The organism is Oceanicola sp. 502str15, assembly GCF_024105635.1.
In the GTDB taxonomy this organism is placed as follows: domain Bacteria; phylum Pseudomonadota; class Alphaproteobacteria; order Rhodobacterales; family Rhodobacteraceae; genus Vannielia.
Genome location: NZ_WYDQ01000001.1, coordinates 2,566,397 through 2,782,814, shown reverse-complemented (window position 1 = coordinate 2,782,814; position 216,418 = coordinate 2,566,397). Strand labels below are relative to the sequence as shown.

Annotated in this window: 226 protein-coding genes, 2 tRNA genes and 2 riboswitches (2 of these 230 cut by a window edge); of the genes, 113 read left to right on the top strand and 115 right to left on the bottom strand. The window is 67.4% G+C overall.

Going from position 1 to position 216,418, the window contains the following annotated elements; all coding sequences use genetic code 11:
* Positions 1 to 296 carry the beginning of a hypothetical protein gene (locus GTH22_RS13560; protein WP_252945944.1) on the bottom strand. 367 nt of this gene lie to the left of the window's left edge, so 296 of the gene's 663 nt are visible here — the first part of the coding sequence; it begins with the start codon at positions 294 to 296; its stop codon lies beyond the left edge, outside the window.
* Position 297: 1 nt separating this feature from the next.
* Positions 298 to 2,061, bottom strand: a complete 1,764-nt coding sequence (gene ilvD, locus GTH22_RS13555) for a dihydroxy-acid dehydratase (protein WP_252945942.1) — start codon at positions 2,059 to 2,061, stop codon at positions 298 to 300.
* A gap of 112 nt (positions 2,062 to 2,173) precedes the next feature.
* Here ilvD and GTH22_RS22275 point away from each other — a divergent pair, with 112 nt between their 5' ends.
* The 7 genes from GTH22_RS22275 (at position 2,174) to GTH22_RS13520 (ending at position 9,908) form a co-directional block, all read left to right on the top strand.
* Positions 2,174 to 3,058 carry a type II CAAX prenyl endopeptidase Rce1 family protein gene (locus GTH22_RS22275; protein ID WP_252945940.1) on the top strand — a complete coding sequence of 295 codons (885 nt, stop codon included), beginning with the start codon at positions 2,174 to 2,176 and terminating at the stop codon, positions 3,056 to 3,058.
* A gap of 148 nt (positions 3,059 to 3,206) precedes the next feature.
* On the top strand, positions 3,207 to 4,100 hold the full coding sequence (locus tag GTH22_RS13545) for a CPBP family intramembrane glutamic endopeptidase (RefSeq protein ID WP_252945938.1): 894 nt from the start codon (positions 3,207 to 3,209) through the stop codon (positions 4,098 to 4,100).
* Between the two features lie 149 nt (positions 4,101 to 4,249).
* On the top strand, positions 4,250 to 5,413 hold the full coding sequence (locus GTH22_RS13540) for an MFS transporter (RefSeq protein WP_252945936.1): 1,164 nt from the start codon (positions 4,250 to 4,252) through the stop codon (positions 5,411 to 5,413).
* A gap of 64 nt (positions 5,414 to 5,477) precedes the next feature.
* A complete protein-coding gene (accD, locus tag GTH22_RS13535) occupies positions 5,478 to 6,458 on the top strand; it encodes an acetyl-CoA carboxylase, carboxyltransferase subunit beta (protein WP_252945934.1) in 981 nt (326 codons plus the stop codon).
* A 26-nt stretch (positions 6,459 to 6,484) separates the two neighbouring features.
* On the top strand, positions 6,485 to 7,702 hold the full coding sequence (locus GTH22_RS13530) for a folylpolyglutamate synthase/dihydrofolate synthase family protein (RefSeq protein WP_252947642.1): 1,218 nt from the start codon (positions 6,485 to 6,487) through the stop codon (positions 7,700 to 7,702).
* Between the two features lie 323 nt (positions 7,703 to 8,025).
* Positions 8,026 to 8,643, top strand: a complete 618-nt coding sequence (locus GTH22_RS13525; RefSeq protein ID WP_252945932.1) for a rhodanese-like domain-containing protein — start codon at positions 8,026 to 8,028, stop codon at positions 8,641 to 8,643.
* A gap of 23 nt (positions 8,644 to 8,666) precedes the next feature.
* A complete protein-coding gene (locus tag GTH22_RS13520; RefSeq protein WP_252945930.1) occupies positions 8,667 to 9,908 on the top strand; it encodes a LysM peptidoglycan-binding domain-containing protein in 1,242 nt (413 codons plus the stop codon).
* Between the two features lie 105 nt (positions 9,909 to 10,013).
* Here the strand turns inward: GTH22_RS13520 and argF are convergent, their stop codons facing one another.
* Both argF and GTH22_RS13510 read right to left on the bottom strand, forming a co-directional pair.
* Entirely contained in the window at positions 10,014 to 10,940 is a 927-nt protein-coding gene (argF, locus tag GTH22_RS13515) for an ornithine carbamoyltransferase (protein ID WP_252945928.1), read from the bottom strand.
* Entirely contained in the window at positions 10,937 to 12,121 is a 1,185-nt protein-coding gene (locus tag GTH22_RS13510; protein WP_252945927.1) for an aspartate aminotransferase family protein, read from the bottom strand. Before GTH22_RS13510 ends, argF begins: the two co-directional genes overlap by 4 nt.
* 234 nt (positions 12,122 to 12,355) lie before the next feature.
* Between GTH22_RS13510 and GTH22_RS13505 the strand changes: the two genes are divergently transcribed.
* From GTH22_RS13505 to GTH22_RS13485, 5 genes are all read left to right on the top strand, one after another.
* Positions 12,356 to 13,285: a DMT family transporter gene (locus tag GTH22_RS13505; protein WP_252945925.1), complete on the top strand. Its 930-nt coding sequence runs from the start codon at positions 12,356 to 12,358 to the stop codon at positions 13,283 to 13,285.
* Between the two features lie 55 nt (positions 13,286 to 13,340).
* Positions 13,341 to 13,946: a GcrA family cell cycle regulator gene (locus tag GTH22_RS13500; RefSeq protein ID WP_252945923.1), complete on the top strand. Its 606-nt coding sequence runs from the start codon at positions 13,341 to 13,343 to the stop codon at positions 13,944 to 13,946.
* 156 nt (positions 13,947 to 14,102) lie between these two features.
* Complete coding sequence (locus GTH22_RS13495) at positions 14,103 to 15,044, top strand: GSU2403 family nucleotidyltransferase fold protein (RefSeq protein WP_371928354.1); 942 nt, start codon at positions 14,103 to 14,105, stop codon at positions 15,042 to 15,044.
* An 89-nt stretch (positions 15,045 to 15,133) separates the two neighbouring features.
* On the top strand, positions 15,134 to 16,075 hold the full coding sequence (locus tag GTH22_RS13490; RefSeq protein WP_252945919.1) for an ABC transporter ATP-binding protein: 942 nt from the start codon (positions 15,134 to 15,136) through the stop codon (positions 16,073 to 16,075).
* The gene (locus GTH22_RS13485) at positions 16,072 to 16,833 is read left to right on the top strand and encodes an ABC transporter permease (RefSeq protein ID WP_252945917.1); all 762 of its coding nucleotides are present in this window, start codon (positions 16,072 to 16,074) and stop codon (positions 16,831 to 16,833) included. Before GTH22_RS13490 ends, GTH22_RS13485 begins: the two co-directional genes overlap by 4 nt.
* A 48-nt stretch (positions 16,834 to 16,881) precedes the next feature.
* Here the strand turns inward: GTH22_RS13485 and GTH22_RS13480 are convergent, their stop codons facing one another.
* Complete coding sequence (locus GTH22_RS13480; protein ID WP_252945915.1) at positions 16,882 to 17,439, bottom strand: hypothetical protein; 558 nt, start codon at positions 17,437 to 17,439, stop codon at positions 16,882 to 16,884.
* A gap of 122 nt (positions 17,440 to 17,561) precedes the next feature.
* Between GTH22_RS13480 and GTH22_RS13475 the strand changes: the two genes are divergently transcribed.
* The gene (locus tag GTH22_RS13475; protein ID WP_371928353.1) at positions 17,562 to 18,038 is read left to right on the top strand and encodes a GNAT family N-acetyltransferase; all 477 of its coding nucleotides are present in this window, start codon (positions 17,562 to 17,564) and stop codon (positions 18,036 to 18,038) included.
* A gap of 3 nt (positions 18,039 to 18,041) precedes the next feature.
* On the opposite strand, the gene GTH22_RS13470 is transcribed toward GTH22_RS13475, so the two are convergent.
* Positions 18,042 to 18,614: a hypothetical protein gene (locus GTH22_RS13470; protein WP_252945905.1), complete on the bottom strand. Its 573-nt coding sequence runs from the start codon at positions 18,612 to 18,614 to the stop codon at positions 18,042 to 18,044.
* Positions 18,615 to 18,801: 187 nt separating this feature from the next.
* On the opposite strand from GTH22_RS13470, the gene rimO reads away from it, so the two are divergent.
* Complete coding sequence (rimO, locus tag GTH22_RS13465; RefSeq protein ID WP_252945897.1) at positions 18,802 to 20,184, top strand: 30S ribosomal protein S12 methylthiotransferase RimO; 1,383 nt, start codon at positions 18,802 to 18,804, stop codon at positions 20,182 to 20,184.
* Between the two features lie 9 nt (positions 20,185 to 20,193).
* Here rimO and alaE read toward each other — a convergent pair whose 3' ends face one another.
* From alaE to GTH22_RS13440, 5 genes are all read right to left on the bottom strand, one after another.
* On the bottom strand, positions 20,194 to 20,613 hold the full coding sequence (gene alaE, locus GTH22_RS13460) for an L-alanine exporter AlaE (RefSeq protein ID WP_252945895.1): 420 nt from the start codon (positions 20,611 to 20,613) through the stop codon (positions 20,194 to 20,196).
* 37 nt (positions 20,614 to 20,650) lie between these two features.
* Complete coding sequence (locus tag GTH22_RS13455; RefSeq protein ID WP_252945892.1) at positions 20,651 to 20,977, bottom strand: DUF6455 family protein; 327 nt, start codon at positions 20,975 to 20,977, stop codon at positions 20,651 to 20,653.
* 110 nt (positions 20,978 to 21,087) lie between these two features.
* Entirely contained in the window at positions 21,088 to 21,423 is a 336-nt protein-coding gene (locus GTH22_RS13450; protein ID WP_252945890.1) for a hypothetical protein, read from the bottom strand.
* A gap of 56 nt (positions 21,424 to 21,479) precedes the next feature.
* Positions 21,480 to 21,842 carry a diacylglycerol kinase gene (locus tag GTH22_RS13445; RefSeq protein ID WP_371928352.1) on the bottom strand — a complete coding sequence of 121 codons (363 nt, stop codon included), beginning with the start codon at positions 21,840 to 21,842 and terminating at the stop codon, positions 21,480 to 21,482.
* Between the two features lie 110 nt (positions 21,843 to 21,952).
* A complete protein-coding gene (locus GTH22_RS13440; protein WP_252945888.1) occupies positions 21,953 to 22,663 on the bottom strand; it encodes a M48 family metallopeptidase in 711 nt (236 codons plus the stop codon).
* A 151-nt stretch (positions 22,664 to 22,814) separates the two neighbouring features.
* On the opposite strand from GTH22_RS13440, the gene GTH22_RS13435 reads away from it, so the two are divergent.
* Positions 22,815 to 23,057, top strand: a complete 243-nt coding sequence (locus tag GTH22_RS13435; protein WP_252945878.1) for a hypothetical protein — start codon at positions 22,815 to 22,817, stop codon at positions 23,055 to 23,057.
* A 33-nt stretch (positions 23,058 to 23,090) separates the two neighbouring features.
* On the opposite strand, the gene GTH22_RS13430 is transcribed toward GTH22_RS13435, so the two are convergent.
* The 6 genes from GTH22_RS13430 to GTH22_RS13400 form a co-directional block, all read right to left on the bottom strand.
* Complete coding sequence (locus GTH22_RS13430; RefSeq protein ID WP_252945876.1) at positions 23,091 to 24,266, bottom strand: DUF1217 domain-containing protein; 1,176 nt, start codon at positions 24,264 to 24,266, stop codon at positions 23,091 to 23,093.
* The gene (flbT, locus tag GTH22_RS13425) at positions 24,266 to 24,706 is read right to left on the bottom strand and encodes a flagellar biosynthesis repressor FlbT (protein WP_252945875.1); all 441 of its coding nucleotides are present in this window, start codon (positions 24,704 to 24,706) and stop codon (positions 24,266 to 24,268) included. The genes GTH22_RS13430 and flbT overlap by 1 nt, the downstream gene beginning before the upstream one ends.
* Positions 24,703 to 25,062 carry a flagellar biosynthesis regulator FlaF gene (gene flaF, locus GTH22_RS13420; RefSeq protein ID WP_371928386.1) on the bottom strand — a complete coding sequence of 120 codons (360 nt, stop codon included), beginning with the start codon at positions 25,060 to 25,062 and terminating at the stop codon, positions 24,703 to 24,705. Before flaF ends, flbT begins: the two co-directional genes overlap by 4 nt.
* 113 nt (positions 25,063 to 25,175) lie before the next feature.
* Positions 25,176 to 26,768 (bottom strand): flagellin, encoded by a 1,593-nt coding sequence (locus GTH22_RS22220; RefSeq protein ID WP_305884663.1) that lies wholly within the window; start codon positions 26,766 to 26,768, stop codon positions 25,176 to 25,178.
* Between the two features lie 355 nt (positions 26,769 to 27,123).
* Positions 27,124 to 27,477, bottom strand: a complete 354-nt coding sequence (locus GTH22_RS13405) for a flagellar export chaperone FlgN (protein ID WP_252945871.1) — start codon at positions 27,475 to 27,477, stop codon at positions 27,124 to 27,126.
* Positions 27,470 to 27,751, bottom strand: a complete 282-nt coding sequence (locus GTH22_RS13400) for a rod-binding protein (protein ID WP_252945869.1) — start codon at positions 27,749 to 27,751, stop codon at positions 27,470 to 27,472. The genes GTH22_RS13405 and GTH22_RS13400 overlap by 8 nt, the downstream gene beginning before the upstream one ends.
* A gap of 112 nt (positions 27,752 to 27,863) precedes the next feature.
* Between GTH22_RS13400 and GTH22_RS13395 the strand changes: the two genes are divergently transcribed.
* The gene (locus tag GTH22_RS13395; protein WP_252945867.1) at positions 27,864 to 29,441 is read left to right on the top strand and encodes a flagellar hook-length control protein FliK; all 1,578 of its coding nucleotides are present in this window, start codon (positions 27,864 to 27,866) and stop codon (positions 29,439 to 29,441) included.
* 12 nt (positions 29,442 to 29,453) lie between these two features.
* Positions 29,454 to 30,161, top strand: coding sequence for a flagellar hook capping FlgD N-terminal domain-containing protein (locus tag GTH22_RS13390; RefSeq protein ID WP_252945865.1), 708 nt, complete (start codon positions 29,454 to 29,456; stop codon positions 30,159 to 30,161).
* Between the two features lie 423 nt (positions 30,162 to 30,584).
* Here the strand turns inward: GTH22_RS13390 and ubiB are convergent, their stop codons facing one another.
* Positions 30,585 to 32,117, bottom strand: a complete 1,533-nt coding sequence (gene ubiB / locus GTH22_RS13385) for a 2-polyprenylphenol 6-hydroxylase (protein ID WP_252945863.1) — start codon at positions 32,115 to 32,117, stop codon at positions 30,585 to 30,587.
* Between the two features lie 6 nt (positions 32,118 to 32,123).
* Entirely contained in the window at positions 32,124 to 32,876 is a 753-nt protein-coding gene (ubiE, locus tag GTH22_RS13380; RefSeq protein WP_252945861.1) for a bifunctional demethylmenaquinone methyltransferase/2-methoxy-6-polyprenyl-1,4-benzoquinol methylase UbiE, read from the bottom strand.
* A gap of 84 nt (positions 32,877 to 32,960) precedes the next feature.
* Between ubiE and GTH22_RS13375 the strand changes: the two genes are divergently transcribed.
* The 11 genes from GTH22_RS13375 (at position 32,961) to gyrB (ending at position 47,158) form a co-directional block, all read left to right on the top strand.
* Positions 32,961 to 33,659, top strand: coding sequence for a hypothetical protein (locus GTH22_RS13375; protein ID WP_252945859.1), 699 nt, complete (start codon positions 32,961 to 32,963; stop codon positions 33,657 to 33,659).
* Between the two features lie 61 nt (positions 33,660 to 33,720).
* Positions 33,721 to 34,584 (top strand): bifunctional DNA-formamidopyrimidine glycosylase/DNA-(apurinic or apyrimidinic site) lyase, encoded by an 864-nt coding sequence (gene mutM, locus GTH22_RS13370; protein WP_252945857.1) that lies wholly within the window; start codon positions 33,721 to 33,723, stop codon positions 34,582 to 34,584.
* Positions 34,585 to 34,649: 65 nt separating this feature from the next.
* On the top strand, positions 34,650 to 35,426 hold the full coding sequence (locus GTH22_RS13365; protein ID WP_252945855.1) for an enoyl-CoA hydratase: 777 nt from the start codon (positions 34,650 to 34,652) through the stop codon (positions 35,424 to 35,426).
* 178 nt (positions 35,427 to 35,604) lie between these two features.
* Positions 35,605 to 35,871, top strand: a complete 267-nt coding sequence (gene rpsT, locus GTH22_RS13360; protein ID WP_252945853.1) for a 30S ribosomal protein S20 — start codon at positions 35,605 to 35,607, stop codon at positions 35,869 to 35,871.
* Positions 35,872 to 36,441: 570 nt separating this feature from the next.
* Entirely contained in the window at positions 36,442 to 37,872 is a 1,431-nt protein-coding gene (dnaA, locus tag GTH22_RS13355; protein ID WP_252945850.1) for a chromosomal replication initiator protein DnaA, read from the top strand.
* Positions 37,873 to 38,019: 147 nt separating this feature from the next.
* A complete protein-coding gene (dnaN, locus tag GTH22_RS13350; protein ID WP_252945848.1) occupies positions 38,020 to 39,138 on the top strand; it encodes a DNA polymerase III subunit beta in 1,119 nt (372 codons plus the stop codon).
* A gap of 31 nt (positions 39,139 to 39,169) precedes the next feature.
* Positions 39,170 to 40,288, top strand: coding sequence for a DNA replication/repair protein RecF (gene recF, locus GTH22_RS13345; protein ID WP_252945846.1), 1,119 nt, complete (start codon positions 39,170 to 39,172; stop codon positions 40,286 to 40,288).
* The gene (locus GTH22_RS13340; RefSeq protein ID WP_252945844.1) at positions 40,285 to 40,803 is read left to right on the top strand and encodes a DUF1697 domain-containing protein; all 519 of its coding nucleotides are present in this window, start codon (positions 40,285 to 40,287) and stop codon (positions 40,801 to 40,803) included. Before recF ends, GTH22_RS13340 begins: the two co-directional genes overlap by 4 nt.
* Positions 40,800 to 41,420 carry a LysE family translocator gene (locus GTH22_RS13335; protein ID WP_252945842.1) on the top strand — a complete coding sequence of 207 codons (621 nt, stop codon included), beginning with the start codon at positions 40,800 to 40,802 and terminating at the stop codon, positions 41,418 to 41,420. Before GTH22_RS13340 ends, GTH22_RS13335 begins: the two co-directional genes overlap by 4 nt.
* Before the next feature lie 48 nt (positions 41,421 to 41,468).
* Complete coding sequence (locus GTH22_RS13330; RefSeq protein ID WP_252945841.1) at positions 41,469 to 44,666, top strand: caspase family protein; 3,198 nt, start codon at positions 41,469 to 41,471, stop codon at positions 44,664 to 44,666.
* Positions 44,667 to 44,740: 74 nt separating this feature from the next.
* Entirely contained in the window at positions 44,741 to 47,158 is a 2,418-nt protein-coding gene (gene gyrB, locus GTH22_RS13325; RefSeq protein WP_252945839.1) for a DNA topoisomerase (ATP-hydrolyzing) subunit B, read from the top strand.
* Positions 47,159 to 47,179: 21 nt separating this feature from the next.
* Here the strand turns inward: gyrB and GTH22_RS13320 are convergent, their stop codons facing one another.
* Positions 47,180 to 48,337 (bottom strand): winged helix-turn-helix domain-containing protein, encoded by a 1,158-nt coding sequence (locus GTH22_RS13320; RefSeq protein ID WP_252945837.1) that lies wholly within the window; start codon positions 48,335 to 48,337, stop codon positions 47,180 to 47,182.
* Positions 48,338 to 48,449: 112 nt separating this feature from the next.
* Between GTH22_RS13320 and GTH22_RS13315 the strand changes: the two genes are divergently transcribed.
* The gene (locus tag GTH22_RS13315) at positions 48,450 to 49,034 is read left to right on the top strand and encodes a YdeI family protein (RefSeq protein ID WP_252945835.1); all 585 of its coding nucleotides are present in this window, start codon (positions 48,450 to 48,452) and stop codon (positions 49,032 to 49,034) included.
* 5 nt (positions 49,035 to 49,039) lie between these two features.
* Here GTH22_RS13315 and GTH22_RS13310 read toward each other — a convergent pair whose 3' ends face one another.
* The 4 genes from GTH22_RS13310 to GTH22_RS13295 are packed head-to-tail and all read right to left on the bottom strand — an operon-like array spanning position 49,040 to position 52,040.
* The gene (locus GTH22_RS13310) at positions 49,040 to 49,477 is read right to left on the bottom strand and encodes a thioesterase family protein (protein WP_252945833.1); all 438 of its coding nucleotides are present in this window, start codon (positions 49,475 to 49,477) and stop codon (positions 49,040 to 49,042) included.
* 8 nt (positions 49,478 to 49,485) lie between these two features.
* Complete coding sequence (locus GTH22_RS13305) at positions 49,486 to 49,581, bottom strand: DUF2474 family protein (RefSeq protein WP_252945831.1); 96 nt, start codon at positions 49,579 to 49,581, stop codon at positions 49,486 to 49,488.
* Positions 49,581 to 50,612 (bottom strand): cytochrome d ubiquinol oxidase subunit II, encoded by a 1,032-nt coding sequence (cydB, locus tag GTH22_RS13300; protein ID WP_252945829.1) that lies wholly within the window; start codon positions 50,610 to 50,612, stop codon positions 49,581 to 49,583. The genes GTH22_RS13305 and cydB overlap by 1 nt, the downstream gene beginning before the upstream one ends.
* Before the next feature lie 3 nt (positions 50,613 to 50,615).
* Entirely contained in the window at positions 50,616 to 52,040 is a 1,425-nt protein-coding gene (locus tag GTH22_RS13295) for a cytochrome ubiquinol oxidase subunit I (protein WP_252945828.1), read from the bottom strand.
* A gap of 146 nt (positions 52,041 to 52,186) precedes the next feature.
* On the opposite strand from GTH22_RS13295, the gene GTH22_RS13290 reads away from it, so the two are divergent.
* On the top strand, positions 52,187 to 53,245 hold the full coding sequence (locus GTH22_RS13290) for a bifunctional transcriptional activator/DNA repair enzyme AdaA (protein ID WP_252945826.1): 1,059 nt from the start codon (positions 52,187 to 52,189) through the stop codon (positions 53,243 to 53,245).
* On the opposite strand, the gene GTH22_RS13285 is transcribed toward GTH22_RS13290, so the two are convergent.
* Positions 53,242 to 54,195 (bottom strand): hypothetical protein, encoded by a 954-nt coding sequence (locus GTH22_RS13285; protein WP_252945824.1) that lies wholly within the window; start codon positions 54,193 to 54,195, stop codon positions 53,242 to 53,244. The two genes, GTH22_RS13290 and GTH22_RS13285, sit on opposite strands and share 4 nt — an antisense overlap.
* 150 nt (positions 54,196 to 54,345) lie before the next feature.
* On the opposite strand from GTH22_RS13285, the gene GTH22_RS13280 reads away from it, so the two are divergent.
* Positions 54,346 to 55,110, top strand: coding sequence for an HpcH/HpaI aldolase/citrate lyase family protein (locus GTH22_RS13280; RefSeq protein WP_252945823.1), 765 nt, complete (start codon positions 54,346 to 54,348; stop codon positions 55,108 to 55,110).
* 12 nt (positions 55,111 to 55,122) lie between these two features.
* Here the strand turns inward: GTH22_RS13280 and GTH22_RS13275 are convergent, their stop codons facing one another.
* Genes GTH22_RS13275 through GTH22_RS13265 form a run of 3 tightly spaced genes read right to left on the bottom strand, consistent with a single transcriptional unit; the run spans position 55,123 to position 57,184 of the window.
* Positions 55,123 to 55,698 (bottom strand): hemerythrin domain-containing protein, encoded by a 576-nt coding sequence (locus tag GTH22_RS13275; RefSeq protein ID WP_252945821.1) that lies wholly within the window; start codon positions 55,696 to 55,698, stop codon positions 55,123 to 55,125.
* Entirely contained in the window at positions 55,695 to 56,591 is an 897-nt protein-coding gene (locus tag GTH22_RS13270; protein WP_252945819.1) for a rhodanese-related sulfurtransferase, read from the bottom strand. Before GTH22_RS13270 ends, GTH22_RS13275 begins: the two co-directional genes overlap by 4 nt.
* 50 nt (positions 56,592 to 56,641) lie before the next feature.
* Positions 56,642 to 57,184 carry an NADPH-dependent FMN reductase gene (locus GTH22_RS13265; RefSeq protein ID WP_252945817.1) on the bottom strand — a complete coding sequence of 181 codons (543 nt, stop codon included), beginning with the start codon at positions 57,182 to 57,184 and terminating at the stop codon, positions 56,642 to 56,644.
* 126 nt (positions 57,185 to 57,310) lie between these two features.
* Here GTH22_RS13265 and pncA point away from each other — a divergent pair, with 126 nt between their 5' ends.
* The 4 genes from pncA (at position 57,311) to GTH22_RS13245 (ending at position 60,862) form a co-directional block, all read left to right on the top strand.
* The gene (gene pncA, locus GTH22_RS13260) at positions 57,311 to 57,910 is read left to right on the top strand and encodes a bifunctional nicotinamidase/pyrazinamidase (RefSeq protein WP_252945815.1); all 600 of its coding nucleotides are present in this window, start codon (positions 57,311 to 57,313) and stop codon (positions 57,908 to 57,910) included.
* 51 nt (positions 57,911 to 57,961) lie between these two features.
* Positions 57,962 to 58,675 carry an arsenical resistance protein ArsH gene (gene arsH / locus GTH22_RS13255; RefSeq protein ID WP_252945813.1) on the top strand — a complete coding sequence of 238 codons (714 nt, stop codon included), beginning with the start codon at positions 57,962 to 57,964 and terminating at the stop codon, positions 58,673 to 58,675.
* Between the two features lie 67 nt (positions 58,676 to 58,742).
* Entirely contained in the window at positions 58,743 to 60,035 is a 1,293-nt protein-coding gene (pncB, locus tag GTH22_RS13250) for a nicotinate phosphoribosyltransferase (protein ID WP_252945795.1), read from the top strand.
* The gene (locus GTH22_RS13245) at positions 60,032 to 60,862 is read left to right on the top strand and encodes a sulfite exporter TauE/SafE family protein (RefSeq protein ID WP_252945789.1); all 831 of its coding nucleotides are present in this window, start codon (positions 60,032 to 60,034) and stop codon (positions 60,860 to 60,862) included. The genes pncB and GTH22_RS13245 overlap by 4 nt, the downstream gene beginning before the upstream one ends.
* Before the next feature lie 35 nt (positions 60,863 to 60,897).
* Here the strand turns inward: GTH22_RS13245 and arfB are convergent, their stop codons facing one another.
* The 5 genes from arfB to GTH22_RS13220 form a co-directional block, all read right to left on the bottom strand.
* A complete protein-coding gene (arfB, locus tag GTH22_RS13240) occupies positions 60,898 to 61,323 on the bottom strand; it encodes an alternative ribosome rescue aminoacyl-tRNA hydrolase ArfB (RefSeq protein ID WP_252945787.1) in 426 nt (141 codons plus the stop codon).
* A gap of 237 nt (positions 61,324 to 61,560) precedes the next feature.
* A complete protein-coding gene (locus GTH22_RS13235) occupies positions 61,561 to 62,187 on the bottom strand; it encodes a queuosine precursor transporter (RefSeq protein WP_252945784.1) in 627 nt (208 codons plus the stop codon).
* A 94-nt stretch (positions 62,188 to 62,281) separates the two neighbouring features.
* Entirely contained in the window at positions 62,282 to 63,187 is a 906-nt protein-coding gene (locus GTH22_RS13230) for an esterase-like activity of phytase family protein (protein ID WP_252945783.1), read from the bottom strand.
* The gene (mepA, locus tag GTH22_RS13225) at positions 63,160 to 64,065 is read right to left on the bottom strand and encodes a penicillin-insensitive murein endopeptidase (RefSeq protein WP_252945782.1); all 906 of its coding nucleotides are present in this window, start codon (positions 64,063 to 64,065) and stop codon (positions 63,160 to 63,162) included. Before mepA ends, GTH22_RS13230 begins: the two co-directional genes overlap by 28 nt.
* Positions 64,065 to 65,402 (bottom strand): MFS transporter, encoded by a 1,338-nt coding sequence (locus tag GTH22_RS13220; RefSeq protein ID WP_252945781.1) that lies wholly within the window; start codon positions 65,400 to 65,402, stop codon positions 64,065 to 64,067. Before GTH22_RS13220 ends, mepA begins: the two co-directional genes overlap by 1 nt.
* 113 nt (positions 65,403 to 65,515) lie before the next feature.
* Between GTH22_RS13220 and GTH22_RS13215 the strand changes: the two genes are divergently transcribed.
* Complete coding sequence (locus GTH22_RS13215; RefSeq protein WP_252945779.1) at positions 65,516 to 66,247, top strand: hypothetical protein; 732 nt, start codon at positions 65,516 to 65,518, stop codon at positions 66,245 to 66,247.
* Positions 66,248 to 66,315: 68 nt separating this feature from the next.
* Positions 66,316 to 67,008, top strand: a complete 693-nt coding sequence (locus tag GTH22_RS13210) for a hypothetical protein (RefSeq protein WP_252945778.1) — start codon at positions 66,316 to 66,318, stop codon at positions 67,006 to 67,008.
* A 15-nt stretch (positions 67,009 to 67,023) separates the two neighbouring features.
* Here the strand turns inward: GTH22_RS13210 and GTH22_RS13205 are convergent, their stop codons facing one another.
* A complete protein-coding gene (locus GTH22_RS13205) occupies positions 67,024 to 68,199 on the bottom strand; it encodes an acetyl-CoA C-acyltransferase family protein (RefSeq protein WP_252945776.1) in 1,176 nt (391 codons plus the stop codon).
* Positions 68,200 to 68,334: 135 nt separating this feature from the next.
* Here GTH22_RS13205 and GTH22_RS13200 point away from each other — a divergent pair, with 135 nt between their 5' ends.
* The 3 genes from GTH22_RS13200 to GTH22_RS13190 are packed head-to-tail and all read left to right on the top strand — an operon-like array spanning position 68,335 to position 70,792.
* Positions 68,335 to 68,955, top strand: coding sequence for an HAD family phosphatase (locus GTH22_RS13200; RefSeq protein ID WP_252945775.1), 621 nt, complete (start codon positions 68,335 to 68,337; stop codon positions 68,953 to 68,955).
* Positions 68,952 to 69,863, top strand: coding sequence for an ornithine cyclodeaminase family protein (locus GTH22_RS13195; RefSeq protein ID WP_252945774.1), 912 nt, complete (start codon positions 68,952 to 68,954; stop codon positions 69,861 to 69,863). Before GTH22_RS13200 ends, GTH22_RS13195 begins: the two co-directional genes overlap by 4 nt.
* On the top strand, positions 69,860 to 70,792 hold the full coding sequence (locus tag GTH22_RS13190; RefSeq protein WP_252945773.1) for an alpha/beta fold hydrolase: 933 nt from the start codon (positions 69,860 to 69,862) through the stop codon (positions 70,790 to 70,792). The genes GTH22_RS13195 and GTH22_RS13190 overlap by 4 nt, the downstream gene beginning before the upstream one ends.
* Here GTH22_RS13190 and GTH22_RS13185 read toward each other — a convergent pair.
* Together GTH22_RS13185 and GTH22_RS13180 are read right to left on the bottom strand one after the other, a co-directional pair.
* Positions 70,789 to 71,430 (bottom strand): hypothetical protein, encoded by a 642-nt coding sequence (locus tag GTH22_RS13185; protein ID WP_252945772.1) that lies wholly within the window; start codon positions 71,428 to 71,430, stop codon positions 70,789 to 70,791. The genes GTH22_RS13190 and GTH22_RS13185 overlap by 4 nt on opposite strands.
* A complete protein-coding gene (locus tag GTH22_RS13180; protein ID WP_252945770.1) occupies positions 71,427 to 72,671 on the bottom strand; it encodes an MFS transporter in 1,245 nt (414 codons plus the stop codon). Before GTH22_RS13180 ends, GTH22_RS13185 begins: the two co-directional genes overlap by 4 nt.
* A 106-nt stretch (positions 72,672 to 72,777) precedes the next feature.
* On the opposite strand from GTH22_RS13180, the gene zapE reads away from it, so the two are divergent.
* Positions 72,778 to 73,869 carry a cell division protein ZapE gene (gene zapE, locus GTH22_RS13175; RefSeq protein WP_252945769.1) on the top strand — a complete coding sequence of 364 codons (1,092 nt, stop codon included), beginning with the start codon at positions 72,778 to 72,780 and terminating at the stop codon, positions 73,867 to 73,869.
* Between the two features lie 200 nt (positions 73,870 to 74,069).
* On the opposite strand, the gene glyA is transcribed toward zapE, so the two are convergent.
* Positions 74,070 to 75,359: a serine hydroxymethyltransferase gene (gene glyA / locus GTH22_RS13170; RefSeq protein WP_252945767.1), complete on the bottom strand. Its 1,290-nt coding sequence runs from the start codon at positions 75,357 to 75,359 to the stop codon at positions 74,070 to 74,072.
* A 165-nt stretch (positions 75,360 to 75,524) separates the two neighbouring features.
* Here glyA and GTH22_RS13165 point away from each other — a divergent pair, with 165 nt between their 5' ends.
* Complete coding sequence (locus GTH22_RS13165; protein ID WP_256471584.1) at positions 75,525 to 76,283, top strand: NAD kinase; 759 nt, start codon at positions 75,525 to 75,527, stop codon at positions 76,281 to 76,283.
* Positions 76,284 to 76,455: 172 nt separating this feature from the next.
* Here GTH22_RS13165 and GTH22_RS13160 read toward each other — a convergent pair whose 3' ends face one another.
* The 3 genes from GTH22_RS13160 to prpE form a co-directional block, all read right to left on the bottom strand.
* Positions 76,456 to 77,871 carry a sigma-54 dependent transcriptional regulator gene (locus GTH22_RS13160; protein WP_252945766.1) on the bottom strand — a complete coding sequence of 472 codons (1,416 nt, stop codon included), beginning with the start codon at positions 77,869 to 77,871 and terminating at the stop codon, positions 76,456 to 76,458.
* Positions 77,868 to 79,463: an ATP-binding protein gene (locus GTH22_RS13155; protein ID WP_252945765.1), complete on the bottom strand. Its 1,596-nt coding sequence runs from the start codon at positions 79,461 to 79,463 to the stop codon at positions 77,868 to 77,870. Before GTH22_RS13155 ends, GTH22_RS13160 begins: the two co-directional genes overlap by 4 nt.
* Before the next feature lie 139 nt (positions 79,464 to 79,602).
* Positions 79,603 to 81,501, bottom strand: coding sequence for a propionate-CoA ligase PrpE (prpE, locus tag GTH22_RS13150; RefSeq protein ID WP_252945764.1), 1,899 nt, complete (start codon positions 81,499 to 81,501; stop codon positions 79,603 to 79,605).
* A 648-nt stretch (positions 81,502 to 82,149) separates the two neighbouring features.
* Between prpE and GTH22_RS13145 the strand changes: the two genes are divergently transcribed.
* The gene (locus GTH22_RS13145) at positions 82,150 to 83,106 is read left to right on the top strand and encodes a Hint domain-containing protein (RefSeq protein ID WP_252945763.1); all 957 of its coding nucleotides are present in this window, start codon (positions 82,150 to 82,152) and stop codon (positions 83,104 to 83,106) included.
* A 371-nt stretch (positions 83,107 to 83,477) separates the two neighbouring features.
* Here the strand turns inward: GTH22_RS13145 and GTH22_RS13140 are convergent, their stop codons facing one another.
* Positions 83,478 to 85,757 carry an NADP-dependent malic enzyme gene (locus GTH22_RS13140; protein WP_252945762.1) on the bottom strand — a complete coding sequence of 760 codons (2,280 nt, stop codon included), beginning with the start codon at positions 85,755 to 85,757 and terminating at the stop codon, positions 83,478 to 83,480.
* 373 nt (positions 85,758 to 86,130) lie between these two features.
* On the opposite strand from GTH22_RS13140, the gene GTH22_RS13135 reads away from it, so the two are divergent.
* The 6 genes from GTH22_RS13135 to GTH22_RS22270 all read left to right on the top strand — a co-directional run bounded on the left by GTH22_RS13135 (position 86,131) and on the right by GTH22_RS22270 (position 92,255).
* Positions 86,131 to 86,538 (top strand): cytidine deaminase, encoded by a 408-nt coding sequence (locus GTH22_RS13135; RefSeq protein ID WP_252945761.1) that lies wholly within the window; start codon positions 86,131 to 86,133, stop codon positions 86,536 to 86,538.
* A gap of 2 nt (positions 86,539 to 86,540) precedes the next feature.
* Positions 86,541 to 87,848, top strand: coding sequence for a thymidine phosphorylase (locus GTH22_RS13130; protein ID WP_252945760.1), 1,308 nt, complete (start codon positions 86,541 to 86,543; stop codon positions 87,846 to 87,848).
* Positions 87,849 to 89,045 carry a phosphopentomutase gene (locus GTH22_RS13125; protein ID WP_252945758.1) on the top strand — a complete coding sequence of 399 codons (1,197 nt, stop codon included), beginning with the start codon at positions 87,849 to 87,851 and terminating at the stop codon, positions 89,043 to 89,045.
* Complete coding sequence (locus GTH22_RS13120) at positions 89,042 to 90,028, top strand: adenosine deaminase (RefSeq protein ID WP_252945757.1); 987 nt, start codon at positions 89,042 to 89,044, stop codon at positions 90,026 to 90,028. The genes GTH22_RS13125 and GTH22_RS13120 overlap by 4 nt, the downstream gene beginning before the upstream one ends.
* Entirely contained in the window at positions 90,025 to 90,657 is a 633-nt protein-coding gene (gene upp / locus GTH22_RS13115) for a uracil phosphoribosyltransferase (RefSeq protein WP_252945755.1), read from the top strand. Before GTH22_RS13120 ends, upp begins: the two co-directional genes overlap by 4 nt.
* A gap of 212 nt (positions 90,658 to 90,869) precedes the next feature.
* Positions 90,870 to 92,255, top strand: a complete 1,386-nt coding sequence (locus tag GTH22_RS22270; RefSeq protein WP_252945754.1) for an SPOR domain-containing protein — start codon at positions 90,870 to 90,872, stop codon at positions 92,253 to 92,255.
* 147 nt (positions 92,256 to 92,402) lie between these two features.
* On the opposite strand, the gene GTH22_RS13105 is transcribed toward GTH22_RS22270, so the two are convergent.
* The gene (locus GTH22_RS13105) at positions 92,403 to 93,419 is read right to left on the bottom strand and encodes a hypothetical protein (RefSeq protein ID WP_252945753.1); all 1,017 of its coding nucleotides are present in this window, start codon (positions 93,417 to 93,419) and stop codon (positions 92,403 to 92,405) included.
* 203 nt (positions 93,420 to 93,622) lie between these two features.
* Between GTH22_RS13105 and idi the strand changes: the two genes are divergently transcribed.
* Positions 93,623 to 94,153: an isopentenyl-diphosphate Delta-isomerase gene (idi, locus tag GTH22_RS13100; RefSeq protein WP_252945749.1), complete on the top strand. Its 531-nt coding sequence runs from the start codon at positions 93,623 to 93,625 to the stop codon at positions 94,151 to 94,153.
* A gap of 48 nt (positions 94,154 to 94,201) precedes the next feature.
* Here idi and GTH22_RS13095 read toward each other — a convergent pair whose 3' ends face one another.
* The gene (locus GTH22_RS13095; RefSeq protein ID WP_252945748.1) at positions 94,202 to 94,822 is read right to left on the bottom strand and encodes a TetR/AcrR family transcriptional regulator; all 621 of its coding nucleotides are present in this window, start codon (positions 94,820 to 94,822) and stop codon (positions 94,202 to 94,204) included.
* Between the two features lie 106 nt (positions 94,823 to 94,928).
* Positions 94,929 to 95,132 carry a hypothetical protein gene (locus GTH22_RS13090; protein WP_252945747.1) on the bottom strand — a complete coding sequence of 68 codons (204 nt, stop codon included), beginning with the start codon at positions 95,130 to 95,132 and terminating at the stop codon, positions 94,929 to 94,931.
* A 196-nt stretch (positions 95,133 to 95,328) separates the two neighbouring features.
* On the opposite strand from GTH22_RS13090, the gene fghA reads away from it, so the two are divergent.
* From fghA to GTH22_RS13075, 3 genes are all read left to right on the top strand, one after another.
* The gene (fghA, locus tag GTH22_RS13085; RefSeq protein ID WP_252945746.1) at positions 95,329 to 96,156 is read left to right on the top strand and encodes an S-formylglutathione hydrolase; all 828 of its coding nucleotides are present in this window, start codon (positions 95,329 to 95,331) and stop codon (positions 96,154 to 96,156) included.
* On the top strand, positions 96,153 to 96,599 hold the full coding sequence (locus GTH22_RS13080) for a YaiI/YqxD family protein (RefSeq protein ID WP_252945744.1): 447 nt from the start codon (positions 96,153 to 96,155) through the stop codon (positions 96,597 to 96,599). Before fghA ends, GTH22_RS13080 begins: the two co-directional genes overlap by 4 nt.
* Before the next feature lie 152 nt (positions 96,600 to 96,751).
* Entirely contained in the window at positions 96,752 to 99,727 is a 2,976-nt protein-coding gene (locus tag GTH22_RS13075; protein ID WP_252945743.1) for an error-prone DNA polymerase, read from the top strand.
* 198 nt (positions 99,728 to 99,925) lie between these two features.
* Here the strand turns inward: GTH22_RS13075 and GTH22_RS13070 are convergent, their stop codons facing one another.
* From GTH22_RS13070 to GTH22_RS13055, 4 genes are read right to left on the bottom strand one after another with little or no spacing between them, the layout of a single operon-like run.
* On the bottom strand, positions 99,926 to 100,615 hold the full coding sequence (locus GTH22_RS13070; RefSeq protein WP_252945741.1) for an RraA family protein: 690 nt from the start codon (positions 100,613 to 100,615) through the stop codon (positions 99,926 to 99,928).
* A gap of 3 nt (positions 100,616 to 100,618) precedes the next feature.
* Positions 100,619 to 100,945, bottom strand: coding sequence for an AzlD domain-containing protein (locus GTH22_RS13065; protein ID WP_252945740.1), 327 nt, complete (start codon positions 100,943 to 100,945; stop codon positions 100,619 to 100,621).
* Positions 100,942 to 101,646: an AzlC family ABC transporter permease gene (locus tag GTH22_RS13060; protein ID WP_252945738.1), complete on the bottom strand. Its 705-nt coding sequence runs from the start codon at positions 101,644 to 101,646 to the stop codon at positions 100,942 to 100,944. The genes GTH22_RS13065 and GTH22_RS13060 overlap by 4 nt, the downstream gene beginning before the upstream one ends.
* The gene (locus GTH22_RS13055; protein WP_252945736.1) at positions 101,643 to 102,116 is read right to left on the bottom strand and encodes a hypothetical protein; all 474 of its coding nucleotides are present in this window, start codon (positions 102,114 to 102,116) and stop codon (positions 101,643 to 101,645) included. Before GTH22_RS13055 ends, GTH22_RS13060 begins: the two co-directional genes overlap by 4 nt.
* 109 nt (positions 102,117 to 102,225) lie before the next feature.
* Here GTH22_RS13055 and GTH22_RS13050 point away from each other — a divergent pair, with 109 nt between their 5' ends.
* Entirely contained in the window at positions 102,226 to 104,007 is a 1,782-nt protein-coding gene (locus tag GTH22_RS13050) for an IlvD/Edd family dehydratase (RefSeq protein WP_252945734.1), read from the top strand.
* A 50-nt stretch (positions 104,008 to 104,057) separates the two neighbouring features.
* Positions 104,058 to 104,792, top strand: coding sequence for an SDR family oxidoreductase (locus GTH22_RS13045; RefSeq protein ID WP_252945733.1), 735 nt, complete (start codon positions 104,058 to 104,060; stop codon positions 104,790 to 104,792).
* A gap of 157 nt (positions 104,793 to 104,949) precedes the next feature.
* Here GTH22_RS13045 and GTH22_RS13040 read toward each other — a convergent pair whose 3' ends face one another.
* Together GTH22_RS13040 and GTH22_RS13035 are read right to left on the bottom strand one after the other, a co-directional pair.
* Positions 104,950 to 105,390 (bottom strand): hypothetical protein, encoded by a 441-nt coding sequence (locus GTH22_RS13040; RefSeq protein ID WP_252945732.1) that lies wholly within the window; start codon positions 105,388 to 105,390, stop codon positions 104,950 to 104,952.
* Between the two features lie 106 nt (positions 105,391 to 105,496).
* The gene (locus tag GTH22_RS13035) at positions 105,497 to 106,150 is read right to left on the bottom strand and encodes a carbonic anhydrase (RefSeq protein ID WP_252945731.1); all 654 of its coding nucleotides are present in this window, start codon (positions 106,148 to 106,150) and stop codon (positions 105,497 to 105,499) included.
* Between the two features lie 224 nt (positions 106,151 to 106,374).
* Here GTH22_RS13035 and GTH22_RS13030 point away from each other — a divergent pair, with 224 nt between their 5' ends.
* The 3 genes from GTH22_RS13030 to GTH22_RS13020 all read left to right on the top strand — a co-directional run bounded on the left by GTH22_RS13030 (position 106,375) and on the right by GTH22_RS13020 (position 109,023).
* Positions 106,375 to 106,755 (top strand): hypothetical protein, encoded by a 381-nt coding sequence (locus GTH22_RS13030; RefSeq protein ID WP_252945730.1) that lies wholly within the window; start codon positions 106,375 to 106,377, stop codon positions 106,753 to 106,755.
* 64 nt (positions 106,756 to 106,819) lie between these two features.
* Entirely contained in the window at positions 106,820 to 108,202 is a 1,383-nt protein-coding gene (locus GTH22_RS13025) for a M17 family metallopeptidase (RefSeq protein WP_252945729.1), read from the top strand.
* Positions 108,199 to 109,023: a C40 family peptidase gene (locus tag GTH22_RS13020; protein ID WP_252945728.1), complete on the top strand. Its 825-nt coding sequence runs from the start codon at positions 108,199 to 108,201 to the stop codon at positions 109,021 to 109,023. Before GTH22_RS13025 ends, GTH22_RS13020 begins: the two co-directional genes overlap by 4 nt.
* A 109-nt stretch (positions 109,024 to 109,132) precedes the next feature.
* Here the strand turns inward: GTH22_RS13020 and GTH22_RS13015 are convergent, their stop codons facing one another.
* From GTH22_RS13015 to GTH22_RS13005, 3 genes are all read right to left on the bottom strand, one after another.
* Positions 109,133 to 109,948, bottom strand: a complete 816-nt coding sequence (locus GTH22_RS13015) for a zinc-dependent peptidase (protein ID WP_252945726.1) — start codon at positions 109,946 to 109,948, stop codon at positions 109,133 to 109,135.
* An 11-nt stretch (positions 109,949 to 109,959) separates the two neighbouring features.
* Positions 109,960 to 110,304 (bottom strand): DUF2794 domain-containing protein, encoded by a 345-nt coding sequence (locus GTH22_RS13010; RefSeq protein ID WP_252945724.1) that lies wholly within the window; start codon positions 110,302 to 110,304, stop codon positions 109,960 to 109,962.
* 251 nt (positions 110,305 to 110,555) lie between these two features.
* Positions 110,556 to 112,229, bottom strand: a complete 1,674-nt coding sequence (locus GTH22_RS13005) for a DNA polymerase Y family protein (protein ID WP_252945723.1) — start codon at positions 112,227 to 112,229, stop codon at positions 110,556 to 110,558.
* A 130-nt stretch (positions 112,230 to 112,359) separates the two neighbouring features.
* Here GTH22_RS13005 and GTH22_RS13000 point away from each other — a divergent pair, with 130 nt between their 5' ends.
* A complete protein-coding gene (locus GTH22_RS13000) occupies positions 112,360 to 112,788 on the top strand; it encodes a cytochrome c (protein ID WP_252945721.1) in 429 nt (142 codons plus the stop codon).
* A 6-nt stretch (positions 112,789 to 112,794) separates the two neighbouring features.
* Here the strand turns inward: GTH22_RS13000 and GTH22_RS12995 are convergent, their stop codons facing one another.
* The gene (locus GTH22_RS12995) at positions 112,795 to 113,112 is read right to left on the bottom strand and encodes an I78 family peptidase inhibitor (RefSeq protein WP_252945720.1); all 318 of its coding nucleotides are present in this window, start codon (positions 113,110 to 113,112) and stop codon (positions 112,795 to 112,797) included.
* Positions 113,113 to 113,196: 84 nt separating this feature from the next.
* On the opposite strand from GTH22_RS12995, the gene GTH22_RS12990 reads away from it, so the two are divergent.
* From GTH22_RS12990 to GTH22_RS12980, 3 genes are all read left to right on the top strand, one after another.
* Entirely contained in the window at positions 113,197 to 114,324 is a 1,128-nt protein-coding gene (locus tag GTH22_RS12990; protein ID WP_252945719.1) for an S-(hydroxymethyl)glutathione dehydrogenase/class III alcohol dehydrogenase, read from the top strand.
* Positions 114,321 to 114,695 carry a hypothetical protein gene (locus GTH22_RS12985; protein ID WP_252945716.1) on the top strand — a complete coding sequence of 125 codons (375 nt, stop codon included), beginning with the start codon at positions 114,321 to 114,323 and terminating at the stop codon, positions 114,693 to 114,695. Before GTH22_RS12990 ends, GTH22_RS12985 begins: the two co-directional genes overlap by 4 nt.
* A 161-nt stretch (positions 114,696 to 114,856) precedes the next feature.
* Positions 114,857 to 115,186: a hypothetical protein gene (locus GTH22_RS12980; protein ID WP_252945715.1), complete on the top strand. Its 330-nt coding sequence runs from the start codon at positions 114,857 to 114,859 to the stop codon at positions 115,184 to 115,186.
* Here the strand turns inward: GTH22_RS12980 and GTH22_RS12975 are convergent.
* Positions 115,183 to 115,794 (bottom strand): class I SAM-dependent methyltransferase, encoded by a 612-nt coding sequence (locus tag GTH22_RS12975; protein ID WP_252945713.1) that lies wholly within the window; start codon positions 115,792 to 115,794, stop codon positions 115,183 to 115,185. The genes GTH22_RS12980 and GTH22_RS12975 overlap by 4 nt on opposite strands.
* Before the next feature lie 98 nt (positions 115,795 to 115,892).
* Between GTH22_RS12975 and GTH22_RS12970 the strand changes: the two genes are divergently transcribed.
* Positions 115,893 to 116,795 carry a LysR family transcriptional regulator gene (locus tag GTH22_RS12970; protein ID WP_252945708.1) on the top strand — a complete coding sequence of 301 codons (903 nt, stop codon included), beginning with the start codon at positions 115,893 to 115,895 and terminating at the stop codon, positions 116,793 to 116,795.
* A gap of 9 nt (positions 116,796 to 116,804) precedes the next feature.
* Positions 116,805 to 117,512, top strand: coding sequence for an NYN domain-containing protein (locus GTH22_RS12965; protein WP_252945706.1), 708 nt, complete (start codon positions 116,805 to 116,807; stop codon positions 117,510 to 117,512).
* 241 nt (positions 117,513 to 117,753) lie between these two features.
* Here GTH22_RS12965 and GTH22_RS12960 read toward each other — a convergent pair whose 3' ends face one another.
* Positions 117,754 to 118,077: a hypothetical protein gene (locus tag GTH22_RS12960; protein ID WP_252945705.1), complete on the bottom strand. Its 324-nt coding sequence runs from the start codon at positions 118,075 to 118,077 to the stop codon at positions 117,754 to 117,756.
* A gap of 27 nt (positions 118,078 to 118,104) precedes the next feature.
* On the bottom strand, positions 118,105 to 119,742 hold the full coding sequence (locus GTH22_RS12955; RefSeq protein WP_252945703.1) for an AMP-binding protein: 1,638 nt from the start codon (positions 119,740 to 119,742) through the stop codon (positions 118,105 to 118,107).
* 97 nt (positions 119,743 to 119,839) lie between these two features.
* On the opposite strand from GTH22_RS12955, the gene GTH22_RS12950 reads away from it, so the two are divergent.
* Both GTH22_RS12950 and GTH22_RS12945 read left to right on the top strand, forming a co-directional pair.
* The gene (locus GTH22_RS12950) at positions 119,840 to 120,496 is read left to right on the top strand and encodes a sulfotransferase family 2 domain-containing protein (protein ID WP_252945701.1); all 657 of its coding nucleotides are present in this window, start codon (positions 119,840 to 119,842) and stop codon (positions 120,494 to 120,496) included.
* A gap of 198 nt (positions 120,497 to 120,694) precedes the next feature.
* Complete coding sequence (locus GTH22_RS12945; RefSeq protein WP_252945698.1) at positions 120,695 to 121,387, top strand: Hint domain-containing protein; 693 nt, start codon at positions 120,695 to 120,697, stop codon at positions 121,385 to 121,387.
* A 203-nt stretch (positions 121,388 to 121,590) separates the two neighbouring features.
* Here GTH22_RS12945 and GTH22_RS12940 read toward each other — a convergent pair whose 3' ends face one another.
* The 11 genes from GTH22_RS12940 to GTH22_RS12885 all read right to left on the bottom strand — a co-directional run bounded on the left by GTH22_RS12940 (position 121,591) and on the right by GTH22_RS12885 (position 132,156).
* A complete protein-coding gene (locus GTH22_RS12940; RefSeq protein ID WP_252945697.1) occupies positions 121,591 to 122,913 on the bottom strand; it encodes a hypothetical protein in 1,323 nt (440 codons plus the stop codon).
* Positions 122,914 to 123,078: 165 nt separating this feature from the next.
* A complete protein-coding gene (locus GTH22_RS12935) occupies positions 123,079 to 125,280 on the bottom strand; it encodes a 3-hydroxyacyl-CoA dehydrogenase NAD-binding domain-containing protein (protein ID WP_252945696.1) in 2,202 nt (733 codons plus the stop codon).
* Positions 125,277 to 126,233 carry a cupin domain-containing protein gene (locus GTH22_RS22265; protein ID WP_371928351.1) on the bottom strand — a complete coding sequence of 319 codons (957 nt, stop codon included), beginning with the start codon at positions 126,231 to 126,233 and terminating at the stop codon, positions 125,277 to 125,279. The genes GTH22_RS12935 and GTH22_RS22265 overlap by 4 nt, the downstream gene beginning before the upstream one ends.
* Positions 126,224 to 126,691, bottom strand: coding sequence for a hypothetical protein (locus GTH22_RS12920; protein ID WP_252945695.1), 468 nt, complete (start codon positions 126,689 to 126,691; stop codon positions 126,224 to 126,226). The genes GTH22_RS22265 and GTH22_RS12920 overlap by 10 nt, the downstream gene beginning before the upstream one ends.
* A 2-nt stretch (positions 126,692 to 126,693) precedes the next feature.
* Positions 126,694 to 126,984 carry an acetyl-CoA acetyltransferase gene (locus tag GTH22_RS12915; RefSeq protein ID WP_252945694.1) on the bottom strand — a complete coding sequence of 97 codons (291 nt, stop codon included), beginning with the start codon at positions 126,982 to 126,984 and terminating at the stop codon, positions 126,694 to 126,696.
* Positions 126,985 to 126,989: 5 nt separating this feature from the next.
* Entirely contained in the window at positions 126,990 to 128,201 is a 1,212-nt protein-coding gene (locus GTH22_RS12910) for an acetyl-CoA C-acetyltransferase (RefSeq protein ID WP_252945693.1), read from the bottom strand.
* Between the two features lie 11 nt (positions 128,202 to 128,212).
* Complete coding sequence (locus GTH22_RS12905) at positions 128,213 to 128,839, bottom strand: glutathione S-transferase family protein (RefSeq protein WP_252945691.1); 627 nt, start codon at positions 128,837 to 128,839, stop codon at positions 128,213 to 128,215.
* A 213-nt stretch (positions 128,840 to 129,052) separates the two neighbouring features.
* Positions 129,053 to 129,256, bottom strand: coding sequence for a hypothetical protein (locus tag GTH22_RS12900; RefSeq protein ID WP_252945690.1), 204 nt, complete (start codon positions 129,254 to 129,256; stop codon positions 129,053 to 129,055).
* A 53-nt stretch (positions 129,257 to 129,309) separates the two neighbouring features.
* Entirely contained in the window at positions 129,310 to 131,088 is a 1,779-nt protein-coding gene (locus tag GTH22_RS12895) for an acyl-CoA dehydrogenase C-terminal domain-containing protein (protein WP_252945688.1), read from the bottom strand.
* A 23-nt stretch (positions 131,089 to 131,111) separates the two neighbouring features.
* On the bottom strand, positions 131,112 to 131,510 hold the full coding sequence (locus GTH22_RS12890) for a MerR family DNA-binding transcriptional regulator (RefSeq protein ID WP_252945684.1): 399 nt from the start codon (positions 131,508 to 131,510) through the stop codon (positions 131,112 to 131,114).
* Positions 131,511 to 131,775: 265 nt separating this feature from the next.
* A complete protein-coding gene (locus GTH22_RS12885) occupies positions 131,776 to 132,156 on the bottom strand; it encodes a MerR family DNA-binding transcriptional regulator (RefSeq protein ID WP_252945682.1) in 381 nt (126 codons plus the stop codon).
* Between the two features lie 151 nt (positions 132,157 to 132,307).
* Between GTH22_RS12885 and GTH22_RS12880 the strand changes: the two genes are divergently transcribed.
* Genes GTH22_RS12880 through GTH22_RS12870 form a run of 3 tightly spaced genes read left to right on the top strand, consistent with a single transcriptional unit; the run spans position 132,308 to position 134,644 of the window.
* Entirely contained in the window at positions 132,308 to 132,802 is a 495-nt protein-coding gene (locus GTH22_RS12880) for a PaaI family thioesterase (RefSeq protein ID WP_252945681.1), read from the top strand.
* The gene (locus tag GTH22_RS12875) at positions 132,799 to 133,323 is read left to right on the top strand and encodes a PaaI family thioesterase (protein ID WP_252945680.1); all 525 of its coding nucleotides are present in this window, start codon (positions 132,799 to 132,801) and stop codon (positions 133,321 to 133,323) included. The genes GTH22_RS12880 and GTH22_RS12875 overlap by 4 nt, the downstream gene beginning before the upstream one ends.
* Positions 133,301 to 134,644: an MATE family efflux transporter gene (locus tag GTH22_RS12870; protein ID WP_252945678.1), complete on the top strand. Its 1,344-nt coding sequence runs from the start codon at positions 133,301 to 133,303 to the stop codon at positions 134,642 to 134,644. The genes GTH22_RS12875 and GTH22_RS12870 overlap by 23 nt, the downstream gene beginning before the upstream one ends.
* A 111-nt stretch (positions 134,645 to 134,755) precedes the next feature.
* Here GTH22_RS12870 and arsC read toward each other — a convergent pair whose 3' ends face one another.
* Genes arsC through GTH22_RS12855 form a run of 3 tightly spaced genes read right to left on the bottom strand, consistent with a single transcriptional unit; the run spans position 134,756 to position 136,490 of the window.
* Positions 134,756 to 135,100, bottom strand: a complete 345-nt coding sequence (gene arsC / locus GTH22_RS12865) for an arsenate reductase (glutaredoxin) (protein WP_252945676.1) — start codon at positions 135,098 to 135,100, stop codon at positions 134,756 to 134,758.
* A complete protein-coding gene (locus GTH22_RS12860; protein WP_252945674.1) occupies positions 135,097 to 136,155 on the bottom strand; it encodes a quinone-dependent dihydroorotate dehydrogenase in 1,059 nt (352 codons plus the stop codon). Before GTH22_RS12860 ends, arsC begins: the two co-directional genes overlap by 4 nt.
* Entirely contained in the window at positions 136,152 to 136,490 is a 339-nt protein-coding gene (locus GTH22_RS12855) for a DUF952 domain-containing protein (protein ID WP_252945673.1), read from the bottom strand. Before GTH22_RS12855 ends, GTH22_RS12860 begins: the two co-directional genes overlap by 4 nt.
* 188 nt (positions 136,491 to 136,678) lie before the next feature.
* On the opposite strand from GTH22_RS12855, the gene GTH22_RS12850 reads away from it, so the two are divergent.
* Positions 136,679 to 138,247, top strand: coding sequence for a bifunctional UDP-sugar hydrolase/5'-nucleotidase (locus GTH22_RS12850; protein ID WP_252945672.1), 1,569 nt, complete (start codon positions 136,679 to 136,681; stop codon positions 138,245 to 138,247).
* Between the two features lie 86 nt (positions 138,248 to 138,333).
* Here GTH22_RS12850 and GTH22_RS12845 read toward each other — a convergent pair whose 3' ends face one another.
* A complete protein-coding gene (locus GTH22_RS12845; protein ID WP_252945671.1) occupies positions 138,334 to 138,567 on the bottom strand; it encodes a hypothetical protein in 234 nt (77 codons plus the stop codon).
* Positions 138,568 to 138,710: 143 nt separating this feature from the next.
* Between GTH22_RS12845 and GTH22_RS12840 the strand changes: the two genes are divergently transcribed.
* The 3 genes from GTH22_RS12840 (at position 138,711) to GTH22_RS12830 (ending at position 140,248) form a co-directional block, all read left to right on the top strand.
* Positions 138,711 to 139,178 carry a GFA family protein gene (locus GTH22_RS12840; RefSeq protein ID WP_252945669.1) on the top strand — a complete coding sequence of 156 codons (468 nt, stop codon included), beginning with the start codon at positions 138,711 to 138,713 and terminating at the stop codon, positions 139,176 to 139,178.
* 87 nt (positions 139,179 to 139,265) lie between these two features.
* Positions 139,266 to 139,568 (top strand): DUF1992 domain-containing protein, encoded by a 303-nt coding sequence (locus tag GTH22_RS12835; protein ID WP_252945668.1) that lies wholly within the window; start codon positions 139,266 to 139,268, stop codon positions 139,566 to 139,568.
* Positions 139,569 to 139,573: 5 nt separating this feature from the next.
* A complete protein-coding gene (locus GTH22_RS12830; RefSeq protein ID WP_252945667.1) occupies positions 139,574 to 140,248 on the top strand; it encodes an SOS response-associated peptidase in 675 nt (224 codons plus the stop codon).
* 84 nt (positions 140,249 to 140,332) lie between these two features.
* Here GTH22_RS12830 and GTH22_RS12825 read toward each other — a convergent pair whose 3' ends face one another.
* Entirely contained in the window at positions 140,333 to 140,770 is a 438-nt protein-coding gene (locus tag GTH22_RS12825; RefSeq protein WP_252945666.1) for a hypothetical protein, read from the bottom strand.
* A gap of 116 nt (positions 140,771 to 140,886) precedes the next feature.
* Positions 140,887 to 141,630 carry a GntR family transcriptional regulator gene (locus GTH22_RS12820; protein WP_252945665.1) on the bottom strand — a complete coding sequence of 248 codons (744 nt, stop codon included), beginning with the start codon at positions 141,628 to 141,630 and terminating at the stop codon, positions 140,887 to 140,889.
* A gap of 147 nt (positions 141,631 to 141,777) precedes the next feature.
* On the opposite strand from GTH22_RS12820, the gene GTH22_RS12815 reads away from it, so the two are divergent.
* The gene (locus GTH22_RS12815) at positions 141,778 to 142,986 is read left to right on the top strand and encodes a cytochrome P450 (RefSeq protein WP_252945664.1); all 1,209 of its coding nucleotides are present in this window, start codon (positions 141,778 to 141,780) and stop codon (positions 142,984 to 142,986) included.
* Positions 142,987 to 143,058: 72 nt separating this feature from the next.
* Here GTH22_RS12815 and GTH22_RS12810 read toward each other — a convergent pair whose 3' ends face one another.
* The 6 genes from GTH22_RS12810 to dapA form a co-directional block, all read right to left on the bottom strand.
* Positions 143,059 to 144,243, bottom strand: a complete 1,185-nt coding sequence (locus GTH22_RS12810) for an amino acid aminotransferase (RefSeq protein WP_252945660.1) — start codon at positions 144,241 to 144,243, stop codon at positions 143,059 to 143,061.
* Positions 144,244 to 144,354: 111 nt separating this feature from the next.
* Positions 144,355 to 145,203 carry a 3-mercaptopyruvate sulfurtransferase gene (gene sseA, locus GTH22_RS12805; protein ID WP_252945659.1) on the bottom strand — a complete coding sequence of 283 codons (849 nt, stop codon included), beginning with the start codon at positions 145,201 to 145,203 and terminating at the stop codon, positions 144,355 to 144,357.
* Positions 145,204 to 145,273: 70 nt separating this feature from the next.
* On the bottom strand, positions 145,274 to 145,888 hold the full coding sequence (locus GTH22_RS12800) for a LysE family translocator (RefSeq protein ID WP_252945656.1): 615 nt from the start codon (positions 145,886 to 145,888) through the stop codon (positions 145,274 to 145,276).
* 58 nt (positions 145,889 to 145,946) lie between these two features.
* Positions 145,947 to 146,423, bottom strand: coding sequence for an SsrA-binding protein SmpB (smpB, locus tag GTH22_RS12795; RefSeq protein WP_252945655.1), 477 nt, complete (start codon positions 146,421 to 146,423; stop codon positions 145,947 to 145,949).
* 73 nt (positions 146,424 to 146,496) lie between these two features.
* Positions 146,497 to 146,967 carry a tRNA (N6-threonylcarbamoyladenosine(37)-N6)-methyltransferase TrmO gene (tsaA, locus tag GTH22_RS12790; RefSeq protein ID WP_252945654.1) on the bottom strand — a complete coding sequence of 157 codons (471 nt, stop codon included), beginning with the start codon at positions 146,965 to 146,967 and terminating at the stop codon, positions 146,497 to 146,499.
* Positions 146,967 to 147,839, bottom strand: coding sequence for a 4-hydroxy-tetrahydrodipicolinate synthase (gene dapA, locus GTH22_RS12785; RefSeq protein ID WP_252945653.1), 873 nt, complete (start codon positions 147,837 to 147,839; stop codon positions 146,967 to 146,969). The genes tsaA and dapA overlap by 1 nt, the downstream gene beginning before the upstream one ends.
* A 151-nt stretch (positions 147,840 to 147,990) precedes the next feature.
* Here dapA and GTH22_RS12780 point away from each other — a divergent pair, with 151 nt between their 5' ends.
* Complete coding sequence (locus GTH22_RS12780) at positions 147,991 to 150,168, top strand: lytic transglycosylase domain-containing protein (RefSeq protein ID WP_252945651.1); 2,178 nt, start codon at positions 147,991 to 147,993, stop codon at positions 150,166 to 150,168.
* Between the two features lie 17 nt (positions 150,169 to 150,185).
* Here the strand turns inward: GTH22_RS12780 and GTH22_RS12775 are convergent, their stop codons facing one another.
* The 6 genes from GTH22_RS12775 to GTH22_RS12750 all read right to left on the bottom strand — a co-directional run bounded on the left by GTH22_RS12775 (position 150,186) and on the right by GTH22_RS12750 (position 156,048).
* Positions 150,186 to 150,569, bottom strand: coding sequence for a hypothetical protein (locus GTH22_RS12775; protein ID WP_252945650.1), 384 nt, complete (start codon positions 150,567 to 150,569; stop codon positions 150,186 to 150,188).
* Entirely contained in the window at positions 150,566 to 152,458 is a 1,893-nt protein-coding gene (locus GTH22_RS12770; RefSeq protein WP_252945649.1) for a capsule biosynthesis protein, read from the bottom strand. The genes GTH22_RS12775 and GTH22_RS12770 overlap by 4 nt, the downstream gene beginning before the upstream one ends.
* Entirely contained in the window at positions 152,436 to 153,095 is a 660-nt protein-coding gene (locus GTH22_RS12765; protein ID WP_252945647.1) for an ABC transporter ATP-binding protein, read from the bottom strand. The genes GTH22_RS12770 and GTH22_RS12765 overlap by 23 nt, the downstream gene beginning before the upstream one ends.
* 177 nt (positions 153,096 to 153,272) lie before the next feature.
* Entirely contained in the window at positions 153,273 to 154,520 is a 1,248-nt protein-coding gene (locus tag GTH22_RS12760) for a Na+/H+ antiporter NhaA (protein ID WP_252945646.1), read from the bottom strand.
* 144 nt (positions 154,521 to 154,664) lie between these two features.
* Entirely contained in the window at positions 154,665 to 155,702 is a 1,038-nt protein-coding gene (locus GTH22_RS12755; RefSeq protein ID WP_252945644.1) for a permease, read from the bottom strand.
* Positions 155,695 to 156,048: a helix-turn-helix transcriptional regulator gene (locus GTH22_RS12750; RefSeq protein WP_252945642.1), complete on the bottom strand. Its 354-nt coding sequence runs from the start codon at positions 156,046 to 156,048 to the stop codon at positions 155,695 to 155,697. The genes GTH22_RS12755 and GTH22_RS12750 overlap by 8 nt, the downstream gene beginning before the upstream one ends.
* Positions 156,049 to 156,158: 110 nt before the next feature.
* Between GTH22_RS12750 and GTH22_RS12745 the strand changes: the two genes are divergently transcribed.
* The gene (locus GTH22_RS12745; protein ID WP_252945635.1) at positions 156,159 to 156,746 is read left to right on the top strand and encodes a uracil-DNA glycosylase family protein; all 588 of its coding nucleotides are present in this window, start codon (positions 156,159 to 156,161) and stop codon (positions 156,744 to 156,746) included.
* The gene (locus GTH22_RS12740; protein ID WP_252945630.1) at positions 156,743 to 157,513 is read left to right on the top strand and encodes an SseB family protein; all 771 of its coding nucleotides are present in this window, start codon (positions 156,743 to 156,745) and stop codon (positions 157,511 to 157,513) included. Before GTH22_RS12745 ends, GTH22_RS12740 begins: the two co-directional genes overlap by 4 nt.
* Before the next feature lie 489 nt (positions 157,514 to 158,002).
* Here GTH22_RS12740 and GTH22_RS12735 read toward each other — a convergent pair whose 3' ends face one another.
* Positions 158,003 to 159,661: an NAD+ synthase gene (locus tag GTH22_RS12735; RefSeq protein ID WP_252945623.1), complete on the bottom strand. Its 1,659-nt coding sequence runs from the start codon at positions 159,659 to 159,661 to the stop codon at positions 158,003 to 158,005.
* Between the two features lie 168 nt (positions 159,662 to 159,829).
* Here GTH22_RS12735 and GTH22_RS12730 point away from each other — a divergent pair, with 168 nt between their 5' ends.
* The gene (locus GTH22_RS12730; protein ID WP_252945622.1) at positions 159,830 to 161,278 is read left to right on the top strand and encodes an MORN repeat-containing protein; all 1,449 of its coding nucleotides are present in this window, start codon (positions 159,830 to 159,832) and stop codon (positions 161,276 to 161,278) included.
* Positions 161,279 to 161,462: 184 nt separating this feature from the next.
* Here GTH22_RS12730 and GTH22_RS12725 read toward each other — a convergent pair whose 3' ends face one another.
* From GTH22_RS12725 to soxR, 6 genes are all read right to left on the bottom strand, one after another.
* The gene (locus tag GTH22_RS12725) at positions 161,463 to 162,509 is read right to left on the bottom strand and encodes a low specificity L-threonine aldolase (RefSeq protein WP_252945621.1); all 1,047 of its coding nucleotides are present in this window, start codon (positions 162,507 to 162,509) and stop codon (positions 161,463 to 161,465) included.
* Positions 162,510 to 162,953 carry a YcgN family cysteine cluster protein gene (locus tag GTH22_RS12720; RefSeq protein WP_252945620.1) on the bottom strand — a complete coding sequence of 148 codons (444 nt, stop codon included), beginning with the start codon at positions 162,951 to 162,953 and terminating at the stop codon, positions 162,510 to 162,512.
* Entirely contained in the window at positions 162,950 to 163,885 is a 936-nt protein-coding gene (locus tag GTH22_RS12715) for a bifunctional riboflavin kinase/FAD synthetase (protein ID WP_252945618.1), read from the bottom strand. Before GTH22_RS12715 ends, GTH22_RS12720 begins: the two co-directional genes overlap by 4 nt.
* A 99-nt stretch (positions 163,886 to 163,984) precedes the next feature.
* Positions 163,985 to 164,491: a hypothetical protein gene (locus GTH22_RS12710; RefSeq protein WP_252945617.1), complete on the bottom strand. Its 507-nt coding sequence runs from the start codon at positions 164,489 to 164,491 to the stop codon at positions 163,985 to 163,987.
* 192 nt (positions 164,492 to 164,683) lie between these two features.
* Positions 164,684 to 165,127, bottom strand: coding sequence for a MaoC family dehydratase (locus GTH22_RS12705; protein WP_252947637.1), 444 nt, complete (start codon positions 165,125 to 165,127; stop codon positions 164,684 to 164,686).
* A gap of 117 nt (positions 165,128 to 165,244) precedes the next feature.
* Positions 165,245 to 165,727 (bottom strand): redox-sensitive transcriptional activator SoxR, encoded by a 483-nt coding sequence (gene soxR / locus GTH22_RS12700; protein ID WP_252945616.1) that lies wholly within the window; start codon positions 165,725 to 165,727, stop codon positions 165,245 to 165,247.
* A gap of 76 nt (positions 165,728 to 165,803) precedes the next feature.
* Here soxR and GTH22_RS12695 point away from each other — a divergent pair, with 76 nt between their 5' ends.
* The 4 genes from GTH22_RS12695 to GTH22_RS12680 all read left to right on the top strand — a co-directional run bounded on the left by GTH22_RS12695 (position 165,804) and on the right by GTH22_RS12680 (position 169,260).
* On the top strand, positions 165,804 to 166,190 hold the full coding sequence (locus GTH22_RS12695; RefSeq protein ID WP_252945614.1) for a VOC family protein: 387 nt from the start codon (positions 165,804 to 165,806) through the stop codon (positions 166,188 to 166,190).
* Between the two features lie 567 nt (positions 166,191 to 166,757).
* Positions 166,758 to 167,183, top strand: a complete 426-nt coding sequence (locus GTH22_RS12690) for a DUF1801 domain-containing protein (protein WP_252945612.1) — start codon at positions 166,758 to 166,760, stop codon at positions 167,181 to 167,183.
* Positions 167,184 to 167,241: 58 nt separating this feature from the next.
* Positions 167,242 to 168,561 (top strand): glutamate--tRNA ligase, encoded by a 1,320-nt coding sequence (gene gltX / locus GTH22_RS12685; protein WP_252945611.1) that lies wholly within the window; start codon positions 167,242 to 167,244, stop codon positions 168,559 to 168,561.
* Between the two features lie 255 nt (positions 168,562 to 168,816).
* Entirely contained in the window at positions 168,817 to 169,260 is a 444-nt protein-coding gene (locus GTH22_RS12680) for a pyridoxamine 5'-phosphate oxidase family protein (RefSeq protein ID WP_252945610.1), read from the top strand.
* On the opposite strand, the gene GTH22_RS12675 is transcribed toward GTH22_RS12680, so the two are convergent.
* Positions 169,250 to 169,825, bottom strand: coding sequence for a gamma-glutamylcyclotransferase family protein (locus tag GTH22_RS12675; protein ID WP_252945608.1), 576 nt, complete (start codon positions 169,823 to 169,825; stop codon positions 169,250 to 169,252). The two genes, GTH22_RS12680 and GTH22_RS12675, sit on opposite strands and share 11 nt — an antisense overlap.
* A 62-nt stretch (positions 169,826 to 169,887) precedes the next feature.
* Positions 169,888 to 169,976, top strand: a riboswitch (glycine riboswitch).
* 1 nt (position 169,977) lies between these two features.
* A riboswitch (glycine riboswitch) is annotated at positions 169,978 to 170,049 on the top strand.
* A 48-nt stretch (positions 170,050 to 170,097) separates the two neighbouring features.
* Here GTH22_RS12675 and gcvT point away from each other — a divergent pair.
* From gcvT to GTH22_RS12650, 5 genes are all read left to right on the top strand, one after another.
* Positions 170,098 to 171,201: a glycine cleavage system aminomethyltransferase GcvT gene (gene gcvT / locus GTH22_RS12670; protein WP_252945607.1), complete on the top strand. Its 1,104-nt coding sequence runs from the start codon at positions 170,098 to 170,100 to the stop codon at positions 171,199 to 171,201.
* Between the two features lie 18 nt (positions 171,202 to 171,219).
* Complete coding sequence (gcvH, locus tag GTH22_RS12665; protein ID WP_252945599.1) at positions 171,220 to 171,579, top strand: glycine cleavage system protein GcvH; 360 nt, start codon at positions 171,220 to 171,222, stop codon at positions 171,577 to 171,579.
* 100 nt (positions 171,580 to 171,679) lie between these two features.
* Entirely contained in the window at positions 171,680 to 174,514 is a 2,835-nt protein-coding gene (gcvP, locus tag GTH22_RS12660) for an aminomethyl-transferring glycine dehydrogenase (protein ID WP_252945598.1), read from the top strand.
* A 284-nt stretch (positions 174,515 to 174,798) separates the two neighbouring features.
* Positions 174,799 to 174,874: transfer RNA gene (locus GTH22_RS12655), tRNA-Ala, on the top strand.
* A gap of 127 nt (positions 174,875 to 175,001) precedes the next feature.
* Positions 175,002 to 175,259 (top strand): hypothetical protein, encoded by a 258-nt coding sequence (locus tag GTH22_RS12650; protein ID WP_252945597.1) that lies wholly within the window; start codon positions 175,002 to 175,004, stop codon positions 175,257 to 175,259.
* A gap of 128 nt (positions 175,260 to 175,387) precedes the next feature.
* Here the strand turns inward: GTH22_RS12650 and puuE are convergent, their stop codons facing one another.
* A complete protein-coding gene (gene puuE / locus GTH22_RS12645; RefSeq protein ID WP_252945596.1) occupies positions 175,388 to 176,809 on the bottom strand; it encodes an allantoinase PuuE in 1,422 nt (473 codons plus the stop codon).
* Positions 176,810 to 176,967: 158 nt separating this feature from the next.
* Between puuE and GTH22_RS12640 the strand changes: the two genes are divergently transcribed.
* From GTH22_RS12640 to GTH22_RS12630, 3 genes are read left to right on the top strand one after another with little or no spacing between them, the layout of a single operon-like run.
* Positions 176,968 to 178,797 carry an ABC transporter ATP-binding protein gene (locus tag GTH22_RS12640; RefSeq protein ID WP_252945595.1) on the top strand — a complete coding sequence of 610 codons (1,830 nt, stop codon included), beginning with the start codon at positions 176,968 to 176,970 and terminating at the stop codon, positions 178,795 to 178,797.
* Between the two features lie 3 nt (positions 178,798 to 178,800).
* The gene (locus GTH22_RS12635; protein ID WP_252945593.1) at positions 178,801 to 179,412 is read left to right on the top strand and encodes an SOS response-associated peptidase; all 612 of its coding nucleotides are present in this window, start codon (positions 178,801 to 178,803) and stop codon (positions 179,410 to 179,412) included.
* 53 nt (positions 179,413 to 179,465) lie between these two features.
* A complete protein-coding gene (locus GTH22_RS12630; protein ID WP_252945592.1) occupies positions 179,466 to 179,669 on the top strand; it encodes a dodecin family protein in 204 nt (67 codons plus the stop codon).
* A 3-nt stretch (positions 179,670 to 179,672) separates the two neighbouring features.
* Here GTH22_RS12630 and GTH22_RS12625 read toward each other — a convergent pair whose 3' ends face one another.
* On the bottom strand, positions 179,673 to 180,128 hold the full coding sequence (locus tag GTH22_RS12625) for a hypothetical protein (protein WP_252945590.1): 456 nt from the start codon (positions 180,126 to 180,128) through the stop codon (positions 179,673 to 179,675).
* Between the two features lie 216 nt (positions 180,129 to 180,344).
* On the opposite strand from GTH22_RS12625, the gene GTH22_RS12620 reads away from it, so the two are divergent.
* Positions 180,345 to 180,818, top strand: coding sequence for a T6SS effector amidase Tae4 family protein (locus GTH22_RS12620; protein ID WP_252945589.1), 474 nt, complete (start codon positions 180,345 to 180,347; stop codon positions 180,816 to 180,818).
* Positions 180,785 to 181,216 carry a hypothetical protein gene (locus GTH22_RS12615; RefSeq protein WP_252945587.1) on the top strand — a complete coding sequence of 144 codons (432 nt, stop codon included), beginning with the start codon at positions 180,785 to 180,787 and terminating at the stop codon, positions 181,214 to 181,216. Before GTH22_RS12620 ends, GTH22_RS12615 begins: the two co-directional genes overlap by 34 nt.
* A gap of 91 nt (positions 181,217 to 181,307) precedes the next feature.
* Here the strand turns inward: GTH22_RS12615 and GTH22_RS12610 are convergent, their stop codons facing one another.
* Positions 181,308 to 181,514, bottom strand: coding sequence for a cold-shock protein (locus GTH22_RS12610; protein ID WP_252945584.1), 207 nt, complete (start codon positions 181,512 to 181,514; stop codon positions 181,308 to 181,310).
* Positions 181,515 to 181,713: 199 nt separating this feature from the next.
* On the opposite strand from GTH22_RS12610, the gene GTH22_RS12605 reads away from it, so the two are divergent.
* On the top strand, positions 181,714 to 182,274 hold the full coding sequence (locus tag GTH22_RS12605) for a transposase (protein ID WP_252945582.1): 561 nt from the start codon (positions 181,714 to 181,716) through the stop codon (positions 182,272 to 182,274).
* Positions 182,275 to 182,340: 66 nt separating this feature from the next.
* On the opposite strand, the gene ettA is transcribed toward GTH22_RS12605, so the two are convergent.
* Positions 182,341 to 183,996, bottom strand: coding sequence for an energy-dependent translational throttle protein EttA (gene ettA / locus GTH22_RS12600; RefSeq protein WP_252945580.1), 1,656 nt, complete (start codon positions 183,994 to 183,996; stop codon positions 182,341 to 182,343).
* Positions 183,997 to 184,342: 346 nt separating this feature from the next.
* Here ettA and GTH22_RS12595 point away from each other — a divergent pair, with 346 nt between their 5' ends.
* The gene (locus GTH22_RS12595) at positions 184,343 to 184,540 is read left to right on the top strand and encodes a hypothetical protein (RefSeq protein ID WP_252945579.1); all 198 of its coding nucleotides are present in this window, start codon (positions 184,343 to 184,345) and stop codon (positions 184,538 to 184,540) included.
* 44 nt (positions 184,541 to 184,584) lie between these two features.
* On the opposite strand, the gene GTH22_RS12590 is transcribed toward GTH22_RS12595, so the two are convergent.
* From GTH22_RS12590 to GTH22_RS12580, 3 genes are all read right to left on the bottom strand, one after another.
* Complete coding sequence (locus tag GTH22_RS12590) at positions 184,585 to 185,388, bottom strand: hypothetical protein (protein ID WP_252945577.1); 804 nt, start codon at positions 185,386 to 185,388, stop codon at positions 184,585 to 184,587.
* A 137-nt stretch (positions 185,389 to 185,525) separates the two neighbouring features.
* Positions 185,526 to 186,110, bottom strand: coding sequence for a GNAT family N-acetyltransferase (locus GTH22_RS12585; protein WP_252945576.1), 585 nt, complete (start codon positions 186,108 to 186,110; stop codon positions 185,526 to 185,528).
* Positions 186,107 to 186,985, bottom strand: a complete 879-nt coding sequence (locus GTH22_RS12580) for a helix-turn-helix domain-containing GNAT family N-acetyltransferase (RefSeq protein WP_252945575.1) — start codon at positions 186,983 to 186,985, stop codon at positions 186,107 to 186,109. Before GTH22_RS12580 ends, GTH22_RS12585 begins: the two co-directional genes overlap by 4 nt.
* A gap of 85 nt (positions 186,986 to 187,070) precedes the next feature.
* Between GTH22_RS12580 and GTH22_RS12575 the strand changes: the two genes are divergently transcribed.
* The 3 genes from GTH22_RS12575 to GTH22_RS12565 all read left to right on the top strand — a co-directional run bounded on the left by GTH22_RS12575 (position 187,071) and on the right by GTH22_RS12565 (position 190,626).
* A complete protein-coding gene (locus tag GTH22_RS12575; protein WP_252945573.1) occupies positions 187,071 to 187,688 on the top strand; it encodes a nicotinate-nucleotide adenylyltransferase in 618 nt (205 codons plus the stop codon).
* 48 nt (positions 187,689 to 187,736) lie between these two features.
* Positions 187,737 to 189,236 (top strand): D-alanyl-D-alanine carboxypeptidase/D-alanyl-D-alanine-endopeptidase, encoded by a 1,500-nt coding sequence (gene dacB / locus GTH22_RS12570; protein ID WP_252945572.1) that lies wholly within the window; start codon positions 187,737 to 187,739, stop codon positions 189,234 to 189,236.
* Between the two features lie 106 nt (positions 189,237 to 189,342).
* Positions 189,343 to 190,626, top strand: coding sequence for a PAS domain-containing protein (locus GTH22_RS12565; protein WP_252945571.1), 1,284 nt, complete (start codon positions 189,343 to 189,345; stop codon positions 190,624 to 190,626).
* Between the two features lie 119 nt (positions 190,627 to 190,745).
* Here GTH22_RS12565 and GTH22_RS12560 read toward each other — a convergent pair whose 3' ends face one another.
* Positions 190,746 to 191,147 (bottom strand): tellurite resistance TerB family protein, encoded by a 402-nt coding sequence (locus tag GTH22_RS12560; RefSeq protein WP_252947636.1) that lies wholly within the window; start codon positions 191,145 to 191,147, stop codon positions 190,746 to 190,748.
* Positions 191,148 to 191,306: 159 nt separating this feature from the next.
* On the opposite strand from GTH22_RS12560, the gene GTH22_RS12555 reads away from it, so the two are divergent.
* From GTH22_RS12555 to GTH22_RS12545, 3 genes are all read left to right on the top strand, one after another.
* Positions 191,307 to 192,881: a lysine--tRNA ligase gene (locus GTH22_RS12555; RefSeq protein WP_252945570.1), complete on the top strand. Its 1,575-nt coding sequence runs from the start codon at positions 191,307 to 191,309 to the stop codon at positions 192,879 to 192,881.
* A gap of 54 nt (positions 192,882 to 192,935) precedes the next feature.
* On the top strand, positions 192,936 to 193,340 hold the full coding sequence (locus GTH22_RS12550) for a DUF4864 domain-containing protein (RefSeq protein ID WP_252945568.1): 405 nt from the start codon (positions 192,936 to 192,938) through the stop codon (positions 193,338 to 193,340).
* Between the two features lie 182 nt (positions 193,341 to 193,522).
* Positions 193,523 to 195,814, top strand: a complete 2,292-nt coding sequence (locus tag GTH22_RS12545; protein ID WP_252945567.1) for a glycosyl hydrolase family 28-related protein — start codon at positions 193,523 to 193,525, stop codon at positions 195,812 to 195,814.
* 38 nt (positions 195,815 to 195,852) lie between these two features.
* On the opposite strand, the gene GTH22_RS12540 is transcribed toward GTH22_RS12545, so the two are convergent.
* Entirely contained in the window at positions 195,853 to 196,335 is a 483-nt protein-coding gene (locus GTH22_RS12540; RefSeq protein WP_252945565.1) for a HugZ family protein, read from the bottom strand.
* A 124-nt stretch (positions 196,336 to 196,459) separates the two neighbouring features.
* Here GTH22_RS12540 and GTH22_RS12535 point away from each other — a divergent pair, with 124 nt between their 5' ends.
* On the top strand, positions 196,460 to 196,780 hold the full coding sequence (locus tag GTH22_RS12535; protein ID WP_252945564.1) for an antibiotic biosynthesis monooxygenase: 321 nt from the start codon (positions 196,460 to 196,462) through the stop codon (positions 196,778 to 196,780).
* A 90-nt stretch (positions 196,781 to 196,870) separates the two neighbouring features.
* Positions 196,871 to 197,179 carry a zf-TFIIB domain-containing protein gene (locus GTH22_RS12530; RefSeq protein ID WP_252945563.1) on the top strand — a complete coding sequence of 103 codons (309 nt, stop codon included), beginning with the start codon at positions 196,871 to 196,873 and terminating at the stop codon, positions 197,177 to 197,179.
* 51 nt (positions 197,180 to 197,230) lie between these two features.
* Here the strand turns inward: GTH22_RS12530 and GTH22_RS12525 are convergent, their stop codons facing one another.
* Together GTH22_RS12525 and uvrB are read right to left on the bottom strand one after the other, a co-directional pair.
* Positions 197,231 to 197,566 carry a hypothetical protein gene (locus GTH22_RS12525; protein ID WP_252945561.1) on the bottom strand — a complete coding sequence of 112 codons (336 nt, stop codon included), beginning with the start codon at positions 197,564 to 197,566 and terminating at the stop codon, positions 197,231 to 197,233.
* Positions 197,563 to 199,770, bottom strand: a complete 2,208-nt coding sequence (uvrB, locus tag GTH22_RS12520; protein ID WP_252945559.1) for an excinuclease ABC subunit UvrB — start codon at positions 199,768 to 199,770, stop codon at positions 197,563 to 197,565. Before uvrB ends, GTH22_RS12525 begins: the two co-directional genes overlap by 4 nt.
* A gap of 250 nt (positions 199,771 to 200,020) precedes the next feature.
* Between uvrB and GTH22_RS12515 the strand changes: the two genes are divergently transcribed.
* Positions 200,021 to 200,332: an ETC complex I subunit gene (locus GTH22_RS12515; RefSeq protein WP_252945558.1), complete on the top strand. Its 312-nt coding sequence runs from the start codon at positions 200,021 to 200,023 to the stop codon at positions 200,330 to 200,332.
* Here the strand turns inward: GTH22_RS12515 and arsB are convergent.
* Genes arsB through GTH22_RS12495 form a run of 4 tightly spaced genes read right to left on the bottom strand, consistent with a single transcriptional unit; the run spans position 200,324 to position 204,427 of the window.
* Complete coding sequence (gene arsB, locus GTH22_RS12510) at positions 200,324 to 201,337, bottom strand: ACR3 family arsenite efflux transporter (RefSeq protein WP_252945557.1); 1,014 nt, start codon at positions 201,335 to 201,337, stop codon at positions 200,324 to 200,326. The genes GTH22_RS12515 and arsB overlap by 9 nt on opposite strands.
* A complete protein-coding gene (arsJ, locus tag GTH22_RS12505; protein WP_371928350.1) occupies positions 201,334 to 202,590 on the bottom strand; it encodes an organoarsenical effux MFS transporter ArsJ in 1,257 nt (418 codons plus the stop codon). Before arsJ ends, arsB begins: the two co-directional genes overlap by 4 nt.
* A complete protein-coding gene (locus GTH22_RS12500) occupies positions 202,587 to 203,585 on the bottom strand; it encodes an ArsJ-associated glyceraldehyde-3-phosphate dehydrogenase (protein ID WP_252945556.1) in 999 nt (332 codons plus the stop codon). The genes arsJ and GTH22_RS12500 overlap by 4 nt, the downstream gene beginning before the upstream one ends.
* Positions 203,582 to 204,427, bottom strand: a complete 846-nt coding sequence (locus GTH22_RS12495; RefSeq protein ID WP_252945555.1) for a helix-turn-helix domain-containing protein — start codon at positions 204,425 to 204,427, stop codon at positions 203,582 to 203,584. Before GTH22_RS12495 ends, GTH22_RS12500 begins: the two co-directional genes overlap by 4 nt.
* A gap of 107 nt (positions 204,428 to 204,534) precedes the next feature.
* On the opposite strand from GTH22_RS12495, the gene GTH22_RS12490 reads away from it, so the two are divergent.
* Positions 204,535 to 204,611, top strand: a tRNA-Arg gene (locus GTH22_RS12490).
* A gap of 2 nt (positions 204,612 to 204,613) precedes the next feature.
* Here the strand turns inward: GTH22_RS12490 and GTH22_RS12485 are convergent.
* The 3 genes from GTH22_RS12485 to GTH22_RS12475 form a co-directional block, all read right to left on the bottom strand.
* Entirely contained in the window at positions 204,614 to 206,203 is a 1,590-nt protein-coding gene (locus GTH22_RS12485) for an FAD/NAD(P)-binding protein (RefSeq protein ID WP_252945554.1), read from the bottom strand.
* A gap of 75 nt (positions 206,204 to 206,278) precedes the next feature.
* Positions 206,279 to 206,623, bottom strand: a complete 345-nt coding sequence (locus GTH22_RS12480; protein ID WP_252945553.1) for a helix-turn-helix transcriptional regulator — start codon at positions 206,621 to 206,623, stop codon at positions 206,279 to 206,281.
* Positions 206,620 to 207,021 (bottom strand): hypothetical protein, encoded by a 402-nt coding sequence (locus tag GTH22_RS12475; RefSeq protein WP_252945552.1) that lies wholly within the window; start codon positions 207,019 to 207,021, stop codon positions 206,620 to 206,622. Before GTH22_RS12475 ends, GTH22_RS12480 begins: the two co-directional genes overlap by 4 nt.
* Positions 207,022 to 207,047: 26 nt before the next feature.
* Between GTH22_RS12475 and GTH22_RS12470 the strand changes: the two genes are divergently transcribed.
* The 9 genes from GTH22_RS12470 to GTH22_RS12430 all read left to right on the top strand — a co-directional run bounded on the left by GTH22_RS12470 (position 207,048) and on the right by GTH22_RS12430 (position 213,979).
* Positions 207,048 to 207,806, top strand: a complete 759-nt coding sequence (locus GTH22_RS12470) for a cytochrome c biogenesis protein CcdA (protein ID WP_252945551.1) — start codon at positions 207,048 to 207,050, stop codon at positions 207,804 to 207,806.
* A 15-nt stretch (positions 207,807 to 207,821) separates the two neighbouring features.
* Positions 207,822 to 208,418: a thioredoxin family protein gene (locus tag GTH22_RS12465; protein ID WP_252945550.1), complete on the top strand. Its 597-nt coding sequence runs from the start codon at positions 207,822 to 207,824 to the stop codon at positions 208,416 to 208,418.
* Positions 208,419 to 208,516: 98 nt separating this feature from the next.
* Entirely contained in the window at positions 208,517 to 208,996 is a 480-nt protein-coding gene (soxX, locus tag GTH22_RS12460; RefSeq protein WP_252945549.1) for a sulfur oxidation c-type cytochrome SoxX, read from the top strand.
* Between the two features lie 61 nt (positions 208,997 to 209,057).
* Complete coding sequence (gene soxY / locus GTH22_RS12455; protein WP_252945548.1) at positions 209,058 to 209,477, top strand: thiosulfate oxidation carrier protein SoxY; 420 nt, start codon at positions 209,058 to 209,060, stop codon at positions 209,475 to 209,477.
* Positions 209,478 to 209,501: 24 nt separating this feature from the next.
* A complete protein-coding gene (gene soxZ / locus GTH22_RS12450) occupies positions 209,502 to 209,831 on the top strand; it encodes a thiosulfate oxidation carrier complex protein SoxZ (RefSeq protein ID WP_252945547.1) in 330 nt (109 codons plus the stop codon).
* Positions 209,832 to 209,857: 26 nt separating this feature from the next.
* Positions 209,858 to 210,721 (top strand): sulfur oxidation c-type cytochrome SoxA, encoded by an 864-nt coding sequence (gene soxA, locus GTH22_RS12445; RefSeq protein ID WP_252945546.1) that lies wholly within the window; start codon positions 209,858 to 209,860, stop codon positions 210,719 to 210,721.
* A gap of 93 nt (positions 210,722 to 210,814) precedes the next feature.
* Positions 210,815 to 212,506 (top strand): thiosulfohydrolase SoxB, encoded by a 1,692-nt coding sequence (soxB, locus tag GTH22_RS12440; protein ID WP_252945545.1) that lies wholly within the window; start codon positions 210,815 to 210,817, stop codon positions 212,504 to 212,506.
* Positions 212,503 to 212,934, top strand: a complete 432-nt coding sequence (locus tag GTH22_RS12435; RefSeq protein WP_252945544.1) for a DUF302 domain-containing protein — start codon at positions 212,503 to 212,505, stop codon at positions 212,932 to 212,934. The genes soxB and GTH22_RS12435 overlap by 4 nt, the downstream gene beginning before the upstream one ends.
* 142 nt (positions 212,935 to 213,076) lie before the next feature.
* The gene (locus GTH22_RS12430; protein ID WP_252945543.1) at positions 213,077 to 213,979 is read left to right on the top strand and encodes an endonuclease/exonuclease/phosphatase family protein; all 903 of its coding nucleotides are present in this window, start codon (positions 213,077 to 213,079) and stop codon (positions 213,977 to 213,979) included.
* A 22-nt stretch (positions 213,980 to 214,001) separates the two neighbouring features.
* Here GTH22_RS12430 and GTH22_RS12425 read toward each other — a convergent pair whose 3' ends face one another.
* The 3 genes from GTH22_RS12425 to GTH22_RS12415 all read right to left on the bottom strand — a co-directional run.
* Positions 214,002 to 214,727, bottom strand: a complete 726-nt coding sequence (locus tag GTH22_RS12425; RefSeq protein ID WP_252945542.1) for a glutamine amidotransferase — start codon at positions 214,725 to 214,727, stop codon at positions 214,002 to 214,004.
* Positions 214,724 to 215,947, bottom strand: coding sequence for a mandelate racemase/muconate lactonizing enzyme family protein (locus tag GTH22_RS12420; protein ID WP_252945541.1), 1,224 nt, complete (start codon positions 215,945 to 215,947; stop codon positions 214,724 to 214,726). The genes GTH22_RS12425 and GTH22_RS12420 overlap by 4 nt, the downstream gene beginning before the upstream one ends.
* Before the next feature lie 106 nt (positions 215,948 to 216,053).
* A protein-coding gene (locus GTH22_RS12415; protein WP_252945540.1) for an alcohol dehydrogenase catalytic domain-containing protein crosses the window boundary here: on the bottom strand, positions 216,054 to 216,418 show its end. 718 nt of this gene lie beyond the right edge of the window; only the last 365 of its 1,083 coding nucleotides appear in the window; its start codon lies beyond the right edge, outside the window; the stop codon is at positions 216,054 to 216,056.

Genomic DNA, 216,418 nt, shown 5'->3' with positions numbered 1-216,418 from the left:
ATGCGGCCGGGCGCCGGATGCTCGGGCGACTGGCTGATGGCGGAACAGGCCGCCAGCAGCACGAAGTTGCCTTTGCGGGCGCGGGTGTCGATGCAGTAGCCCTCGGGCGCGGCCACCACCACGCCGGCCACCGCGATCTGGGTGGGGGGCTTGGGGGGCACCGAGCGGGCGGGGGCGCCGCCGGGAGCCTGCGCCCCGGCCTGCACCGCCGGTTTTACGCCCGGAAGCTCCACCCCCTCGCAGCCGGCGAGCGAGAGGGCGAGCAGGGCCGCAAGGAGCCTCGCGCCGAGGGGCACCTTACTGGTCCATGTAGATGTGGGTTTCTTCCTTTGCGCCCGGATGCGTGACCGCGCCGTATTTGGCAGAGCCGACGAGCTGGGCGTATTTCCACAGCGAGCCGGAGGCGTAGTCGGTCTTGCGGGGGCCGGGCCATGCGGCCTTGCGGGTGGCAAGCTCATCGTCGGTCAGGTCGACCGAAAGCTCGCCGCTCACCGCGTCGATGGTGATGACATCGCCGGTCTTGATCAGGGCAATCGGGCCGCCGTGGGCCGACTCGGGGCCGACATGGCCGACGCAGAAGCCGCGGGTGGCCCCGGAGAAGCGGCCATCGGTGATCAGCGCGACCTTCTTGCCCATGCCCTGCCCGGAGAGCGCGGCTGTGGTGGCGAGCATCTCGCGCATCCCCGGCCCACCGGCGGGGCCTTCGTTGCGGATGACGATGACTTCGCCTTCCTCGTAGGCGCGCGCCTTGACGGCGGCAAAGGCCTCTTCCTCGTTCTCGAACACGCGGGCCGGGCCGACGAAGCGCTGGTGCTGCGAGGGGATGCCCGCGACCTTCACGATGGCGCCATCGGGGGCGAGGTTGCCCTTGAGGCCCACCACGCCGCCGGTCTTGGTCAGCGGGGTCTCGATGGAGTAGATCACCTTGCCGTCGGCTTCGCGGGTGATGAGGTCTAGCTCTTCGCCGATGGTCTTGCCGGAGGCGGTGATGCACTCTTCGTGGATCAGGCCGGCCTTGCGCAGCTCCTTCATCACCACCGGCACGCCGCCGGCGTCGTAGAGATCCTTGGCCACGTATTGGCCGCCGGGCTTGAGATCGACGAAATAGGGGGTTTCGCGGAAGATGTCGCAGACATCCTCGAGGAAGAAGTCGATCCCGGCCTCGTGGGCGATGGCGGGAAGGTGCAGGCCGGCGTTGGTGGAGCCGCCGGTGCAGGCGACCACGCGGGCGGCGTTTTCGAGCGCCTTGCGGGTCACGACATCACGGGCGCGGATGTTCTGCTCGATGAGGTTCATCACGGCGCGGCCCGAGGCTTCGGAATACTGGTCGCGGCTCTCGTAGGGGGCGGGCATGCCCGACGAGTTCATCAGCGCGAGGCCGATGGCCTCCGACACACAGGCCATGGTGTTGGCGGTGAACTGGCCGCCGCAGGCCCCGGCGGAGGGGCAGGCGACCCGCTCGAGCATGTCGAGCGCGGCATCGGACATCTCGTGGTTCTGGTGGCGGCCGACGGCCTCGAACATGTCTTGCACGGTGAGGTCGCGGGTGCGGAAATCTTCGGGGATCTCGTTGTTCTGGGGCGCCTTGCCCGGAAGGATCGAGCCGCCGTAGATGAACACCGAAGGCGTGTTGAGGCGGACCATGGCCATCATCATGCCGGGCAGCGACTTGTCGCAGCCCGCGAGGCCGACGACGGCATCGTAGCAATGGCCGCGCATGGTGAGCTCGACGGTGTCGGCGATGGCCTCACGGGAGGCGAGCGAGGCGCGCATGCCCTCGTGGCCCATGGCGATGCCATCCGTCACGGTGATGGTGGTGAACTCGCGCGGCGTGCCTGCCGCTGCCTTCACCCCGAGCTTCACGGCCTGGGCCTGACGGTTGAGGGAGATGTTGCAGGGCGCGGCTTCGTTCCAGCAGGTGGCGACGCCGACGAGGGGGCGGTGAATTTCATCCTCGGAGAGGCCCATGGCGTAGAGGTAGGAGCGGTGCGGCGCGCGCTCCGGTCCTTCGGTCACGTGGCGGCTGGGCAGTTTGGATTTGTCGGCCTGGCGTTTCAGCATCTTTTCTCTCCCGGTCTCAGTCGCTCCGGGAATAGTCCCGGCGCGGCCAAGGGGCAAGCCGGATTGCACCCCATGGCGCGCTCGCCTATCTCAGTCAGGATGGAGCAGACCCGTGGCATATGACCGATTGAGCGAGTTCGTCGCGCCGGCCCGCACCACCCCCGACCTCTGGCGGATCGGGGCGGTGCTGGGGCTGATGTTTCTGGCGGTGATGATGTTGCAGCAGCTGGTGTTCGTCATCCTGGCGGCGCTGGGCGGGCAGGATGCGGTGCGCGCGGTCTTCGAGGCGGAGGGCGAGACCACGGCGGGGCGCACGCTGGCGGCGCTGTTCTCGCACGGGCTGTTTGCGGTGGCGCTGGCGATCGGGCTGCGGGCGGTGCATCGGCGCGGGTTTCTGAGCCTGTTCGGGCCGGGGGCCCATGCGGCGGGCGATTTCTTTCGGGTGCTCTACTGGCTGGCGCCGCTCTACGTGGCGGCGATGGTGCTGCTGCCGACGGATTACGACATCGTGCGCAACGAGGCGATGCCTACGGGGCGCTGGATGCTCTACCTGCCGCTCGGCCTTGCGGCGGTGGCGGTGCAGGCGGGGACGGAAGAGGTGTTCTTTCGGGGCTACCTGACCCAGCAGATCGCGGCGGGCAGCCGGGTGGGCAACTTTGCATGGATGGCGGTGCCCGCGATCCTGTTTGCGATGCTGCACTGGACGTCGAGCGCGGGGGACAATGCCATTTGGTTCTGCCTCTGGGCGCTGGCCTTCGGGCTGGCCGCCGCCGACCTGACGGCGCGGGCGGGCAACCTCGGCCCGGCGCTGGCCCTGCATATCGTGAACAACGCCGTGGCCCTGCTGGGCGTGGCGGTGCCCGGCCCGGTGGCGGGGCTGGCGCTGTACCACACGCCCTTTGCCGCCGATGCGGGGGTGGTTCCGGGGCTGATGCCGCTGGAGTTCGGCCTGCTCTTCGTCGCATGGCTGGCGGCGCGGGTGGCGATCCGGGGCTGAGGAGGGGCACGGCGGGACAAGTCCCGCCCTACGAAGGCGGCCCATGGCGCGCAGCGGCGGGACAAGTCCCGCCCTACGGGTGTGGCAATCGCCGTGCGAACGGGTAACGTGGCCGAAAAGGTCCGAGAGTGCAGGCGGGGAACTGGCGATGAGACATCCGGAATTCACGGCGATGCTGGTGCCTGCGAGGGTCTACCCGCAGATCTGGCGGCTGCTGCTGGGCGTGCTGCTGATCCTGTTCATCTATGTCTCCTGGTCGCTGCTGGTGCTGGGCGGCGCGGTGGGGCTGGTGGCCGCGGAGCAGGGGCTCTGGGGCGTGATGCCGTTTTTCCAGGAGTTGCAGGTCGGGCGGATGCCGGGCTCGGTGGCGCTGCTTCTGCTGACCTTCGGGGGCATGGCGCTGGGGCCGGTGCTGGCCGCCGCTGCGCTGCATTTTCGCGGCCCCGGAACGCTGATCGGGCCGTGGGGCGAGTGGTGGCGGGGCTTCGTGACCGCCTTTGCCGTGGTCGCGGGGGTCTTTGGCGTGCTGATGCTGGCGAGCGCGATGATCTGGCCGCCGGTGGCCAACATGGAGCCGGGGCGCTGGCTGATGTGGCTGCCGCTCGCCTTGCCGCTGCTCTTCTTGCAGATCGCCGCCGAGGAACTGCTGTTCCGGGGCTACCTGATGCAGCAGCTCGCGGCCCGCTTTGCCGCCCGCTGGGTGTGGTTCACCCTGCCGGCGCTCTGCTTCGGCCTGCTGCACTGGGACCCGGAGGCGGGGCGCAACCTGCCGCTGCTGCTGCTCTCGGCCTTTGCCTTCGGCCTCGTCGCCGCCGACCTGACCGAGCGCACCGGCTCGCTGGGCGCGGCGATGGGCTTTCACTTTGCCAACAACCTGCTGGCGCTGTTCATCCTGAGCATCAAGGGCACCATCACCGGGCTTGCGCTTTACGTTACGCCATGGGGGCTGGCGGAGGAGGGCATGGTGTCGCTCGGGCTGATGGTTTCGATCCTGCTGCTCTTCGCGAACTGGTGGATCATCAAGGCCTTGCTGGACCGCTGACTCTTGCGTCAGGACGGGGTGCAATGTAGGGTGGCGACAAAGGTGAGAAGACCAAAACTATGCCGTGGATGTGCGGCTCGCCGCCTTCCGGAGCGCCCGGCCAGCCCGTTCTGTGCCGGGCTTTTTCTCGGCCCGCAGGAGCGCCGCGAATGCGCAGCCCACCCCGGATATTGACGCTGATCCTGCTTACCGGTCTGTCGACCGTTTCGCTCAACATGTTCGTGCCCGCGCTGCCGGCGATCGCCGCCGAGCTGGGCACCAGCTATGCCACGGTCAGCCTTGCGATTGCCGGGTATCTCGCGGTGATGGCGGTGACGCAGATGGTGATGGGGCCGCTTTCGGACAGGTTCGGGCGGCGGCCGGTGATGCTGGGCGCGCTGGCCTGCTACGTGGTGGCCGCCAGCGGGGTGGCGCTTTCAGGCAGCGCGGGGGCCTTCCTTGGCTGGCGGATGCCGATGGCGGCGATTACGGCGGGCTGGGTGGTGACGCTGGCGGTGGTGCGCGACACGGCAGCGCCCGGCAAGGCGGCGGCGATCATGGGCACGATCTCGGGCGCGATGGCGCTGGCACCGCTGCTGGGCCCGCTCATTGGCGGGGTGGTGGCGCAGGTGCTGGGCTGGCGCGCGATCTTTGCGCTCTACGCGGTGGCGGGGGCGCTGATGCTGGCGCTGTGCTGGCGCGACTTTGGCGAGACCCGCAAGCCCGCCCCGCGCGAGCCGCTGCGGGCCAGCGCAAGGCGGCTGTTGGGCGACGGCGGCTTTTGGGCCTTTGCCGGGTGCACGGCGCTCTCGACCGCCTGCTTTTACGGCTATATCGCGGGCTTTCCGGCGGTATCCGAGGCGCGCTACGGGCTGGGCGAAGCGGCCACGGGCGCGGCGCTGGGGGCGATTACCGGGGGGTTCATGTGCGGGGCCTTCGTTTCGGCCCGGCTGGCCGAGCGCGCCGGGCTGACGCGGATGATGCTGGCCGGGCGGCTCTGCGCCGCCGGAGGGCTGGCGGGCGGGCTGATCTGGGCGCTGGCGATCGGGCCGCTTTCGGCCCCGGGGCTGGTGGCCTCGGTGATGTTCGTGGGGCTGGGCAACGGGCTGACGATGCCCTCCTCGAACGCGGGCGCGATTGCGGCGGTGGAGGGGCTTGCGGGCTCGGCCTCGGGGTTGCTCGGGGCGCTCACGGTGGCGCTGGGCGCGGTGGTGACGGCGGGCGTGGCCGCGTTGGTGGCCACCCGCCCGACCCCGGCCATGCTGCTGGCCACCCTTCTGGCGCTCGCGCTCGCCGCGCTTGGTGCCGCCGTGATCGCCCACAGGCGGGGTTGATTGCAATTCTGCCGCGCCCGGCCTATCTCACGGGGGCAGCAGCAGGCAGCCCCCGGAAGGTGCGATGAACTGGATCTCCAACTACGTCCGACCCAAGATCAACTCGCTGTTCTCGCGGCGCGAGGTGCCCGAGAACCTGTGGAAGAAGTGCCCCGAGTGCGGCACCATGCTGTTTCACCGCGAGCTGACCGACAATCTGAATGTCTGCACGAGCTGCGACCATCACATGCAGTTCACCCCGCGCGAGCGGTTCAACGCGCTGTTTGACGGCGGCATCTTCACCGAGGTGAAAGTTCCCGAGCCGGTGGCGGACCCGCTCATGTTCCGCGACCAGAAACGCTACCCGGACCGGCTGAAGGCGGCCCAGCGGGCGACCGGCGAGCATGAGGCGATGCTGGTGGGCGAGGGCGAGATCGGGCGCACGCCGGTTGTGGCCGCGGCGCAGGATTTCAGCTTCATCGGCGGGTCGATGAGCATGTATGTGGGCAATGCCTTCATTGCCGGGGCCGAGCGCGCGATTGCGCTGAAGCGGCCCTTCATCGTGTTTTCGGCCGCGGGCGGGGCGCGGATGCAGGAGGGCATTCTGGCCCTGATGCAGATGCCGCGCACCACCGTGGCGATCCAGATGCTGAAGGAGGCGGGGCTGCCCTACATCGTGGTGCTCACCCACCCGACGACGGGCGGGGTGACGGCCTCTTACGCGATGCTGGGCGATATCCACATTGCCGAGCCGAACGCGCTGATCGGCTTTGCCGGCAGCCGCGTGATCGAGCAGACCATCCGCGAGCAGCTTCCCGAGGGCTTCCAGCGGGCGGAATACCTGCTGGATCACGGGATGCTCGACCGGGTGACGCATCGCAAGGCGATCAAGGAAGAGCTGGTCTCGCTCTGCCGGATGCTGATGGGGCTGGAGCCACCGGTGGCCGGTGATCTGCCTGCCCCCGAGCCGGCCGCGGAGGCCGCGCTGCCCGCGCCGGAGGCCAAGGCCCCCGCACCGGAGGCCGCGCCCGCCAAGGCCGCGCCGATGGAAGAGCAGAAGAAGTGAACAGCGCAGCCTTGCTGGAGCGGCTCATGCGGCTTCACCCGGCGGAAATAGATCTGACATTGGGCCGGATGCACCGGCTGCTGGCGGCGCTGGGCAACCCCGAGCGGCGCCTGCCGCCGGTTGTGCATATCGCGGGCACCAATGGCAAAGGCTCGGTGCAGGCGATGCTGCGGGCCGGGCTGGAGGGCGCGGGGAGCCGGGTGCACGCCTATACCTCGCCGCATCTGGTGCGGTTTCACGAGCGCATCCGGCTGGCGGGCGAGGAGATTTCCGAGGCGGCGCTCTGCGAGGTGCTGGAAGAGGTGATCGAGGCCAATGGCAGCGAGGAGATCACCTTTTTCGAGGCGACGACGGCGGCGGGGATCGTGGCGATGGCCCGTACCCCGGCGGACTGGTGCCTGCTCGAAGTGGGGCTGGGCGGGCGGCTGGATGCGACCAATGTGATCGACACCCCGGCGCTGTGCGTCATCACCCCGGTGGCGCTGGATCACCAGGAATATCTGGGCGAGACGCTGGAAGAGATTGCGGGCGAAAAGGCGGGCATCCTCAAGCGCGGGGTGCGGGCCGTGGTGGCCCGGCAGGAAGAGGCCGCGGAGGCGGTGATCGAACGCGAGGCGGCGCGCACCGGCGCGACGCTTCTGGTCGAGGGCCAGCATTGGCACGGGCAGCTCGATCACGGGCGGCTGGTGGTGCAGGACGAGACCGGCCTTGTCGATCTGCCCCCGCCGGTGCTGCGCGGGCCGCACCAGGTGGCCAATGCCGGGATTGCCGTGGTGGCGCTGCGGGCGCTCGGGCAGGGCGAGGCGGCAGCCGAAGCGGCGATGCTGAAGGCAGAGTGGCCGGCCCGGATGCAGCGGCTCGACGACAGGAACGGGCTGGAGCTGTGGCTCGACGGCGGCCACAACCCGGCAGCGGCCCATGTGCTTGCCGCCGGTCTGGCCGAACTGCCACCGCGCGAGACGGTGCTGGTGGTGGCGATGCTCGCCAACCGCAAGCCGAAGGACTTTCTGGCGCCGCTGGCAAAGATCGCCGCGGCCCTCGTGGCGGTGCCGATCCCCGGCGAGCCCAAGGCGCACCCGCCGGAGTCGATCGCGCGGGCCTCGGAACGGCTGGGCCTGACGGCGCAGGATGCCCCCGACCTGGAGGCGGCGTTGGCCCATATTGCCCTTGAACGCCCCGGCGCGCGGGTGGTCATCTGCGGCTCGCTCTACCTTGCGGGCGCAGTGCTGGGCAATCGGGCCTAGAGCGGCCCGCGTCACCCCCGGAACCACCCCGAACCCACCCCGAACCCACCGCGAAACCAGCCGGAAACACCCGCGATCTGACCCCGGGGCAGGGCCTTGGGCCGCAGGAGCGGGCAAAATCGGTTGGGGGCGCAAATTTGTGCAGGTGTTAAGTGCCTGAAACGACTCGATAACCCATGTTTTTTGGCCACACCGTATCCTGTGGGCCACACTTCATATTGACCAAATCGGCGGAAAGCCGCTAGATTTTGGGGTAATTTCTAAACGCTGCACCCGCCTGCCAGCATACTATGAAGGGCGCAGTGAGGATTGGGGGACGTGTCATGCGCTTGGCCGCGTTAGCGATTGCGGCGGGGTTTGCCTTTGGGGCTTCCGGCCTCGGGGCGGAGCCGCTCTGGATTACCGAGGACATCCTGTCGAAGAGCTTCGACCTCAAGGGCGAAGCGATCACCATCGAGCGGGAGCCGGTGGCGGGATCGGGCCTGAGCGAGGAGCTGGCACAGAACTGCCCGCCGGCCTGCATCCAGCCCAACGAGGCTGCCGAGGGCGTGAAGACCGTGGGCGAACTCGAGGTGATCTCCTTCCTCGAAGGCGAAGTGGCCAATGGCACCGGGCTGTTGCTGGACAGCCGGATGCCCGAGACCTTCCTGAAGGGCACCATTCCGGGCGCGGTGAACGTGCCCTACTCGACCCTCGACCCGAAGAACCCCTACCGTGACGAGATCCTGAAGGCGCTGGGCGCGGTGGAGCTGCCCGGCGGGGGGCTCGACTTTGCCGGTGCGATGGAGCTGACGATGTTCTGCTCCGGCCCGTGGTGCGACCAGTCGGCGCGGGCGATCAGCAACCTGGCGTCGGCGGGGTATCCGGCGGAGAAGCTGAGCTACTATCGCGGTGGCCTGCAGGTGTGGTCGCTGCTCGGCCTCACCGTCGCGCAGCCCTGACCGAGATGCGGGGGCAAGACAACATGTTCAGAGCGCTGGTGACGGCCTCGGCCCTGCTGACGGCGACGCTTGCCGCGGTGCTGTTCATGCCCGGGGTGGGGCGCGAGGGGGCCGACGTTTCGGCGCCGATCGCCTCGACCGGGGACATGCTGCGCGGTGGCGGGCTGGTGGCGGGCCTGTCGACGATGGAGCGCGTGGAGCCTGCGTTGACGCCCGAGCCGGTGGAGCAGGCGGTTGCCGCGCCGGAGGTGGCAGAGGCAGCGCCCGAGCCGGACGATGTGGCGCCGGAGGCGGTGGCCGAGTCGGCTGCGCCGGTTGAGGATGAGATTGAGGCGGAGACCGTGGTTGAGCCTGCGGGCGAGCCGGAGGTTGCAGAGGCTGCACAGGTCGAAGAGCCGGTTGAGGTGAGCAGGGCCGCGACCGAGCCGGGGCGGGCCGATATGGCGGCTTTCCCGGTGGGCAGGACGGAGCCTGCGGTGGAAGAGACGGCAGAGGAGGCGGCACCGGCCCCGGAGTCCGAGGTTGTGGCCGAAGTGGTGGCTGAGGTGCCAGCAGAGCGTGGCGACATGCGCAGCCTGAGCGCCAGCGTGCTCTCCGGCTTGGGGCATGATCTGCCGCAGGAACCGGTGGCCGATACGGGCTCGCAGCGGGGCTTCGTGGCGAGCCATTCGTCGGGGCTGGCGCGGCAGGACCGGGCAGGATGGACCACGGATTACGTGCTCGTCGGCCTCGGCAAGGGCCCGCGCAAGGTGACGACGGCGCTGGAAGACGCGCAGAAATGGTCGACCGACTACGTGCTGCAGGGCCTTGGCGCGATTGGCGCCGACCGGCGGTTGGCAGAGGGCACGGGGCCGGTGACGCTGGAGCAGGTGGTGGCGCAGGCGATCGAGGAAGGCCGCTCGGACGACTACCTGATGGCGCTGATCGACGAGCTTTCGGCCTCGGGGCAGCTCGACGCCCCGGCGGCCCTGATCCGGCCCGACGGGCAGGTGGACTCGTGGCTGGTGCTGAATGCGCTGGTCACGGTGTCGACGGCGGTCGGCGTGACCGGCAGCGCGGCGGGCGGGCCGGTGCCGCGGCCGCACACACGGCTGAGCAAGGCGGCGACCTATACGGTGCGGCGGGGCGACAGCCTTGCGGCCATCGCCTACCGCTTCTACGGCGTGACCTCGCGCTACACCGATATTTTCGAGGCAAACCGGGCGGCCCTCGCCAGCCCGGACCAGATACGCCCGGGGCAAAGGCTGACCATTCCGGCAGGCTGACCTCCGCGCATCTCAGGGGCAAACGAAGAAGACCAACACCCAGTCACGCCCCAGCCCACCGGCCCTCTGAAAAGGCGGCCGGTGGATGTTTTTTTGGGGGGCGGTTCAGACGCCGAGGCACCAGCGCAGGACGGCCTTTTGCGCATGCAGGCGGTTTTCGGCCTCGTCGAAGATGACCGACTGGGGGCCGTCCATCACCGCTGATGTGACCTCCTCGCCGCGGTGGGCGGGGAGGCAGTGCATGAAGAGCGCCTGATCGCCCGCCGCCGCCATCACATCCTCGTTCACCTGGTAGGGGCGCAGCAGGTTGTGGCGGCGCTCGCGGGTGCTTTGGGCATCGTGCATCGAGACCCATGTGTCGGCCACGATCAGGTCGGCACCCTCGACGGCGGACCAGATATCGCGGTCGAACTCGACCTTGGAGCCGGCGGCGCGGGCCTCGTCGACGAACACGCGCTCGGGGTCGAGCTGTTCGGGGCCGCAGAAGGTGAGATCGAAGCCGAACTTTCCGGCGGCGTGGAGGAAGGAGGCGCAGACGTTGTTGCCGTCGCCCGCCCAGACCACCTTTTTGCCTTTGATCGGGCCGCGATGCTCTTCGTAGGTCATGATGTCGGCCATGATCTGGCAGGGGTGGGAGCGGTCGGTGAGGCCGTTGATGACGGGCACGGAGGCGTGCTCGGCCATTTCCAGCAGGGTGTCTTCGGCGAAGGTGCGCAGCATGATGAGATCGACGTAGCGCGACAGCACGCGGGCGGTGTCGGCGATGGTTTCGCCGTGGCCGAGCTGCATTTCGCCGCCCGAGAGCACCATGGTCTGCCCGCCCATCTGGCGCACGCCGACATCGAAGCTCACGCGGGTGCGGGTGGAGGGCTTCTCGAAAACCAGCGCAACCATGTGGCCCGCGAGGGGCTGGGCATCATCCGGCAGGCCCTTGAGGCGGCCTGCGCGGGCGGTTTTCATGGAGGTGGCGGTGTCGATCATCGACCTGAGGTCGGTGATGTCGGTCTTGTTGATGTCGATGAAGTGGTTCATGTCGCGGCCTTCTCGATGGCGGTTGCGGCGGCATCGAGCCGGGTGACGGCCTCTGCGATCTCGTCGTCGGTGAGGTTGAGCGGGGGCAGGAGGCGGGCGACGTTGTCGGCGGCAGGGACGGTGATGACGAGGGCGTGGTAGCCCGCCTTCACCACGTCGGCCACCGGGGCCTTGCACTTGAGGCCGAGCATGAGGCCCTGGCCCCGCACCGACTCGAAGACCTCGGGGTGCGCGTCGACCAGCCCTTCCAGCTTCTGGCGCAGGGCGCCGGACTTGCGGTTGACCGCATCGAGGAAGGCCGGGTCGGAGACCACATCGACCACGGCCTTGCCCACGGCACAGCCGAGCGGGTTGCCGCCGTAGGTGGAGCCATGGGTGCCAGCGACCATGCCCGAGGCGGCGGCCTCGGTGGCCAGCACCGCGCCGAGCGGGAAGCCGCCGCCGATGCCCTTGGCGGACATGGCGATATCGGGCGTGATCCCGGCCCATTCGAAGCCGAAAAACTTGCCGGTGCGGCCGATGCCGCATTGGACCTCATCGGCGATCAGCAGAACGCCATGTTCGGTGCAGGCGGCGCGGATGGCCTTGAGCTGGGCGTCGGGCAGCACCCGGATGCCGCCCTCGCCCTGCACCGGCTCGATCAGCACGGCGGCAACATCGGGCTTGGCAACCTCGGCCTCGAACTGCGCCATGTCGCCCCACGAAAGGTGGCGGAAGCCGGGGAGGACGGGGCCGAAGCCGCCGACCATCTTTTCGCTGCCCGAGGCGGCGATGGCGGCGGAGGAGCGGCCGTGGAAGCAGCCGTCGAAGGTGAGGATTTCGATGCGCTCGGGCGCGCCTGCCGCGTGGTGGAACTTGCGGGCCATCTTGACGGCCAGCTCGCAGGTTTCGGTGCCGGAGTTGGTGAAGAAGACGGTATCGGCAAAGCTCACCTCGACGAGCTTGTCGGCCAGCGCCTTCTGCTCGGCGACGGTGTAGAGGTTGGACACGTGCCAGAGCTTGCCGGCCTGCTCGGTGAGCACGGCGACCAGCTCGGGCGCGGCGTGCCCCAGCGCGTTGACGGCGATGCCTGCGCCCATGTCGAGAAAACGTCGACCATCGGCCTCCACCAGCCATGCGCCTTCACCCTTCACGAAGGTCAGCGGTGCGCGATTGTAGGTCGGCAGGATGGAGGGGATCATCGGATCGTCCTTTCTGAAAATGAAGCCCCTGAATGGGTCAGAGAGGGGCTTTCGTCAACGATTTTTGGGGTTTGGACCGGGTTGCGGGCGGGCACGGCGGAGCGGCCCGAAGAAAATCAGGCGCGGCGTCGGCGTCGGATGAGGGCGCAAGCGGTCATGGCTGCGCAGATAGCGCATTGACGCGGGGTTGGGAAGCACGATCTATGCGGGGAGCATTAAATCCCCGGATACACCATGCGCGACGCCACCTTCACCCCGGTCAAGCCGGACAACCTGATTGCGGCGCTCTGCATCGTGGCCTCGACCTGTTTCATCGCGCTCTCGACGCTCTTTGCCAAGACGCTGACGACCGACACGCTGGGCCCCGCGCTGTCGCCGTTTCAGGTGAGCCAGGGGCGGTTTGTCTTTGCGCTGATGGCCTTTGCGATGGCGGCGGCGGTGATGCGGCCCCGGCTGACGCGCCCGCATATGGGGCTGCATATTGCCCGCACGGGCTGCGGCTGGGGCGGGGTGACTTTGATGTTTGCGGCGGTGGCCTATATCCCCATGGCCGATGCCACGGCGCTGACCTTCACCAGCCCGGTCTTCACGCTGATCTTCGCGGTGCTGCTGCTGGGCGAGCGGGTGGGCTGGGTGCGCTGGGGCGCGGTGGCGATTGCGCTGACCGGGGCGACCATTTTGCTGCGGCCCACCCCGGCGAGCTTTCAGCCTGCGGCGCTGCTGGCGCTGGGGGCGGCGGTTTCGATGGGGCTGGAGGCGATCTGGATCAAGAAGCTCACCGGGCGGGAGGGGCGGCTCCAGATCCTGCTGGTGAACAATTGCATCGGCGTGGTCATTGCCTCGGTGGCCGCCGTGGCGGCGGGATGGCAGATGCCGACGGGCGCGCAATGGGGCGCGGCGGCGGGCGTGGGGTTGGCGATGGCGCTGACGCAAACGTTTTTCATCAACGGGTTGGCGCGGGCCGATGCCTCCTTCGCCGCCCCGTTCACCTACGGCACGCTGGTCTTTGCCGCGATCTTCGATGCGGCGGTCTTCGGCGCCTTGCCGGACCTCGTGAGCTACCTCGGCGCGGCGGTGATCGTGTCGGGCGCGCTACTGTTGGCGTGGAGAGAAGGTAGAAAGCGCGGCGTCGGGTTGCACCCGGGCGCAGGCGTAGTAAAATAAGGGCAAATGAGCGGCCCGGTGGCGGGCCGCTTTTCAGTTGAAAGGATGGTCGGGCATGTCTTGGACCGATGAGCGTGTGGAAACCCTGAAGCGGATGTGGGGCGAGGGCCAGTCGGCCAGCCAGATTGCCAAGGAGCTGGGCGGAGTCACGCGCAATGCCGTGATCGGCAAGGTGCACCGGCTCGGGCTTTCGAACCGCGCGACCGGGGCGGCCCCTGCGCAGGCGGCCAAGCCGGCGGCGAAGGAAAAGCCTGCGGTGGCTGCCAAGCCGAAGGCGAAGGCCAAGCCGCAGAAGCCGGCGCCTGCCGAGACCGCAGCGGCCAAGCCCGCCAAGGAAGAGCCCGCGACCCAGAGCGCCGCGCCGCCGATGAGCGCGGCCCGCAAGGCGATCATCCCCGCTGGCCAGCCGCTGCCGCCGCAGCCCTCGGCCAACGAGATCAGCCCCGAGGCGCTGGCCTCGGTGCGCGAGGTGGAGAAGAAGGCCAAGAAGCTCAGCCTGATGGAACTCACCGAGCGGACCTGCAAATGGCCCATCGGCGACCCGGCGACCGAGGACTTCTGGTTCTGCGGCCTCGGCGTGCAGCAGGGCAAACCCTACTGCGAGGCCCATGTTGGCGTGGCTTTCCAGCCGATGTCCTCGCGCCGGGACCGCCGCCGCTGAGGGGTTTGTGCAGCAAGAATATCTTTTGCTGCACATGGATATTGACTCCATATACAGCAAAAAATACTTTTGCTGTATATGAGCCGGCAAGACAGACATTCACCGAACGCTCAGGCGGCGTACCATGATCTGCTTCGGTCGCATCTTGACCAGCGGGTGACCGAGGTACGTGGCACGCCCAAGCTCTACGATGTGAATGGAAAGAATTACTGGTACGACATCTACCGCACCGGATCGACACAGCACAGAACCTACATCGGGGAAGACACGCCTGAGCTTAGGACGCGACTTGAGCAGGTTGCGCGGATCAAGGCCGAGGCTGCGGAAGGTGACGGGCAACGCACACGACTGGTGCGCCTGTTGCGGGCAGAGGGCCTGGCCCCGATGGATGGCGGCACGGGAAGCCTTCTGGCGGCGATGGCCCGCATCGGCGTGTTTCGGCTTGGCGGCACGGTCATCGGCACCCAGGCTTTCAAGCTGTACGAGGCCGAACTGGGTGTGAAGCTGGGATACGCGGATTTCGCCATGACGGGCGACGTGGACATCGCCAGTTTCGAGCGGCTGTCGGTGGCGCTTGAAGATACTGTTACGGAGCCGCTGAACGACGTGCTGGGGAACCTGTCGTTCGATCCTGTGCCTTCAATCGACAAGGGCAAGGTCTGGCGTTGGCGGCAAACGCGGCGGGAGCTGCTAGTCGAGTTTCTCACTCCATCCTTCGAAGCGGACGAGGGGCTGAAGCCGTTGCCGTCGCTCGGGGTCAGTGCCCAGTCGCTCCATTATCTCAACTTCCTGCTCGCCCGGCCCATTCCGGCCGTTGGTCTGTATCGCTCTGGCGTGCTGGTACAGATCCCCCGGCCCGAGGCCTTTGCCATTCACAAGCTGATCGTCGCGGCGCGGCGCGAGGGGCGGGATGCGATAAAGGCGCGCAAGGATCGGGCGCAGGCGGCCTTGCTGATTGCGGCGCTGGCGGAGGATCGGCCGGGCGAGTTGGCCGAGGCCTGGGAGGAGGCGCGAGCGGGTGGGGCGAAGTGGTGCGAGAAGATCGACGCCACGCTTGCGCGGATGCCCGAAACCCGCGCCCTCCTGACAGCTCTCTGACAGCTGTGCACGCCTGCGGGGTTGTCCTGCGCGGCGGGCGGGCTACACCTTCCTCCCTGATGTAACGAGGGACAAGGGAGGCCGACGCCATGGCCCCGATCATTTCCATCAAGGGACTGCAGAAGACCTATGACAGCGGCCACACGGCGCTGCATGGGGTTGATCTGGATATCGAGGAGGGAGAAATTCTGGCGCTGCTCGGGCCGAATGGCGCGGGCAAGACCACGCTGATTTCGGCGGTCTGCGGGCTGGTGACGCCGACGGGCGGGAGCGTGACGGTGGGCGGGCATGACATTGCCACCGACTACCGCGCCGCCCGCGCGATGATTGGCCTGGTGCCGCAGGAAATCTCGATCGAGCCTTTCGAGCGGGTGATGAACACGGTGCGCTTTTCGCGCGGGCTGTTCGGCAAGCGCAAGGACGATGCATACCTGGAAAAGGTGCTCAGGAGCCTGAGCCTTTGGGACAAGAAGGACAGCCGCAACAATGAGCTTTCGGGCGGGATGAAGCGGCGGGTGCTGATTGCCAAGGCGCTCAGCCACGAGCCGCGGGTGCTGTTTCTCGATGAGCCGACGGCCGGGGTGGATGTGAACCTGCGGCGCGACATGTGGGAGCTGGTGCGCGAGCTGCGGGCCGAGGGTGTGACCATCATCCTGACCACCCATTACATCGAGGAGGCCGAGGAGATGGCCGACCGGATCGGGGTGATCGACAAGGGCCGCCTGCTGCTGGTGGAGGAAAAGGAAACGCTGATGAAGAGCCTTGGCCGCAAGGAGCTGGTGCTGGAGCTGGCCAATGCGCCCGATGCCCTGCCGGCAAGCCTCGGCGGCTACGAGCTGACGCTCGAGGGCAACCGGCTGACTTACACCTTCGACACCACCGCAGAGCGCACCGGCGTCACCCGCCTGATGGCGGATCTCGACGCGGCGGGGCTGAAATTTACCGACCTTTCCACGCGCCAGTCGAGCCTTGAGGATGTGTTCCTCTCGCTGGTCGACGAAGGGCAAGAGCAGAAGGAGGCGGCCCAATGAACTGGCTGGCCATCGCCGCGATCTATCGGTTCGAGATGTCGCGCTTTTTCAGGACCGTCACGCAGAGCATCGTTTCGCCGGTGCTCTCGACGGTGCTCTACTTCGTGGTCTTCGGCTCCGCCATCGGCGGGCGGATCGACTCGGTGGAGGGGGTGAGCTACGGCGCCTTCATCGTGCCGGGCCTCGTGATGCTGACCCTGCTCCAGCAGTCGATCAGCAACGCCAGCTTCGGGATCTACTTTCCGAAGTTCATCGGCACGATCTTCGAGCTTCTGTCGGCGCCGATGAGCTTTATCGAGATCGTCATCGGCTACGTGGGCGCAGCGGCGACCAAGGCGCTGTTCATCGCGACCATCATCATGATCACCGCGAGCTTCTTCGTGGAGCTGAACATTCTGCACCCGGTGTGGATGCTGGCGTTTCTGGTGATGACGGCGGTGAGCTTTGCGCTGCTGGGCTTCATCATCGGGATCTGGGCGAAGAACTTCGAGCAGCTCCAGCTCATTCCGCTACTGGTGGTGACACCGCTCGTCTTCCTCGGCGGCTCCTTCTACTCGATCTCCATGCTGCCGCCGGCCTGGGCGGCGGTGAGCCACTTCAACCCGGTGCTCTACCTTGTCAGCGGCTTCCGCTGGAGCTTCTTCGGCATATCCGACGTGCCGGTGGGGATCTCGCTGGTGGCCGTGGCGGGCTTTTTCATTGCCTGCCTCGTGGCGATCTACGCGATCTTCCGCACCGGCTGGCGGATCAAGCCCTGACGTGGTGCAGCCGGGTCGGGGCCTGAGGGCGCCGACCCGGCCTGCGGCTCAGGATATGCCGTCGTTGCCTGCGTCGTCCTCGCCACGGCCCGTATAGAGATCGTCACTTTCGATCGCGGCGTAGAGCGGGGCCAGCTCTTCTGCCGTGAAGGTGTGGGCCTCGCTGCGGGCGGGCACGGAGACAGTGAAGGCGGTGGCGAGGGGCTCTTCGAGTTCTACCGTACCATCGTCATCGAAATGCGCCTTGTTGTCATGGTAGAACCAGAGCGCCTGGGCGATGTAGGCCAGTGCCTCGGACACTTTCACGGTCATTGGCTGGTTGATGAAGTCAAACGCCGCATGGGTGCTTTCATGGACCACAAGTGCGCTCTTGAAGGTGTCGCCGGAAACCTCGGTAAAGCCCATGTCGAAGCGGTTTGGCGTGTAGACCCAGGCGCCGCAAACCCCGGCCGGGCCATGGCGGCGGGCTGTGATGGTGCCATCGCTGATCTTGTCGCGGATCGGCTGATAGATCGACGGGCTGACGCTGCGGCCCTCGACCGTGAAGTTGAGCTGCTGCATGTGGGTTGTCGAAATGGTGCGATTGATCTCTTGTATCAGGGACATGTGCTGGGCCTTTCAATTGGATTGCTGCGCCCGGACGGGCGGCGGATGAATTGCGGTGGGGTCTTGGCGCGGCATGAATTTCCGCAGCGTCAAGATAGCACGAAACGCGGCGGGAGGCTGGGGTGAAGTTGCAGGCGGAGGTGGCAGGGCCGGATTTTGCCGATTGGGCGGGGCTGCACCGGCTGCTGGTGGAGAGCTTTGACTACATGGAGGGGCGGATCGACCCGCCCTCGTCGCTCGCGGCGCTCACGCCGGAGGGGCTGGCCGCGAAGGCGGAGCGGGAGGTGCTGATGCTGGTGCGATACGGTGCCCGCGTGGTGGCCTGCGGATTTGCCGCCCCGCGCCGCCCGGTGCTCTACCTCGGCAAGCTGGCGGTGACGGAGGCGCTGCGCGGGCGCGGGCTGATGCGGCAGGTGGTGGCGCTGGCCGAGGAGATGGCGCGGGAGGGCGGCTTTGAGGCGCTGGAGCTGCAAAGCCGGGTGGAGCTGGCGGAGAACCATGCCGCCTTTGCCGCGCTCGGGTTTGCCGAAACGGCCCGCACCGCCCACGAGGGCTATGACAGGCCGACCTCGGTGACGTTCAGAAAGCCGGTGGCCTGAGGGTCAGATGCCGTCGGAAAGAACCGAGCTGTCCTTGTTCGTGCGGTACTTGTCATGGGCGATGATGGCATCGTCGAGCGGCTTGAGCTGGGTGGTGCTCAGGGTCTGCCCGCTGGTGCCGCGCAGGGGTTTGGACACCACCCAGGCCGCCTGCATGATCGGGTCTGCGAAGGGGTTCTTTGACGGGTCCGCATCGGCGGCGGCCTGGGCGCCGTAGTAGATCAGCAGGGCCTGGGCGACATAGGCGGCGGCCTCGGAGGCGCGGACCTTGTTCTGGACCTTCTCGATATCGGCGATGGCATGGACCGACTCATGCACGATCAGCCCGATGTGGAGGATGGTGTGCAGCGTGTCGAAGCCGAGTTTGTATCGGTTTTCGTCGGAGTTGTAGTAGGCCTCGTCGGCCCCGGCGGAGGTGTCGTGGATGGCGGTGATGGAGCCCGCCTCGAGCGCGGTGGCGACCTTCTCGAAGTTGGACGCGTTGACGACGATGCCGTGGAGGACGAAATCTATCATCCAGACGGCCGGGGTGCGCAGGACGCGGGTGACGATGGGGGCCATGTCTGTTGCGGGCATGAATGTCTCCAATGGATTGGGGCCGCCAAGGGCCGGGACGCAAAGGGTTTTGGGGGCGATGTGCCCGAATATCCGGGCAGCGTGACGCCGGGGGCGGCGCCGATCAAGGCGGAGGCCAAAGATTACTGGAAATTTCACGCGCTGAACGGGGCTTTTCTGATGGCTCCGGCGGCTGTATAGCGCGGACATGTCCAGCAACCCGCCCGACCTGCGCCCCGACCTCGCGCCCGCACCCCGATTTGGCGAGGCCCCGCGTGAGGGCCAGCCCCAGATCGGCATGGTATCCCTCGGCTGCCCCAAGGCGCTGGTGGACAGCGAGCGGATTCTGACCCGCCTGCGGGCCGAGGGCTATGGCATCAGCCCGGAGTATGCCGGGGCGGATGCGGTGATCGTGAACACCTGCGGCTTTCTCGATTCGGCCAAGGCCGAGAGCCTCGAGGCGATTGGCGAGGCGATGGCGGCCAATGGCCGGGTGATCGTGACCGGCTGTCTTGGCGCGGAACCCGAATACATCACCGGCGCGCATCCCAAGGTGCTGGCCGTGACCGGGCCGCACCAATACGAGCAGGTGCTGGATGCGGTGCATGCGGCGGTGCCGCCCGCGCCCGACCCGTTCGTGGATCTGCTGCCGGCAAGCGGCGTGAGCCTGACGCCGCGCCACTACAGCTACCTGAAGATCTCGGAGGGCTGTAACCACAAGTGCAAGTTCTGCATCATCCCCGACATGCGCGGCCGGCTCGTGAGCCGCCCCGCCCATGCGGTGGTGCGCGAGGCGGAGCGGCTGGTGGCGGCGGGGGTGAAGGAACTGCTGGTGATCAGCCAGGACACCTCGGCCTATGGCGTGGACATCAAGCATGCCGAAGACCGTGGCCACCGGGCGCATATCACCGATCTGGCGCGAGACCTCGGCAGCCTCGGGGCCTGGGTGCGGCTGCATTACGTGTATCCCTACCCGCACGTGCGGCAGGTGATTCCGCTGATGGCGGAGGGGCTGGTGCTGCCCTATCTCGACATCCCGTTTCAGCATTCGCACCCCGATACGCTGAAGCGCATGGCCCGCCCCGCCCATGGCGAGAAGACGCTGGAGCGGATCGCGGAGTGGCGGAGCATCTGCCCCGAGATCACCCTGCGCTCGACCTTCATCGTGGGCTACCCGGGCGAGACCGAGGCGGAATTTGCCCATCTGCTCGACTGGCTCGACGAGGCGCAGCTCGACCGGGTGGGGTGCTTTCAATACGAGAACGTCGCCGGGGCCCGCTCCAACGACCTGCCCGACCATGTGCCCGCAGAGCTGAAAGCGGAGCGCTGGGCGCAGTTCATGGAGAAGGCGCAGGCGATCAGCGAGGCGAAGCTGGCGGCGAAGGTGGGCACCATCTGCGAGGTGATCGTGGACGAGGTGGACGCCGATGGGGTGGCGACCTGCCGGACCAAGGCCGATGCGCCCGAGATCGACGGCAACCTGTTCATCGACGAGGGCACCGAAGGGCTGAAGCCCGGCGACATCGTCCGGGTGGAGGTCGATGAGGCCAGCGAGTACGACCTCTGGGGCCGACGCGTCGACGCGCCTTGAGCGCAGCGCCTAGGGGGCAGCGGCACCGGGCCGGGCCCCTGCAAGGCGCCGGGCGGCATTGAGCAGCAGGCCGTAGGGGCGGCTGAGGAGCACCATCAGCACGGCAGCGGCCCCGAGGGCGGCGGTGATCTGGGCCAGCGAAGCCCCGGCGGCCAGAAGGGTGAGCCCGTAGACCGGCACTTGGAAGGCGAGGAAGGCCGCGATGTCGGTGAGCGTGCTGGCGAGGGCGGAGTGCGGGCGGACGCGGGCAAAGACCACATCGCGCCACCAGCCGTAGGGCCGCCCGGTGCAGACGATCACGGGCACCATGACGAGACGGGTGAAGAGCACGGCGGAGGGCGGCATTCCGGCCACGAACAGCTCGCTCAGGGCGGCAACGCAGGTGAAGAAAACGACGGCGGTGAGGGTGTCGACCAGAAAGAGACGCATGGCGCGACTTTGCAGCCGCGACCTGCCGGTGCCAAGGTCAATAACGGCGGGCGCTGACTCTTCTGTGGATCGCTTCGGACCTTGCCTGCGCATGGACAGCCGTTTCGGAGGCCACCTGCGAGAGTTGGCGGGCGTGTTCGGAGCGCATCCGCAGGGCCGCGAACTGCCGCCGCGACCGGCAGGCGGGCGGGCAGCCCTCGCTGGGCTCGGCATGGGCTTGCGGCCAGTCGGTGCAGGTGTCGGACCAGCCGCAGACGGGGCAGCAATGATCGACGCTGGACCAGGCATCGGGCTGCGGCGCCCGGAGGCGGCCAGCTTGCGAGGCCGCGCCCGGGCGCGCGGCTGGATGTGAAGGCCGTGTCATGGTGGCAGATCCTCTTCGGAGTGTCGGGCGACACACCTTGAGGTTGAACCACGCGGGCGCCGCGTGGTCAAAGCCAATTCCATTAACTTTTCTTAATGACAGGTAAATGCTCAACGCATGGGTGTCAGCCGGTCGAGCGCCGTCCCGTCGGCCCAGGTGCCATGCAGCGCGCCCGAGGGCGTGATGACGTAATAGACCGGGTTCGGATCGCCCCATTGGACCGTGATGAGCTTGCCATCGACGATCCCGGCGCCGGCAAAGCTGCTGCCTGCGACCGTCCATGTGAGGCTGACGGCGGTGCCGTTCTCGACCAGCTCGGCGGTGCCGAAATAGGAGGAGCCGTCGGGGTTTTTGCCCTCGACGGTGTAGCTGCCGGTGAGCCCTTCGGCAAAGGCGGGCAGGGCGAAGAGGGGCAGGGCAGCGAGGGTAATGAGGGCGTGACGCATGGGGTGTGTCTCTGATGGATGGGGTTTGAATGGGGCAAGTCTGCCCGCCCCGGACCTCAGAGGGCAAGCCCGATCAGGATCACGGCCCAGGCCAGGCCGAGCGCAATGGCCGAGAGCGCCACGGCGGCGGAGGCGGTGTCCTTGGCCTGCTTGGCCAGCGGGTGACGCTCCATCGAGATCCGGTCGACGGTGCGCTCGATCGCGGTGTTGAGGCATTCGAAGGCAAAGACCAGCACGCCGCCCATCAGCAGCAGGGCCTTTTCACCGGCGGTGATGGGCAGGATCAGGGCCAGCACGACGGAGACCGCATAGGCCACGATCCACTGCTTGAGCGAGTGCTCGGTGTGCCAGACATGCACCAGCCCCTCCCAGCTCCACCGGGTGCGGAGCCAGATCCGCCTGATTTGCTGTTTCAACATGCCCATGCCTCGCGCCGCGGTCCCCGCTTAGCTGATAGCGGGGAGCCCCTTGTTTATGAAGCCTTTTGCAGAAGGCCCGGCCCGAAAGCCTCGGCAGTGGCGCGGGGGCGCTACATGTTGGCGGCGGTGCGGCGGACGGTTTCGATCCGGTCGGAATTGGGCGGGTGCGAGCCGAGGAAGGCATCGCCCGGGTCGGGGATGCGGGTAAAATACTGCGCGCCGCGCAGCGGATCGTAGCCCGCGTGCTTGGCGATGATGGTGCCCAGCGAGTCGGCTTCCAGCTCGAATTCCTTGGAAAAGCGCCGGGCGCCGATGCCCGCACCGACGCGGGTGGCGGCCTCGACCGCGGCGTCGCCGCCGCCGCCCACACCCACCAGCGTGCCCAGAACCAGCGCCCCGAAGGTGGCGCTTTCGCGGGTGCGGGGGATGTGCTCCTTGATGTGATGCGCGGCCTCGTGCCCGAGGATGAAGGCCAGTTCGTCCTGGTTTCGGGCATCGGCGATGAGCGCGAGGGTGAAGGCGATCACCGGGCGGCCCGAGCGATCTTCGGTCTGGTAGGCGTTGGCCGGCTCGCCGCGACGGTCATCGACGACGATGAGGAAGTCGCAATTGGCGCGGGGCAGGCGGGCGCGGCACTCGCGCTCGGCCACCGGCTCGACCCGGTTGACCACGCTGACGAAGTTGCGGGCGGCGCGGTTGGCATCGAAGCTGGCGGGCGCGGCACTTGGCGTGGGCTGCGCGGGCGGCTGCGAGGGCGCTGGCATCTCGGTGCACCCGGCCAGAAACGGCAGGGCGACCAGTGCGAAAGAGAAGAATTTCATGGCGATTGCCTCACCTTGGCTGCTCAATATCGAAGGCCAGACTAACAGGGTGTTGCGCCGCGATGTAGCCCCTTGCGTGGCCATGGCGGCAGATTGCCGGGGCAGTGTGTTTCGCGGCTGACAGCCCGGAGCCGGCGGGCTAGGCTGAGGCATGTTTACCATCGAACACGACTTTGACGCGACGGTGATAACGCTGGTCGACGAGGGCAGCACACACCTGCAGGAAGACCTGACGATTCAGGCCTTTGAGGATTGCGTGACCATCGAACAGCTCGATGCCCGCAAGGACGAGGTGCAGAAGATCACCCTGTCGCTGACCCAGCTGCGCGACCTGGCCGCGGCCCTCGATCTGCCCGAAGGCGTCTATCAGCTCCGGCCCCAGACGCAGGGGTGAGCCGGGCCGCTTGACGGCCTCGCCGGGGGGGTGTCAGCCGAGCAGGGTATTGAACAGGCTGCTCGAATTGACCCCGCTCAGGATGGTCAGGGCGGCGCTGGTGCCGCCGGTGTTGGAGGCCTGCCCGTTCAGCTCGGTGCGAACGAGGTAGAGGCGGATGAGCTCTTCACGCGCCTCCGGGTCGGTGAACTGCGAGACCTTGTCACTGCCGAAGATGGCGCGGGCGCGGTCCTTGTAGACCACCAGCTGCCGGTCGAGATCGAGGGCGGCAAAGGCCTCTGGCAGGCCGAATGCGCTATCGAACACGGCGCGCATGGGCGAGCTGCCCATGACGCGGAGCCAGGCGGTATCATTCTCGACCTCGGTATCGGCGGCCAGGCCGGGCAGCTCGCGGTCGAGGTTGAGGGCCAGGCGCAGCTCCTGGGCCTGTTCGCCCACGGCCTCCTCGAACTGGCGGGTGGTGTAGGCCTGCTTGATGCGATCGACGAAGCCGGTCATCTGCTCGGCGGGCCGGTCGCCGAAGATGCCGACGACCTTCTGGCGCATGACCTCGACCTGGGTGTTGTGGTTGAGGGCGCCAAAGCCCTCGGCCACTTCGAAGGTGGAGAGCATCGCTTCGCGCTGGCGCGGGTTGCCCATGACATCGGCCCAGATCTCATCAACCTCGGCGCGCAGGTCGGACTCTCTGCTTGCGCGGACCTCGGCATCCATCTCTTCATCCGCGATCAGGCCGGTCAGCTCATCGAGCTTTTCGACCAGCTCGATGGCGCGGTCGCCCGCCGCCGCGCGCCGGTTGGCCGGGAGCGTATCCGTGCCGGCGCGGATCTGCGCCTCGATGGCGCCGAAGGCGTTGTTGGGGGTGGCGTAATCGCCGAAGCCGAAGGCCTCCGCCAGGCCCTGGTAGCGGGTGTCGGACAGGCGGTTGGACAGGGCTTCGGGATCCTCGGTGCCCTCTTCGAGCACCTTCTTGATGAAGTACTTGTTGCCGATGTCCTCCGACAGGCCGAAGGCGCCGAGCGCGATGCGCAGGAGCCGGAAGTCTTTGACAAGATCATCGGCGGATTTGACGGAGGAGATACGCTCCTCGAACTCGGCCATGTCACGTTCGACGCTGACGGAATTGGCCAGCGCCTCCTGCTGGCTCTCCTGCGTGCGCTGGAGGAATTGCCAACCGAGCAGGCCGCCGAGGGGGACAATGGGCGTGAACATCAGCTTGGCATCGTGTCTGGTGGCAGGGCAGCATGGCCAAGCTCCTGCGCGGCGATCAACCGCTCCTCGCGGGGGATCAGGGCGCGAAGTGACTTGAGCGCTTGGTAATGCTGCCCCTGGCGCACGGCCAGGGTGGCGGCGTCGAGCTGGGTGCGGCTGTCATGGTCGGTGAAGACCTGGCTGAGTTGCTCGATGCCCCGCATGAGCTGAAGATCGGCCTCCGCGGGGGCGGTGTCGCCCGACAGCACGAGTTGGGCGGTATAGCAGACCCGCTTCACCGGCGTCTTGGCCTCTTCTGGGTGAATCGCGTCGCGCAGCCGCAGGATATGCGCACCGGGCGTGACGATGGACAGGCGCGACCGCCTGTCACCGTTTTCGATCACCGCGCCATTGATGAGCACCCGCTCCTTGGGGCTGAGTTTGAGGACGAGGCCACTCATCTGCCTGCCTCCGACCGCCCGCCGAGGCCGCGCATGACCGCCATGTTGATCTCGATCAGCGGCACCACGTCTGCCTTGCGGCGGAGCACCTTGGACGAGTGATGCGCGGTAAAGCGAGCGAGGTAGAAGATGCGGGCGCGCAGATCGGGGGTGAGGCCATTGTCGGCATCGGCCACGTCTGCGGCGAGCGCGGTCCACAGCCGCCGGTTTTCATGCACGGCGGCGGCGAGGGCGTTGAAATTCTTGGAAGCCTTGAGGCGAGATGTGACCCGGCTGAAGGCTGCGTATTCGGTGCTGCGATGGGTGCGCAGCGGGGCCTGCTGGCCGGAGGAATAGGCGCTTTGCGCCAGTTGCACGGAGTTCAAGGCTCTGTCCTTCCACTCAGGGGAGCATTTCGACGAGTAGAGAGCGGGCGGGGCGCCCAGAGCCGTTTTGGCCCTGACCATTCGGCGCCCCGCCCTTCAGTGCGTTAACCGAAGAGCGACAGGATCGACTGCGGTGCCTGGTTGGCGATGGAGAGCGACTGGATGCCCAGCTGCTGCTGCACCTGAAGTGCCTGGAGACGCGCCGAGGCGGCCTCCATGTCGGCATCGACCAGCGAGCCGATGCCGGTGGTCAGGCTGTCGGTCAGGTTGGAGATGAACTCCGACTGGGTCTCGATCCGGCCTTCCACCGAACCGAAGGCCGCAGCGGCGCCGATGGCCGTGTCGATATAGGTTTCGATATTGGCCAGAGCCGCCTCGACACCCTCTGCCGTGGTCACGTCGATGTCGTCGAGACCGGCAAGGCCGCCCGTGGCCTCACCATCGGCCAGGCCATCGACCGCGAGCGCCAGGGCGGCGCCATCGTTGTCGACCTGCAGCGTCCAGGCGCCGGTGGCCTCATCCTGGTAGACGTTGGTCGAGATGTCGGACAGGCCGGCACCGTCGATCGCGATCTTCAGGCCACGCGCCACATCTTCGAAGGTTTCACCCTTGCCGGCGATGTAGTCGTAGTTGGTGCCGCCGACGGAGACGCGGTAGCCGTCACCCTCGCTGACCCCGGACGTGGCCGAGAAGACCACCTCGGAGGAGCGGTCCTCGATGACCGCGCCGGTGAAGCTCGACGCCGGAGCCGCCGGAACGGTGACGCCTTCGAAATCGGCCGAGAAGGTGCCCGATCCGGTGGTCGACCCGTTCACCTCGATATCCTCGAAGGCCGAGGTCGAGTTGATGGTGATGACCGAGCCCGCAACCTCTGCGGTGACATCCTCGATACCGGCGGCGTTGAGCGCGGCGGTGAGGCCGGCGGCAACGTCATCAGTGACCGTGGTGGTCGCCGTGAAGGAAACGGTCTGGCCCGCAACCTGCAGGTTGAACACGTCATCCGCGGCGACGGTGCCCCCGATCGTGACAGCCATGCCGTTGGCGGCATTGGAGAAATCACGGGTGGAAGAGGCATCGAAGTTCTGGCCGGCACCCGCCTGGACGGTGACGTTGCCACCGGTGACAGCCGCATCACCCGCAGTGATCGCCGCGCCGCCGACGAGGGAGGCACCGGTGCCCATCACACCATCATCGAAGGTGAGATCCTGACGGGCCACGGTGATGTCGGAGGCCGCAACATCGCCGGTCGAGGACCGGTCGAGCGAGCTGAGGACGTTGACGTCTTCGGTGCCGGACAGAAGGTTCAACCCGTTGAACTGGGCCGCGCCGACCACCGAGCTGATCTGATCGGTGAGCGCGGCGATATCGGCCTGGAGTTTTTCCTGGTCGACGTTCTCTTCCTGCGCACCGACGATCTTTTCCTTCATCTGCACGAGCAGGTCGGTGACGGTTTCGGAGCCGTTGCGGGCCACGGCGACGGTGCTGTCGCCGAGAGACAGGCTCTCGGAGATGGCCTTGAAGCCACGCACGTCGGATTCCATCACTTTCGAGATCGCCCAGATGGCGGAGTTGTCGCGGGCGGAGCCCACGGATTTACCGGTCGAGATTTCGGCCTGGGTCTGTTCGAGCGACGAGTTGATGCCGCGGAGCGTCTGCAGGGCCACCATCGAGCTGGTGTTGGTAAGAATACTGGACATGGTTCCTTTGGTCCTTTCAGATGGGCGCTTTGCGCCATTTCGGAAGGTCGCCGGGAAAGGCGACAAAATCCGGTTTCACCGTGTTGCGGACCATTTGCCGGGCCGCGCCACCCACGAAGGTGCGAGGGCGAACCTGAACCAACGAGCTTAAGGGATCTCTAATATGCCCCCCTGCGCGGCTTCATTTTTCAGGACGATTTGACGGGAAATCACAAGGAATTGGATCGATTGGAGCCTTGGCCTTTCGGAGCCCGGAATAGGGGAGGGCTGCGGACACCGACTGCTTGGTCGGATCACAAGGGAAGCAGCGCCGTGGGGGCTGGCGCAGGCTCCAATTTCCGGACGGATTTGGCGCTCAAGCGCGGCGTTCGAAACTGGAGCGAACCGGCCCGAGATCCTGCCGCTTTCCCTTGTCCGTATAGGTGTCGAGATGTTCGGTTGCGCGGCGGGTTTCGCTCAGACGACGCGCCACGGCCCGCAGCCCGCGCTGGGCCGCATCGAGCAGGCGGTCATTGCCGCGCGAACTGACCGAAAGCGCCTCCAGCTGGGTCTGTGTCAGCGAATCGGCCTGCGCCTCGATCTCTTTCAACAGGCTGTGCTTTTCTTCATAGAGCGCCTCCAGCTTGGTGAAGTCGCCCTCCTTCAAGGCCTCGCGTTCAGCTGCCATGAGGGCCTGTGCCCGCTCGTAAAGTTCTGTGTTTTCAGTCATGTGTTCGCGCCTTCAAGCTATCGAAGATATGTTCGGCGAGGCCGATGCCGCCGTGGCGGGCCATCGACATCGCCTGCTCCTGCCTCAGAAACGAGGAAAACCCCTCTTCGCCCGCGCCCCCGCCAAAACTTTCGCGCACATCGCCCAGGCCGGCCTGCGAGAGCATCTCGTTCAAGAAGCTCGCTTCCAGCTCGACCGCCAGTTTGCGCAGCGCGAGATCGCGTGCAGGCTCCACCGGGCTGGCGGCTTGAGAAACAGGGAGAATCGGTTGCATCGGGAGCCTCTCAAATTGCGGCGATTTTGAGGCACTAGGCCAGAAACCGGTAAAGGATTGGTAACCGACTCACGGCATTCTGCATCCAACTTGCCAGAAGGATCAGGTCGAAATGCAGAATGCGATGTCGTCGGATATGGGCGTCTTTTCGGTTGGCCCGGCCGCCGCGAATGCTGCCGGGAACCATGCCCGCAATGGTGGAAAGGATGGCCAGGAAAGCACCGGGGATTGGGCCGAGGTCTATGCCGCGCAGCAGTCCAGGGCTGCTCCTGCCGATAGGTCGAGTACGAATTCCGGGGGGGCGGAAGCCACGCCGGATGCGGCGGCGGTCGTTGGATCTGATGACATTGCGGATGCGGTCGGGGACCTCGCGGATGTCGAGGGTACAACGGAGGATATTCTGTTGGAGCAGCCCGATGTCGAGGATTCGGCAGAGGGTGTGGGTGACGGCTTTGAGGTGGATGAAGCGGGGCAGCCCGGGCGTGTCGAAGACACAAGTGGCATGGCGATTTCGGCGCAGGGGCCTGAGGTTGATCTGGTGAAGCCCCGGGCTGACGGGCCCGATGGAGAGGCTTCGCCAAGGGCTTTGGCCGGCGATGCGGTCGATATGGCGCGCGCCGGGGCGGGGGATGACATAGAGGCGCGGCCGGAGAGCTTGCCGGAGACCGCAGAGGCTTCTAGCATGGGTCGCGGCTTTGCGTCGGATGAAATGCGGAGGGCCGCAGTCACAGAGGGTGAGGCGCGCCAGGCCCGTTCCGAGGAGATCCTGCGCGCGGCTGCCGGGCAATCCGCCGAAGCTCGCGATGCAGGCAGCCGCAATCCGATCCACTCAACGGCGCTGGCCGCCGGTGACGCGGACCCGGATCACGCAACGGCTGAAATGGCTTCTGGCCGCGCAGTTGGAATGACGGCGCGAACCACACCTCTTGGGGCGCCCAGTGTTGATCGGCGGGGCGCGGAGCTGTCGGCGGCCCTGGCTGAGCAGGAGAGCGGGGACCGGGTTGGCGGTGCGGTTGAGGGCGAGGAAGTTGCTGCGGTTGCCGAGGGAACGACAGAACGGGAGGCTCCACGGCAGACGCGCCAGACTGCCGGGGCACCTGAGGTGATGCGGGCGGCCGCCGCGACCAATGTTACGGCCATGGTGAGTGGTGCAGACTTGCAGGCGACGCAGTTCGCGGCGGAGGTGTCTGATGGGCCCGGCATTGCGGAATTGCGGCCGACCGCATCGGTTGCAGGCATGGGTGCCGCCACGGTTCTTCCTCCGGGCGCGACAGTGCCCCAGCGGGTGGCCACGCAGGTGGCAGAGGTCTTTCGGCCTCTGCCGGATGGCCCCGTAGAGCTGCGTCTGCATCCGGAAGAATTGGGGCGGTTGAAGCTATCGTTCACGGGTGGGGAAGCCGGGCTGCATGTGGTGGTCGCGGCGGAGCGGCCGGAAACCCTGGATATGATGCGCCGGAATATCGACCTGCTGGCGCAGGAGATGCGGCGGCTTGGGCATGAGGGTGCCCAGTTCAGCTTTGCCGGGGACGACCCTGCCTTCAGCCAGAAGGACACGGGGGCGCAGGGCCAGGGGCACAAGATCGGCTGGGCTGGCGACACCGGCGAGCCCGGCTCCACGACCGGTAGGCCGGGCATCACACAACACCCCGGACTTCGCCTCGGCGCAGACGGGCTTGATCTGCGTCTTTGAGAGGAGCGTGACATGGAAACCAGTTCCGCTACGGCGGCCTCCGGTGCCTCGGGAAACACGGGCCAATCGAGTCAGGGCTATATCAACTCGGACTTCGAAACCTTCCTGAAAATGATGACCACGCAGCTGCAGAACCAGGACCCGCTGAACCCGCTCGACAGTGCCGATTTCGCCCTGCAGCTCGCCACCTTCTCCAATGTCGAACAGCAGGTGCGCACCAACGTTCTGCTCGAGAATCTCGGCGTTCAGATGGGGATGACCGGGATGTCGGAGTTGGCGAATTTCGTCGGGATGGAAACCCGGGTCGCCGCCCCGGCGCGCTTCACCGGCGCACCGATCGAAATGACGCTGGATGTGGCGAAGGGAGCCGATGGCGGTGTGCTGGTGGTGTACGACGAGTTCGGCGCGGAGAAACAGCGCCTGACGATCGATACGGCGGCGCCTTTCCATGTTTGGCAAGGGGTGGATGAAAGCGGAGAGCGCTTTGAGGACGGGCTCTATAGTTTCACCGTGGAGAGCTACCGCGGCGAGGAACTGGTCGGGAGCAGCCAGGCCGCGGTTTACGCCCGGGTGGAGGAGGCGCGGATCGAGAATGGCGAGACGGTGCTGTTGCTGAACAGCGGTGTGACTGTGCCGGCGTCCAGCGTGACGGCCCTGCGGTTTCCGGTGGTCTATGAGGCCCCGGCTGATGTGACGGAGGAGGGGGCAGGAGAGGTGTGAGAGGAGGTGACTGGCGCAGGGACGGGTGGGTAGCAGACTGTGTGCGCCACGGCTCCTTGGGTTTGGGTCTTGGGGCGGATGCTGTCGGAGATGGCTGGTCCGCGGGGCTTCAGGACTTCAGGCAGTTAAATATCGGGTAGAGAGGTCCGAACGCTCGGCGACTGGCGGGTTAGCCGGCTTTGGGTTGCGGGTAGGCACCGGGGATTTGCCGCGCTCGGGAAGGGCCCCGCTGCCTGGAACAGGCGGGGCAGGCATTGCTCGCTCAGCGGGACTGGGTGGATGTTGATGAGAGGGCGCGGTGTGGCGAGCGGTGCCGGACCATGCCGTTGGGGCCCGTCTGGCCTGGTTGGCGCGGCGCGATTTTCCGGGCTTGCCGCGCGTCGCGAGGCCATCGACAGCGCCGTGAGGGCTGTCGGGGAGAGGTCAGAGGCCTCGGGTCAGCGCCACGGCGCAGAGCGCCAGAGCGGCGCCGAGGGTGGTCCAGCCGATCCGGTGCAGCAGCTTTCCGCCTTGCGGGCGGGGCGGCGGCGGGGTGGCCTGGGCGATGAGGGCGCGTTCAAGGAGTGCCGGGAGGCGGGGACCGAAGCGGACGGCGACGCGGGCGGTTTCCTTCAGGTCGTGGAGCAGGGCGGCGGGGCCGACATTTCGCTTCACGTAGTCTTCGACCACCGGGCGCGCGGCCTGCCAGATGTTGATGTTGGGATGCAGCGAGCGTGCCACGCCCTCGACAACGACCATGGTGCGCTGGAGCAGGATCAGCTCGGTGCGGGTTTCCATGCCGAAGCGCTCGGTCACCTCGAAGAGGTAGGAGAGCAGCCGCGCCATGGAAATATGGGTCGCATCCATGCCGAAGATCGGCTCGCCCACGGCCCGGAGCGCGCGGGCGAACTCGTCGACATCGCGGTCGGCGGGAACATAGCCGGCCTCGAAATGCACCTCGGCCACGCGCTTGTAATCCTTGCGGATGAACCCCATCAGGATCTCGGCATAGACACGGCGGGTGTACTCGTCGATCCGGCCCATGATGCCGAAATCCAGCGCGATGATCTCGCCGCCGGGGGCCACCTTGAGGTTGCCCTGATGCATGTCGGCGTGGAACAGCCCGTCGCGCAGGGCGTGGCGCAGGAAGAGCGAGAGCACGCGTTCGCCGAGCGCGACCCGATCATGGCCCGCGGCGTCGATCGCGGCGAGGTCGTTCAGGGAAAAGCCCTCGGCCCATTCCAGCGTCATCACGTGGCGCGAGGAGAGCGGCCAGAAGGGGCGGGGCACGATGAAGCCCTCGTCGCCCTCAGTGTTCTCGGCAAATTCGGAGGCGGCGGAGGTCTCGAGCCGCATGTCGAGCTCGCCGGCCACCACGCCTTCGAAATGCTCGATCACATCGCGGGGGCGCAACCGGCGTGACGCGGGCGAGAGCGCCTCGATCATGGCGGCAGCAAAATAGAAGGCATCGACATCGCGGGCGAAGGCGCGCTCGATCCCGGGGCGCAGCACCTTGACCGCCACCTCGCGGCCATCGTCGAGCCGCACCGCCTTGTGGACCTGGGCGATTGAGGCCGCCGCGACGGGCTCGGAAAACTCGGAAAACAGCGCATCGACGGGCTGGCCGAGCTCTGCCTCGACGACGCGGATCGCCTCATCACGCGGGAAGGGGGGCAGCTTGTCCTGCAGGACCATGAGCTGCTGCGCCAGTTCCGGGCCCACCACGTCGGGCCGGGTCGAGAGGATCTGGCCGAACTTGATGTACGCCGGGCCGAGGGCGGTGAGGGCGCGTGTGACGGGTGGCTGCGACGGATCGCCCTTCAGCCCCAGCCATTTGAACGGCCAGCCGAGCACGCGCGCCGCCACCCGCAGGGGCCGGGGCGCGTCCATCGCCTCCAGCGCCACGCCCATGGCCCCGGTGCGCTCGAAGGTCGCCCCGGTGCGGATCAGCCGCCAGATGTTGTGAGGTCCGCGCATCGCCCCTCAGAGCTTCCAGCCGGAGTGCAGCGCCGCGACGCCCATGGTCAGGTTGCGATATTTCACCTGCTCGAAGCCGGCGGTGCGGATCATCGACGCGAATTCTTCCTGCGGCGGGAACTTGCGGATGCTTTCGACGAGATACTGGTAGCTGTCGCGGTCGCCCGTCACCAGCTTGCCGAGCCCCGGGATCACGTTGAAGGAATAGGCGTCATAAGCCTTTTGCATCAGGGGGTTGGGGAGCTGGGAGAACTCCAGCACCATGAGCCGTCCGCCGGGGCGGAGCACGCGGAAGGCCTCCGCGAGCGCATCGGCGATGCGGGTCACGTTCCGGATGCCGAAGGAGATGGTGTAGGTGTCGAAGCTGCCGCTTTCGAAGGGCAGGGCCATGGCATCGCCCACCACCCAGTCGAGCCGTTCGGCCATGTCGGCGGCCTCGGCGCGCTTGCGGCCCTCGATCAGCATGGCCTCTGTCATGTCGCAGACCGTGGCCGTGGCCCCCTCGCCGGCGCGGGTGAGATAGCGGAAGGCGACATCGCCGGTGCCGCCGGCCACATCGAGCAGGCGGGTGCCGGGGCGGGGGGCCAGCCAGTCCATCATGGCGTCCTTCCAGATGCGGTGAATCCCGCCGCTCATCAGGTCGTTCATGATGTCGTATTTGCTGGCCACGGAGGAAAACACCCCATGCACCTTCCCGGCCTTTTCGGCCTCGGGAACCTCGGTGAAGCCGAAATGCGTGGTTTTTCCGTCGTCTGCCATGGGTTTGCCCAAATCTGTTCTCAAACCGGATATAGGCAATTCCGCGCGGATACAAACGCGCCAAAGCAACGCAGGAGGCCGGGCATGGATGATACGGAACGGATGTGGATGTGGCTGCTTGCCACCGCCCTCGACAATCCGGTTGCCACGGTCATGCTGGCGGGTGCGGCCGTTGCGCTGGTGATCGTCGCCTATGTGGCCGTGTTCTACGTTATTCCCGGCCTGCTGATCCGTGCCGGGGTGCGCAAGCTGGAGAGCATGACCGCTCCGAAGGATGTCGAGGGGCGGCAGGTGGAGCGGACGGTTGGCGCAAGGGTGATGGGGCAGCGCGACATTGGCCTGCTGGCCTCGCGCGGGATGGCGAAACCGGCGGAGCAGAGCCTGAACGCCACGGTGATGCGCACCACCTGGGGGCTGCGGCTTTCGACGGTGCTGTTCTCGGGGCTGGCCGTTGCGATGGCCTTCAATTTCGACCCGGCGGACCAGATGATGAGCACGCTGATGCCGCCGCTGATCGCGGGCATGGCGCTTCTGGCGCTGGCGCATGTGTTTTCCTACGAGCTGCGCTATGACCGGGATGTGCTGATCTCGCAGAGCCTGATCCAGTTTCGCCGCGAGCGGGCCTGGAAGGAGCTGGTGGACCTCAAGGACGAGGGGCGGGGCGTGTATCGGCTGGTGTTTGCGGATGGCAAGAAGATGCGGGTGCAGAAGTACCTGGTGGGGATGAGCGACTTTCTCACCCTCGCCAGCCGGCATATTCGCGGGCAGGCCAGCTACGCCTGAGGGCTTGCGGGCCGGGAGCGGGAGGCTAGGTTTGGCGTCTGACGCCTGACCCGGAGCCGACATGCCCGAACTGCCAGAGGTGGAGACCGTGCGACGCGGCCTGCTGCCCGCCATGGAGAACATCGAAATCGCCGAGGCCCGGGTGAACCGGGAGGGCCTGCGCTGGCCGTTTCCGCCGGGCATGGCCGAGCGGCTCACCGGGCAGCGGGTGCTGGGGCTGCGGCGGCGGAGCAAGTATATCCTGGCCGATCTGAGCAGCGGCGAGACGCTGCTGATTCACCTTGGCATGAGCGGGCGGATGCGGGTGAGTGGCGAGGGGCTCGATCTGGCGCCGGGGGTGTTTCATCACGCCCATCCGGCACCGGAGAAGCATGACCACGTGGTGCTCGACATGGCCAATGGCGCGCGGGTCACCTTCAACGATGCGCGGCGCTTCGGGGTGATGGACCTTGTCCCGACGGCGCAGGCCGAGGCGCACAGGCTGCTGGCAGAGCTGGGGCCGGAGCCGCTGGGCAACAGCTTCAACGAGGCGCATCTGATCGCCGCCTTCCGGGGCCGTAACACCCCGGTGAAATCGGCGTTGCTCGACCAGAAGATCGTGGCCGGGCTGGGCAATATCTATGTATGCGAGGTACTGCACCGCACCGGCATTTCACCTGTCCGCAAGGCCGGGAAGATTGGCGAAAGCCGGGTGGCGAGCCTTGTTCCGACGATCCGGGACGTGTTGGGCGAGGCGATAGAGGCGGGCGGCTCCAGCCTGCGCGACCACCGGCAAGCCTCTGGCGAGCTTGGATATTTTCAGCACCGCTTTGCCGCCTACGACCGCGAGGGCCATCCGTGCTCCACCCCCGGTTGCGCAGGCGAGATCGCCCGGATCGTGCAATCGGGGCGCTCCACCTTCTATTGCAGAACATGTCAAAGATAACTTGCAGAGCGGTCTGACCCTGCTAACAAAGGGAGGCTTGGCACGACCGAAAGGACCGCCACCTCATGGCCTATGAAACCATTGTCGTCGAAACCGCCGACCATGTCAGCCTCATCCGCCTCAACCGCCCCGAAGCCCTGAACGCCCTGAATGCCAAGCTCATCGGAGAGCTTGCCGCGGCCGTGTCGGAGGCCGATGGCGACAAGGGGGTGCGCTGTATCGTCATCACCGGATCGGAGAAGGCCTTTGCCGCCGGCGCGGATATTTCGGAGATGGCCGACAAGGATTTTGTCGATGTCTTTGCGGGCGACATGTTCGGCCCCGAGATTGACCGCATCCTTTCCTGCCGCAAACCCATCATCGCCGCCGTTTCGGGCTATGCGCTGGGCGGGGGCTGCGAGCTGGCGATGATGTGCGATTTCATCATTGCCTCGGATACCGCCAAGTTCGGCCAGCCCGAGATCAACCTCGGCGTCATCGCCGGGATCGGAGGCACCCAGCGGCTGACCCGGTTCGTCGGCAAGGCCAAGAGCATGGACATGCATCTGACCGGCCGGTTCATGGATGCCGAGGAAGCGGAGCGCAGCGGGCTTGTCAGCCGCGTGGTGCCCGCCAAGAAGCTGGTCGACGAGGCAATGAGCGCGGCCCAGAAGATTGCCGAGAAATCCGCGATCAGCGTGAAGGCGGCCAAGGAGGCTGTGAACCGCGCCTACGAGATGCCGATGCGGGAAGGGCTGCTGTTTGAACGGCGGCTGTTCCATGGGCTGTTTGCCACCGAGGATCAGAAGGAGGGCATGAAGGCCTTCCTGGAAAAGCGCGAGCCGCAGTTTCGCGACAAGTAGGGCGGCGGGCCCGCCCTGCGGCACAATTTACCTTTGCAAACGGCGGCAGGGCCTGTATATGCCCGCCGATACATGCGTGTGAGGCCCGCTCTGGCCAGAATCTTCCGGTTGTGAACCCGGGGTCGGGTCTTTCCGCGCAATCCAGTTTTGATGCACGACCTGACGAAAGAGAAACACCATGGCCAATTCGCCCCAGTCCAAGAAACGCGCACGCCAGAACGAGCGCCGCTTTGCGATCAACAAAGCCCGCCGCTCGCGCATTCGCACCAGCCTGCGCAAAGTCGAGGAGGCCATCGCCTCCGGTGACAAGGATGCCGCCACCGCCGCCCTCCGCGCAGCCCAGCCCGAGCTGATGCGCGGCGTGACCAAAGGCGTCTACCACAAGAACACCGCTGCCCGGAAAATCTCGCGCCTCAGCGCCCGGGTGAAGTCCATCGGCAGCTGAGTCGCTGCGACATTTATACCAAGGGGCGCCACCTTCGGGTCGGCGCCCTTTTTTGTTCTCGCAATGCCGGAAGCCCATAAAAACTAGGTCCTTCAGAGGGGTGGCCAGATTCGGCGGGAAAAAGGATGAGTCAAGTCAAAAGGTCAGTTGCCCGGGCGCGCGGCAGCTTGCTATCACCAATCCTGCGATTCACATCGCCTTGGGGGGACATGGCCGTTTCAAGCCGGGTTCCGGGCTTCAGGGGAAGCGCTGCACCGGACCGAATGGATGAAACGGGTTGCTGTCGATTGAGCTCTGACAAAGTGGCTGCCATGCCGTTTTGGAGGTTCTCTGCTGCTGACACAACATGTCCGAAGATGATGTCACTGGCCGACGGGCAAAGCTTGCGCCCGTATGGTCTGCCTTTTGATTGCTCAGCCGAGCAGCCCGTGCGGAATGCCGCTTCGGGCCAAGGAGTGGCATTGTCTTGACCCCAGAGCGCGTGGGCCGTTGGTGTGCGGGCCGCCGGGATTAGGCAGGGGCGGTTTGTTTGAGTGATGAACAAACATAAGATGGGACAGGACAGTCATAATGCCACAGACCAGATGGGGCCAGGTCAGCCAGTCGCTCAAGTCGACAGTCGGGCAAAACAATTTCAAGACGTGGATCGAGCCGCTCAAACTCAACAGCCTTGAAGACGGGGTTGCGCATTTCGAGGTTCCGACGAACTTCTTCGGCAACTGGGTGAGCCGCAACTTCTCCGACACGATCGTAAAGCAGATGAGCCGCGACGGGCTCGAGGTGCGCCGGCTGGAGTTTCGGGTTCCCTCGTCCAAGGCACCGGCTGCTGCCGCCGCCCAAGAGACCCAGCCCGCCGACGTGCAGGCGGCCCCCGCTGGCGGCGCCCGCGCCGCTGCGGCAAGCCCCGGTCGGCGTGGTGCCTATGGCACCGCCGGCGAGAACGGCACGGCCGACGATGACCTGCCCGGCGCCAACCTCGACGAGCGTTTCAACTTCGACAGCTTCGTTGTCGGCAAGCCCAACCAGCTGGCCTATACCGCCGCGCGGCGGGTGTCGGAGGGTGGCCCGCTCACCTTCAACCCGCTGTTCCTCTATGGCGGCTCCGGCCTCGGCAAGACCCACCTGATGCATGCCATCGCCTGGGCGCTGAAGGAGAACTGCCCGGAGAAGAAGGTGGTTTACCTGTCGTCCGACCAGTTCATGTATCGCTTTGTCCGCGCCCTGCGCGAAGACGGGATGCACGAGTTCAAGCAGGCCTTCCGCTCGGTCGACGTGCTGATGGTCGATGACATCCAGTTCTTTGCCGGCAAGAACAGCACGCAGGAAGAGTTCTTTCATACCTTCAACGCGCTGGCCGATCAGAACAAGCAGATCGTCATCTCGGCCGACCGCCCGCCCCATGACATCAAGAAGATCGAGGACCGGATCGCCAGCCGTCTGGCCAGCGGCCTTGTCGTCGACCTGCACCCGACCGATTACGAGCTGCGCCTCGGCATCCTTCAGCAGAAGGCCGATTTCTACCGCAGCCATTACGGCAACCTCGAGATCTCCAAGCATGTGCTGGAGTTCCTCGCCCATCGCATCACCGGCAACGTGCGCACCCTCGAGGGCGCGCTGACCCGGATCTTCGCCTTCGGCAACCTTGTGGGCCGCGAAGTGACGCTGGACATGGTGCAGGAGTGCCTTGCCGACCTGCTGCGCGCCTCCGAGCGCAAGCTGACCATCGAGGAGATCCAGCGCCGGGTGTGCGAGCATTTCAACGTGCGCATCTCCGACATGACCGGCCCCAAGCGGCACCGCACCATTGCCCGCCCGCGCCAGGTGGCGATGTTTCTTGCCAAGGGCATGACCTCGCGCTCGCTGCCCGAGATCGGCCGCCGCTTTGGCAATCGCGACCACACGACGGTGCTTTACGCGATCCGCAAGATCGAGGAGCTGGTGCAGACCGACAGCGGCCTGGCCGACGATATCGAGATGCTGAAGCGGATGCTGGAAGCCTAGGGCGCGCGGTGGGGCACACCCCACCCTTCGCCCGTGTCCGGGGGTGCTCTTGACGCTCCCCGAAAACTCACGAAACTGCGAGAAACAACTTGCCGTCGGGGGGGATTTGCATAGTCTGCGCCTCCCGGCACCATGGGGGACAGAGCAATGAAATTCTCGATCGAGCGGGCCGTTCTGCTGAAGGCCATCGCGCAGGCGCAGTCGGTCGTTGAGCGCCGCAACACCATTCCGATCCTCGCCAACGTGCTGATCGAGGCCGAGGGCGATGGCGTGCAGTTCAGAGCCACGGACCTCGATATCGAGGTGGTCGACAAGGCTCCGGCCATGGTCGAGAAGGCGGGTGCCACCACGGTGAGCGCCGTGACGCTGCACGAGATCGTGCGCAAGCTCCCCGACGGGGCGCAGGTGCAGCTTTCCGATGACAGCGCGGCAGGCCGGTTGACGGTGGAGGCCGGGCGCTCGAACTTCCAGCTTGCGACCCTGCCGAAAGAGGATTTTCCGGTGATGGCGTCGAGTGAATATGGTGCCAACTTCAGCGCCAATGCCGCCACGCTGCGCCGCCTGTTCGACAAGAGCAAGTTTGCGATCTCCACCGAGGAGACGCGCTATTACCTCAACGGCGTCTACATGCATGTGGCCACCGGAGAAGACGGCCAGGCGCTGCGCTGCGTGGCGACCGACGGCCACCGGCTGGCCCGCGTGGATGCGCCTCTGCCCCAGGGCGCCGAGACCATGCCCGGCGTGATCGTGCCCCGCAAGACGGTGGGCGAGCTGCGCAAGCTGCTGGAAGACGATGAAACCCAGATCGCCGTATCGGTCAGCGAGACCAAGGTGCGCTTTGCCACGCCCGAGATCACCCTGACGAGCAAGGTGATCGACGGCACCTTCCCCGATTACACCCGCGTCATCCCGACCGGCAACACCAAGCGGCTCGAAGTGGACGCCGCCGAGTTTGCCAAGGCGGTCGACCTTGTGTCGACGGTGAGCAGCGAGCGGTCGCGGGCGGTGAAACTCTCGCTCGACGAAGACCGGCTGGTGCTGTCGGTCAATTCGCCCGACAGTGGCGCCGGTTCGGCCGAGCTGGCGGTGGCCTATGGCGATGAGCACCTCGAGATCGGCTTCAACGCCAAGTATCTCACCGAGATCGCAAGCCAGGTGGACCGGGAGAACGCGGTGTTCCTGTTCAACTCCGCCGGTGATCCGACGCTGATGCGCGAAGGCTCCGACACCTCGGCGCTCTATGTCGTGATGCCGATGCGGGTCTGATGGAGCGTGGGCCCCGGCCCGCGCGGCACCCATGCCCCGCCTCGCCCTCACCTCGCTGACCCTCTCACATTTCCGCTCGCACCGCCGGGCGGAGCTGGTGCTGGATGGCCGGCCCGTGGCCCTCTGGGGGCCGAACGGGGCGGGCAAGACCAATGTGCTGGAGGCGGTGTCGCTGCTCTCGCCCGGGCGCGGGTTGCGGCGGGCGAGCGCGGAAGAGATGGCGCGGGCCCCGGAGCGGCTGGGCTGGAAGGTGAAGGCGGAGCTGGCCTCGTTGGGGCATATTCACGAGCTTGAGACATGGGCCGAGGCGGGCGCGTCCGGGCGGTCGGTGAAGATCGACGGGAAGGCGGCGGCGCAGGTGGCGCTGGGGCGGCTGGCGCGGGTGGTCTGGCTGGTGCCCTCGATGGACCGGCTGTGGATCGAGGGCGCCGAGGGGCGGCGGCGGTTTCTGGACCGGATCGTGCTGAGCTTCGAGCCGGCCCATGGCGAGGCGGTTCTGGCCTATGAGAAGGCCATGCGCGAGCGCAACCGGCTGCTGAAAGACATGGTGCGCGACGCCCATTGGTATGCCGCGCTCGAGCAGCGGATGGGCGAGGAGGGCGCGCGCATTCATCGCCACCGCGAAGAGGCGCTGGTGCGGCTGGCGGCGGCGCAGGATGTGGCCGACAGCGCCTTTCCGGCGGCCGAACTGGTGCTGACCCACCCGGAGCCTGCCTGCGATACGCCCGGCGATGCCGCGGCGCTGACGGCGGCGCTGGCGGACGGGCGGGCGCGCGACCTTGCGGCGACACGCACCCTGACCGGGCCGCATCGGGCCGATCTGGACGCCACCTATATCGCAAAGGCCACCCCGGCGCGGCTTTGCTCGACGGGCGAGCAGAAGGCGCTGCTGCTCTCGCTGATCCTCGCCAATGCCCGCGCGCTGTCCGAAGACTTCGGCGCCCCGCCCCTGCTGCTGCTCGACGAGGTTGCGGCGCATCTGGACGCGGGGCGGCGGGCGGCGCTTTATGCCGAGATCGAGCGGCTGGGCGCGCAGGCCTTCATGACCGGCACCGGGGCCGAGCTGTTCGAGGAACTGGGCGGCAAGGCGCAGCATTTCGAGGTGACGGAAGAGGCCGGGGTTTCGGCGCTGCGGGAGGTCACGGGATGAGATCGGTTCTGCTGCTCAGGGGCATCAACGTGGGCGGCCATGGCAAGCTGCCGATGGCGGAGCTGCGGGCCTTGCTGGAAGGCTTGGGGGCCCGCGAGGTGCAGACCTACATCCAGTCGGGCAACGTGGTGCTGGCGCAGGCCCCGAAGGCCGAGGAGATTGCCGGGGCGATCGAGGCGGCGCACGGGTTTCGGCCGGAGTGCCTTGTGATCGCGGCGGAGGAGTTTCGTGCCGCGCTGGAGGCGGACACGTTCCAGGAGGCGCGGGCAGAGCCGAAGCTGTTGCATTACTTCTTCTGCGCCCGCCAGCCCGCGGCGGACATGCTGGCGGTGGAGCAGGCGCTGGACAACGGCGAGCGGGCCGAGCTGGCGGGGCGGGTGCTTTACTTCCATGCGCCGAACGGCATGGGCAAGTCGAAGTTTCCGGCCAAGGTGGAGCGGCTGCTGGGCACGCCTGCCACGGCGCGCAATTTCTCGACCGTGGCGAAGCTCGCCGAAATGCTGGACGCACCATGACCATCACCCTCGCTGAACTCGGGTTCTATGCCTTCGGGCTGCTGATCCTCTTCCTTACCCCCGGCCCCGTCTGGATGGCGCTGACTGCCCGCGCCCTTTCGGGGGGCTTTCGCGCCGCATGGCCGTTGGCCTTTGGCGTGGTGGTGGGCGATGTGCTCTGGCCGTTCCTCGCGATCTACGGGATCACCTGGGTGACGGTGGTGTTCGCCGGCTTCATGACGGCGCTGAAATGGGTCGCGGCGGCGATCTTCCTCGTCATGGGGGCGCTGATCCTGCGAAACGCGGGCAAGTCCATCGCCACCGACAGCCGCCTGACCCGGCCCGGCATGTGGGCCGGTTTTGCCGCCGGGGTGGCGGTGATCCTGGGCAACCCCAAGGCGATCCTGTTCTACATGGGCGTGCTGCCGGGCTTCTTTGACCTGACGCAGGCGACATGGGGCGATGTGGCCGCGATCACCGCGCTCTCGGCGGTGATCCCGCTGGTGGGCAACCTCGGCTTTGCGCTGATGATCGACCGCGCCCGTCGCCTGCTGGCCTCGCCCAAGGCGCTGAAGCGCACCAATATCGTCGCCGGGAGCCTGCTGATGGCGGTGGGCCTCGTCATTCCCTTTACCTGACGGAAAACGTCACTTCCCTTCAGGGGCTTGGCCGGTATTCTGCGGGCGATGCGCCTGATTGTCCTCGTCATCCTTTGCCTCGCCGCCCTGCCTGCGCTCGCTGAAAAGCGGGTGGCGCTGGTGATCGGCAATGACCGCTACGAGGCGATGCGCCCGCTGCGCAACGCGGCGAATGATGCCGACACCGTGGGCGCGGCGCTGGAGGCGCTGGGCTTCGAGGTGGCCTATGAGCGCAACCGTGACAAGCGGCGGATGGAGCGGGCGCTGGAAGACCTCGAGTATGACGGCGAGGGCGCCGACGTGGCGGTGGTCTATTTTGCCGGTCATGGGTTCGAGGTGGGCGGCGACAACCGGCTGCTGCCGGTGGATGGCGTTGGCGAAAGCCTCGAGACGCTGATGGAAACCTCCCTGAGCCTTGGCGACATCCGCAGCCGGGTGGCCCGGATTGCGCCGGTGGCGGTGGTGCTGGTGGATGCCTGCCGGGTCGACCCTTTCGAGGGCGCGACGGACGGGCGGGCGGCGATTGCGCTGAAGGCGGGAGAGGCGCCGGGTTTTGCCGCCGTGCCCCGGGCCGAGGGCACGCTGATCGGCTTTTCCACCGCGCCGGGGGCGGTGGCGCTGGATGGGGAGGGCAGCAACTCGCCCTTTGCCGCCGCGCTGGCTCGCCACCTTTCTACCACCGGGCTGGAGGTGCGCTCGGTGCTGACGCTGGTGCAGCAGGAGGTCTATGACCGCACAAGGGGCGCGCAACTGCCCTACGTGGAGAGCGCCCTGCCGCGGCTGTTCTTCGCCGCCGGGCAGTCGGATGATCTGCCCGAGCGCGAGCGGCTGCTTCTGGCGATGGCCGACCTCACGCCCGATCTGCGGGCCGAGGTGGAGCAGGTGGCGAGCGATGCGCAGGTGCCGCTGGCGCCGATCTACGGCGCGCTTCTGGCTGCGGAGCTGGCCGATGCCTCGCCCACCGAGCGGGGCGAGAAGCTGGCCGAGGCGGCGCGGGCCTTCAACGAGACGCAGGCGCAACTGCGCAGCCTTTCGGCCTCCGATGGCGAGGTGGCGGAGCTGCGCGACGTGGCCGAAAGCCAGCTATCGCTGGGTGATTTCACCGGCGCGCTCGACACGCTCGACAAGGCGATCGCGCGCGACCGCGCCTCGGGCGATGCGCTGGCCGCCAACCTCGTGTCGCGCCGCCTGTCGGAGGCCGACACGCTGGTGCTGAAGGCGGGGTTTGCCCGCACCCGACTGGATTACGGCGAGGCGATTGATGCCCTGGCGCGGGCCTCTGAGCTGCACGTGGAACTGGCCGGGCTGGTGACGCAAGAAGAGCACCGCCGCGCCCGGATCGACGTGGCCCGCGAGCTGGGCGAGCTGCGTCGCCTCACCGGCGATGGGGCGGGCGCGCTGGCCGCCTTCACCGAGATGCTCGCCGCCGCACAGGTGCTGGAGGCAATTGCCCCCTCGCCGGAGGCCGCGCGCTTTGTCTTTCTGGCCCATATGAACATCGGCTACGCCCATATGGCAGGCGGCCGGTTTGACCTTGCGATCGACAGCTTTGCCGAGGCCGTGGTGGCGCTGGGGCGGGGCGATTCAAAGGCCGATCCGCGCCAGCACGAGCTGGATCTCTGGCAGGCCGAGGTGGCGGTGGGCGATACGGCCATGGCGCTGGGCGGTTACAGCGCGGCGCTGAAGACCTACACCCGCGCCACCGAGCGCATCATCGCCGTGCTGCCCGAACGCCCGAGCGAGATGGAAGACCTGCTGAACCTCTCCGCGAGCTACGAGCGGCTGGGCGATGCGCAGATGGCGGTGGGCAAGCCTGCCGAGGCTTTCGAGACGTTCTGGAAGGGGCTGGAGCTGTTTGGCGACGGGTCGCGGGTCAACGCCGGGCAGGCGAGGGTGGCGTTGCAGATCGGGCGGATCGGCACCAAGGCGGGGCGGGCGGCACTGGACGACCTCGAGTTCACCACCGCGCGGGCTTACCTCGAGCGGATGGTCGAGTTTCTGCGGGTGCTCTACGAGAAGGACCCGCAGGTGGTGGAGGTGCGGCAGCGCTATGCCGCCGCGCTTGCCAGCCTTGGCGATGCGCAGATGCGCGAGCTTGACCACGCCGCCGCCACGAGGAGCCTGACCGATGCCATCGGCCTGCTTGAACCGCTCACCGCGCTCGATCCGGGCAATGCCGACTACAAGTTTGAGCTGGCCAAGGCCCGCGCGCTCTATGCCACCCAGCAGAGCTTCGAGAATGAGTGGGACAGCGCCCTCGATCTCTACGCCGAGGCGATTGCGGCGATGGATGCGCTGTTTGAGCTGAACAGCGCCAACGTGGTCTGGATGTGGGATTATGCCGACATGCACACCGCCCGGGGCCAGCTTGCCGCGCGGCGGGGCAAGCCCGAGGTGGCGCTGGACGACTACGCGGTGGCGGCGGATTACTCGAGCCTGCTGGCCTCCTTCCAGTCCGACAGCCTGCGCTCCAAGGCCCGCCATGCGCAGAACCTGCACCGGCTGGGCGATGTGCAGATCGGGCTGGGCTATTGGGAGGGCGCGGCCGAAACGCAGAACGAGCTGGTGCAGGTGATCCGCAGCCTGACCGCGCAAGAGCTTGGCCGACCCGACCGGCGAGGTGAGCTGGCCATGGCGCTGATGCGGCTGGCGGAGGCGGAGACGCGGCTGAACCGCAGCGATCAGATCGAAACCTGGTTTGCCGATGCGCTCACCCTGTTCGACGCGGTTCTCGCGGATGGCGAAAATTACGAGGCCGCCTATTGGGGCGCCTTCACCGAGGCGCTCTGGGGCGACTTTGCCCGCTGGAGCGAGCGGCCCGAAGAGGCGCTGCGCCACCACCGCGAGGCGTTGCGCCGGCGCGAAGACCTGCTGGCGACCGGGGCCAACCGCTATCACGTGGAATACCTCGTGAGCGTGAGCCATGAGCTGATCGCCAATGTGCTCGCGGAGACCGGGCAGACGGCGGCGGCGATTGCCGAGCACCACCTTGCCATGGCGCGCCGGGTGAAGCTGCTGGAGGAAATCCCGCAGGACATGGGCATCACCCGCGCGCTCTTTGTCAGCCACTTCCAACTGGCCGAACTGGGGGAGACACCACTGGAGCATTATCGCGCTGGGGTGAAGGTTCTGGACCGGATGGAGGAGCGCGGCGCGCTCAGCGAGGAGGACGCCGGCTGGCGCGATGAAATGCGCCAGCGCATCGCCGCTCTCGAGGCCGGGAAAACCCCGGAAAATCAGCCCTGAAAACCTGTGTCATCCGCGTGACATCCCTGCCCTGACCGACTATAAATCCGGCACAACAACAACGGACAGGCGGCATGGCCGAAAACCCACAGGCACCCGAAGAATACGGCGCAGATTCCATCAAGGTTCTCAAAGGCTTGGAGGCGGTTCGCAAACGCCCCGGCATGTATATCGGGGATACCGACGATGGCTCGGGCCTGCACCATATGGTGTATGAGGTCGTCGACAACGGCATCGACGAGGCGCTGGCCGGTCATGCTGACCGCGTAACCGTGACGCTGCATGCCGATAATTCGGTTTCCGTCAGCGACAACGGACGCGGGATTCCGGTGGACATGCACCCCGAAGAGGGGGTTTCGGCGGCCGAGGTCATCATGACCCAGCTCCACGCGGGCGGTAAGTTTGACAGCAACTCCTACAAGGTGTCGGGCGGTCTGCACGGGGTTGGCGTTTCGGTCGTCAACGCGCTGAGTGACTGGCTGGAGCTGCGCATCTGGCGCAACGGCAAGGAACACGTGGCGCGGTTTGAAGGCGGCTTCACGGCGGAGTCGCTGAAGGTTGTGGGCGATGCCGATGGCCGGAAGGGCACCGAGGTGCGGTTTCTGGCCTCGACGGACACCTTCTCGAACCTTGAATACAGCTTCAAGACGCTGGAAAACCGGCTGCGGGAACTGGCCTTCCTCAACTCGGGCGTCCGCATCCTGCTGCGCGACGAGCGCCCGGCGGAGGCGCTGGAAAGCGAGCTGTTTTACGAGGGCGGCGTGCGCGAGTTCGTCAAGTACCTCGACCGGCACAAGTCGGCGGTGATGGAAGAGCCGATCTTCATGGTGGGCGAGAAGGACGGCATCGGCGTGGAAGTGGCGATGTGGTGGAACGACAGCTACCACGAGACGGTGCTGCCCTTTACCAACAACATCCCCCAGCGCGACGGCGGCACCCATATGGCGGGCTTCCGGGGCGCGCTGACCCGCACGATCAACCTCTATGCCTCCTCCTCCGGCATCGCCAAGAAGGAGAAGATCAACTTCACCGGCGACGATGCCCGCGAGGGGCTGACCTGCGTGCTCTCGGTGAAGGTGCCCGACCCGAAGTTCTCGAGCCAGACCAAGGACAAGCTGGTCTCTTCCGAGGTGCGGCCCGCCGTTGAGGGGCTGGTGAACGAGAAGCTGGCGGAATGGTTCGAGGAGAACCCCGCGGAGGCGCGCCAGATCGTCGGCAAGATCGTCGAGGCCGCGCTGGCCCGCGAGGCTGCCCGGAAGGCCCGCGAGCTGACCCGGCGCAAGACCGCGATGGACGTGGCCTCCCTGCCCGGCAAGCTGGCCGACTGCCAGGAAAAGGACCCGAGCAAATCGGAGCTCTTCATCGTCGAGGGTGACTCCGCCGGTGGCTCTGCCAAACAGGGCCGGGCGCGGAGCAATCAGGCGGTTCTGCCGCTGCGAGGCAAGATCCTCAACGTCGAGCGGGCGCGGTTTGACCGGATGCTCTCGTCGGAGACGGTGGGCACGCTCATCACCGCGCTGGGCACCGGGATTGGCCGCGACGAGTTCAACATCGGGAAGCTGCGCTACCACAAGATCGTCATCATGACCGATGCGGACGTGGACGGCGCGCATATCCGTACGCTGCTCCTCACCTTCTTCTACCGGCAGATGCCGGAGATCATCGAGGGCGGCTATCTCTACATTGCGCAGCCGCCGCTCTACAAGGTCGCGCGCGGACGCTCGGAAGTGTACCTCAAGGATGTGCCCGCGCTGGAAGACTACCTGATCGCGCAGGGCGTGGAGGGCGCGGTGCTGCGGCTGCCGAGCGGCGAGGAGATTGCCGGGCAGGACCTGGCCCGGGTGGCCGATGCGGCGCGGAGTTTCCGCCGCATCCTTCAGGCCTTCCCGACCCATTACCCGACGCGCATTCTGGAGCAGGCCGCCCTCGCGGGCGCCTTCGAGCCGGGCCGCGCAGATGCCGACCTTCAGGCCGTGGCCGACGCAATTGCGGCGCGGCTCGACCAGGTGGCGGTGGAATACGAGCGTGGCTGGCAGGGCCGGATCACGCAGGACCACGGCATTCGGCTGGCCCGCATCCTTCGGGGTGTGGAAGAGATCCGCACGCTCGACGGCGCCGTGCTGCGCTCGGGCGAGGCCCGGCGTCTGGCGCAGGTGGCGGAAGAAAACCGCGACGTCTACCGCCAGACCGGTTCGCTGAGCCGGAAGGATCGGGAGACGCCGATCCACGGGCCGCTGGAGCTGCTGGAAGCCATTCTGGAAGAAGGCGAGCGCGGGCTGACGCTGCAACGCTACAAGGGCCTCGGCGAAATGAACCCCGAGCAGCTCTGGGAAACCACGTTGGACCCGGATGCCCGGACGCTGTTGCAGGTGAAGGTCGAGGATCTGGCCGAGGCCGACGACCTCTTCACCAAGCTGATGGGCGACGTGGTGGAACCCCGTCGCGAGTTCATCCAGCAGAACGCGCTGAACGTGGAAAACCTCGACTTCTAGCGGCGGTGGGTTTCACCCACCCTACAGATGTTGCACGGTTTCGAGATTGGCGAGGCGGCAGAGCCTTGCCAGCTCGGCATCCAGCTTGTCGTCGCGGGCCTGCGAGGGGCGCACGCCGGGCTCTGTCCAACGGTTCATGACGGTGAGCGTGCCGGCCTTGCGGTCGGCCTTGGCCTCGAGCCTTCCGACGAGGCGCGACCCTTCGAGCAGTGGAAACACGTAGTAGCCCCATTGGCGCTTTTCGGCGGGGACGAACATTTCCACGGTGTAGTCGAAGCCGAAGAGGCGGCGCAGGCGGGTGCGGTCGCGGATCGCCGGGTCGAAGGGGTTGAGGATGCGCAGGCGGGAGGTGGGGGCCTGCAGGGCCTCCAGCCTTGCCTCGATGTCGGGCGCGGCGAGGGCCTTGAAGGTGCCGCCCCCTGCGGCCTCCACCTCGACCGGCACCAGATCGCTTGCGCCTTCGGCCCAGCGGGCGGTTTCTGCAACCGTGGTGGCATCCCAGAACTTGCGAATCTCGCCCTGGGTGCCGAAGCCGATGCGGTGGAGCGCGGCGCGGGAGAGCCAGTCGATCTGCTGTTCGTCAGGCACTTTCTGTTCGCGCAGGTGCGCGGGAAAGACGCGCTCGGCAAGGTCGTAGTGCTTGGTGAAGCCTTCGCGGTGGCAGGTGGCCAACTCCCCGGAAAACCAAAGGAAATCCAACGCGCGCTTGTGCGGCGGGCGCTGCCACATCTCCTTGGGGCCGGATTGGACATGCTCGAAATCGCGGGTGCAGAGCGGGCCTTCCTCCGCCACGCGGGCCTTGACGGAAGAGAGCAGGCCCGGGTCGATCTTGCCCCACCAGCCGGAGCGGGAGATCTTTTCGCGCATCCGGGTGAACTGGCGCTGCCACATGGGCAGAAACTCCATCGGCAGGACGGAGGCATCGTGGGTGAAATGCTCGAAGACGGCGCGCTGTTTGCCCAGCAGCCTGTCCATCATCGGTTCGCGGTAGTTGGCATTGCGCGACCACATGATGTGGTGATGCGCGCGGCTGACGATCTGGATCGAGTCGAGCTGGACGAAGCCGAGATCGCGGATGATCTGCGGCGCGTCGAGCTTGCCGGTGGGCGGGGTGGCGAGGCCGTGGGCGGAGAGCCAGAGGGCGCGGGCCTGGGCGTTGGAAATGGTGAGCGCGGTCATGGCGGCAGGATTGGGCCGGGCGGTGGCGGTTTGCAATCCGGTTGCTGACATTTCGGGGCGGTTGCGCTCTGGTTGCGGGATGGCGGGACAAGTCCCGCCCTACGGAGGTTGCATGGGCAGTGAGGATCGGCGGGCCGGGGTCTACTACGGCAAGCGGGAGAGCTGGAAGGCGGAGATGGAGGCGTTGAGGGCGATCCTGCTTGCAGGGCCGCTGGACGAGACCTTCAAGTGGCGGCAGCCCTGCTACGTGTGGAAGGGAGCGAATGTGGCGATGCCCGGGGGCTACGGCGGGCGCTGCGTGCTGTCGTTCTTTCGGGGCGTGCTTCTGGAGGATCCGGAGGGGCTTCTGGTGAAGCCGGGAGAGAACAGCCGGGCGGCGCGGGTGATGGAATTTGGCTCGGTGGACGAGGTGGAGGCGGCGCGGGGCGCGATCGAGGGCTTCGTGGCGCAGGCGGTGCGGCTGGTGGAGGAGGGGCGGCGGGTGGAGCTGCCGCCGGATGACTTCCCGCTACCGGAGGAGCTGGAGGAAGCCCTGGCGGGCGATGATGCGCTGCGCGAGGCTTGGGAGGCGCTGACGCCGGGGCGGCGGCGGGGCTGGGCGCTGCATTTTGGTGGGGCCAAGCAGGCGGCGACGCGGGAGCGGCGGATCGGGAAGGCGCGGGAGGCGATCCTCGCGGGCCAGGGAATGCACGATTGAGCGGGTCAGCCGCCCGAAAGCAGCGGTGACAGGCCGGCGCGGAGGGTGTCGCTGAGGGGCTTGGGGCGGCGGGTTGCGGCGTCGACGTAGACGTGAACGAAGAAGCCCTCGGCAGCGGCGGCCGCGCTGTCGCCGGCAAAGAGGCCGACCTCGTAGCGCACCGAGCTGGTGCCGATCCGGGCGATGCGGATGCCGGAGGTGACGGGCTCGGGAAAGCGGATCTCGGAGTGGAAGCGGCAGCCGCTTTCGACCATCACGCCGATCTGGTCGCCATGGAGCACATCGAGCAGCCCGGCGCGGATGAGCCATGCGTTCACGGCGGTGTCGAACAGCTCGTAATAGGCCACGTTGTTGAGATGGCCGTAGGGGTCCATGTCCTTCCAGCGGGTCTCGTGGGTGGCAAGCTGGGCGTAGTCGGCGCGGGTTGCAGGCGGTGCTTTCATGCGCCCGATCAGAGACCGAGAGCGGCGCGGATGGCAAGGGCGACGAGGCCGAGCGCCAGCACCGCCCCGGCGTAGAGCGCCACAAACCACGCAATGCGGCGCATCAGTGGTAGCCCTTGTCCGGGTCGATCTTGCCGCGGAAGACCCAATAGGCGAAGGCGGTGTAGGCGAGGATCACCGGGATCAGGATACCGGCGCCAATCAGCATGAAGACCTGGCTCGCCTCGGGCGCGGCGGCCTCCCAGATCGTGACCTCGGTGGGCACGATGTAGGGGAACATCGACACCCCGAGCCCCCCGAAGCAGAGGGTGAAGAGGAGCAGGGCCAGCAGGAAGGGCGAGGTTTCGGCAGCGGCCATGCGCAGCCGGGTGATGAGGCCGAAGAAGGCGGCGGCGGTGAGGGCCGCGACCGCGGCGGCAAGGCCCCAGCCCCAGCCGGAGAACCAGCGGGCGTAGTAGCCTTCCTGCAGGAAGGGCGTCCAGAGGCTGATGATGGCGATGAAGCCCACGGTGAGCGGGGCAAAGAGCATGGCCCAACGGCGCATCCGGTTCTGCAGGTCGCCCGAGGTCTTGAGAACCAGCCAACAGGCGCCAAGCAGCATGTAGCCGACCATGACCGCCAGGCCGACGGTGAGGGAGAAGGGGGTGAGCCAGTCCCACCATCCGCCGGAGTAGGCGCGGGCGGCCTCGTCGATCTCGATGCCCTGAAGGATGGCGCCGAGGGCCACGCCCTGCGACAGCGCGGCCAGCGCCGAGCCGCCGATGAAGGCCACGTCCCAGAGCGGTTTGAAGCGCTCGGTGCGCCAGCGGAACTCGAAGGCCACGCCGCGGAACACGAGCGCAAGCAGCATGGCGATGATCGGCGCGTAGATCGCCGGGAGGATCAGCGCGTAGGCCAGCGGAAAGGCCGCGAACAGCCCGCCGCCGCCCATGACCAGCCAAGTCTCGTTGCCGTCCCAGACCGGGGCGACCGAGTTCATCATCACGTCGCGGTCCCTTCGCTTTGGCTCCAGCGCAAAGAGCATGCCGAGGCCGAGGTCGAAGCCGTCGAGCACGACGTAGACCAGCACCGAGAAGGCAATGATGAAGGCCCAGATCACGGTGAGGTCGAAGGAGACACCTTCAGCGAGGGGCATGGCTCATTCCTCCTTGGGCGCGTCGGGCACGGGTGAGCGGCCTGCGGCGCGGGTGGGGCCGGTGGCCACATCCTTCAGGCGCGGTTCGGCCGGGCTGGGTTCGTGGCCCATGAGGCGCAGGATATACCAAGTGCCTGCGCCGAAGACGGCGAAATAGACCACGATGAAGGCCACCAGCGAAGCCCCGACGGCAGGCGCCGCGAGGGGGGCGGCGCTGTCGGCGGTACGCAGCAGGCCGTAGACGGTGAAGGGCTGCCGGCCGACCTCGGTCGTGACCCAGCCCGCCAGCACGGCGATCAGGCCGGAGGGGCCCATGAGCATGGCGGCGCGGTGGAGCATGGGCCAGTCGAAAAGTCGGCCCCGGACGCGGGCGAAGAGCGACCAGAGGCCGATGCCCAGCATGGCAAAGCCGATGGCGACCATGATGCGGAAGGCCCAGAACACGATGAACACGGGCGGCTGGTCTTCGTCCGGCACGGTATCGAGGCCGTCGAGCGGGGCATCGAGGCTGTGCTTGAGGATCAACGACGACAGCTTGGGGATGCCCACGGCGTAGTCGAGCGTTTGCGTCTCGTCATTGGGCCAGCCGAAGAGGTAGAGCGGGGCGCCGTCAGGGTGGCTTTCGTAGTGGCCTTCCATCGCCATGACCTTCACCGGCTGGTGCTCCAGCGTGTTCAGCCCGTGGGCATCGCCGAGGAAGATCTGGATCGGCGCGACGATGGCGGCCATCCACATGGCCATCGAGAACATGGTGCGGCTCTCGTTGCTGGCCAGCTCGCCCCGTCTGCGGTGGCGCAGCAGGTGAAAGGCCCCGACGCCGCCGACGATGAACGCGGTGGTCAGATAGGCCGCCGTGACGGTGTGGGCGAGCCGGTAGGGGAAGGAAGGGTTGAAGATGACCTGCCAGAAGTCGGTCGGCAGGAACTGCCCCGTTTCGGCGTCGATCTCGAAGCCTGCGGGCGTGTGCATCCACGAATTCACCGACAGGATCCAGAAGGCCGAAAAGAAGGTGCCGAGCGCCACCATGCCCGTGGCCGCCATGTGCAGCCCCGGCCCCACCCGGTCGCGACCGAACAGCATGATGCCGAGGAAGCCCGCTTCGAGGAAGAAGGCCGAGAGCACCTCGTAGGCCATCGGCGCGCCGATCACCGGCCCGGCACGGTCGGAGAAGACCGACCAGTTGGTGCCGAACTGGTAGCTCATGACGATGCCCGAAACGACGCCCATGGCGAAGGCGAGGGCAAAGATCTTCACCCAGTAACGGAAGAGGTTGAGGAAGCGTTCCTGTTTGGTCCAGAGCCAGAGTGCGTTGAGCACCGCAAGGTAGGAGGCCAGGCCGATGGTGAAGGCCGGGAACAGGAAGTGGAATGACACCGTGAAGGCGAATTGCAGGCGGGCCAGGAAGACGGCGTCGAAGGCTTCGAACATGGGTCTCTTGGATGTCTGTTTCGGTTCGGTTCGAAGGTAGGTTAACGGCACAGGGCGTCGAGACAGAGTGCCGCTTTGCCGCAGGGATGAAAATAGGCGCCCGATTTCCGGCTGCGGGCGCCACGCACGCGGGCTAGGCTGGGGCCATGTTGTTCAGATTGCCAGATGATGACACGCTCTATGCCGCCCTTGTCGCGCGTGACGGGAGCTATGAAGGGCGGGCGCTGGTTTGCGTGCGCTCGACCGGGATTTTCTGCCGCCTGACCTGCCCGGCGCGCAAGCCGCTGCGGGAGAACTGCGAGTTTCGCGAGACGGCGCAGGCTTGCATCGAAGCGGGTTATCGCGCCTGCAAGCGCTGCAAGCCGCTGAAGGCCCTGACCGATGAGCCAACCGTGACCGCGCTGCTGGAGGCACTGGCCGCCGATCCGGCGCGGCGCTGGAGCGAGGCCGATGTGGCGGCCGAGGGGTTTGACCCTTCGACGGTGCGCCGTGCCTTCAAGCGGGCCTTTGGCACCACCTTTCTGGAGATGGCCCGGCAGCGGCGTCTGCTTGCCGGGCTGGAGGTGCTGGGCGAGGGCGGCAAGGTGATCGAGGCGCAGATCGACGCCGGGTTCGAGAGCGCCTCGGCCTTTCGCGCCGCCTTCGGGCGGATGCTGGGCGTGGCGCCGGGCGCGTTCGACAGGCGCCCGCTGCTGATGGCCGACTGGATCGACACGGCCCTCGGGCCGATGGTCGCGGTCAGCGATGCGCGGGCGCTGCACCTACTGGAGTTCGTCGGGCGCAAGGCCCTGCCGCGAGAGCTGCAACGGCTGCACGCGCAGGCCAAGGGATCGCTCGGCTTTGGCCGCCCGGCCCCGACCGAGCAGGTGGCGGCGGAACTGGGGCGCTACTTTGCCGGGCAGAGCGCGGAGTTCGGCACGCCGCTGGCGCTGCACGGCTCGGAGTTCACCCGCGCGGTCTGGGCCGCGCTGCGCGAGATCCCGGCGGGGCAGACCCGCAGCTACAGTCAGGTGGCCGAGGCGATTGGCAGGCCGCAGGCGGTGCGGGCCGTGGCACGGGCCAACGGGGCCAACCAGCTTGCGCTGATCATCCCCTGCCACCGGGTCATCGGTGCCGATGGCAGCCTGACCGGATACGGCGGCGGGCTGTGGCGCAAGGAGCGGCTGATTGCGCTGGAGCGCGGTTTTGCGGTGCGGGCGGCCTAGTTTTTGCCCGCGTTCGGCCCGGCGAGATCATTCCTCACCATCCAGCCTGCGAGGCGGGAGAGCAACATGTCCTGCACCTGCAACTTGATGGCGCGGGGCGGGTGCCCTTCGATCTCGTCGACGAAGGCGGTCACATAGTCTTCCTGCGCATCATCGAGCCAGAAGAGCAGCCGGGTGAAGTGGTTGAAGTTGTCGTGCACCTCTTCAATCTCGTAGCGCGTGCCGCATTGCTCGGGGATGAACCGCTGGTGTGCGACGGAGCTGGAGCCGCTCTCGGGCAGGATGCACTGCGTGAGCAGGCCGCCGTCGGCCTCTTCCACCACGCGGGCTTTATAGCCCATCTCGCGCTCGCAGGGCTCGAAGGTTTCGTCATCGGGAAAGTTGGCGGTGAACCAGACCGGAAAGAAGCCGTCTGCATCGGGCTGGCCGCAGCGGTGGTGCCCCTTGGTCTCGCCGGGGCGCATGACCATGGCGGCCTCCAGCAGCTCGGGCGCGACCGGGGCCCATGTGCTGTGGCGGGTGCGGAAGGTGCGGTTGGGCAGGGCGACAAGGGCCGTGGGCAGGAGCCAGACCAGCAGGAAGGTGCCGGCAAGGAAGGTCAGGAGAAAGCGCAGGATCTGCCATTGCACCTGCGGGTCCATCAGCGCCGGGCCCTCGGCTGGCAGCGCCATCCCGCCGGTGGTGGCGAGCAGGGCGGTGAACATCACGGTCATCGGCAGCGCTTCTGTCCAGCCGCCGGGAAAGGTGGCGTGGTGCCAGACCACCAGCCCGGTCCAGAGCGCCATGATGATCACAAGGGTCAGCGGATCACCCAGCGGCGCGGTGCCCGGATGCAGGGCAACCGAAGCGGCGGCCCCCAGAAGCGGCAGGGCGGAAAATGCAACGATGCGGCGACGAAGGCGCATGAGGCGATAGGGCATGTGCCAGGCCCAGAAGAGATTTTCCGACAATGTGCACCCTTTCTTATTGGGCCTCCGGCGTAGCGGCGGCGCGGGGCGTCAATGTGGCGGAGTGTGGGCGATTTTATCCCGGTGTCACATCGGCTTGGCATCGGCGGGCGGATCGCGGATAGTCCACTCGGACGGAGCAGGGAGAGAACCATGGACATGCCGAAAAATGCCTTCAAGGCCGCAATCGCAGAGGGCCGCTTGCAGGTTGGCATCTGGAACACGATCCCCGATCCGAGCGTGGTCGAGCTGCTTGCGGGCACCGGGTACGACTGGATCCTGCTCGACAGCGAGCACACCCCGGTGACGATTCCGGGCCTCCTGCCACTGATGCAGGCCGCCGGTGGCTACCCGGTGAGCACCATCGCACGGCCCGGCTGGAACGACATGCTGGAGATCAAGCGCCTGCTCGATCAGGGCGCGCAGACGCTGCTGATTCCCTATGTGCAGAGCGTGGAAGAGGCCGAGCTTGCGGTGAAGCACGTGCGCTACCCGCCCAAGGGCGTGCGCGGCGTGGGCGGCACCACCCGGGCCAGCCGCTATGGCGCGGTGAAGGATTACATCCAGAACGCCGAGCGCGAGATCTGCCTTCTGGTGCAGATCGAGACGGTTGAGGCGATGGAGCAGGCCGACGAGATTGCGGCGGTCGATGGCGTTGACGGTGTGTTCATCGGCCCTGCGGATTTTGCCGCCTCGATGGGCTATGCCGGTCAGCCGACCCACCCGGAGGTGAAGGCGGCGATCTGCGATGGCATCCGGCGGATCAAGGCGGCGGGCAAGGCGCCCGGCATCCTGACGCTGGACCCGACCTTCCAGAAGGAGGCCGAGGAGGCGGGCGCGGTGTTTGTGGCCGTGACGCTCGATGCGTCCATCCTGCGGGCGGGCGCGATTGCGGCGCGGGAGCGTTTCACCGGCTGATCCGGGGGCCGCTCAGCCGATGGTGTCGGGGCCGAGCTTGAGCACGACCGGCACCACCAGCTCTTCTTCGTCCGTCAGGTGACGGTCGAGCAGCTTGCCGAGGCTTTCCAGCGAAGCGGCAAAGGGCGCGACGCTGTCCTTGGCATTGCCGCCTTCGGCGATCTTGCTGAGGGCCGCGTTGGCGGTGTCGGCAAACGCGGCCAGCGCCGGATCGAGTTGCACGTGGTCGGCCTCCATCAGCTCGAACCCGCGCGCGATTCCCGGCGCCTTCTGCTGGAGAATCGGAAAGTAGTGCTGGTCTTCGATCTGGTGGTGGCCGTGGAGCTGTTGCAGCAGCATCCCGCCATAGCGTGGCAGCGCGGTGCCGAAGCGGGCCGGGTCTGCGCCGTCGAGCAGGCTCTGGGTTTCGGTGTTAAGCAGGCCCAGCAGCTTGCGGAACATCAGGTGGCGGTCGAGCCAGAATTCGACGAGCCCGGCAAAATGCGGGTGGGCTTCCCACGTGTCGCGCGGGTAGTCGGCGAGCAGGATGCGCAGGGCATCGGGCAGGGTCTCGCGGTCTGGCAGGTTCAGGGTGGGATCTGGTGTCATTGCGCGGAGTTAGCGCGGGTGCGGGCGAGTGCAAGCTGGCGCTGGCGTTCGCGGAAGCGGGCGCGGTCTTCGGCGGAATACTCGCCCACGCAGGCCGGGCATTGCACGCCTTCCTCATAGGCGGGGGCGTCACGGTCGGCGGCTGAAACCGGACGCCCGCAGGCGTGGCAAAGCCGGTAGTCGCCCGGTGTCAGCCCGTGGCCAACCGAGACGCGGCTGTCGAAGACATAGCACTCGCCGTTCCAGCGGCTGGTCGCCTCCGGCACCTCTTCGAGATACTTCAGGATGCCGCCCTGAAGGTGGAACACCTCTTCAACCCCCTGCGACTTCAGGTAGTTGGTGGATTTCTCGCAGCGGATGCCGCCGGTGCAGAACATCGCCACCCGCTTGCCGTCGAACTGCGCCTTGTTGGCTTGCCACCAGGCCGGAAACTCGCCGAAGCTCGCGGTTTCGGGGTTAACGGCGCCCTCGAAGGTTCCGATGGCGACCTCGTAATCGTTGCGGGTGTCGATCACCGCCACGTCGGGCGCGTCGATCAGCGCGTTCCACTCGGCGGGGGCCACATAGGTGCCGACCGAGGCCGTCGGGTCCACGCCCTCGATACCGAGGGTGACGATCTCGCGCTTGAGGCGCACCTTCATGCGGCGGAAGGGGCGCTCGGGTGCCTCGCTTTCCTTCCATTCAAGGTCCGCGCAGCCCGGGAGTGTCTTGATATGCGCAATCAGCGCGTCGATCCCGGCGCGCGGCCCGGCGACTGTGCCGTTGATCCCCTCGGGCGCGAGCAGCAGCGAGCCGCAGAGCCCCTTGGCCTCGCAGAGCGCCTTCAGCGGCCCCTGCAGCGCGGCGGGGTCGGGGAAGGGGGCAAACTTGTAGAGCGCGGCGACGGTGAACATGGGGCGCGGCATAGCGCTCGCCGCGCCCTCAGGCAATGCAAAGAAGGGGTTCAGAACTTCTCGGCGAAGGTGGCGAAGGTCTCTGCCCATGTCCGCAGGAACTTCGCGGTATCTTCCCGGGCGATCTCGCCGGTTTCGGAGAAAAACTCGCCGTCGGTGCGCATGTAGACCTCGGGATGGCCCATCACGTGCATCCCCAGCGCCACGCCCCGCATCCGCATGTGCTGGGCGGCAACGGCCCCGCTGATCGCACCGGGCGAGGCGCTCATCACGGCGGCGGGCTTGCCGACCCAGGTGCTCTTGCCCCAAGGCCGCGAGCCCCAGTCGAGCGCGTTGGCAACGAAGCCGGGCAGGTTGCGGTTGTATTCGGGGATCACGAAGAGAAAACCGTCGACCGCATCAATGGCGCTTTTGAAGGCGGTGACTTCGGCGGGCGGACCGGACCAGAGATCGTCGTTGTAATGGGGCAGTTCGCCGATCTCGATGGGGGAGAAGTCCATCAGGTCCGAGGCGATCCCGGCCACGGCTTCGGCCAGTTTGCGGTTGAGCGAGCCTTCACGCAGGCTGCCGACGATCACGCCGATTGATTTCATTGGGTTTTCCTTTTGCTCTGTCCTCCCGCTCCTTCCAATTGGGTCGGGCGCGGGCAAGTTCAACCCGCAGAGATTGACCCGCCCCGCCTCGCTGCTACCTTTCGCGCCAGCCACAGGAGACCGCCCATGCCCGACAGTGCCCTCATCGTGATCGACGTGCAGAACGACTTTTGCCCCGGCGGGGCGCTTGCCGTTGAGGGGGGCGATACGATTGTTCCGGGCATCAACGCGCTGATGGCGGAGTTTCCCGCCGTCGTGCTGACGCAGGACTGGCACCCCGAGGGGCATTCGTCCTTCGCCTCGGGCCACCCCGGGGCCGAGCCGTTCTCGATGATCGACATGCCCTATGGCCCGCAGGTGCTCTGGCCTGATCACTGCATTCAGGGCAGCGCGGGGGCGGAGTGTCATGCCGATCTGGACACCACGCGCGCCGACCTGATCCTGCGTAAGGGCTACAACCCGCGGATCGACAGCTATTCGGCCTTCTTCGAGAACGATCACACCACCCCGACCGGGTTGGAGGGCTACCTGCGCACGCGCGGGATCGAGAAGCTGACCATGGTGGGGCTGGCGACCGATTACTGCGTGAACTTCTCCGCCGTCGATGCCGCCAAGCTCGGCTTCACCGTGACCGTGCGCACCGACCTTTGCCGCGCCATCGACCTCGACGGCTCGCTGAAGGCGGCCATGGAGGGTATGCGCGGTGCGGGCGTGCTGGTGGAGTGAACCTGTAGGGCAGGCTTGTTCTGCCATCCGAAACACCGGCCCGGAGGCCAGATGACCGATACCCCACACCTCGACGAGGCCAGCTTTCGCGCGCCCGAACCCGACCAGCTTTTTCCACGGGAGCAAAGCGGCCATCCGGCGCGGATTCTGCTGCTCTACGGCTCGTTGCGGGAGGTGGCCTATTCCCGCCTGATGGTCGAAGAGGCGGCGCGGGTGCTGGAAAGGCTCGGCTGCGAGACCCGCATTTTCAACCCCTCCGGCCTGCCCCTGCCCGACGATGCGCCCGCAGATCACCCCAAGGTGGTTGAGTTGCGCGAGATGGTGATGTGGTGCGAGGGCATGGTCTGGTCATCCCCCGAACGCCACGGCGCGATGACCGGCATCCTCAAGAACCAGGTGGACTGGATTCCGCTTTCACCGATTGGCGGGGTGCGGCCCACGCAGGGCAAGACACTGGCGCTGATGCAGGTTTCGGGTGGGTCGCAAAGCTTCAACTCGGTGAACCAGATGCGCATTCTGGGCCGCTGGATGCGGCTGCTGACGATACCGAACCAGAGTTCGGTGGCGCGGGCCTCGAACGAGTTCGAAAACGGGCGGATGAAGCCTTCGCCCTTCTATAACCGGATGGTCGACGTGATGGAGGAGCTGGTGCGCTTCACCCTGCTGACCCGCGACATCAAGGATCACCTGGTAGACCGCTACTCCGAGCGGGTGGAAACCCGCGAAGAGCTTTCGGCGCGGGTGAACCTGAAAGACGCGACATGACCCGCCTCCCGCTGGACTCCCCCGGCCCCGCTTGAAATAACCACCCGGCAGCACTCCGGAGGACCAGATGGTCGACATCGCCAGCCGCGTCTACAATCACAAGTGGAAGATCGACCCCATCGTAAGGTCGCTCATCGACACCGATTTCTACAAGCTGCTGATGTGCCAGTCGGTGTTTCGCAACAAGCCCGACACGCAGGTGACGTTCAGCCTGATCAACCGCACCAAGTCGGTGCCGCTGGCCAAGCTGATCGACGAGGGGGAGCTACGCGAACAGCTCGACCATATCCGCTCGCTCTCGCTGACCCGGGGCGAGAGCACCTGGCTGCGGGGCAACACGTTTTATGGCAAGCGGCAGATGTTCCGGTCCGACTTCATGGAGTGGTTCGAGAACCTGCGGCTGCCCGCCTATCACCTCGAGCGGGTGGGCGACCAGTATGAGCTGACCTTCGAAGGCTCCTGGCCCGAGGTGATGCTTTGGGAAATTCCGGCGCTGGCGGTGCTGATGGAGCTGCGGGGCCGGGCGGTGCTGAACCAGATGGCGCGGTTCGAGCTTCAGGTGCTCTATGCCCGCGCGATGACCAAGCTCTGGGAAAAGATCGAGCGGCTGAAGGAGGTCGACGGGTTGAAGCTGGCGGATTTCGGCACCCGGCGGCGGCACAGCTTCCTGTGGCAGGACTGGTGCGTGCGGGCGATGGTGGAGGGGCTTGGCGACAAGTTCACCGGCACCTCCAACTGCCTGATCGCCAAGAACCGCGACCTCGAGGCGATCGGCACGAATGCCCACGAGCTGCCCATGGTCTATGCCGCGCTGGCCGAGGATGACGCCGCGTTGGCCCAAGCCCCCTATGACGTGCTCTCCGACTGGCACGAGGAGCATGACGGCAACCTGCGCATGATCCTGCCCGACACCTACGGCACCCAGGGCTTTCTGGACAACGCACCCGACTGGCTCGCGGGCTGGACCGGCATCCGCATCGACTCGGGCGATCCGGCGGAGGGGGCCGAGGTGGCGATCAAGTGGTGGAAGTCGCGCGGCGAAGACCCGACCAAGAAGCTGGTGATCTTCTCCGACGGGCTCGACGTGGAAAAGATCGAAGAGCTTGCGGCGCAGTTTCGGGGCCGGGTTCGGGTGTCTTTCGGCTGGGGCACGCTGCTGACCAACGATTTCCGCGGCCTCACCCCACAGGACGCATTGGCGCCGTTCAGCCTAGTCTGCAAGGCGGTGTCGGCCAACGGACGGCCGACGGTGAAGCTCTCGGACAACCCGAAGAAGGCGATGGGCCCGGCGGAGGAGATCGCGCGCTACAAGCGGGTCTTCGACGTGGGGGCGCAGCAGGCGCAGGAGGTTATCGTTTGAGCGACACCTATTCATTGGGTCTGCTGATCGCGCTCGCCGTGGGGCTGGTGGCGACGGGGGCCGTGGCCGGGGTGCTGGCCGGGCTTCTGGGCGTTGGCGGCGGCATCGTGATCGTGCCGGTGCTGTTCTGGCTGTTCGGATGGCTCGGGGTGCCCGATGCGGTGGCGATGCATGTGGCGGTGGCGACATCGCTGGCGACGATCATTCCCACAAGCATCAGCTCGGCGCGGAGCCACCACAAGAAGGGCGCGATCGACGCCGACCTGCTGAAGAGCTGGGCGCCGGTGATCTTTGTGGGCGCGCTCATTGGCGGGTTGCTCTCGAAGGTGATCGCCTCGAGCGGGCTGACTCTGATTTTCGGCGTCATCGCGCTGCTGGTGGCCATCAACATGGCCCTGCCCAAAAAGATCGTGCTGGCCGACGAGCTGCCCAAGGGGCCGGTGACGCGCGGGCTGGTGCCGGGATTCATCGGGGTGTTCTCGGCGCTGATGGGAATTGGCGGGGGCACGCTTTCGGTGCCCACGCTCACCGCCTTTTCCTTTCCGGTGCACCGGGCGGTGGGCACGGCGGCGGCCTTCGGGCTGGTGATCGCGGTGCCGGCGGTGATCGGCTTCATCTGGTCGGGCCTCGGCGTGCCGCTGCGCCCGCCCTATTCACTGGGCTATGTCTCGCTGCCCGCGGCGGTGCTGATCTTCTCGGCCTCGGTCTTTACCGCGCCGGTGGGCTCAAAGATCGCGCATAGCCTCGATCCGGCGCGGCTGAAGCTGGCCTTTGCGGCGTTTCTGTTTCTTTCGGCGCTCAAGATGCTCTGGTCGGCCTTGGGGTGACCGGGGTGGTGGGTTTCACCCACCCTACAGGCGCATCACCCGTCGGGGTCGACCTTGCCGCGCATGGCCTTGACCTCGCCGCGCACTTTCTTGGCCTTCAAGCGGCGCTTCTTGGAGCCGAGGGTGGGGCGGGTGGCGATGCGGCGCTTGGGCTTTTCGCAGGCCTTGCGGATCAGCTCGGCCAGCCGCTCGCGGGCGATCTCGCGGTTCTGCGCCTGTGAACGGGTTTCCTGCACCAGCAGCAGCAACTCGCCGCCCTCGGTCCAGCGCCGCCCGGCGAGCCTGCGCAAGCGGGATTTGACCGGCGGCGGCAGGTTGGGCGAATTGGCGGCGGCGAAGCGCAGCTCGACGGCGGTGGCCACCTTGTTGACGTTCTGCCCGCCCGGCCCCTGCGAGGTGGTGAAGACCTCGCTCACTTCCCAATCCTCGATGGTGATCTGCTCGTTTACCTTGATCGGCATCTGTTCTTTCCTGTCAAAAGGGCCGCCCCGGATGTCGGAACGGCCCTATCGAACTTAATGGAGGCGGGGTCGGTTAGACCTCAGCCAAAAGCGACGTTCACGCCGCAGGGGTAGCCCTACGAGCGAACCTCCACTGTTGTCCCGACACCTCTCTCCAATGTAGCTCTCGACACTGGATCACCTCCTTTCAGCTGTTGAAAAACGCAAGTTCAGCGTGAATCAGGAAGGCTCCCCCTGTCAAACTTTTTCTGCACCCGCGAGATTTGCGGTCAGCAGGCGGAAGGGCACCAGAGCGAGGGCCGCGAGCGCCAGCTTCACGCCCCAGTCGGCCACCGCGAGCGACACCCAGAGCGGGGCCGCCGGGCCTTGCCCCAAAAGCGGAATCGCCTCCTGCGCCCAGCCCGGCACGTTGGCCGGCTCGATGCCGTTGAAGGTGGCGGCGAAGGCGATGGAGAAGAAGATCACCGTGTCGACGGTGCTGCCGACCAGGGTGGAGCCCAGCGGCGCTTGCCACCATGCCCGCGCACGCATCCGGTCGAAGACCGCAACGTCCAACAATTGGGCGGAAAGAAAAGCGAGGCCGGAGCCGAGCGCCACGCGGAGCGTGACCAGCGGGCCGAACTCGCCCTGGATCTGCGAGCCGACGAAGGAGCAGGCGACGCCGACGAGGAAGCCGGCGACCACCACCTTGCGGGCGGTGCGCGCGCCGTAGAGGCGGTTCATCGTGTCGGTAACGAGGAAGGCGACGGGGTAGGTGAGCGCGCCCCAGGTCAGCCAATCGCCCAGAAGGTGCTGGACGAGGATGTTGGAAGCCACCACGACGGCGGCCATGGCGAGAACGCCGATGACGAGATTGGTCTTCATGATATGGCCCGTTTTATCAAGGTGGTCGGGGACTTGGCCCCGCACCCTGCGGGACGGCGGGGGAATAGCGCCGCCTAGCCTGCATTGCAAGCCTTCAGTCGGGCAGCAGCACCTCGACGATCTCGCTGCGCTGGTAGCCCTTGAAGTTGTCGTCCGACACCATGACCGCCCGCAGCTGCCCATCGGCGTCGCGCCAGAGCGACAGGCCTTCGAGGTTGCCGTGGGTGAGCGGGTTGGTCTCGTAGAGCACGCGTGCGGGCCAGATGGAGCCGGTCATCTCGTGGCGGGTGATGCGGCTGGAAAAGCCGTAGCCGGTGAAATGGCGCCAGAGCAGGGTCAACCGGCCCCTGTCGTCAAAGTCCGCGCCCACGGGCAGCCACTCGCCCTGCCGCTCCACCGCGCCGACCTTGGCCCATGCGCCCTCGGCGTAGCGATAGACGGGGAAGGGGGTGCTGTAGCTGCCCGAGCGTTCCGGCAGGGTGTAGAGCGCCCCGTCGGGGCTGATCGCGAGGGCTTCGAGCGCCGAGTTGTTCTGCAGCGTCTTGAAGTCGGGGTGGCGGGGCAGCCAGGCCGCTTCGCCGCCCTGCATGATGTCTTCGCCGCGCCAGGTCCAGATGCGGTGATAGCCCTCGAACGATACGTAGAACCGGCCATCGGCCCGTCGGGCCAGCCCCTCGGCATCGCTCTCGTAGCCGTTGACCGCGTGGCCGTCCGGGTCGGTCAGGCGGGAATGGCCGGTGATCTCGACCCCGGTGAGCCTGCCCGCCCCGTTGCGGACGAGCCGCCCCTCGGCCAGCGCGGCGCGGTCGGACAGCGCCCAGAACCGGGTGCCGTCGTCGGAAACCTCGATGCCGGAAAACCCGCCAAAGCGGGTTTCGGCATTGCTGCTGCCGAGGCTCACCGCCGCCACGCGCCCACCCCCTTGCCCCGCCGCGAGGGCGAGACCGGAAAGCAGTGCGAGCGCGGTGAGCGTCAGTCCGAGTTTAGAACGCCGACGCATGAGCGGGGCAGGTCAGCCATGGTGAAATCGCGCGGGTGCCTCTTTTTGGGCGCGGGGGCTTTCTTGGGGGCGGCCTTCACCTTGGGCGGGTTCAGGTAGTCTGTCACCCACCACTGGAGCGTCTCGTCGCAGCCGTCGCCCCCGTTGGAAAGCTCGTTGACCGTGGGCTGCTGGGTCACGCACTCGCGCGAGCCCTTGGGGCACTTGAGGCGGACGTGAAAGTGATAGTGGTGGCCGTAGAGCGGGCGGATCTTCTGCAGCCATTTCTTGTCGCGCCGCTTGGCTCGCTCGCAGAGGTAGATCTTGACCGGGGGCGTCACGAAGATGCGATCCACGGCCGGGTCGCGGGCGGCAAGTTCCAGCACGGCGGCATGGGCCGGGGTCCAATTGCCGTTGACGGTTTTCTGGCTGGAGGCGCGCACCGAGGTGGCCGAGAGGTTTTCGCGCTGGTTGCGTGTCAGGCGGAGGCTGCGGGGCTTGTCCATCCAGATGTCGATATCCAGCCCGACCTGATGGCTGGCATGGCCTGACACCATGGGGCCGCCGCGGGGCTGCGAGATGTCGCCGATGTAGAGGCCGGGCCAGCCGAACTTGCGCACGCCCGACGACAGCCGCTGGATGAATTCGATGGTGTCGGGGTGGCCCCAGTTGCGGTTGCGCGAAAGGCGCATGGCCTGCCATGTCGGCCCGGTTTCGGGCAGCTCGACAAGGCCGGCGGCGCAGCCCTTGGAGTAAAAGCCGATCGACTCGGGGCGCTGCCTCGAACCCTCGGGATGCGAGCCGAAGAGGCGGTTGGCCTTCTGCTGCGCCTCTGCGGGCGCGGGGGCCAGCGCGGGCAGGAGAGCTATGGAAAGGGCGATCAGGGCTGCTCGGATCATCATTGCGTTTCTGCTCCGTCCGGTTTGACCCAGAGTAGCAGAACGAGGCCGATAATGAAGAGGGCGATCAGCGGCGAGACCCCAAGTTGCTGTGATCCGGTGAGCGTGGTGGCCACGCCGATGGAGATGGGGGCGATGAAGGAGGTGGCCTTGCCGGCCAGCGCGTAGAGCCCGAAGGCCTCTGTCATCCGGGCCGGGTTGGCCTGACGGACCATCATGGTGCGCGAGGCCGCCTGAAGCACCCCGCCTGCCGCGCCGATCACCGCGCCGAGGAAGTAGAAGGCGAAGTCGGGCAGCTGGCTCTCGGGGCCGACGGGCAGGAGGAAGACCGACTCGCGGCTGACCGTCACCACCGAAATGGCCACGCCGGTCAGCACGATCACGCAGGTCACGATCACCGGCTTGGGGCCGAATGTGGTATCGGCCCGCCCGCCGAGCCAGGCGAAGACGGCGCCGGTGATGATGGCGAGAATGCCGAAGATGCCGGTTTGCACCACCGACCAGCCGAGCACGCCCGCGGCGTAGATGCCGCCGAAGGTATACATGCCGTTCAGCGCATCGCGGTAGAACATCGACGAGGTCAGATAGGCCAGCAGCGAGGGCGATTGCGGCAAGGTGCGCAGGGTGTTGCCCAGCCCGGAGAGCGCCTTTTTCACCGCGCCGGCAGAGGGCTTCTCGCGGCGCGGATCGCGGACCCAGAGGAAGAAGGGCACCATGAAGATCACGTACCATATCGCGGTGAGCGGCCCCACGGCGCGGGTGCCTTCGCGGGTTTCGGGATCGAGCCCGAAGAGCGGCGAGAACCCGGCCATGGTCTTGCCGGTTGTCGGGCTTTCGGCGAGGAAGACCAGCATGATGACCAGCGCAAACAGCCCACCCACGTAGCCGAAGGCCCAGCCGTTGCCGGAGATGCGGCCGATCTCCTCGCGGGTGCCGAGGTCGGGGAGCATGGAGTTGGTGAAGATCGTGGCAAACTCCATGCCGATCAGGCCGATGGCGAAGAGGATGAGCGTGCGGGTCAGGTCGAAGTCGGTCGGCTCGGCCCACCAGAGGCCGTAGGCGCCGAGGACGTAGAGCACCGAGAAGCCCCAGATCCAGCGTACCCGCCGCCCCGAGGTGTCGGCCATGGCCCCGAGGATCGGCGCCAGAATGGCAATCACGATGCCCGCTGCGCCCACGCCGAAGCCCCAGGCCGCCTGGGCCTGGCTGCCGTCTTCCAGCACCGAGCCGACGTAGGGCGCGAAGATGAAGGTGAGCAACAGGGTGTTGTAGGGCTGGGAGGCCCAATCGAAGAAGAACCAGCCCCAGATGCGCTTTTTCGCCGATATTTCTGCCATGTGCCTGCCCCCTGCTCGGCATCATAGAGCATTGAAGCGGGGCGCGGTGCAACTGCGCATTGCGGGCGGCGCGGCGCTTGAATAGTGTTGCGAAAAACCGAGCAGAGTGGCCGATGTTTCGTCCGATTAACCTAATCATCCTTGCCGTCCTCATCGCGGGGAGCCTTCTGGTTGCCCGGGAGGCGATGCGTCGTGGCGGCCCGGCCGACGTGAGCGGCGCGGTGGGCGAGCAGGTGGTGATTGGGCGCACCTACCGCGTGGATCAGGGCTTTGTGTCGCGCACCGGGCAGGCGCCGGGCGTGGCCTTCACCGTGATCCTGCCCAAGCGGCCCGAGCAGACCCATACCATCGGCGTAGAAGAGCTGCCCGAGGGCGGCGTGGTGCAGTTCAACTTCCGGGCCATCGACGAGACCTTCCTTGAAAGCCTGTTCATGGCGCCGATCCGTATTCCGCTTGCGGACATGGACGAGCGCCTTGCCGCCATCGGCCCCAAGCTCGCCGAGCAGGGGCCCGCGCTGCTGGGCCGGAAATTCGAGGATGTCACCGCCGAGCCGGTTCGCGAGGTGCGGGTGGGCGCGGGCGAGGGCTACCGGGCGATGGAGCTGCGCGGCACCTACCTCGATCCGCGCGACGAGGCACGCTACAGCTATCGCTTCATCGCGCTGCCCGACCCGGAGCGCGCCGAAAGCCTTTATGCCGTAAGCCATATCAACCAGGCGCATCTGGCGATCGAGGGCGGCGACTTTGGCCCCAGCCTGACCGGCAAGGCGCTGTCGACCCTGCGACTCACCGCTCCGCCGGTGCGCGAGAGTGCGCAGGAGCAGGGCGGTGCGGGGTCGGAGTAGGGGCTTCCCCTCTTGGGGCGGGACTGCGTAGAGTGGGTGCAGCCCTTTTCAAAGACGGATGCCTTTTCATGCCGCGCTTCACTGCCATTCTGACGGCCCTCACGCTCTCCCTCACCCTTGCCAGCCCGCTTGCGGCGCAATCGCAGAGCGCGGTGCAGGCCGAGGAGCTTGCCGGGTTCAAGCTGAACCTGCGGGCGTCGCAGGATGTGGTGGCGGGCGAGACCTTCAAGGCGGATGCCGACTACCTGACCAAGCACGGCAAGCCCGAGGCCGCGCCCTTTGCCGTGGTGGTGCCGCTGTCGGGCGATGGCAGCTACCAGAGCCGGGTGGTGGAAACGCCGCAGGTGGGGCTGGTGAAGTTCGTGTTCTCGACCGAGGCGGGCGGGCTGATCGAGGCGGTGACGTTCAGCGAGCTGACCCTGCCGATGTCAGACGATGAAGAGCCCCGGCTGAACTACCTGATGGAGATCATGAGCGCCCTCATCGTGCCCGGGCTGATCGACGGCAAGGCCGAGGCCAGCCGCAGCAACACCCGCAAGGTCGAGGTGGGAGGGCATACGGCGGTGGAGATCTTCGGCACCTATGCCCACCCCGATTTCGGCAAGATGCACTGGCGGCTTGTGGGCCTGCCCAACCCCGAGGTCGAGGCGGGCGTGGTGGCGCTGGCGCAGATCTCGGAGGAGGCGGTGCCGATCACCTCGCCCGATGATTTTCCGTCTTCGCTGAGCGGGCGGGTGCTGGAGAGCTTCAGCTTCGAGTGAAGCCCTCCGCCGGGTTCAGAGCGCCTCGAGCGCCAGCGCAATGCCCTGGCCGCCGCCGATGCACATGGTCACAAGCGCACGTTTTCCGCCTGTTCTTTCAAGCTCGTAGAGCGCCTTGATGGTGATGATCGCGCCGGTTGCCCCGACCGGGTGACCAAGGGCAATCGCGCCGCCGTTGGGGTTGACCTTTGCCCCATCCAACCCGAGCCCGCGATTGACGGCGATGGCCTGCGCGGCGAAGGCCTCGTTGCTTTCGATCACGTCGAAATCATCGACCGAAAGCCCGGTGCGCGCGCAGAGCGCTTGCACGGCGGGGACCGGGCCGATGCCCATGACATGGGGCGAAACGCCTGCGTGGGCATAGCCGATGACGCGGGCGCGGGGCTTCAGGCCGGCCTTTTCGGCGGCTTCGGCGCGGGCCATCACCAGCGCGGCGGCGCCATCGTTGATTCCGCTCGCGTTGCCTGCCGTCACCGTGCCGTCTTTCTGGAAGGCGGGGCGCAGGCCGGCGAGCTTTTCGGCGGAGGTGGCCTTGGGGTGCTCGTCGGTGGCGAAGGGGACCATCTCGCGCTTCACGCGGATCTCGACCGGAACGATCTGGCTCTGGAAGCGGCCCTCGGCAATCGCTGCGGCGGCCCGGTTCTGGCTTTCGAGCGCGAAATTGTCCTGATCGGCGCGGCTGACCTGATGTTCGGCGGCGACATTTTCGGCCGTGATGCCCATGTGGCCGGTGCCGAAGGGACAGTTGAGCGCGCCGAGCATCATGTCCAGGGACTTGATATCGCCCATCTTCTGACCCCAGCGGGCTTCCGGCATGATGTAGGGCGAGCGGCTCATGCTTTCGGCGCCGCCGGCGATGGCAAAGTCGGCATCGCCAAGGGCAAGCGCCTGCGTGGCCGAGACGATGGCCTGCGCGCCGGAGCCGCAGAGGCGGTTGACGTTCATCGCCGGGGTGCTCTCGGGGATGCCAGCGTCGATCGCGGCGACGCGGGAGAGATACATGTCGCGCGGTTCGGTGTTGATGACATGGCCGTAGACGACATGGCCGATCTGGCCCGGCTCGACGCCGGAGCGGGCCATGGCCTCGCGGGCCACGGCGGCGCCGAGGGCGGTGGGGGCGGTGGCGGAGAGCGCCCCGCCGAAGGTGCCGATGGCGGTGCGCGCGCCGTCGAGAATCACGATATCGTCCATGGGGGCCTCCTCTGCCGTTGAGGTAAGTGTAGCTCCGGGGGCGGGGCGGGCAACCGGGGCGGGGCGCGCCAGGGGTTGAGGGCCGCAACGTCAGATGGTTGAGTTCGCCCGAAGCCTCCCCGGAAAGGAATCCCCATGCCTGTCAGCGCCGTCATCTTCGACATCGGCAATGTGCTCATCGAGTGGAACCCCGAGCGGTTCTATGATGCCGAGATCGGGCGGGAGCGGCGGGAGCGGCTGTTTGCCGAGGTCGACCTGCACGGGATGAACGACCGCGTGGACCGGGGCGAGACCTTTCGCGACATGGTGATGGAGACGGCGGCGGCCAACCCCGACTGGCGCGGTGAGATCACGCTTTGGCACGACCGCTGGATCGAGATGGCGCAGCCTGCCATCGACCATTCGGTGCGCCTGCTCAGGGCGCTCCGGGCGGGCGGTGTGCCCGTCTTCGCTCTGTCGAACTTCGGTATCCAGAGCTTCGAGCTGGGCGAGAGCCACTACCCGTTTCTGGCCGAGTTCGACCGGCGCTATATTTCCGGCCATATGAAGATGGCCAAGCCCGACCCCGAGATTTACGCCGCCGTCGAGGACGACTGCGGCGTGGCACCGGGCGAGCTGCTGTTTGCAGACGACCGGTCCGACAACATTGCCATGGCCAAATCGCGCGGCTGGCAGACCCATCTGTTCGAGGGGCCGGAGGGGTTGGCGAAAAGGCTCGTGACCGAGGGCCTGCTCACCGAGGACAACGCAAGATGACCACACCGAAGTTTATAACTTATGAACAGGGCGAAGCCGCGCTGGACTGGATCGCCCTGACCGACGCGCTGGCCGCGGGCCACGCGCTGCCCCGGGCCGAGATCGAAGACAGCTTTCTTTACCGTCGCGACGACACGCTTCTGAGCCGGGCGGCATGGATCGACGGGCTGGGCTCGCTGGTGAAGACGGCGACGATCTTTCCGGGCAATGCGGCGGCGGGCAAGCCTGCGGTGAACGGCGCGGTGACGCTGTTTTCCGACCGCACCGGCGAGGCGGAGGCCTTCGTGGACTTTCACCTCGTGACCAAGTGGAAGACGGCGGGCGACAGCCTGCTAGCGGCCCGCCGGCTGGCGCGGCCCGAGAGCCGCAACATCCTGATCCTCGGGGCGGGCACGGTGGCGGGCACGCTGATCGAGGCCTATGGGGCGGCCTTTTCGGGGGCGAAGTTCACGCTGTGGAACCGCACAAAAGCGCGGGCCGAGGCGCTTGCGGAAAAGACCGGCGCCGCGGTGGCGGAGGATCTGGCCGAGGCGGTTGCGGCGGCCGATATCATCGCCACGGCGACGATGAGCACGGAGCCGGTGCTGAAGGGCGAGTGGCTGCAACCGGGCCAGCATATCGACCTGATCGGGGCCTATCGGCCCGACATGCGCGAGGCGGATGACGCGGTGCTGACACGGGCGCGGCTGTTTGTGGATTCCCGCGCCACCACGGTGGGGCATATCGGGGAGCTGAAGGATCCGCTGGCGCGGGGGGTGATCGGTGAGGGCGATATCGTGGCGGATTACTACCAGCTCGACGCCGTGCGCCGGGAGAGCGCGGAGGAGATCACCGTGGCCAAGAACGGCGGCGGGGCGCATCTGGACCTGATGACCGCCCGGCATATTCTCGACCGGGTCGGGGCGTGACGCCCGGGCTCTGGATCGCCGCGGCGCTGGCCGCCGTACTTGTTGGGCCGCCCTTGTTTGCATGGCTCATGTGCCGCCCGCGACAGGCGGCGCGGCAGGGGCTGGCCGGGCGGATGCTGCGGCTGGCCGACGGGCGCACCCATGTGACAAAGGACGGGCTGAAGGGTCGCCGGGTGGCGGTGCTGGTGCACGGGCTGACCACCCCGGCCTGGGTGTTCGACGCCATTGCCGCCGGGTTGGTGGTGCAGGGCTGGCAGGTGGTGCGCCATGACCTGTGGGGGCGGGGCGGATCGGACACGCCGGGCGGGGCGCAGAACCGAGCCCTGTTCACCCGCCAGCTTGCCGGGGTGATCGAGGCCGAGGCCGGGGGCAAGCCGGTGCTGCTGGTGGGCTACTCGATGGGCGCGGCGATTGCGGCGGCCTTTGCAGAGGCCAACCCGGCGCAGGTGCGCGGCCTTGCCATGCTGGCCCCCGCCGGGCTGGGCCACCGGATGGACGGGTTCACCCGCTTCTGCACGGCAACCCCGGTGCTGGGCGACTGGCTCTGGGCCACCTTCTCGGGGATCGGGCTGCGGGCGGCGGCGCGTAAGGCGGCGCGGCAGGGGCCCTCATCGGTGGAGAACATCACGGCGCGGCTGGCGCTGGAGAGCCGGACGCGGGGCTATCGGCGGGCGGTGCTTTCGTCGCTGCGGCACATGCTGGCGGAGGATATGCGGCCCACGCTGAAGGCGCTGGAGGCGCGGGGGCTGCCGATGCTGGCGGTCTGGGGTGGCGAGGACGGGCTGATTGCCGGGGCCGCTTCGAAGAAGCTGGCGCGGATTGCGCCGGGGGCCGAGCAGGTGACGGTGGAGGCGGCGGGCCACGGGCTGCCGCACACCCATCCGCGCGAGGTGCTCAAGGCGCTTTCGGGCTTTACGCCAAGGCTTTAGCGGTAGTCGGGCCGGCACGCCCCGGACTTGGGCGCGAGGGCGCAGGCGCGGGTGTAGAGCGCATCGGCCCGGGCCTGGCTGCGGGCGGTGCCCGGCGCGCCGTCACGGTAGATGTTGCCCTCCATGAAGCAGCCCCATGCGGCGCCGTTGGCGCAGGCGTCGGTGTAGGTCTGGATCTGGCAGCGCGGCGCGGTGGCGCGGGCGGGGCGGGTGCCGGGGCGCCAGCTTCCGTTGCGGGCGGTGGCCGCCGCGTTGACGCAGGCGTTGGCGTTGCCGAGCGCGCAGGCGCGGGCATATAGCGGGTAGGCGAACTGGCTTTCCTCCTCCAGCGGCGCGGCGGTTTGCATCGCGTTGGCGAGGTTGAAGCAGGAGGACTGGTCGCCCTTCAGGCACCGATCGAGGCAGGCGTTGGGCTTGCGGGCGCAGCTCTTGTCGGTGCGGTAGCGGGTGGTGCTGCGCCGGTAGAGCGCGCCGGGGCATTGCTTGAGAGTGCTCACCAGCGCCGGATCCTTGGCGATGCGCAGCAACACGGTGCGCATCGGCTGGGGCTGGGCCCGGGCCCATGAGAGGGTGTCGTTCGCGGTGGCGGAGAGCGGGCTGAGAAGCAGGAGGGCGGCGGCGAGCAGGGTGCGGATCAAGCGGCAAGTCCTTGTGGCGGCGTGCGGTTTTCGCGGATCGGGAGATGCACGAGCGCCGAGAAGGCCCCCACGCCGACACCGATCCACCAGACCATCGTATAGTCGCCATAGATGTCATACATCCGCCCGCCGAGCCAGACCCCCATGAAGCTGCCGAGCTGGTGGCTGAAGAAGACGATGCCGTAGAGCGTGCCCATGTAGCGCAGCCCGTAGATGTGCGCGACGAGGCCCGAGGTGAGCGGCACGGTGGCCAGCCAGAGCGAGCCCATCAGCACCGAGAAGATCAGCACCGTGGCGGGGGTGATCGGAAACAGGATGAAGGCCCCGGCGATGATGGTGCGGGCGGTGTAGATCCCCGCGAGCAGGTATTTCTTGGTGTAGCGCTTGCCGGCCCAGCCCGCCGCGAGGGTGCCGGCGATATTTGCCAGCCCGATCAGCGAGATGGCGATGGCCCCGAGGGCGGAGGTGGTGGAAATGCCGAGGCCCGCGAGCATGCCGCCGGCCTGAATGGGAGAGCACATCTCGGCCACCAGCGCGGGGAAGTGGGCGGTGACGAAGGCGAGCTGGTAGCCGCAGGAAAAGAAGCCGAGGAAGATCAGGGTGAAGGAGGGGTCCTTGGCGGCGCGGATGAGCACCTGGCCGATGGATTCCTCAAGCTCGGCGCGGCTGGCCTGCTGGGGCGAGCGCATCATCGGCAGCACCGCGAGCACGGCGAGGATTGCGACGGCGAAGACGAGGAAGACAGATTGCCATGTCATGAAGCCCAGCATCCACTCGGCCAGCGGCGCCCCGAAGACCTGCCCGGCGGAGCCGGCGGCGGTGGCGATGGCGAGCGACATGGAGCGGTTCTCGTCCGAGGAGGCGCGGCCCACCACCGCGAGGATGACCCCGAAGCCGGTGCCCGCGACGCCGAAGCCGACAAGGATTTCAAGCAGCTGGTGCTGAAGCGGCGAGACGGCGACGGAGGAGAGGACGAGGCCGATGGCATAGAGCACGGCGCCCATGATGATGGCCTTGCGATCCCCGATCTTCTCGGCGATCGCGCCGAAGATCGGCTGGCCGATGCCCCATGCGAGGTTCTGGATGGCGATGGCGAGGGAGAACTCGGCGCGGGGCCAGTTGAACTCCTGCGCGATGGGGATCTGGAACACCCCGAAGCTCGCCCGGATGGCGAAGCCGACGAGGATGACGAGGCAACCGCCGATCAGGACCGGGGTGAGGAGAGGGGTGCGAGTGTCCATAACATGTTATTTGACCAAGTCATGGAACAGGTCAAATCGCATTTCGTGATGGTCAGGATCACAGGTGGTGGGTTTCACCCGTCCTGAAGCCGGGTTACAGGACAGCATGAGCGCGACGCTGCCCGAAATTTACGATGCCCGCGTAGGCGAAGGCACCTTGAAGGACGACCCGGCACAGAGGGACGCCTTGCCCGCGTTCGAGCGGGTGCGGGCCGCGCTGGAGGCACGACCGGCGCCGAAAGCCGGGTTGCGCGGCCTGTTCGGCGGAAAGGCTGCACCCGAGCCGGTGAAGGGCCTCTACCTTTGGGGCGGAGTGGGTCGGGGCAAGTCCATGTTGATGGATTTGTTCTACGAAACCGTTAACAGCCCGAAAAAGCGCCGGGTGCACTTTCATGCCTTCATGCAGGAGATCCACGGCGCGCTGCACGAGGTGCGCAAGACCGGGGTGGATGATGCCATTCGCCCGGTGGCCGAGGATGTGGCGGAGAAGGTGGAGCTGCTGTGTTTCGACGAGATGCAGATCACCGATATCACCGATGCGATGATCGTGGGGCGGCTGTTCGAGCAGCTCTTTGCGGCGGGGGTGGCGGTTGTGACCACCTCGAACCGGCCGCCGAAGGATCTGTACAAGGACGGGCTGAACCGGCAGCTTTTCGTGCCCTTCATCGAGCTGCTGGAGAGCCGCATGGAGGTGCGCGAACTGGCTGCCGACACCGACTATCGCCAGCACCGGCTGGCGGGAAATCCGGTTTACTTCTCGCCACTTGGGCCCGAGGCGCGGCGGCAGATGGATGCGGTGTGGAATGACCTCGCCGGCCCCGATGCGGCGCCTTTGACGCTTGTGGTGAAGAGCCGCGAGGTGGAGCTGCCGCGCTTTTCCAACGGGGTCGGGCGGGCCAGTTTTTACGAGCTGTGCGGCAAGCCGCTTGGGCCGGCGGACTACCTTGCGATTGCCGAGGCGGCGCGGGTCTTGATGGTGGATGACATTCCCTGTCTGGGGCGGTCGAACTTCAACGAGGCGAAGCGGTTCGTGACCCTGATCGACGCGCTCTACGAAGGGCGCGTGCGGCTGATCTGCTCGGCGGCGGACCAGCCGGAAAGCCTTTACCTGGAAGGGGAAGGCACCTTTGAATTCGAGCGCACGGCGAGCCGGTTGCGCGAGATGCAGGACGCGGAGTGGGGGCGTTCGGCGGGGTAACGAAGGGCCGTTAACCGCAGAAATGTCACAGGCACAATGCGTGCACCGGGCGTACACAGCCTGTGCATACATTTTTTGACATGGTCGGCATTAATCTACGGACCGCGCGGTGGGGGACATGAAAAACCCCGCCGGGTGGGGCGGGGTTTTGGGTGTTTGGAGGTCCTCGGGTCAGGCCCGAGAATGACGGTGTGGGTGGATCACTCGTAGAGCGGGAAGCGGGCGCAGAGGTCGGAGACCTCGGCCTTCACCTTTTTCTCGACCTCGGTGTTGCCCTCTTCGCCGTTCGCCGCCAGGCCATCGACCACCTGCACGATCCAGTCGGCGATCTGGCGGAACTCGGGCTCTCCGAAGCCGCGCGTGGTGCCTGCGGGTGCGCCGAGGCGGATGCCGGAGGTCACGAAGGGCTTTTCGGGGTCAAACGGCACGCCGTTCTTGTTGGTGGTGATGTGGGCGCGGCCAAGGGCGGCCTCGGCGGCCTTGCCGGTGACGCCCTTGGGGCGCAGGTCGGCGAGGCAGAGGTGGTTGTCGGTGCCGCCGGAGACGATGTCGATCCCGCCCTTCTGGAGCTGGTCGGCCATGGCTTGCGCGTTCTTCACGACCTGTGCGGCGTAGCTCTTGAACTCGGGGCGCAGGGCCTCGCCGAAGGCCACAGCCTTGGCGGCGATCACGTGCATCAGCGGGCCGCCCTGGAGGCCGGGGAAGACCGCGGAGTTGATCTTTTTGGCGATGTCGGCGTCATTCGTCAGCACCATGCCGCCCCGAGGGCCGCGGAGCGACTTGTGGGTGGTGGTGGTGCAGACATGGGCGTGGGGCAGGGGCGAGGGATGCACGCCGCCCGCGACGAGGCCCGCGATATGGGCCATGTCGACCATCAGGTAGGCGCCGACTTCATCGGCGATTTCGCGGAAGGCGGCCCAATCCCAGACGCGGGAATAGGCGGTGCCGCCGGCGACGATGAGCTTGGGCTTGTTCTCCAGCGCCTTGGCGCGGATGTCTTCCATATCGAGAAGCTGGTCTTGCTGGCGCACGCCGTAGGAGACCACGTTGAACCACTTGCCCGACATGTTGACCGGCGAGCCGTGGGTGAGGTGGCCGCCGCTGTTCAGGTCGAGACCCATGAAGGTGTCGCCCGGCTGGAGCAGGGCGAGGAAGACGGCCTGGTTCATCTGGGAGCCGGAGTTGGGCTGGACGTTGGCGAACTCGCAGCCGAAGAGCTCCTTGGCGCGGTCGATGGCGAGCTGTTCGGCGATGTCGACGAACTGGCAGCCGCCGTAGTAGCGCTTGCCCGGGTAGCCTTCGGCATATTTGTTGGTGAGCACGGAGCCCTGGGCTTCGAGCACGGCCTTGGAGACGATGTTCTCCGACGCGATCAGCTCGATCTCGTCGCGCTGGCGGCCCAGTTCCTGGGTGATGGCCTTGGCGATCTCGGGGTCGCGGGAGGAAAGCTCTTCGGTGAAGAATCCGCTGTCACGGTGGGGCGCGTTCATGGGGCGGGCCTCTTTGGCTGGGGAACGGTTGGGCGGGGTTTACCCCATGGCAGGGCGGGGCAAAAGCGGCAAAGCGCCGCTTTTGGCCGGAATGGCGGCATATCGGCGGTCTTGTGTTTCGGATCGGCGCGGGCGAAGTCTTTGGGGAAACCCGGAGGATACCCCTTGGACAAGATCGCCTTCATGGCTGCGGAGACCCAGATTGCCGAGGAGGCGCGCCGCCACCTGGCCGGGGAATACGGCGATGCGGCGGTGGAAGAGGCCGAGGTGATCGTGGCGCTGGGCGGCGATGGGCACATGTTGCAGACCCTGCGCGACACCGAGCATCTGGATACGCCGGTTTACGGGATGAACTGCGGGACCATCGGGTTCTTGATGAACGAATACAGCGAGCCGAGCCTGAAGGAGCGGCTGGATGCGGCGGAGGAGGAGGTGTTGCATCCGCTGAGGATGCGGGCCTTTACCGCCGATGGCGGCACCGAGGAGGCGCTGGCGATCAACGAGGTGAGCCTGCTGCGACAGGGGCCGCAGGCGGCCAAGCTGCGCATTCAGGTGGATGGGCGGGAGCGGATGGAGGAGCTGGTTTGCGACGGGGCACTGCTGTGCACGCCGGCGGGGAGCACGGCCTACAACTATTCCGCCCACGGGCCGATCCTGCCGATCGGGGCCGAGGTGCTGGCGCTGACCCCGATTGCCGCCTTTCGCCCGCGCCGCTGGCGGGGCGCCCTGCTGCCGATGGCCGCGGAGGTGCGCTTTGACGTGCTTCAGCCGAAGAAGCGCCCGGTGCGGGCCGAGGCCGACAGCCGGGCGGTGGAGAACGTGGTGACGGTGATCGTGCGCTCGGACGAGAGCATCACCCATCGGATATTGTTCGACCCCGGCCACGGGCTGGAGGAGCGGCTCATTCGCGAGCAGTTCGCCTGAGGCACCCCTGCGCATGGCCCGGCGCCCACCCACCCACCCCGCCGGGCCATGCGCAGGCGCGCCTTGGCCGGTGGCGGGCTGTCTGGCGGGTTTGGGGAGAGTATTTTTCGCAAGAAAATGAACGGGGGGTGTGGGGGCCCGCCTGTGTTTGCCTTTTGGGGAGGCTCGCAGGTCAGTCCCGCTCCCAGCCTTCGCGTTTGCGGTAGATGGTAGAGGGTGAGAGGCCGAGGATGCGGGCGGCCTTGGGCACCGAGCCGTCGTGGCGGGCGATGGTTTCTTCGATCACCAGGCGTTCGATCTCGGCCATGCTCTTGCCCATCAGCGGCTCCAGCCCGTTGCCGGGCAGGGCGGGGGCCGGGGCGCTGCGCATCTGGGCGGCCTCGGCATTGGCCTCGACCTCGTGGTGCAGCTCCATCGGCAGCATTTGCAGTGTGACCTCGGTGCCATCGTGGAGCACCGCCACGTTGCGCAGCACGTTGAGGAGCTGGCGCACGTTGCCGGGCCAGGAGAGGGCGCAGAACAGGTCTTCGACCTCGGGGGAGAGGGAGGTGAAGCCCTTGCCCTCTTCGGCGGCGAACTCTGCGAGGGCCTGGCGGGCGATTTCGACCACGTCGCGGCCGCGCTCGCGCAGGGGGGGCAGGTGCAGCGGGACCACGTGGAGGCGGTAGTAGAGGTCTTCGCGGAAGCGGCCGGCGCGCACCTCGGCCAGCGGGTCGCGGTTGGTGGCGCAGAGGATGCGCACGCTCACCTTGCGGGGCTTGGTGGAGCCGACGGGCTGGATGGTGGAGGTTTGCAGGAAGCGGAGGAGCTTGGTTTGCAGCCCGAGGTCCATTTCGCAGATCTCGTCGAGGAAGAAAGTGCCGCCGTCGGCGGCGGCGGCCGCGCCGGGCTTGTCGTTGAGCGCGCCGGTGAAGCTGCCCTTGAGGTGGCCGAAGACCTCGCTTTCGAGCAGGTCGGCGGGGATGGCGCCGCAGTTCAGGGCGATGAAGGGGCCGTTGGCGCGCGAGGACATGTCGTGGACGGCGCGGGCGCAGAGCTCCTTGCCGGTGCCGCTTTCGCCGGAGATGAAGACGGTGGCCATGGAGCGCGAGACCGAGCCGATCTTGTGCATCACCTCGCGCATCGCCGAGGAGGAGCCGATGAGGCCGGTGTGCTCGGTGGAGGGCATGGGCGGCGTGGGGTCGGGCATGGGGCCGCCGGGGCCTGCGGGCTGGCCGGAGGCGCGGGCGTGGTCGGAGACGGCGCCGGAGACGGCATCGAGCAGGCGGCCCTCGTCGAAGGGCTTCACCAAGAATTCCCAGGCCCCGGCCCGCATCGCCTCGACGGCGCGGTTGATCGAGCCGTTGGCGGTGATGACGATGACATGGGTGAAGGGATCGGCGGCGATGAACTCCTCGATCAGCTCCAGCCCGTCGCGGTCGGGCAGCATGAGGTCGACCAGCACGACGCCGGGGCGGTGGGTGCGGAACTGGCGCAGCCCCTCGGCTGCGGTGGAGGCGACTTCGACATGGTGGCCCGCCGTCTGGAGCACGCTCTGGTACACAAGCTGCATCGAGGGCACGTCTTCGATCAGCAGAACCGCAGTCATCCGGCGGCCTCCGGCGGCGCGGTGGCATCGGGGAAGCGGGCGCAGATCTCGCCGGCGATGGCGGCGATCAGCCCGGCGAGGCGGGTGTCGATCTCGGCGAGGGTGCGGGCCTGGCTCTCGCTGGGCTCGGAGCGGTGGGCGGCGGCGTTGGCGAGGTTGGCGAGGTCTTGCAGCGGCAAGGCCCCGACGGCGCCGGAGAGCGATATGATCACATGGGTCTGGGCACGCACCTCGTCAGCATTGCCTGCCGCGGCGGCCGTGGCAAGCGTGGCGCGACAGCGGCAGAGGTCGGCGTGCAGGCGGGAGAGGAACTCGCGGCCGCCGTCCTTGCCGGAGATCGAGATCAGCCGCTCGAGCCGTTCGGGGCAGAAATTGGGGTGCTCGCCCTCGGAATGGGCCGGGCGGTGGGCGGGTTGGGGCTCGATCTGTTCGGGCGCGGCGCCACGGGTGCGCAGCATCAGGGTGGCGATGGTCTGCCCGAACCCGGCCAGCGAGCCGACCGGCTTGGCGAGAATGCCATCGGCCCCGGCGTCGTAGATCCGCTCGCGGTGCTCTTGCAGCACGTAGGCGGTGACGGCGAGGATCGGGATGAGGCGGGTTTCGCCGGCGAGCGCGCGGGTGCGGGCGATGACCTCGGTGCCGGGCAGCTCGGGCATGTCGATGTCGACCAGCGCGAAGTCGAAGCCGCCGCCCGAGAGCAGGCGCAGCGCCTCGGCCCCGTCGGGCGCGAGCTTCCAGGAGGCGCCGAGGTGGTCGAGCATCTGGGTGAAGAGGAGCTGGTTGGTCGGGTTGTCCTCGGCCACGAGGGCGGTGAGGCCGGAGAGGTCGGGCAGCACCGGCGGCGCGTCGGGGCTGGCGAGATCGGCCCCGGAGGCGGGCGCCCAGGCCCAGGCCGGGCGGGGCAGCAGCAGCGAGACCTCGGCGCCGCCCTCGCGCGCATTGGAGACCTGAAGCTGGCCGCCGAGGCGGGTGGCGACCTCCTTGGCGATGTGCAGCCCCAGCCCGCTGCCGGGCTTGGTCTGTCCGCCGGGGCGGCCGCCGCGCTCGAACAGGCGTTCGAGCGCCGCATCGGTGAAGCCGGGGCCCTGATCGCAGACCCGGAAGCGCAGCTCTTCGCCCGAGCGCATGTCGACCCGCAGCAGCACCTCGCCCCAGTCGGCGTATTTGAAGGCATTGGACAGGAGATTGGCCAGCACCCGGTCGAGCGCGGCGGAATCGAGGTGCAGCACGGTGGGCAGGTCGGCGGCGATATCGAGGCGCAGCGACATGGAGCGCTCGCGGGCGTGGCCGGACCAGCGCCGCTCGAGGTTGCGCAGGATCGCCATGAGCGGCACCGGCTCGGACTCGCTGCGGGCGCCGCCGAGCTGGTCGAGGGCGCTGTCGAGCAGGCGGGCGAGGCTTTCACCGGCGGTGGAGACACGCTGAAGCTGCGCTGCGGTGGCCGCGTCGAGCTGGGAGAAATCCACGAGCCGCAGCCCGCCAACCACGTCGGCCACGGCCGACCGGATGTCGTGCGAGAAGAGTTCAATTCCGTTGTCGGCATCGGCCCCGTTCGGAGACGGGGGCGGGCCGGGCAACCAGTCTTCAGCCATGAAGAAACTCCGCCGTGAGTGGCGCAAAGCCGTCGATCCTGATTTCCCGCAAGGGTTGCATGAACGGCGACACTAAACAAACCCTAACTGTCGGGCTACACGTCTTTAAGGGCAGGTATTCCGGACCCTGCAAAGGCAATCATGCGGCATTTTCGGGGAAGCCCAATGCAGAAAGGGCCTGGCGGATTTCATCGAGGATGGCGGGATCGTCGATCGTGGCGGGCATCTTGTAGGGTTTGCCGTCGGCGATGGAGACCATGGTGGCCCGCAGGATCTTGCCGGAGCGGGTCTTGGGCAGGCGGTCGACCACGCAGGCGAGCTTGAAGGCGGCGACCGGGCCGATCTGGTTGCGCACCAGCTTGACGCAGTCGTTCACGATATCTTCATGCGGGGTGTTGGTGCCCGCGTTGAGGCAGAGGAAGCCGAGCGGCATCTGCCCCTTCAGCGCGTCGGCCACGCCGATCACCGCGCATTCGGCCACCTCGGGGTGGGAGGCCAGCACCTCTTCCATCGCGCCGGTCGACAGGCGGTGCCCGGCGACGTTGATGACATCGTCGGTGCGAGCCATGATGTAGAGGTAGCCCTCGTCGTCGATCATGCCGGCATCGCCGGTTTCGTAGTAGCCGGGGAAGTGGTTGAGGTAGCTCTTGCGGTAGCGCTCCTCGGCGTTCCAGAGGCCGGGCAGGGTGCCGGGCGGCAGGGGCAGCTTGATGGCGATGGCGCCGAGTTCGCCGGGCGCGACGGGTGCGCCGCCCTCGTCGAGGATCTGCACGTCGTAGCCGGGCATGGCCACGGTGGGCGAGCCCATCTTGACCGGCAGCGCCTCGATCCCGACCGGGTTGCCCGCGATGGTCCAGCCCGTCTCGGTCTGCCACCAGTGATCGTAGACCGGCTTTCCGGTCATCTTCTGGGTCCACATGATGGTGTCGGGGTCGGCCCGCTCGCCGGCGAGGTAGATCGCGTTGAGGCAGGAGAGGTCGTAGTTGCCGACCAGCTCGCCCCTCGGGTCTTCGCGCTTCACGGCGCGAAAGGCGGTGGGGGCGGTGAAGAAGCTCTTCACCTTGTGCTCGGAGATCACCCGCCAGAAGGTGCCGGCATCTGGGGTGCCGACGGGCTTGCCCTCGAAGACGACGGTGGTGTTGCCGTGGATCAGGGGGCCGTAGCAGATGTAGCTGTGGCCGACGACCCAGCCGACATCGGAGGCGGCCCAGAACACATCGCCGGGATCGACGTTGTAGATGTTCTTCATGGTCCAGTTCAGCGCCACGATATGGCCGCCGGTGTGGCGCACCACGCCCTTGGGCTGGCCGGTGGTGCCGGAGGTATAGAGGATGTAGGCGGGGTGGTTGCCCTCGACGGGCAGGCATTCGGCCGGGTCGGTGCCCTGCTGGAAGGCGTGCCAGTCGTGGTCGCGGCCCGGCTCCAGCGGCACCACCTCCTGCGGGCGCTGGAGGATGACGCAGAACTCGGGCTTGTGGCTGGCGGCCTCGATGGCGCCGTCGAGCAGGGGTTTGTAGTGCACCACCCGCCCCGGCTCGAGCCCGCAGGAGGCGGCGATGATGGCCTTGGGGGTGGCATCGTCGATCCGCACGGCCAGCTCATGGGCGGCAAACCCGCCGAAGACCACCGAGTGGATCGCGCCGATGCGGGCGCAGGCGAGCATGGCCTCGATCGCCTCGGGAACCATGGGCATGTAGATGATGACGCGGTCGCCCTTTTCGATGCCCTTGGCGCGCAGGGCCCCGGCGAGGGCGGCGACGCGGGTTTGAAGCTCGGCAAAGGTGATGGTGCTCTTGGTGCCGGTGATCGGGCTGTCGTGGATCAGGGCAACCTGCGCGCCGCGCCCGGCTTCGACGTGGCGGTCGACGGCGTTGTAGCAGGTGTTGATCATGCCATCGGCGAACCACTCGTAGAGGTGGTTGCCCCTGTCGAAGAGCGCCTTGCTGGGAGGCGTGGTCCAGGCGACGGCCTCGGCGGCCTCCATCCAGTATGCCTCCGGGTTTGCCTTCCAGGCGTCGTATACGTCCTTGTATGCCATGATATGCCTCCTCCTCCGGCCTTGTCTTAGGGAGCGGCGGGCCGTTCTGGCAAGCGTTCTGGCGTGGGGCGCGGCAGAATGGCTCATGAGGTTTGCAGATTTGGCGGAAATGCCCTGCAAATATTTGCAAAACCCCGGAAACTTCGCTGGTGGACATGGTTTTGCCCCGCGGTTTGCAAAATTTCGGCCAATCCGGCTGTCACCCGTGGTGGGGACAGGCCGATTCTCGGCCGTCATGGCGCGAGACCCGCGCTCTCCTGCGCCGCGCCGGGCCGCTTCCGGGTGCCGCGCGCGAAAAATTGCCTGATCTCGGTGGTGGGTGGCAAGTTCCCGCCATGGTTGCATTTGGCACACATGATTTTACACATCTCACGCAACTTTTGATTTGGGGCAGATTCGCTCCGCATCCCGATGGCGACGGTGGGCCTCGCGCGCGCGGATTGGCCCGAAACGATGAACAGTCGTGGCGCGGAATCTGCCTGTCAGATCGCGGGTGCGCGCGCCGGCGACCTCCTCCTTAACGTGTTATCGGCAAGAATCCACTCAGCCTTAGGTTGTGGACTCGGCATCCCCTGATTTCATCTCCTACCCTTGTTTCAACTTGTGCGGGTTCTGGGTGGGGGCATCCAGACAGGTGGGGGCCAAATCATGGCGACGGCGGATATCACTGTGACGGAATACATCGGATCCCTTGTGGGCACCGATCTCTTTGGCGGGCAGACCATTCTGCTCAACGGATTTGGCGCCAGCCAGACCGGCACGCTGGAGGATGACGACGGCTTTCTGGGCGACATCGACGATGGCACCGCCACGTTCAACGGCGATCCGATCAACTATATCGGCAGCGGCACGGTGCAGCCGGGGGTGGATGCGGGGATCATCATCGTGCCGCTCGGGCCGCAGAGCGATGTGGTCGTGTTCGAGGCGGGGGGGAACACCTATTTCCACTACCCCGACGGCGAGCCGAACCTGCTGGGCGCGGTGGCGCTGATCGTGGATATCGACGCCACGCCCTACGAGGTGTTCACCCCGATCTGCTTTGGCCCCGAGACCATGATCCTCACCCCGAACGGCTATTGCCCGGTGGGAGAGGTCGGCACGGGCGACTGGGTGTGCGATGCGGACGGGCGGGCCCACGAGGTGCTTTGGGCCTCGTCCCGCAAGGTCGAAATCCCCTCCCATCCGGCCTTCGACAAGTGGCGGCCCATCCGCATCGCACGCAACAGCCTGGGCGACGGCCTGCCGTTTCGCGACACCTACCTGTCGCCGCAGCACCGGGTGGAGCTGCGCGGGAGCCCGGCGGAGATGGTGCTGGGCACCGAGCGGTGCCTTGCGGCGGCCAAGGGGCTGGTGAACGACAAGGGGGTGCGGGTGGACCGGGAGGCGCGCAGCGTCCGCTATCATCACCTTGTCTGTGCCGAACATGTCTCGCTGGTGGCCAACGGGCTGCTGGCCGAGAGCCTCTACCTCAACCCGGAAACGCCCGAGTTTCGGCTGGATGCCGGATCGCAGGAGGCGGCGCAGCTCTTTCCGGAGTTGACCATGACCTTGAATGCGCCGGTTGCAAGCCGCCGGGAGGCGGCGGTTCTGGCCTCGTTTTTCTAGGGCTCCAGCAGACGCCCTGGAAAGCCGGCCTTTGCCCCCCAGGTTTGGGCCGGACCACCCGCGCTGCCCCTGCAGCGCGGGTGGCTTTTTGTCTGCCACCCGCTCCCCCCGGACGCCCGCGCGATCACATTTCATGTGACAGCCTGCATGGAGATTGCGCGACGGCCTGCGATTCGCATTTGATGAAGGGGACCGGCGTGGTGCCGGTCGCTTTTTCATCGAGGACACCCGACATGGGCGACAAGAAACAGAAGCCCGCGAAGCCCGGCAGCAAACCGGCAACCAAGAAGTAATCATGTGAAAGGCCCGCGCCGGCCCGGAGCGGGGCGGCGCGGTGCCTTGTGGTGCGGACGTTCCGCGCCGCGTCAGGCCTAGCTGTAGTGGTGCACCGGCGTGCCGGCGAGCGCCGACATGTTGAGCAGGCCGCGGGCGGTGATCGAGGGGGTCACGATATGGGCCTTGTTGCCCATGCCCATGAGGATCGGCCCGACTTCGAGCCCGCCAGCCTTCATCTTGAGGATGTTGCGCACGCCCGAGGCGGCGTCGGCGGAGGAGAAGATGAGCACGTTGGCCGCCCCCGAGAACCGGGACTCGGGAAGCAGGCGCTCGCGCAGGGCCGGATCGAGCGCGGAATCGACGTGCATCTCGCCCTCATAGGCAAAATCCAGATCCCGGTCGTCGAGCATTTCGAGCGCCTCGCGCATCCGCCGGCCGCCGGCGCTGTCGAGGTTGCCGAACTGCGAGTGCGAGCAGAGCGCGATCTTGGGCTCGAGGCCGAAGCGACGCACGTGGCGGGCGGCGCCGATCACGGTTTCGCAGATCTCGCGGGCCTCGGGGAACTGGTGAACCTGGGTGTCGGCAATGAACAGCGGCCCGTCTTCGAGGATCATCAGCGAGAGCGCGGCGATCGGGTGATGCACCTTGTCGGCGAGGATCTGGCGGACGTAGTTGAGGTGCCACAGGAACTGGCCGAAGGTGCCGCAGACCATGCTGTCGGCATCGCCGCGATGCACCATGACCGCGCCGATGGCGGTGGTGTTGGTGCGCATCACGGCACGGGCGAGATCGGGGGTGACACCGCGCCGGGCCATGAGCGTGTGATAGGTTTCCCAGTAGTCGCGGTAGCGCGGGTCGTTCTCGGGGTTCACGATCTCGAAGTCGCGGCCCGGACGGATCTTGAGGCCGGCGCGCTCGCAGCGGCTTTCGACCACCTCGGGACGCCCGATGAGGATGGGAAGATCGGTGGTTTGCTCGAGCATCGCATCGGCGGCGCGCAGCACGCGCTCGTCTTCGCCCTCGGCAAAGACGATCTTGCGCTCGGCCTGGGCGGCGGCCTCGAACACGGGCCGCATCAGCAGGGCGGACTTGAAGACCGAGCGGTCGAGCTGGGCCTTGTAGGCGGTGAAGTCCTCGATCGGGCGGGCGGCGACGCCGCTTTCGCAGGCGGCCTTGGCCACGGCGGAGGCGACCACGCCCATCAGGCGCGGATCGAAGGGCTTGGGGATCAGGTAATCGGTGCCGAAGGTGAGCTGCTCGCCCTTGTAGGCGGCGGCGGCCTCGGCGGAGGTGGTGGCCCGGGCCAGCGCGGCGATGCCCTCGATGCAGCCGAGCTGCATGGCGTCGTTGATCTCGCTCGCGCCGCAATCGAGCGCGCCGCGGAAGATAAAGGGGAAGCAGAGGACGTTGTTGACCTGGTTCGGGTAGTCGGAGCGCCCGGTGGCGATGATCGCATCGGGGGCAACCTCGCGGGCGGCCTCGGGCAGGATCTCGGGCGTCGGGTTGGCCAGGGCGAAGATGATCGGCTTGGCGGCCATTTTCGCCACGTGTTCGGGCTTCAGCACGCCGGGGCCGGAGAGGCCGAGGAAGAGGTCGGCGCCCTCGATCACATCGGCCAGGGTGGCCGGTTCGGTGCCTTGGGCGAAGGCGGCCTTTTGCGGGGTCATGTCGGCCTCGCGGCCCTCGTAGACCAGCCCGGCGATGTCGCAGAGCCAGACGTTCTCGCGCTTGACGCCGAGCTTGAGGAGCATGTTCAGGCAGGCGATGCCCGCCGCGCCGCCGCCGGTGCTCACCACCTTGATGTCGGCCCAGTCCTTGCCGGCGAGGTGGAGCGCGTTGGTGGCCGCCGCGCCGACGACGATGGCGGTGCCGTGCTGGTCATCGTGGAAGACGGGGATGTTCATCCGCTCGCGGCAGATCTTTTCGACGATGAAGCAGTCGGGGGCCTTGATGTCTTCGAGGTTGATGGCGCCGAAGGTGGGCTCGAGCGCGCAGACGATCTCGGCCAGCTTCTCGGGGTCGGTCTCGTTCAGCTCGATGTCGAAGCAGTCGATGTTGGCGAATTTCTTGAAGAGGACGGCCTTGCCCTCCATCACCGGCTTGGAGGCCAGCGCGCCGATGTTGCCCAGCCCCAGAACGGCGGTGCCGTTGGACACGACGGCGACGAGGTTGCCCCGCGCGGTGTAGCGGGTGGCCAGCGCGTTGTTTTCGGCGATGGCGGTGCAGGCCTCGGCCACGCCGGGCGAATAGGCCAGCGAGAGGTCGCGGCCATTGGCCAGCGGCTTGGTCGCCCGGATCTCGAGTTTTCCCGGCTTGGGGTTGGCGTGATAGAGCAGCGCGGCGCTTTCGGCCGGGCTATCGGGCGTGTCGGTCATGGAGCCTCCCAAAAATGGTTTAACGTTAAACCACCCTTTTGGCGGCGGAATGACACAGAACGCGATTTCGTTCAAGCCTGCAAGGCGCATCGCCCGTCCTGTGTCATCAGACGTTTGCATATTGCAATTTGGTGTTTCGGGCACAGAATTTTGAGGTTAGCATCGGAGGTGGTATTGATGCCGGGGCCGGGACGCGACGTTTCGGTTTTCGGTCGCCCTCGATCTGCTACGGCGATTGATGGCGGGGCCCCCGATGCCTGAGCGAGGATCGCTCCACCGGGCCCCGGATTTTAGGATGTGACCGGCGCATTTTGGCGCATGACAGGCGGCCGGGGCAGACCCGAATGAAGCCGCGGACAGCATGGAGACAATGATGCTTTTGGTGAAGGCGGCGCGGGACGCCCGGGTGAAGGCCTATGCCCCGTACTCGCAGTTCAAGGTGGGGGCCGCGATCCGCGCCGCCTCCGGTGCGATCTACCAGGGGGTGAACGTGGAAAACGTGGCCTACCCCGAGGGCACCTGCGCCGAGGCGGGCGCGATTGCGGCGATGGTGATGGGCGGCGAGACCGAGATTGCCGAAGTGGCGGTGATCGCCGACAGCCCCTCGCCGGTGCCGCCCTGCGGCGGCTGCCGCCAGAAGCTGGCGGAGTTTGCGGGCAAGGATGTGAAGGTGACGCTGGCCACGCTTCAGGGCGAGGTGATGGAAACCACGGTGGGGGCGCTGCTGCCCGGTGCGTTCGGCACGGGCCATATGGTCAGCCCTTCTGAAGACGGAATGTGAACATGGATGCGCGGACGGTCCTGGGCGCCCTGCGGCGAGGCGAGAGCTTGAGTGCGGAGGCGGTCGACTGGTTCGCGCGTGCGCTGGCCGAGGAGGGCGTGAGCGACGCGCAGGTGGGGGCCTTTGCCATGGGTCTGTGCCACGCGCCGCTGGGCGCACAGGCGCGGGTGGCGCTGACGCTGGCGATGCGCGACAGCGGCGAGGTGCTGAAGTGGGATCTGCCCGGCCCGGTGGTGGACAAGCACTCGACCGGCGGCGTGGGCGACTGCGTGAGCCTCGTGCTCGCCCCGGCGCTGGCGGCCTGCGGGGTCTATGTGCCGATGATCTCGGGGCGCGGCCTTGGCCACACCGGCGGCACGCTCGACAAGCTGGAGGCGATCCCCGGGTTCAGCTCGGAGATCAGCGTGGACAAGTTGCAGCAGATCACCCGCGAGGTGGGCTGCGCGATTGCCTCGGCCTCGGTCGACATCGCCCCGGCCGACAAGCGGCTTTACGCGGTGCGCGACGTGACCGGCACGGTCGAGAGCCTCGACCTGATCACCGCCTCGATCCTCTCCAAGAAGCTGGCCGCCGGGCTCGACAGCCTCGTGCTCGACGTGAAGTTCGGCGCCGGCGCCTTCATGAAGACCCCGGAGGCCGCCCGCGAACTGGCCACCTCGCTGGTGGAAACCGCCAATGGCGCGGGCTGCGCCACGCGGGCGCTGCTCACCGACATGAGCCAGCCGCTGGTGCGCTCGGCGGGCAATGCGGTGGAGGTGACGGAGGCAATGGACACGCTCACCGGCTCGGGCGCCTCGGGGCCGCTCAGCCACCTGTCGGCCAAGCTCGGCGGCGAGCTGCTGGCGATGGTCGGCGTGACCAAGAACGCCTTTGACGGGGCCGACATGGTGCTGGACAAGATCCGCAGCGGACATGCCGCCGAGCGGATGGGCCGGATGGTGGCGGCGATGGGGGGGCCTTCGGACTTTCTGAGCCGCTGGCGCGACCGCCTCCCGGCCGCCCCCGCAACGCTGGCCGTGGCGCCCGAGGGCGCGGGCTTTGTGGCCGCGATCGACACCGAGGCGCTGGGCATGGCGGTGGTGGCCATGGGCGGCGGGCGCAAGCGCGCGCGCGACCGGATCAACCCGGCCGTCGGCCTCAGCCAGATTGCCCAGATCGGCGACCGGGTGGACGCAGAGCGCCCGCTGGCGCGGATCAACGCCGCGCGGCGGGCACAGGCCGAAGCCTTCGCCCCGGTGATCCGCGCGGCTTTCAAATTGAGCGAGACCCCGGTAAACCCTCCAAAGCTGGTGCTTGGACGGGTGGAGTAGATGCCGCGAGCCTTTCTGGTTGTCATGGATAGCGTGGGATGCGGCGGCGCCCCCGATGCCGCCGACTTTGGCGACGAGGGGGCCAACACGCTGGGCCACATCGCGCAGGCCTGCGCCGAGGGCGCGGCGGAAGAGGGCCGCAGCGGCCCGCTGAAGATGCCGGTGCTCGACGGGCTGGGGCTGGCCGATGCGGTGGCGCTGGCCAGCGGATACGCAGGCGAAGGCCTGTCCGGCCGCCCGAGCGGGCTGTGGGGCTGCGCCACCGAGATTTCACCGGGCAAGGACACGCCTTCGGGCCATTGGGAGCTGGCGGGCGTGCCGGTGCCCTGGGACTGGCACTACTTTCCCGACGAGGAACCGGCCTTTCCGCAATACATTCTGGATGCGCTGGCCAGCATGGCCGATGTGGGCGGCACCCTTGGCAACCGGCATTCCAGCGGCACGGTGATCCTCGAGGAAGAGGGCGCGCGGCACATGGCGACGGGCTGGCCGATTGTCTACACCTCGGCTGACAGCGTGTTGCAGATCGCGGCCCATGAAGAGACCTTCGGGCTCGAACGGCTGCTCGACCTCTGCGACGAGATCGCCCCGACGATGCATGCGATGAAGGTGGGCCGGGTCATTGCCCGCCCCTTTGTCGGCAGTGCCGAAACCGGGTTTACCCGCACCACCAACCGCCGCGACTTTGCCATCGCCCCGCCCGAGCCGACGCTCTGCGACTGGGTGCAGGCCGCCGGGCGCAAGGTGCATGCGGTGGGCAAGATCAAGGACATCTTCGCCGGGCATGGCATTGACGACGTGGTGAAGGGCGATGACGCGGCGCTGATGGAGGCGCTGTCGGGGCTGGTCGACACGGCGGAAGAGGGCAGCCTGACCTTCGCCAATTTCGTCGAGTTCGACAGCCTCTATGGCCACCGCCGCGACGTGTCGGGCTATGCCCGGGCGCTGGAGTGGTTCGACTCCTGCCTGCCGCCGCTCCTCGACCGTCTGCGCGAGGGCGACATGATGGTGTTCACCGCCGATCACGGCAACGACCCGACGTGGCGGGGCACCGACCACACCCGCGAGCGGGTGCCGGTGGTGATCGTGGGCAAGGGCGCGGGCGAGATCGGGCATTGCGGATTTGTCGATGTGGCTGCAAGCGTGGCGGCCCATCTGAACGTGCCGGCAAAGGGGCCGGGAAGGAGCTTTCTGTGAGCTTTAGGGATGTGCCGAAGGTTGAGCTGCACCTGCATCTGGAAGGCGCGGCGCCGCCCGCCTTCATCCGGGCGCTGGCCAAGGAGAAGAAGGCCGATATCGGCGGGATCTTCGACGCGCAGGGCAACTATGCCTATGACGGGTTTGACGAATTTCTGAAGGTCTACGAGGCGGCGACCTCGGTGCTGACCACGCCGGAAGACTACGCAAGGCTGACCCGCGTGGTGCTGGAGGAATGCGCCGAGCAGGGGGTGATCTATGCCGAGACCTTCCTGAGCCCCGACTTTTGCGGCGGCGGCGATGTGAAGGCCTGGTGGGAATATTGCGCGGCCATGGCCGAGGCGGCCGAGAGCGCGGAGAAGGATCTGGGGATCACGCTGAAGGGGATCATCACCTGCATCCGCCACTTCGGCCCCGAGAAGGCCAGGGCCCCGGCGGTCTGCGCGGCGGAAACCGTGGGCGACTTCATCACCGGCTTCGGCATGGCGGGGGCGGAGACCGTGGGCAAGCCCGGCGATTATGCCTGGGCCTTCGACTGCGCCCGCGAGGCCGGGCTGCGGTTGACCTGCCATGCCGGCGAATGGGGCGGGGCGCAGATGGTGCGCGACACGCTCGACCAGCTCCCCGGCATCGAGCGGATCGGCCATGGCGTGGGCGCGGCCCATGACGGGGCGCTGATGGAGCGGCTGGCGCGGGAGAACATCACGCTGGAGGTCTGCCCCGGCTCGAACATCGCGCTGGGCGTGTTCCGGTACTGGCGCGACCATCCGATCGAGAAGCTGCGCGAAAACGGCATTCCGGTGACGGTGAGCACCGATGATCCGCCGTTCTTTCACACCACGATGACGCAGGAATACGACAAGCTGAACGAGGTGTTCGGCTGGAACGAGGAAGACTTTGCCGCGCTGAACCAAGATGCCATCGCGGCGGCCTTCTGCGACGAGAAAACCCGGGAAGACATAGTGAAGAGGCTCAAAGCATGACCAGGCACCTGACCGTCGTTGACCATCCGCTGGTGCAGCACAAACTGAGCCTGATGCGCGAGAAGGAGACGCCGACGGCGGTGTTTCGGCAGCTGTTGCGGGAGATCAGCCAGCTTCTGGCCTATGAAGTCACGCGCGAGCTGCCGATAACGACCAAGCGGATCGAGACCCCGTTGCAGCCGATGGATGCGCCGGTGCTGGACGGCAAGAAGCTGGCGCTGATCTCGATCTTGCGGGCCGGAAACGGGCTGCTCGACGGGGTGCTGGAGCTGATCCCGAGTGCGCGGGTGGGCTTTGTGGGCCTCTACCGCGACGAGAAGACGCTTCAGCCGGTGGAATATTATTTCAAGGTGCCTGCGGAGCTGGGCGACCGGATGGTGATTGCCGTCGATCCGATGCTGGCGACCGGCAATTCGAGCGCCGCCGCGATCACCAAGTTGAAGGAGGCCGGGGCGGTAAACATCCGTTTCCTATGCCTTTTGGCCGCGCCCGAAGGGGTGGCCCGGATGCAGGAGGCGCACCCCGATGTGCCGATCGTCACCGCGGCCCTCGATGACAGGCTCAACGAGCTGGGCTACATCGTGCCGGGCCTAGGGGATGCGGGCGACCGTATGTTCGGTACTAAATAGGCGATTTGCCCTTTACGGATTGTTTCCAATCCGGCATCTTTCCCCCAAATATAGTGGGGGCTTGGATGATGTTGGCAAGAGCAGTGTCGACAGCAATAGCCGTGGTATCTCTTTTCGCGGGAACGACGGCGGCTGCACAATCAGCAGGAACACCGGCGGAGTTTCCGCCCGCGTCCTACGGGGGCGCACAATACGTTGACAGCAAGGGCTGCGTGTTCGTGCGCGCAGGCTTTGACGGGGCGGTGACATGGGTGCCGCGGATGTCGCGGTCGCGCAACCAGATCTGCGGCGTGCGCCCGACCTTTGCGGAGGCGCCCAAGCCCGAGGCCCCGGTTGTGGCGGATGCGCCTGCGACCACGGCGGCCCCGGCTGCCGAGCCCAAGACGCGGGTTGTGCGGCGGCAGGCGGCGACGACGCCCGCCAAGCCCGCGACCACCACCACCCGCCGCGTGGCGACGACCGCCCCCAAGACGGCGGCGCCCAAGACCCAGACCCGCACGGTCACACGTGAGGTGGCCCGCAGCCAGCCCAAGCGGACCAGCCCGGCCAACAAGCCGATGGCGACCGTCGCCGGATCGGTGAGCGAGCCGCGCGGCAAGAAGACCACCTACCGGGTGATCCGCCGGGGCACGACGCCGGAAGAGACGCCGCTGCGCACCAGGCGTGCCAGCGCGAGCGAAGTCGTGGCCGCGGCCGATCCCGCGCAGAAGCGGGTGCGCGGTGGCCGCACCATCACCCGCAACGGCAAGACCGTCATCGTGATCTCGCGTGACGCGGCCGCCGGGGCCCAGCCCCGCACCACCACCACCCGCAAGGCCTCGGCCCCGCGCGTGGTGCGCCGGGAGGCAAAGCCTGCCGCGGGCACCCAGGTGGCCACCGCCCCCGGACCCGCACAGGTGCGCACCCCGCGCGGCTACAAGCGCGTCTGGACCGACGGGCGGCTCAACCCCAACCGGGGCGAGCGCACCCAGGCCGGTCGCGAGCAGATGGCCCTTGTCTGGACCCAGGACGTGCCGCACCGGCTGATCGACGTGCGCTCGGGCCGCGACGTGACGGCGCTGCGCTCGGAGATGGTCTATCCCTACACCGACTACGCCGAACAGCAGCGTGACCTCGGCCCGCGCACCGTTGTGCGCCGCACCTCAGCCAGCACCAAGAGCGTGCGCAAGACCGTGGTGTCGACCAGCACCGCGCCCCGGGCCGCCGAGCAGGCTGCGCCCAAGACGCGGCGCGTGGTGAAGAAGATCGTGCGCAACAAGAGCACGGGCGAGATCATCAGCGTCTCCACCAAGTCGGCCCCGAAGAAGACCGTGGCCAAGACCGTGGTGAAGCAGGCCAAGGCTTCGCCCGCTCCCTCGAATCCCGCCGCGGCGGCTGGCGGGCGCTACATTCAGGTGGGCACCTTCGGGGTTGCCTCCAACGCCAGGCAGACCGCAGCGCGGCTGCGCGGGGCCGGGCTGCCGGTGCGCACGCAGGGGATCACCCGTGGCGGCAAGGCGCTGACCATCGTGATGGCCGGGCCGCTGGCCGGGGGCGCGCTGAATGACGGCGTGCGCAAGGCGCGAGCCATGGGCTTTTCGGACGCCTTCGTGAGGTAAGACCAAGAAGAAGAAAAAAGAGTTCAGGCAGAACCATACAGGCAATCGCGCCTCGCGGAGATCATCCCGCGAGGCGCGACGCGTTTGGGGGGTGGGATTGGCGCGGGTGCCGGGTGGTGGGGGTGCCGGGTGCCGGGGGCGGGCGGGCTACTCGCCGCAGATGCCTTGGAGAGCTACCCAGTCGGCATCGGCCAGCACCTGCTGGGCACCGCCGCCGCGCATCGGGTCGGCCTCGATCAGCGGCAGGGTGCTCTCGCCGGAGACATCCAGCGCGTAGGCATAGGGGGTGGAGGCGACCCGTGCCGCCTCGAAACCGTCGAGCAGGGCCTCGGTGGGCACCGCAGCGGGGGGCGCGGCCACCAGCGCCTCGGCATAGGCATCGAGCGTGGCCTCGGGCAGCTCGCCGGTGGTGAGCAGGCGGATGGTGGCGATGAGGCCGGCGTGATCGAGCAGCCTTTCGAGCGGGTCGGATTGCGCCGAGCGGGCGGCCTCGGCCAGCACGTAGCCGGCGGCGACATCGGGGTTTTCGTAATCTTCGACCAGCGCCCGGTTCATCAGGATCAGGCCGCCGGGCAGGGCCACGGTATCGCGGATGCCGCCGCGCAGCACCAGCAGGCCGCCCTTGGTGGGGGCGAGCAGCCGGGTGTAGAGCCGGGCAAGCGCCCGATCGCCCCGGGGGCTGCGGCAGGGCGCGCCCGAGACCCGACCGATGGCGCGAAACACCTGCCCGCCCAGCGCGGCGCGGGTCGGCTCGGGCACCACGCGGACGGTGTGCGAGGTGAGCGCATCGGGCAGCCAGACCACGGCGGCCACGGCCAGCGCCGCCGATCCGCCCCAAAGGATGATGCGGCGCAGCCAGCCCTCGCGCGGGCGGCTCCGGGCAATGACCTGGCGCACCCGCTCGACCGCCTCGATCATGGTGTCGTCTTCGATCTCGAGCAGTTCGACCGCCTCGGCGGAGGGGGCATAGAGCGCGGGAACCTCGCCCGGGTTGACCCGCTCGACCGCCGCCAGCGACCAATGCGACAGCGCCCGGCCCGCCCCGTCGGAGATCGACAGGGAGGCGTCACCGAAACTGACGGTGACGTTCTGGCGCTGGGCCTCGGGCGTGGGTTGCCAGAGGCCGACGCTTTCCAGCCTTTGATATTCCTTCAGCGCGGTCATGCGCGGTGGGGGCCTGCTCGTGGTTGCCGTGTTTATCGTTGAACAAACTCTAGCGGCTTTTCGCGGGCTTGGGAATCAACAAGGCGACGCGGTGTGTTAGCCGCCGTGACGGCGCGCGCGCAGGCCCGGCCGCGACCCTCTGCGCCCTTGTGAGCGGGCGGCGGTTTTTATAGAGAGGCGGGCCTGTGACACGGGGAGCGGCGATGAGCGCGGATGGCGAAACCGGGATGATCCCGGCCTGGAGAGACGGGGTGTTGCAGCCGGTGGAAAAGCTGGCCGCGCACCGCGAGGGGCTGCGGCACAAGGCGGTTTCGGTCTTTGTCTTTGCCGGCGAGCGGCTGCTGGTGCAGCAGCGGGCGGCGGGCAAGTACCATACGCCGGGGCTCTGGGCGAACAGCTGTTGCACCCACCCGCATTGGGGCGAGCCCGATGCCGCCTGCGCCGCCCGGCGCTTGGGCGAGGAGCTGGGGCTGGCGGGCGTGGCGCTGGAGCCGGTGGGCGAGGTGGAATACCGCGCCGAAGTGGGCGGCGGCATGGTGGAGCACGAGGTGGTGGCGATGTTTCGCGGCACGCTGGACGTGGTGCCCGAGCTGGCGCCCGACCCGGCAGAGGTGCAGGCCGTGCGCTGGCTCACGCTCGAGGCGCTGGCCGAAGAGATTTCAGAGGCGCCGGAGCGGTTTACCCCGTGGCTGCGGATCTACATGGCGGAGCATCGCGGGATCTTCTCGGGGTAGGGGCCGGCTGCCGGGCCTCGGGCGGCGGGACAAGTCCCGCCCTACGGATCAGGTACCGTAGCGCGCCATGAACATGTCGATCGCGCCGTCGATCACCTTCTTGCGGCGCTCGGGGGTGAACTCGGATTCAAGGCCCATCAGGCATTTGACCCAGAGTTCGGCCTTGCACAGCTCCATGAACTGGTAGGCGGCCAGCTCGTAATCCTCGATATCGTGCAGCTCGCCGCGGGATGTGGCGTTTTCCAGAAACGGCACGATGCTGTCGCGCACGAAGCGGGGGCCGTACTTGTAGAACTCCTGCCCGAGTTCGGGAAAGCGGCCGCTTTCGGCGACGCAGATGCGGAACATGCCGCGCCCGAGGTCGGAGAGCATGAAGTCCTGCATCCGTTCGGCCACCAGCCGGAGCACGTCGCGCACCGGGCGGGTCGGGTCGATCTGGGTGACGGCGGCCTCGGCCTGGCGCTGGCACTCGCAGGTGGCGACCTCCATGAACAGCAGGCCCTTGTCGGGGAAATAGCTGTAGAGCGTGGCCTTGGAGACGCCTGCCTCCTTGGCGATCAGGTCGACACTGGCGCCTTCGAATCCGTCGGCCAGGAAGATCTTGCGGGCGCCTTCCAGCACCTGATCGAACTTTCTGCCGCGTTTGATTTCACCTGCCGGTGCGTTCATGTCTTACTCCGTTCCCCTGACCAACTATAAACCAGACAGTTTAGTTCCGGCAAGGCAATGCGGGCCCTGCCGGAACTTTCTGCCGGTGACGGGATGCAGGGTGCGCTCACCTGGAGGCAGCGCAGGCGTCGGTGGAGATGGTGGTGGGGGAGGTGCAGGCGCGGTCGGGCAGCTCGGGGGTGGTCGGGCTGGCGGTGGCGGCGCTGGTGAAGGTCACGCGCGGCAGGTCGACCCCGAAGCTGCCTGCGTTGGCAGCCTGAAGGGACGCGCCGAGGGCGATGAGAACGGTGAGGGCGGAGATGCGGAGCATCGGTTTATCCTTTCGAATCTGAACTGAACCACTCGGTTCAGAAGGGTATCTAAACTGTTCGGTTCGTTTTGCAAGGGGTTTCTGAACCGCTTGGTTCACTTTTTTGCCCGGGAGCCCCTGCATCCGCGCACGGTGGACATTCGGGCAGGGGGCCGGGATAGTCGCCCCGACAGCGCGGCAAGAGGAGAGCGGGCAGATGGAAACGGTTGCGGAAAACAGGGCGTTCGGCGGGGTTCAGGGCGTGTACCGGCATGGCTCGGAGGCCTGCGGGTGCGACATGACCTTCGGGCTGTTCCTGCCGGAAGAGGCGCGCGACGGGCCGGTGCCGGTGCTGTGGTATCTCAGCGGGCTGACCTGCACCCATGAGAACGCGATGACCAAGGCGGGCGCGCAGGGCTGGGCCGCGGAGCAGGGGATTGCGCTGGTCTTCCCCGACACCTCCCCGCGCGGCGAGGATGTGGCGGATGATGAGGCCTATGACCTTGGCAAAGGCGCGGGGTTTTACGTGAATGCCACGCAGGAGCCTTGGGCGAAGCACTTCAGGATGTGGGACTATGTGGCCGAGGAGCTGCCCGCGCTGATCGGTGCCGAGTTTGCGGTGGATATGGAGCGGCAGGGCATCACCGGCCATTCGATGGGCGGCCACGGGGCACTGACGCTGGCGATGTCTCTGCCCGGGCGGTTTGCGAGTGTGTCGGCCTTCGCGCCGATTGCCCATCCGAGCCAGAGCGACTGGGGCAGGAAGCAGCTTGGCGCCTATCTGGGTGAGAGTGGCTGGGAGGCTCATGATTCGACGCTGCTGATGCGCGAGAGAGGTTTTGACGGGCCGGTGCTGGTGGACCAGGGCGGGGATGACCAGTTTCTGGAGCTGCTGAAGCCCGAGGCGCTGGCCGAGGCGATGGCGGCGCGGCGGCAGGAGGGGATCTTCCGGATGCAGAAGGGCTATGACCATTCGTATTTCTTTGTCTCCAGCTTCATGGAGGAGCACGTGGGCTTTCATGCCGAGGCGCTCTGGGCAAAGTGACGATCTGGGTCGACGGAGATGCCTGCCCGGTGAAGGCCGAGGTGGAGCAGGTGGCCAGCCGGGTGAAGGTGGCGGTGAAGATCGTGTGCAACGGCGGGCTGCGCCCGAGCGAGAACCCGTTGGTGGAGGTGGTCTATGTCAGCGAGGGGCTGGACGTGGCCGATGACTTCATTGCCGAGAACGCGGGCAAGGGCGACGTGGTGGTGACCGCCGATATCCCGCTTGCCGCGCGCTGCGTGGAGGCCGGAGCGCTGGTGGTGAAGCCCGATGGCGAGCGGCTGACCCCGCGCAACATGGGGGCGGCGCTGGCCACGCGCGACCTGATGACCGACCTGCGCGCGGCGAACCCGCTGAAGCAGGGCGGCGGCGCAAAGCCGTTTTCGAAGGCCGACAGGGCGCGCTTTGTCGACGGGCTGGACCGGGCCCTTCGGGCGGCGGGATAAATCCCGCCCTACGGGTGCCCTGCTGCCGATGTGGCGCGGGCGGAGGGGGCGGGATGGAGTATTTTCAGCAAGAAAATGCAGCGGGATGGCGTGTGGCGGCCCCCGTTGAGCGTGAGAACAAAACGTGAAAATATGGGGCGAAGGAATCGCCCGTGTTTGCCGAACTCTCTGCCACTTCGAACTTCACCTTTCTCACCGGGGCCTCGCATCCCGAGGAGTTGATGGAGCGTGCCGGGCTGATGGGGGTGGAGGCCGTGGCGATTGCCGATGAGAACTCGGTTGCGGGGATCGTGCGGGCGCATCAGCGGGGCCGGGAGATTGCGCGTTCGGTCGAGGCGCGGCGGGCGGCGATTGCGCAGGACGGGGAGATCGGGCCGGTGTGCCCGGAGGGGTTTGCGCGGGCGCCCTCGCCGGATGTGGACTGTGTGCCGCGGCTGCTGCCGGGCGCGCGGATCGTGCTGAGTTGCGGCTTTCAGGCGACGGTGCTGCCGCGCGACCGGACGGCCTGGGGGCGGCTCTGCCGGTTGCTCTCGCTCGGGCGGCTCAGGGCCGAGAAAGGCGCCTGCCTGCTGCATGTGGACGACCTTGTGGAGTGGGGCGAGGGGATGGAGCTTCTGGTGCATCCGGTTGCCCGTTGGGAGCCGGTGGCGCGGCGGCTGATGCGGCGGTTCGGCGGGGCGGTGAGCCTCTGTGCCGCGCCGCGTTATGACGGGCGCGATGCGGGGCGGATTGCCCGGCTGGCGCAGGCGGCGGCGCGGCTGGGCCTGCCGCTGGTCGCCTCGGCCCGCCCGCTCATGCATCACGGCGCGCGGCGGCGGATGGCCGATGTGCTCACCGCGATCCGGCAGGGCTGCCGGGTGGACGAGCTGGGCCGCGCCGCGCAGGCCAATGGCGAGCAGCGGCTGCGCTCGGAGGCGGAGATGCTGCGGCTTTTCGCAGGCCACGAGGCGGCGGTGGCGCGGGCGGGGGAGGTGGCGGCGCGTTGCCGGTTTTCGCTCGATGAGCTGCGCTATGAATACCCCTCGGAGGTGAGCGGCGGCGAGAGCGCGGGCGAGCGGCTGGCGCGGTTGGCGCGGGCGGGGCTGGCCTGGCGCTACCCCTCGGGGGCGCCGGAGCGGGTGCAGGGGATGCTGGAGCACGAGTTGGAGCTGATCGGGAAGCTGGGCTACGAGCCCTATTTCCTGACGGTGCATGACGTGGTGGAGTTTGCCCGCTCGCGCGGCATCCTTTGCCAGGGGCGCGGCTCGGCGGCAAACTCGGTGGTGTGCTACTGCCTTGGCGTCACCTCTGTGAGCCCGGAGATCGGGACCATGGTGTTTGAGCGGTTCGTCAGCGAGGCGCGCGACGAGCCGCCGGATATCGACGTGGATTTCGAGCATGAGCGGCGCGAGGAGGTGATCCAGCATATCTATGAGCGCTACGGGCGCCATCGGGCCGGGCTGTGCGCCACGGTGATCCACTATCGCGGCAAGCGGGCCACGCGGGAGGTGGGCCGGGCGATGGGACTTTCGGACGATACGCTGTCGGCCATGTCCTCGCAGATCTGGGGGTGGGGCTCGATCAAGGGGCAGATGATGGAGGCCCGGCTGCGCGAGATGGGGCTGGACCCGGGCGACAGGCGGCTGGCGCTGACGATGCAGATCATCGAGGAAATCCAGGGGTTTCCGCGCCACCTGAGCCAGCATGTGGGCGGGTTCATCATCACCGAAGGGCGGCTCGATGAGCTGGTGCCGGTGGAGAATGCGACGATGGAGGACCGCACCGTCATTCCATGGGACAAGGACGATATCGACACGCTGGGCATCTTGAAGGTCGACGTGCTGGCGCTGGGAATGCTGAGTTGCATCCGCAAGGCCTTCGACCTGCTGGCCGAGCATCATGGCCAGCGGTTCGACCTTGCCACGCTGCCGCCGGAAGATCCGAAGGTTTACGACATGCTCTGCCGCGCCGACAGCCTTGGCGTGTTTCAGGTGGAGAGCCGGGCGCAGATGAACTTTCTGCCCCGGATGCGGCCGCGCTGCTTTTATGACCTGGTGATCGAAGTGGCGATCATCCGCCCCGGGCCGATTCAGGGCGACATGGTGCACCCGTTCCTGCGGCGGCGGAACGGGGAGGAGAAGGTGGAGTTTCCGTCCGACGCGCTGGGCGAGGTGCTGGCCAAGACGCTGGGGGTGCCGCTGTTTCAGGAACAGGCGATGCAGATCGCGATCATCGGCGCCGGGTTTTCGCCCGATGAGGCCGACCAGCTGCGCCGGGCGCTGGCGACCTTCAAGAAGCTCGGGCGGGTGAGCGACTTTCGCGAGCGGTTCATGAAGGGGATGCGGAAGAACGGCTATGACGAGGACTTCGCCGCCCGCTGCTTTGGCCAGATCGAGGGATTCGGCTCCTACGGCTTTCCCGAGAGCCACGCGGCGAGCTTTGCGCTGCTGGTCTATGCCAGCGCATGGCTGAAGCGCCACCACCCCGGCATCTTTGCCTGCGCGCTGCTCAATGCCCAGCCGATGGGGTTTTATGCCCCGGCGCAGATCGTGCGGGACGCCCGCGAGCATGGGGTCGAGGTGCGGCCGGTCGATATCAACGAGAGCTACTGGGACAACACGATGGAGCCGGGCGCGGGCGGCAGGCTGGCGCTGCGGCTGGGGTTTCGGCAGATCAAGGCGATGCGCGAGGAGGAGGCGCGGTGGATCTGTGCGGCGCGGGGCAATGGCTACCTCGACGTGGCGGCGGTGTGGCGGCGGGCCGGGGTGGCGCCGCGCCTGATGGAGGCGCTGGCGGAGGCCGATGCCTTTGCCGGGCTGGGGCTGAGCCGGCGCGAGGCGCTCTGGGAGGCGAAGGCGCTGCATGGCGACGCGCCGCTGCCGCTGTTTGCCGGGGCGCTGGAGGGCGAGGGGATTGCCGAGGCGGTGGCGAACCTGCCGCAGATGAGCCTGGGGGAAGAGGTGGTGGAGGATTACGTGGCGATGCGGCTGAGCCTGCGGGCGCATCCGGTGGGGCTGCTGCGGGCGGTGCTGACGCCGGAGCCGGGCGCGCGGGTGGGCGCGACCGGGGCCGGGGAGGGGCGCGGGTTCAGCCTGCGGCAGGATAGCTGGGAGGCCGGGGGCAAGAGGTGCGAGACGAGCCGGGTGTGAGGGCGAAACGGACGGGCGCGGGTTTGGAGCGGGGCGGGTGCCCTGCTGCGGATGGCGGCGCGGGCTGCGGCGGCGGGATTGGATATTTTCGGCAAGAAAATGAACAGGGCGTGGCACGGGGGATGCCGGGCGGGGTGAGGCCGGGGGCGGCTGCTCGAAGCAGGCGCCTCCCCTGAGCCTCGCCCCGCCCGCGCGATTTCAGTCCTCGAAGACGACCTTGCCCTCGGCGGCCATCTCCTCGAGGTCGAGGATGGTTTTCTTGCCCGCCTTCACCTCGGCCTCCAGCGCGTCTTCGGCGGCTTTCACCTCGGCGAGCTTGGCGGCCACCGCGTCGATCCGGGCGAAGGGCACAACCACGACGCCGTTCTCGTCGGCCACGATCAGGTCGCCGCTTTCGATCTGGGTGCCGCCGACCACGGCGCCGTAGCCCACCGCGCCCGGGCCGTTGCCATAGGGCGAGTTGGGGTTGAGGCCGGTGCACCAGCAAGGCAGGCCAGTGGCGAGCACGCCCTCGCGGTCGCGCATCGGGCCGTCGGTGACGAAGCCCGCGGCGCCCGCGTTCTTCATCATGCCGGAGATCTGGTCGCCCGCCGCAGAGCCGCCCTGCCAGCCATCGACCGAGGAGATCACCACGTCGCCGGGCTGGATCGAGTTGAGCGCGGCGATGGTGGCCAGAATTTCTTCGGGGCCGTTCTGGGCCACCAGCGCCGGGCCGCAGACGGCGGGTTGGCCGAGGTCGAGCGGGGCGATGGCGGTGGCGAGCGCGCCCTTGCCGTTCATCGCGTCGCAGATGAAGCCGGTGGGCATGCCGGTGAAGGCAGCGACCTGCTCGGGCGTGGGGCGGGGAAAGCTGCGGCGGATGCGCAGGATGGGGGGTTCTTCGATCATGTCTCAGGCTCCGGTGATGAATTGCAGAAGGTAAAGGCTGCCCATGCCGGCCACGATGGCTGGCACCACGCCGAAGCGGATGCCGGCCAGACAGGCGGCACCGGCGGCGAGGAGGCGGATGGGGTCGGTCTGCCCGCCGGTGGCGTCCGGCCAGAGCAGCAGGGGGGTGATGAGCGCGGGGAAGACCGCCGCGCCGACGTATTTGAGGTGCAGCAGCGCCCAGTCGGGGAGCTGGCGGTTGCCGAGCAGGCCGAGAAAGGAGAAGCGGATCAGGAAGGTGCCGAGGCCGAGGGCGGCGGTGAGGGTCCAGAAGGCGGCGTCGGAGATCATGCGGCGGCCCTCCGCTTGAGGGCCAGTTCGACCTGCGCGCCGACGACGATGCCGAGCAGCGCGGCGGCGAAGATGCCGAGCGACCAGGGCAGGGCGGCGAAGGCGATGGAACCGGCGCAGGCGGCGAAGGCGGCGGCGAGGTGGGGCAGCGAGCGCAGCAGCGGCGCGACCAGCGCGATGAAGCAGACCGGCACGGCGAAATCCAGCGACCAGCTTGCCGGGATCGCCTCGCGCAGCAGCGCTCCGGCCAGCGTGGAGCCGTACCAGAAGGGGCAGATCAGGGCCATGCAGCCGAAGTAATAGGCGAGTTTCGCGGGCTTCGGCATGGTCGGGCGCTCCTCGTAGGTGCGCACGGCGACGGCGAAGGCCTGATCGACCATGAGGTAGGCCGCCAGCGCCCGCAGCCCGAGCGGCGCGTGGCCGATGTGGGGCACCAGCGCGGCGGAATACATTGCCATGCGCAGGTTTACCGCGAGCGCGGCCAGCAGGGCGATGAAGACCGGGGCCTGATCCTGCAGCAGCGCCAGCGCGGTGAACTGCGAGGCCCCGGCGATGACGATGGCCGACATGGCGAAGGTTTGCAGCACGTCGAGCCCGGCATCGCGGGCCACGACGCCGAACATCATCGAGTAGGGCACCACGATGAGGATGAAGGGGGCGCAGTCGAGGTAGCCGCGCCAGAAGGCGGAGCGCGGAGTCATGGAGCGGTTGTCATCCGCAGGCGCAACCAGACATCGCCGGTGACGAGGGCCATGCAGCGGTGTTGCGCCCGGGTGATCTCGGCTTCCTTGCTGCCGCGAAGGGCCATCAGCTCCATATCGCGGTCGCACAGGAGCGCGCGGGTCAGCATCTCGTATTTCACGACGATGCGCGCTTCGGCCCCGGTGGTCTCGCCCTCCCGGGCGGCAACCGCATCGAGCGCGGCGGGCAGATCGGCCTCAAAGGCGGCGCGGCGTTTCTGGTAGCAGAGCGCGGCCACGGCGGGGGTTTCGGGAATGACCGCCTCACAGGGCTGCAACGCCTCGGTGATGCAGAGAATGGCGCTGCTTCCCTTTTCGGTGCCACAGCTCTGCACCGCCGCAAGGTCGACCTCGACCGTGTTGGCAGAGGCTTGGCCCGCAAGACTGCACAGACATGCAGCGACGGCCAGTGCCGTCTGGTGAATGGTCATGAGTTCCTCCCCGGCCGAGAATGCCCTTGCATTTGGTATACCAAACCGTGAAGTTGCCGCAAGCAAGACGCAGGGCGGGGAGGCCCTGCACGCAAGGGAGGCCCCAGCCATGAGCGATACCCGCGCCAACAAGCGATTCCGCAGCCAGGAATGGTTTGACAACCCCAACAACCCGGGGATGACCGCGCTCTATATCGAGCGCTACCAGAACCAGGCCTTCACCCGCGAAGAGATTCAGGGCGAGCGCCCGATCATCGGCATTGCCAACTCGGGCAGCGACCTTGCACCCTGCAACAAGATCCATGTCTTCCTGATGGACCGGATCAAGGCGGGCATCCGCGATGGCGGCGGGATTCCGATGGAGTTTCCGGTGCATCCGATTCAGGAGACCGGCAAGCGCCCGACCGCGGCGCTGGACCGGAACCTGAGCTACCTCGGGCTGGTCGAGGTGCTGCACGGCTATCCGATTGACGGGGTGGTGCTGACCACCGGCTGCGACAAGACCACGCCGGCGATGCTGATGGGCGCGGCGACCATGGACATTCCGGCGATCGCGCTCAACGGCGGGCCGATGCTGGATGGTTGGTGGAAGGGTCAGCGCGCGGGCTCGGGCACGATCATCTGGGAGAGCCGCCGGCTGCTGGCCGAGGGCAAGATCGACTACGACGAATACATGGGGCGGGTTTGCGCCTCGGCGCCCTCGCTGGGGCACTGCAACTCGATGGGCACGGCCAGCACGATGAACGCGATGGCCGAGGCGCTGGGCATGTCGCTGACCGGCAACTCCGCCATTCCGGCGCCGTTCCGCGAGCGGATGGCGATGGCCTACGAGACCGGCAAGCGGATCGTGCAGATGGTGCTGGACGACCTGAAACCTTCCGACATCCTGAGCCGCGAAGCCTTTGAAAACGCGATCATGGTCTGCACCGCGATCGGCGGCTCGACCAACGCGCCGCCGCATCTGCAAGCCATCGCCCGCCATGCCGGTGTGGAGCTGGACGTGAAGGACTGGGAGACGGTGGGCTTTGACGCGCCGCTCTTGGTCAACATGCAGCCCGCCGGGGAATACCTTGGCGAGAGCTTTTTCCGCGCGGGCGGGGTGCCTGCGGTGATGGGCGAGCTGATGAAGGTGGGGCGCATCCATGAGGGTGTGATGACGGCGACCGGCAACACCATGGGCGTGAACCTTGCCGGCGTGGAGAGCGTGGATACCGAGGTAATCAAGACCTGCGCCGCGCCGATGCGCGAGAAGGCCGGGTTCAAGGTGCTTTCGGGCAACCTGTTCGATTCGGCCCTGATGAAGACGAGCGTCATCTCGAAGGACTTTCAGGAGCGGTTTTTGAGCGAGCCGGGCAAGGAGGGCGTGCTGGAGGCGCGGGCCATCGTGTTCGAGGGGCCGGAGGATTACCACGACCGGATCAATGATCCGTCGCTGGAAATCGACGAGCATTGCATCCTGTTCATCCGCGGCGTCGGCTGCGTGGGCTATCCGGGCTCGGCGGAGGTGGTGAACATGCAGCCGCCGGACGCGATGCTGAAAGAGGGCATCAACCACCTGCCGACGGTGGGCGACGGGCGCCAGAGCGGCACCAGCGAGAGCCCCTCGATCCTGAATGCCTCGCCCGAGGCGGTGGTGGGCGGCGGCCTGGCCTACCTGGAAACCGGCGACACGGTGCGCCTCGATCTCGGTGCGAGCCGGATGGATGCGCTGGTGGACGAGGCCGAATGGGCCGCCCGGAAGGAAGCCTGGAGCCCGCCGCAGCTGGTGCACCAGACGCCCTGGCAGGAGATCTACCGGACCCATGTGGGGCAGTTGGCGCAGGGCGGCTGCCTTGAGCTGGCGACGGCCTATCAGAAGGTGCGCGAGGCGCTGCCGCGCGACAATCATTGACGGAAACACATGCGAACGGCGGGACAAGTCCCGCCCTACGGGAGGACGGCATGGCAAAAAGCATCATCATCACCGGCGGCGGCTCGGGCGTGGGCCGCGCGACGGCGGAAACCTTCTTTGACGCCGGCTGGCGCGTGGGCCTGATCGGGCGGCGGCGCGAGGCGCTGGAAGAAACCGCGAACGGGCGCGAGGCGCTGGTGCTGCCCTGCGACGTGACCGACTCGGCGGCGGTGGATGCCGCCTTTGCCGAGGCCGCCAAGGCCTGGGGCCGGGTGGATGCGGTGTTCAACAACGCCGGGGTTTCGCTGGGCGGCGCGCCGATCGACGAGATCGACGTGGACGACTGGCGCAAGCTGATCGACATCAACGTGACCGGCTCCTTCATCGTGGCGCGGGCCGCCTTTGGCACCATGCGGCGGCAGGAGCCGCAGGGCGGGCGGATCATCAACAACGGCTCGGTTTCGGCCTATGTGCCGCGCTGGGGCTCCGCGCCCTACACGGCGAGCAAACATGCGGTGTCGGGCCTGACCCGCAGCATCTCGCTTGACGGCCGGCCGTTCAACATTGCCTGCGGGCAGATCGACATCGGCAACGCGCTGACGCCGATGGCGGCGAAAATGCAGAAGGGCGTGCCCCAGGCCGATGGCTCCATCGAGGTGGAGCCGGTGATGGATGTGGGCCACGTGGGATCGTCGGTGCTGCATATGGCCGAGCTTCCGCTGGAGGCCAACGTGCAGTTCATGACCGTGATGGCGACCAACATGCCCTACATCGGGCGCGGCTGACCGCTCCGTCAGGGATGTGCCGAGGCGCGGGGTGCGCCGAGGCCTCCACCCGGGGCCTGCGGCAAGCACCGAGCGGCGATCAGCGCAGGCAAACCCCTGCACCTGGCTCACAGTTCCGAGATGACACGCGGCGCAGGTTTCCTGCGCCGCGACCGTTTCAGGCGGCGTGCTGCTGAGGGCTGCGCGGGGCCTCGGCAGGGCGCCGTTCCATCGGCTTGCCGGGGAAGTGGCTGGCGAACTTGATGGTCAGATCCTCCCGGCTGACGCCGAGGCGGGTGAGGGGCACCAGCGGCTTTTCTTCCGGCCAGGAGCTGAGAATCAGCGGCGGCTGGCCGGTGCGGCCGTTGTCGCCCGGCGCCCGCAGCACGTAGCCCAGCTTGCGCAGCCGGGCCTGCAACCCGGGCCAGGTCACCGAATCTTCGATGGCCTTGGCCAGCGCGCGGCGCTTGTCGACCACGGCGGGGGGCACCCGGGGCGCTTCGCTGAGCTGCGAGAGAATGGCCTGTCGCAGAAATTCGGCAAGGGTCTGGTCCGCCGCGCGGGCCGCGCGATTGGCCTTGTTGAGGAGCTTGAGGGGCATCCGGAGGGTGAGGTTCATGGCGGGCTGTTTCATGCCACCATGAATGCCTCCGTTCAGTTAATGCCCGGTTTATGCCGACAACAAATTTTGGCCGGAATGTGCCCGCCCCCGCCCCACGCGGCGATCAGACCGCCTCGAAGGCCTTTGCCGTGGGGCTGTAGCCCTCCAGCACCCCCTCGCGGATGTCGAACCAGAGCCCGTGCAGGCTGAGTTCTTCGGACTGGATGGCGCTTTCGACGAAGGGAAATCCGATCAGGTTGGAGAGCGATTCGACCACCGCCTCGCGTTCGAGCGCGCGGATCTGCGCTTCGGGGTCTTCGATCTCCTTCACCCGCTCATAGCCGGGGCGGAGGATATCGAGCCAACGGCCGATGAAGCTGCTCTGCTCTTCCAGCTCCGGCATCTTGCCCGAACACATGTCGAGACACCCGGCCACGCCGCCGCAGTTGGAATGGCCGACCACGATGAGATGAGCCACCTTCAGCACGGTCACGGCATATTCGATCGCCGCCGAGGTGCCGTGCGGGTCGCCATCGGGCTCGAAGGGGGGCACGAGGTTGGCGATGTTGCGGTGCAGGAAGATGTCGCCGGTCTGGGCGCCGAACAGCTCGTTCACGTTCACCCGGCTGTCGCAGCAGGCAATCACCATCATCGGCGGGCGCTGGCCCTCGTCGGCAAGGCGGCGATACCAGCTCTTGTTCTGCTCATAGCGTGTGGCCTTCCAGCCCTCGTAGCGGCTGACAAGGTAATCCGGCAGCGGTTTGACGAGCCTTTCCATGGGGTGCCCTTCCTGACGTTTGCGCATTTTCTAAACCACATCGGGCCTGCGGGGAAAAGGGCAAGGCCGACATGCGCCCCGGCGTGGCGCGGGCAGGGGCCCCGGAAGCGCACCGGTTTCGATGCAAATTGCGGCCTTTGCCCCCACGCCCGCTAAGAAAATGTTCAGCCCTTTGGCGCAAAGTCCGCCTCGGGTAATCGGGGGCGTTTGAAGAGGTGCGAGAGATGGCGCAGGTTTCGGTTTTGCATGTTGAGGATGATATCCGGCTCGATCCCGAGAGGCTCGGGGTGCTCTACTATCAGCTGGGCGAACAGGGCGCGGAAGACGTGGTGTGCCGCGCCATGGAAGAGCTGGCGGTGCGGCTGGCCGATGTGGATGCGCGGTTTCGGGCGCAGGACTGGCCGGGAGTGGCGCGGCTCTCCCGCGGGCTGGTCGCCATTGCCGAACAGGTCGGCATGATCGGCCTGTCGCGGGTGGCAAGCGACGTGAACCGCTCGGCCCGCTCGCTGGATTTTCCGGCCATTTCGGCGACGCTCGCCCGGTTGGGCCGCATTGCCGACCGCTCGCTGACCGAGGTGTGGGACACGCAGGACCTGTCGGTCTAGCGCGGGCTTCCGGCGGGGATCGGGTTGCTCTAGTCTGGCGGAAAACACGCCAGACGGAGCGCCCATGTACCCCACCCCATTGCCGAAATTCGCCACCTCCAGCGCCGATGCCTGCCCCGTGCGGGCAGTGGGCCCGGAGGGGCTGGAGGCGCTGCCCGAGGCGGCCGCCGCCTGGGCGCAGGCCAGCGGCTTCAAGGCCGGGGCGGGCGAGGTCTGCCTTGTGCCCGGCGCGGGCGGCGGGCTTGGCGCGGTGCTGCTCGGGCTGGGCAGCGAGGCCAGCCGGGGGCGCCGGCGCTTTGCCACCGGCGACCTGCCGGCACGGTTGCCCGAGGGCAGCTACGTGCTGGAGGGCGACTGGGAACCGCGCGAGGCGGAGGAGGCGGCGCTGGGCTGGCTCTTTGGCAGCTACCGTTTCACCCGCTACGTCGAGGGCCCGGCCCCGGCGGCACGGCTTGTCTGCCCCGAGGGGCTTGACGCCGCCAGGCTGGAGGCGATCGCGGCGGGCGAGTTCCTGACCCGCGATCTGATCAACACCCCGACCTCCGACATGGGCCCCGAGGCGCTGGAGGCCGCCTTTCTGGCGCTGGCCGACGAGCACGGCGCAGAGGCCCGCGTGGTGCGCGGCGAAGCCCTGCTGGAGCAGAACTTTCCGATGATCCACGCGGTCGGCCGGGCCAGCGCCGAGGCGCCGCGCCTGCTGGACATGCGCTGGGGCGAGGCCGGCCCGACGCTGACCCTCGTGGGCAAGGGCGTGTGCTTCGACACCGGCGGGCTGAACCTGAAGCCCGGCGCCTCGATGGGGCTGATGAAGAAGGACATGGGCGGCTCGGCCACGGTGATGGGGCTGGCGCGGATGATCATGGCGTTGGGGCTTCGGGTGAAACTGCGGGTGCTGGTGCCCGCGGTGGAAAACTCCGTCAGTTCCAACAGCTTCCGTCCGCAGGATATTTTGACCTCGCGCAAGGGGCTGACGGTGGAGATCAACAACACCGACGCCGAGGGCCGCCTCGTGCTGGCCGATGCGCTGACCTATGCGGGCGAGGAAAGCCCCGACATGATCGTGAGCTTCGCCACCCTGACCGGCGCGGCGCGGGTGGCGGTGGGCGATGATATCTCGCCCTTCTTCACCGGCAATGAGGCGCTCGCCGGGGCGCTGGACGCGGCGGGGGCAGAGGTGGCCGATCCGGTCTGGCGGCTGCCCTTCCACGCGCCCTACGAGCCGCGCATCGAGCCGGGCATCGCCGACCTCGACAACGCGCCCAAGGGCGGCATGGCCGGGGCGATCACCGCCGCGCTCTTCCTGCGCCGCTTCGTGCCCGAGGGTGCGGATTATACCCATTTCGACGTATACGGCTGGCAGCCCAGCCCCGCGCCGGGCCGCCCCAAGGGCGGTGTCGGCATGGGCGCGCGGGCGCTGCTGGCCGCACTCCCCAAGGTGCTTGCATGAAACTCGACCGACGCCTCACCCCCGCCAACGCCCGCGTTGCCGCCGCCGCCCTGAAGGGGCTGGTGGAGGCCGAGGCCTATGTGGAGGGCGAGGCGGCCTGCGTGCGCGCCCCGCTCACCGACATCTGTCGCGACCCGGCGGGCGACCGGGAGCGACAGCTGCTGATGGGGCAGCGGGTGGTGGTCTACGAGCGGGTGGCGGGCTGGGCCTTTGTGCAGGCCACGGCCGATGGCTACGTGGGCTATGTGCCCGAGGCGGCGCTGGGCGCGGTGGTGGCACCGACCCACCGGGTGAGCGCGCGGCTGAGCCAGCTTTACCCGGAGCCGACGATCAAGTGCCGCGAGACGGCCATGCTCTCCTTCGGGGCGCAGGTGGTGGTGACGGGGCAGGAGGGCGATCTGTGCGAGACGCCGGGGGGCTTCATCCCGGTGCAGCATCTCACCGAGATCGGCACGCGCACGCCCCGGCTGGAGGTGGCGCAGCTGTTTCTCGGCACGCCCTATCTCTGGGGCGGCAACTCGGGCGCGGGGATCGACTGCTCGGGGCTGGTGCAGGCGGCGCTACGGGCCGAGGGGCATGACTGCCCGGGCGACAGCGACATGCAGGAGGAGGCGCTGGGCGAGGCCGTGGCGCTGGATGCTGCGGTGCAGCCGGGAGACCTCTATTTCTGGCCCGGCCACGTGGCGATGGCGCTGGACGGCGCGCGGCTGATCCATGCCACGGGGCATTTCATGAGCACGGTGATCGAGCCGCTGGAGGCGGCGCTGGCACGGATCGAGGCGGCGGGATACGCGCTGCGCGCGCGGCGGCGGCTGGGGTAGCGGGGCGGCGCCGGGCTGTCACCCTCGGGCCTGACCCGAGGGTCTCCGGGTGCAAGAGATCCTCGGGTCAGGCCCGAGGATGACGGTGCGCGGGTGGCGGGCGCGGGGGTCAGCGCCACTCCGCGGGATCGAGCCGGAACAGGGCGGATAGCTGGGTGTAGACCTCGGGCTCTTCCTCGCGCAGGGCGGCGGGCTGCTCGAAGAACACTTCGACCGAGACGGCAAAGAACTCTTCGTGGCCCTCGCAGCCGTAGGGGTCGATTACCCTGCGCTCGCCGCGCCGGGTGACCTCGCAGAGCCGCTCGTAGGCCTCGGTGAAGACCCGCGCCCAGGTGGCAAAGCTCTGGTCGGGGTTCAGCAGCGGCACGCCGTCGGTCTGGCCGGAGAGGTCGTCTATCTGGTGGGCGAACTCGTGGATCACCACGTTGTGCCCGTCGCTGTCATCGGCGGCCCCGGCATCGGAATGGGCCCAGCTCAGGATCACCGGCCCCCGCGCCCAGCTCTCGCCGGTGCGCACCACCTCGCGCTCCGTCACCACGAAGCCGTCGCTCCGGCGCTGGCGCGACTTGAACGCGCCGGGGTAGATCAGGATGGTGCGCAGGTTGGAGAACCAGGCGTCGCTGTTCACCACCAGCAGGCAGGCCTGCGCGGCGATCGACAGGCGCATCTCCTCGCTCACCTCCAGCCCGCCCCGGCCATGAAACTGCACCTGATCGAGAAACAGGTTCACCCGCCCCTCCAGCGCCTGCGCCAGCTCGGGCGGCAGGCGGCGGATGATCGGCACCCTGGCGCGGATGATCTCGCGCTGTGCCTCGGTGAGCGGGGCCTCGCGCAGCGCGGCGCGGGCGCGGCGGCGCATCAGGCTGCGCAGGCCATAGGCGGCTGCGGTGAGCGCGATGAGCGCCAGAACGATGAGGGTGGGCATGGGCGGCGGGGCTACTCGACGGCGCGGATCAGCTTGCGTTCGAGCACGCGCAGCACGGTCTTGAGGTCGTGCCCGCGCTTGAGCACCTGCCCGTCCATCCCGATCACCGCATACATCCCCTGCTTCGCCCGCATCTTGGGGCGCTTCTCGATCCGGTAGAGCGGATGCTCGGCGGTGCGCCGGAAGATGGAGAACACCGCCACCTCCTTCAGGCTCGAGATGCCGTAGTCTCGCCACTCGCCAGCCGCGACAAAGCGGCCGTAGAGGCCGAGGATGAGCGAAAGTTCGGGCCGCTGGAAGGCAACCGGGTCATTGGTACGATTGCCGGGAAAGGGCGTGGGCGACTGCACGTTCATGACAATAAGAGTGGGGCCAAGCCGGTGCAAAATCAAGCGCCGCGAAAATGCCCCGGTTTCGCCGCCGGCGCGTCGCCCCCCGATCCACACCGCGCCGCGATCTGCTGTCATCACCCTCGATACGCAACGAGCCCTCGGCTCGACCCCGGTGGGGTGGCATCATAGCCCCCACCCAGTCGCCCCACCGGGGCGCAAGACTAGAGCGCCCGTCGGCTTTGTCCGGCGGGCCTTTTTCGTTCCGGGCCGCCGCCTCAGGCAAACCTGCCATGGCAGAACCAGCCGCCCGAGATCGCGCCGCCATGGGCATAGAACAGCCAGAGCCGCGCGCCGCAGGCGGTTTCGACCTGCCAGTAATCGCGCTGGCCGGAGCGCCATGCGGGCTCGTCGAGCCACCACTCGGGGGCGATCCGCTCGGGGCCGGTGGCCGAGGCGGTTTGATAGCGGCGGCGGCGCCAGCGGAATGCCAGCGGCAGGGCGGCGGGGCGGGTGCCGGGCGGTGCGTCGGGGGTCACGAGATCGGGGCCGAAGAGGGTGAGCGGGCGGGGCGCCTCGGGGCGCTCGGGCCAGTCGGTGGCGGGGGCCGACCATGCGGCGGCCCTGACCTGGGTGGCCTTCTCGGGGATATGGCTGTCGCCGGGGTAGAGCCGGCGGATCTGCTCCAGCCCGATGCGCGCCCCGAGCCGTCCGATCAGGTCATCGAGGGCGGTGTCGCTGGTGAGGCGGGCTGCGGCATCGGCGCTGGCGCCCGCGTGGCCCCGGTGCTGCACCGCATGGACCGGCTCGGTGACGGTGGCGACAAGGCGGATGGCGTCGATGCCGTCGCCCGCCTCGGCCTCGGCCAGCTTCATCCGCAGCAGGGGGCGCAGGCGGTCGGGGTCGGCGGAGGGGCGGGCGAGGCCCAGCTCGATCACCTGGCTGGTGTGATCGCAGCGCAGCAGTTGCAGCCGGAGCCGCCGCGCGCCCATGCCCTGCGCCCGCAGCCGGGTTTCCAGCGCGGGCAGCAGCCGGTCGATCCCCTCGGCAAGGTCCACCTCCAGCCCGATCGGCTCGGGCAGGGTGAGGCGCACGGCATAGCGCGGTGCGGGGCGGGCGGGCGAGACCGGCTCGGGCGCGGTGCCGAAGGCCTGGTCGAGCCGCAGCACGAGGTCGGCGCCGAAGCGGCGGGCGAGGGCGGCGCGGGGCTGGGCGGCCAGCTCCTCGATGCGTTTCAGCCCGAGCCGGGCGAGCTGCTGGGTGGTCTTGGGCGGCAGGCGCAGGGCGGCGAGCGGCAGCGGGGCCAGCAGCTCGCGGGCCATGCCGGGCGGGGCGATGCGGGCCGTGGCGGCGGCGATCTCCGCGCCGGGCGAGGGCAGCCCGCCGCGCTCCCAGTGCCGCCGCTTCATGGCGCGGGAGCGGGTGGCATGGGCCTCCTGGTCGATGGCATCGCCCGAGCGCAGCGCCCCCGGACCCTGCCCGGCAAACCGCGCCAGCGCCCAGGCCGCGCCCACCGTATCGGCCAGCCCGGCACAGACCGTCAGCCCCAGCCCGGCGCAATCGGCCTCGGCCTCTGCCATCAGCTCGGCCTCGCCGCCGAACAGATGCGCGCAGCCGGTGATGTCGACCACCAGCCCATCGGGCGGGGCCTCGCTGATCCAGGGCGAGAACTTGCCCGCCCAGCGCCGCAGCACGGTGAGAAACCCCGCCTCGATCGCGGGCCGCTCCAGCCGGGTGACGAGATCGGGGCAGACCGCCTGGGCATCGCGCAGCGGCTGGCCGGGGTGCAGCCCGGCGGCGGAGGCGGCGCGCGACAGCGAGGCGAGGCTGACCACGTTGCCGCTTTCGCGCACCACCGCCAGCGGCACCTCGGCCAGCGCCCCCTCGGCACGGATCAGCCGCTCGGCGGCAAGCCGGGGAAACCACAGCGACAGGATTCGGCGGTTGGGCATGGGCTAGACATGTTCATTGTTTGTTCCTGTCTAACCAAGCGGCAGGCGGGAGTCGAGTCTGCCCGGCGATCACGAAATCCCCATGCGCCGTGACTTGCCCCCGGGGCGCGGCGCGGGTCAGATGGCGGGCATGTCCATGCGTCTCACCCTCCCCGCCCTTCTTCTCGTCTCCCTTCCCGCCGCCGCCCATGACGGGGTGCAGAACCCTGCGGTGAAGGCGCGCATGGCGGTGATGGAGGAGATCCAGGCCGGCACGAAGGTGCTGGGCCAGATGCTGAACGGGATGCGCCCCTTCGAGCCCGACGAGGCGGAGGCCGCCGCCGCGGCGATTCGCGCCGCCGCGCCCGGGATCGTGCCCGCCTTCCGCCCCGAGGAGGACGACCCGAAATCGGAGGCGAGCCCGGCGATCTGGCTGGAATTTCCGGCCTTCGAGGCCGAGGCCACGGCGCTGGAACAGGCGGCCGCGGCGCTCGACACCTCCAGCGAAGCCGCGCTCAAGGCCAGCTTTGCCACGCTCGGCAAGAGCTGCCGCTCGTGCCACGCAAGCTATCAGGAATGAGCGGCCTCAGCCGCAGCTGAGGCGCGTGATCAGCCCGGCACCGTCGAGATAGAAGTTCATCCGGTAGGGGTTGTACTCCTGCGTCACGATGCCGCCGAGCGGGATGACGCGGGTCTCGCGGTTCACGCCGAGGGTGGGGATGACGCTGGCCGGCTGGCCGAGGGCCGCGCCGCGATAGGCGGAGGCGCCGCAGATGTCGGGCTCCCGTTCTACAAGGCCGCTGTCGGGCGGAGTCTCGCCCAGCTGATCCTCGGGGAGCGTTTCCAAGGGGGGCTGACAGGCGGCGAGCGCGGTCAGGAGAAACAGGGCCTTGAGAGATTTCATCACGGGTGTCTTCCCATATCCGGTTGAATCGGCGCGGAGATTCCCCCACGGTTCCGCCCGACAGATTAACGGGAGTTTCGACAAATGAAAACGCGTGCCGCAGTAGCGCTGGAAGCCGGCAAACCGCTTGAGATCATGGAGGTGAACCTCGAGGGCCCGAAGGCGGGCGAGGTTCTGGTGGAGATCAAGGCCACCGGCATCTGCCACACCGACGAGTTCACCCGCTCGGGCGACGACCCGGAGGGGCTGTTTCCGAGCATTCTGGGCCATGAGGGCGCCGGGGTTGTGCTGGAGGTCGGCGAGGGTGTGACCACGCTGAAGCCGGGCGACCATGTCATCCCGCTCTACACCCCGGAATGCCGGCAATGCGCCTCCTGCCTCAGCGGCAAGACCAACCTCTGCACCGCCATTCGCGGCACGCAGGGCCAGGGCCTGATGCCCGATGGCACGACCCGGTTCTCGATGCTCGATGGCACCCCGATCTATCACTACATGGGCTGTTCCACCTTTGCGAACCACACGGTGATGCCCGAAATCGCGCTGGCCAAGGTGCGCGAAGACGCCCCTTTCGACAAGATCTGCTACATTGGCTGCGGAGTGACCACCGGCATCGGCGCCGTCATTAACACGGCAGGTGTTGAGATTGGGTCAACGGCGGCGGTCTTCGGTCTCGGCGGGATTGGCCTCAACGTGATCCAGGGCCTGCGGATGGCGGGCTGCGACAAGATCATCGGGGTCGATCTGAACGACGACAAGCAGGAAATGGCGAAGAAATTCGGCATGACGCACTTTGTTAACCCTTCCAAGGTAGACAACACGGTGCAGGCGATCGTCGACATCACCAAGACGGATTTCGACCAGATCGGCGGCGTGGATTACTCCTTCGACGCGACCGGCAACGTGAAGGTGATGCGCGACGCGCTGGAATGTTCGCACCGGGGCTGGGGCGTGAGCGTGATCATCGGCGTGGCGCCCGCGGGCGCCGAGATCAGCACCCGCCCGTTCCAGCTGGTGACGGGGCGGGTCTGGAAGGGCACGGCCTTTGGCGGCGCCAAGGGGCGCACCGATGTGCCCAAGTTCGTCGACTGGTACATGGACGGGAAGATCGAGATCGACCCGATGATCACCCACAAGCTGAAGCTCGAGGACATCAACGAGGGCTTCGAGCTGATGCACGCGGGCAAGTCGATCCGCGCGGTGGTGGAATATTGATCCGCGCCGCTGCCCTTGTGGCGGCACTGGCGGCCAGCCCCGCGCTGGCCGCTCCGCTGCTTGAGTTCCGCATCGGCCCGGTGGCCGCCGAGGCCGAGGCAGAAGACATCGTGAGCGTTGCGCCGGTGCTCGACGGGCCACCGGGCTTCGACATTACCATCTCGGAGCGCTTCAGCCGCGACATCGCCCGGCTCACCACCGCCCATGTGGGCGAGGAGGCGCGGCTGTCGATCTGCGGCGAGGTGGTGGTGCGGCCCCGGATCATGGAGCCGATCAGCGGCACCGGCTTTCGGCTCGTGCCGATCGCGCCGGAAAAGGCCGAGCCCTACCTGCTCTGGCTCACCGGCCGCGCGCCCTGCCCGGAAGACTGACAGGCCCCGAACGGCCGAGGCACGACGACGGCGGGGCGACCGGCCGGCGCAGATAAGGCTGTTTGCGACAGGCCCGGCGGGCCCTGCGGCATGGTGAGAGCAGCGATCCGAGGGAACCGGCGCGGGCGCGGCGCGGTTCTTTCCCAAAGGAGACCCAGCCGATGAACATGAAGCCCGCCATTCCAAAAGACCTCCTGCCCGCCGAAGACACCCGGAACCGCCTGCTGCCCGTGGCCGTTGCCTGCGGCCTCGTCGCCGCCGGGGCGCTGCTGTGGCGGGCAAAGCCCCGGGCGCTGGAAATTCCCGATCCGACGCCTCTGGCGGGCAATCCGAGCCGCAGCCTGTTCAAGCGGATGGCGCGCCGCTCGCGGGACGGGGTGCACAAGGTTGCGCCCAGCAACATCTCGGTGTCGCTGGGCCGCTCGCTGGTAATCGCCGGTGGCGCATTGCTGGTAACGCGCCTGCTCGATGAGCTGGCCGGCGAGGATTAAGCCTTCTGCGCCACGATGAAGCGGGCCGGCGGCTTGGCCGGGTAGTTGCCGGTTTCCACGATGGTGAGCCCGGCGGCCTCGTGCAGCGCGTCAAGCTCCGCGACCGAGAAGAACCGCACCCGGGGCGCCTTTCCGAACAGCCGCATCACCCCGATGATCGGGCGGAAATACCACGCCCCGGCGAGCGCCGTGGTCTTGGTGATCACGTAGCCGCCCGGCCGGACGCGGGCCGCCATGGCGGCAAGCGCGGCGGCGGGGTCGGGCACGAGGTGCAGCAGGTTGAAAGCAATGGCGGCATCGAACGGCCCTTCGGGCAGATCCCCGACGCCGCGTTCTTCCAGCGTGATGTTGGTGATCCCGTCCGCCTCGATCCGGCTGCGGGCCACGTCGAGCAGGGCGCTGGCGATGTCGGTGGCCAGCACCCGCCCGACATGGGGCGACAGGCGGCGGGCGGTGGTGCCGGTGCCCGCGCCCGCCTCGAGCACCGAGGCATCGGCGGCGAGGTAGCTGGCGGTGCGCTCCAGCGTGGTGGCATAGGCGGGTTCGTCCGCGATGGGCCGGGCGGCGTAGCGCGGGGCGACCCTGTTCCAGAATTTTGCGTCGGTCATGTCTGTCTCCGGTTGCGTGCATCTCTTGGCGGAGGGTTTAGCCAAACGGAAACCGCATAAGAATTGCCATTTTTCGTCTTTCATCTATGCATAAATGCATGAAGCCACCCGCAACCTCTTTTGACTGGAACCAGGCCCGCGCCTTCCTTGCCACCGCCGAGGAGGGCTCGCTCTCTGCCGCCGCCCGCAGGCTGGGCCAGACCCAGCCCACGCTGGGGCGGCAGGTTTCGGCGCTGGAGGAGGCGCTTGGCATCACCCTCTTCGAGCGCGCCGGGCGCAGCCTGCGGCTGACCGATGCGGGGCGCGAGCTGCTCCCCCACCTCAAGGCGATGGAGGAGAACGCGGGCCATGTCGCCATGGTGGCGGCGGGGCAGGCGCAGGGGCTGAAGGGGCGGGTGACGATCTCGGCCTCCGACATGATGGCGGCGCGGGTGCTGCCGCCGATCATCGCCCGCCTCGCCCGCAGCGTCCCTGAACTGGAGATCACCCTGCTCAGCGCCAACACCCTCTCGGACCTCACCAACCGCGAGGCCGACATCGCCCTGCGCCACGTGCGCCCCACCGAGCCCGAGCTGATCGCCCGCCGGGTCTCGGAGCAGCGGGCGAAGTTCTATGCCGCGAGCGCCTACCTCGAGCGGATGGGCCGCCCCGAAACGCTGGCAGACCTCGCGCGCCACGATTGGGTCGGCCATGCCAGCGCCGAGACCATGCTGGAGTATCTCGCCGCGAAGGGCATCGAGATCCCGCGCGAGCGGGTGCGCGTGGTGGCCGACAACGGCCTGGCCTACTGGGAGCTGATGCGCCACGGCATGGGGGTCGGGATCATGGCCAAGGAGGATGTGCCGCCGGGCGAGGGGATCGAGCCGGTGCTGCCCGAATACACCTTCATGACCGTGCCGGTCTGGCTGGTGGCCCATGGCGAGCTGCACAGCTCGCGCCGCATCCGCGTGGTCTGGGACTTTCTGGCAGAGGCGCTTTCCAAACGGGGGGCGGAGGCCTAGGTATGGGCGATGGATAACAAGAACAACACACCCCTCCTCGCCGTCCTGATCGACGCCGACAACACCTCTCCCAAATGGACCAAGGCGATCTTCGACGAGATCGCGGGCATGGGCGAGGCCTCGGTGCGCCGGGTGTATGGCGACTTCTCGTCGAGCCAGATGAACGGCTGGGCCAAGGTGCAGGCCGAGTTCGGCCTCGTGCCCCACCACCAGCCGGCGAACACCGTGGGCAAGAACGCCTCCGACATCGCGCTGGTGATCGACTGCATGGACCTGCTGCACACCGGCCGGTTCGACGGCTTCATTCTGGTCAGCTCCGACAGCGACTTCACCCGGCTGGCGTCGCGTATTCGCGAGCAGGGCTACGATGTGTTCGGCATCGGCGCCCAGAAAACCCCGGAGGCCTTCCGCAAGGCCTGCAAACGCTTCATCTTCCTCGAAAACCTCGAAGGCGCGCCGCAGCAGAAACAGGCCGCGAAGGGCGGCGACAAGCTGAACGAGGCCCGCGACCTGATCTACCGCGCGATGGACGCGCTGGAGACCGAGGACGACTGGTACGCCCTCGGCCCGCTCGGCCAGCAGGTGACCACCGCCAACCCCGACTTCGACGTGCGCAGCTACGGCTTCCGCAAGTTCTCCGACCTCGTGGGCAAGATCCCGGTGCTGGAAACCCGCCGCGGCGCGGGCAACCAGTTGCAGGTGCGACGGGTGGATTGAGGAGGTGGGTGCGCCATGAATGCGCACCCTACGGATGAGCTTCGCGCCGGGTGCGGAATCAAGGCGAAGCCGCCGCACCATCGCCGGGCCGCCCCCCGGCACGGCGATTGGCTGACGTCGGCGCATAGCTCAAGCGGTGAGCTACCACGGCTGCCATAAAGTGCCACAGCGCTACCGTTGGATCGCCGTACCGCGGCCCGCCGATGGTGCGGCTCTTCTCGGGGGTTGCTAATCGTAAGACCTAGTATCCGTCAGATGAATTAGAACCGTGCTCGTCAATCATCTCTACCAATAGTAGGAGGTCGTTATGGCGCTTGGCGACATCTTTCGATGGACCCAATCCCATGTCGCGGGCCTCGATGCCATACAGGTATCCAACAACTTCGGACTTTTCGGCACCGTTCCTTAACATCCCCCAAGCCCTTAGGAGATAGGTATCATACTCGTCTTCGTAGGTCTGCCCGCGCCAAGGGACTCCAGCTTCCAAGAGACCGATCGGATCCCATTTCGACCAGCCTATTTCGCGCAGGCGGTCCAAGTCATAGTTGATTTTATGGCGTCTCATAGTTCTCGCTGGGAGCCAAATCTCCCCTCACCCCGCCGCCCACTCCTTCGCGTGCTTCCGCAGCTCGAACTTCTGGATCTTCCCCGTCGGCGTCTTTGGCAACTCGTGGAACACCACGTGCTTGGGCGTCTTGAACCCCGCCAATGACGCCCGGCAATGTGCTATCAGCTCTTCCTCCGTCACTTCGGCCCCCGGCTTCAGCTCGACATAGGCGCAGGGCACCTCGCCCCATTTCTCGTCGGGCTTCGCCACCACGGCGCAGAGCAGCACGGCGGGGTGGTGCATCAGCACGCCTTCGACCTCGACGCTCGAAACGTTCTCGCCGCCCGAGATGATGATGTCCTTCGCGCGATCGGTGATCTGGATGTAGCCGTCGGGGTGCTGGATGGCGATGTCTTCGGAGTGGAAGTAGCCACCCCGGAAGGCCTCTTCGGAGGCTTCGGGGTTCTTGTAGTAGCCCTTCATCACCATGTTGCCCCGCATCACGATTTCGCCCGGGGTTTGGGCGTCCATCGGGGTCTGGGAGATGAAATCATCCATCACCGTCACCTCCTCGGCGGTGGGCATGGCCACGCCGGTGCGGGCCTTGATGGCGGCGCGGTCGCCCTGTTCCAGCCCGTCCCAGCGGGCGCCGTCCCAGAGGCATTCGGTGATCGGGCCGTAGGTTTCGGTCAGCCCGTAGACCTGGGTGACGTTGAAGCCCAGCGGCTCCACGGCGGCGAGCACGGCGGCGGGGGGCGGGGCGCCGGCGGTGAAGACCTCGACGGTGTGGTCGAATGCCCGCCGCTCGGCCTCGGGTGCGTTGACCAGCAGGCCGAGCACGATGGGCGCGCCGCCGAAATGGGTCACGCCCTCGTCGGCCACGGCGTTATAGATGTTGGCCGCAGTCACGTCGCGGCAGCACACCACGGTGCCCCCCAAAGCCGGGATCATCCAGACGTGGCACCAGTTGTTGCAGTGAAACAGCGGCACGATCACGAGGTAGCGCGGCTCCATCACCATGCGCCACGAAATCACCTGCCCCAGCGTGCTCAGGTAGGCCCCGCGATGGTGGTAGACCACGCCCTTGGGGCGGCCCGTGGTGCCGGAGGTGTAGTTGAGCGTGAGGCTCTCCCATTCATCCTCGGGCATGATCCAGGGGAAATCCTCGCGCCCCTCGGCCAGCAGCTCCTCGTAGGTGGTGTGCCGGCCCGTGGCCTCCAGCCCGGCCTCGGCGTCGGGCACCTCGATCAGCACCGGCTTCTCGCCCTCCATCGCGGCAAGCGCCTCCTCGGCCAGCGGGATGAAGGCGGTGTCGCAGAGCACCAGCCGCGACTCGGCGTGCTCGAAGATATAGGCCACCGTGGCCACATCGAGCCGCACGTTGATGGCGTTGAGCACCGCGCCGCAGGCGGGCACGCCGAAATGGGCCTCGACATGGGGCAGGGTGTTGAGCAGCAGCGACGACACCACCTCGCCGGGCTGAATGCCGCGCCCTTCCAGCGCGGCGGCAAGGCGGGAGACACGGGCGTGATACTGGGCGTAGCTCAGGCGGGTGCCGCCATAGACCACCGCCTCGCGCTCGGGAAACAGCCGCACCGCCCGGGCCAGGTGGCTCAGCGGGGTCAGCGCGGCATAGTTGGCCCGGCGCTTGCCCAGGCCGCTCTCGTCTCGCATCCATCCCATGGTGTCCCCTCCCTGTGCACCGGTCGGGCCAGAATAGACAGCCCGCGGCGCGGATCAAGAAATTGCCGGGGGCCGGGCGGGCACGTAGGGTGCGGGCATGATCCTTTCACGCGGGCGCGGCTACCTTTTCATCCATATCCCCAAGACTGGCGGCACCTCGATGGCGCTGGCGCTGGAGGCCCGCGCCATGGCCGATGACGTGATGCTGGGCGACACTCCCAAGGCGCTGAAGCGGCGGCGCAGGGTGAAGGATGTGCAGACCGCCGGGCGGCTGTGGAAGCACGCGCGGCTGGCCGATCTGCCGGGGCTGGTGGAGGAGGCGGAAATGCGCCGCCTCTTCGTGTTCACCCTGGTGCGCAACCCCTGGGCGCGGGTGGTGAGCTATTACCACTGGCTGCGGGCGCAGAGCTTCGACCACCCGGCCGTGGCGCTCGCGCAACGGCTGGAGTTCGATGATTTCGTGGCGCATCGACACACCCGCAGCAGCCTCGGTGCGGCAGATTATGGCAGCTATGTGTGCCTGCCCTCGGGGGAGGAGCACTGCCAATTGTTCATCCGTCTGGAACACCTGGAGCAGGATATCGCCCCGCTGGAGGCGCATCTCGGTTTCGCCCTGACGCCACTGCCCCACGTCAACCGGAGTGCGCGCGAGGCCGACTGGCGCGGCGCCTATAGTGAAGCCAGCAAGGGGGTCGTGGCCGATATCGCGGCGCGCGACATTGCCCGCTTCGGCTATCGCTTCGAGCCGGATTGACCCCATCTTGGTAAATTGCCCAAGGCTTGCGCCGCAATTTCCGGGCACCCACCAAATTGTCGCCCTTGCCGAAACACTGCCGCATTTCGGCCCGGTTCCAGTCTGATTGAGGGCAAGGGAATCACTCCAACTGGCTTTGCTGTCACCGGAACCGCAGCTGCCAGAAGGGTTCCACAACAAGGGATGGTTCCTATGTTCATGGGATGGAAAACCGAAGATCTTAGAATTTCCGGCACACGCCCGGCCAGCGATCGGCGGCGGGATGCACGCGGCGCGGGCCACGGGATCGTGGCCGGCACGCTGGTGGCCACCTCGATGGGCTGGCGCCCGGTCGAAGCCCTGACGGTGGGCGACGAGGTGATGACCTTCGACGGCGGCCTTCAGCGCATCACCGGTCTGAGCCGGGCGCGGCTGTGGAACGGCGAGGCCGAGTGCCCGCGCTCCATGTGGCCGATCCGGGTGCCTGCGGGCCTGATGGGCAACCGCCGCGAGCTGGTGCTGATGCCCGAAGAGACCGTGGTGCTCGAGAGCGATGCAGCCGAAGACCTTTACGACGATCCTTTCGCCCTGATCCCGGCGCTGGCGCTCATCGACATGCCCGGCGTCGAGCGGATCTGCCCCTCGACCGAGATCGAGGTGGTGTCGATCAGCTTTGCCGAGGACCAGGTGATCTTCGTCGAAGGCTCGGCGCTGATCTTCTGCCCCACCGGCGCCGCTGGCGAGCCGATCGGCATGGCGGCGGTTCTGAGCGAAGAGTTCAACGGCACCGACGGCGGCGCCTACCAGGTGCTTTCGCTCGATGATGCCCGGCTGCTGGCAAGCTGCATCGTCGCCGAGCAATCCGCCCGCGGCGTCCCCGCCGCCGCCGCCGCGGCCCCCATGGCCGCCTAAGGCACACCCGATATCGCGGGCAATGGCAGCCCCGCATCCGACCACGCCACGTTGGGGGCGAGCTTTGCTCCCGACAGAAGGCGAACAGCAAGGCCCGCCCCGACGAAGGCGTTTCCATCCCCCTCCGGGAATGGGCCTCTGAAAAGAAAGACCCCGGCGCGCCAGAAGGCCGCCGGGGTTTTTTGATGAACCTGACAGAGCGCCTAGGGCCGCCGCAGCCAGGTGAGTTTGAAGGTCGAGCCAGTGCTGTTTCTACAGGGCTCCAACGCCGCCCCCTCGTCGCGGGTGGAGCGGCAGTAGTAGAGCCCGAGGTCGCCTTGCACACCGGCCACCCGCAGCCGCACCACGGTTTCAACTGCGGGTTTTACCGCGTCATCCTCTTCGGATTTCGGCACGGCGATCTTTCCAACTTCCACCACGAAGGGAAGCTTCGTGCCGTCCGAGGTGACGGGCCGCCAGATGGTGGCGCCGTCGGGGGTGAGAATTGGGGCACCGCTTGGGGTCGTTGCCTTGATGAAGGAGAACAACTGGCTCGGCTTGCCCTCCTGAACCTCGAGCGTCAGCACCTCTTTCTTCGGCGCGGCGGTCAGGCCCATCAGCTCGGGGCGCGACCTGTCGACGAAGGGATCGGGAAAGGCGCGGGGCGTGCCCTCCGGCAGAATGAAACCCCCGGTTTCGGTAAGGGTGGCGGCAAACTTGTGACCCGCGGCGAAGGCTAGTCGCGCCTCGGCGGTCGTCTGTTTTGGCACGGTCGTGTAGACCAGCTCCGCGTTGTCGGAGTCCAGGTCACCGGGGTAGAAGGCATGGCGCTCGGTGGCCAGGCGAAACATCCAGTTCTCCGGCAAAAGCCCCGGGAGGCCACGCACCCGAAGTGAAGAGTCGCCGGGTGTCACCGACAGGATGGAGCGGATATCGGCTTTGGGATGGGCGCTGCGCTGGGCCGGGTCGATGCATTCGCCCTCGCGGTTGCGCTCGCAACCTATGCTGGTGAATTGCACAAAGGGGCCGTTCGGCACCCGCCTCATCTCCCACCGCGACCAGCGCAGAAGCTGCAGCGTGTTGATTTCCTGAACCGATGTGCCGATGTCCTTCACAAAGGGGAGGCGGTGCAGGAGGGCCAGCCGCATCTTCTCCTTGGGCGCAGGTACGGCCCCGGTGGCCTGAAGGAAGGATTGATACTCGCTGGAGATTTCGACCTGCTGGCCCGGGAGAAGGTTGCGGCCGCCCGAGCGAGTGAATCGAAACTGGTAAGGCAGCCCAAGCTCCGCCTCGTCGACCGCCACGCATAGCGGCACATTGGCACGCTGCCCGATGGTGGGCACGCGCAGGTAACACTTGGTTCCGTTGCGGAAGGCGGAGATGTAGAAGACGCTGCGGATCGAGGAGTTGTCGAGGCAACTGCGCACAGGCTTGTCGGCGCAATGGGCATCCCATCTCTCGTCCGGGGCGGCGGTGGAAGCATGCGGCAGGCAGCTCGCAATGAGCGCGCACAGCGCCCCGAAAAGGGGCGTTCGAAACTGTTTCATCGGATATTCCTTGCAGGCAAAAATAGAACAATAAGTCATGCAAACCCGCGAGGGTTGCATGTGCTACCATGCCGCCGGCAATGTCATCCGATCAAGTCTTATGGTGGTTGGTGGGTTGGCACCCACCCTGCAGAACTCCGCAGGGTGGGTGAAACCGGCTGGTCGTCAGGCCGCCTTCGCGTCTGCTCCGGTTCCGAAACGGTCGTAGAAGCCGCCGCCGGAAGCCGCGATTTCGCGCAGCAGGTCGGGGGTGGCAAAGCGCTCGCCGTGCTTTGCGGTGAGGGCCTCGGTCAGCTCCACCGCGCGGCCTGCGCCCATGATGTCGAGCCAGCTGAACGGCCCGCCCGACCAGGGCGCAAAGCCCCAGCCGAGGATCGCGCCCACGTCGCCTTCGCGGATGTCTTCCAGCACGCCCTCCTCCAGCGCCCGCACGGCCTCGAGCACCTGCGCGAAGAGCAGGCGGTGCTGCACCTCGGAAAGCTCCGGCTGTTCGTCGGCCACCGGATACTTGGCCTCCAGCCCTTCCCAGAGCAGCCCGCGCTTGCCCTTGTCGTCATAGCTGTAGAAGCCCGCGTTGGACTTGCGGCCAAGACGCCCCTCGTCGGCCATCCAGAACAGCACCTCATCCACCGCGCCATCGGGATAGGCATCGCCCATCGCCGCCTTGGTGGCCTTGGCGATCTTCACCCCGAGGTCGATCGAGGTTTCATCGACCAGTTGCAGCGGACCGAGCGGCATGCCCACCAGCTTGGCGGCGTTCTCTACCAGCGCAGGCTCCACGCCCTCCTTCACCATGCGGATGCCCTCGTTGATGTAGGGGATGATGCAGCGGTTGGCGTAGAAGAAGCGGGCATCGTTGACCACAATGGGCGTCTTGCGGATCTGGCGGACGTAGTCGAGCGCCTTGGCCACGGCGATATCGCCGGTTTCCTTGCCCTTGATGATCTCCACCAGCATCATCTTCTCGACCGGCGAGAAGAAGTGGATGCCGATGAAGTTTTCGGGGTCCGTCGCGGCCTTGGCCAGCTCGGTGATCGGCAGAGTGGAAGTGTTGGTGGCAAAGATGCAATCGGGGCCGACGGCGGCCAGCACATCCTTGGTCACGGCGGCCTTCACGCCCACATCCTCGAAGACGGCTTCCACGATCAGGTCGCAGCCCTTGAGCGCGGCATAATCGGTGGTGGCGGTGATGAGGCCCAGCACCTTCTCCTTCTTCTCGGGCGTGGCTTTCTTCCGGGCGATGCCCTTGTCCATGTAGTCGGCGGTATAGGCCTTGCCGCGGTCGGCGGCCTCCTGCTTCTGGTCGATCAGCACCACCTCGATGCCGGCCTGCGCCGAGACCAGCGCGATGCCCGCGCCCATCATCCCCGCGCCGATCACGCCGACCTTGCTCACCTTCTGGTCGGCTACATCGGGCCGGTTGGCGCCTTTCTCCAGCGCCTCCTTGTTGATGAAGAGCGAGCGGATCATCGCCGCCGAGGAGGGGTTCATCAGCACGTTGGTGAACCAGCGGGCCTCGATCCGCAGCGCCGTGTCAAACGGCACCTGAAGCCCCTCGTAGACCGAGGACAGCAGCGCCTTTGCGGCGGGGTAGACGCCCTTGGTGTTGCCGTTGACCATGGCTGAGGCGCCCACGAAGGTCATGAAGCCGGCCGGGTGGTAGGGCTCGCCGCCGGGCACCTTGAAGCCCTTTTCGTCCCAGGGCTTCACGATCTTCGGCTCGCTCAGAACCCATTCCTTGGCGCGGGTCAGCAGTTCCTCGGGGGCGACCACCTCGTCAACCACTCCGGCGGCCTTGGCCTTCTTCGGGTCGTTCAGCTTGCCTTCGAGCAGCAGCGGCGAGGCGCCCATGGCCCCGAGCTTGCGCGACAGGCGGGTGGTGCCGCCCATGCCGGGGAAGATGCCCACCATGATCTCGGGCAGGCCGATCTTGGCCTTCGGGTTGTCGGCGGCGATGATGTAGTGGCACGACAGCGGAATCTCCAACCCGATGCCCAGCGCGGTGCCGGGCAGGGCGGCGACAATGGGCTTGCCGCCCTTGTTCTTGTCGTCCATCCCGCCGCGCTCGATCTTCCGCAGGATCTTGTGGGTGGCCATGATGCCATCGAACAGGCCCTTGGCCGGGTTGTCGCCGGCGCTCTCCTTCATCTTGGCGATGATGTTGAGGTCCATGCCGCCGGCAAAGCTGCCCTCCTTGCCGGAGGTCAGGATCACGCCCTTCACGGCGTCATCGGCCAGCACGTCGTCGATCAGCGCATCGAGCTCCTGAAAGCCTTCGAGGTTCATCACGTTCATGCTCTTGCCGGGCGTGTTCCATGTGAGGGTGGCCACGCCATCGGCGTCGATGCTCTTGGTAAACTGGGTCATGCGGTGTCTCCCTTTTCGGCGCGGCGAAGCCCGTTCCACGGGCTGCCGTCTCTGTAGGTGAAGCGGGCATTGCTGCCCTCGATTTCGATGCGAAAGTCGTGGTCGGCGTAATGGGCCACCTCGGAAGGGGCCTTGGTGCCGATCACGAGGAACGAGGCCGGGGCCTCGCTCGGGTTGGTCATATGGTGGCCGTTGGCCTCGCCCGCCGGGAAGGCGGCGATGTCGCCCGGCGCCATCGGGTTTTCGCCCGCGTCATCGACCAGCACCAGAGCCCCCTCGGTGACGATCAGGAACTCGTCTTCGCGCTCGTGCCAGTGGCGCAGCGATCCCACCGCGCCGGGCTGAAGGGTCACGAGATTGGCGCCGAACTGCGTCAGCCCGCCCATCTGCCCGAGCCGCAGCGAGGCGCGGCCCGCCATCATCGCGGCATAGGGCTCGGGATAGATCGAGCCGGTCTTGACCGGCGCGGCGGCAAGGTCGAGCACGGCGCTGGGCAGGTCGGCGGGGGCGGGCACATCCTCGGGCAGCATCTGCCGCGCGCCGCCCTCGGGGATCAGCTTTTTCTCGCCATGGTCGGGGTAATGCACCACGTCGTCGCCGCCGCGCGTGCCCACGATCAGGTAGCTGCAGGGCGCATCGCTGGTGTTCTCGAGGCAATGGGCATTGGCCACGCCCATGGGCCAGGCCACTGCCGCGCCGGGGCGCAGCAGGGTGCTGCCGCGGTTCTCGTGCAGGGTGGCCTCGCCGGTGAGCATCCAGAGAAACTCGTCCTGCGCCTCGTGCCAATGCCGGTTGGATGAGCGCGAGCCGGGGGCCAGCTCCTCGATGAAGGCACCGAACTGGGTCAGCCCGCCAGTGTCGGAATAAAGCCGCGCCTCATAGGCCCCGTGGCTGGCAATCGCCTCGGGGGTGCCGGTGTCGCGGCGCACGCTCTCGTGGGAGATCACCGGCACGGGCGCTCCTCCCAACTGGTGGCCAGCGCTTCGGCCAGCCGCTTGTCGTCGGTGGCATACTGGCTCGAGGCGATCATCCAGCGCCCCTCGATCCGGCGCAGCAGCGAAAAGGCCGGGAAGGGGCTAGCGAGCAGCGCGTTGCCGCACATCATCCGCGTGATATGGGTCGCCTTCACCCGGTCCGGCCCGTCGAACTCGGCGGCGATGCAGTCGCGTTCCAGCGCGGTCAGGCCGATCTGGTCGAAATAGGCCATGACCTCGATGAAAAGGTCATGCAGGTCGGCCAGATCCTTCACCAGCCGCACTGCGCCGAAGCTGTGCACATCGCCGGGCACCACGAAATGCGGGGCGAAGGCGGCGAAGTCGCGCGCCGCATAGGCCGCTCCGGTGACATCCAGCAGGTGCTGGCTGATGGCGCGGGCCTCGGTCGGGCTGTCGGGGGCGGGAGACTTCAGCATCGTCAGCCCTGCGCCTCCTGTTCGGCCGCCGCGATACGCCCGAGGAGGTCGGCCAGCAGCGCCTCGGGGCCCTGCGCGATCTGCTCCGGCGTCAGGTCGATCCGCTCGTGGTGGGAAAACCCGATCCGGTCGATGTTGCTGCCCGGGTCGGCCTTGGCCTTGAACAGCAGGTCTGTGCCCTGCGAGATCAGCCGGGTGTAGCCATCCTGCTCGGGATGCTCGACCAGCTTGAGCCGGTCGATCCCGCGCGCTTCGGCCAAGGCCATCACCGCATGGAAGGGATGGTCGGCCATGGGCCTCAGACCCGCTCGATGATCGTGGCCGCGCCCATGCCCGAGGCGACGCAGAGGGTGGCGAGGCCAAGCTCCTTGTCCTGCCGCTCCAACTCGTCGAGCAGGGTGCCGAGGATGATCGCGCCGGTCGCACCCAGCGGGTGGCCCATGGCGATGGAGCCGCCGTTGGGGTTCACGATAGCCGGATCCACATCAAAGCGCTGCATGAAGCGCAGCACGACCGAGGCGAAGGCCTCGTTGACTTCGAAGAGGTCGATATCGCTCACGCTCATGCCGTTGTCGGCCATGATCTTCTCGGTCACCGGCACCGGGCCGGTGAGCATGATGGTCGGGTCAGTGCCGATCTTGGCGGTGGCGCGGATGCGGGCGCGGGGCGTGAGGCCATGGGCCTCGCCAAATTCCTTGCTCCCGATCAGCACGCCGGCCGAGCCATCGACAATGCCCGAGGAGTTGCCCGCGTGGTGAATGTGGTTGATCCGCTCGAGATGCGGATACTTCATCAGCGCGATCTTGTCGAAACCGGGCATGGTCTCGCCCATGTCCTTGAACGACGCGTTCAGCGCGCCGAGCGCCTGCATGTCGGTGCCGGGGCGCATGTATTCGTCGGTGGCAAGGATGGTGAGGCCGTTCTGATCCTTCACCGGCACGATGCTCTTGGAGAAGCGCTCGGCCTCCCAGGCTGCGGCGGCGCGGTTCTGGCTCTCGACCGCCAGCGCATCGGCCTGATCGCGGGTGAACCCGTATTCGGTGGCGATGATGTCGGCGGAAATGCCCTGCGGCACGAAGTAATGCTTCATCGCCACGCTCGGATCGACGGCCACGGCGGCCCCGTCAGAGCCCATCGGCACGCGCGACATGCACTCGACACCACCGGCGATATAGCCCGCGCCCGCGCCCCCCTTTACCTGGTTGGCGGCAAGGTTCACGGCCTCGAGGCCGGAGGCGCAAAAGCGGTTGATCGACAGGCCCGGGATGCGCTCGTCGAGGTCGGAGGCCAGAACCGCGGTGCGCGCAAGGCAGCCGCCCTGCTCCTTCACCTGGGTGGCATTGCCCCAGATCACGTCTTCCACCGCATGGCCCTCAAGCCCGTTGCGCTCTTTCAGGGCGTTCAGCACGCCGGCCGACAGGGTCATGGCGGTGACTTCGTGCAGGGCGCCGTCCTTGCGGCCCTTGCCGCGGGGGGTGCGGACGGCGTCGTAGATGTAAGCTTCAGACATGGTGTCTCCTCTCAAGCCCGGTCGGCTGGCGAGCCGGGCATCAGATCGTAGGGGGATTTCCAGCCGGGCTGATCGCTGATGCGGGTCAGCCAGGCGTCGATGGCGGGGAAGTCGGCGCGGGAAAAGCCGAAGGGTTCGGGGTAGAAGAGGTAGCCGCAGCAGGCGAGGTCGGCGATGGTGAGGGCCTCGCCCGCCACCCAGTCGCGCCCCGTCATGTGGCCTTCGAGCACCTTGAGCGCGGCCTGCGTGCGCCCCGAGATGAAGCCGATGGCCTCGGCCGGGCGCTTCTCTTCGGGCAGGAAGTTCATCAGGAAGCGCAGCGGACCCTGCTGGCCCGAGCCCTTCTGGGTGTCCCAGAGGATCCAGCGCAGGATTTCGGAGCGGGGCGCGTCCATGAACTTGCCGGTCTTCTCGCCGATATGAAACAGGATCGCGCCGGATTGGGTGATGGTCTGATCGCCATCCACCAGCACCGGCACCTCGCCCATCTCGTTGAGCGCGCGAAACTCGGGCGTGCGGGCCGCGCCGTTGAAGAAATCGACATAGACCGGCTCCCAGGCGAGGCCGGAAAGCTCCAGCGTCAGCGCGGCCTTGTAGGCGTTGCCGGATTCTCCGAAGCAATGGAGCTGCATGGTCATCTGGTGCCTCCCTTGGCTGATGTCGGCGTGGGGGCCAGCCCCCACACCCCCGGAGATATTTGCAGCAAGAAAATGAAGCTGGTCGGCTTCAGGGCCTTGCTGTCCGTCCTCCCTTTGCGCGGCATTCAGTCATCTGTTGACGCACACGGCAAGGGCGACGTCACGTTTCTTGGGCGCGATTGCGGCAGGGGCGGGTGCGCCCCGTCGTCGGGGCTACTCGGCCAGCGCGGCTTTGAAGGCGCGCAGGCGGTGGGGCAGGGTCTCTTCGTGGAACACCGAGGAGGCGTTTTCGAACAGGAAGGTGAGCGCATGATCGGGGGAGAGGCCGGTTTCGTCGCAGAACCGCTTCAGGCTGCGGTGGGCGGTTTCCGACAGGGCGATCTGGTGCTTGCGGGTGAGGCGAAGTTTCTGCGCCATCTGGTCCTCCGGCTCGGGGTGGGCGGGGAGAGCCCCCGCCCGTCGGGCCCAGCCTAGAAGGCCTCTGCCGCAAGGTCCATGACCGGCGCGGCGCCGCTTTCGATGCGCCTGAGGTGCATCGAGGTGGCCGGCAGGCGGCGGGCCATGTAGTAGCGCCCGGTGGCCAGCTTGGTCTGGTGGAACTCCGGGTCGGAGGTGCCGGCGGCGAGCGCCGCGAGCGAGGCCTTGGCCATATGCGCCCACATCAGCCCGAGGCAGGTGTGCCCGAAGAGATGCATGAAGTCGTAGCTGCCCGAGAGCGCGGCGTTGGGGTCCTTCATGCCGTTCTGCATGAAGAACATGCCGGCGGCCTGAAGATCCTTGGACGCGCCCTTCAGCGGCTCGAGGAAGCCCGCCTTCAGCTCGAGGTCGCCCTCGTTGTCCTTGATGAAGCTCTTCACCATCTCGAAGAAGGCCATCACGTGCTTGCCGCCGTCCTGCGCCAGCTTGCGGCCCACGAGGTCGAGTGCCTGCACGCCGTTGGCGCCTTCGTAGATCTGGGTGATCCGGGCGTCGCGGACATATTGGCTCATGCCGCTTTCTTCGATGTAGCCGTGCCCGCCGTAGATCTGCTGGGCCTGCACCGCGGAGGCAAAGCCCTCGTCGGTAAGGAAGCCCTTGAGCACCGGGGTCATCAGCGAGATCAGCCCCTCGGCGTCCTTGTCCTCGCAGCGGTGGCCCCGGTCGATCAGATGCGCGCCCCAGAGCTGGAAGGCACGGGCGCCTTCGACAAAGCTCTTCTGGTCCATCAGATTGCGGCGGATGTCGGGGTGCACGATCAGCGGGTCGGCCGGGCCGTCGGGGTTTTTCACGCCGGTCACGTCGCGGCCCTGGAGCCGGTCCTTGGCGTAGGCCAGCGCGTTCTCATAAGCAATGGCGGCCTGGGCCATGCCCTGCATGCCGACGCCGAGGCGGGCCTCGTTCATCATGGTGAACATGGCGCGCATGCCCTTGTGCTCGGTGCCCAGCAGGTAGCCTTCGGCCTCTTCGTAATTCATCACGCAGGTGGCGTTGCCGTGGATGCCCATCTTCTCTTCGAGCTTGCCGCAGGCCACGCCGTTGCGCGCGCCCATCTTGCCCTCGTCATCGACGAGGAACTTGGGAACGATGAACAGCGAGATGCCCTTCACCCCATCGGGGCCGCCGGGGATTTTGGCCAGCACCAGATGCACGATGTTCTCGGCCATGTCGTGCTCACCGGCGGAGATGAAGATCTTGGTGCCGGTGATCTTGTAGCTGCCGTCGCCCTGCGGCTCGGCCTTGGTGCGCAGCAGCCCCAGATCGGTGCCGCAATGCGGCTCGGTCAGGTTCATCGTGCCGGTCCATTCGCAGGACACCATCTTGGGCAGCCACTTGTCCTTCTGGGCATCGGTCCCGTGAGCGAGGATCGCCGAAGCCGCTCCGTGAGTGAGGCCCTGATACATGGTGAAGGACTGGTTGGCGGCAGAGAACATCTCACCGACCGCGGTATTGATGACGTAGGGCATGTTCTGCCCGCCGTATTCTTCGGGCAGGTCGAGGCCGGGCCAGCCGCCCTCTTTCATCTTTTCGAAAGCGGCCTTGAAGCCCTCGGGGGTGCGGACGACGCCGTTTTCCAGGGTGCAGCCCTGGGTGTCACCCACCGGGTTGAGGGGAGCCAGAACCTCGGAGGCGAGCTTTCCCGCCTCCTCCAGAACCGCGCCGGTAAAATCGGCATCAAGCTCTTCGTAGCCGGGAATATCGGCAGAAGAGACATTGAGGACATCGTGCAGAATGAATTGCATGTCCTTGGTTGGCGCGGTGTACGTCGGCATCAGCTTCCTCCCTTGGGCGCCGGTTATTCGGCCGCCTGTTTCACTTCGTTGGCGGAGAGCGTGTTCTGACCCCATTCGATGCGGGTCTTCAGCTCGTCGATCGCGGTGGCCAGCTCGTTGCGCTGGGCCTCCATCTCCGCCACGCGCTGCTCGGCCATCTGTACCGAAACCTGCAGCTGGCGAAGCTCGCCGCCTTCCATATCGTAGAGGTCAAGGATCTGGCGGATGTCTTCGAGCGAGAACCCGAAGCGCTTGCCGCGCAGGATCAGTTTCAGCCGTGCCTGGTCGCGCCGGGTGAACAGCCGTTTCTGGCCTTCGCGCACCGGGAACAGCAGTTCCTTGGCCTCGTAAAACCGCAGGGTACGTGCCGTTACCTCGTAGGCGTCGCACATCTCGCGGATCGTCAAGTATTTCTCCGTCATGGGGTGTCTCCAATCGACGTTCGTGCAGATCATTTATTGAACGATTGGGGACATGATGAGTTCAGACGGACCATACAAGCATTGCGAGTGCCCGGGCATTCGGAACGCTACGTCATTTACCAACTGGTAAAATTAATGGAAAGCTTACCATGGGTCAGGCGCAACTTTTTATGCTGCCAAACCGCTTTGGCCACCACCCGTTTGCGCTAACGTATATTTATCATGATAAATATCGGCGAAGTTCTGCCGGTGGCCAATTCGCCTATCAGGAGAGTGAGGACTCGGTCTCGTCGCGCAGCAGGCGCAGCTCCGAGATGGTCGAGTCGAGATCGCGCCGCTGCTTCTCCAGCTCTTCAAGCTGGCGGTCGGCGCGCTCGATCCAGGTTTCGAGTTGGGGGCGGCTACCATCGCTTTCGTACATCTGCAACCACTGGCGGATGTCCTCGAGCGAAAAACCGAAGCGGCGGCCGCGCAGGATCAGCGTCATCCGGGCAACCTCGCGGCTGCCGTAGAACCGCGAGCGACCCTGCTTTTCCGGGTCCAGCAGTTCGATGTATTCGTAATAGCGCAGCGTTCGCGGCGTCACGTCGAAACGTGAGCACATTTCCTTGAAGCTGAGCCGCTGTTCGGCCTTGGTTTCGACCATGGGCGAGGGCTCCCCAGTCTGTTTTCCCCACTTCGCAACAACCTAGACCGGAGCCCGCCGCTTATCAATCATGCAGGGAGGCGCGGCATCAGGGTTGCGGGCGGCGGTGCTGGGGCGGATAGTGCCCCGAAGCAAAGAGGACGCCTGCCCCATGAGTGATTTGAGCCTGGACTGGGTGCAAGCCTTCATCGACGCGCTGCCCTATTCGAAGGCGCTGGAGATGAAGGCCGAGGAGGTTTCGGAGGGGCGGATCGCCGTGTCCATGCCCTATCAGCAGGCGCTTGCGGGCGATCCGCAAACCGGGGTGCTGCACGGCGGCGCGATCTCGGCGCTGATGGACACCACCAGCGGCACATCGGTGATGACCCTGCCGCAGGGCTTCGGCACCGCCACGCTCGACCTGCGGATCGACTACATGCGGGCGGCCACGCCGGGGCAGACGGTGCGGGCCAGCGCCGAATGCTACCATGTCACCCGCACGGTGGCCTTCGTGCGCACAACCGCATGGGACGACGACCGCAACAATCCGGTGGCCACCGCAACCGGTGCCTTCACCTATGGCCACATGGCCGCCCCGCGCACCCCCGTGGAGATGCAGGCGGCGATGCAGGCGCTGGCCGCGCGGCAGAAGGAGCTGGGCCAATGAAGACTCCCGAACCGGTGCAGGTCATCAAGGAGCGGCGCGATCTGGCGCTGCACACGCTGGTCAACGGCATCTCCTTCGTGAAGTTTCTCGACATCCGCTTCGACCGGCGCGGCGACGAGCTGACGGCCCTGCTGCCCTATGACCCGAAGCTCATCGGCAACCCGATGCTGCCGGCGCTCCACGGCGGGGCGACGGCGGGGTTTCTCGAGGTCTCGGCGGTGATCCAGCTCGCATGGCAGGAGCTTTGGAGCGAGATCGAGGCCAGCCAGTTCGACATCGAGCGCTTCATCGAGGGCGGGCTGCCGAGGTTGCCCAAGACCATCGACTTCAGCATCGACTACCTGCGCGCCGGGCTTCCGCGCGATGCCTACGCGCGGGCGCGGGTCAACCGCTCGGGGCGGCGCTACGCCTCCGTCCATGTCGAGGCATGGCAGGACAACGTCGCCCGCCCCTTCGCCCAAGCCACCGGCCATTTCCTGATGCCGCAGCCAAATCCAGATGACAGCGCATCCGGCGGCTGAGGCGGAGGGCGCTGCACGGCCCGTAACCCATCGGCGCATCCTGCATATCGCGGTGCCCATCGTGATCTCCAACGCCACGGTGCCGATCCTCGGCGCGGTGGATACCGGCGTGGTGGGCCAGCTTGGCGACCCGGTGCCGATCGGCGCCGTGGGGATCGGCGCGATCATCCTCACCTCGATCTACTGGCTCTTCGGCTTTTTGCGGATGGGCACGGTGGGGTTGACCAGCCAGGCCGAGGGGGCAGGGGACACGGCGGAGGTCTCGGCGCTGCTGGTGCGCGCCCTGCTGATCGCGGGCGCCGGCGGAGCGCTGCTGATCCTCGCGCAATGGCTGCTCTTTGCCGGGGCCTTCGCTCTCTCGCCCGCCAGCGCGGAGGTGGAGGCGGCGGCGCGGAGCTACATGGCGATCCGCATCTGGTCGGCGCCCGGCGCGATCGCGGTCTACGGCATCACCGGCTGGCTGATCGCCAAGGAGCGCACCCGCGGTGTGCTGGTGGTGCAGCTCTGGATGAACCTCACCAACATCGCGCTCGACCTGCTCTTCGTGCTGGTGCTCGATTGGGGGGTGAACGGCGTGGCGGTGGCGACCTTCATCGCCGAATGGTCCGGCGCGGCGGTGGGGCTCTGGCTCTGCCGCGACGGTTTCGGCGGCGGGCACTGGAAGAACCGGGCGCTGATCTTCGATCCGGCCCGGCTGCTGCACATGGCCAACGTCAACACCAACATCCTGCTGCGCACCCTGATGCTGGAGGCGATCTTCGTCTCCTTCCTCTTCCTCGGCGCGCGCTTTGGCGACGTGAAACTGGCCGCCAACCAGATCCTGCTGCAACTGCTCTTCATCACCGCCTACGCGCTCGACGGCTTCGCCTTTTCGGCCGAGGTCTTCGTGGGGCAGGCCTATGGCCGCAAGAGCCCGGCGGCGGTGCGGCGCGGCGCGGTGATGACCAGCCTCTGGGGCTTTGGCACCGGCGGCGCGCTGGGGCTGGTGTTTCTGGCCTTCGGGCCGCTCATCATCGACGTGATGACCACCGCGCCCGGCGTGCGCGAGGCGGCGCGGGGGCATCTGTTCTGGATGGTACTGGCCCCCTTCGTCGGCGCGGCCTCGTGGATGTTCGACGGCATCTACATCGGCGCTACCCGCAGCCGCGACATGCGCGACATGATGTTCCTGTCGCTGCTCTGCTACCTCGTCGCGCTGGCCGTGCTGGTGCCCTGGCTCGGCAACCACGGAGTCTGGGCCGCGCTGCTGGTGAGCTTCGCCGCGCGCGGCGTGTTCATGGGCTGGCGCTACCCGGCGCTGGAGCGCGACGCCGCGGCCTAGAACGGCGGGACAAGTCCCGCCCTACGGGGGGCGGGGCGGGTGCGAGCCTGCGCGGCTGTGGCGCGGGCCGAGGGTGCGGGTTGAGTATTTGCAGCAAGAAAATGCAGCAGGTCAGTCGAGGATCGAGAGCACGTTTTCCGGCGGGCGACCGATCGCGGCGCGGCCCTTGTAGAACACCACGGGGCGCTCGATCAGGATCGGGTCGGCGGCCATGGCGGCGAAGAGCATGTCGGGCGGCGTGCTTTCGCTGAGCGCCTTGGCCGGGGCCTCCTTGCGGCGGATCATCTCCAGCGGGCCAAGGCCCAGCTCGGCGCTGGCGCGCTCCAGCTCCTCGGGGTCGGGCGGGTTATCGAGGTAGAGGCGGACGTCGGGGGTGTAGCCCTTCTCCTGCAGCAGCTTGAGGGTTTCGCGCGATTTGGAGCAGCGCGGGTTGTGCCAGATCACGGGGTTGCTCATAGCCATGCCTCTCTGTCGGTGCCGACGGCTTGGGAGATATGCGTGTAGCCGCGCGCGGCAAGGATCTCGTCGAGGCCGTGGGCGATACGGGCGGCAAGGCTGAGGCCGCCGTAGACCAGCGCGGTATAGAGCTGCACCGCAGAGGCCCCGGCGGTGATCTTGGCGAAGGCCTGCTCGGCGGAGGAGATGCCGCCCACCCCGATCAGCGGAATCTGCCCTTCTGTCGCCGCCGAAAGCGCGGCGAGGGTGCGGGTGGATTTCTCGAACAGCGGCGCGCCGGAGAGGCCGCCCTTCTCGCCCGCATGGTGGCTCTTCAGCCCCTCGCGGTCGAGCGTGGTGTTGGTGGCGATGATCGCATCGACCCCGGTGGAGCGGGCGACGAGGGCGATGTCTTCGATCTCCTGCGCGTCGAGGTCGGGGGCGATCTTGAGGAACACCGGGATCGGCCGGGCAAGCGCGTCGCGGGCCGCCATCACGCCGTTCAGCAGTGCGGTGAGCGCATCGGCGCCCTGAAGGTCGCGCAGGCGCTCGGTGTTGGGGCTGGACACGTTGACGGTGGCGAAATCGAGCTGCGCCCCGCAGGCGGTGAGCACGGTGGCGAAATCCCCGGCGCGGTCCTCGCTGTCCTTGTTGGCCCCGAGATTCAGCCCGATTGGAAAGCCTTGAGGGCGGGCGGCGAGGCGCGTGGCCATCGCCTCCATCCCGTCGTTGTTGAAGCCGAAGCGGTTGATCGCGGCGCGGTCTTCGCGCAGGCGAAACAGGCGCGGGCGCGGGTTGCCGGGCTGCGGGCGCGGGGTGACGGCGCCAAGCTCGATGAAGCCGAAACCGGCGCGGGCGAGCGGTGCCATGGCGGTGCCGTTCTTGTCGAAGCCCGCCGCCAGCCCGACCGGGTTGGGCAGCGCCAGCCCGGCAATCTCGGTGGCCAGCCGCGGCGAGGTGACAGGGCCGGGCAGGGGGGCGAAGGGCGTGTGCAGCGCCTTCAGCGCGAGGCCATGGGCGCGCTCGGGGTCGACCCGGCGCAGCGCGGCGAGGGCGGCCTGCTCGAGCAGGCTCACAACACGCCTTCGGGAAAGATATGCCCCGCCTGCCCGAGCGGCAGCGACTTGTCCCAGACCACCTCGGAGAGCGCGAGCTGCCGGTAGAGATGCGGAAACAGCGCCCCGCCGCGCGAGGGCTCCCACTTCAGACCCTCGCCGAGGCTGTCGGGGTCGAAGGCGACCAGCACGAGGTCGCTCTCGGTGGCAAAGTGCTTGGCGGCGGTTTCGACCACCTGCGCGGAGGTGGAGAAATGGATGAACCCGTCGGCCACATCCACCGGCGCGCCCTCGGTGAGCCCGGCGGCGCGGAAGGCGTCCCACTCGGGGCGGCGGAAGATCTTGTAAATCAGCATCCTGTGGGCATGCCCCAGCGGCGCGGTGGGGTCAAGTTTCTGCGCACGGCGGCGCAGGCGGGCCGACGGCGGGCGCGCTGTCATGGCGCTGTTGCCTGCACGGGCGATTTACCCCACGTGACGGCCCTTTGACTCTCCCTGCGCATGGGGCCAACATTGGGCGATAATTCAACCGGGAGCTTCCAACAATGTCCTCCAAGATCCTCACATCCGTAGCCGCGCTGGCGCTCTCCGCCGGGGCGGCCTCAGCCGAGTATTCGCTGACGATTTTGCACACGAACGACTTTCATGCCCGCTTCGAGCCGATCTCCAAGTACGACGGCCCCTGCTCTGTCGAAGACAACGACGCCGGCGAGTGCTTCGGTGGCTCCGCCCGCCTGATGACGGCGATCAACGAGGCCAAGGGCCGCTCGAACAACTGGATCCTCGTCGATGGTGGCGACCAGTTTCAGGGCACGCTGTTCTACACCTACTACAAGGGCAAGCTCGCCGCCGAGATGATGAACCAGATGGGCTACACGGCAATGACCGTGGGCAACCACGAGTTCGACGATGGCCCCGAGGTGCTGAAAGGCTTCATCGAGGCCACCGAGTTCCCGATCCTGATGTCGAACGCCGATGTTTCGGGCGAGCCGCTGCTGGCCGATGCGATCCTGAAAAGCACCATCATCGAGCAGGGCGGCGAGAAGATCGGCCTGATCGGCCTCACCCCGCAGGACACCGACGAGCTGGCCTCCCCCGGCCCCAACGTCATCTTCACCGACCCCTCCGAGGCGGTGCAGGGCGAGGTCGACAAGCTGGCCGAGGAAGGCGTGAACAAGATCATCGTGCTCTCCCACTCCGGCTACGGCGTGGACCAGGCGGTGGCCGAAGGCACCACCGGCGTCGACGTGATCGTGGGCGGCCACAGCAACACCCTGCTGGGTGACATGGAGGGCGCCGAAGGCCCCTATCCCACCATGGTCGGCTCCACCGCCATCGTCTCGGCCTATGCCTACGGCAAATTTCTTGGCGAGCTGAACGTGACCTTCGATGACGAGGGCAACGTGACCGAGGCCATGGGCGCGCCCATCGTGCTTTCGGGCGAGGTGGTCGAGGACGAGGGCACCAAGGCCCGCATCACCGAAGCCGCCGCGCCGCTGGAAGAGATCCGCAACCGCGTCGTCGCCGAGACCTCCGAGATGATCGAGGGGAACCGCGATGTCTGCCGGGCGCAGGAATGCTCCATGGGCAACCTCGTCGCCGACGCCATGCTCGACCGGGTGAAGGAGCAGGGCATTTCCATCGCCATCGCAAACTCCGGCGGTCTGCGGGCCTCCATCGACGCCGGTGAGGTGACGATGGGCGAGGTGCTCACCGTGCTGCCGTTTCAGAACACGCTCTCGACCTTCCAGGTCTCGGGTGCCGTGGTGAAGGACGCGCTCGAGAACGGCGTCAGCCAGGTGGAAGAGGGCGCAGGCCGCTTCCCGCAGGTCGCCGGCCTCAAGTTCACCTTCGATGCTGCCGCCGAGCCGGGCTCGCGCGTCAGCGACGTGATGGTGCAGGAAGGCGAGGAATGGCTGCCGCTGGATGCGGACAAGACCTATGGCCTCGTGTCCAACAACTACGTGCGCAACGGCGGTGACGGCTACAAGATGTTCGTCGATGCCGAAAACGCCTACGACTTCGGCCCCGACCTGGCCGACGTGACGGCCGAGTACATGGCCGCCGAAGGTGCCTACACGCCCTACACCGACGGGCGCATCACCCAGAAATAAGGGGTTTCAAACCCGGGAAAAGGGCGCTCTTCGGGGCGCCCTTTTTCATGGCCGCATGGCGGCTCGCTTTGGCGGCCCGGGTGTCGCTAGGGGTCGTCAGATGCGGCGCGGCGGCAGTCTTCCGGCCCGCTGGCGCTTTGGCTGCGGGCGGTGGCGCCGCAGGAGCTGCAACGGAACAGATCGCCCTCCGCCGCCTCCCAATGGCAGGCGCGGCGGCGGTTGATGTCAGGAGATTTGCCGGAGCCGCCGGGCCTGCGGCGGCGCAGCAGCAGGTAGAGCATCGTGCAGAAGCAGAGTGATCCGAGAACCCAGTAAAACATCGCAAAAACTCACAGAGCGGCCAAACCCGTCCGCAAGATGCGGGGCAGGGGGCAGCATTGCAAGACGTAGGGGCAACTTGTTGACTTCGCGGCCCCGGTGACGCCAATTCGCAACGTTGCCAGCCCGATCGGGGAGAGGTTCGATGCAAGGCCACTGCACCTGCGGAGACATCCGCTACCGCCTGACCGACAGGCCGCTCTTCACCCATTGCTGCCACTGCCGCTGGTGCCAGCGCGAGACCGGTTCGGCCTTCGTGCTGAACGCGCTGATCGAGACCGCCTGCCTTGAGGTGACCGAGGGCAGCACAGAGGCGGTCGAGACGCCGAGCGAAAGCGGCAGGGGGCAGATCATCCACCGCTGCCCGCGCTGCCGGGTGGCGCTCTGGAGCCACTACTCGGGGGCCGGGGCGCTCTTTGCCTTCGTGCGGGTCGGCACGCTGGAAGACCCGGACCGGGTGCCGCCCGACATTCACATCTTCACCGCCAGCAAGCAGCCCTGGGTCGTCCTCCCGCCGGGCGTGCCGGCGATGGAGGCGTTCTATCGCCGCTCCGAGCACTGGCCCGACTGGGCGCTGGCCCGGCGCGAGGCGGTGCTGGCCCATCACATGTAGCCCTGGCCGCCCGCGCCCCATGCCGAGACCGCCGCAGGGCGCGCAACGCGGCTTGCCTTCGCGCCCGCCCGCCCCCAGATTGAGGCCATGGACCATCCGCTGATCGACCTCATCACGGCCAAGATCCGGGCCGCCGAAGCCGAAGGGCAGTTTGACAACCTGCCCGGCGCCGGCAAACCGCTGCCGCGCTGCGATGATCCCGAAAACGCGGTGATGCATCGGATCCTCAAGGAAAACGGCGCCGTCCCCGAGTTCGTCACGCTCTCCCGCGAGCTGGCGCGGCTGCGCGAGGAGCTGCGCGACACCGGCGACCGCACCCGGCGCGCCGAGATCATCAAGGACATGTCGCTCACCGAGGCCCGCATCGAGCTGGCGCGAAAGCGCGGCTGACCGCCATGTGCGGCCGTTTCGCCATCACCCTGCCCGACGAGGCCATGGCGCAGCTGTTCGGCGCCACGCCCTCCAACGACCTGCCCGAGGTGCCCCGCTACAACGTCTGCCCCACCACCCAGGTCGCCGCCGTCACCAGCGCCGAGGGCGCGCGGCGGCTGCGCCCGATGCGCTGGGGCCTGGTCCCGCACTGGTACAAGAGCCCCACCGACGGCCCCCTGCTCATCAACGCCCGCGCCGAGACCGTGGCCGAAAAGCCCGCCTTCCGCGCCGCCTGCCGCGAGCGCCGCTGCATCGTGCCCGCCTCGGGCTTCTACGAATGGACCAAAGACGGTGAAGGCAACCGCCTGCCGTGGTACATCACCCGCACCGACGGCGCGCCCATGGCCTTTGCCGCGATCTGGCAGGACTGGTCGCGGGAGGGCGAAGACAAGGTCGACGGGCCGACCGTGGCCATCGTCACCACCGCCGCCACCCATGAAATGGCCGAGATCCACCACCGCACGCCGGTCATCCTCGAACCGGACGACTGGGCCAAGTGGCTGGGCGAGGAAGGCAAGGGCGCGGCCACGCTGATGACCCCTCCGCAGGCGGGCGCGGTGCGGATGTGGCGGGTGGGCCGCGAGGTCAATTCCAACCGCGCCAGCGGCGCGTCGCTGGTGGAACCGCTCGAGGCCTGAGCGCCCCCGCACCGGAGCTCGCGCACAGCAAAAGGGCCGCGCTCCCTCGCGGGAAGGCGGCCCGATACCTGCGCTTCACTCGGCTCAGTTGGTGCCGTTACTCGCGGCGCTCTCGAAGTAGATCTCGCCTTCGTCGAACTCGCCGTTGGCGTTGCGGTCGGCAATGTCGATGCCCTCTTCGATGACCCCGTCGTAGGGATCGGCACCCGTGCCGTCATCTTCCGAGTAGTCCTGGAACATGTCCTCATCGAGCTTGTACTCGAGGCTCATCCACTCATGGACCATGAACACGACCGCGACGCCTGCCGGGATCGGGCCGGTCGACCAGGATCCGTCCTGCGACCACACCACATGGGCGCCGCCGTCGTCGTTGGTGAACTGCACGAAGTCACCGGGTTCAGCCAGCACGACGGGCGGCATCAGGTCGTTGTCGAAAATGGTCACTTCATGGGTCTCCGCCACGGCGGACCCAGCGGAAAGTGCCGCGGCGATGGCGGCGTAAGTCACGGTTCTGCGCAGCATCGGAGCCTCCTTGAACTGCTATCGGGCCCCAACCCGGGGGGTATCAATCGGAGTCTTGCGCGAGAAATCGGGCCAAACCGTGGCCCTCAGGGGGCGAAACCCGTGACTTTCTGAGGTTAATTTTCAGCAGTGACGAGGGAAAAGCCGGGAATATCCTGCAGTTGCGCCGTGCTGTCCTGCGCCAGCGCCTGCTCGAAATTGTGCCGCGCCAGCCGGGCATGCTCGCGGCCGAGCGCCTCGGCGCGCGCGCCCTCGCGGGCGGTGACCGCCTCCAGCATGGCGCGGTGCTGGCTTTGGGCGATGAGGAGCGAGCGGCGAAATTCGAGCTGCGTGGCCTGGCTGCCGAGGAAGGCCGAGGGCGAGGCCAGCGGCAGGCGATGGGCGCGCATCAGCTCGCGCTCGATGAGCGGCGAGCCGGGCAGGCGGGCCAGCGCGGCATGAAACCCGGCGTTCAGTTCGGCGTAGCGCTCGAAGTCCATCGCCCGTGCGCCATGGGTGATGACCCCGTCGATCGCCTCCACGCAGGCCTCCGCCTCCGCCAGCGCCGCCGGGTCTGCCCCGCGCTCGGCGGCCAGCCGCAGCGCCATGCCCTCCAGCACCCCGCGCAGCTCGATCGCATCGGCCACATCGGCCCGCGTCAGCGCCCGCACCGTGCACCGCCCCGAGGCGCCGCGCTCCAGCAGCCCCTCTTCGACAAGCTGGGTCAGCGCCTCGCGGGTGGGCGTGCGCGACAGCCCCAGCATCTCGGCGGCGGCGGTTTCCGACAGGTGCATCCCCGTGGGCAAACGGCCCGACAGGATGCGGTCGCGCAGGGCGCGGGTGGCATGGTCGATGGTTCTGAGCTTGCCATCTTCGGGCATGAGGCCTCCCTTTCGCCTGCAACGGTATACCGTTTGGGCGGATCATCCAAGAGATGATGGGGTTCCCTCTGGTATTTTCCCGTGAACGGTATACAGTTCACCGCAAGAACGGGCGAGTCGGAGGGGCTGCCCGCATGGGAGGACATCATGAGCGACGCAACCGCCGAAGTGCAGGCCACCGGAAAGCCGGTGCCGGTAGACGAAACGATCACGCTGGACGCGCTCACCCGCGATCCCTACCCGATCTACGCCCGTCTGCGGGCCGAAACCCCCGTGGTCCGCGTGCCCAAGATGAACCGCATCCTGCTGACCAAATGGGCCGACACCAAATACGTGAAGGACAATCCGCAGATCTTCTCGTCCAACGACCCGATCACCCCGATGCACCGCGCCTTCCGCGCCCATACGCTGATGCGCAAGGACGGCGAAGAGCACAAATGCGAGCGCGGCGCGATGCAGGGCGCCTTCAGCCCCAAGGTCATCACCCAGGACTGGGTGCCGCGCTACGAGGCCGTGGCCGAGGAATATCTCGATCGTTTGCCGCGCGGTGAGGTTGTCGATCTCTTCCCGATGCTCGCCGCCCCCTATGCCGCCCGCGGCCTTGCCGTCCTGCTGGGCACCGAAGAGGCCAGCGACGCCGAGATGATCCGCTGGTCGCAGGCGCTGATCGACGGGGCCGGGAACTTCGGCGAGAAGGAAGAGATCTTCGCCCGCTCCGAAGCCGCCAACGACGAGATGGACGCGCTCTTCACCCGCATCGAGGCGCGCCACAGGGCCGAGCCCAACAACTCGGCGTTCTCGGTGATGCTGAACGCCGAAAACCCGATCGCCCTCAGCCAGATCTGGGCCAACATCAAGATCGCCATCGGCGGCGGCATCAACGAGCCGCGCGATGCGCTCTGCACCATCCTCTACGGTCTGCTGACCAACCCCGACCAGCTTGAGCAGGTGAAGGCGGGCGGCGATTGGGTGAAGGCCTTCGAGGAAGGCGTGCGCTGGGTTGCGCCGATCTCCGTCTCCGGGCGGTACGTGCGCGAGGATACCGAGATCCGCGGCTACCACATCCCGGCCCATTCCACGGTGATGACGATCCAGGCCTCCGCCAACTGGGACGAGGAGGTGTTCGAGGATGGCCACCTCTTTAACGTCTACCGCAAGAGCAACCCGCACCAGAGCTTCGGCAACGGCCCGCATTTCTGCCAGGGCACCCATGTGGCCCGCCGCGCGGTGGGGCAGGTGATGCTGCCGAAGATCTTCGAGAAGTTCCCCAACATCCGGCTGGCCGAGCCGGAGGATGTGGTCTGGAGCGGCTGGGGCTTCCGCGGCCCGCTGAACCTGCCCGTCATTCTCGGCTGAAGGTAGGGCGGGACTTGTCCCGCCCCAGGCCCGGGCACCTCGGAAGGCGGGACAAGTCCCGCCCTACGAGTGCTAGAGAACGGCGGCAATCGCCTCGGCGGCGGGGGGGATGGTGGCGTCGGTCAGCCCGGCAAGGTTGATCCGGCTGTCCTCCACCATGTAAAGCCCGTGCTCCTTGCGCAGCGCCATCACCTGCGCCGGACTGAGGCCGAGCACGGTGAACATCCCCTTGTGCCCCTGCAGAAACCCGAAGCGGTCCGAGCCGGTGAGCCGGCGCAGCTCGCCCGCCAGCGCCGTACGGTTGGCTTTCATCCGCTCGCGCATCCCGTCAAGCTCGCCCTGCCAGTCTTGCCGCAGGCCCGGATCGGTCAGGATCTCGGTCACCACCCGGGCGCCGTGATCGGGCGGAAAGGCATAGTTCTGCCGGTTCAGCCAGGCCAGTGCGGCATGGGTCAGGTCGCGCGCCTTCGGGTCGGCGCAGGGCGCCAGCACGCAGCCCACCCGCTCGCGGTAGAGGCCGAAGTTCTTTGAGGCCGACACGGTGATGATGCTCTCGGGCAGGGCGGCGACCATGGTGCGCAGCCCGTCCACATCCGCCTCCAGCCCGTCTCCGAAGCCCTGGTAGGCGAGATCGACAAAGGGGGTAAGGCCGCGCTCGGCCAGCAGCTTGGTCAGCGCCGCCCAGTCCTGCGCCCGCAGGTCGGCGCCGGTGGGATTGTGGCAGCAGCCATGCAGCAGCACCACGTCGCCCGGCGCGGCGCGGGAGAGATCTTCCAGCATGCCCGCCACGTCGATGCCGCCGGTGTCACCGTCGTAATAGCGATAATCGGTGCGCGGAATGCCCAGCGTGTCGAGGATCGAGGCGTGGTTGATCCAGCTCGGATCGGGCAGCCAGATGCGCCGCTGCGGATTGCCCGCCAGCTTCATCAGCTCGAAGCCCTGCCGCACCGCCCCGGTGCCGCCCGGCGTGCCGCAGGCCGCATAGGGCGTGGTCTCGGCCATCTCGCCCAGCACCAGCCCGGCGATGGCGCGATGAAACGCCGGATCGCCCGCCAGCCCCACGTAGCCCTTGCTCTCCTGCCCCTCCACCAGCCGCTGCTCGGCGGCCTTCACCGCCCCGAAGATCGGCGTGCGCCCCTCGGCATCGTGGTAAACCCCCACGCCAAGGTCGATCTTGCCCATCCGCGGGTCTTCCGCGAAGAGCTTCATCAGGCGCAGGATCTTGTCTTCTTCGCGGGGGGGGATGGCTTCAAGCATGGGAAATCTCCGGCTGGGGGATGGGCGTCTGGGAGGCGTTGGCGGGGGCGGTGGCGGGACAAGTCCCGCCCTACGGACACGCGCCGGGGTGGGGGCACCCCGGCAGAGGCATCACCCGGTTTCCACCGCCAGACCGTCATAGAGGCCCCATTCCGACCACGAGCCATCGTAGAGCGCGTGGCGCGGGTGCCCCAGCACCTCGAGCCCGAGCGAGAGCACGGCGGCCGTCACCCCCGAGCCGCAGGAGGTGATCACCGGCCGCGCCATGTCGACCCCGGCATCCTCGAAGACCTCGCGCAGTGCCTGGCCGCGCTTCATGGTCTTGTCGGGGTTCAGCAGGTTGCCGAAGGGCAGGTTTCTGGAGCCGGGAATATGCCCGGCCCGCAGCCCCGCACGCGGCTCCGGCGCGGCGCCCGAGAACCGCTCGGGCGCACGGGCATCGACGATCTGCCAGTCGCCCAGCTTGGAGGCGGCGGCAACCTGGGTGACATCCTTCACCATGTCGGCCTGGCGCTGCACGGTCATGTGCCGGTCACGCACGATCGGGGGCATGTCCTCTACCTCGCGGCCCTCGGCCAGCCACTTGGGCATGCCGCCATCCAGCACCGCCACATCCTGCTTGCCCATCAGCCGGAACAGCCACCAGACCCGCGCCGCCGAAAACAGCCCGGCCCCGTCATAGACCACCACCTGATGCCCGTCGCCCACGCCCATCGCCCGCATCCGGCTCATGAACTTCTCCACCGGCGGGGCCATGTGCGGCAGGTCCGAGCGCGCGTCGGAAATCTCGTCGATGTCGAAGAACCGCGCACCGGGGATATGCCCGGCCTCGTATTCACCCTTCGCATCGCGGTTCATCGCCGGCAGATACCATGAGGCATCCAGCACCCGCAGGTCGGGGTCTTTCAGGTGTTTGGCGAGCCAGTCGGTTGAAACCAGCGTTTTCGGGTCGTCGGCCATGGGTGCATCCCCCTCTCGCATCGAAGATTGGTTAGCGCCCCGGCGGCAGACTGGCAAGGGCGCTCCCGGCTCAGGCGGTGCCGCGCGAGGGCGCACGGGCCAGCAGCAGGAGCAGCCCGAAGAGCACCATGGTCGCCCCCGAAGCGCGGTTCAGCCAATGCATCCGGCTGGCGGCGAGGCGGGCGGCAAAGCGCCCGGCGGTCGCATAGGTGCCCACCGCCACCAGCTCCAGCGCCAGAAACAGCCCGCCGAGGATGGCATAGCTCTGCCAGTAGCTCTCCATCGGCACGAACTGCGGAAAGAAGGCCGCGAAGATCAGGATCGCCTTGGGGTTGCTCAGCGCCACCAGCGCCTCGCGGCGCAGGGCGCGCGGCAGGGTCGGGGCCAGGGTGGCGAGGCTCTGGGTCTCGGGCCGGGTGCGCAGCAGCTTGATCCCGAGCCAGATAAGGTAGGCCGCCCCCACCAGCTTGACCACGGTGAAGGCCGCCGCCGAAACCGTCAGCAGCAGCCCGAGGCCAAGGGCAGAGGCGGCGATCATCCCGGCAAAGGCCACGATCCGCGCCAGCGCGGCCGCCATCGCAAAGCGGATACCGCTCTGCGCGCCATGGGTCAGCGCCAGCAGGTTGGAGGGGCCGAAGGCGAGGTTCAGCGCAAAGCAGGCGGGGATGAAGAAGGCCAGATCCATGGCCGCGACGTTGCCCCCGCGCCGCGCCGGGCGCAAGGCCCCGTAACGGCGCGCGCAGTCAGCCGTTCTGCTTGAGCAGCCGCTGCTTCTGGCGGTTCCAGTCGCGCTTGGCCTCGGTCTGGCGCTTGTCGGCGTTCTTCTTGCCCTTGGCGATGCCGATCTTCATCTTGGCGATGCCGCGATGGTTGAAGTAGAGCACCAGCGGCACCAGCGTCATCCCCTTGCGCTGGGTCTCGTTCCAGAGCCGCGCGAGTTCCTTCTTCGAGACCAGCAACTTGCGGCGGCGGCGCTCCTCGTGGCCGAAGGTCTTGGCCTGCGCATAGGGCGCGATATATCCGTTCACCAGCCACAGCTCGCCATCCTCGACAGCGGCATAGCTCTCGTTGATCTGGCTGGTGTTCTGGCGCAGCGACTTCACCTCAGAGCCTTCCAGCATGATCCCCACCTCGAGATCGTCCTCGATGGCATAGTCGTGCCGTGCGCGGCGGTTCTCCGCGATCACCTTGTAATTGGGGTTGTCATCTTTCTTGGCCATGGGGGAGGCATATAGGGGCTGCAAGCCGCGCTGGAAAGGGCCGACCGCAGAACCCGCCCGCTGCCCCGCGCCTTCACGAAGCGGGCGAGTCCACCGTCTCGATCCACGGCTTGATATCTATCACCGGCGTTCCGTCGAAGGCATCTGTGGCGTCGATATGCACCACCGCCCCGTCCATCGCCTCGATCCGCACGCAGCCCAGCGCCACCGGGTTGGGCCGGGCCGGGGAGCGGAGGGCAAAGGTGCCGCGAGGGCTGTCGGCATGGCGCGGGGCCTGCACCAGCAGGTCGCGCCGGGCCTCGCCCGTCCAGTAGAGCAGCATGATCCAGTCGCCCGGCTTCAACCCCTCCAGCGCGGGCACGAACTGCTCATGCAGTTCGATCCGCGCCGCCCCGCCGCCCTGCGCGCGCGAAAGCCGCAGGTTCTTGGGGGCCTTGCCCTCGCGCCAGTCCGACCGGATGACGCCGATGAAGTGAAGCCTGGCATCGGCGCGCTCTGCCGGGTCATATCCAAGCCGCTCCTCGCCCTCGCGGGGTGGCTTCATCAGTTGATCAGCCCGGCAAAGCGCATCGCGTCTTCGATCTGGCCCTTCACGAAGTCCGACACCTGCACGTGGGGGCGGCGCACGTCTTCGGCGCATTTGCCCAGCACCGAAAGCCCGTATTTCGCGCCGCACAGGCCCGGCTCGGCAAAGATCGCCCGGTGCAGGGGGATCAGCTTGTCCTGATAGTCCAGCGCCTTGGCATAGTCGCCCGCCAGCGTCGCCGCCTGCATCTCGGCGCAAAGCCGCGGGGCGACGTTGGCGGTGACGGAGATGCAGCCCTTGCCGCCCATCGCGTTATATCCCACTGCCGTCGGATCTTCGCCCGAAAGCTGAAGAAAATCCGGGCCGCACATTTCGCGGGTAATCGCCACGCGGGCGAGGTCGGCGGTGGCGTCCTTCACCCCGATGATGCTCGGGTTCTTCGCCAGCTCGGCCATGGTGCCGGGCAGCATGTCGATCACCGAGCGCGGCGGAATGTTGTAGATGATGATCGGCAGGCCCACCTCGGCGGCGGCCTCGAAATGGGCGATCAGCCCGGCCTGCGTGGGCTTGTTGTAATAGGGGGTGACGACCAGCGCGGCATCGGCGCCCGCGGTCTTGGCGGCCTCGACCAGCCGCACCGTCTCGCGGGTGGAGTTGGAGCCCGCGCCCGCGATCACCGGCACCCGGCCCGCGGCGGCCTTCACGCAGGCGGCCACAACGGCATCGTGCTCGTCATGGGTGAGGGTCGGGCTCTCGCCGGTGGTGCCCACCGGCACAAGTCCGCTCGAGCCTTCGGCAATCTGCCACTCCACCAGCGCCTCGAAGGCGGCCAGATCGAGCTCGCCGTCCTTGAAGGGCGTCACCAGTGCTGGAATAGATCCCTGGAACATGTTGTGCCCTCCTCTGTCGCGGCCAATTTCCCGTCCGGGCGGAGCTATAGTGCCCACGGGGCGCAATGCCAAGTTGTTGTATTGTTCATTAACCACGACGCGCTACACTTGCACAAACCGCCCATTGCCTGCTCCGGAGCTCGCCCGAGCCATGCATCGCTATGTCCTGTCGAATCTCGCTGTCGCCTGGCTCCTTGCCTGGCCGGTGGCGCATGCCCAGGCGGCAGACCCGGCCCCGGACGAGGGGCAGGAGGTGGTGCAGGAGGTTGCGCTCGAACTCGAGGAGGAGGGCGCCGGGGCGGAGGCCGAGGGCGAGGAACCCGCCGCCGAACCCGGCGAGAGGGTTGCCGAGGGCGAGACAGACGCCGTGCCGCAGGACGACACCGCGCTGCCCCGCGCCCCGGCGCTGGAGGGCGTGGCGCTGGCCGCCAAGGCTCCGCCTGCACGCCCCAAACAGGCCGGCCCCTTCACCCTGATGATGCGCGCCATCGCCCGTGGTGACTGGGGGCAGGCGGCCTTTTCTGCCGCGCGGGAAGGCCCCGAGATGGAGCAATACGTGCTCTGGGCCAAGCTGCGCGGCGGCGGCGGCAGCTTTGACGAATACATCAGCTTCACCGCCGATCACGCCGACTGGCCGTCGATGGACTACATCCACGACCGGGGCGAAGCCTCGATCGGGCGCGGCGAGGATCCCGACCGTGTGGTGGCCTATTTCGGCGACAAGATCCCCGAAACCGGGCTCGGTGTGCTGCGGCTGGTCGAGGCCCACGCCGCCCGTGGTGAGGACGGCGATGCGGCGGCGCTGGCGGTGCTCGCCTGGCGCACCCGCACGCTGAACGCCGATGTCGAGCAGGCCCTGCTCGAGCGCTACGGGGAGCTGCTGAAACCCCACCACGAGGCCCGACTCGATGACCTGCTGTGGCGCGACCGGCGTTCCACCGCCCTGCGCCAGATGGGGCGGGTGAGCGAGGACTGGCGAAAACTCGCCGAGGCCCGCATGGCGCTGCGCACCCGTGCCGCCGGGGTCGATGCCAAGATCGAGGCGGTCCCCGAGGCGCTTCAGGACAACGCCGGCCTCGTCTGGGAGCGCTACAACTGGCGCGTCGGCAAGGGGCTCCACGATGGCGCCGAGGAGCTGATGGTCGAGCGCTCCACCTCCGCCGAGGCGCTGGGGCGGCCGGAAGAGTGGTCGAACTACCGTCGCATTTATGCCCGCGCCCTGCTGCGCGACGGCAACGTGCCCGAGGCCTATGCGCTCGCCTCGCGCCACTTCCTGGCCGACGGCTCCGACTTCGCCGATCTCGAATGGCTCGCGGGCTGGATCGCCCTGCGCTTCCTCAAGGACCCCGAGCTGGCGCTCTGGCACTTCGAGCGCTTCGGCGAGGCGGTCGAAACGCCGATCAGCCTCGGCCGCGCCGGCTACTGGCTGGGCCGCGCCTATACCGACCTCGGCGATGCCGAGAAGGCGCGGGATGCCTTTGCCTACGGCGCGCAATACCAAACCAGCTACTACGGGCTGCTCGCCGCCGAGGCCGCGGGCCTGCCCATGGATGTCACCCTCACCGGGCGCGAGGTCTTCGCCACGATCGCCGACACCGCGCTTGCAGGCTCCGAGGTGCTCGCCGTCGGCCTGCGGATGCTTGAAGAGGGCGAGGCGGCGGAGGCCGAGCGCTTCCTGACCCACCTCGCCGGGCAGGTCGAACGCCCCGAGGCCGGGAGCCTCGGCGCATTGATGATCGAACGCGGCGAGGTGCATCTGGCGCTGAAGGTCGCCAAGGCGGCAGCCCGCAACGGGCTGACGATTCCGGCCGCCTACTACCCCCTGCACGAAATGGCCGAGTCCGAATGGCCGGTGCCCGCCGAGCTGGCCCTGTCGATCGCCCGGCGCGAGAGCGAGTTCGATCCGGTCGTGGTCAGCCCCGCCGGGGCGCGCGGGCTGATGCAGCTCATGCCGGGCACCGCGCGCGACATGGCCGGCGAGCTGAAGGTGAGCTACGACGCCGGCAAGCTGACCGAAGATCCGGTCTACAACGCCCAGCTTGGCACCGCCTATCTTGCGGGCCTCATTGATATTTTCGGCAATGCCCCGGTGCTTGTCTCGGTCGGCTACAACGCCGGGCCGGGCCGGGCGGTGAACTGGGTCGCAGACCGGGGCGATCCGCGCTACCCGGGCGTCGACGTGGTGGACTGGGTCGAGATGATCCCCTTCCGCGAGACCCGCAACTACGTGATGCGCGTGACCGAGAGCATCCCGGTCTACCGCGCCCGGCTGACCGGCCGGGTGGAGAAGCTGGAGTTCACCAAATTGCTTCACGGCACGCCAAACTAGGGCAGCCCCTCAGCCCTTCACCCCTCCAGAGGCCCGAAAAAGCCGGTGATCCGCGTCAGCCGCCCGCTCTCAGGGTCCAGCTCCACAACGTCGATGCTGCCTGCCAGAAACACCGCATCGCCATCGCGCAGGCTCCAGCCGAAGCGGGCCATGCCGTGGTGCGCATCCACGCCACCGGTGCGGGCGATCACCGCGTCGGGGCGGGCGGCGCAGACCTTGGCGATATGGGCCGAGAGGGCGGCAATGCCGGTCAGCTCCACGGTCGGATCGGTGTAGCGCAGATAGGGCGAGACGCAGCGCGCGAGGGCCGCCCGGCGGGCGCTGTCGTCCATCACCCGCCAGCAGGCGCAATAGGCGTCGATCGTGGCGGCGAGAGCCTCGGCCCCGCCGCCCGTGGTCACGCGGCGACCTGTTCGCGCAGCACCGAGGCGGTGAGCGAGATCATCAGGTAGATGCCGGCAAAGATCAGCAGCGCCAGCGCCGTGTTCTCGAAGGCGCGCGGATAGGTGGCCTCGTCGGGCGCAATCGGCGCCACGCCGAGCGACAGGTAGCGCACCTGCCGGTTGGCCTCGATCCGCGCCGTCTCGAGCTGGGCGGCGGCCTGCTGGAGCAGAAGCTGCCGGGTGGTCAGATCGGCCTCGGCAATGCGCAGCTCGCCGGTGATGCGGGCCAGCGAGGCGCCGCTGCCGGTGGTCTGGGTCATCGACGAGCGCAGCTCGTCCACCAGCGCCCGCAGCCGGGCAATGTCGCCCTCCAGCGCCCGCACACGGGCCTGGTTGGGGCGGGTGTTGGCCATCTGCTGTTGCAGGTCCAGTTCCTTCTGGCGCAGCTCCACCTCGAACTGGGTGATCTGGCTCATCAGCGAGCCGGTTTCGCTCACCGGGTCGAGCACGCCGAGCTGCTCCTGCAGCTCGAGCACCCTGCGCTGCGCCGCCAGAACCTTGCCCTCGGCATCGTCGAAGCTGGCGCGCGCGCCCTTCATCTGGTCTTCGCGCAACCGCTGGGTCAGCTGGTCCACCTGCTCCTCGGCATAGCCCAGCAGCGCCTCCGAGAACTCCTGGCTCTTTTCGGGGCTGGCGGCGATGACCTCCATCTTCAGAATACCTTCTGTCGGGTCGTAGCCGATCTTCACGTTGCGCTGGAACAGCCGGTAGGCCGCCTCGTCGGTGGCCCCCTCCTCGAGCCGCTGGATCGGGTCGATGAAGCTCTGCTCGAAATGCGCCTTGAACGCGTGGTCCTGGTTGAGCCGCTGCATGGCGGCGCGCGACTGCAGGTAGCTTTGCACCGTGGTGCTGTCCTGCTGGGTGGCAAAGCTGGTGCCCTGGAACAGCCCGCCAAGCCCGGCCGCGGCCGCAGGCTCGGCCTGCTGGATCACGAACTCCGACTTGGTGGCATAGAGCGGCGTCGCCAGCACGTAGTAGTACCACCCGGCAATGAAGGCCGGCAGCAGCACGAAGAACGCCAGCCGGGTGAACAGCAGCATCGACTTGCGGCGGCGCCGGCGGGCGATGTCCTGCTGGATGCGGCCGATCTCGCTGGCCCGCTGGTCGGCGGGGTTGAGCACCGGGCCGGGCACCGGGGCCTCCTTCGGCACGGCCACTTCGGTGCCGGTCTGGCGCGAGACCTGCGGCAGGTTGGGCGTGGCACCCGCCTGGCCGCCGGCGCGGGCGGCCTCGGCCCCCTGCGCCTTGGCGTTGTTCTGCACCAGCTCCAGCATGGCCGAGCGCTGGAACGGGTCCAGCCCGCGGTCGCGCAGCTGCTTCACCGCATCGAAATCCGAGGTCGGGGTGAGCCCGTGCTTCTGGGCAACCCGCCGCGCCATGCGCAGCTGTCGGCCGGTGAGGCCTTCCTTGCGGATGTCGGCAATCGTCTGTTCGCTCTGGGCCGAGGCCGCGCTCTGCACGTCGCCGCTCTGCGCCGTGCCGGGCTGGCCGTCAGCCTCCTGCGCCCCCCGGGCCGCGCCAGCAGCCGCGCCGCCCTCGGCCGCGGCCGAGCCGGGCATCGCCTCGGGGCCAAAGCCGTCTTCATGCATCTCCGGCGAGGCCGCTTCCATCATCGCCACGTCCTCGTCGACGGGCGGCTGGGCGGGGGCCTTGCGGGTCACCGTCTTGCGGCCCGGCGCGCGCGGGCCTGCATCCGGCGTGGCCGCCTGCTTCGGGGCAGGCGGGGACACGGGCGGCGGCGCCACCTTGCGGGCGGTCGCCCCCTCGGTTGCGGCCATGGCCTGGCCGGGCGTGAGGGGGGCGTCGCGCCGGATGCGGAACCGGCTAGCTTTGGGCTTGGTAGTCATAGAGCCTCTTCGCCTCCTCAAGCGTATCAAACATTTGGAACTGCCCGTCGCGCAGCACCGCCGCCGAGCGGCAGAACTTCTCAAGCGTGGCCGCCTGGTGCGAAACGATGACAACGGTGGTGTCCTTCAGGCGTTCGCGCAGGATCGAGCCGGCGCGGCGGTTGAAGTCCACATCCGTCGTCGAGGGCATCCCCTCGTCGATCAGGTAAATGTCGAAGTCGAGCGCCAGCATCAGCGAGAAGCAGAAACGCGCCCGCATCCCCTGGCTGTAGGTGCCGACCGGCATGTCGAAATATTCCTCGATCCCGCAGAGCCAGCGCCCGAAGGCCTCCACGTAATCGGGGTCGAGCCCGTAGAGCCGGGCGATGTAGCGGGCATTCTCGGTGCCGGTGTGGCGGTTGACCACCCCGCCCATGAACCCCAGCGGAAAGGATATGCGGCAGCCGCGGCGAATCTCGCCCTCGTCAGGCTTTTCGAGACCGGCCATCATGTTGATCAGCGTGGTCTTGCCGGTGCCGTTCGGTGCGAGGATGCCCAGCGAATTGCCCAACTCAACGCGGAAGGAGGCCCTGTCGAGGATCACCTTGCGCTGTTTGCCCGTCCAGAAGGACTTGCTGACGTTGGAAAATTCCAGCATTCGTCGCCTTTGGCTGCTCGTTTTCACACCTTAGCGGCGCTTTCTTAAGACTTTGGTATAAGCCGCCATTCAGGCAGCATTATGTCGCCCAAACACTCCGGTTTTCAACGGATTCTTGGTGGATTGCGGCACCAATGCGGCGCGATTTGCGCCCGCTGGTGCCGCAATGGGCTGCATTCAGCCGTTCTGTTTCTCCACCCGGGTCACAAGGCCCGCCACGATCGAGATCGCAGCCGCCCCGAAGCTGAACAGCGCCCCCATCTTCGCCGCGTCCTGAACCAGCCCGCCCGGGAAGGCGACGGAGGCCACGAAGAGCGACACCGTAAAGCCGATGGCGGCCACGCAGCCGATCACCACGAGGTCGATCGAGCGCATCCCGGCCGGCAGGCCCAGCTTCATCGGATAGGCGGCGACCCAGCCGAAGATGAAGATCCCGACAGGCTTGCCGATGACCAGCCCCGCCAGCACCAGCCATGTGGCCTCGCCGATGGCGTTGAACTCGACGCCCGCGTTCAGCAGGCCGAAGAAGAACAGGATCACCTCGACCGGGTGTTTCAGCATGTGCTCGGCCTTGTTGAGCAGGTCCGAAAGATACTGCTCGGCTTCCGAGAAGATGCCGAAGGCCCGGTCGGCGTGGGGCAGGGTCGGCACGATCGGCAGCAGGCCGAGCGCCGGGTGGATGCCCGCCTCCTGAAAGCCGTACCAGCTCACCGCACCGGCCAGCAGGTAGGGCCAGACACTGAGCGTCGAGGCCATCCAGGTCGAGTGCGGCCTGTCCTGATTTCCGGCATCGCGCTTGCGCGGCAGCCAGTTGCACAGAAGGTAAACCGTCACAGCCGCCGCGACCGAAAGCAGCAGCCATTCGGGTGCCAGCTCGCCGCTCGGGTAGAAGATCGCCAGAATGATCAGGCCCGCCGCGTCATCGGCAATGGCCAGCAGCAGCAGGAAGCGCACCGCCGGGTGGCCTGCGCCAAACACCATGCGGCCCACGAGATAGGAAAACGCGATGTCGGTCGCGGTCGGAATCGCCCAGCCGTTCTTCACCGCGTCGAAGGTGTCGGGCCAGACAAGGTAGGCCATCCCGAGATACACGGTGATCGGCCCGATCATCCCGCCCAGCGTGGCCACCAGCGGGGTGGCCGCCTTCTTGCCGCGCAAGCTCCCGTTCTCGAGGATCACCGCCTCCCAAACCTCCTTGGCCGCAATGGCAAAGAAGAAGGCCATGAGCACATCGTTGACGAGGTAATGCAGGGTCAGGGTGCGGTGGCCATCATGAAGATGGCCGATCGGGGCATGGTCCCAGATCACGAACTCGACGAAATGATGGTAGCTGTCGGCGTCGATATTGGCCCAGATCAGGGCGGTGATCGCGCCGGCAATCAGCAGCAGCGAATAGTTCGTGACGAAATTCCAGACGCGATACATGCCTCACCCCTCTGCCTCAGCGTTGCCCCCAGATAATGAAATCAGGTGGCAGGGGCAACCGCGTGAGAGAGGCTCGAAGCGTGCGCTGGCGCGCAGTGCTCTTTCCGCCAGCGCCGAACCCTCCCGCTGCCCGGCCAATGCGCGTCAGGCAAAGGCGCCCCAGGCCAGCCCGGCCAGCACCGCGCCGACAAGGGCAAAGCCGAGATAGGCCGCAAAGATGCGGGGCTTCACCAGCGCCCAGACCGCAACCGCCGCCGGAATGCACGACACGCCCCCGGCAATCACGAAGGACATCGCCGCGCCCTGGCTCATGCCCTGCGCCAGCAGCGCGTCGATCAGCGGCACGGCGGCATAGCCGTTGAGGTAGGCCGGTGCGCCCACCAGCGCGCCCAGCAGGATCGGGCCGATGCCCTCGCCGCCCAGCACCGTGCCGATCATCTCGGCAGGCACATAGGTCAGCATCAGGCTTTCCAGCAGGTAGGCCAGCAGCAGCCACTTGAGCAGGAACAGCCCGTTTTCCATGGCCGTCTCGCGGAAGGTCGCGCGCCGGGGGGCGTCCTGCCAAAACTGCCATACAGGCTTGCCCTCAAAGGGTTTTTCCGAGCCGCAGCAGGAGCCGCAGCTCTTCTTCGGGCGCAGCGGGTCTGCAAAGACCGGCGAGCGGGCAAAGGTCATGGTCAGAAAGCCGCCCATCATCCCCAGCCCCACGGCGGCAATCGTCTTGGCCACGGCAAACTCGAGGCCGAGCGTGCCCGCGGTGATCGAAAACATCGCCGGGTCCATCAGCGGCGAGGCCAGCCAGAAGGCCATCACCGCCCCCAGAGGCGCGCCCACCGCCAGCAACGCGGCGATGAAGGGGATCACCTCGCAGGAGCAGAAGGGCGACAGCCCGCCCAGCAGCGCCGCCATCACCACCATCCGCGCCGGGTTGCCCTCGAAGGCGCGGGCCAGCAGGCTCTCGGCCCCGGTCGCCTTCAGCCAGGCCACCGCGAGCACGGCAAAGAGGATGAAGGGCGCGGTGTGCAGCAGGGCTTTCAGGGCAAACTGGATCGTCGGCAGGGTCTGTGGCGTGTCGAACAGGGCCACGCCCAGCACGATCAGCGCCGAAACGAGCCATGCCTTGGGCGTGCGCTTCCAGAGCGCGCCGAGGGAGGGGCGGGGGGATTGGGTGAGGTCAGCCATGCTCGTGCGGTCCCTTGGTGTGGCAGGGGGTCTCCCGGTCGGCGCAGCATTGCGACATCAGGAAGCCCGAAAGCGCTTCGATCTCCTCGTAGGACACGGCGGCGCAGATGATGCTGCGGCCCTGCCGTTCCTGCCGCACCAGCCCGGCGGCGGCGAGGATCTTCATGTGGTGGGTCAGGGTCGAGCCGGTCACGCCGCTGCGCTGCCCCAACTCGCCGATGCTCAGGCCCTCCGGCCCGGCGCGCACCAGCATCTGAAGCACCACAAGGCGCTGCTCGGAGCCGAGCGCCGCGAAGGTCGAGGCCATTTCGGCCAGGGAATGCCCGTCAGGGAGAATCGTTTTCATGTTTCTAGAAGTATCGAAGCTAATTTCGCAGGGCAAGACATTTCTAACATCCTCGAACAATCCCGCGCAGGCCCTTCTGCCCGCGCCGCGCCGCCGCTAAACTCGCCCCCATGTCCCTCCCCGACGAGATCCGCGCCTGCCGACTCTGCGCCGCCCGCTTCGCCGCCACGGCCACCGGCCACGCGCCGCGGCCGGTGCCGTGGTTCGCCCCCGGCGCGCGGCTGCTCATCGTCGGACAGGCCCCCGGAATGCGCGTCCACACCACCGGCCTCCCCTTCAACGACCCCTCGGGCGACCGCCTGCGCGACTGGCTCGGGGTTGACCGCGACACCTTCTACGACACCTCCCGCGTGGCGATTCTGCCAATGGCCTTCTGCTTCCCCGGCTACTCTGCAAAGGGCGCCGACCTGCCCCCGCCCGCCATCTGCGCCGACACATGGCGCGCCGCGGCGCTAAACCACATCGGCCCCGCGCCCCTGACCCTGCTTATCGGCGGCTACGCGCAGGGCTGGCACCTCGGGCGCGCGGCCAAGCGCGCCGGCGTCACCCGCACCGTCGCCGCCTGGCGCGACCATGCGCCCGCCGCCTTCCCCTTGCCCCATCCGTCCTGGCGCAATACGGGGTGGCTGAAGAAAAATCCCTGGTTCGCCGCCGAGCTCCTGCCCGCGCTGCGCGACAGGGTGAAGGAGCTGCTATGACCCCGCTCGACGCCGCCCACGCGGCCATGGAAACCGGCGGCGAGGCCGAACGCCTCGCCTTCTACGCCGCCTTCGCCGACAGCCAGATATTTCTGCTGCTGGAAGAGGAGCCCGAGGGCGAGGTCATCACGCCCCGCGCGGTGGACGCGGGCGAAGGCGAGATCCTTCTGGCCTTCGACAGCGAAGACCGGCTGGTGGCCTTCACCCAGGGCGAGGCCGCCTTTGCCGCCATGTCCGGGCGCGGTCTGGTGGCGATGATGGCCGGGCAGGGGCTTGGCCTCGGGCTCAACCTCGAGGCCCCCTCCGCCATGGTCCTGCCCCCCGAAGCGCTCGACTGGCTGGCCGAAACCCTCGGCCACGGGCCGGAAGCGGCCGAGGAAATCCCGGTCGAGGTCGCCACCCCCGACCTGCCCCGCGCCCTGCTCCTCGCGCTCGACGGCAAACTGGCCTCCGCCGCTGGCCTCGCCACCGCCGCCCTGCTGGCCCGCGCCACCTACCGCTCGGGCGCCGAGGGCCACCTGCTGGCCTTCGTGGATGCCAAGGAGGGCGCCGAACACGCCCTCGCCGGCGCCGCCAACGAGGCGCTCAAGTTCTCCGGCCTCGAAGCCGAGGCGCTCGACGTCGCCTTCCTCGAAGACGGCAGCCCACTGGCCCAGGCCATGACCCGCCACGGCATGCGCTTCAACCTCCCCGAGCCCGAAACCCCCGAACCTTACCAGCCCGCCCCCCCCGGCTCCGACCCGAACAAGCCTCCGAAACTGCGCTGATCACCGGGGCGGGACAAGTCCCGCCCTACGCCCGTCCCCCCGGGTCGCGCCACCCGTCCCCCCCCGAACAGTACCGGTCCAGCCGGACCGCCACCCGGGCCAGCCTCTCGCCAACCGAGACGGCAGGCATTCCCTATAAGAAACCACGGCTCCAAGGATATCGCCCCACCGACCGGCCCCCACCCGAGCCACCCGACCCCGTAGGGCGGGACTTGTCCCGCCGCCCCGGCAGCCGCCCCGCCAAAGGCGGGACAAATCCCGCCCTACGCGCGCTCACTCGGATCGCGCCATCGGTCCACCCACGGACAGCCTCTGTCCAGAAGGACCGCCACCCAGGTCAACCTCTCGCCAACCAAGACCGTCTACATTCTCTGAAGAAAGCCCGCCGCTCCAAGGGCATCGCCATCTCGACCGCCCCCACCCGAGCCACCCGACCCCGTAGGGCGGGACTTGTCCCGCTGCCCCGTCAGCCGCCACGCCCTGCGCCCCCTAACTCGGGTCGCGCCAGCGGTTCACCACCGGATAGCGCCGGTCCAGCCAGAACGCCGCCTTCGTCAGCCGCGTCCCCGGAGCCGACTGGAACCGCTTGTACTCGCTGAGGAAAATCAGCCGCTCCACGTGTTTCACCACCTCGCGGTCAAACCCCTCGGCCACCACCTCGGCCACGCTCGCCTCCTCGTCCACCAGCATCTCCAGGATGCGGTCGAGATCCTCATAAGGCGGCAGGCTGTCCTCGTCCTTCTGGTCCTCGCGCAGCTCCGCCGAGGGCGGCTTGTCGATCACCCGGGGCGGAATCACCTCGCCCTCCGGCGCCAGCATCCACGCCCGATGGTTGGCATTGCGCCAGCGGCAAGTCTCGAACACCCGCGTCTTGTAGAGATCCTTCAACGGATTATACCCGCCCGCCATGTCGCCGTAGATCGTCGCATAGCCCACGGCGACCTCGCTCTTGTTGCCGGTGGTCAGCAGCATCTCGCCGAACTTGTTGCTCAGTGCCATCAACAGCAGCCCGCGCAACCGGCTCTGGATGTTCTCCTCCGTCAGCCCCGGCTCGGTGCCGGCAAACAGCGGCGCCAGCGCCTCGGTCACCGCCGCCCTCGGGCCGCTGATCGGCACAAAGTCGTAACGGCAGCCCAGCTTCTCGGCCACCGCCTTGGCATCCTCCAGCGAATGCTCGCTCGTATATTCCGAGGGCAGCATCACGCAGCGCACGTTCTCCGGCCCCAGCGCATCGGCGGCAATGGCGGCCACCAGCGCCGAATCCACCCCGCCCGACAGGCCCAGCAGGGCCTTCCTGAACGCCGTCTTGGCAAAATAGTCGCGCACAGACTGCACCATGCAGCGATAATCCTGCTCCCATTCGCCCGGCAGCGCCGCCTTCTCGCCCTCCAGCGCGCGCCAGCCGTCAGGCCCGCGCTCGAGGTCCAGATGGGCAACCGCCTCGTCGAAGACAGGCATCTGCAAGGCCAGCGCCCCGCCGGGGTTCAGCACGAAACTCCCGCCGTCGAACACCTGGTCATCCTGACCGCCCACCATGTTGAGGTAGATCAGCGGCAGGCCGGTCTCGACCACGCGCTGGACCATCAGGTTCTGGCGGGTCTCCATCTTGCCGCGATAGTAGGGCGAGCCATTGGGCACGAGCAGAAATTCGGCGCCGGTCTCGGCAAGGGTCTCTGCCACATCCTCGTGCCAGGCATCCTCGCAGATCGGGCTGCCAACGCGGATGTTGCCCACCGCATAGGGGCCGCCCAGAGGGCCGGCATCGTAGATGCGCACCTCGTCGAAGACGGTCTCGTTGGGCAGGTGGTGCTTGAGCACCCGCGTCATCACCTTGCCGTCCTTGAGGATGAAATAGGCGTTGAACAGCTTGCCATCCTCGGGCCAGGGCCCGCCGATCGCGATCGCGGGGCCATCGCCGCAGTCCCGCGCCAGCGCCTCGATATGGGCCACCGCATCGGCGGCAAAGGCCGGGCGGTCCACAAGGTCCTGCGCGTTGTAGCCGCAGATGAACATCTCGGTGAAGGCCACAAGGTCCGCCCCCGCCGCCTTGCCCTGCGCCCAGACCTCGCGTGCCTTCGCGGCGTTGCCTTCCATGTCGCCCAGCACCGGGTTCAACTGTGCCAGCGTTATACGAAACCTGTCGGCCATGCCTGCGCCTCTCCTTGATCGGTTTCGACTTAGCAGATTGACGCTGAAGTGAAAGGTCGCCACCCCAAAAACCATTGCGACCCGCGCGCCCCCCGATTACCTTCGCGGCCCGCGGGGGGCACGCCCCGCGAGGGAAAGAGGCAAGGGGCAGCCAAGAGGGAACACCCAATGATCCGGGCAGGACACATCGCACTGGCAGCCACTCTGGCGCTGGCCACACCGCTGGCGGCGCAAGACAAGCAAATCAAGCAATACGACAACGGCGGCATCTACGAAGGCACCTTCAAGAACGGCCTCCAGCACGGCAAGGGCAGCTACACCCTGCCCAACGGTTACGAGTATTCGGGCGACTGGGTCGAGGGCGAGATCCTCGGCCAGGGCACGGCCCGCTACCCCAATGGCTCGGTCTACCAGGGCGCCTTCGCCAAGGGCAAACCCGAGGGCAAGGGCAAGATCACCTTCCCCGATGGCGGCACCTATGACGGCGACTGGGCCAATGGCCAGATGACCGGGCAGGGCGTGGCCAACTACGCCGACGGGCGGCGCTATGAGGGCGCCTTCGTCAACGGGCTGCACGAGGGGCAGGGCAAGCTGACCTCGCCCAACGGCTCGGTCTACGAGGGCGCCTGGGTCGCGGGGGCCAAGGAGGGCAGGGGCCGGATGAGCTATGCCGACGGCTCGCTCTACGAAGGCCACTTCTCGCGCAACCAGCGCGCCGGGCAGGGCGTGCTCACCATGACCGACGGGCTCACCTACAACGGCGCCTGGAAGGCCGGCCAGATCAACGGCCTCGGCACGCTCACCCAGCCCAACGGCGACGTGTATACCGGCCTGTTGGTGAACGGCCAGCGCCACGGCAAGGGCAAGGTCACCTATGCCAACGGCGAAACCTACGACGGCGACTTCAAGGCCGACCAGCGCGACGGCCAGGGCACCTTCACCGGGGCCGACGGCTACCGCTATGTCGGCACCTGGAAAGAGGGCCGCATCCACGGCAAGGGCACGGTCAACTACCCCGACGGCTCGGTCTACGAAGGCGATTTCGTCAATGACCTCGCCCATGGCCAGGGCACCATCACCTACCCCGATGGCTCGGTCTACACCGGCGGCTGGTCCGAAGGCGTGATCGAGGGGCAGGGCGTGGCCCGCTACAAGGGCGGCATGGTCTACGAGGGCGGCTTCAAGGATGCCAAGAACCACGGCCAGGGCACGATGACCTCGCCCGATGGCTACAAATACGTGGGCGAATGGAAGGCCGGCCTGCGCGACGGGCAGGGCACCGCGACCTATGCCGACGGCACCACCTACGAGGGCGGCTTCTCCGCCGGCCAGCGCGAGGGCCAGGGCAAGATCACCATGGCCGACGGCTTCACCTACGAGGGCGGCTGGAAAGCCGGCAAGATCGACGGGCAGGGCACCGCCACCTACGCCAACGGCGACATCTACGAAGGCCTCTTCGCCGCCGGCAAACGCCAGGGCCAGGGCACCATGACCTATGCCACCGGCGAGGTCGAAAGCGGCGAATGGTCCGAAGGCATCCTCACCCGCGCCACCCCCGCCCCCGCCACCGACAACCCCGAAACCACCCCCGAAGACAGCACCCCCAGCGACGGCTGACACCGGGCCAAAAGATCAGGGCCTCCGGCGGGAGATATTTCCGGCAAGAAAATGCACAGGCGCGCGCGCCAACCAAACCGGGTCAATTTGACTCAAATGCGCGCGCCAAAAGCCGCCCCTGCCCATTTTCTTGCGTCAAATATCTCCGGGGGGCGTGGGGGGCTGGCCCCCCACTCCGGCGCTCTCAGCCCGCCGCAAGCTCGCAGAAGCGGGCAATCTCCGCCTCGGTCACGCTCCAGTCGCAAACCAGCCGCGCGGTGAGCATCTCGTCGGGGTCATCCCCCTCCAGCGTCCCGGCCATCAGGTAATAGCTCGCCCCGGCCGCCTTCAGCCGCTGATGCGCGGCGCGGGGCAGGTCGGCGAAGAGCAGGTTGCTCTCCTGCGGCGCATGCAGCCGCCCGCCCGCGCCCTCCACGCCGCGCGCCAGCGCGGCCGCGGCGGCATTGGCGGTGCGCGCGCTCTCCAGCCAGAGGCCGCCGGTCAGGTAGGCCCCCATCTGGGCCGCAAGGTAGCGATGCTTCGAAAACAGCTGCGCCCCGCGCTTGCGCCGATACTCCAGCTCCTCGGCCTTCGTCGGGTCGAAGAGCACCATCGCCTCAACCCCCATCAGCCCGTTCTTGGTGCCACCAAAGCTCAGCGCATCCACCCCCGCCTTCCAGCTCGCCTCCGCCGGGGTGCAGCCCAGATGCGCCACCGCATTGGCAAAGCGCGCCCCGTCCATATGCACCCCAAGCCCATGGTCGCGGGCCACGCCGCTCAGCGCCCGCAGCTCCTCCAGCGTGTAAACCGCACCCTTCTCGGTCGCCTGGGTGATCGAAACCGGCCCCCGCCGCGGCCCGTGCACCCCGCGCGTGCCCTCTGCCTCGATGGCGGCCCGCAGATCGCCGGGCGCCATCCGCCCCGCCTCATGGGGCACCAGCGTCAGCTTGGCGCCGCCGGTGAACAGCTCGGGCGCGTTGCACTCATCCTCGTGGATATGGGCGCAATCGGCGCAGAAGATCGTCTCGAACGGCTCGGCCATGGTCGAGAGCAGCAGCACGTTCGCCGCCGTCCCGGTCGCGGCCAGGAACACCGCCGCCTCGGGCGCCTCGAAGGCCTCGCGGACCTGCTCCACCACGCGCAGCGAGAGCGGGTCGGCGCCGTAGGGCATGGCGTAGCCGTCATTGGCCTCGACCAGAGCCGCCATCACGGCGGGGTGGACGGGGCCGGTGTTGTCGGAGGCGAAATTCATTCAAAGGTCCTCTTCTGCGGCGATGTAATCTTCCCAGTCGTCCTCCGGAATGGAGAACTCCGGCCACGTCGGCCCGCGCACCGCCCGCCCCGCCTTGCGCGTGCTCTCCGGATCGCCGGTGACCAGCGGATGCCACGCGGGCAGCGGCTTGCCCTCGTGGCGCAGCCGGTAGGCGCAGCTCTCGGGCATGAAATAGGCGGTCTTGGCCATGGTCTCGGGCTTGAGCACCACGCATTCGGGCACGATCTTCAGCCGGGTTTCGTAGTTGGAGCAGCGGCAGGTGCCGTCATCGAACAGCCGGCAGGCGATGCGGGTGAACTCCACCTGCCCGGTGTCCTCGTCTTCCAGCTTGTTCAGGCAGCACTTGCCGCAGCCGTCGCAGAGCGCCTCCCATTCCGGGCCGGTCAGCTCCCCCAGCGGGCGCTCCCAGAACTTCGGCCTCATATCGCGGCCAGAATGGCGCGGGCCTGCGCCTCGTCCCGTTTCATCTGCGCGATGAGGGCGGGCAGCCCGTCAAACTTCGCTTCCGGGCGCAGGAACTCGACAAAGCCGATCGACAGGTGGGCGTCATAGAGATCGCCGCTGAAGTCGAACAGGTAGGTCTCGAGGTTCGGCGCATCGCCTTCGAACATCGGGCGGATGCCGAGGCTGGCCACCCCGTGATGGCGGCCCTTGCGGGGCCCGTCCAGCACCTCCACCAGCACCGCATAGACCCCGAAGGCCGGGCGGTGCAGGCGCGGCAGCCCCATGTTGGCGGTCGGATAGCCCAGCTCGCGGCCCCGCTTGGCGCCATGAATCACCGGCCCCTCGATGCGGTGCCAATGGCCCAGCATCGCAGCCGCCTCGCGCGGGCGGCCCTCGGTCAGCGCCTCGCGGATCGCGGTGGAAGAGATCTCGCCCGCCCCCGGCAGGCTCTCCAGCTCGGCCACGGTCACGCCAAAGCCAAGCGCGGCGCCGTCGCGGGCAAGGCTTTCCACATCGCCCGCGCGGCCCTTGCCGTAGCGAAAATCCGCGCCCACGGTCACATTGGTCGCGCCGATCCCCTCGGCCAGCACCGCGCGGCAGAACTCCGCGTCGCTCAGCGAGCGGAAGGCCTCGTCGAAGGGCAGCTCGACCAGCAGGTCGACCCCCAGCTTTTGCAGCCGGTGGGCGCGGGCCTCGGCGTTCATCAGCCGAAAGGGCGGGGCGGCGGGCTGGAACACCTCGCGCGGGTGCGGCTCGAAGGTGAGCACGCCCAGCGGCGCATCCGGCGCGGCGGCGCGGGCCTGCCGCAGCACCGCCTGATGCCCAAGGTGCACCCCGTCGAAATTGCCGATGGCAAGGCTGGCGCCCCGCAGCGCGGGCGTGATCTCGGAGAGGTGGCGTGCAGTCCGCATGAGGCCTGAGGTAGCGCCGGGGTGGGGGGAGTGCAAGACGGGGCGGGCTTTCGGTGGCCGCGCTGCGCGCGGGGCAGGGGCTGCGCCCCTCCGGTCGCGTCAGTTGACGATCACCCGCTCGGAGCGCCCGCCGCTGACCCGGAAGAACTCCGCCAGCGCCCCGCCCTCTGGGATGATCTGGTTGGGCACCTCCCAGAGAATGCCGGAAAAGATGTAATAGTCGCCGTTCGGCACCGCCCTGAATTCAAAGTCCCCCTCTGCATCGCAGGTCGCCTTGCGCTGGTACTCGGCAAAGGCGGGCGGGTGCTTGATCTTGGGCATCAGGATCACCGGAATCGACCCGCCCTGCACATTGCCGAAGGCCCGGGTGACGAACTCCTTGGCATAGCCCCCCGCCGGCACCAGCAGCACATCGTAGCCCGCGCAGGTCACCACCCCGCCGCCGCGCTGCCGAAAGAAGGCCTGCCCGGTGACGGTCGCGCTGCCGGGCCGTTTCACATAGTCCACCTCGCGGGCGCTGAACGGCTTGGCAACCTCGATCGCCGGGCCGCATCCGGCGAGCCACAGGAGGGGCAGGGCGAGCAGGGCAACGGCGGATCGGCGCATGGGGGTCTCCACTGGCAACAGGCGGCGCAGGGCCGTCGGGTGCCCCCAGTGGAGCGGATAAGTGGTTAACGGCAGGTTAACGCTGGCCCGGCGACGCGCCGTTCACGGGCCCCAAGGACGCCTAGGCTGGGCGAAACTCCCCATCCGCCCTCCTCAATCGCCCACGACCGGCACAGGGCCGAACGCCACCCCTCAGTCGAACTTCGCCGAGGGCGCCAGCACCATGGCCTCGCCCTTCAGCACCACCTTGCCCTCCACCAGGCAGCGGGTGTCGAGCGTGACCCGGCGTTTGCGATGGTCGATCTCCATCACCTCCACCTCCGCCAGCACCACGTCTCCCGGCCGCACCGGCGCCAGAAACTTCAGCGACTGGCCCAGGTAAACCGTGCCATGCCCCGGCAACTGCTCCCCGATCACCGCCGAGATCAGCCCCGCCGTCAGCATCCCGTGGGCGATCCGCCCCTCGAAGATGGTGTCCTGCGCATAGGCATCATCCAGATGCACCGGGTTCCGGTCGGTCGAGACCTCGGCGAAGAGTTCGATGTCGCGGTCCGTCACCTCCTTGCGCAGGTGGCGCACCATGCCGATCTCGATATCCTCGATGCAGATCGTGCCGCGGGGCAGGTTGTCGAGCATGTTTCCCTCCGGTCTCATGGCGCGATCCTAGCCGGTGCGCTGCGCTGCGGCAATATGAGTCGGAAAGATAATTCCGCAAACGGCACTTATGTCGCAACTATCGTGCGAGACAGATTGTTACTCACCCGTCTCACGGATCTCGTCCGAGCGGTCTCCCATCAGGTAGCGCGGCCCCGCGCCCCGGCTCGCGGCCTTGTCGCCGGCGTTGTAGAGCCGGCACTTCTCGAGCGAGAGGCAGCCGCATCCGATGCAGCCGTCGAGATCGTCGCGCATTTTTCGCAGGGTCTCGATCCGTTGGTCGAGCGTGTCGCGGAACAGCTCCGAAATCTCCCGCCAGTCCCGCGCATTGGGTGCGCGCCCCTCCGGCAGCCCCTCCATCAGCGCCTTGATCTGGGGCAGGGTGTAGCCGAACTGCTGGGCAATGCGGATGAAGCTGACCCGCCGAATGTCCGCCCGCCGGAACCGCCGCTGCCCCGAGGGCGCGCGCATCGGCGCAATCAGCCCCTCGGCCTCGTAGTAGCGCAGCGCACTCACCGCCAGCCCGGCGCGCTCGGCGAACTGCCCGATCGACAACACGTCATTGGCCTTCAGTTTCGCCATGCCGAAAGAATACCTTGAGCTAAAGTTAGATTTAGCAATTACAACAGGGCAAATCACACGGCAAGGAGATTCGCCCATGCAAGCCCAAGCCCGGCTCGAACACGTCAACGTCACCGTCTCCGATCTCGACCGCGCCATATCGCTGCTCGATGACCTCTTTGGCTGGAAGCTCCGCTGGCGCGGCAGCTCGATCTACGGCGGCGAAACCGCCCATGTCGGGGGCGAGAACAGCTACCTCGCGCTCTACCGCCACCACGATCAGGAGGCGGCAAAGCAGTCGACCTACCATGTGACCGGCGGGCTCAACCACGTCGGCGTGGTGGTGGAAGACCTCGACGCGGTGGAGCAGCGGGTAAAGGACTACGGCCTCACGCCGCGCGCCCACGCCGATTACGAGCCGGGCCGGCGGTTCTACTTCGACGATTGGGACGGCGTGGAATACGAGGTGATCTGCTACACGTGAACCCTTTGTTCACACATCGGGCGTAGAACCCTCTCAACGGCTCGGGCCTCCCCCAGGTCAGCCTGAGAGCCGCAACGATGCGGGCCTTTCCCTCGGTCCGTGTCACCCCAAGTAGGGTGGGCGAAGCCCACTACCCGTGTCGCACCGCATCATGCGCTCCCCCCAGGGCACGGACCCCAATGGTTGGCAGAACCCACCCTACACCTTACCCGCTTCGCCGCACGCGCACGGCCAGACGCGGGCCTGTCGTGCCGCGCTATTTGAGGTCTGGCTGTCTGAAATATGGCCGTGCTGGACCCTTCAGAAAGCTGGCCCTTCGGATAAGTGCCCCCCGCCGGAAAGGCCATGCCCCCCCCGACCGCAGCGCAAGACGCCCCCGAATAACCCGCTCCCCAAACGATCGGCCACTCCACCCTGCGTCTCCAGCCCGGCCGCTCCGCAGGCCAAACGCCCCTCCGCGCCTTGCCGGCCAATCCGCGCCGCTCTCCCCCTGTCACATACCACCAGCCCCGCCCCCAAGCCTCCCCAAACCTTGACGCCCCGCGCAGCCTCCCCCCAAGCTGCCCCATGGCCAATGCCACCCAACCCACCGCGCAAGACCCGCGCGCCTTCTGCAACGCCGTCCCCCACCCGGGCCGGCGCGCAGACGCGCTCCACCTGCTCGACCTCTTCACCACCACCACCACCTTCGCGCCCCGCATGTGGGGCCCCTCCATCGTCGGCTTCGGCAGCTACCACTACACCTACGCCTCGGGCCGCACCGGCGACTGGCTCGCCACCGGCTTCTCGCCGCGCAAAGCCAACATGGTCGTCTACATCATGCCGGGCTACACCGACTTCTCCCACATCCTCGCCCGCCTCGGCCCCCACAGGCTCGGCAAGTCCTGCCTCTACCTCGGGCGCCTCGCCAGGATCGACCAGGCGGTGCTGGCCGAGCTGATCCGCGCCGGCCTCGACGACCTCGCCACCCGCTGGCCCGTCGCGCCCACGTAAGGTTGTGCCGCCCGCCAGCCACGTGTAAATCGCGGCCTTGACCCGCAAGGACACCGCCATGACCACCACCCGCTTCGCCCCCTCTCCCACCGGCTACCTGCACGTTGGCAACCTGCGCACCGCGCTGTTCAACTGGCTCATCGCCCGCAAGGCCGGCGGCACCTTCATCCTGCGGCTCGACGATACCGACCCGGAGCGCTCCAAGCCCGAATACGCCGACGCGATCCAGGAAGATCTCGAGTGGCTCGGCCTCACATGGGACCGGGTCGAAACCCAGTCCTCCCGGCTCGACCTCTACGCCGAGGCCGCCGACAAGCTGCGCGCCGCAGGCCGCTTTTACGAGTGCTTCGAAACCCCCACCGAGCTGGACCTGAAGCGCAAGAAGCAGCTCAACATGGGCAAGCCGCCGGTCTACGACCGCGCCGCGCTGGAGCTGACCGAAGCGCAAAAGCAGACCTACCGCGACGAGGGCCGCAGCGGCCACTGGCGCTTCAAGCTCGACCACGCGCGCATCGAGTGGAATGACGGCATCCTCGGCGACATCTCGATCGACGCCGCCTCCGTCTCCGATCCGGTCCTGATCCGCGGCGACGGGCAGGTGCTCTACACCATCGCCTCGGTGGTCGACGATACCGAGATGGGCATCACCAACGTGGTGCGCGGCTCCGACCACGTCACCAACACCGCCACCCAGATCCAGATCATCGAGGCGCTCGGCGGCACTGTCCCCAGCTTCGCCCATCACTCGCTGCTCACCGGCCCGCAGGGCGAGGCGCTCTCCAAGCGGCTCGGCACGCTGGCGCTGCGCGACCTGCGCGAACGCGGGGTGGAGCCGATGGCGCTGCTCTCGCTCCTCGCCCGCCTCGGCTCGGCCGATCCGGTGGAGCTGCGCAGCTCGCACGACGAGCTGATCGAGGGCTTCGACCTCTCCAAGTTCGGCTCCGCGCCCACCAAGTTCGACGAGCAGGATCTCTTCCCGCTCACCCACCGCTACCTCGGCACCCTGCCGCTCTCCGCCGTTGCCGACGAAATCGCCGCGCTGGGCGTGCCCGCCGATCAGGCCGAGCGGTTCTGGGCCGTGGCCCGCGAGAACATCACCGTGAAGGCCGACCTCGCGGAGTGGTGGAAGCTCTTCTCCGAGGGCGCGACCCCGCTGGTGGCCGAGGAAGACGCCGATTTCGTGCGGGAGGCCTTCGCCATGCTCGGCGAGCCGCCCTATACCGACGCCACCTGGTCCGAATGGACCTCCGCCGTGAAAGAGGCCACCGGCCGCAAGGGCAAGGGCCTCTTCATGCCGCTGCGCAAGGCGGTGACGGGCCGCGAGCGCGGGCCGGAAATGGCCGATGTGATGCCGCTGCTTGCCCGCAAGCCGGGCTGAGCAAAGAAGCCTGCACGGAATCAAGCCGAAGGCGCCGTGCAGCGCCGACCCGCCCCCCGGGGCGGCGCTTTGGTGAGGTTGGGGCTGACCACGAAAGTTGAGCTACCACGGCACGATAAAGTGCCACGCACAGCCGTTGCGAGCGCCACCCCGCGGGTCGGCGCTGCACGGCTCGCGTCGTGCTCGCCGGCAACCTCCGCCCCCTTCGCGCGTTCTTCCTCCAACCGGCGCATCCCGCGCCCTGAGGAACCGACGATGCCCACCAAGACCCTCCCCGAAGTCGCCGAGCTGATGGCGAAGATCGACTTCTGCATGATGGAAACCCTGGCCGAAGACGGCCGCATTGCCGCCCGCCCGATGAGCTCGAACGGCGATGTCGCCTATCGCGGAGAGAGCTGGTTCTACAGCCTCGACAACACCCGCAAGACCCGCCACATCCGCGCCGATCCCCGCATAGGCCTCGCCTTTCAGGGCACCGGTGGCGTGCTCGGGCTGGTCGGCAAGCCGGGCGCCATGGTCCACGTTCAGGGCCGCGCCACGCTCACCAGTGACCGCGCCGCGCTTGAACAGCACTGGGTGCCCGATCTCGAATACTGGTTCAAACAGGGCATCGACACGCCCGGCCTGCTGCTGATCCGGGTCGACGCCGAGCACATCCACTACTGGGATGGCGAAGAGAACGGCGTCGTCACGCCCTGACCGGGGCCGCGACCTTCTTCACACCCATCCGCCGAAGGCCCTCGTCCACGAAGGCCCGCTCCGCCGCGCTCACCTGCGTCGCCCGCGGATAGACGGGCGCCGCCCGGTCATCCACCACCTCCGGCGGCCAGCCCACGGTGCTGGCGAAAAAGCCCAGCGCCCCGGCCTCGCCGAACACATCGGTAAAGCCCTGCACCACCGTGTCGACGTAGCTCAGCAGCACCGGATGGGCCACGTCGGGCGCCGCCGCATGGTCCGCCGTCACCGCATAAACCTCCACCCGCACATCGCCCGCCCCATGCTCGCAGAGGGCCGAAACCTCGTGCCGCCCATAGGCCATTTCGCGCAGGTCGAGCGCCGCCCAGTCGCCGCCGGGCACATGGGCCACCAGCCCCTCGATCACCGCGCCCTCGCAGGGCTCTGCGCTCAAAAAGGCCACCTCGCGCAGCACGGTGCTCTTCCACACCCGTCGCCAGCCGTTCAGCCGTGCCGGAAAACTGGGCGCATTCGCGTGGGTGGCGCGGTTCACAAGGCTGCCATAGCCGAAAAAATAGGCGTCGTTCATGGGGCGCAACCTGTCGGTACAGAGCCATCTTGTCCAGCCGCCCGCGCCGGGGTAACGATAACCGACCCGTTCGTGGAGAATCTGGCCCCGCGCCAGTGCCGAAGGAGCAACCGCCCCGGTAAACTCTCAGGCACCCGGACCGGACGGCGACGAAAACTCTGGAGAGTGGCCTCACGGCCCGCCGAAGGGATAGCGATCTCAGGCGAAAGGACAGAGGGGGCACAGAAACCGGCGCATTGGTTGCGCTTCGCTGTGGCTTGAGGGGACTGCACTTGACCGAGATGAAACGCACACCGCTGTTCGCGCTGAACGAGGAGCTGGGCGGCAAGATGGTGCCCTTCGCCGGCTGGGAGATGCCGGTGCAATTCGCCCCCGGCGTGATGAAGGAGCACCTCCACACCCGCGCCGCCTGCGGCCTCTTCGACGTGAGCCACATGGGGCAGGTTCTGCTGCGTGGGCCGGATGCGGCGGAGGCGCTCGAAGCCCTCGTGCCGGTCGACATTCTGGGCCTCAAGCCCGGCCGCCAGCGTTATGCGCTCTTCACCAACGACGCGGGCGGCATCCTCGATGACCTGATGGTGGCCAACTACGGCGACCGCCTGCTGCTGGTGGTCAACGCCGCCAATGCCGAGGCCGACATCGCCCACATGCGCCGCGCAGGGCTCGAGATCGAGCCGATCGAAGACCGCGCCCTCATCGCCCTGCAAGGCCCGCAGGCCGAGGCGGTGCTCGAGGCCGTCACCGGCGCTGTCCCCGACAGGTTCATGGACGTGGCCGAGGTCGAATCGACCCTCGGAGACCTCTGGATCTCCCGCTCCGGCTACACCGGCGAAGACGGCTTCGAAATCTCCGTGCCCGCCCGCCACGCCGAGGACTTCGCCCGCAAGCTCCTCGCCCACGAGGCCTGCGAACCCATCGGCCTTGGCGCCCGCGATTCGCTCCGGCTGGAGGCCGGCCTGCCGCTGCACGGCCATGACATCGACGAAGCCACCACCCCGGTCGAGGCCGCGCTCACCTTCGCGCTCTCCAAGGCCCGCCGCGCCGGCGGCACCCGCGCCGGCGGCTACCCCGGCGCCGACACCATCGAGGACCAGCTCGCCAATGGCCCCGCCCGCCTGCGCGTGGGCCTGCTGCCCGAAGGCCGCGCCCCGATGCGCGAAGGCGTGCCGCTCTTCGCCGCGCCGGAGGCCAGCGACCCGGCAGGCACCATCACCTCCGGCGCCTTCGCCCCCAGCCTCCAGCGCCCGATCGCCATGGGCTACCTGCCCAGCGAACTGGCAGCGCCGGGCACTGCCGTGACCGCAGAGCTGCGCGGCAAGCGTTTGCCTCTTGCCACCGCGCCCATGCCTTTCCAACCTTCCACCTACAAACGATAGCCACCAGGACGAACCCAGATGAAATACACCGAAGACCACGAATGGCTCCGCCCCGAAGACGACCTCATCGTTGTCGGCATCACCGAACATGCCTCCACCCAGCTTGGCGACGTGGTGTTCGTCGAACTGCCCGAGGTTGAAACCGTCGTTGCCAAGGGCGACGAGGTGGTGGTGATCGAAAGCGTCAAGGCCGCCTCCGACATCACCGCCCCGCTCGACGGCGAGATCGTCGAGATCAACGAGGCGCTGGCCGACAACCCCGCGCTGGTCAACGAAGACCCGCTCGGCGAGGCCTGGTTCTTCAAGATCAAGCCCACCGACATGGCCGAATACGACAGCTACATGGACGAGGACGCCTACCAGGACCTCATCTCCTGACCCGCACCCGCAGGGGCCGCCCACCGGCCCCTGCAACCCCCGGGGGCAGAGAGGCCCCCCCGCGAGCCACCCCCTGCGCTGCCCAACCCCAGAGGCCCCAATGCCCTTCACCCCCACCGCCTACGATCCCTACGACTTCGCCAACCGCCGCCACATCGGCCCCTCGCCCGAGGAGATGGCCGAGATGCTTGCGGTGCTGGGCGTCTCCTCGCTCGACGAGCTGATCGAGCAGACGGTGCCGGGGCGCCTGCGCCAGTCCGAGCCGCTGCCATGGGCGCCGATGACCGAGGGCGATCTGCTGGTGAAGATGCGCAAGATCGCCGACAAGAACCGGGTGATGACCAACCTCATCGGCCAAGGCTACTACGGCACCATCACGCCCCCCGCGATCCAGCGGAACATCCTCGAAAACCCGGCGTGGTATACCGCCTACACCCCCTATCAGCCCGAAATCGCGCAAGGTCGGCTCGAGGCGCTGCTGAACTTCCAGACCATGGTGAGCGATCTCACCGGGCTGGAAGTCGCCAACGCCTCCCTGCTCGACGAGGGCACCGCCGCTGCCGAGGCGATGGTGATGGCCCAGCGCGTCGCCAAATCGAAGGCCACCGCCTTCTTCGTCGATGAAAACTGCCACCCGCAGACCATCGCCGTGGTCCAGACCCGCGCCAAACCGCTCGACATTGAGGTGATCGTCGCCAACCCCGACGACCTGAACCCAGAGCAGGTCTTCGGCGCCCTCTTCCAATACCCCGGCACCACCGGCGCCTTGCGCGACTTTTCCGCCGAATGCGCCGCGCTGACCGAGGCCAAGGCCATCTCCACCGTGGCCACCGACCTCCTCGCCCTGACCCTGCTGAAATCGCCCGGCGAAATGGGCGCCGACATTGCCGTCGGCTCCGCCCAACGCTTCGGCGTGCCACTCGGCTACGGCGGCCCCCATGCCGCCTTCATGTCCTGCCGCGATGCCTTCAAGCGCCAGATGCCGGGCCGGATCGTCGGCGTCTCGGTCGATGCGCGCGGCAACATGGCCTACCGCCTCAGCCTGCAAACCCGCGAGCAGCACATCCGCCGCGAGAAGGCCACCTCCAACGTCTGCACCGCCCAGGCCCTGCTTGCCGTCATGGCCAGCTTCTACGCCGTGTTCCATGGGCCGAAAGGCCTGCGCGCCATTGCCGAACGCGTCCACCTCTCCTGCGCCGAAATCGCCTCCGGCCTGCGCGAGGCGGGCTTCACCGTGACCCCCGAAAACCCCTTCGACACCATCACCGTCGAGGCCGGTCCGCTTCAGGGCGCCATCCTGCGCGCCGCCGAGACCGAGGGCATCAACCTGCGCAAGCTCCCCGAGGGCCGCATCGGCATTTCCACCGATGAAACCGTCGGCCCCGACACCATCGAAAGCCTCTGGCGCGCCTTCGGCCTCACCCGCGAGGCCGCACAGGGCACCCCCGCGCTGCCCGAAGAGCTGCTGCGCACCTCCGACTACCTCACCCACCCCATCTTCCAGATGAACCGGGCCGAGGCCGAGATGATGCGCTACATGCGCCGCCTCGCCGACCGTGACCTCGCGCTCGACCGCGCCATGATCCCGCTCGGCTCCTGCACCATGAAGCTCAATGCGGCGGTGGAGATGGACCCGATCAGCTGGCCCGCCTTCGCCAATATGCACCCCTTCGCCCCGGTCGATCAGGCGCAAGGCTACACCGAAATGCTCGAGTCCCTCTCCGAGCGCCTCTGCAAGATCACCGGCTACGATGCCATGTCGCTCCAGCCCAACTCCGGCGCGCAGGGCGAATACGCGGGGCTGCTCACCATCGCCGCCTACCACGAGGCCAATGGCGAGGACCGCGACATTTGCCTCATCCCCACCTCCGCCCATGGCACCAACCCGGCCTCGGCCCAGATGGCGGGGATGAAGGTGGTGGTGGTCAAATCCGCCGAGAACGGCGACATCGACCTTGAGGATTTCACCGCCAAGGCCGAGGCCGCGGGTGACAAGTTGGCTGCGGTGATGATCACCTATCCCTCCACCCACGGCGTCTTCGAGGATACCGTCCGCGAGGTCTGTGACATCACCCACAAGCACGGCGGGCAGGTCTATCTTGATGGCGCCAACCTCAACGCCATGGTCGGGCTGGTGAAGCCCGGCGAGATCGGCTCCGACGTCTCGCACCTCAACCTGCACAAGACCTTCTGCATCCCCCACGGCGGCGGCGGCCCCGGCATGGGGCCGATCGGGGTCAAGGCGCACCTCGCGCCCTTCCTGCCCGGCCACCCCGAAACCGGCGGGGCCACCGGGCCGGTGTCGGCGGCCCCCTTCGGCTCCGCCTCGATCCTGCCGATCAGCTACGCCTATTGCCTGCTGATGGGCGGGGCAGGGCTGACCCAGGCCACCAAGGTCGCCATCCTCTCGGCCAACTACATCGCCGCCCGCCTCGCCGGGGCCTATGACGTGCTGTTCAAGGGCCGCAACAACCGCGTCGCCCACGAGTGCATTCTCGACACCCGCCCCTTCGCGGAGGCTGGCGTGACGGTCGACGACATCGCCAAGCGCCTCATCGACAACGGCTTCCACGCCCCCACCATGAGCTGGCCGGTCGCGGGCACCCTCATGGTCGAGCCGACGGAGTCCGAAACCAAGGCAGAGCTGGACCGCTTCATCACCGCCATGCTGGCGATCCGCGAGGAGATCGCGGCGGTGGAAGCGGGCGACATGCCCGCCGACGACAACCCGCTGCGCCACGCGCCCCACACGGTCAACGACCTCGTGGCCGACTGGTCCCGCCCCTATCCGCGCGAGCAGGGCTGCTTCCCGCCCGGCAGCTTTAGGGTCGACAAGTATTGGCCCCCCGTGGGCCGGGTCGACAACGTGGCGGGCGACCGCAATCTGATCTGCACCTGCCCGCCGGTCGAAAGCTACGCCGAAGCCGCCGAGTAGGGCAGGGCACTGTCTCGGCTCCCCGGGCCCACCTTCGCGACCCGTCATCCTCGGGCTCGACCCGAGGATCTCCCGCCACGAGGTCCTCGGGTCAGGCCCGAGGACGACCCCTCGCCGCACGGTCCCTTAGTTAATCCCGGCTATGTCAAAAAATGTATGCACGGGGTGTGTACGGGTTGTGCACGGGATGTGACTCTCGTTTTTCAGGGTTAACGCCGCTTTCCTGCTCCACCGTGCGCCCCATCTTGACAGCACGCCCGCCCTCCGCCAAACACCCCGCCAGTGGGGCCGTAGCTCAGTTGGTAGAGCGCGTCGTTCGCAATGACGAGGTCGTCGGTTCGATCCCGATCGGCTCCACCAGAAACCCTCCGAAATCTCTTAAAACCTTAGGCTAACGGCGCGGTTTGGCCCTATTCCCGCCCGTCTCCCGCGCGGTCCGGGCTTCATACCGCTTGGCAGTTCGTAACCAGTTCCGGGAGCCGCCCTGATGAAGAAACTCGCCATGATCTCCGCCCTCGCCGTCACCGCCGCGCTGGCCTTCTCCACCAGCGCCGCCGCCTTCGGCAAGTCCCGCTCCAACCCCCGCCCCCCCGCCGGCTTCCATGGCCAGTGGTACACAACGCCTGCTGGCTGTTCCTACTCCAGGGCGCAGGCGCCGGGCGAGCCGGTGAAGTGGTATCTGATCCTCAATCCGCACCACATCGGCCAGCCCCCCGCGAAGAAGAGCTGCCCCACCCGTCTGTAATTCGAGGGGGGGCGGGCCGCGCCACCGCGGCGGCGGTCCCCGCATCAAGCCAAGGCGTGGGGGGCCAGCCCCCCACACCCCCCGGAGATATTTGCAGCAAGAAAATGAACAGGGGTCGGTCAGGCGGGTCAGGTCCAGTCCATCGCGTAGAGCCGGTGCAGGGCGATTCGCTCGACCTGGTAGCAGGCCTCGGCCATCTCCTCGCCCTTGCTGTTATTCATTCGTTCATGGAACTTGCGGATAATGCCGGCCTTGTCGTGGTCTTTCACCGCGATGATGAAGGGAAAGCCGTTCTTGGCCATGTAGCGCTCGTTGAGGTCCATCAACGCGCGGCGCTCCTCGTCGGTCAGGGCCGTCAGCCCGGCGCCGCGCTGCTCGGCGTTGGAATGGTCGGTCAGCCGGTCGGCCTTGGTGATCGCGTCGCCAAGGTCGGGGTGGGCCCGCAGCACGTTGAGCCGCTCGTCCTCGCTGGCCCGGCGGAACACGCGCGCCATGGCGTTGTGAATGCCCTCCGGCGTGTCATGGGCCGGGCCGAGCTCCAGCTTGTGGGCGCGTTCGGCCACCCATGACGAATGCTCGAAGACCGCGCCGAAGCGGTTGGTGAAGGTCGTCATGTCCATCTGGCTCGGCAGCGCCGACATGCGCTTTGGCGGATGGGTCATGGTCCAGTGGCGGGCAATGTCGATGCGCCGGGCAAACCACACGCCCTCCTTGGCCATCGCGTAATCGAGAAAGCGCTTCAGTGCCATCAGCCGCCCCGGCCGCCCCACAAGACGGCAGTGCAGCCCGATGTTCATCATCTTCGCCGCGCCCGCATTGCCCTCGGCATAGAGCACGTCGAAACTGTCCTTGAGGTAATTGTAGAATTCCTGCCCGTCACCGAAGCCCGAGGCCGTGGTGAAGCGCATGTCATTGGCCTCCAGCGTATAGGGAATGATCAGCTGGTCCTTGCCCGAGAGATGCACCCAATAGGGCAGGTCGTCGGCGTAACTGTCTGACAAATAGGCAAAACCGCCGAACTCCGTGGCAAGCTGCACGGTGTTCTCCGAGCAGCGCCCCACGTAGAGCCCGCGCGGGCGGGTGCCCACCACCTCGCGGTGCAGGTTCACCGCCTTTTCGAGGTGCTCGCGCTCCTCGGCCTCGTAGAAATCCTTGTAATCGATCCACTTGTAGCCGTGGCTGGCGATCTCCCAGCGGGCCTCGCGCATTGCCGCCACCTGGTCGGGCGAGCGCGCCAGCGCCGTGGCCACCCCGTAGACGGTGAGCGGAATCTTCATCGCCGTGAACAGCCGGTGCAGCCGCCAGAACCCGGCCCGCGCCCCGTATTCATACATCGACTCGATGTTCCAGTGCCGCTGGTTTGGCCATGGCTGCGCGCCGATCACATCGCTCAGAAAGGCCTCCGAGGCCTCATCCCCATGCAGGATCGAGTTCTCCCCGCCCTCCTCGTAATTCATCACGAACTGCACCGCGATCTTGGCCCCGTTCGGCCATTTCGCATCGGGCGGGCGGGGGCCATAGCCGCGCATGTCGCGTTCGTAACGGTCCATCGGTGATCTCCAATTTTTCTGCGGCCCAATCGCGCGGCCTTCGCGCCCAAGTTTTTACCCCCGCCTGCGGAATGGCAAGCACCTGACGCGGCGGCGTGCGCAGGGGGCATTGAGAATTATGCGTCATGGCATAAGCTCGGGCAAAACGGGGACAGATCATGCTCGATGAAACCGAAAAGCAGCCCTTGGTGGACGTCAGCCACCTGCGGGTCGAGTTCGACACCAACGATGGTCTCGTGGTGGGGGTGGAGGATGTTTCCTTTCACATCGACCCGGGCGAAACCCTTTGCGTGGTTGGCGAAAGCGGCTCCGGCAAGTCGATCTCCTCGCTCAGCCTCATGCGGCTTGTCGAGTTCGGCGGCGGGCGGATCGCCAATGGCGAGCTGAAGTTCCGCCGCGAGTCGGGCGAAACGCTCGATGTCTCGGAGGCCGAGAACAACCTGATGCGCGACATCCGCGGCAATGAGATCGCGATGATCTTTCAGGAGCCGATGAGCGCGCTGAACCCGGTCTTCACCATCGAGCGCCAGCTCACCGAGGGGCTGCGGGTGCACAAGAGCATGAGCCGCAAGGCCGCCGCCGCCGAGGCGCTGGAGCTTCTGCGCCGGGTGCGCATCCCCGAGCCGGAGCGCCGCCTCAAGCAGTATCCCCACGAACTGTCGGGGGGGATGCGCCAGCGCGTCGTCATCGCCATGGCACTCGCCTGCGAGCCGCGCCTGCTCATCGCCGACGAGCCGACCACCGCGCTCGACGTGACCATCCAGGCCGAGATCGTCGCCCTGATCGACCGCCTCAAGCGCGAAACCGGCGCCGCCGTGCTGTTCATCACCCACGACATGGCCGTGGTGGCGCAGGTGGCCGACCGCGTGGTTGTCATGCTCAAGGGCAACAAGGTCGAGGAGGGGCCGGTCGAGCAGATCTTCGAGGCCCCCCAGCACCCCTACACCCAGGCCCTGCTCTCCGCCGTGCCCAAGCTGGGCGAGATGCAGGGCAAGAGCGAGCCCGAGCCGCTGAAGATCATGGGCCGCGAGATCGAGGCCAAGCCGGTCGTGCCCGCCTCCGAGCGCAAGGTGCTGCTCGACGTGAAGAACCTCACCACCCGCTTTCCCGTGAAGGGCGGGCTGCTGCGGCGCACGCAGGCCTTTGTGCATGCGGTCGAAGATGTTTCCTTCTCGGTGAAAACCTCCGAAACCCTCTCGCTCGTGGGCGAATCCGGCTGTGGCAAGTCCACCTGCGGGCGCTCCATCCTGCGGCTGGTCGAGCCGCAATCGGGGCAGGTGTCGCTCGGCGGCAAGGATGTGCTGGCGATGAGCCAGCGCGAGCTGCGCCGCGCCCGCGCAGACATGCAGATGGTGTTTCAGGATCCCTTCGCCTCGCTCAACCCGCAGATGCGGCTGATGGACCAGGTGGCCGAGCCGATCCTCAACTACAACCTCGCCAAGGGCTCCGAGGTGCAGGACCGGGTCGCCGCGCTGTTCGACCGCGTGGAGCTGCCCCGCAGCTTCCTGCGCCGTTTCCCGCACGAAATGTCGGGCGGCCAGCGCCAGCGCGTCGCCATCGCCCGCGCCCTCGCGCTGAACCCCAAGCTCATCATCGCCGACGAGGCCGTGTCGGCGCTCGACGTGTCGATCCAGGCGCAGGTGCTGAACCTGATGATCGAGCTTCAGGCCGAGCTGGGCATTTCGCTGCTGTTCATCAGCCACGACATGGCCGTGGTCGAGCGGGTGAGCCATCAGGTCGGGGTCATGTATCTTGGCCGCATCGTCGAGATCGGCCCGCGCGCGGCGATCTTCGAGAACCCGCAGCACCCCTACACCCGCGACCTGATGAAGGCCGTGCCGGTGGCCGATCCGCGCCAGCGCAAGAGCGAGCGCGAGCTGAACTTCAAGCCCATCCCCTCGCCGGTCTTCCCCGTCGGTCACGAACCCGCGCCCTCCGTTTACGATGAAGTAGGACCTGGCCATTACGTTCTGAAGCCGCTGGAATGAGCCATGCCGGGCCGGCTGTTTCTGACCCGCCCGGCAGAAGAGATCGCCGCCGCCTTCGGGGCCGCCGTGCCGGAAGGGCAGGGGCCTCGGGCCAATATCGCGCCGGGGCAGCAGGTTGTGGTGTGGGATGGCGCGGCGCTGCGGCTCATGCGCTGGGGGATGATCCCGGTGGGCCGGGTCAACGCACGCGGCCGCCCGGTGATGGAAACGATTGTTAACGCCCGCTCCGAGACGGTGTTTGACAAGAGCGCCTTTCAGGGCGTGCAGCGCGGCGTGGTGCCCTGCGACGGTTGGTACGAGTGGACAGGCAAGGCCCGGCGCAAGCAGCCTTGGCGGATTGCCGCGGGCGACGGAAGCTTGCTTGGCTTCGCCGCCGTCTGGGATGTGTGGAAGGCGCCCAACGGCGCCGAGCTGGCGCAGGTCGCCACCGTCACCTGCGCGCCCAATGGCGATGTCGCCCCGATCCACCACCGCATGGGGGTGATCCTTGCGCCCCGCGACTGGCCGATCTGGTGTTCGGGCAGCCCCTCCGAGGCCGCCGCCCTCTGCCGGCCCTGGCCCGACGGTCGGCTGAAGGTCGCCCATGCCGAGGGGGTCGACTGGCAGGGCCCGTGACGCAGCCCGCCCCGCCCCCTAGGCTCGCAGCCCTGCACCAAAGGGAGGGCACCATGTCTGTTGCACGCGTCACCGAAATCATCGCCTCGTCCAAGAAATCCTTCGACGACGCCACCGAAGAGGGCATCAAGCGCGCCACCGAAACGCTGAAGGGCGTTCAGGGCGCTTGGGTCAAGGACATGAAGGTCGTGGTCGAAGACGGCAAGATCTCCGAGTATCGCGTTGGCCTGATGGTCACATTCGTTCTGGCCGACTGAGGCCTAGGACACCGGGGCCGCTTTTCGGTGCTGGATGAACCGGGGCTTCATCGGCTTGACGCCCCGGATCTCGTCCACCGCCTTGAAGCATTCCTCGAGCGCATGTTCGAGGCCCTGCCAGTCGACCTTGGCCTTGTCGAGCTTGACCGAGCGCTGCTGGCCGTTGCCGCTGATGATGCAAATCTCGGTCTCGCCGAAACTGGCGAACTGCACCTTGATGTCGATCTTCGGAGGGTTGGCATCATGGGCGCGGATCTTCCGCGCCATGTCCTTTGCGCTCTTGCCGCCATACTTGCTCTCGCCCAGCGCAGCCTCGCCCTTGCGTGCCGCCTGAAACGCCGCGGTGTGGTCATACATCGTCACCTCGTCGCCCCAGCGTTCCATGCCATCGGTGATGAACATGCCCAGCATGAGGCCCCTTCCGGAGACGGCGATCGAAAATCCATTCTGGCTCGTCATGTTGCAATTCCTTGTGCTCAAAAAATGAATGTCGGCGAGTTTAGCCCTCCGCGGGTTCAGAGCAAGGAAATATGGCCGGAACCCGCCTGTCACCGGCGTGGCGCACAACTCAGGATTGACGCACGCCCCGCCGCACTCGCATCCTCTTCGCAGAATTAATTTTCGATTCTCCGCGCCTTTCCGCGCGGCTCAATCCATTTGAAAAGGAGATCGGCCATGCCGACTTTCACCGAATTGTGGGATGCCCACCCCGGGCGCGACTTTGTCTGCGATGAAACCGTGTTCGAAAATCAATGCGCCATGCGGATGGGCCATGCCCTGCGGGCCTGTGGCGTTCAGCTTCCCGCCGACATGCGCACCTGCGTCGGCTACAACGCCCGCCGCTTCAGGGATCACGCCCCCGGCCACATTCGCTCGGCCCAGCAACTGGCCGACCGCCTGCGCGCCAACCCGGCCCTGCTGGCCAACGGGGTGACATGCACCGTGATGGAGGGCACCATAAACGACAACGCCGATGCCATCCGCGGCAGCAACGGCGTGGTGTTCATCCACAACGGCTGGGGCAGCACCGACCACATCGACGTTCTGAACGGCAGCACATGGGATCTGAAGGGCGCCTTCAACCCGGCCGACTATCGCCAGAGAGGGCAACACACATGGTTCTGGAACATGTCGGGCGGCACCTCCTGACGCTCGCACTCGCCTGCATCGCCGCGCCCGCGATGGCGCAGGATTACATGGCCGAGGCCACCATCGGCAGCTTCTCGGTGTCGCTGACCGAAGCTGGCGGCGCCTGTGTCCTCTCGGTCGAGGGGCTGCCCACGCTGCTCACCGGCCTGCCTGCGCCCTGCGGCTTCATCCATCGCGCAGGCGAGGCGGTGCCGCAGATGTTCAGCTACCAGCCCGTGGCCACCGTGGCCTTCATCGCGGGGCCGATGGCGGCGGACGGCTGTGCCAACTCCGGCCAGTCGCTCAAGCTCGACGGGACCACCTTCACCCTCGGCGAGGCCCGCGCCATGCCGGGCCGGTTCTGTCACGAGGGCGGGCTGGACGAGGTGATGTTCCGCAGCGAGGCTGGCATTGACTGAGCCGCCGCGCCGCAACCGCGGCCTTCTCCCCGAACGCAAAAAGGGCGCCCCTCTCAGGGCGCCCTTTCCGTTATTCTGGTGCGACTGTGGCTCAGGCCAGGGCGAGGTTGGTCGCGCTCTGGCGGCCGTCACGGCCAGACTCGAGGTCGAAGGTGACCTTCTGGTCGTCCTTCAGGCCGGTCAGGCCGGCACGCTCGACGGCGGAGATGTGCACGAACACGTCCTTGCCGCCCTCATCGGGAGCGATAAAGCCGAAGCCTTTGGTGGGGTTAAACCATTTCACGGTGCCATTGGGCATCTGTCTTCTCCTGTGTATGCCGCCCGCTTAAGTGCGGCGGCCTGGCGTCGGTAGCGGATCGGTCGTGACGCCTTTTGGAAGGGAGACAGTGGATCGAATAGCGGTAGCGGTCGCGGGGCGGTGTATGACAGGTTGGGCAGATTCTAGCAAGGGGCGAGCGTTTACGGCACATTAACTCTGCGTGAGGCAGTCTGCGGGCATGCCGCAATACCGCCGCCTCCCTGCCGCCACGGCCCCGATCTTCTTCACGCTCTGCCTCTCCGAGCGCGGCTCGACCCTCCTGCTCGACGGCCTTGACCTGTTGCGCGAGGCGGTGCGCCACGTGAAGGGCTATCGCCCCTTCCACATCCACGCCTTCGTGGTGCTGCCCGACCATCTGCACGCCGTCCTCGGCTTCCCGCCGGAGGATCCGAACTATTCGCAACGCTGGGGCAGCATCAAGGCCCGCTTCAGCCGCGACGCCCGTAGGGCGGGACTTGTCCCGCCATGGCCCGTCGCGGATGCGGAGGCGCAGCGCGGTCTGTTCCGCAAGGGCGAGGCGGGCCTATGGCAGAAACGGTTCTGGGAGCATCAGTGCCGCGACGAGGCCGATCTGCAACGGCACATCCGCTACTGCTGGGCCAACCCGGTGAAGCACGGTCTGGTGGCGCGACCCGTAGATTGGGACGCCAGCTCGATCCACCGCGATACCCGCGCCGGCCTGGTGGCACCCGAGTGGAGCGACACGCTGATGGAGGGCGACTACGGCGAGGCCGCGTAGGGCGGGACTTGTCCCGCCGTACCGGGGCGCCTTTGGCAAAGGCGGGACAAGTCCCGCCCTACGCCCTTATCTGACGAACTTCTTGTACTTCACCCGCTTGGGTTCCAGCGCATCCGGTCCAAGCCGGCGGGCCTTGTCTTCCTCGTAGGCCTCGAAGTTCCCTTCGAACCACTCCACATGGGCCTCGCCCTCGAAGGCAAGGATATGCGTGCAGAGACGGTCGAGGAAGAAGCGGTCGTGGGAGATGATGACGGCACAGCCGGCAAAGTTCTCCAGCGCGTCTTCCAGCGCCCGCAGGGTTTCCACGTCGAGGTCGTTGGTCGGTTCGTCGAGCAGCAGCACGTTTCCGCCCGACTTCAGCAGCTTGGCCATGTGGACCCGGTTGCGTTCACCGCCCGAGAGCTGGCCGACCTTCTTCTGCTGGTCCCCACCCTTGAAGTTGAAGGCCGAGCAATAGGCGCGCGAGTTCATGCTGGCATCGCCCAGTTCGATCACCTCGGCCCCGCCGGAGATTTCCTCCCAGACGGTCGAGCCCGCATCCAGCGCATCGCGCGACTGGTCGACGTAGGAGAGCTGCACCGTGTCGCCGTATTCCACGGAGCCGCTGTCGGGCTGCTCCTGCCCGGTCAGCATGCGGAACAGGGTCGACTTGCCCGCGCCGTTGGGCCCGATGACGCCCACGATCCCGCCCGGCGGCAGGGCAAATTCCAGCCCTTCGATCAGCAGCTTCTCGCCATAGGCCTTCTGCAGCCCTTCGACCTCGATCACCTTGCTGCCAAGGCGCGGGCCGTTCGGAATGACGATCTGCGCCCGCGTGACCTTTTCGCGTTCGGATTGCGAAGCCAGCTCCTCGTAGGCGTTGATCCGCGCCTTCTGCTTGGCCTGCCGCGCCTTGGCGCCGGCCCGGATCCACTCCAGCTCGCTTTCCAGCGTCTTCTGGCGCGACTTGTCCTCGCGGGATTCCTGCGCCAGCCGCTTGGCCTTCTGCTCCAGCCAGGCCGAGTAGTTGCCCTCGTAGGGGATGCCGCGGCCACGGTCGAGTTCAAGGATCCAGCCGGTGATATCGTCAAGGAAATACCGGTCGTGGGTGACGATCAGGATTGTGCCCTTGTAGTCGATCAGGTGCTGCTGGAGCCAGGCGATGGTCTCGGCGTCGAGGTGGTTGGTCGGTTCGTCGAGCAGCAGCATGTCGGGCGCTTCGAGCAGCAGCTTGCAGAGCGCCACGCGACGGCTTTCCCCGCCCGAGAGGTTCTCGGGCATGGCATCGTCGGGCGGGCAGCGCAGGGCCTCGAGCGCCACGTCGACCTGGCTGTCGAGATCCCAGAGGTTGGCGCTGTCGATCTCGTCCTGCAAACGGGCCATCTCGTCGGCGGTCTCGTCGGAGTAGTTCATCGCCAGCTCGTTGTAGCGATCCAGAATGGCCTTTTTCGCGGCCACCCCCTCCATGACGTTCTCGCGCACCGTCTTGCTCTCGTCGAGCTGCGGCTCCTGGGGCAGGTAGCCCACCTTGGCCCCCTCGGCGGCCCAGGCCTCGCCGGAAAAGTCCTTGTCGATCCCGGCCATGATCTTCATCAGCGTCGATTTACCGGCGCCGTTCACACCGACGACACCGATCTTCACGCCGGGCAGAAAGCTCAGGCGGATATTCTCGAAACACTTCTTGCCGCCGGGATAGGTCTTGGAGACGCCATCCATGTGATAAACGTATTGGTAGCTGGCCATGGAATCCTCCGGGTTGCGCGTTGCGGCACAGATAGGGGAGGCAGCGGCAAAGGGCAATCGGGCGACACCCCGCCGCCCCGACCAATCAAATGCGCCGCGCATATTGCCTCGACTCACTTCGCTGGCTAACAGATGCCCACCGAAATCATTCGGACCAAGGAGCGCATGATGATGAACCGATCCGCCTATCTCGCCGGGGGCTTCCCCCGCTAGCGGCTCGGACAGGCATATCATCGCTTGACCAGAAGGCCGCTTTCCGACGCGGCCTTTTTCATGTCTGACGGCATGGTCCTTCACAGATCCCGTATCGGCGAGCGGCTTTCCTCAACCCAAGGAGAGCACGACCATGACCCTCACTTTCGGACCGTTCCTCACCGCGCCGCTGCAGGCGTGGAGCAAGCTGACCTTTACGCTCTGGCGCGGCAGGCCCAATCTGCCAAGTGCCGATGCGGCGGAGGTGCCCGAGTACCTGCGCCGCGATCTGGGGCTGTTGCCGCCCGAGGCACCCCCTTACCCGGCGCCCCATCGGGTAACCTTCCTCTGAGCCCACAGGCCCTGTCCCGCCATGCGTGGGGCGGGGCCGATCCGTCAGGCCGAGGGGTCGAGCGGCTGGCTCAGCCACAGCTCCAGCCGCCCCGCCTTGGAGAAAGCCCCGAGCCGGGTGAAATCGCGCACGTAGATGGGCGTATCCGGGTGCAGCCCATGGATGGTCTGCGCAAGGCTGATCGCGGCCTCGCGGTCGCCGTCCTTGAAGTAGCGCACCTCGTTGGTGTCGGGCCCTTCGTTCACCTGCTCACCGCCCGATTTCCAGTCCTGCACCTGCCATGCCAGTTCGGCAAGAGCCTCGGAAAGCTCCACCGCGTCTGCCTGGGCAAACGGCTGCGTGTACTGCACGAAGATCTCGCCCGTATGGTCCGTCGGCGTGGGGATGGCCCCTTCCTGCGCCCGCCACAGCCGCTCGGGCCCTCCGTCCGCGGCGGGCAACACGGGAGCGGCGCTGCCGATGCGCAGGTCGTTCTCGGAGTTGCGCAGGTTCTGGATGCAGGTCTCGGGAAGCTCGAAGAACAGGCGCAGGTAGCAGGGCGTCGGCGGCAGCGAGGGCGGCACCCGCAGCACCGAGCCCACCAGCCCCAGCACGAACATGCCGAACCCGGCAACGAGGATCCACGAGAGCACCGTGGTCATCGTGTTGTTGCGCGCGATGAAGGCCAGCAGCGTGACCACGCAGGCGAAGGCCAGCACGTAGATCGCGCCGAGGCGCAGGTCGTCGAGGTTGCTGCCCCAGCTGATGATGATGGCCGCTGCCGCCATCACGCCGAGCCCGGCAGAGATGAGCCGGGCGGCATTGGGGTTGATCTTGAGGGTCTGCGAAAAGGCGTCAATCGGGTTCATGGCAAGCTCCCGGGCTTAAATCTGAAGGTGCAATGCAGCCGATGGTAGCACGAATCGTCTCCGCTCCACCGTGAGGAGAGCGTGATTTGCACGGGAATTATTAGTATTTTCGGGTCGGATCGCAGCGTTCCGGCCGCTCAGCCGAGCATCCCGAAGGCCAGTGCCGCGAGGATGAAGACGACAAGTCCGACCACGCCGATCAACAGGAAGCGCTCCACCTTGGCCGGGCCGCGCGGTCGGGCGAGGCTCTTGGCCGCCACCACGAGGCCTCGTTTCTCGTCATGCCGGGAGGCGTAGCCCATGGCGGCAAAGAAGTCGCGCGAGGGCGTGTTGCCGGGCCAGATCATCGCCAGCATCAGCTCTGTGCCGTCGCGCCGGGCCTGGTCCTCCGCAGCCTCCACCAACGCCCGGCCCACGCCATATCCCCGGTCTCCCTCCCGCACCGAGATGTCGGAGATATGCTGGCTCGCGCCGCCCTCGGCGTGGGTGAACGGGTGCATGGCCAGATGCCCGGCAAAATGCCCGCCCAGCTCGGCGACAAACACGGTGAAATCCGGCGCATCGGCGGTCGGGTCTTTCAGCCGGGCGGTGATCTGCGCATCCCACGGTGCGTCGTCATAACCTTCGAACGCGGCGACGTGCTGCGCATGGGTGGCGCGGTGGTTGGCAGAAATCGCGTCGACGTCGGCCGGCGTGGCCCGGCGGATCGTGACAGGTTTCAAAGCGACTTCTCGAAGAAATGGTCAGGGTAGGGGTCGTCGTTGAAACGGTCGATCTCCTGCCAACCGGCATTCCGATACATGGCCACAGCTTCGGGCAGGGCAGAGTTGGTGTCGAGCCGCAGCACGGTCATGCCGAGGGCGCGGGCGCGGGCCTCGAGCGCGTCCATCAGCCGGGTGGCAAGGCGCAGGCCCCGTGCGGCGGGGGCGACCCAGAGCCGTTTGACCTCGCCAAAGGCCTGCCCGCCCTTGAGGCCCACGCAGCCCACCGGCAGTCCGTCGGAGCGGGCCACCAGAAAGCTGCCGACCGGCGGGCGCATCGAGGCGGCATCGGGGTCCCGCGAGAGGTTCACGTCGAAGCCCTGTTCGAAGCGGCGGGCGAGCTCTCCGTAGTATTCGCCAAGGCAATGGCGGCTGGCGTCGGACTGCGGGTCGTCTTCCGCAATCTCGATCCGGTGCTGCCCGAGGGCCGAGGCGACGAGGTCCATCGCATCGAGCAGGGCGCGGGGCCGGGGGTGGTTTGCCAGCAGGCCCTCGGCGCGGATGTCGGAGAGGGCCTCGTAGGCGGCAAATTCGGTCTCCCCCTCGGTGGTCAGCCGCGCCAGCCGCTTGCGCCCGTCCTCGGGGTGCGGGCCGACCGTCACCAGCCCCTCCGCCTCCAGCCCGCGGAGCAGCCGCGACAGCAGCCCGCTGTCCAGCCCCAGAAAGTCCCGCACATCGCCCACCTCGCGCCCGGCCTCCCCGGCCTGTCCGATGGCGTTGAGCACCCGCGCCGCGCCGAGCGGTCGACCCCGGCCCAGAAAGCTATCGTCGAGGGCGCCGGTCTCGGTGGTGACGGCACGGTTGAAGCGGCGGATGCGGGCGATATCGGTCAGCATGATTGCTGACTTAAGTCAGGCAAATCTGCCGGTCAAGCCGGAAACCGATTGACTTGGCCCCGCGCCACCGCGCAACAAGCATCTGATGAGATGGGATATTCCATATGCGGCACCCGGCCAGACGGTGGGGCTTCTGGGCGGCAGTTTCGACCCGGCCCATGAGGGGCACCTGCATGTGACGCTGGAGGCGCTCAAGCGGTTCGGGCTGGATCAGGTGTGGTGGCTGGTCAGCCCCGGCAACCCGCTGAAGGCCCGCGGCCCCGCGCCCCTGCACGACCGGATCGCCGAGGCAAGGGCACTGGCCGCGCATCCCCGCATCACCGTCACCGGCATCGAGGCGCGGATGGGCACCCGCTACACCGCCCAGACCCTCGCCCGGCTGCAGGCGCTTTATCCCCGGGTGCGGTTCACCTGGCTGATGGGGGCCGACAATCTCGCCCAGTTTCACCTCTGGGACCGCTGGGAAGACATCATGGGCACCGTGCCCGTCGGCGTCATCGCGCGACCCGGCCAGCGCCTCTCCGCGCGGATGTCAAAGGCCGCCGAGCGCTTTGCCCGCTTTCGCCTGCCCGCCGCCGCCTCCCACCTGCTGCCCCACGCCGCACCGCCCGCGTGGTGCTTCATCAACATCCCGATGAGCCATCAATCCTCCACCGCCATCCGCGCCGCCCGCGCGGCGGCGGGCGGGGCTGCGAAGATGTGATCGCAAGAAGGCTTGTTGCGAGGCGCGGCTTTTGCTTTCTTCCCCGCCATGAGCGCCCCCACCCTCTCCCGCCGTTTCGTGCTGGCCGGTCTTCTGACCTCTGCCGCCTCCTGTTCCCTCGCCGAAGCGCCCGAGCGCTCGCTGCGTCCTGTCGCAAAGCCCTCGGGCAGCGACGGCACCGGACGCCGGGCCAGCGGCGCCGAGGCGCTGATCGAGGCGGCCAAGCTCAACGGCAAGGTCGGCTTCGTGGTGGCCGATGCCCGCACCGGGCAGGTGCTCGAATCGCACAACCCGCTGCTGCCCCTGCCGCCCGCCTCCACCGCCAAGGCGATCACCACGCTTTACGCGATGGAGCGGCTCGGCCCCGGCTTTCGCTTCGCCACCGATGTCATCGCAACCGGCCCGGTTTCCGGCGGGGTGGTGCAGGGCGATATCGTGCTCGCCGGCTCCGGCGACCCCACGCTCGACACCAACCGCCTCGCCGACCTGGCCGCCCGCATGCGCACGGCCGGGGTGAGCGGGGCCACGGGCCGCCTGAGGATCTACGAGGGCGCCCTTCCGCAGTTGCGCACCATCGACCCGGGCCAGCCCGACCACGTGGGCTATTCGCCGGGCATCTCGGGGTTGAACCTCAATTACAACCGCGTCCATTTCGAGTGGAAGCGGGCCGGGGGCGGCTACTCGGTCGCCATGGACGCCCGCTCCGACAAGTATCGCCCCGCCGTCCGCAGCGCCCGCATGAGCGTGGCCGAGCGGTCGCTGCCGGTCTACACCTACGAGCAGCGCGGCGGGGTCGACCAATGGACCGTCGCCAGCCGGGCGCTGGGCAAGGGCGGCTCGCGCTGGCTGCCGGTGCGCAACCCCGGTGCCTATGCCGCCGAGGTGTTCCAGTCGCTGTTGGCGGCGCAGGGGGTGCGGCTCGAACTGGGCGATCCTGTGCGCAGCAGGCCCGGCGGCAAGGTGCTGGCCCAGGTGCTCTCCGACGACCTGCGGACCGTCACCCGCGACATGCTGAAATGGTCCACCAACCTGACGGCAGAGGTGGTTGGCATGACCGCCTCCGCCCGCGGCGGCCAGACGCCCCGCAGCCTGCGCGACTCGGGCGGTGACATGAGCCGATGGCTGGAAGCCCGGATCGGGGCCAACAAGGCGCGGTTCGTCGACCACTCCGGGCTGGGTGATGCATCCGAGATTTCCTGCCGCGAGATGGTCAGCGCCCTCACCGACCTCGCCCCCAAGCTCGGACTGCGCCCGCTGCTCAAACCGATCCCGATGCGCAATTCGGCGGGCCAGGTGCTCGACGGCCACCCGCTGCAGATCGTGGCCAAGACCGGCACGCTCAACTTCGTCTCGGCCCTCGCAGGCTACGTGAAGGCGCCCGACGGCACCGACCTCGCCTTTGCCATGTTCATGGCCGACGAGCCGCGCCGCAAGCGCCTGAGCAAGGCCGAGCGCGAAAGCCCCGAAGGCGGCAGCGCCTGGAACAAGCGGGCCAAGAACCTTCAGCTACGGCTGATCGAACGCTGGGCCGCGCTCTACACCGGCTGACGCGGCCCGATCCGCGCTGGCGTTAACCTCCCGCAAACCGTCGTGCTGTAAGCCTGCGTCAACCGGCGGCCCGTTTCGGCCCCGGATGAGCAGCCGCGGAGGGTTCATGTCCACATCCCGAGTTAAACCGACGCGCCCCGCCAAGGGCGAGGCCCCGTTCGAGTTTGGCGAAATCTTCTTTTCGCGCACCGATGAGCGCGGCGTCATCCAGTCAGGCAACGAGATCTTTCAGCGCGTCTCCGAACATCCGTGGGACAAGCTCATCGGCGCGCCCCACAAGGTCATCCGTCACCCGGATATGCCCAAGGGCTTCTTTCACCTGTTCTGGGAGCGGCTGAAGGCCGGCAAGGTGGTGTCGGGCTACGTCAAGAACATGGCGGCAGACGGGTTGCACTACTGGGTCTACGCCATGGCCTCGCCGATGCCGGGCGGCGGCTACATCTCGGTGCGGGTCAAGCCTTCGAGCGAGGTGTTCAAGACCATTTCCAAGGAATACGAGAGCCTCTGCAAGCTCGAGGCCGAGGGGCTGACCCCCGAGGAAAGCGCCGCACGGCTGGTGGCACGGCTTCGCGAGATTGGCTATTCGGATTACGAGCAGTTCATGGCCTCCAGTCTCTCGCGCGAGCACGCCGCCCGCGACCAGAAGCTGGGCCGACAGGCCAATGCGCGCGGGCAGCGGTTTTCGGAGGTGTCCAAGGCGGTGCAGGAGGCGATTTCTCACACCAATGCGCTTTGCGAAACCTTCAACGCCATCGAGGCGGTGCCGCACAACATGCGTATCCTGGCCTCCCGGCTGGAAGCCTCGGGCGGGCCGATCGCCGCGATCTCTTCGAACTACGGCTCGATGTCGAAGGAAATTTCCGACTGGGTCGACCAGTTCATCCTCGGGGAGAAGAGCGCCTTTGCCAATTTGCGCAACGCCGTGAGCCGCAGCCGGGTGCGCAGTGCCATGGCGCGGGTGATGGAAGAGGCGCGCGCGCAGTTCGAAACCGAGGAGGCCTCGGAAACCTCTCAGATCGACCGCGCGAAAGAGCAGGAAGTGCTGCTGGAGGTCTCCACCAGCTTCCGCGCCCATGCCGACAGTGACCTTGAAACGGTTGAGCGGGAGGCGCAGGTATTCGGCCGCGCCGTGGGAGAGATGAAGCGGCTGATCGCCGGGCTCTCGACCACCCGGATGATGTGCAAGATCGAAAGCGCCCGCCTGCCCGAACACAACGAAAGTCTGATGGCGATCATCGACCAGCTCGACTCGTTCCAGACCGAGCTGGAAGGGCGGCTCGACAAGATCGGAGAGATCACCGCCACCGTTCTCTCCGCCGCGCGGGCGCTGGATCAGGGCCGTGATGGCGGCAAGCCGCCCGGGGTCGGGCCAGTGCGCAAGGTCGCCTGAGCCGTGATCGTAGGGAGGTGTGGCGAGCCTTCGCGGACAGGCTGAAAAACCGTTGCGGCTCTCGCCAAGGGAGCGCGGTCTCGCCGCCGGGACTTACCTAGCTTGCCGACAGGGCTTGCCTAGATGGTCAAATGCCGCGCTCTCGCACCGCGCTCAATGGCCGCGCCATGCAGCCGGTCGATGTTCAGCTCGTAGCGCATCTCCTGCAGGAAGGCCAATTCGGCCTCCTGCAACTTGCCGTCCGAGGCCGCCACATCGCAGGCCAGCGCATAGGCGGTTTCATAGAGCCGCGAGGGCATCCCGTCGCGGATCAGCCCGAACAGCGCATCAAGCCCGTCCTCGGCTTCGAACAGGTCGAACACGGTGGCCGAAACGCCACGCACCCGGTCGAGGTCGTAATCGGCAAAGACCGGCAGATGGTTGACGATCCGCTCGATGGTCAGCAGCTCGGTGGTGCGGATCGACTCGTCAGAGGCCGAAACGGCGATCATCACAGCCACCAGGCAGTCCTGCGAGGTCATCGAGGGGGTATCTTCGCTCACGTCGGCCTATTCCTTCTCGTCAACGCCTGCAGTGCGCCTGTTTTATTGACCTTGCCGCAGCGCCGCAATAGGGAGCAGGCGGCGGGCGGCGCATCGGCGCGGCCCGGACCGGAAGCACGGAACAGAAAGCACAAAGACATGTCCGACCTGCGGCACATCGCGATGGAAAGCAAAGCCTGGCCCTTTGAAGAAGCGCGCGCCGTGCTCAAACGCATCGAGAAGATCCCGCCGAAAAAGGGTTATGTGCTGTTCGAAACCGGCTATGGCCCTTCCGGCCTGCCCCACATCGGCACCTTCGGCGAAGTCTTGCGCACCACGATGATCCGCCGCGCCTTCGAGATGATTTCCGACATGCCCACCAAGCTCATCTGCTTTTCAGATGACATGGACGGCATGCGCAAGGTGCCCGGCAACGTACCCAATCAGGACCGCCTGCGCGAAGACCTGCAACGCCCCCTGACCTCGGTCTATGACCCGTTCGAAACCCACGAGAGCTTCGGCCACCACAACAACGCCATGCTGCGCCGGTTCCTCGACACCTTCGGCTTCGAGTACGAGTTCATCTCCGCCACCGAATTTTACAAGGAAGGCCGCTTCGACGAGGTGCTCTGCCGCGCCGCCGAGCGATATGACGACGTGATGAAGGTCATGCTGAAGAGCCTGCGCGAAGAGCGCCAGCAGACCTATTCCATCTTCCTGCCGATCCACCCCGAAACCGGCCGTGTGCTCTACGTGCCGATGAAGCACGTGGACCCCACCAACCACACCATCACATTCGATGACGAGGATGGCCGCGAGTGGACCCTGCCCGTGACCGGCGGCAACGTGAAACTACAGTGGAAGCCCGATTTCGGCGCCCGCTGGGCGGCACTCGATGTGGATTTCGAGATGTATGGCAAGGATCACTCCACCAACACGCCGATCTACGACCGGATCTGCGAGATCCTCGGCGGCAGGAAGCCCGAGCACTTCACCTATGAGCTCTTCCTCGATGACAAGGGCCAGAAGATCTCCAAGTCCTCGGGCAACGGCATTTCCATCGACGAGTGGCTCACCTACGCCAGCTCCGAGAGCCTCAGCTACTTCATGTATCAAAAGCCGAAGACGGCGAAGCGCCTGCATTGGGACGTGATCCCCAAGATGGTGGACGAGTATCACCAGCAGCTCCGCGCCTTCCCCGATCAGGACGCCAAGGCGCAGTTCGCCAACCCGGTCTGGCACATCCACGGTGGCAAGCCGCCGGTGTCGAACATGGTGGTGCCCTTCTCGATGTTGCTTAACCTCGCCTCGGTCTCTGGCGCGCAGGACAAGGAAACCCTCTGGGGCTTCATCCGCCGCTACGCACCGGGCGCCGAGCCCGAAACCCACCCCGATCTCGATGCGGCGGCGGGTTTCGCGGTGAAGTACTTCGAAGACTTCGTCGCCCCCACCCGCCAGTTCCGCGCCCCCACCGATCCGGAGCGCGAGGCGCTCGAGGAGCTGCGGGCCAAGCTCGCCGCATGGGACGGCGGGCAGGATGCCGAAGGGTTACAGGGCATTGTCTATGAGGTGGGCCGCGAACGCTTCGACCCGATGCGCGACTGGTTCAAGGCGCTTTACCAGGTGCTCCTCGGCGCCGATCAGGGCCCGCGCTTCGGTGGCTTCATCGCGCTCTACGGCGTCGAGGAAACCGTGGCCCTGATCGACAAGGCACTGGCGGGCGAGCTCGCCTGATTTGCCGAAATCCCGCACCGTGCTACCTTCCTTGAGGTCAAGGGAGGTAGCTTCATGCGTATTCTGGCCATTATTCTCACCCTTCTGCTTGCCGCCCCCGTGGCGCAGGCGCAGGAGCCAAGCGCGATCCCCGATGTGATCGGCCAGCAGCTCGAGGCCTTCGAGGCCGATGATTTTGCCCGCGCCTTCACCTTCGCCTCCCCGATGATCAAGGGCTACTTCCGCACCCCCGAGAATTTCGGCGCCATGGTGCAGGAGGGCTACCCGATGGTGCACCGCCCCGGCAGCGTCACCTTTGGCACCCAGCGCAGCGAGGGCGGCAGCATCTACCAGAGCGTCACGATCCGCGATGCCGAAGGCCGCTACCATGCGCTGGAATACGAGATGATCCCCGACGGGGCAGGGGGCTGGCTGATCGACGGTGTCAGCTTCGTTCCGGCGCCGGATGTCTCGGCCTGACCGTTCGGCACGGTTACCAACCCTTTAACCTTACCCCTTAGATAAAACCCCGCACCGGCGGCGATGCAGTCGCACCGGGCGGGATCAATCCCTCCTGCACATGACATTCGAGCACGGGCCGCCCGCTTCGGGCGCCGGTGGTGTCATGCGTGCAGGCGGTGAGCAGACAAAGGGGTTTTGCGATGAACAAGGCAATCACCGACGGAATCGTCTTCATGCCGCCGCCTTTCGCGGGTGGCCTCGACGTGTGGTCGAAGGAAGACGGCACACCGGGCAGCGCCACCTATGATGGCGACCCGAACGCCGCGCTGGTGCCCTCGGACGCCGATTTTGGCGGCTGCGTCGAGCTGATCAAGACAACCGGCACCCAGAAGCTGCGCTACATGGGCGAAACCCCGGTGTTTCCCGGCTGTTACCTGCGGGTCACGGCGCGGCTGAAGGCGGTGGCGGGCAACCTCCCGGCGGTGCGCATCGCCGCTTGGGCCGGCGGCGCGGGCAGCGCCCATGTGACCGGGCTCGATGAAACCGGCCCCTCCGTCAGCCTCACCTCCTACGGCGAGGTGGTCGAAGTCTCCGCCATCATCGGCACCGCCAACCGCACCGGGGTGAACATGCCCTGGACCCCCGAAGTGCTCTATGCCCACGTCGGGCTCGACCTGACGGGCCCCAACGGCGGCTCCATCCGCATCGACGATCTCGTGGTCGAAGACATCACCTCCGCCTTCCTGCGCGACATGATGGACTGGGTCGACGTGCGCGATTTCGGGGCCGTGGGCGACGGGCTCGCCGACGATGCCGCCGCCTTCAACGCCGCCGACGATGCCGCGGCGGGGCGCGCCGTGCTGGTGCCCGAGGGCACCTATTACCTCGGCAGCACCCTCACCATCGACAACCCCATCCGCTTCGTCGGCACCGTCACCATGCCCGACGACAAGCGCCTGTCGCTGAAGAAAAATTTCGACCTGCCGACCTATATCGAAGCCTTCGGAAACGAGGTGGTGGCCTTCAAGAAGGCAATTCAGTCGCTGTTCAACTTCAACGATCACGACAGCCTCGACATGGGCGGGCGCAAGATCGACCTGACCGAGCCGATCGACATCAAGGCGGCGGTCGACAACCAGGACAGTTTCCTGATCCGCCGGGTCATCCGCAACGGCCAGTTCCAGGCCTCCACCTCCTCTGCATGGGACGACACCACCGTCACCTCGCAGGCCAGCTACGACCCGGGCAACAGCAAGACCCTGACCGGGGTGAGCAACGTGGCCAATATCGAGGTCGGCAGCCTCGTGACCGGGGCGGGCGTGGGCCGCGAGGTCTACGTGAAATCCAGAAACATCGGCGCCCAGACGGTGACGCTCTCCAAGTCGCTCTACGGCGCGGCGGGCACCCAGAACTTCACCTTCACCCGGTTCAAGTACATGCTCGATTTCTCCGGCATGGTGAACATGGACAAGTTCGTGTTCTCCGACATCGAGTTTCAATGCTCCTCCAAGGCCTCCGCGATCATGCTTCCGCAGGACGGGCTGAACTTTCACATCCGCGACTGCTTCATCACCTCCCCCAAGGACCGGGGCATCACCTCCATCGGCGGGGCGTGCCAGGGGATGCAGCTCGACCGCTGCCAGTTCCTGTCCAAGGAGGGCAGCGAGGACGTGCAGGACCGCACCACCATCGCCGTCAACATCAACTCCAACGATGCCAAGATCCGCGATTGCCGCGCCGTGCGCTTCCTGCACTTCCTCGTGCTCGGTGGAAGCAACTATATCATCCAGGCCAACCACTGGTTCCAGGGCGACAGCGTGAACCAGGGCCTGCGCTCAGCAGGGATCGTGTTTACCAGCGTCAACGTGTCGAGCACGCTCAACGCCAACTACGTCGACAACAGCTTCATCGAGTGGACCAACGAGCATGACGCCACGCCCGATTACAACTCGGGCTATTCCTTCGGCGCGCTCTCGGTGCAGAACAACATCTTCTTCTCCACCAACGCCGCGAGCTGGTTCAGCTTCTTCGTCATCAAGCCCTTCGGCGCGGGCCATTTCATCCACGGGCTGACGGTGACGGGCAACATGTTCAAAACCGTCAACGGGGCCATCGACCGGGTGGAAAACGTCGATGAAAGTTACGCCGGCTTCGACTATGGCCGCTTCCGCAACATCCAGTTCCACTCCAACACCTACAACGGCGTGAACCAGATGACGGTGAGCCCGGTGATGCTGCAATTCGATCAGGCCACCGCCGCCAGCACATGGACGCTGAACTTCGGCGATTACATGCCCTTCGGCGGCCGCATCCGCAACGTCGAGAGCGTGGTGGCCGAGAACTCCATCGACACGTCCGGCGGCGGCAAGCTCTGGTCCATGCCCTATGTGCGCGTCGAGCGCGGCGCGACCCAGCAGGAGGTGGACCTCGAGTGGGAGAGTGCTTGCACCGGGCGGGTGCAGGTGACGGGCCGGGTCGACAACCCCAACTGACGAAGCCAGCGCCCTGCGGCCGTGGTCGCGGGGCGCCGCTAAAGGCCGAGATCGGCGGGGGTGAGCCGGAAGGCCTTGCCAAAGCCGCCGTTCAGAAAGGCGCCCTGCACCTCCAGCCGCACAAAGCCGAAATCGCCAAAATCGATGTAGAGCTTGGCCTTGGGGTGACTCTCCAGCCAGCGCGCCCGCAGCGCGGCATGGTCGTCGCTCTCGCGCTCGACAAAGGCTGCCCGGCATTGCAGCGACAGGCGCGGATGGGTCAGCGGGTCACCCTTGCTGCCCGGCTCCCCCACCATCAGCGAGCAGGCGGGCTCTGCCCGCAGCGCCGCCGTATGGGCCGAGAGCGAAGACACCAGCGTCACCGGCCCGCCACGCGCATCGGTGCCCACCGCGATCCGGCTCACCAGCGGCGCCCCGCCCTCCAGCACTCCCAGCGCCCCATGGCGGGCCTCGTCCAGCAGGCCGCAGCTCAGGGCGCGGGCTTCATCGTCGGTCGGGCGGATCGGGTCTGTCTCGGGCATCGCTGCGCTTTCCTGCTGGGCTACGCCGCAATCCTACCCTCCCGCCGGAGCCGCCGGTAGGGCGGGACTTGTCCCGCCACCCGCTTGCGGTAGGCTGCACCATAGCCAGGGAGGAGGAGCCCCCATGCCAACCATCACCACCGATACAAGCCGCCAGACCGTGCTGACCACCTTCGAGGTCACGCCCGGCACCTGCGAGGACGTGCTCGACAAGCTGCGCGACGCCTATGCAAACGTGATCAGCCGGCAGCCCGGTTTCATCGCCGCTGCGCTGCACGTGAACGATGCCCAGACCCGCATCGCCAACTACAGCCAATGGACGCGGCGCGAGGACTTTCAGGCCATGCTGCGCACGTCCGAAATGCGCAAGCGCAACCGCGCGATCCACGCCGAGGTAAAGAGCTTCGAGCCGGTGATGATGGAGGTGGCGGCGGTTTTCCCCTGATCGCCCCGCGACCTCTCGCCACGCCTCTTCAAGATCGCGCGGGCGCTGCCTACCTGTCCCTGTAACGCATCGCGCTACAAGGATAATTCAATGAACTGCCCGCACTGCATCACGCCCCTCTCCATGGCCGACCGCTCCGGCATCGAGATAGATTTCTGCCCCACCTGCCGGGGTGTCTGGCTCGACCGGGGCGAGCTCGACAAGATCATCGAGCGCAGCGCCGCCGAAGCCGCCCCCCGCCGCGAAGAGCCCCGCCGCGACGAGCGCCGGGACCGCGACTGGGACGGTGATGACGATTACGATTACCGCCGCTACGGCAGCGACCGTGACGGCAAGTATCACGGCAAGCGCAAGAAAAAGGGCATGGGCGCGATGCTGGGCGATATCTTCGATTTCTGATGCGCCGCAAGGTCGGGTGGGGGCAACCCACCCGCCACGCAGCCCCACGCCCTACATGCAGCCCAGCATCACCTCCCGGTGCGCGCTCCCCACGGGGTTCATCTGCTGCTGCAACGCGTTTGGCCGCATCCCGGCCTCTTCGGCCACCTTCGCAACCCCCGCATCCCAGGCCTCGACCCAGCTCAGGCCTTCCTTGCGCCGCTTTACGAACTCCGCCGCGATGGCATCGTAATGCGCGAAGTCCTCGGCGCTGACTTCACCCGCCAGCCCCTCGGCGGCGCAGGTGCAGGCTTCCTCCGCCGTGCCCGCCAGCACGCACATGCCAACCGTGTCAGCCTGCGCGGGCAGGGCGGCCCACGCCAGAATGATTCCGAGAGCGTATTTCACCGCGATTTCCTCCGCTTGACGTTCCCCCCGCGCTGCCCCGGCCGCCCCGCCGTGCTCCGGCCCGAGGCCTTCTTGTCGGCCTCCACGGCCGCATCCACCGCCGACTGCCGCGCCAGCGGGTCGTTCGACACCACGAGGTCCACCGCTTCCAGCCGCTTCACCTCGTCGCGCAGCCGTGCGGCCTCTTCGAACTCCAGGTTCTCGGCGGCCTTGCGCATCTTGTCGCGCAGCCCCTCGAGGTGCGCCTGCAGGTTCGGCCCGGTCTGGGTGTCGAGCTTCGCCGTCACCCGGTTCATGTCCACGTCGCCCTTGTAGAGCCCGGCCAGCACGTCATCGACGTTCTTCTTCACCGTCGCGGGGGTGATCCCGTGCTCCTCGTTGTAGGCCATCTGCTTGGCCCGGCGCCGGTCGGTCTCGCGCATCGCGCGCTCCATCGAGCCGGTGATCCGGTCGGCATACATGATCACCCGCCCGTCCACGTTCCGCGCCGCCCGGCCCACCGTCTGGATCAGCGAGGTCTCGGAGCGCAGAAAGCCCTCCTTGTCCGCGTCCAGAATGGCCACCAGCCCGCACTCCGGAATGTCGAGGCCCTCGCGCAGCAGGTTGATCCCGATGAGCACATCGAAGGCGCCGAGCCGCAGGTCGCGCAGGATCTCGATGCGTTCCAGCGTGTCGATGTCACTGTGCATGTAGCGCACCTTGATCCCCTGCTCGTGCAGGTACTCGGTGAGGTCTTCGGCCATCCGCTTGGTCAGCACCGTCACCAGCGTCCGGTAGCCCTTGGCCGAAACCTGGCGGATCTCGTCCATCACGTCGTCCACCTGCGTCTCCACCGGGCGGATCTCGATCACCGGGTCGAGCAGGCCCGTGGGGCGGATCACCTGCTCCACGAAGACCCCGCCCGACTGCTCGATTTCCCAGGCCGCCGGGGTGGCGCTGACAAACACCGACTGCGGGCGCATCGCGTCCCATTCCTCGAACTTCAGAGGCCGGTTGTCCATGCAGCTCGGCAGCCGGAAGCCATGCTCCGCCAGCGTGAACTTGCGCCGGTAGTCACCCCGGTACATGCCGCCGATCTGGGGCACGGACACGTGGGATTCATCCGCGAAAACAAGCGCATGGTCCGGAATGAACTCAAAGAGCGTGGGCGGCGGCTCGCCCGGGTTGCGCCCCGTCAGGTAGCGCGAATAGTTCTCGATCCCGTTGCAGACGCCGGTGGCTTCCAGCATTTCCACGTCGAAGTTGGTGCGCTGCTCCAGCCGCTGCGCCTCCAGCAGCTTGCCTTCGCCCACGAGCTGGTCGAGCCGCACCCGCAGCTCCTTCTTGATGGAGTTGATCGCCTGGGTCATCGTCGGCTTGGGCGTCACGTAGTGCGAGTTGGCATAGATCCGCACCCGTTCCATCGCCGCCGCCTTCTCGCCGGTCAGCGGATCGAACTCCACCATCGCCTCAAGCTCCTCGCCGAAGAACGAGAGCCGCCAGGCCCGGTCTTCAAGGTGGGCCGGCCAGATCTCGAGCGCATCGCCGCGCACCCGGAAGGTGCCGCGCTGAAACGCCTGGTCGTTGCGCTTGTATTGCTGGGCGATCAGATCGGCGATCACCTTGCGCTGGTCGTACTCCTTGCCAACGTGCAGATCCTGCGTCATCGCGCCATAGGTCTCGACCGAACCGATGCCGTAGATGCAGCTCACCGAGGCCACGATGATCACGTCATCCCGCTCCAGCAGCGCCCGGGTGGCCGAGTGGCGCATCCGGTCGATCTGGTCGTTGATCTGGCTTTCCTTCTCAATGTAGGTGTCGCTGCGCGGCACATAGGCCTCGGGCTGGTAGTAGTCGTAGAAGCTTACGAAATACTCCACCGCGTTGTCCGGGAAGAACCCCTTGAACTCGCCGTAGAGCTGGGCCGCCAGCGTCTTGTTCGGGGCGAGGATGATCGCCGGGCGCTGGGTTTCCTCGATCACCTTGGCCATGGTGAAGGTCTTGCCCGTGCCGGTCGCCCCCAGCAGCACCTGGTCCCTGTCGCCGTTCCTCACCCCCTGCGACAGCTCCGCAATCGCCACCGGCTGGTCGCCGGCGGCCGAAAATTCGGTATGCATCACAAAGGGCTGCCCGCCCTCCAGCTTCTCCCGGGTTTTCACGTCGGGGGCAGGCGAGTGCAGAACAGGCGGCTGGCTCTCCGAGCCGTCGTTATGGGCATAGGGCATGGGGCGGCGCTCCTTTGCCCTCAAGATGCGGGCTTTCTCCAAAGGTTCAAGGCCCGCTCCTGACAAGCTTGTGTCAGGAGACTGTCAGGGCAGCGGCTCCACCGGCGGCCATGCCGTCCGTTTCTGCCCGCGCCCCGCGCCGCCCCGGCGTGCCGCGGACTTCCGGTCGCGGGCCTTTTCATGGCTTTGGTCTTGCACCGACAGGCCACTTTCGCCCATATATCAACCGCATCAGCCAGGAGATCCGCCCATGCGCGCCCGCATCTATCAGCCCGCCAAAACGGCCATGCAGTCCGGCACTGCCAAAACCCACGGCTGGGTGCTCGATTATGCCCCCGCCGAGAGCCGCGAGCTGGATCCGCTGATGGGCTGGACCGGGTCGGGCGATACCCAGGCGCAGGTGCGGCTGCGGTTTTCGACCCGCGAGGAGGCGCTCGACTATGCCAAGGAGCATGGCATCGAGGCCGTCGTGACCGAGCCGCAGAAGCGCAAGGTCAACATCCGCCCCGGCGGCTACGGCGAAAACTTCGCCACCGCCCGCCGCGAGCCCTGGTCACACTGAGCCGAAACGCTCGCGCGTGCGGTTGGCGAAGCTGACCAGCGAGAGCATCACCGGCACCTCCACCAGCACGCCCACAACCGTCGCCAGCGCCGCGCCCGAGTTGAGTCCGAAGAGCGAGATCGCCACCGCCACCGCGAGCTCGAAAAAGTTCGAGGTGCCGATGAGCGCGCAGGGTGCCGCAATCCGGTGCGGCACCTTCAGGGCAAAGGCGGCGGCATAGGCCAGCGCGAAGATCCCGTAACTTTGCAGGATGATCGGCACCGCGATGAGCGCAATCACCTGCGGGCGGTCAAGGATGGTGGAGCCTTGTAGGGCAAACAGGATCGCCACCGTCGCAATCAGCCCGATCACGCTCCACGGCTTCACCCGGCTCTGAAACCCCGCAATCCGCTCCGCCGTGGCGAGCCGCTTGCGGGTCAGCACCCCGGCCACCAGCGGCAGCAGCACGAAAAGCAGCACCGAAAGCAGCAGCGTCTCCCATGGCACCTCGATGTCGGTCACGCCGAGCAGGAAGGCGACGATGGGCGCGAAGGCAAAGACCATCACCACGTCGTTCACGCTCACCTGCAACAGCGTGTAATTCTCGTCGCCCTTGGTGAGCTGCGACCAGACAAACACCATCGCCGTGCAGGGCGCCGCCCCCAGCAGGATCAGCCCGGCGGTGTATTGCGTGGCGTCCTCGGGCGCGATCCATGGCGCGAAGACATGTTCGAAGAACAGCACCGCCAGCAGCGCCATGCTGAACGGTTTGATCAGCCAGTTCACCACCAGCGTGATCGCCAGCCCCTTGGGCTGCTTCACCGCCGACTTCAGCGCCGCCGGGTCCACGCCCACCATCATCGGATAGACCATCGCCCAGATCAGCACCGCCACCACGAGGTTGACCCGCGCCACCTCCGCCGCCGCCACGAGGCTCACCAGCGCAGGCAGCGCCGCACCGATCAGGATGCCGCCCAGCATGGCCAGCGCCACCCAGAGGGTCAGGTATCGCTCGAACACGTTCATGCAGCCACGGCCTCCGCCTCGAGCCGACCAGAGAGCAGCGCCGCAAGCGCCACCATCACTGCCGCCGTGCCCAGCACAAGGGCCAGACCGCCGATCTGGTAGGTGAGCCCCGACAGCACGGTGCCCAGCAGCCGCCCGCCCGCGTTGGCCATGTAGTAGAAGCCCACATCCATCGTCACCCGCTCCGACTTGGTGAAAGCGAGGATCAGGTAGCTGTGGAGCGAGGAGTTCACCGCGAAGAGCGCGCCAAAGGCCAGCAGCCCCGCCACCAGCGTCGCCGTCAGCCAGGGCTGCGGCTCTGGCGCGGCCATCACGGCGGCTGTGAGCGCAGCAGGCACCACGAACAGCGCCCCGGCCCAGCTTCGCGCCGCCCGCACCAGCTCGCCCTCATCGCGCGAGGCCGCGCGCAGCAGCTTCGGCGCCGCGGCCTGCACCGCCCCGTAGAGGATCACCCAAACCGCCATGAACGTCCCGATCATGAAAAACGCCGCCCGGTTGCCCTCTTCCGTCCCGTCCGAAAGCACCGCGTAGAAATAGATCGGAATGCCCACCACAAACCACACGTCCCGCGCCCCGAACAGGAACACGCGCGCGGCGGACAGCCAGTTCACATTGGCCGATTTCGAGAAGACCTCCGAAAATTTCGCCCCCTTGCGCCCCGTGGGCAGGCCGGAGGGCATCAGCACCACGATCGCCGCCAGGATCACCGCCAGCACCAGGGCCATCGCCAGCACCGCGCCGGTAAAGCCGACCAGCGCAAGCAGCGCCGCGCCGAGCAAGAAGCCAACACCCTTCACCGCGTTCTTCGAGCCGGTCAGCACTGCCACCCAGCGAAACAACCCGCCCTTCTCCGAAGGCGCCAGCAGCTTCACCGCAGACTTCGAAGACATCTTCGCCAGGTCCTTCGCCACCCCGCTCGCCCCCTGCACGCACATCACGAAGGCGACCGAGGCCCCCACCGCCCAACCCGGGTCCAGCAGCGTCAGCGCCAGCAGCGCCACCACCTGCAAGCCGAGGCCCGCATAGAGCGTCGCCACCAGCCCGAAGCGCGCGGCGATCCACCCGGCGGAAAGGTTCGTCACCATCCCGGCGATCTCGTAGAGCACGAACAGATAGGCCAACTGCACCGGCGAAAAGCCCAGCGTGTGAAAGTGCAGCAGCACCAGCATCCGCAACGCCCCGTCGGTCAGCATGAAGGCCCAATAGGCCGCCGTGACGGCGATATAGGCCGAAAGCCCCTCGGGTCTGCTCACAAGGCGGCTCCCACCATCAGGGCCACGTCCACCAGCCGGTGCGCATATCCCATCTCGTTGTCATACCACGCATAAATCTTCACCTGCGTGCCGTTCACCACCATCGTGGAGGGCGCATCGACAATGCTGGAGCGGGGGTCATTGGTGTAATCGGCCGAAACCAGCGGCCGGGTCTCATAGCCCAGAATGCCCTTCAGCTCGCCCTCGGCGGCCTTGGCAAACAACGCGTTCACCTCCTCCACCGTGGTCTCGCGCTCCACCTCGAAAACGCAATCCGTCAGCGAGGCGTTCAGCAGGGGCACCCGCACCGCATGGCCGTTCAGCCTGCCCGTCAGCTCGGGGTAGATCAGCGTGATCGCCGTGGCGCTGCCGGTGGTCGTCGGGATCAGCGAGTTCAGCGCCGAACGGGCACGGCGCAAGTCCTTGGCAGGGCGGTCCACGATGGTTTGCGTGTTGGTCACGTCATGGATCGTGGTGATCGAGCCGTGTTTGATCCCGAGGCCCTCGTGAATCACCTTCACCACCGGGGCAAGGCAATTGGTGGTGCAGGAGGCGGCGGTGACGATGTGATGCGCCGCCGCGTCGTAGCTCGCGTCATTGACGCCAATCACGATGTTCGCCGTCGGCCCGTCCTTCACCGGGGCCGACACCACTATCTTCTTGACCCCGGCGGCAAAGTAGGGCGCCAGCTTGGCCTCGCTCTTGAAGACCCCGGTGCAGTCGATCACCACGTCGACGCCCTCAAGCGGCAGTTCGCCAAGGTCGCGGGTGCCGATGAAGGGCAGGCGCACCCCGTCGATGGTCACGCTCTCGCCGTCGCTCGCAAATTCCGCATCCCAGCGCCCGTGCACCGTGTCGAACTCCAGCAGATGCGCGTGCATCTCCGCATCGCCGACCGCGTCGTTGATCCAGGCAATCTTCGCGCCCTTCTCCAGCAGCGGCTTGAGCGCCAGTTTCCCCATCCGTCCAAGGCCATTCAAAGCGTAGGTGGTCATCCGGCGTGGTCCTCCTTCTCGCGGCCGATCTCGTCGACAGCCGATTGCAGCGCGATCCGGTCGAGCGTGGCCAGCGGCAGGGCGGTGAAGGCGGTGATCCGGTGCTTCAGCGCGCCATAGGCCTGCTGAAACGCCAGTGCTTTCTCGGCCTCGGTGCCCTCTGCCTTCACCGGGTCTTCCATGCCCCAATGGCCGGATATCGGCTGGCCCTCCCACGCAGGGCATTCCTCGTTGGCGGCCTGGTTGCAGACGGTAAAAACGAAATCGAGCGCAGGGGCATCCGGCCCGGTGAACTCGTCCACGTTCTTCGCCCGCAGGGCCGAAACATCGTGCCCCTTCTCCTTCAGCAGCTTCACCGCAAAGGGATTCAGCTCCGATTGCGGGCGGGTGCCTGCGGAAAACACGTTGAACCGCCCGCCCGCTGCATCGCGCAGCAAGGTCTCGGCAAAGATCGAACGGGCGGAATTGCCGGTGCAGATGAACAATACATTGTATGTGCGGTCCGTCATCGGAGTTGGTCCTTCAGTGAGGAGGTCGGGGAGGGGCGCGCACAGCTCCGGGCGGCCCCGGCAGCAGTCAAGCAGGAGATATTCGAAGGTCTGTCGTACGCCTGCCATATCAATCGCATAGAGCAGCGATGTGCCCGCCCGACGCTGGGTGACAAGGCCCACGCCGTGCAGCGCCGAAAGATAGGCGCTCAGCGTGCTGGCCTTCAGCCCCAGCGCCTCCGCGATCTCCCCGGCTGGCAGGCTGTCGGGGTAGCGGCGCATAAGCAGCCGGAACAGGGCCAGCCGCTGGGGGTGGCCAAGGGTCGTCAGGCGGTCGGGAATCACTGTTTCCATATTTCACGAATATGCGAAATACTGCGTGACCCCAAGTGAAACTTTCATGACACCCATGCCCGCCCCGCGTTGACCGGCCCCCGCCTGCGGGCTACCACGGCGCAAGCGGTCCCATAGCTCAACTGGATAGAGCAGCTGACTTCTAATCAGCAGGTTGAGGGTTCGAGTCCTTCTGGGATCGCCAGGCTAGCCCTTGAGGCGGGCGACCACGCCGTCGGCCCAGCGGTCTGCCGCCGCGCCAAAGCAGTCGTGGATCGAATCCACCGCAACCACGCTGCCCGCCGCCATCCGCCCCAGCACCGCCAGGCCATCGGCCGGGCGGCCGTCCACCAGCAGCGCCAGCGCTTTGGGGGAGGTTGCGGCGCCGAGCCCCTCGGCCACCGGGTGCAGCCAGCCCGTGTCGCGCAGCCGGGCCAGCGCGGGGTCCGTCACCGGGGCGAGGGCAGGGGAGGGCAGCACCGCATCCACCATCGCCCCGGCCTTCAACGCGCCGCCATCACCGTCCAGCACCCAGCCCTCCGGCACCAGCCGGATATCGGGGTCATCCACGGCGCGCATGTCGACCAGCCCGGCGCGGATCAGCGCCAGAAGCTCCTCGGCCGAGCGCAGCGGCGGACCGTAGGAAAACCGCTTCAACCCGTCATCGAAATGCAGCAGCGCGGCGGCTGTCTCGGGGGCCGTCCGCGCCGGGTTGAACCCCTGCCGCAGCTCGTTCTGCCACTTCCGCCAGACCTGCCCCAGCGCATAGCCCACATCCGCAGCCCCGCCCCGCGCCATCTCCATATGCGCTTCCAGCGCCTCGGTCGCCTCGCGGGTTTCCTGGCTGCCGGGGCTGTCGCGCTCTGCCGCCAGCCAGGCCTCGACTTGCGATTTCCCCGCACCCGTCAGCCGCACTCCGGGCGCCACCAGCGCCGCGCAAACCCGCTCCAGCGCCGCCGCCGCAGGCAGGGCCACGGCCTCGGCCAGCGCCGCCACGAAGGCACGGGTTTCGCCGGGCTCCGGGTCAAACCCGGCATCCACCTTGGCCGTGGCAGGCTTGGGCGCCGGGGCCTGCCCGTCGAGCGAGAAGGGCAGGATCTTCGCAGGCTCCCGCCCCGAGGGCAGATACCCCCCCTCCTCGAACCGCCCGCCCAGCCCCAGCGTCAGCAACCGCAGCACATCGAGGGTCGAAAGCCCCAGTCCGCGCACCCCCACAACCTTGCCGGCCCAGCCCTCCGCCGCCTTCAGCAGGGCGGTCCCGGGGTAGGCAGGCTGCAACGGCAGCCCATGGGCGCGGGCGTGCTCCTGCCAGCGCTCAAGCTGCGGGTCCGGCTCCGATTGCGGCTGGCCCTGGGTCGTCAGCACCTCGTCGAACGGCCCGTGGCGGCCCTCGGCCTCCAGCCACCAGCCATCCTCCTCCCGCGCAATCCGGCTCACCCGCACCGCATGCATCACCGGGGCCAGCGCGGCCTCCAGCGCCTCGAAGCGGGCCGCAAAGTACCTCCCGAGGTCGGAGCGCGGCGGAAACCGCTCCCCATCCGTCTCCCCCAGCCAGTCGGCAAACCGCCCCACCGCACCGGGCGCAATGTCCACCGCCCGCACCGGCAGGTTCAGCAGGCACAGATCGCTCTCGTCCGGCGAAAAGTTCGGGCCCGCGCCGCAGGGCCGCACCGGGTCGAAGATTTCCACGCGCAGCGCCTCGGGCGCGGCCCGTGCGGCCAGCGCCTCCGCCGCGCCAAGGCCGCGCGGCCCCATGCCGATTATTGCAATCCGGCGCCTGCCGTTTTCATCTGTCATGCCCGATGTTCTCAGCTATCTCGGCCCGTCGCGAAAGCCCTAATCGCAACGCGCCCACCCGGGCGGCGCCCGCCCTCAGCCTTCCTTGCAGAACAGATCGTAAAGCACACCCATCACCCGCGCAGCGCGGTCGTCGGCAAGGCTGTAGAAAATCGCCTTGCCCTCCCGGCGCGGGGTCACCAGCCCCTCCGCCCTCAGCCGCGAAAGCTGTTGCGACACCGCCGCCTGCCGCGCCTTCAGCAGCGTTTCCAGCTCGGTCACGGATTTCTCGCCGCTGGCGAGGTGGCACAGGATCATCAGCCGCCCCTCGTGGCCGATCGCCTTTAAGAACCCCGCCGCCGCCTGCGCATTGGCCACCATCCGGTCCATGTCCTCGGGCGCAAGCCCCGCCTCGGGCACCGCCGCGCGTATCCCGTTCATCCGCCAGCCCCCCGAGGCTCCACCTTCACATCATGTTCCGTCATCATCTGCCCGAGCAGCCCCCAGAAGAAATCCGCGCCCGGGTAGCCCTCGATTCGGGCCAGTTCGGCGCCATCGCGCACCAGCACGAAGGTCGGGGTGAAGGTCAGCGAGCGTGCAAAGGCAATGTCATCGGGCGGCGCGCCGATCTCCACGCGGCGCAGCGGCGCGGCCACGCCCTCCGCCGTCTTGCCGTAGATCGGGCCAATCTCGCGGTCCCATTTCGCACACCAGATGCAGCCCGCCTCTTCCACCATCACAAGGCGCACCTCGGCCCGTGCCGCGAAGGGCAGGGCCGTGAGCAGAAGGAAAAGGAGCGTTGCAAAGCGCAAAGGGGCCGGTCCCGATTGACGTTTCATTCAGCAAACCTAATGTGTTCCCCTGAGTGAAACAAGGGAAGGCGGCCATGCTGCTCGATATCGGCATATGGAGCGCCTTCCTCGGCGGGCTCATCGTGTTCTTCTCGCCCTGCGTGCTGCCGATCGTGCCGTTCTACCTCTCCTACATGGCCGGCGTCTCGGTGGCCGAAATCTCCACCGACGGCACCCTCGCACGTGGCGCACGCCTGCGCCTCATCGGCGCGGCGGTGATGTTCTCGCTCGGGATGATGACAGTCTTTGCCGTGCTCGGGGCAGGAGCCTTCGCCGTCTCCGAGATCTTCCGCCAGCATATCGACATCTTCCGCTACATCGCCGGGGCGGTGGTGCTGGTGATGGGGCTGCACTTTCTCGGCGTCTTCCGCATTCCTCTGCTCGATCGCAGCTTCCAGATGCAGGCGGGCGACACCTCCCGCATGACCCTGTGGTCGAGCTACCTCGTCGGCCTCGCCTTCATGGCGGGCTGGACGCCCTGCGTCGGCGGGGTGCTGACCGGGGTGTTCATGATGGCCTCCACCGACGATACCGCCTGGCGCGGGTTGCTCATGGTCAACGTCTTCGGGGCCGGCATGGTGCTGCCCTTCATCCTCGCCGCCTTCTTCACCGCCCCCTTCATGCAATTCGCCGGCCGCTTCCGAAAGCACCTCGGAAAGATGGAAAAGGTGATGGGCGGTTTGCTCATCCTCTTTGCCGTGCTAATTCTGACAGGAACCGTCAACGCCATTGCCTGGTGGCTGATCGAGGCCTTCCCGGTCTTCACCAGCTAGCCACGGGAGACACCCATGCGCCGCCTCATCGCCTCTGCCGCCACCGCCCTGCTGCTCGCCGTGCCCTCGTTTGGCCCCGCCATGGCCGAGGCCCCGCTGGGCGATGACGGGCTGCACAAGCCCGAATGGCTGCGCACCACCTTCCTCGATCTGCGCGAAGATCTCGAAGAGGCCCGCGCCGAGGGCAAGCGCTACATCGTCATGGTCGAGCAGCGCGGCTGCATCTACTGCATCAAGATGCACAACGAGGTCTTTCCCGACCCCGAGGTCGAGGCGCTGATCGAAGAGAACTTCTTCGTCGTGCAGATCAACCTCTACGGCAGCATCGACGTGACCGACTTCGACGGCACCACCCTGCCCGAAAGCGAGATGGCCCAGCACTGGGGCACCATGTTCACCCCCACCATGTTCTTTCTGCCCGAAGAGGTGCCCGAGGGCATGACCGCCGCGCAGGCCTCGGTGGCCACCATGCCCGGGGCCTTCGAGCAGGACACCATGGTCGACCTGCTGACATGGGTGCGCGACAAGGGCTACGAGGGCGAAGAGAGCTTTCAGCGCTACCACGGCCGCATGGTCGGCGAGCGCGAAGAGGCCGCCGAAAGCGAGGGCTGAGGCCGCCCGCCGTGCGGATTTGCATGGCAATGGCCCCGGCATATAGGATACACACCCCGGCAGCGGGCATCAGACCCAGCCACCGAAAGGGAGGGAACATGAAGAAAACGCTAGCACTCATGGCCGCAGCCGCCATCGCCGCCAGCTCTGCCGCGCTGGCCGAGGTCGTCGCGCCCACAGAGGTGGCCTTCGATGACTACGGCGCCGTCGAGCAGTCGCTCACCGGCATGCCCGGCGATGTCGAGAAGGGCGCGGCCCTGATGAACAAGGGCGCGGGCAACTGCATTGCCTGCCACCAGATCGCCGCCCTGCCCGAGCTCGCCTTCCAGGGCGGCATCGGCCCGGCGCTCGACGGCGCCGGCAGCCGCTGGACCGAGGCCGAGCTGCGCGGCATCGTCGCCAACGCCAAGAAAACCTTCGATGGCTCGATGATGCCGTCGTTCTACAAGACCGAGGGCTTCACCCGCCTGGGCAACGCCTACACCGGCAAGGCCCACGAGGGCGACGTGGCCCCGCTGCTGACCGCCGAACAGATCGAAGACGCGGTGGCCTTCCTGATGACGCTCAAGGACGAGTGACCCATTTCCACCCCACGGCCCCCGCGAAGTGCACGAACCCGGGGCCGAAAAGGAGGCTCATATGAACCTGACCAGACGTGAAACCCTGCTGATGGGCGCAGGCGCGGCGCTTGCCGCCACCCTGCCCATGCCCGCCATGGCCGATGCCGTGAGCGATGCCATCATGGCCTTCACCGGCGGCGTCGAGCCCACCGAGGGCGGCGTCACCCTGAACGCGCCAGAGATCGCCGAGAACGGCAATACCGTTCCGATCGGCGTCGAGGCCGAGGGCGCCGAGAGCATCATCCTGCTCTCCACCGGCAACCCGCTGCCCGACGTGGCCACCTTCACCTTCGGCCCGCTGGCCGCCAGCCAGTCCGGCTCCACCCGCATCCGCCTCGCCAAGACGCAGGACGTGATCGCGGTGGCCAAGATGTCCGACGGCAGCTTCCACAAGACCAGCGCGCTTATCAAAGTCACCATCGGCGGCTGCGGCGGCTGAGGCACGAAAGAGGAGACGAAACCAATGGCAACCGGCGTCAAACCCCGCGTCAAAGTCCCCGCCAAGGCCTCCGCCGGCGAGGCGATCACCATCAAAACGCTGATCTCGCACCAGATGGAAAGCGGCCAGCGCAAGGATGGCGATGGCAACCCCATCCCGCGCTCGATCATCAACCACTTCACCTGCACCTTCAACGGCGAGACCGTGATCGACGTGCAGATGGAGCCGGCGATCTCGACCAACCCCTACTTCGAGTTCCAGGCCGTGGTACCGGAGTCGGGCACCTTCGAGTTCACCTGGCAGGACGATGACGGCTCGACCTACACCGAAACCAAAGAGATCACCGTCGGCTGAGGCCGCACGCTGACAGGGAGGGACGCGTGAACAAAGCAAGCAAACGCGCAAGCTACACCGCACTCATCGCCGCCGCTTCCGCCTTCGCGCTGGCGGCCCATGCGGAGCCTGACGACAGCAGCCTCGTCATCAACGGCGAGACCGAGATCGTCACCGAAACCGCCGCCCCCGCGCATCTCGATGGGGCGGTCGACACCATCTACTCGGGCTGGCGCTTCCGCACGCCTGAGACCCAGGCGCTCGAAATGGACGATTTCGACAACCCCGGCATGCTCACCGTGGATGCCGCGATGGATGCCTACTCCACCGCCGAAGGCACCGCCGGCCAGAGCTGCCAGGGCTGCCACGAGGGCATCGAAAGCTTCGCCGGCCTCACCGCCACCATGCCCAAGGTCGATGAAGAGACCGGCAAGCTGGTGTCGATGGAAGATGTCATCAACGAGTGCCGCACCGAGCGCATGGGCGCCGACGCCTGGAAATGGTCGAGCGACGACATGCAGGGCATGGTCGCCCTGCTCGGCCTGCAATCGCGCGGCATGCCGGTGAACGTGGCCATCGACGGGCCCGCCGCCCCCTTCTGGGAGCAGGGCAAGGAGATGTATTACACCCGCTACGGCCAGCTCGAGCTGTCCTGCGCCAATTGCCACGAAGACAACTACGGCAACATGATCCGCGCCGACCACCTGAGCCAGGGGCAGACCAACGGCTTCCCCACCTACCGGCTCAAGCAGGCCAAGCTGATCTCCAAGCACAACCGCTTCCGGGGCTGCATCCGCGACACCCGCGCCGAGACCTTCGCCGAAGGCTCCGACGAGTTCCGCGCGCTCGAGCTCTACGTTGCCTCCCGCGGCAACGGCCTCTCGGTCGAAACCCCGGCCGTGCGCCAGTAACAGAACACGCCTGCGCCGGTTCCTCCGGCGCGGGCTTCCCCTTCCAGCGGCAGTGGCCGGGACGCAGCTGCCCGAGCAACAGGACACGCCCGCATGATCTCCCGCCGCGATTTTCTCCAGGTCGGCATGGCCGCCTCCGCCCTCTACGGCGCATCCGGCTTCGGCAACTGGTCCCGCCTCGCCGCCCAGCAGGCCCTGACCCAGGATCAGCTTCTCGCCGCCGAGAACTTCGGCAACGTCTCCCTGATCCACGTCACCGACATCCACGCCCAGCTCAAGCCGATCTGGTATCGCGAGCCCTCGGTCAACATCGGCGTCGGTCCCGGCAAGGGCCAGCCGCCCCATATCACCGGCGCCGAGTTCCGCCGCGCCTACGGCATCGCCGATGGCTCCCCCGCCCATTACGCCCTCACCTCCGGCGATTTCGCCGCCCTGGCCGCCGAATACGGCCGCGTCGGCGGGCTCGACCGCATCGCCACCGTCATCAACGCCATCCGCGCCGACCGCCCCGACGCGCTCCTGCTCGATGGCGGCGACACCTGGCACGGCTCCTACACCTGCCTGCAAACGAACGGGCAGGACATGGTCGATGCGATGAACGCGCTGAAACCCGATGCGATGACGTTCCACTGGGAGTTCACCCTCGGCTCCGAGCGCGTTCAACAGATCGTCGAGGGCCTGCCCTTCGCCGCGCTGGGCCAGAACATCTTCGATGCCGAGTGGGACGAGCCCGCCGAGCTGTTCAAACCCTACCAGATGTTCGAGCGCGGCGGCGTTCAGGTGGCCGTCATCGGCCAGGCCTTCCCCTACATGCCCATCGCCAACCCCGGCTGGATGTTCCCCGAATACAGCTTCGGCATCCGCGACGAGCATATGGCCGCCATGGTCGAAGAGGTCCGCGCCGCCGGGGCCGAGCTGGTCGTCTGCCTCTCCCACAATGGCTTCGACGTCGACAAGAAGATGGCCGCCGTGGTGCCGGGGATCGACGTGATCCTCTCCGGCCACACCCACGACGCGCTCCCCGAACCCGTGGTGGTGGGCGACACCATCATCATCGCCTCCGGCTCCCACGGCAAGTTCGTCTCCCGGGTCGATCTCGACGTGCGCGAGGGCCGGATGATGGGCTTCCGCCACAAGCTCATCCCGATCTTCTCCGATGTCATCGCGCCCGACCCGGAGATGGCCGCGCTGATTGACCAGACCCGCGCGCCCTACGAGGCCGAGCTCTCCGAGGTCATCGGCACCACCGACGCCACCCTCTACCGCCGCGGCAACTTCAACGGCACATGGGATGACGTCATCTGCGACGCCCTCCTGTCCCAGCGCGATGCGCAAATCGCCCTGTCGCCCGGCGTCCGCTGGGGCGCCTCAATGGTGCCGGGGCAGGAGATCACCCGCGAAGACATCTTCAACGTCACCGCCATGACCTACCCCGAGGCCTACCGCACCGAAATGACGGGCGAGTTTCTCAAGGTCGTGCTCGAGGACGTGGCCGACAACATCTTCAACCCCGACCCCTTCTACCAGCAGGGCGGCGACATGGTGCGCACCGGCGGCCTCTCCTACACCATCGACATCGCCAAGCCCCAGGGCCAGCGCATCTCCAACCTCGCCCTGCTCTCCGGCGAGGCCATCGACCCGGCCAGGAGCTACACCGTCGCCGGCTGGGCCTCGGTCAACGAGGGCACCGAGGGCCCGCCCGTCTGGGAGGTGGTCGAGGCCCACATCCGCGCGCTCGGCACCCTCTCGCCCGGCGAAAACACATCCGTCACGGTGATCGAATGAAACCTCTCGGCCTTGCCTTGACCCTCACCCTGCTCGCCGCCCCCGCGCTGGCCGAGCCGCCCATCACCTACCCCTATGAAGGCAGCTTTGCTGACGCCACCTTCGCCGTCGAGAATGCCATCATCGGGCAGGGCCTCGTCGTCGATCACACCTCCCACGTGGGCGAAATGCTCGCCCGCACCGGCTCCGATCTCGGCGCCACCAAGGAGATCTTCGAGGCCGCCGACGTCTTCCTTTTCTGCTCCGCCACCCTCTCCCGCGAGGTGATGGAGGCCGACCCCCTCAACATCCAGCACTGCCCCTACGCCATCTTCGTCACCCAGATCGACGGAAAGGTGCAAATCGGCCACCGCGACTACCCCGAAGGCCCGATGGAGGCCGTCGAACAACTGCTCAAAACCATCGCCACCGAAGCCACCGCCTTCTAGCGGCCCATACCGCACCCGAACCGGGGGAGATCGCCGCCCCCCGTTCTTCATCTTGGTCCAAATATCTCCGGGGGTGTGGGGGCAGCGCCCCCACTGCGCCGTCACCGCTGGACGCCCCCCGCCATCCCGCTACCATCCCCCCATGCGCCGCACCCTCAAAACCCTCGCCCTCCTCCTCCTCGCCCTGCCGCTGCTGGCCTGCGCCCTGCACGTCGCGCACTCCGGCTCCGCCCCCGTCCCGCCCCATCCCAAGGGAACCCTCCGCGTCGCCAGCTACAACACCCATTACATCGTGCTGAACCAGCCCGAGGGCGCATGGTCCGTTGCCGACTGGGACCGCCGCAAGGCCCCCATGGCCGAGGCCCTGCGCGCCATCGACGCCGACATCATCGCCTTCCAGGAAATGGAAAGCTTCCAGCGCGGCGATGACGGCTCCACCAACCTCACCCGCGACTACCTCCTCGCCGAACTCCCCGCCTACCGAGCCGCCGCCGCCGGCCCCTGGCGCACCTTCCCCGCCACCCAACCCATCTTCTACCGCGCCTCCCGCCTGCGCCCCGTCGACGAAGGATGGTTCTTCTTCTCCAAAACCCCCGACACCATCTACTCCCGCACCTTCAACGGCTCCTGGCCCGCCTTCGCCTCCTGGGCCGAGTTCGAAACCTCCCAAGGCAAGCGCCTCCGCGTGGTCAACGTCCACTTCGAATACAAGTCCCGCTCCAACCGCCGCCTCTCCGCCGCCCTCACCCGAGACCGCCTCGCCCCCGTCATCGCCGCCGGAACGCCCACCATCCTGCTCGGAGACCTCAACGCCATGCACGGCGCCGCAACCCTGCGCATCCTCGAAGAGGCCGGCCTCACCTTCGCCCCCACCCGCGGCGCGACCTACCACATGAACGCCGGCATCAACCTCCTCGGCGCGATCGACCACGTCGCCGCCAGCACAGGCATCACCGTTACCAAGCCCTTGGTTCTGCGTGAAAAGTTCAACGGCGAATGGCCCTCCGACCATTACCCCGTCTATACCGACATCACCCTGCCGTAGGGCGGGACTTGTCCCGCCGCCCTCAAGCCCGATAGCGCGCCACGAAGTTCCGCAAAATCTTCTCCGGCTCCGTCACTTCCGCCGCGCGGCACATCGCAATCAACCCGTCGGCCTCCTCGGGCGCGAAATACCCCTTGTTCCGATAAACCCTGATCCGCGTTTCAAACCCCGCCGCATCCGCCTCGGGGTGAAACTGGGTGGCGTACACATTCGCCCCATGGCGCACCATCTGAAACGGGCAGGGCCCGCTCTCCACAAGTTGCACGCAGCCCTCCGGCAGCGCCTCCATCGCCTCCTTGTGGCCGACGAAGGCATCAAATCTCTCGGCCACCCCCTCCAGCAGCGGGTCATCCGCCACCACCCGGCAGGCACTCGTCCCCACCGCCTCGCCAAACCGCCCCTTGCCGACCGCCCCGCCAAGCGCCTTGCCCAAGATCCCGATCCCGTAACAGCAGCCCAGAAACGGAAAATCCCGCGCCACCACTTCCGGCATCAGCCCCAGCACGGCGGCCTCGATCTTCGCCTCCACCGGGCTCTTCTCCTCGGGCGCATCGCTCACGCAGCCCGGACCGCCGCCGACGATCACGCCGGAATAGTCGCCCAGCCGCACCGCGCCCAAATCCTCGCAATCCAGCCGCACCCGGCGCGTGTCGGCCTCGTCCAACCCGCCCTTGGCGAGAATGGCGGCAAACTCGTCGTCGCTGGCCTCGGTCTCGGGCCTGAGCTGCAATACGAGAAACGGTTTCACCGTGGCGCCCCGCCCTCAAAGGCATTCGGCGCGCCGTATTCGCAAGGCCCGTCCTGCATCTCCAGATGCAGGCCCGCGCCCTCCCAAGGATGCGCCCGCGCCAGCGCCTCATCCACCTCGATCCCCAGCCCCGGCCCTTCAGGCGGCACCACATGGCCGCGCTCCACCCGGATCGCCCCCTTCACCAGCGCCCGGTGAAATTCGGTCTCGATGCACTCCACCATCAGCAGGTTCGGAATCGCCACGCCAAGCGCGATATTGGCCGCAAACTCCACCGGCCCGGCATAGAGGTGCGGCGCAACCTGCACGTTGTAGACCTCGGCCATCGCCGCCACCTTCCGCGCCTCGCCAATGCCACCCACGCGCCCCAGCGCAGGCTGCAAGATCGCCGCCGCGCCTGCGCGCAACACCGGCGCAAACTCCGCCTTGGTGGTCAGCCGCTCCCCCGTCGCCACCGGCACCGGCTGCCCGCTGGCCACCTTCGCCATCGCGCCCACATTGTCCGGCGGCACCGGCTCCTCGAACCAGAGCGGATCGGTATGCGCAATCGCCCGCCCCATCCGCAAGGCGCCCGAAACCGAAAACTGCCCATGTGTGCCAAACAACAAATCCGCCCGGTCCCCCACCGCTGCGCGGATCTGCTCGCAAAACGCCACCGAGCGCGAAATGTCCGAGGCCGAAGGCTCATGCCCCCCGCGCACCGTGTAAGGCCCCGCCGGGTCGAATTTCACCGCCGTCCAGCCTTCCTCCACCCGCTTCTGGGCCACCTCCGCCGCCATTTCCGGGCTGTTCCAGAACTCCGGCAGCGCCATGCCTTCCTCGGGATAAAGATAGGTATAGGCCCTGAGCCGCGCATTCGTGCGCCCGCCGATCAGCGCCCAAACCGGCCGCTCCCGCGCCTTGCCGACAATGTCCCAACAGGCCATCTCGAGGCCCGAGAACGCGCCCATCACCGTCAGGTCGGGCCGCTGGGTAAACCCGGCCGAATAGGCCCGCCGAAACATCAGCTCGATGTTCTCCGGGCTCTCCCCCTCCATGTGCCGCGCAAACACATCCGCAATCACGCCCCGCATCGCCTCCGGCCCCACCGAGGCGGCATAAACCTCGCCCCAGCCCACGATCCCGCAGGCGGTGGTGAGCTTCACCAATATCCAGTAGCGCCCGCCCCAACCGGGGGCAGGGGGCGAGGTGACGATGATATCCAAATCGGCAAGTTTCATGGCGCTATCCCATCACGTAGCGGCCCGCGCGTCCACGCCTGCCGCATCCCCTTGCACGGAATCAAGGCGCGTAGGGTGCGCATTCATGGCGCACCTCTTACCCGCCTCAAAACACGATCACATTCCGCCGCGCCCCACCGGCCTTTGTGTCGGCAATCGCCTCGTTGATCTGCTCCAGCGCCCATGTGCCGCTCACCAGCTCGTCCAGCTTCAGCCGACCCTGCCGGTAGAGTTCCACCATCCAAGGAATGTCCCGTTTCAGCACAACCTCGCCCAGCAACGTGCCGTGAATCCGCTGGCCGAGCGCGGCAACGATCACCGGCTCCCAGCTCGCCCGCTCGCCCGAGTGCGGCATCCCCACGGCATAGACCCGGCCCCGCGTGCCGACATAGCGCAGCGCCGTCTCATAGGCCGGCACCGCCCCCACGCTGACAAAGACAGCATCGGCGCCTTTGGGCGCAATCTCGAAAA

What these genes read in the sequence shown, in the direction of transcription:
- ilvD (WP_252945942.1), bottom strand. Translation starts at nt 2,061, where the DNA reads ATGCTGAAACGCCAGGCCGACAAATCCAAACTGCCCAGCCGCCACGTG.
- GTH22_RS13545 (WP_252945938.1), top strand. Translation starts at nt 3,207, where the DNA reads ATGAGACATCCGGAATTCACGGCGATGCTGGTGCCTGCGAGGGTCTAC.
- GTH22_RS13540 (WP_252945936.1), top strand. Translation starts at nt 4,250, where the DNA reads ATGCGCAGCCCACCCCGGATATTGACGCTGATCCTGCTTACCGGTCTG.
- accD (WP_252945934.1), top strand. Translation starts at nt 5,478, where the DNA reads ATGAACTGGATCTCCAACTACGTCCGACCCAAGATCAACTCGCTGTTC.
- GTH22_RS13530 (WP_252947642.1), top strand. Translation starts at nt 6,485, where the DNA reads ATGCGGCTTCACCCGGCGGAAATAGATCTGACATTGGGCCGGATGCAC.
- GTH22_RS13525 (WP_252945932.1), top strand. Translation starts at nt 8,026, where the DNA reads ATGCGCTTGGCCGCGTTAGCGATTGCGGCGGGGTTTGCCTTTGGGGCT.
- GTH22_RS13520 (WP_252945930.1), top strand. Translation starts at nt 8,667, where the DNA reads ATGTTCAGAGCGCTGGTGACGGCCTCGGCCCTGCTGACGGCGACGCTT.
- argF (WP_252945928.1), bottom strand. Translation starts at nt 10,940, where the DNA reads ATGAACCACTTCATCGACATCAACAAGACCGACATCACCGACCTCAGG.
- GTH22_RS13510 (WP_252945927.1), bottom strand. Translation starts at nt 12,121, where the DNA reads ATGATCCCCTCCATCCTGCCGACCTACAATCGCGCACCGCTGACCTTC.
- GTH22_RS13505 (WP_252945925.1), top strand. Translation starts at nt 12,356, where the DNA reads ATGCGCGACGCCACCTTCACCCCGGTCAAGCCGGACAACCTGATTGCG.
- GTH22_RS13500 (WP_252945923.1), top strand. Translation starts at nt 13,341, where the DNA reads ATGTCTTGGACCGATGAGCGTGTGGAAACCCTGAAGCGGATGTGGGGC.
- GTH22_RS13490 (WP_252945919.1), top strand. Translation starts at nt 15,134, where the DNA reads ATGGCCCCGATCATTTCCATCAAGGGACTGCAGAAGACCTATGACAGC.
- GTH22_RS13485 (WP_252945917.1), top strand. Translation starts at nt 16,072, where the DNA reads ATGAACTGGCTGGCCATCGCCGCGATCTATCGGTTCGAGATGTCGCGC.
- GTH22_RS13480 (WP_252945915.1), bottom strand. Translation starts at nt 17,439, where the DNA reads ATGTCCCTGATACAAGAGATCAATCGCACCATTTCGACAACCCACATG.
- GTH22_RS13470 (WP_252945905.1), bottom strand. Translation starts at nt 18,614, where the DNA reads ATGCCCGCAACAGACATGGCCCCCATCGTCACCCGCGTCCTGCGCACC.
- rimO (WP_252945897.1), top strand. Translation starts at nt 18,802, where the DNA reads ATGTCCAGCAACCCGCCCGACCTGCGCCCCGACCTCGCGCCCGCACCC.
- alaE (WP_252945895.1), bottom strand. Translation starts at nt 20,613, where the DNA reads ATGCGTCTCTTTCTGGTCGACACCCTCACCGCCGTCGTTTTCTTCACC.
- GTH22_RS13455 (WP_252945892.1), bottom strand. Translation starts at nt 20,977, where the DNA reads ATGACACGGCCTTCACATCCAGCCGCGCGCCCGGGCGCGGCCTCGCAA.
- GTH22_RS13450 (WP_252945890.1), bottom strand. Translation starts at nt 21,423, where the DNA reads ATGCGTCACGCCCTCATTACCCTCGCTGCCCTGCCCCTCTTCGCCCTG.
- GTH22_RS13445 (WP_371928352.1), bottom strand. Translation starts at nt 21,842, where the DNA reads ATGTTGAAACAGCAAATCAGGCGGATCTGGCTCCGCACCCGGTGGAGC.
- GTH22_RS13440 (WP_252945888.1), bottom strand. Translation starts at nt 22,663, where the DNA reads ATGAAATTCTTCTCTTTCGCACTGGTCGCCCTGCCGTTTCTGGCCGGG.
- GTH22_RS13435 (WP_252945878.1), top strand. Translation starts at nt 22,815, where the DNA reads ATGTTTACCATCGAACACGACTTTGACGCGACGGTGATAACGCTGGTC.
- GTH22_RS13430 (WP_252945876.1), bottom strand. Translation starts at nt 24,266, where the DNA reads ATGTTCACGCCCATTGTCCCCCTCGGCGGCCTGCTCGGTTGGCAATTC.
- flbT (WP_252945875.1), bottom strand. Translation starts at nt 24,706, where the DNA reads ATGAGTGGCCTCGTCCTCAAACTCAGCCCCAAGGAGCGGGTGCTCATC.
- GTH22_RS22220 (WP_305884663.1), bottom strand. Translation starts at nt 26,768, where the DNA reads ATGTCCAGTATTCTTACCAACACCAGCTCGATGGTGGCCCTGCAGACG.
- GTH22_RS13405 (WP_252945871.1), bottom strand. Translation starts at nt 27,477, where the DNA reads ATGACTGAAAACACAGAACTTTACGAGCGGGCACAGGCCCTCATGGCA.
- GTH22_RS13400 (WP_252945869.1), bottom strand. Translation starts at nt 27,751, where the DNA reads ATGCAACCGATTCTCCCTGTTTCTCAAGCCGCCAGCCCGGTGGAGCCT.
- GTH22_RS13395 (WP_252945867.1), top strand. Translation starts at nt 27,864, where the DNA reads ATGCAGAATGCGATGTCGTCGGATATGGGCGTCTTTTCGGTTGGCCCG.
- GTH22_RS13390 (WP_252945865.1), top strand. Translation starts at nt 29,454, where the DNA reads ATGGAAACCAGTTCCGCTACGGCGGCCTCCGGTGCCTCGGGAAACACG.
- ubiB (WP_252945863.1), bottom strand. Translation starts at nt 32,117, where the DNA reads ATGCGCGGACCTCACAACATCTGGCGGCTGATCCGCACCGGGGCGACC.
- ubiE (WP_252945861.1), bottom strand. Translation starts at nt 32,876, where the DNA reads ATGGCAGACGACGGAAAAACCACGCATTTCGGCTTCACCGAGGTTCCC.
- GTH22_RS13375 (WP_252945859.1), top strand. Translation starts at nt 32,961, where the DNA reads ATGGATGATACGGAACGGATGTGGATGTGGCTGCTTGCCACCGCCCTC.
- mutM (WP_252945857.1), top strand. Translation starts at nt 33,721, where the DNA reads ATGCCCGAACTGCCAGAGGTGGAGACCGTGCGACGCGGCCTGCTGCCC.
- GTH22_RS13365 (WP_252945855.1), top strand. Translation starts at nt 34,650, where the DNA reads ATGGCCTATGAAACCATTGTCGTCGAAACCGCCGACCATGTCAGCCTC.
- rpsT (WP_252945853.1), top strand. Translation starts at nt 35,605, where the DNA reads ATGGCCAATTCGCCCCAGTCCAAGAAACGCGCACGCCAGAACGAGCGC.
- dnaA (WP_252945850.1), top strand. Translation starts at nt 36,442, where the DNA reads ATGCCACAGACCAGATGGGGCCAGGTCAGCCAGTCGCTCAAGTCGACA.
- dnaN (WP_252945848.1), top strand. Translation starts at nt 38,020, where the DNA reads ATGAAATTCTCGATCGAGCGGGCCGTTCTGCTGAAGGCCATCGCGCAG.
- recF (WP_252945846.1), top strand. Translation starts at nt 39,170, where the DNA reads ATGCCCCGCCTCGCCCTCACCTCGCTGACCCTCTCACATTTCCGCTCG.
- GTH22_RS13340 (WP_252945844.1), top strand. Translation starts at nt 40,285, where the DNA reads ATGAGATCGGTTCTGCTGCTCAGGGGCATCAACGTGGGCGGCCATGGC.
- GTH22_RS13335 (WP_252945842.1), top strand. Translation starts at nt 40,800, where the DNA reads ATGACCATCACCCTCGCTGAACTCGGGTTCTATGCCTTCGGGCTGCTG.
- GTH22_RS13330 (WP_252945841.1), top strand. Translation starts at nt 41,469, where the DNA reads ATGCGCCTGATTGTCCTCGTCATCCTTTGCCTCGCCGCCCTGCCTGCG.
- gyrB (WP_252945839.1), top strand. Translation starts at nt 44,741, where the DNA reads ATGGCCGAAAACCCACAGGCACCCGAAGAATACGGCGCAGATTCCATC.
- GTH22_RS13320 (WP_252945837.1), bottom strand. Translation starts at nt 48,337, where the DNA reads ATGACCGCGCTCACCATTTCCAACGCCCAGGCCCGCGCCCTCTGGCTC.
- GTH22_RS13315 (WP_252945835.1), top strand. Translation starts at nt 48,450, where the DNA reads ATGGGCAGTGAGGATCGGCGGGCCGGGGTCTACTACGGCAAGCGGGAG.
- GTH22_RS13310 (WP_252945833.1), bottom strand. Translation starts at nt 49,477, where the DNA reads ATGAAAGCACCGCCTGCAACCCGCGCCGACTACGCCCAGCTTGCCACC.
- GTH22_RS13305 (WP_252945831.1), bottom strand. Translation starts at nt 49,581, where the DNA reads ATGCGCCGCATTGCGTGGTTTGTGGCGCTCTACGCCGGGGCGGTGCTG.
- cydB (WP_252945829.1), bottom strand. Translation starts at nt 50,612, where the DNA reads ATGCCCCTCGCTGAAGGTGTCTCCTTCGACCTCACCGTGATCTGGGCC.
- GTH22_RS13295 (WP_252945828.1), bottom strand. Translation starts at nt 52,040, where the DNA reads ATGTTCGAAGCCTTCGACGCCGTCTTCCTGGCCCGCCTGCAATTCGCC.
- GTH22_RS13290 (WP_252945826.1), top strand. Translation starts at nt 52,187, where the DNA reads ATGTTGTTCAGATTGCCAGATGATGACACGCTCTATGCCGCCCTTGTC.
- GTH22_RS13280 (WP_252945823.1), top strand. Translation starts at nt 54,346, where the DNA reads ATGGACATGCCGAAAAATGCCTTCAAGGCCGCAATCGCAGAGGGCCGC.
- GTH22_RS13275 (WP_252945821.1), bottom strand. Translation starts at nt 55,698, where the DNA reads ATGACACCAGATCCCACCCTGAACCTGCCAGACCGCGAGACCCTGCCC.
- GTH22_RS13270 (WP_252945819.1), bottom strand. Translation starts at nt 56,591, where the DNA reads ATGTTCACCGTCGCCGCGCTCTACAAGTTTGCCCCCTTCCCCGACCCC.
- GTH22_RS13265 (WP_252945817.1), bottom strand. Translation starts at nt 57,184, where the DNA reads ATGAAATCAATCGGCGTGATCGTCGGCAGCCTGCGTGAAGGCTCGCTC.
- pncA (WP_252945815.1), top strand. Translation starts at nt 57,311, where the DNA reads ATGCCCGACAGTGCCCTCATCGTGATCGACGTGCAGAACGACTTTTGC.
- arsH (WP_252945813.1), top strand. Translation starts at nt 57,962, where the DNA reads ATGACCGATACCCCACACCTCGACGAGGCCAGCTTTCGCGCGCCCGAA.
- pncB (WP_252945795.1), top strand. Translation starts at nt 58,743, where the DNA reads ATGGTCGACATCGCCAGCCGCGTCTACAATCACAAGTGGAAGATCGAC.
- arfB (WP_252945787.1), bottom strand. Translation starts at nt 61,323, where the DNA reads ATGCCGATCAAGGTAAACGAGCAGATCACCATCGAGGATTGGGAAGTG.
- GTH22_RS13235 (WP_252945784.1), bottom strand. Translation starts at nt 62,187, where the DNA reads ATGAAGACCAATCTCGTCATCGGCGTTCTCGCCATGGCCGCCGTCGTG.
- GTH22_RS13230 (WP_252945783.1), bottom strand. Translation starts at nt 63,187, where the DNA reads ATGCGTCGGCGTTCTAAACTCGGACTGACGCTCACCGCGCTCGCACTG.
- mepA (WP_252945782.1), bottom strand. Translation starts at nt 64,065, where the DNA reads ATGATCCGAGCAGCCCTGATCGCCCTTTCCATAGCTCTCCTGCCCGCG.
- GTH22_RS13220 (WP_252945781.1), bottom strand. Translation starts at nt 65,402, where the DNA reads ATGGCAGAAATATCGGCGAAAAAGCGCATCTGGGGCTGGTTCTTCTTC.
- GTH22_RS13215 (WP_252945779.1), top strand. Translation starts at nt 65,516, where the DNA reads ATGTTTCGTCCGATTAACCTAATCATCCTTGCCGTCCTCATCGCGGGG.
- GTH22_RS13210 (WP_252945778.1), top strand. Translation starts at nt 66,316, where the DNA reads ATGCCGCGCTTCACTGCCATTCTGACGGCCCTCACGCTCTCCCTCACC.
- GTH22_RS13205 (WP_252945776.1), bottom strand. Translation starts at nt 68,199, where the DNA reads ATGGACGATATCGTGATTCTCGACGGCGCGCGCACCGCCATCGGCACC.
- GTH22_RS13200 (WP_252945775.1), top strand. Translation starts at nt 68,335, where the DNA reads ATGCCTGTCAGCGCCGTCATCTTCGACATCGGCAATGTGCTCATCGAG.
- GTH22_RS13195 (WP_252945774.1), top strand. Translation starts at nt 68,952, where the DNA reads ATGACCACACCGAAGTTTATAACTTATGAACAGGGCGAAGCCGCGCTG.
- GTH22_RS13180 (WP_252945770.1), bottom strand. Translation starts at nt 72,671, where the DNA reads ATGGACACTCGCACCCCTCTCCTCACCCCGGTCCTGATCGGCGGTTGC.
- zapE (WP_252945769.1), top strand. Translation starts at nt 72,778, where the DNA reads ATGAGCGCGACGCTGCCCGAAATTTACGATGCCCGCGTAGGCGAAGGC.
- glyA (WP_252945767.1), bottom strand. Translation starts at nt 75,359, where the DNA reads ATGAACGCGCCCCACCGTGACAGCGGATTCTTCACCGAAGAGCTTTCC.
- GTH22_RS13160 (WP_252945766.1), bottom strand. Translation starts at nt 77,871, where the DNA reads ATGACTGCGGTTCTGCTGATCGAAGACGTGCCCTCGATGCAGCTTGTG.
- GTH22_RS13155 (WP_252945765.1), bottom strand. Translation starts at nt 79,463, where the DNA reads ATGGCTGAAGACTGGTTGCCCGGCCCGCCCCCGTCTCCGAACGGGGCC.
- prpE (WP_252945764.1), bottom strand. Translation starts at nt 81,501, where the DNA reads ATGGCATACAAGGACGTATACGACGCCTGGAAGGCAAACCCGGAGGCA.
- GTH22_RS13145 (WP_252945763.1), top strand. Translation starts at nt 82,150, where the DNA reads ATGGCGACGGCGGATATCACTGTGACGGAATACATCGGATCCCTTGTG.
- GTH22_RS13140 (WP_252945762.1), bottom strand. Translation starts at nt 85,757, where the DNA reads ATGACCGACACGCCCGATAGCCCGGCCGAAAGCGCCGCGCTGCTCTAT.
- GTH22_RS13135 (WP_252945761.1), top strand. Translation starts at nt 86,131, where the DNA reads ATGCTTTTGGTGAAGGCGGCGCGGGACGCCCGGGTGAAGGCCTATGCC.
- GTH22_RS13130 (WP_252945760.1), top strand. Translation starts at nt 86,541, where the DNA reads ATGGATGCGCGGACGGTCCTGGGCGCCCTGCGGCGAGGCGAGAGCTTG.
- GTH22_RS13125 (WP_252945758.1), top strand. Translation starts at nt 87,849, where the DNA reads ATGCCGCGAGCCTTTCTGGTTGTCATGGATAGCGTGGGATGCGGCGGC.
- upp (WP_252945755.1), top strand. Translation starts at nt 90,025, where the DNA reads ATGACCAGGCACCTGACCGTCGTTGACCATCCGCTGGTGCAGCACAAA.
- GTH22_RS13105 (WP_252945753.1), bottom strand. Translation starts at nt 93,419, where the DNA reads ATGACCGCGCTGAAGGAATATCAAAGGCTGGAAAGCGTCGGCCTCTGG.
- idi (WP_252945749.1), top strand. Translation starts at nt 93,623, where the DNA reads ATGAGCGCGGATGGCGAAACCGGGATGATCCCGGCCTGGAGAGACGGG.
- GTH22_RS13095 (WP_252945748.1), bottom strand. Translation starts at nt 94,822, where the DNA reads ATGAACGCACCGGCAGGTGAAATCAAACGCGGCAGAAAGTTCGATCAG.
- GTH22_RS13090 (WP_252945747.1), bottom strand. Translation starts at nt 95,132, where the DNA reads ATGCTCCGCATCTCCGCCCTCACCGTTCTCATCGCCCTCGGCGCGTCC.
- fghA (WP_252945746.1), top strand. Translation starts at nt 95,329, where the DNA reads ATGGAAACGGTTGCGGAAAACAGGGCGTTCGGCGGGGTTCAGGGCGTG.
- GTH22_RS13070 (WP_252945741.1), bottom strand. Translation starts at nt 100,615, where the DNA reads ATGATCGAAGAACCCCCCATCCTGCGCATCCGCCGCAGCTTTCCCCGC.
- GTH22_RS13065 (WP_252945740.1), bottom strand. Translation starts at nt 100,945, where the DNA reads ATGATCTCCGACGCCGCCTTCTGGACCCTCACCGCCGCCCTCGGCCTC.
- GTH22_RS13060 (WP_252945738.1), bottom strand. Translation starts at nt 101,646, where the DNA reads ATGACTCCGCGCTCCGCCTTCTGGCGCGGCTACCTCGACTGCGCCCCC.
- GTH22_RS13055 (WP_252945736.1), bottom strand. Translation starts at nt 102,116, where the DNA reads ATGACCATTCACCAGACGGCACTGGCCGTCGCTGCATGTCTGTGCAGT.
- GTH22_RS13050 (WP_252945734.1), top strand. Translation starts at nt 102,226, where the DNA reads ATGAGCGATACCCGCGCCAACAAGCGATTCCGCAGCCAGGAATGGTTT.
- GTH22_RS13045 (WP_252945733.1), top strand. Translation starts at nt 104,058, where the DNA reads ATGGCAAAAAGCATCATCATCACCGGCGGCGGCTCGGGCGTGGGCCGC.
- GTH22_RS13040 (WP_252945732.1), bottom strand. Translation starts at nt 105,390, where the DNA reads ATGAACCTCACCCTCCGGATGCCCCTCAAGCTCCTCAACAAGGCCAAT.
- GTH22_RS13035 (WP_252945731.1), bottom strand. Translation starts at nt 106,150, where the DNA reads ATGGAAAGGCTCGTCAAACCGCTGCCGGATTACCTTGTCAGCCGCTAC.
- GTH22_RS13030 (WP_252945730.1), top strand. Translation starts at nt 106,375, where the DNA reads ATGGCGCAGGTTTCGGTTTTGCATGTTGAGGATGATATCCGGCTCGAT.
- GTH22_RS13025 (WP_252945729.1), top strand. Translation starts at nt 106,820, where the DNA reads ATGTACCCCACCCCATTGCCGAAATTCGCCACCTCCAGCGCCGATGCC.
- GTH22_RS13020 (WP_252945728.1), top strand. Translation starts at nt 108,199, where the DNA reads ATGAAACTCGACCGACGCCTCACCCCCGCCAACGCCCGCGTTGCCGCC.
- GTH22_RS13015 (WP_252945726.1), bottom strand. Translation starts at nt 109,948, where the DNA reads ATGCCCACCCTCATCGTTCTGGCGCTCATCGCGCTCACCGCAGCCGCC.
- GTH22_RS13010 (WP_252945724.1), bottom strand. Translation starts at nt 110,304, where the DNA reads ATGAACGTGCAGTCGCCCACGCCCTTTCCCGGCAATCGTACCAATGAC.
- GTH22_RS13005 (WP_252945723.1), bottom strand. Translation starts at nt 112,229, where the DNA reads ATGCCCAACCGCCGAATCCTGTCGCTGTGGTTTCCCCGGCTTGCCGCC.
- GTH22_RS13000 (WP_252945721.1), top strand. Translation starts at nt 112,360, where the DNA reads ATGTCCATGCGTCTCACCCTCCCCGCCCTTCTTCTCGTCTCCCTTCCC.
- GTH22_RS12995 (WP_252945720.1), bottom strand. Translation starts at nt 113,112, where the DNA reads ATGAAATCTCTCAAGGCCCTGTTTCTCCTGACCGCGCTCGCCGCCTGT.
- GTH22_RS12990 (WP_252945719.1), top strand. Translation starts at nt 113,197, where the DNA reads ATGAAAACGCGTGCCGCAGTAGCGCTGGAAGCCGGCAAACCGCTTGAG.
- GTH22_RS12980 (WP_252945715.1), top strand. Translation starts at nt 114,857, where the DNA reads ATGAACATGAAGCCCGCCATTCCAAAAGACCTCCTGCCCGCCGAAGAC.
- GTH22_RS12975 (WP_252945713.1), bottom strand. Translation starts at nt 115,794, where the DNA reads ATGACCGACGCAAAATTCTGGAACAGGGTCGCCCCGCGCTACGCCGCC.
- GTH22_RS12970 (WP_252945708.1), top strand. Translation starts at nt 115,893, where the DNA reads ATGAAGCCACCCGCAACCTCTTTTGACTGGAACCAGGCCCGCGCCTTC.
- GTH22_RS12965 (WP_252945706.1), top strand. Translation starts at nt 116,805, where the DNA reads ATGGATAACAAGAACAACACACCCCTCCTCGCCGTCCTGATCGACGCC.
- GTH22_RS12960 (WP_252945705.1), bottom strand. Translation starts at nt 118,077, where the DNA reads ATGAGACGCCATAAAATCAACTATGACTTGGACCGCCTGCGCGAAATA.
- GTH22_RS12955 (WP_252945703.1), bottom strand. Translation starts at nt 119,742, where the DNA reads ATGGGATGGATGCGAGACGAGAGCGGCCTGGGCAAGCGCCGGGCCAAC.
- GTH22_RS12950 (WP_252945701.1), top strand. Translation starts at nt 119,840, where the DNA reads ATGATCCTTTCACGCGGGCGCGGCTACCTTTTCATCCATATCCCCAAG.
- GTH22_RS12945 (WP_252945698.1), top strand. Translation starts at nt 120,695, where the DNA reads ATGGGATGGAAAACCGAAGATCTTAGAATTTCCGGCACACGCCCGGCC.
- GTH22_RS12940 (WP_252945697.1), bottom strand. Translation starts at nt 122,913, where the DNA reads ATGAAACAGTTTCGAACGCCCCTTTTCGGGGCGCTGTGCGCGCTCATT.
- GTH22_RS12935 (WP_252945696.1), bottom strand. Translation starts at nt 125,280, where the DNA reads ATGACCCAGTTTACCAAGAGCATCGACGCCGATGGCGTGGCCACCCTC.
- GTH22_RS12920 (WP_252945695.1), bottom strand. Translation starts at nt 126,691, where the DNA reads ATGCTGAAGTCTCCCGCCCCCGACAGCCCGACCGAGGCCCGCGCCATC.
- GTH22_RS12915 (WP_252945694.1), bottom strand. Translation starts at nt 126,984, where the DNA reads ATGGCCGACCATCCCTTCCATGCGGTGATGGCCTTGGCCGAAGCGCGC.
- GTH22_RS12910 (WP_252945693.1), bottom strand. Translation starts at nt 128,201, where the DNA reads ATGTCTGAAGCTTACATCTACGACGCCGTCCGCACCCCCCGCGGCAAG.
- GTH22_RS12905 (WP_252945691.1), bottom strand. Translation starts at nt 128,839, where the DNA reads ATGACCATGCAGCTCCATTGCTTCGGAGAATCCGGCAACGCCTACAAG.
- GTH22_RS12900 (WP_252945690.1), bottom strand. Translation starts at nt 129,256, where the DNA reads ATGGCGCAGAAACTTCGCCTCACCCGCAAGCACCAGATCGCCCTGTCG.
- GTH22_RS12895 (WP_252945688.1), bottom strand. Translation starts at nt 131,088, where the DNA reads ATGCCGACGTACACCGCGCCAACCAAGGACATGCAATTCATTCTGCAC.
- GTH22_RS12890 (WP_252945684.1), bottom strand. Translation starts at nt 131,510, where the DNA reads ATGACGGAGAAATACTTGACGATCCGCGAGATGTGCGACGCCTACGAG.
- GTH22_RS12885 (WP_252945682.1), bottom strand. Translation starts at nt 132,156, where the DNA reads ATGGTCGAAACCAAGGCCGAACAGCGGCTCAGCTTCAAGGAAATGTGC.
- GTH22_RS12880 (WP_252945681.1), top strand. Translation starts at nt 132,308, where the DNA reads ATGAGTGATTTGAGCCTGGACTGGGTGCAAGCCTTCATCGACGCGCTG.
- GTH22_RS12875 (WP_252945680.1), top strand. Translation starts at nt 132,799, where the DNA reads ATGAAGACTCCCGAACCGGTGCAGGTCATCAAGGAGCGGCGCGATCTG.
- GTH22_RS12870 (WP_252945678.1), top strand. Translation starts at nt 133,301, where the DNA reads ATGACAGCGCATCCGGCGGCTGAGGCGGAGGGCGCTGCACGGCCCGTA.
- arsC (WP_252945676.1), bottom strand. Translation starts at nt 135,100, where the DNA reads ATGAGCAACCCCGTGATCTGGCACAACCCGCGCTGCTCCAAATCGCGC.
- GTH22_RS12855 (WP_252945673.1), bottom strand. Translation starts at nt 136,490, where the DNA reads ATGCTGATTTACAAGATCTTCCGCCGCCCCGAGTGGGACGCCTTCCGC.
- GTH22_RS12850 (WP_252945672.1), top strand. Translation starts at nt 136,679, where the DNA reads ATGTCCTCCAAGATCCTCACATCCGTAGCCGCGCTGGCGCTCTCCGCC.
- GTH22_RS12845 (WP_252945671.1), bottom strand. Translation starts at nt 138,567, where the DNA reads ATGTTTTACTGGGTTCTCGGATCACTCTGCTTCTGCACGATGCTCTAC.
- GTH22_RS12840 (WP_252945669.1), top strand. Translation starts at nt 138,711, where the DNA reads ATGCAAGGCCACTGCACCTGCGGAGACATCCGCTACCGCCTGACCGAC.
- GTH22_RS12835 (WP_252945668.1), top strand. Translation starts at nt 139,266, where the DNA reads ATGGACCATCCGCTGATCGACCTCATCACGGCCAAGATCCGGGCCGCC.
- GTH22_RS12830 (WP_252945667.1), top strand. Translation starts at nt 139,574, where the DNA reads ATGTGCGGCCGTTTCGCCATCACCCTGCCCGACGAGGCCATGGCGCAG.
- GTH22_RS12825 (WP_252945666.1), bottom strand. Translation starts at nt 140,770, where the DNA reads ATGCTGCGCAGAACCGTGACTTACGCCGCCATCGCCGCGGCACTTTCC.
- GTH22_RS12820 (WP_252945665.1), bottom strand. Translation starts at nt 141,630, where the DNA reads ATGCCCGAAGATGGCAAGCTCAGAACCATCGACCATGCCACCCGCGCC.
- GTH22_RS12815 (WP_252945664.1), top strand. Translation starts at nt 141,778, where the DNA reads ATGAGCGACGCAACCGCCGAAGTGCAGGCCACCGGAAAGCCGGTGCCG.
- GTH22_RS12810 (WP_252945660.1), bottom strand. Translation starts at nt 144,243, where the DNA reads ATGCTTGAAGCCATCCCCCCCCGCGAAGAAGACAAGATCCTGCGCCTG.
- sseA (WP_252945659.1), bottom strand. Translation starts at nt 145,203, where the DNA reads ATGGCCGACGACCCGAAAACGCTGGTTTCAACCGACTGGCTCGCCAAA.
- GTH22_RS12800 (WP_252945656.1), bottom strand. Translation starts at nt 145,888, where the DNA reads ATGGATCTGGCCTTCTTCATCCCCGCCTGCTTTGCGCTGAACCTCGCC.
- smpB (WP_252945655.1), bottom strand. Translation starts at nt 146,423, where the DNA reads ATGGCCAAGAAAGATGACAACCCCAATTACAAGGTGATCGCGGAGAAC.
- tsaA (WP_252945654.1), bottom strand. Translation starts at nt 146,967, where the DNA reads ATGAAGCCACCCCGCGAGGGCGAGGAGCGGCTTGGATATGACCCGGCA.
- dapA (WP_252945653.1), bottom strand. Translation starts at nt 147,839, where the DNA reads ATGTTCCAGGGATCTATTCCAGCACTGGTGACGCCCTTCAAGGACGGC.
- GTH22_RS12780 (WP_252945651.1), top strand. Translation starts at nt 147,991, where the DNA reads ATGCATCGCTATGTCCTGTCGAATCTCGCTGTCGCCTGGCTCCTTGCC.
- GTH22_RS12770 (WP_252945649.1), bottom strand. Translation starts at nt 152,458, where the DNA reads ATGACTACCAAGCCCAAAGCTAGCCGGTTCCGCATCCGGCGCGACGCC.
- GTH22_RS12765 (WP_252945647.1), bottom strand. Translation starts at nt 153,095, where the DNA reads ATGCTGGAATTTTCCAACGTCAGCAAGTCCTTCTGGACGGGCAAACAG.
- GTH22_RS12760 (WP_252945646.1), bottom strand. Translation starts at nt 154,520, where the DNA reads ATGTATCGCGTCTGGAATTTCGTCACGAACTATTCGCTGCTGCTGATT.
- GTH22_RS12755 (WP_252945644.1), bottom strand. Translation starts at nt 155,702, where the DNA reads ATGGCTGACCTCACCCAATCCCCCCGCCCCTCCCTCGGCGCGCTCTGG.
- GTH22_RS12750 (WP_252945642.1), bottom strand. Translation starts at nt 156,048, where the DNA reads ATGAAAACGATTCTCCCTGACGGGCATTCCCTGGCCGAAATGGCCTCG.
- GTH22_RS12745 (WP_252945635.1), top strand. Translation starts at nt 156,159, where the DNA reads ATGTCCCTCCCCGACGAGATCCGCGCCTGCCGACTCTGCGCCGCCCGC.
- GTH22_RS12740 (WP_252945630.1), top strand. Translation starts at nt 156,743, where the DNA reads ATGACCCCGCTCGACGCCGCCCACGCGGCCATGGAAACCGGCGGCGAG.
- GTH22_RS12735 (WP_252945623.1), bottom strand. Translation starts at nt 159,661, where the DNA reads ATGGCCGACAGGTTTCGTATAACGCTGGCACAGTTGAACCCGGTGCTG.
- GTH22_RS12730 (WP_252945622.1), top strand. Translation starts at nt 159,830, where the DNA reads ATGATCCGGGCAGGACACATCGCACTGGCAGCCACTCTGGCGCTGGCC.
- GTH22_RS12725 (WP_252945621.1), bottom strand. Translation starts at nt 162,509, where the DNA reads ATGAATTTCGCCTCCGACAACACCGGCCCCGTCCACCCCGCCGTGATG.
- GTH22_RS12720 (WP_252945620.1), bottom strand. Translation starts at nt 162,953, where the DNA reads ATGAGGCCGAAGTTCTGGGAGCGCCCGCTGGGGGAGCTGACCGGCCCG.
- GTH22_RS12715 (WP_252945618.1), bottom strand. Translation starts at nt 163,885, where the DNA reads ATGCGGACTGCACGCCACCTCTCCGAGATCACGCCCGCGCTGCGGGGC.
- GTH22_RS12710 (WP_252945617.1), bottom strand. Translation starts at nt 164,491, where the DNA reads ATGCGCCGATCCGCCGTTGCCCTGCTCGCCCTGCCCCTCCTGTGGCTC.
- GTH22_RS12705 (WP_252947637.1), bottom strand. Translation starts at nt 165,127, where the DNA reads ATGCTCGACAACCTGCCCCGCGGCACGATCTGCATCGAGGATATCGAG.
- soxR (WP_252945616.1), bottom strand. Translation starts at nt 165,727, where the DNA reads ATGGCGAAACTGAAGGCCAATGACGTGTTGTCGATCGGGCAGTTCGCC.
- GTH22_RS12695 (WP_252945614.1), top strand. Translation starts at nt 165,804, where the DNA reads ATGCAAGCCCAAGCCCGGCTCGAACACGTCAACGTCACCGTCTCCGAT.
- GTH22_RS12690 (WP_252945612.1), top strand. Translation starts at nt 166,758, where the DNA reads ATGGCCAATGCCACCCAACCCACCGCGCAAGACCCGCGCGCCTTCTGC.
- gltX (WP_252945611.1), top strand. Translation starts at nt 167,242, where the DNA reads ATGACCACCACCCGCTTCGCCCCCTCTCCCACCGGCTACCTGCACGTT.
- GTH22_RS12680 (WP_252945610.1), top strand. Translation starts at nt 168,817, where the DNA reads ATGCCCACCAAGACCCTCCCCGAAGTCGCCGAGCTGATGGCGAAGATC.
- GTH22_RS12675 (WP_252945608.1), bottom strand. Translation starts at nt 169,825, where the DNA reads ATGAACGACGCCTATTTTTTCGGCTATGGCAGCCTTGTGAACCGCGCC.
- gcvH (WP_252945599.1), top strand. Translation starts at nt 171,220, where the DNA reads ATGAAATACACCGAAGACCACGAATGGCTCCGCCCCGAAGACGACCTC.
- gcvP (WP_252945598.1), top strand. Translation starts at nt 171,680, where the DNA reads ATGCCCTTCACCCCCACCGCCTACGATCCCTACGACTTCGCCAACCGC.
- GTH22_RS12650 (WP_252945597.1), top strand. Translation starts at nt 175,002, where the DNA reads ATGAAGAAACTCGCCATGATCTCCGCCCTCGCCGTCACCGCCGCGCTG.
- puuE (WP_252945596.1), bottom strand. Translation starts at nt 176,809, where the DNA reads ATGGACCGTTACGAACGCGACATGCGCGGCTATGGCCCCCGCCCGCCC.
- GTH22_RS12640 (WP_252945595.1), top strand. Translation starts at nt 176,968, where the DNA reads ATGCTCGATGAAACCGAAAAGCAGCCCTTGGTGGACGTCAGCCACCTG.
- GTH22_RS12635 (WP_252945593.1), top strand. Translation starts at nt 178,801, where the DNA reads ATGCCGGGCCGGCTGTTTCTGACCCGCCCGGCAGAAGAGATCGCCGCC.
- GTH22_RS12630 (WP_252945592.1), top strand. Translation starts at nt 179,466, where the DNA reads ATGTCTGTTGCACGCGTCACCGAAATCATCGCCTCGTCCAAGAAATCC.
- GTH22_RS12625 (WP_252945590.1), bottom strand. Translation starts at nt 180,128, where the DNA reads ATGACGAGCCAGAATGGATTTTCGATCGCCGTCTCCGGAAGGGGCCTC.
- GTH22_RS12620 (WP_252945589.1), top strand. Translation starts at nt 180,345, where the DNA reads ATGCCGACTTTCACCGAATTGTGGGATGCCCACCCCGGGCGCGACTTT.
- GTH22_RS12615 (WP_252945587.1), top strand. Translation starts at nt 180,785, where the DNA reads ATGGTTCTGGAACATGTCGGGCGGCACCTCCTGACGCTCGCACTCGCC.
- GTH22_RS12610 (WP_252945584.1), bottom strand. Translation starts at nt 181,514, where the DNA reads ATGCCCAATGGCACCGTGAAATGGTTTAACCCCACCAAAGGCTTCGGC.
- GTH22_RS12605 (WP_252945582.1), top strand. Translation starts at nt 181,714, where the DNA reads ATGCCGCAATACCGCCGCCTCCCTGCCGCCACGGCCCCGATCTTCTTC.
- ettA (WP_252945580.1), bottom strand. Translation starts at nt 183,996, where the DNA reads ATGGCCAGCTACCAATACGTTTATCACATGGATGGCGTCTCCAAGACC.
- GTH22_RS12595 (WP_252945579.1), top strand. Translation starts at nt 184,343, where the DNA reads ATGACCCTCACTTTCGGACCGTTCCTCACCGCGCCGCTGCAGGCGTGG.
- GTH22_RS12590 (WP_252945577.1), bottom strand. Translation starts at nt 185,388, where the DNA reads ATGAACCCGATTGACGCCTTTTCGCAGACCCTCAAGATCAACCCCAAT.
- GTH22_RS12580 (WP_252945575.1), bottom strand. Translation starts at nt 186,985, where the DNA reads ATGCTGACCGATATCGCCCGCATCCGCCGCTTCAACCGTGCCGTCACC.
- GTH22_RS12575 (WP_252945573.1), top strand. Translation starts at nt 187,071, where the DNA reads ATGAGATGGGATATTCCATATGCGGCACCCGGCCAGACGGTGGGGCTT.
- dacB (WP_252945572.1), top strand. Translation starts at nt 187,737, where the DNA reads ATGAGCGCCCCCACCCTCTCCCGCCGTTTCGTGCTGGCCGGTCTTCTG.
- GTH22_RS12565 (WP_252945571.1), top strand. Translation starts at nt 189,343, where the DNA reads ATGTCCACATCCCGAGTTAAACCGACGCGCCCCGCCAAGGGCGAGGCC.
- GTH22_RS12560 (WP_252947636.1), bottom strand. Translation starts at nt 191,147, where the DNA reads ATGACCTCGCAGGACTGCCTGGTGGCTGTGATGATCGCCGTTTCGGCC.
- GTH22_RS12555 (WP_252945570.1), top strand. Translation starts at nt 191,307, where the DNA reads ATGTCCGACCTGCGGCACATCGCGATGGAAAGCAAAGCCTGGCCCTTT.
- GTH22_RS12550 (WP_252945568.1), top strand. Translation starts at nt 192,936, where the DNA reads ATGCGTATTCTGGCCATTATTCTCACCCTTCTGCTTGCCGCCCCCGTG.
- GTH22_RS12545 (WP_252945567.1), top strand. Translation starts at nt 193,523, where the DNA reads ATGAACAAGGCAATCACCGACGGAATCGTCTTCATGCCGCCGCCTTTC.
- GTH22_RS12540 (WP_252945565.1), bottom strand. Translation starts at nt 196,335, where the DNA reads ATGCCCGAGACAGACCCGATCCGCCCGACCGACGATGAAGCCCGCGCC.
- GTH22_RS12535 (WP_252945564.1), top strand. Translation starts at nt 196,460, where the DNA reads ATGCCAACCATCACCACCGATACAAGCCGCCAGACCGTGCTGACCACC.
- GTH22_RS12530 (WP_252945563.1), top strand. Translation starts at nt 196,871, where the DNA reads ATGAACTGCCCGCACTGCATCACGCCCCTCTCCATGGCCGACCGCTCC.
- uvrB (WP_252945559.1), bottom strand. Translation starts at nt 199,770, where the DNA reads ATGCCCTATGCCCATAACGACGGCTCGGAGAGCCAGCCGCCTGTTCTG.
- GTH22_RS12515 (WP_252945558.1), top strand. Translation starts at nt 200,021, where the DNA reads ATGCGCGCCCGCATCTATCAGCCCGCCAAAACGGCCATGCAGTCCGGC.
- arsB (WP_252945557.1), bottom strand. Translation starts at nt 201,337, where the DNA reads ATGAACGTGTTCGAGCGATACCTGACCCTCTGGGTGGCGCTGGCCATG.
- GTH22_RS12500 (WP_252945556.1), bottom strand. Translation starts at nt 203,585, where the DNA reads ATGACCACCTACGCTTTGAATGGCCTTGGACGGATGGGGAAACTGGCG.
- GTH22_RS12495 (WP_252945555.1), bottom strand. Translation starts at nt 204,427, where the DNA reads ATGGAAACAGTGATTCCCGACCGCCTGACGACCCTTGGCCACCCCCAG.
- GTH22_RS12485 (WP_252945554.1), bottom strand. Translation starts at nt 206,203, where the DNA reads ATGACAGATGAAAACGGCAGGCGCCGGATTGCAATAATCGGCATGGGG.
- GTH22_RS12480 (WP_252945553.1), bottom strand. Translation starts at nt 206,623, where the DNA reads ATGAACGGGATACGCGCGGCGGTGCCCGAGGCGGGGCTTGCGCCCGAG.
- GTH22_RS12475 (WP_252945552.1), bottom strand. Translation starts at nt 207,021, where the DNA reads ATGAAACGTCAATCGGGACCGGCCCCTTTGCGCTTTGCAACGCTCCTT.
- GTH22_RS12465 (WP_252945550.1), top strand. Translation starts at nt 207,822, where the DNA reads ATGCGCCGCCTCATCGCCTCTGCCGCCACCGCCCTGCTGCTCGCCGTG.
- soxX (WP_252945549.1), top strand. Translation starts at nt 208,517, where the DNA reads ATGAAGAAAACGCTAGCACTCATGGCCGCAGCCGCCATCGCCGCCAGC.
- soxY (WP_252945548.1), top strand. Translation starts at nt 209,058, where the DNA reads ATGAACCTGACCAGACGTGAAACCCTGCTGATGGGCGCAGGCGCGGCG.
- soxZ (WP_252945547.1), top strand. Translation starts at nt 209,502, where the DNA reads ATGGCAACCGGCGTCAAACCCCGCGTCAAAGTCCCCGCCAAGGCCTCC.
- soxB (WP_252945545.1), top strand. Translation starts at nt 210,815, where the DNA reads ATGATCTCCCGCCGCGATTTTCTCCAGGTCGGCATGGCCGCCTCCGCC.
- GTH22_RS12435 (WP_252945544.1), top strand. Translation starts at nt 212,503, where the DNA reads ATGAAACCTCTCGGCCTTGCCTTGACCCTCACCCTGCTCGCCGCCCCC.
- GTH22_RS12430 (WP_252945543.1), top strand. Translation starts at nt 213,077, where the DNA reads ATGCGCCGCACCCTCAAAACCCTCGCCCTCCTCCTCCTCGCCCTGCCG.
- GTH22_RS12420 (WP_252945541.1), bottom strand. Translation starts at nt 215,947, where the DNA reads ATGAAACTTGCCGATTTGGATATCATCGTCACCTCGCCCCCTGCCCCC.